Here is a 222,923-nt window from a genome sequence, read left to right as displayed (position 1 = left end):
CGACGCGGTCGAAGACGTCGCGCGTGTACGCCCACTCGGCGTCCACGAGCGTGCCGTCGAGGTCGAACAGCCAGAAGTCGTACGATTCGGCGACCATCTGAGGGAACAACTAGGTGCGCCGACCAATAAGTGTCTTCGGGGTCAGCGTCGTCGCAGGGCTACGACCAGGGGTTGGCATCACCGCGGCGCTACGACCAGGGGTCGTCGACGACGTCGATACTGCTCCCGAGGTACTTCGAGACGGCCGCGTCCACGGACGCGGCGTTGAACGCGGACAGGTCGTCGGCGACGGCCTCGCGGAGCGCGTCGACGTACTCGCGGTCCGCGCGGAGACTCCGGAAGTCGACGTCGTCCACCGGCACGCCGAGTTCGTCCTCGACGAACCGACGCGCGTGCTCGCGGTCGTTCACCTCGCCACGCCACAGGTTGTCCCGGAAGAACAGCCAGCCGTCCGCGCCCGGGTCCGGCGCGCGGTACCGGAGCGTCGTCTCGAACGAACCCGGAGCGACGGTCACGGCGTCGCTCGTCTCGACGTGGAACCGCACCCGGAACACGTACGCGCCGTCCATCGCTCTGTCAGTCCATCGGTCGCTCCCCGCGGTACTCAGGCGGTCTCGTTGTTGAGGATCTCCGCCATCTCGATGTCCTTCTCCGTGATACCGCCCTCCTCGTGACTGGTGACGCGCACCTCCACCTCCTTGTAGCGGATGCGGATCTCGGGGTGGTGGTACTGCGCTTCGGCGATCTCGCCGGTCAGCTGCGCGAAGTTCACGCCCTTCATGTAGTCGTCGAACTCGAACGTCCGAACGATCTCGTCCTCGTCCATCGACCAGCCCTCCGGGAGTCGCTCCTCGACCTCGTCGTCTGCCAGGACGTCTGCCATGCGCCATCAATCGAGTGCGGGCGGCATAATCATTGGGGCGCGCCACCCCGGTCGCGTTTGCTCGCTCCGAAAACGCCGGGGGTGGTTTAGGTGGGTGGTGGGCGAAGCAGAAGGTATGCTTCGGACGCGGACGGTCCTCGCTGCGGTGCTGCTCGTGGTGGCGTTCGGTCTCGCCGCGGGGTCGCTGCCGTCGTCGGGCGGTGCGCCCGCTGCGAGCGGCGGTGACGGGCCGGACGACGGTCGGCCTCCGAGCGACGCGGCCGGTAACGGCAGCGGCGAGCCGGGTGTCGAGAACCCGGTGTCGGGTGCGACGCGCGACCGGTTGCTGGTGGCGGTCGTCGCACTCGCGCTCGCGGTCGGGTACGTCTTCGTGCCGACGGCGCGTCGCACCGTCGCGGTCGCGGCGGGCGTCGTCGCGGTCGCGGCGGCGAGCTACGCGTGGTTCCGCCCCGCGACGGTGGACGTGCTGTCGTCGGTCGCGGACGCGGCGTCGTCCGTGGTCGGCGGACCGCTCGGGGTCGGGCTCGCGGGCGTCCTCGCGCTGGCGGTGGTGGTGACTGCCTGGCGTGCGTTCGGCCGCGACGAGCAGTCGCCACGCGAGCCCGAGTCGGTCGATGGCGACCCCGGACGGGACGACGCGGACGCGACCGGACCGCGGGCCGTGGACGTGCATCCGGCGACGCGCCGGGCGTCGAACGAGGTGGCGCGCGCCTGGCAGCGCGCCGTCGCGTCGGTGTCGATGCCGGCGCCCGGCGCGCGGACGCCCCGCGAGTTCCTGCGTGCGACCGAGCGCGTCGACGCGAACGCGTTCGAGCGACTGACCGAGCTGTTCGAGCGCGTCCGGTACGGCGACGTCGACCCGGCTCCCGAGGGCGAGCGCGCGCGGTCGCTGGCGGCGCGAGCGGTCGCCAACGACGGCGGAGACGTCGACGACGACCGGACCGAGGAACCAGCGCGCGACGGGAGCAATGGGGAGACCGACGGTCGCGCGTCCGGAGGTGGCGGGGCGTGAACCGAGCGCTGTTCGCGGCGGGCGCGACCTGTCTATCCCTCGGCGTCGCACGTCTCGCCGGCGTCGGCGGCCCGGTCCTCCCGGGTGGCGCGTACGCGTTCCTCGCGGTCGCCGTGCTCGCCGCGGCCGTCGCCGGCGTCGCGCTCTCCCGCGACGCGCGAGTCGACGGCGAACGCGGCGTCGCCGAGCCGCCAGAGCAGGCGCGGCCGCGACGCCCCGGTGCGGGCGCGCGGCGAGCGCTCGACGACCTCCGCGTCGTCGGACGGCGCGCGGACGAGGACGACGGCCGGCGCGAACTCCACGACCGCCTGGAGGCGCTCGCGGTGGACGTCCTCGTCGCGAAACGCGACGTCGACGAGCCGACCGCGCGCGAGTGGCTCGCGAGCGGTTCGTGGACCGACGACCCGACGGCCGCGGCCTGTTTCGTCGACGGGCCCGTCCCCGCGCTGTCAGCGCGCGACCAGCTCGCCGCGCTGCGCTCGGGCGACCCGCCGTACGCGCGACGCGTCCGCCGTGCGCTCGCCGAACTCGACCGCCTGGAGGCCGACGCATGACCGCCGGCTCGCTGGACGCCCGCACCGGTCCGCCGGACGACGCGAGGACGGCGGAGGCGACGGCGTTCGAGACGACGCGGACCGGTCGGTATCGCGGTGCGCTCGCGGTCGCAGCGGTCGTCGCCGCGGTCGGCGCGCTCGCCGGGACGCCCGTCCTCCTCCTCGCGGCGGTCGTCGTCGCCGTCGTGCCCGCGGTCGGGCACGCCGCCGCGTCGCCCGAGCCGGCGATAGTCGTCGACCGGAACGTTCGGCCGGCCGACCCGGCCCCCGGCGAGACGGTGACCGTCGAGCTCCGGGCGACGAACGCGGGCGACGTCGGACTCGCGGACGTCCGCGTCGTCGACGCGCCACCGGACGGCGTCGAGGTCGTCGACGGCAGCCGGGCGCTCGCGACCGCGCTCGAACCGGGCGGGGTCGCGACGACGGCGTACGAGGCCGTGATTCCGGCCGGCGAGCACGCCTTCGACGACCCGTTCGTCGCGGTCCACGACGCGACCGGGAGCGTCGCGGTCGCCGGCCGCGTCGCCGTCGAGGAGACGACGGTGGCGCCGACCGCACCCCTCCCGGACGGCGACGCCGTCACCGTCGCCCCGCCCGCCCGCGGTCGCCCCGGTCGTCGGCCGAGCGACGACGCCGGCGACGGCCTCGCGTTCGAGTCCGTCCGCGAGTACCGGCGGGGCGACCCGGCGGCGCGCGTCGACTGGCGGCGGTACGCGCGCACCGGCGACCTCGCGACCGTCAGGTACCGTGAGCGTCGCGCGCCGACGGTCGTGCTCGTCGTCGACGCCCGCGAACGCGCGCACCTCGCGCCCGACGCCGACGCCGAGAGCGCCATCCGCCGCGGGGTCGACGCCGCGCGCCGCGTCGCCGGCGGAGCCGACCTCGCGCACGTCGGCGTCGTCGCGCTCGCACCGGGCTATCCGACGCTCGACCCCGGCGTCGGCCGCGAGCACGCCCACCGCGTCCGTGCGTTCCTCGACGGCATTCCCGGAGTCTCGACCGCGCCCGAACCGCTCGCGGCGGACGGGCGCGCGCTCGCCGCCGCCGTCCGAGCGCGCCTGCCGCGGGGCGCACAGGTCTGTCTCTGCACGCCCGCGTGCGACGACGCGGTCGCCGACGCCGCGACGCGTCTCGCCGCCGCCGGCCACGCCGTCGGCGTCTGCAGTCCGGACCCGACGTCGACCGAGGCCGCCGGCGACCGGCTCGCCGCGCTCGAACGCCGCGCGCGCCTCCGGGCGCTCCGCCGACGCGGGGTCGCGGTCGTCGACTGGGCGGACGAACCGCTCGAGACCGCCCTCGACCGCGCGGGGTGGACGACGTGACCCGGACCGACTCGACCGACCGCGACGGGCGACCCGACGCCAGCGCGAGCGGCGCCGAGAGCGAATCGAACCGGGCGAACGCGACGCGTCCGGGACTGGTGCTCGCGGTCGGTGCGGACGCGCTCGCGGTCGCGGTCGCCGCCACCGCCGCGTGGACGACGGCCATCGCCGCCGTCGGCGCGGTCGCGCACGTCACTGGCGTCCTCCGGGACCGACCGCGAGCGCGGCGCGCCGGCTCGCTCGCGCTGCTGGCCGCGACGCTCGCCGGCGTCCTCACGGGTCTCGGGGACCTCGCCGTCCTCGCCGGGGTCGTCCTCGTCGTCGTCGCGTACGACGCCGGGGAGCGAACCGTCTCCCTGCACGCGCACGCCCCGGGCGCCGACACCGCGGCGCTCGAAGGACGCCGGACGGCGTGGACGCTCGCCGTCTGCGCCGTCGCCGCACTCGCCGCGGCGCTCCTCGCACGAGCCCCCACGACCGCGTCACCGACCGGTGCGGCGCTCGCGCTCGCCGGTGGCGTCCTCGTCGCACTCTCGCTCCGCGACTGACGGCGCCGGCCCACGCACACCGAGCAGGCCGCGGGTTCGGTCGCCCAACTCGGTCGCGGGTTCGGTCGCCGCGACAGTCAGTCCGCGGGTTCGGTCGCCGCGACCTCCTCGGCGTCCGCGCGCTCGCGCTTCGGGAGCGCGTCCCGGAACCGGTCGACGACCCGTCTGGCCTCCTCCAGTTCGGCGTTCCCGAACGCGCGAACGAGCGCCAGCGCCCGGCGAGCGCGCGTCCGCCGCCAGGACTGCTCGCGGTTCTCGTACGTGCGGATGGCGCGCAGGAAGTCGATCTTCGAGAACTCCGGCCAGTACGGCGCACAGAAGAACACCGCCGCCTCGTTCCCGTTCGCGTGCCACGGCAGGAAGTTCGACGTCCGCTCGTCACCGCCCGTCCGGATGATGAGGTCGACGTCCCGCACCGGACAACCGTAGAGCCGGTCCTCGACGGTCGCGACGTCGACGTCGCCGGCGTCCAACTCGCCCGCGGCGACGTCGTCGACGACGCCACGCGCGGCGTGCAGGAGCTCGTTCCGACCCCCGTACGCGAGCGCGACGTTCAACACGAACCCGTCGTAGCCACGCGTCTGCTCCTCCGCGTACCGCGCCGACGACCGTACGCGCTCGGGGAGCATCCCGCGGTCGCCTATCGCGCGCACGCACACCTCGTTCTCGTGCACTGCCTTCGCGTTCCCGAACTCCCGGAGCTTCTCCGAGACCAGGTCGAACAACGGCTCGCGTTCCTCGGCCGGCCGGTCGAAGTTCTCCGTCGAGAACGCGTACAGCGTCAACTCCTCGACGCCGAGGTCCTGGCACCACGACAGTATCTCCTCGGTCGTCTGCGCACCCGCTCGATGCCCGTCGGGGGCGTCCTCGCCCTGCTTTCGGGCGTACCGGCGGTTCCCGTCCATGATGACGGCGACGTGCGTCGGCGAGCCCGATATCTCCCGGCGGAGCAAGTGCTCGTACCCCGCTCGTACGCGTTCGCGAAGCCACGCTCGCATCTGTTAGCATCCTATTCGACCGCGGATATGTGTCTTCTGCTTGACGGCGACGCCGACCTCGACGACGCGGTCCCGGCGAGCGTCTCGGGAGGTGGTCGACTCGGGCGTCCGGACGACGGTCCTCGCACCTCATCGAGGACCGCGGACGCGCGTCGAGCACGCCGCTTCGGGCGTCTCGAACCCGAACGCGACGGTCTCACGCTATCGGACAGTTTTATGTACGAGGACGTATTCGGTTCGATTGCAATGGCGAAAGGCGAGGTTGACTTCTTCAACGACACTGGTGGCTACGGTTTCATCGATACTGACGAATCCGACGAGGACGTGTTCTTCCACATGGAGGACATCGGCGGTCCGGACCTGGAAGAGGGTCAGGAGGTCGAGTTCGACATCGTGCAGGCCGACAAGGGCCCGCGCGCCGAGAACCTCGAGCGCCTCTAAGTCGGTTCCCCACCAGTTGCGGTAGCGGTTCCGGGCGGCGGCGGTCTCTCGTCTCCTCTCGCGAAGCGGACTGCGATATTTTTCGACGCCCCGAGCGCCTCGCGCTCGCCGGGCGTCCCGGTCCTCACGGTCGACAGCGACGGCGTCGGCGTTCGGTCGTGCCGCCGCCGGTCGTCGGCGCGGAATCGTGAAGCGTTTACTCGCGGCCGCGAAACGTCCGGGACATGAGCGAGACGCTCGACGACGACCTCTATCGGCGGACGAAGGCGCTGCTCGAACCCGGCGACGTGGAACTGAACGGTGTCGTCGTCCACACCGAGTACGACGGACAGGCGGACGTCCAGATGATGCAGGCGACGCTCGACGCCGCGGACGTGATCGCCGAACACAGCGGGCACGACCCCGAGGACGTGTACGTCGAGAGCGGGAACGACGACACGGACTTCTCCTCGAACCAGCATCAGGGATTGACGATCGACGACGAGGCGTTCGTGTGGGAGTGCCAGCAGCTCCTCCGCCAGGGGAGCTTCGACATCGTCATGTACTACCTCGCCGAGGCCGACCACGACGCCATCGTCGCTGGCATCGAGGACCTCGGGTTCGACGTGACGGGCGTCCGCGGCGACGAATAAGCGGTCGGTTCTCGTTCCAGGACGTCGACCAGGTTCGGCAGCGGCCGCTGCGAGCGTCGTGCGGTCAGCGGTAGGTCCGGAGATCGGCTTCGCGGCGGTCGGCGCCGAGCAGCGAGTGGCCGGACCCGATGGCCGCGAGCGGGACGTCGCCGGTCCGGGGGCTGGTCCGCCACGCGGTCGCCCGGTCGGGAATGGAGATGGCGTGAACGGCGGACTGGGTGACGCTGGCTTGTCTCGGACCCGTTCGAGCGACGTAGGCGCGGGTGCCGTCGACGAGGAGCGTCCGGCCGAGCGGGTCGTCGACGTCGAGGCGCCAGCGGACGTCGCCCGAGCGAGCGTCGAGCGCGACGACGACGCTCTCGGGAGGGGTATCGGCGTCGTCGCTCGAATCGTCGGGTTCGGGGCCGTCGCTCCCGGCGACGAGGACGACGCCGGGGCCGACCGCGGGGTTGGACGCCGCGTACGTCGCGTCGGTCGTGCCGACCCGGCGAGTCCACGCTGCGTTGCCGGTCGTGGTATCGAGCGCGACGACACGGCTCGGGGCGCGTTCGTCGTCGCCCCGACCGGTCGACGGCCGACTCAGTGCGACGTACGCCCGGCCGTCCCTGACGGCCGCGGCGCGGTGACTGGGCGTCGCGTCGGTGGCGTCGAACCGGTGCGTCCACGTCTCGTCGCCGGTCCCGCGCTCGAACGCGACGAGGCGGTCGCGTTGCAGGACGTACGCGCGCTCGGCGTCGACGCTCGCGACCGGCGTCCGGCCGACCGGTCGCCCGTCCTCGAAGAGGTCGAACGGGATCGTCCACTGGACGCTGCCGTCGTCGCGGTCGAGCCACGCGAACGCGTGCTCGTCGGCTTCGGCGCGGCCGAGGGCGAGCACGCCGTCGCCGCGGACGGCGGGCATCGGGAGGCCGTGGTCGGTACGCCAGCGGACGTCGCCGGTCTCGCGCTCGAGCGCGACGGCGGCGTAGACGCTCCCGGCGAGGACGAGGTCGTCGGTGACCGCGGTCGCGCCGGGCGGTTCGATGGCGGTCGCGCTGGTGGGGACGGTCGTCGTCCAGCGCGCCGACGCACTCGCGACGTCGACGGCGGCGACCGTGAGCCGGTTCTCCTCGGCGTCGGCGTCGCTCCAGGGCGTCGCGACGTACGCGACGCCGTCGGCGACGGCGGGATTGGGGACGTGCGTCGAGACGACGCCGTTGTCGAACTCCCAGCGAGCGGCTTCGCCGGGCGCGGTCGTCGGGCCGGTGGCTGCGTCGCGCCACGCGGTCCGACCCGGGCCACCCATGAACCCGGGCCAGGCGATACCGGGACGCGCGACCCGCGACCGGAAGCCGTCGAGACAGCCGGCGGTCGCGCCGCCCGCGGCGACGGTGGTGGCGCCCGCGAGCGCCCGGAGGACGCGTCGCCGCGTCGCGGGGAGCGAACTGCTGGAGGGCATCGCCCGGAACGTCGCGAGGCAGGGTTACGTATCTTGTCCCGCCGCGGCGCGGTTCGGCGTCGACGGCGCAGCGAGCGCCTGGTTTTCACGGGCTCGGAAGACCCGGGTCTCTTATACGCTCGCGGACCCGAGCGCCTAGCAAATGGGACGGGGAGACGTCGACTACGAGCTGGACGACGTGGATCGCACGGTCGTGAACGCGTTCCAGGGCGGGTTCCCCGTCGTGGAGCGGCCGTTCGAGTCGGCGGCGGCGGCGCTCCGCGAGCGCGCCATCGACGTCGACGCCGACGAGTTGCTCGCGCGGGTGCGGACCCTCGACGAGGAGGGCGTGCTGTCGCGGTTCGGGCCGCTCGTGAACGCTCAGGAGATTGGGGGCGCGGCGACGCTCGTCGCGATGCACGCGCCCGCCGACCGGTTCGACGAGGTCGTCGAGGCGGTGAACTCGCATCGGGAGGTCGCGCACAACTACGAGCGCGAGCACCCGCATCTGAACGTGTGGTTCGTCGTGTCGGTCGCGGACCCGGAGCGCGTCGACGAGGTACTCGCGGACATCGAGGCGGAGACCGGCCAGGAGACGTACAACCTCCCGAAGCAGACGGAGTTCCGCGTGGAGGCGAAGTTCCTCGTCGATGGGCCGGTCCCGGAGGGCGACATCGACCTCTCCTGTCTGGGGCCGAACCCGGAGCCGTCCGGGCGAGGGACGTTGACGCCGGAGGAGCGCGACCTCGTGCTTGAGGTCCAGGGCGGGCTGCCGGTGACGTCGTCGCCGTACCGGGACGTCGCCGAGACGCTCGACGTCGACGTCCAGTGGGTACTCGAGACCCTCCGGCGGTTCGAGGTCGAGGGGAAGGTCCGACGCGTGGGCGTGGTCCCGAACCACTACGCGCTCGGGTACACGGAGAACGGGATGACCGTGTGGAACGTCCCCGACGACCTCGTCGACGAGGTCGGCCCGGAGGTCGCGAGCCTGGAGTTCGTCACGCACTGCTACGAGCGCCCGCGTCACGAGGGCGTGTGGCCGTACAACTTCTTCGCGATGACCCACGGCCGCAGCGAGGCGGAGAGCGCCGAGCGCGTCGAGCAGGTCCGCGAGGTCATGAGCGAGTACTGGGACGTGACCGACGAGGACTGGGACACGCTGTTCTCGACGCGCATCCTGAAGAAGACCGGTATCCGGCTGGACGAACGTGCGGACGCGAACACGGACGCGTCGAGGTAATCTGATGCTCCCGCTCTATCACGACTTCGCCGGTGAGCGCGTGCTCGTCGTCGGCGGCGGCGCGGTCGGTGCGCGGAAGGCGCGTCGGTTCGCGGCGGAGGCGGACGTCGTCGTCGTCTCGCCGGCGTTCGCGGACGCGGACTTCGGCGGCGCCGAGCGCGTCCGGAGCGAGGTCGCGCTCGACGACGTCGCCGCGTGGTTCGACCGCGTCGACCCCGCGCTGGCGGTGGCGGCGACCGACGACGGCGCCGTGAACGCGCGCGTCGAGAGCGAGGCCCGAGCGCGAGGCGTGCTCGTGAACCGGACGGACACGCACGGCGAGCGCGACCCGGGGAGCGTCGTCGTGCCCGCGACGGTGCGGGACGACCCCGTCGTCGTGTCGGTCGCGACCGGTGGCGCCAGCCCCGCACTCTCGAAGCACCTCCGCGAGCGTATCGAGGACGAGGTGGCCGGTGCGGGCGCGATGGCCGACCTCACCGGCGCGCTCCGCGAGGACCTGCAGCGTCGCGGCGTCGACCCGGAGCGACGCCGTGACGTGGTGCGTGCCGTCGTGCGGTCGCCGGACGTTTGGACAACTTTACGTACCGGTAACGCCAAACCACGACAACTGATTGACGACGTCCTCGCGGACGTCGCACCCGAACTCGTCAAATAATGAAGGACACAGGCGTCATCACGGGCGTTCGCGTCACTCACAGCACCGGGAGCGTCGACGACGTCGCTGCTGCGAGCACTCGCGACCCCGCCGCGGTGCTCGGGACGCTCGCGGCGACCGACGGCGTCGAGGAGGCGTTCGTCCTCCAGACGTGTAACCGGGCGGAGGCGTACGTCGGCGCGAGCGACGCCGGCACGGGGCGGGCGGCGCTCGCGGAGTACGGCGCGGACGCGAGCGACGACGCTCGCGTGGAGATGGCTCACGAGGAGAGCCTCGCGCACCTGCTCCGGGTGGCGTCGGGGCTGGATTCGCTCGTCCTGGGCGAGGACCAGGTGCTCGGGCAGGTCCGGGACGCCCTGGAGACCGCCCAGCAGGTCGGGACGATATCGGACGTCCTGGAGGACGCGGTCCTGAAGGCGGTGCACGTCGGCGAGCGCGCGCGGACGGAGACGGACGTGAACGAGGGCGTCGTCTCCCTCGGGTCGGCGGCCGCCGAACGCGTCGCCGCGGACCGCGAGCTCGAGGGCGCGACGGCGCTCGTCGTCGGCGCCGGCGAGATGGGGTTGCTGGCGGCGCGAGCGCTCGCGGACCGCGGCGTCGGCCGGCTCGTCGTCGCGAACCGCACCGTCGCGAACGCCGAGCACGTCGTCGACGAGCTCGACGTGCCGACCGAGCCGGTGCCGTTGTCGGCGGTCGACACGGTCGTCTCGCGCGTCGACGTGGTGGTGTCGGCGACGTCGAGCGACGACCTGGTCGTGGACGCGAGCGTGCTCGCCGGTTCCGGCGGCGTGACCGTCGTCGACCTCGCGCAGCCCCGGGACGTCGATCCGGCGGCGGACGACATCGACGCGGTGACGGTGTACGACCTGGACGCGCTCGAGGACGTCACCGAGGAGACCCGCGAGAACCGCCGGGAGGCCGCCGAGGCCGTCGAACGCATCGTGGACGCGGAGTTGGAGAACCTCCTCGAGCAGTTCAAGCGCCAGCGCGCGGACGAGGTCATCGCGGCGATGTACGAGTCCGCCGAGCGGATGAAGGCGCGGGAGGTCGAGACCGCGTTGTCGAAGCTCGATCTGGACGACGACGAGGCGGCGGTCGTGGAGTCGATGGCTGACGCTCTGGTCTCCCAGCTCCTGTCGGCGCCGACGAAGAGCCTCCGGGACGCGGCCGCGGACGACGACTGGTCGACTATCAACACCGCGCTCCAGTTGTTCGACCCGGAGTTCGAGGTGGACGGGATGCCGCCGGCGGTGGCGGCGATGCTCGCGACGGACGATGACGGGTCGGCGAGCGAGTCGCCGCTGGGTGCGTTCACGGACGACGACTGACCGCGAGCGTGCGTTCCGGCGGGGGAGACGTCGGTGAGTTTTCAGTGACGGTTGAGTCGCCGAGCGGCGGTGCCGGCGAGCGCGGCGACTGCGGCGAGCGCGCCGAACCCGGGCGTGCCGTCGCTGCCCTGGCCGGCGTCGTCGCCGGGTTCGTCGTCGGTGGTCGGTGGGGTGGGCGTGTCCGCGACGGTGCTCGTGAGGGCGTCGGTGAGTGACGCCGTGGTCCCGGTCGGGTCGCGGTCGGCGGCGTCGGCGGGCGCGAACTTCGAGAGACGCCCGCTCTCGCCGCCGGGGCCGCTGTCGCCGTCGGTCGCGACGTAGAGTTCGCCGTCGTGGTCCTCGCCGAACGCGAGCACGAACCGGTCGAACCCGCCGCCGGGGGCGACCGCGAGGTCCTCGCGCGTCCACGCGTCGCCCGAGGGGTCGGCGACGAAGAGCCGCTGACGCCAGTCCGCGAACACGTACCGTCCCTGGAGTGCGGGGACGTCGGTCCCGCGGTAGACGTACCCGCCGACGACCGCGATACCGACGTCGTGACTGTACTCGAGGACGGGGTCGCGGAGCGGGTCGCCGTCGGGCGTCGCCGTCGGGCAGTCCTCGGCGCCGTAGCAGTGCCGACCCTCGCGGACGTTCCACCCGTAGTTCCCGCCGCGTTCGACGACGTTCACCTCCTCCCAGCGGTTCTGGCCGACGTCCGCGACGACGAGGCGGTCGTCGTCGAAGCTCAGACGCCACGGGTTCCGGAGCCCCCACGCGTACTGCTCCGGGCGGCCGTCGCGGTCGACGAGCGGGTTGTCGTCCGGGATTCCGTACGGCTTCCCGTCACTGCGCGCGTCGACGTCGATGCGGAGGATGCTCCCGAGGAGGTTCTCGGTGACGTCCTGCCCGTTCCCGCCGGCGTTCCCGTCGTACCAGTCCTCGACGTGCCCGGTCCCGGTGTCGCCGCCCCCGCCGCCGTCGCCGACCGCGACGTAGAGATGGCCGTCGGGGCCGAACGCGAGGTCGCCGGCGTTGTGGTTCCCCTGCGGTTGCGGTATCTCGAGGAGCGTCCGTTCGTCGTCGACGGCGAGCGCGCCGTCGCCGGTGACGGGCACCTCGTCGAGGACGAACGTGTGCGAGTAGCCCTCGGGCGTCCCGCGCCGACGCGGGGCGCTGTACCGGACGTACGCCCGGTCGCCGTCGGGGTGGAAGGCGAGGCCGAGGAACCCCTGCTCGGTGTAGCCGCTCCCTATCGAGACCATGCGGTCGCGGAGGTCCGCGACCGCCGTGGGGGCGTCGTCGTCGACGCGGTACGCGCGGCCGGGCTGGTCGACGACGTACGGTCGGTCGTCGCCTGGTCGGAACGCGACCGCAGCCGGTGCCGCGAACCCGTCCGCGACCGTCTCCAGGGCGACGACCGCGTCCGCGTCGCCGTCGGTCGAACCGCCGAGGCCGAGGTCGAGACAGCCGGCGAGCGCGCTCGCGCTCGCACCGGCGCTCGCGAGCACGTCGCGCCTGCGCGGGAGGGACATGCCTCGGGCTATGGACGCGTGGTACTTAGTGTCGTGCGAGGCGGCGAGGGCTGGTGTCGGGAGCGAGACGGCGGAGGTTCGTTTTGCGTCGACCGCCGCGGCCGCGTGCCGCGGTCGCTCCGCAGCGACGGGTCAGATTCGCCCGAGGTAGCGCGCGGTCGCGGCGAGCGTCGCTTGCGAGAGCGCGTACGTGTGTCCCCACCACTCGGGGTCGTAGCCGACGTCCCGCGAGAACCGGTCGAGGCAGCCCGACCCCGGCCACCGGGTCTCGCCGCCGATGGTCGTCTCCGCGTACGCGGACGCGAGCGGCGTCACGAGCGCACCGCGGCCGTCGCCCGCCGGGACGACCGCGCCGAGGTCGTGCTCGCAGCCACGCCCGATGACGGGGCGAGCGTCGAACGGCGTCACGAGCCCGTGCAGGACCTCGTGTATCGCCATGTTGTCCGTGACCGCGGCGTCGTCCCACCGCTCGGTCGCGCCGACGTTCGCGTACGACACCGGCGCGTCGTACTTGACGTGCGAGCGGTTCCCGCCGTAGCCGATGGACTGCTGGAACGGCTCGTCGACGAGCATCAGGTGGAGGGCGTCCGGGTCGCGGCGGTCGGTCTCCTCGAGCCAGTCCGACGTCGACTCGTAGACCGCCTCGCGCGTGTTCGTCACTATCGCCCGCTGCGACGTCGTTCCGCCCGCGACGACGTCGCGGTCGATCGCCCGGTCGGTTTCTCGGTCGGCGTTCCGCGCGACCTGTTCGACGCCGCGGTCGACCGCGCGGACGACCCGGCGGAACACGCGGTCCGGTATCGACGGGACGCGATGCACCGCCACACCGACGGTCAACGGGCTCGCTACCGGCGCGGCGGACGGACCGGTCGCGTGGTCGCCACTGCTCGGCTCGGACTCGGTTCCCGGCTGGGCGAGCGCTGGCGCGCTCGCCGCCACGGCCTGGAGGAGGGCGCGTCGAGACGGCACGCGCTCGGGTTCGCGCCCGACCGGCGTAAGTCTCCTCCCTCGCTCGCGGGGGAGCGACCGGGCGCGGTCACCCGGGGCCGTCCTTGCGCATCTTCACGTGCGGGATGCCGGCCTCGTCGAACTCGTCGCCGAACCGCTCGTACCCGAGGCGCTCGTAGAACCCCGCGGCCCGCGTCTGCGAGTGCAGGAGGAAGCCCTCGAATCCGCGTTCGCGGCCCGCGTCCTCGAGCGCGTCCATGAGCGCGCGCCCGACACCGGTACCGCGATAGCTCTCGAGGACGGCGACGCGCTCGACCTTCCCGACGACGGCGTCGACCCGGTCCTTCGGGCGGAGTCGCGCCGCGCCCACCGGCCGCACGCCGTCCGCGACCTCCACCGCCGCGTCCCGCGTCGGATCGCGGTCGTACGCGACGACGTGCGTCGTCGCCGGGTCGTCGTCCCAGTCGTCCCACTCCAGGCTCTCGTCGACGCCCTGCTCGTCCACGAACACCGCGCGCCGCACCGCGAACGCGTCCTCGCGCTCCGCGTCCCCGTCGGCGACCTGCACGCGTACGTCAGTCATGGACGGACCGACGCGGACGACCGCCGAAGGCGTTTCGTTCGCGACGTCGAACCCACCGGTCCACCGTCGTCAGTTCGCTCCTACAGCACGCCCGTACCGCCGCTGGCGACGACGACGCTCGCGTACGCGTCGCCGTTCGGCGCGACGTGGACGTCCGCGCTCCCGTACTCGAAGCGCTCGTTCGTGAGGAACGCGCGCACGTCGTCGTCGCCGAGGAGGTTCCGGAGGAACGCGTCCGCGACCGCGTCGGCGTCCGCGAACCCCTCGATGGCGCGCTCGCTCTCGCCGCCGGAGAGGATGCGGCGGACGAACTGGTATCGGCCGATACGGAACTCGTCGAGTCGCCCGTACAGCTCGCGCGCACTCCCGGACTCGCCCTCGACGACCGTGTACGCGGTCGCGTACCGCGCCGCCTCGACCACGCGCCCCTCGGCGGCGAGCGCTGTATCGCGTTCGGCGTTCACGCCAGCGAGAACCTCGTCCTCGACTGCCGCCAGCGAGATGCCGCCCGCGCGCTCGGCGTTCCCCGGCGCGTCCGGAATCGTCGGCGGCGTCAGGGCGTCCCAGATGAAGTACCCGCCACCGACGACCGCGGCCGCGCCGGCGACGCCGTACCCGATGACCGTCCGCCGCGACGTCCCCGCGAGCGACTCCGCCTCCCGCACCTCGCGCTCGCCGTCCAACGGCACCTTCTCCAAGGACATCCCACCGCAGTTCGAGCACGGCGGGTTGTGCTTCGGCGTCCGCTCCCCGCAGTGCTCGCACTCCCACTCGAACCCACCGGCGTCGGCCGCGTCGTCCATCGTCCACACACAACGGCCGCGCGCTCAAACCGCTACCGGACTCCGCCCGCTCTCGACCCGACAGTCACTCCGCACACGACACGAGCAACCGCGCGAGAACGACGTGTCTGACGGATCGGCAGCTATCGAGCGCGACGAAAGAGAGAGAAGAACCGCGGCCGCGACCGCTCGGTTACAAGAGCCGTTCGAGATTCCCGGAAATCCGAGATTTCCGGGCGCACGAAACGCTATCTACGACAGCTTCTCGATGTTGTTGACGACTTCCTCGGCGTACTCGGTCGTGGAGACCTTCTCGGCGTCGTCGAGGTTGCGCGCGAAGTCGTACGTGACGATGCCGCTGGAGATGGTCTCCTCGACGGCGTCGCGGACGAGGTCGGCGGCGTCCTTCCAGCCCATGTAGTCGAACATGAGTTCGCCGGAGAGGATGAGCGCGCTCGGGTTCGCCTGGTCCTGGCCGGCGCGCTTGGGCGCGCTGCCGTGGACGGGCTCGGCGAGGACGCGCGCGTCACCGAAGTTCGCACCGGGTGCGATGCCGAGGCCACCGATCTGGGCGCCTGCGGCGTCACTGAGGTAGTCGCCGTTCAGGTTCGGCATCGCGAGGACACCGAACTCGTCGGTGCGGAGCTGCATCCACTGGAGCATCGCGTCGGCGAGACGGGATTCGACCATGACGGCGTCCTCGGGGATGTCGATCTCGTCCTCGGTCTCCCAGAGCGAGTCCGGTGCGGCGAACACTTCGTCGTCCGGGTACTCCTCGTCGGCCACTTCCATGCCCCACTCGGTGAACTGGCCTTCGGTGAACTTCATGATGTTCCCCTTGCCGACGAGCGTGACCTTGTCGCGGTCGTGCTCGAGGGCGTAGTCGATGGCCTTGCGGACGAGGCGCTTCGAGCCGAACTCGGTGATCGGCTTGATGCCGATACCGATCGGGCCGTCGTGCATGATGTCGTCCTTCCCCATCTCTTCCTCGACGAAGTCGCGGACCTGCTCGACGTCGTCGGTGCCGGCCTCCCACTCGATGCCGGCGTAGACGTCCTCGGTGTTCTCCCGGAACGTCACCATGTTCATCTCCTCGGGGCTCTTCATGGGCGAGGGAACGCCGTCGAGGTAGTACGTCGGGCGGACGTTCGCGTAGAAGTCGAGCGTCTGGCGGAGCGCGACGTTCAGGCTACGGAACCCGGCGCCGACGGGTGTCGTGAGCGGGCCCTTGATCGCGACGCGGAACTCGTCGATCGCGCGAACGGTGTCCTCGGGGAGGTTCTCGTCGTACTTCTCGCGAGCGGATTCGCCGGCGTAGACGCGCATCCAGGAGATGTCTCGGCCGGTCGCCTCGGCGGCGGCGGTGAGGACCTTCTGCGCGGCCGGTCCGACGTCCTTCCCGATGCCGTCCCCGTGAATGATGGGGATGATGGGGTTCTCGGGGATGTCCAGCTCGTCAGCGTCCTCGTCGACAACTTCGATCGCCTCGCCGTCCGACGGCACGTCGACCTTCTCGTACTCGTGGCTCATACTCGGCTAGATGGTCGGAACACCCGCCTAAAAGACCTATCATTTGGCCGCGAGACCTCCGGCGTCGGCGTGTTCGCGGCCGTTCCCGACGTGGTCGGGAGGATAGTTTTGCCGGAGTATTCGCGGTGCGGTCGACGGCGACGGAGTCGACGCGGCGACGACGGATTCGGCGCGGCGGCGGCGGACTCGACACGGTGGCTGCAGACTCGGCACGCCAGCGACGGACTCTGCGCGGCGACGAACTCGACGCAGCGACGGATGGACTCTGCGCGCGGCGACGGTGGACTCTGCGCGGTGCTGGCTCTGGGACGTGTCTGTCGGGTGCAGCAGGAAGGTGGTGTGCGGGCGGTTCAGGTTGACTCGCGGTACGTGGTCGTGGGTCGGTGCCGGTCGGTCGCGGCGTGGCCTGCGCCGCGACATCGCGATGCGTGCGTTGTCGGCCACGACGTCTGCGTCTCCGTCGTGGGGTGGTCGATGTCCGGTGCCGGTCGGCCGCGGTGCGGGTGGTTCACCGCGGGGGTCGCGTCGTCTCGGAGTCTGGTCGCGGGCGGTTCGAAGTTGGTTGCGAGCGGTTCGAAGTTGGTTGCGGACGGTGCGAGCGGTCCGAGCGGCCGCGGCGCAGGCAGTTCACCGCGGACGTCGACGGCGGCTGGTTCGCGTTCGATTCGGGCGGCCGCGGCGCAGGTGATTCGCCGCGGAGGTTGCGTGGGTGCCGGTTCGGGTGCGGTTCAGGTGGCCGCGGTGCAGGTGCGTCACCGCGGTCGTCGTGCGTCGGAGGCCCGTTGGTCGGCGGTCGCCGGTGCGTTCGTGGGTGCCGCCCGCTGCGTCGGTGGTCGCGCGGACGACGTCACGGTCGTCGCAAGCGTATTGTCCGCATCACGTTATAGACAACAGTTAGCACACAACAAGTACTTTGGGGCCAATGGCCATGGAGGTTCCACACACGGCCTCCCGGCCGCGGCTCGCGTCGTCCCGGTCGGCAAGCGTTAAGCGCCGGGGGGCCGCGAGCCAATCCATGCAGGTCATCGTCCACGGCGGTGCGGGGAGCGCACCCGACGAGCCCGAGAGCCGACAGGCGATTCTCGACGACGCGGCGAGCGAGGGCGCCGGTGCAGCCACACCGCTCGACGCGGTCGAAGCGGCCATCCACGTCCTCGAATCGTCCCCGCGGTTCAACGCGGGCGTCGGCGGCGCCGTCCAGTCCGACGGCGTCGTCCGCACCGACGCCGGCGTCATGACGAGCGACCGTGCCGCGGGCGCCGCGTGCTCGATGCCCGACGTCGAGCACGCCGTCTCGGCGGCCCGCGTCGTCCTCGAAGAGACGCCGCACGTCCTCGTCTCCGGCGACCACGCCGTCTCGCTCGCCGACGACTACGGCGTCGACACCGACCGCGACCTCTTCACGGAGCGAACGCGCGAGAAGTACGCGGCCGCGGACCCGCCGAGCGGGTCGCCCAGCGAGCACCTCGCGTGGCTCGCGGACCGCTTCGGGCGGAACGGCGGGGCGAACGCCGACCCCGAGTCCGAGCGCGACCACACCGACCACGACACCGTCGGTGCGGTCGCGCGCGACGGCGACCGCCTCGCGGCCGCGACCTCCACCGGCGGTCGGTGGTTCGCGCTCGCCGGGCGCGTCGGCGACGTCCCCCAGCTCGGGAACGGATTCTACTGCGCGCCCGCCGGCGGGGCGAGCGCCACCGGCGCCGGCGAGGACATCGCTCGCGTCACGCTCGCGCGCCGCGCCGTCCGCCACCTCGAGTCCGGCCGGGACGCCGACGACGCTGCCGCCCTCGCCGTCGGCGAGTTCGGCGAGCTCACGGGCGCCCAAGCTGGCGTCATCGTGCTCGACGCGGCCGGGAACGCCGGTAGCGCGTACAACTCCGAACTCATGCAGACCGCCGTCGCCGTCGAACGACCGGAAGGTCAGTAATCGCGCGACAGCGACGCCACGCACCCGATTTTCGACGCGTGTCGTACCCTATCTTTATCATCGTCGATGCCGACTAGAGGCGTATGCTCGAACAGACCCAGCACCGTCGCACGGCCTGCCCCGAGTGCGGGACGAAGACGATCAACGTCCAGGGCGTCGACGCGTGCCCGGACTGCGCGTGGATCGCCGACGACGACTGACGGCGCCCGACTCGACCGAGCGCGTCGCCGTCAGTCCTCGAACAGCTCGACCGGTCCGTCCCACACGTCCAGGCCGCCCTCCGCACGCGCCATCATGCGCTCGTGGAGGTCCCTGACCCCCTCGCCGTCCGCGGGCCGCACCTGCTCGTAGGACCCGTCCGCGTGCATCCGCCAGCGACGACGATTGTCCTCGAGGTTCAGTTCGAGCACGTGCGCCAGCTCGCGCTGTAACCGCGGGTCCTCGACGGGCGCGTTCGCCTCCACGCGGTTGTCGAGGTTCCGGACCATCCAGTCCGCCGACCCGATGTAGAAGCCGGGGTCGTCGTTCTCGAAGTAGAACACGCGCGAGTGCTCGAGGAACCGCCCGACGATACTGTGCACCTCGACGTTGTCGCTCACGCCCTCGATGCCGGGGCGGAGCCGACAGATGTCCCGGACGATGAGCTTGCACTCGACGCCCGCCATCGACGCCTCGTAGAGCGCCCTGATGACCTCGGGGTGCTCCAGGCGGTTCATCTTCGCGACGATGCGCGCCGCTCCGCCCTCGCGAGCGACCTCGGTCTCGTGGCGGATGCGGTCGAGGAACTGCTCGCGCATGTTCGTCGGCGCGATGAGGAGCCGACGGTAGTCGTCGTGCATCGAGTGGCCCGTGAAGAAGTTGAACAGCTTCACGAGGTCCTGGCCGACGTCCCGGTCCGCGGTGAAGAGCCCGAGGTCCTCGTACGTCTTCGCGGTCTCCGAGTGATAGTTCCCCGTCCCGACGTGACTGTACAGCCGGACGTCGTCGGTCTCCTCGCGGACGACGAGCGTCGTCTTCGTGTGCGTCTTCAACCCGGGCGTCCCGTACGCCACGTGGATGCCCTCCTCCTCCAGGCGGTTCACCCACCGGAGGTTGTTCTCCTCGTCGAACCGCGCCTTCAGTTCGACCATCACCGCGACCTCCTTCCCGTTCTGGGCCGCCTCGATGAGGCTCTGGATGACGTTCGAGTCCTTCGCCGTCCGGTAGATCGCGGCCTTGATCGCGAGGACGTCCGGGTCGTGCGCGGCCTCGTGGATGAACCCGTGAACGGTCTGCGTGAACGAGTGATAGGGGTGATGGACGAGGACGTCGCCGTCGCGGACCTCGTCGAATATCGTCCGGTCCTCGTCCTCCTGGACGCGCGTGAACCGCGGGTGCGGTTTCGGCGTCCAGTCGTCGTACTTCAGGGTCGGGCGGTCGAGCCCGTGCAGTCGCATGAGGTCCCGGTAGTCGAGCGGCGGGTCGCGGACGAACACCTCGCGTTCGTCGACGTCCAGGTGCTCGACGAGGAGGTCGCGGACGCGGTCGGGCGTCCCGGTCGCGAGTTCCAAGCGGACAACGGTCGCGAACCGGCGTTCGCGCAGCACCTCCTCGATCATGTCGATGAGGTCCTCCGCGACCTCCTCGTTCCGTCGGACCTCGGCGTTGCGCGTGACGCGGAACGTCGACCAGTCGACGACCTCGGTGTCGGGGAACAGGAGGTCGAGGTTCGCGCCGATGACCTGCTCCAGGGGCACGAACTCGGCGTGGGCGTCGCCGGCGTCCTTGTCGTCGACGCGCACGAGCCGCGGCCGGTTCTGTGGGATCTTCACGCGCGAGAACTTCACGTTCGCGTCCGGCGACTGCCGCGTGAGTATCGCCATCGAGAGGCTGAGGTTCGAGATGAACGGGAACGGGTGCGCGGGGTCGAACGTGAGCGGCGTGAGCGTCGGGAGCACCTGCGCCTCGAAGTACTCGCGGAGGGATTCGGACTGCTCGTCGGTGAGGTCGTCGTGGTCGAGGAGGTGGATGCCGGCGTCGGCGAGCGCGGGCTCGACGCTCTCCCGATAGCAGCGGGACTGGCGTTCGAACAGCGCTTCGGCCGTCTCGATGGATTCGCGCCACTGCTCGCGCGGCGTGCGGCCGTCGGGCGTGAGTTCGGTGACGCCCGCGTCCATCTGCTGTTTCAGGCCGCCGATGCGTTTCATGAAGAACTCGTCGAGGTTCGAGGTGAACAGCGACAGGAACTTCGCGCGCTCCAGAAGGGGGTTCCGGTCGTCGACGGCCTCGTGGAGGACTCGGCGTTGGAACGCGAGCTCGCTCAGCTCGCGGTTCAGGTAGAGCGCGTCGTCGTCCAGGTCGACGTCGTCCGGGTCGACGGCCGGCGTCGCGGACGGTCGCGCGGCCGCCCCGTCGCCGTCCGCGCGTGCACCGCCGGACGCGCTCGCACCGTCGTTCGCTGGCGCGTCGAGCGACGCGACGTCGGCGTCCGCGGGCGCGTCCGAGTCCTCGTCAACAGGCATACGACGGCGTTCGTCGGCATCCGGTTTAGGTGCGTCGTCGGCATCGGGTTCGGGTGCGTCGTCTGCGCGTTCGTCCCGGTCGGTCGAGTCGTTCCCGTGGGTCGCCGCGTCGTCGGTATCGGACATCGAGAAGCGGGTCACTCAGGCGGAGAGGCGTTCGCGGGTGTCGACGATGGCGTCGTCGCTCCGGGAGAGCCCCTCGCGGCGCAGCGGGACCGCGACGACCGCCTCGTTCCGGACGTCGTACGCGGTGAGGTCGCCGCCGTACACGCAGCCGGTGTCGAGCCCGACGGCGTGCTCGCGGACGACCGGACTGGAGAGGACGGTGTGCCCGAAGAACGCGCGCCGGTCGCCGGCGTACTCGTCCCACCAGAACGGGCGGCCGTAGGAGTCGTCGGTGAGCGAACGCGTGTTCTGGACGTCGTCGACGTCGTGCTCGCCGAGGGGTTTCCGCGGGTCGATACCGCCGTGGACGACGACGCCGTCGTCCCACGAGACGACGACCGGCATCGACCGGACGTACTCCACGTCGACGGCGGAGAGCTCGGGGAGTTCCGTCTCCCCGCGCAGGAGCTTCTCCTCGTTGTTCCCGCGGACGGAGAGCATGTTCTCGGCCTCGCTGACGGTCCGGACGACCGCCCGCGAGTCCGGGCCCTTCCGGACGAGGTCGCCGACGAACACGACGAGGTCGTCCGCGGTGACCTCGAGCGTCGCGAGCAGTCGCTGCAGTGCGTCGAAGCAACCGTGGACGTCTCCGACGACGAAGACGTCGTCCCAGTCGTCGAGGTCGATGCGTCGATGACAGGCACCGTCGGTGTCGTCGAAGTCGAGTCGGTCGGCTGTCACGGACTTGGCCTATATGAACTGGAACGCACGTAAAGCGTTGCTATGACGACTCTATGCGGCTATGTAGAATGTGTACGCTAACGAGCATCGTACGGTCGATGGCGACCGGAAGGCGATGCGCGGGGACGGCCACGGGACGCGATGCGGTCGCGGTGGCTGCGTGGGGCGTCGGTCGTGGTCGCGGATTCGCGTGGGGAGACGCAACCTCTTTCTCGCGGACGGGTCTACGCTGGGGTATGAGCGACGTCGACCTCGACGCCGAGAAGTACGAGAAGCACCGGGAGGCCGGCGAGATACTCGCGCAAGTCCGCGACGAGGCCGCCGACCGTCTGGAGGTCGGGACGAGCTACCTCGAGATATCGGAGTGGGCCGAGGACCGCATCCGCGAGCTCGGTGGGACGCCCGCGTTCCCCGTGAACGTCAGCGTCGACGAGGAGGCCGCCCACGGCGCCGCCGGCCCCGACGACGACCGCGTCGTCGGCGAGGAGATGGTGAAGCTCGACATCGGCGTGCACATCGACGGCTGGCTCGCCGACACCGCCGTCACCGTCGACTTCTCCGGGAACCAGGACCTCGTCGAAGCCGCGGAGGAAGCGCTCGACGCGGCGCTGGACGTCGTCGAGGCGGGCGTCGACACCGGCGAGATCGGCGCGGAGATCGAGGACGTCATCGACGCGTACGGCTACAATCCGGTCGTGAACCTCACCGGGCACGGGCTCGGGCACTGGGAGCAACACACCGCGCCGAACATCCCGAACCGCGGCGTCTCGCAGGGAACGACCCTGGAGGTCGGTGACGTCGTCGCCATCGAGCCGTTCGCGACGGACGGCTCGGGGAAAGTCTCGGAAGGCCAGCAGGAGGAGATCTACTCGCTGGAACGCGAAGCGTCCGTCCGCGACCGATCCGCGCGGCAGGCACTGGAGCAGATCACCGAGGAGTTCAAGACGCTTCCCTTCGCCACGCGCTGGCTGGACGTCCCGCGCCCGGAGATGGCGCTCCGGCGCCTGAAGATGAACGACGTCGTCCACGGCTATCCCGTCCTGAAGGAGGACGACGGCTGTCTCGTGAGTCAGCGCGAACACACGATCATCGTGACCGAGGACGGCTGCGAGATCACCACGCGCTCGCGGTAACCGACGTCAACAGCAGAAACGCCGACCTAGCGGTCGGCGTACGCTCGTGCTATCCGCAACAGAAACGCCGACCTGGCGGTCGGCGTATCCTAGTCGGTCCGTGGTCCCGAAAGAATCCGCGTGCCGCCGTCACCCCAGTGCCGGCGGCAGCTTGGTTTTTTGGACACCCCCGTGCCCACCTATGCGTCTAAGCGTTGTTCATGCGTTGGCTCGAGCGGGACCCACAGCGCTGGCATTCGGCCACGCGGTAGGGTTCGCGCGAGAACTCCGCATTTTCCTCCTTCAGACTCTCCGTCCGGATCTGCACGGACACCTGGTGCAGCGTGTCGGTGTCGCAGTCGGTGCAGTGCTCCGTCAGGCCGTCGAAGGAGTTGTCAGTCGTTGCCATCTACAGACCACATGTTACCCTGGTTGGTAATAAATCGATTCGTCAGTTTTCGATGCCCGGGGACGAAAAATACCCGACGGGGGACCAACGAGGCCGTTCGGAGGACGTAGACAGCCCCAAACCGCCTAAGAAGCCCTCTAGAGCGTTTCTCCGGTCCTTGTGGATAGCATTTCAATCGGTTGTCAATGCTCGCCGGGGGATTCCCACGGCGTTACTATCGGTTATCACACACGTATGAAGCCATGCTTTCAAATCGGGGCCGCCCCTCGAAGCGGTATGGACCAGGTGTTCGCGCCGTGGCGCATCGAATGGGTAGAACGCGACGACAAGAACCCCGACGTCGACTGCGTCTTCTGCGAGTTCCCCGAACGCGAAGACGCCCGCAGCAACCTCGTGCTCGCACGGAACGGCGACGCCGTCGTCATGCTCAACAACTACCCCTACAACCCCGGCCACGCGATGGTCATCCCGGACGCGCACGGCGGCGACTGGCGCGCGCTCGACGACGACCAGCTCCTCGCGCACGCTCGCCTCAAGCAACGCACCATCGACGCGATGGACGCCGCGTTCGCACCCGACGGCTACAACGCCGGCGAGAACCTCGGCGGGAGCGCCGCCGGCGGCAGCATCGACGACCACCTCCACACGCACGTCGTCCCGCGCTGGACCGGCGACACGAACTTCATGCCCGTCCTCTCGGACACGACGGTCATCGTCGAAGCCGTCACCGACACCTACGACCGCCTCCACGACGCCTTCAGCGACCAAGACGACGCGACAGTCGCCGACAGCGGCGTCGTCGAGTTCTGACGCACGGAACGACACCTCGAACCGGCCGTACCCTCGTCCCGTCTGATGCCCTTCTCGCACCCACGTGACTCACGGTAGAAACGCCCGCCTGGCGGCGGCCGTATGCTCGTGCTGTCCAATCCACCAGAAACGCCCGCCTGGTGGCGGCCGTATGCTCGTGCTGTCCAATCCACCAGAAACGCCCGCCTGGTGGCGGCCGTATGCTCGTGCGGTCGGTTCCACCAGAAACGCCCGCCTGGCGGCGGCCGTATGCTCGTGCGGTCGGTGGAGTCGACACGCCCTTGATACCCGGCGTCGTACCCTGACGCGATGAGCGACGCGACGACGATGCGGCGCATGGGCGCGCTTGTCCTCGCGGTGAACCTCGCGCTCGCCGTCGGGAAGAGCCTCGTCTACCTCGACGGCGGGAGTCTCGCCGTCGGCGGGGAAGCCGCGAACAGCTTCGCGGACGCCGCCTACAGCGTCTTCGTCCTCGTCGGGCTCTACTACACGACCCAGCCACCGGACTTCGAACATCCCCACGGCCACGAGCGCATCGAGCCGTTCGTCGCGCTGTTCGTCGCCACGGGCGTGTTCGCCGCCGGTGGAGCCATCCTCTACCAGGCCGGGACGACGCTCCTCGCGGGCGACGCGACGGTCACGACCGGGTTCTCCGCGGTCGGTATCCTCGCGGCCTCCGGCGTCGCGAAGTACGTCCTCTACCGGGTCGTGTACGCGCGCGGCGAGGCGACGCACTCGCCGGCGCTGAAGGCCGCCGCGCTCGACAACCGGAACGACGTCCTCACCGCGAGCGCAGCGCTCGTCGGCGTCCTCGGCGCGCGCGCCGGCTACCCGCTCCTCGACCCGCTCGCGGCGAGCCTCGTCGCACTCGCGGTCTGCTACACGGGCGTCGAAATCGTCCGCGACAACGTCGGGTACCTCGTCGGGAACGCCCCGCCCGAGGAACTCCGCGTCGAGATCGTCGACCGCGCGCTCGCGCATCCGGACGTCGAGGGCGCGCACGACGTCGTCGCGCACTACGTCGGCCCCGAGGTCGACGTCGCCCTGCACATCGAGGTCGAAGGGGACCGGACGCTGTTCGAGGCGCACGACATCGAGACCGAGGTGATGGACGCGATACGCGACCTCCCGGAGGTCGACGACGTGTTCGTGCACGTCGACCCGAAGGAGCTCGGCGAGTGGAAGGCGGACGCGGACGTCGACCGGCTCGCGCGCAAGCACCGCGAGGACTGACGCCGGGGCTCGCACGCGACGGCCGAGCGCACGGCGTGCGAGCACCCGGTGAGACGACGGCCGGGATAGGGTTTTGGTACCCGCGTCCGTGACTCGTGGTATGCCTTCGACGCTCGTGCACGTGGCGCTCGGCGGATTGGTGGGGTGTGCGCTCCTCGCCGGGGCCTTCTCGCCGCGCGCCATCCTCGTGGTGCTGGCGTCGGTCGCGGCGGTCGACCTCGACACGTTCCTCGGCTGGGTGGTGGTCGGCGCACATCGGTCCGCGTTCCACACCGTGCTCTTTCCCGTCGTCCTGGGTGCGCTCGTCGTCTGGGACGTCCGCGTCCGCGAGCGGTCGTGGCTCCGGGCGCGCTTCGGGGAGCACGCGCCGCGGGTCGCGGGCGTCTCGGTGGTCGCGATCGCGCTCGCCGGCATCGGCCCGGACATGGTGACCAACGGCGTGAACGTCCTCTGGCCGGTCCACGACCAGTTCTACGAGGTCACCGGACGGACGTACCTCAGCGACCGGAAGGGGTTCGTGCAGACGTTCGTCGACCTCGGGAACGAGGAGCCCGTGAAGGACGCGAGCCTCGGGTCGACGAACGAACGCCAGTACCACACGGGCGCCGACACCAACCCCGACCGGCAGGGCGAACCCGAGGTGCAGGAGCGGGTCTTCCCGCTCGCGGGCTCGGGCACCCAGCTCCTGCTCGTCGCGACCGGCGCGCTCGTCGTCGCCGGGCGCGTCGTCGAGGACGTCCGCGAGCGCTGACGCCGACGGTGCGTTCGCCGGGACCGGAACGTTACTGTCGGTGCCGGCTGCATCGTCGAGCATGGACGCGACCATCCGCCCGTACGACGAGGAGCGCGACCGCGAGTCGCTCTGGGCACTGAAGACCGGGTTCGAGACCGGGCTCGGCGAGGGCACCGGCGACGACGACAAGCAGGCGACGTACGCGGCGAAGCTCGACGACGCGTACCGCGCGGACTGGCTCGACTGGGTCGAGCGCTGCGTGGCGGACGACGGCCGCTGCGTGACCGTCGCGAGCGCGCCCGACGGCGACGGCGGCGAGACGCTCCTCGGATACGTGTTCGTGCTCCCGGAGCGCCTCGCGTTCGTCTGGGACGCCGCCGTCCTGAACGAACTCTACGTCGTCCCCGACGCGCGCGGCTCGGGAGTCGCGGACGACCTCATGGACGCCGCGGTCGAACTCGCCAGCGACCAGTCGCTCCCGCTCGACCGCCTCGTCCTCGACGTCGACCGCGAGAACGACCGCGCGAAGGCGTTCTACGACCGCCACGGGTTCGCGCACTGGGGCGAGATGGTCGCCAGAGAGCTGTAAGCGACGTCGAGAACGGTCGGTTCGGAACCACGCGTCGAGAACGGTCGGTTCGGAACCACGCGTCGAGAACGGTCGGTTCGAAGCCGCGCGTCGAGTACGGTCGATTCTGAGCCGCGCTTCGAGTACGGTCGATTCAGGCGACGTCGGCGAGGACGCCGCCGATGGCGCCGAGGACGACGGGGTAGACGACGCCGGCGAGGATGATGGCGTTCGCGAGCGGGACGGTGAGGCTGCCGGCGTCGCCCTCGGCACCGAAGAGGACGGCGCCGACGACGACGAGCACGAGCTGGCCGACGACGACGAGCGCGCCCGCGGCGGCGGACTGGCCGGTGCCGCGGATGTTCGGCGAGGACGCGACGACGTAGCCGGCGGCGACGAGCGCGACGGCTGGGACGAGGTACGCGAGCGCGAGCAGCGAGCTGTCCGCGAGCGCGATGAGGCTGAACGTCGACTCCGAGAGCGCCCCCTCGTAGGTCACCTCGACGAACTGCGCGTTGAACAGCACGTAGCCGGCGGCCTTCCACGCGGGGACGCTGTCGCGGACGATACCGATGACGGCCTGGTTCAGTGCCTCGCCGATGCTATCGGGCTCGGGGAGCTTCACGAACGTCCAGAGGAGGAACGACACGACGTACGTCGCGACGAACGCCGCGGCGCCACCGGCGGCACCGCGGATGGCGGTGGACGCGTCGATACCGCTGCGGGCTGTGCTACCGCCGGTCGCTGCGTCGTGGTCGGAGGTCGAACGGGCACACATGTCGACATCCAGTACCGAACGGCCTCGTAATAATCCCGGGGCTAGGTGTTCGCGTCCCAACGTGTCGGTGCGAGCGGGCTCGAACGGCCGCGCCGGAGCGGACGAACCGACGGGATTACGGCGCGTCCACTCGACCGCGCTGGTATGGAACGACGGCGACTCGACGACTACCTCGCGGCCGAGGACCTCGCATCCGTGTGGTTCGCGCGCCCCGAGGGCTTCGCGTGGCTGACCGGGGGCGACAACCGCGTCGACCACGAGGCCGGTATCGGCGTCGCGGCGGCGGGGTACGACGGCGAGGACGTGACCGTCGTCGCACCGAACAACGAGACCGAGCGGTTGCGCGACGAGGAGCTCGCCGAGGACGCGACCGTCGTCGAGTACCCGTGGCACGAACGGGACCTGCCCGCGGCGGTCGCGGCCGTCGGGAGCCAGCCCGCGGTCGCGGACGTCGACGTGCCCGGGTTCGGTGACGTGGACGCGAGCGCGCTCCGCCAGCCGCTCTCCGAGCGCGACCGCGAGCGGTACGCGGACGTCGGGCGACGCACCGCCGCGGCCGTCGAGGCGGTCTGCGAGGAGCTGCAGTCGACGGACACCGAGGGCGAGGTCGCGTCCGCGCTCTCGGTCGCGCTCTCGGTGCGCGAGCTCACCGCGCCGGTCGTGCTCGTCGGCGGCGCCGACCGCGCCGCGCCCTACCGGCACTGCACGCCGACCGAGAACCAGCTCGGCGACTACGCCGTCGTCTCGGTGACCGCGTACGACGACGGCCTCTACGCGTCGTGTTCCCGCACCGTCGCGTTCGACGCGCCAGACTGGCTCGCCGACCGCCACGAGGCCGCCGCGCGCGTGGAGATGACCGCGCTCGCCGCGACGCGCGCGGTCGGCCACGACGACGGCACCGCCGCGGACGTCTTCGAGCACGTTCAGGACGCCTACGACGCCGTCGGGTGGCCCGACGAGTGGCGCGAGCACCACCAGGGCGGCGCCGCCGGGTACGCAGGCCGCGAATGGGTCGCGAACCCCACCAGCACGGAGCCCGTTCACCTCCCGCAGGGGTACGCGTGGAACCCGACCGTCGAGGGCGCCAAGAGCGAGGGCACCGTCCTCGTGGACGACGACGGGTTCGAGCCGCTGACGGCGGGCGAGGACTGGCCGACCGTCGCGGTCGACGCCGTCGGCTTCGACGTGACCCTGGAGCGTCCCGCGGTGTACGACGCCTGAACGCGGTCGCCTCGCGCCGTACGTCACGTGACGACCCCGTGACCCGTCGCGCTCGTCGCGGACGACGTCGAACGTCGCGGTTCGACCATGGACGCCCCCGACCGCGCCACCCAGTTTTCGACAGTCGTCGAACGTCGCTTTCGATTACCTTTTAGTCCGCGCCGGTGGTGGGTTCGACCATGGGACTCGACGAGGACTCACTGGACTACCACGCGGAGGACCCCCCGGGGAAACTCGAGATATCGACCACGAAACCGACGAACACCCAGCGGGACCTCTCGCTCGCGTACTCGCCCGGCGTCGCCGCACCCTGCGAGGCCATCGCGGCGGACGAGGACGACGCGTACAAGTACACCGCGAAGGGGAACCTCGTGGGCGTCGTCTCCAACGGGAGCGCCGTCCTCGGCCTCGGCGACATCGGCGCCCAGGCCTCGAAACCGGTCATGGAGGGGAAAGGCGTGCTGTTCAAGCGCTTCGCGGACATCGACGTGTTCGACGTCGAGCTCGACCAGGACGACCCCGAGAAGATAATCGAGGCCGTCGACGCGATGGGCCCGACGTTCGGCGGCATCAACCTGGAGGACATCAAGGCGCCGGAGTGCTTCCAGATCGAGGAGGCGCTCAAGGAGTCGATGGACGTCCCCGTCTTCCACGACGACCAGCACGGGACCGCCATCATCTCCGGCGCCGCGCTCGTCAACGCCGCCGAGATAGCGGGCAAGGACCTCGAGGACCTCGACATCGTGTTCTCCGGCGCCGGCGCCTCGGCCATCGCGACCGCGCGGTTCTACGTCTCGCTCGGCGCGAAGAAGGAGAACATCACGATGTGCGACTCCTCGGGCATCATCACGACCGAGCGCGCCGAGCGCGGCGACGTCAACGAGTACAAGCAGCAGTTCGCGCGGGACGTCCCCGGCGGCGACCTCGCGGACGCGATGGACGGCGCGGACGTGTTCGTCGGCCTCTCCATCGGCGGCCTCGTCAGTCAGGAGATGGTGCGAGCGATGGCCGAGGACCCCATCGTGTTCGCGATGGCGAACCCCGACCCCGAGATCGGGTACGAGGAAGCGAAAGAGGCTCGAGACGACACCGTCATCATGGCGACCGGGCGCTCCGATTACCCGAACCAGGTGAACAACGTCCTCGGGTTCCCGTTCATCTTCCGCGGCGCGCTCGACGTTCGCGCGACCGAGATCAACGAGGAGATGAAGGTCGCCGCGGCGCGAGCGCTCGCGGAGCTCGCACAGAAGGACGTCCCCGACGCGGTCGTGAAGGCGTACGGCGACCAGCCCCTCCAGTTCGGCGCGGACTACATCATCCCGAAGCCGCTCGACCCGCGCGTCCTGTTCGAGGTCGCGCCCGCGGTCGCGGAGGCCGCGATGGACTCCGGGTGCGCGCGTCACGAGGTCGAGCTCGACGCGTACGAGGAGCGCCTCGAAGCCAGGCTCGGGAAGTCCCGCGAGATGATGCGCGTCGTCCTGAACAAGGCCAAGAGCGACCCGAAGCGCATCGCGCTCGCGGAAGGCACGGACGAGAAGATGATCCGGGCGGCGTACCAGCTCGAAGAGCAGGGCATCGCGGAACCGGTGCTCATCGGGAACCCCGACCGCATCGCGAAGACGACCGGGCGTCTCGGGCTGGACTTCGAGCCGGAGGTCGCGAACCCGCGCGAGGCCGAGGAGTACGAGGCGTACGCCGAGCGATTGCACGACATCCGCAAGCGCAAGGGCCTCACGAGGAACGAGGCGGAGGACCTCGTGCGGCGGGACTCGAACTACTTCGGGAGCGTGATGGTCGAGTCCGGTGACGCCGACGCGCTGATGACCGGGCTGACCCATCACTACCCGAGCGCGCTCCGGCCGCCGCTGCAGGTCATCGGTACCGCCGAGGACGCGGACTACGCCGCGGGCGTCTACATGCTGACGTTCAAGAACCGCGTCATCTTCTGCGCGGACGCGACCGTGAACCAGGACCCGGACGCGAAGGTGCTGGCGGAGGTCGCCGAGCACACCGCGGACCTCGCCCGCGAGTTCAACGTCGACCCGCGCGTCGCGATGCTCTCCTACTCGAACTTCGGGAGCGTCGACAACCCCGGCACCCGGAAGCCGCGGCGCGCGGCGCGCATGCTCCGCGAGAACCCGGAGTTCGACGCGCCCGTCGACGGCGAGATGCAGGCCGACACCGCGGTCGTCGACGACATCCTCGAGGGCACGTACGACTTCAGCGACCTCGAAGGCCCGGCGAACGTCCTCGTGTTCCCGAACCTCGAAGCCGGGAACATCGGGTACAAGCTCCTCCAGCGCCTCGGCGGCGCGGACGCCATCGGCCCGATGCTCGTCGGCATGGACAAGCCCGTGCACGTCCTCCAGCGCGGTGACGAGGTCAAGGACATCGTCAACCTCGCCGGCGTCGCCGTCGTCGACGCACAGGAGAACGAGTAACGCGAGCCGTCGCGGCCGGCTTTTGTCAGGCCCCACGACCGGCTTTCCGCCCGCGTTCTGCGGGCCGCGACCGCCGAGTCGTCGCCGTTCGGGTTGGTCAAATCCGCGTTTGTCTCTCCGGCCGGCTTTTCTCGGTGTCGGTCGTCGGTGTGCGTGTGAAGCGACGCGAGTTCGTTGCGGGCGCTGTCAGCGTGACGTGTGCTGGAGTGGTCGGTGCGTCTCACGCCGGCGAGTTCGCGTCCGCGACGACGTCGCGCCCGGACCGGCTGGACGGCGTCGGGTCCTCGGCGAGCGACGCGCCCGAGAGCGACGAGGCGGCGTCCGGCGAGGGCGACCTCGCGGAGCCGTCGACGCTGGAGGTGGTGTCCACGACGTCGGGGAGCACGCCCGTACGATACCGGCTGGTCCGCGACGACGGGACCGTCGCGCACGACGACGTCCGCGAGATGACATACGGGGAGCGCGCGCACCTCTCCGGACTCTGCGAGCGCGGCGAGACGTACGTGTTCACGCTGGCGGTCGACGGCGCGGTCCTCGTCCGCGAGACGGTCGCGCCCGGCGAGCGCGCCGTGTTCGAGTTGCTCGACGAGACGACGGTGTCCGTCGTCGCCTGACCGGCTCCGAGGCCGAATCCTGCGGATCGAGAGCGAGAGACCGGCCCGTGACGCGGGGCGATGGCCGACCCGCCAGGCGACCGATCAGTCGGAGGCGTGGCGGTCGGCGCGGCTCGGCGGCGGGTACTGCGGGCTGGACCCCGGTGACTCCGGGAGCACGCACCGGTCGGCCTCCTCGTTGACGTGCGCGTACTCTCGCGGGGCGTTCGCGAGCGGGTGCGCGGGGTTGTCCTCCGAGTGGATGCGCGCGGCGCGCACCTCGTCGAACCCGGAGACGCGAGCGCGGATGCCCCGCCAGTGGTGCTCGCTCGCGGTCGGTACCGCGATGGGCTGGGTCGGCTGCCAGTCCGGGTGGCGACCGGCGAGGACGGCGTTGTTCACGTTCGCCGCGAGCTCGTCGTGGTCCACGAGGACGCCGACGCTCGCCGTGCCCGGTGCGCGCTCGGCGACGACGTCGAGGCCGAGGTGGAGTGCGCGGTACTCGGCGACGTTGTTGTCGGGGGCGTCGTCGCTCGCGGCGATGCGAGCGACGCGCTCGCCGTCTCGAGTCTCGATGACGGCGCCGATACCCCCGTCGTCGTTCGCGCGGAACGAGCCGTCCGTCGCCACGTAGAAGTCGCGATGGTGGGTCCGGGGCGGGTGCGCGATGTGGGGGGTCGGCGACTCATCGAACAGGTCCCGCAGTGCGGGACGGCCGTGAGCGGCCATGGCTGACAGGATGCGATTCCGGAACTTAAATCCATCCCCCATGAGAGAAGATAGCACACTGGAGCGCTCCGGAGTTTCGGTAGCGGCAGAGGCCCCTTCGAATCGAAGCATTGAGGCGGTGGCCCGTCGTCGACTTCGACGTGAGTCGCTATCGAGACGTCGCCCTGTTCGTCGCGCTCGCCGCCGTCTGGGGCAGCGCGTTCCTCGCCATCAAGACCGGACTCGAAGCGGGCCTCCCGCCGGTACTGTTCGCGGCACTCCGGTACGACGTCGCCGGCATCATCATGCTCGCGTACGCCGCCTGGCGCATCGACCACTGGATTCCGCGAGGCCGAGCCGAGTGGACGATGGTCGCCGCCGGCGCGACCCTCATGATCGCCGCGTACCACGCGTTCCTGTTCGTCGGCGAGACCGACCCCGCCGTCACGTCCGCGGTCGCCGCGGTCCTCGTCGCGCTCTCACCGGTCCTGACGACGGTGTTCTCGCGGCTGTTCGTCCCCGACGAACCCGTGACCCCGGCGACCGTCGGCGGCACGCTCCTCGCGCTCGTCGGCGTCGCCGTCCTCGTCCGCCCCGACCCCGCGAACCTCCTCGCCGGCGGCGTCGTCGCGAAGACGCTCGTCTTCCTCGCGGCCGCGTCGTTCGCGCTCGGGAGCGTCCTGACGAAGGTCCCCGACGCCGACCTCCCCATCGAGACGATGGAGGCCTGGTCGATGGCCGGCGGTGCACTCATCATGCACGTCATCTCGCTCGGCGTCGGCGAGAGCCAGGTGTTCGCCGTGTCGTGGACGACGAACGCGGTCCTCTCGCTGCTCTACCTCTCGCTGGCGGCCTCCGCCGTCGGGTTCCTGCTGTACTTCCATCTCCTGGAGCGCCTCGGCCCGATCGAGATCAACATGGTGAGTTACGTCGCACCCATCTTCGCCGCGCTCGCAGGGTGGGCGGTCCGCGACGAGGTGCCGACCGCGTACACGGTCCTCGGCTTCCTCGTCATCTTCGCGGGGTTCGCGCTCGTGAAGCGCGACGCGCTCCGCGAGGAGGTCTCGTCGCTCCGACGCGTGCTGTCGTCCTGAGAACGAGTACGGCGACGCGACGCGTGCGGTTGTCGACGGATTGGAGGAGGGCGGTGGTCGACGCGACGTTTCCGTTCAGTGGTCGCCGTGTCCGTGGCCGACGACGAGCGCGAGGACGTTCAGCGCGAACAGCGCGAGGAACGCGAGCGTGTCCGGGGTGCCCTCGAGCCCGGTCAGCAGCAGGGGGATGTGGAGGAACGGGAGGGCGACCGCGCTCCAGAACCCCAGGAAGCGCACTGGTTTGACGACCGATTCGGTGACCTGCCGCGAGCGAGGGAGGACGCGGGAGTCGGAGAGCGGGGAAGCCATCGTATCTGCACCATGGACGGACAGGCGCATATAATGACGAGATTATTCGACCGGTTTCATCTCCTTTCACCGGTGTCCAGTCAACACATTAACTTTTCATGAGCGGTCGAGAGACGCCGAGACGTTTTACAAGCGGTTCAGAACCGGTCGAAGGATCCCACCACGTTTCGGGTGGTAGTCGGTAACTACCAGGGTGGTAGCACGCGCCATCGCGTCACGAGACGGCCCTGGCACGCAGCGACCCTGCGGCCACACGCCACCGCCAGACGACCATCATCGGCGCGTTCACGGGGGTCTACCGGACCAGGCATCCGCTCCTCCAGCAGCCGACCGACTCTCACCCCTCACCTCGTCCTCCAGCAGCCGACTGTCCCTCGCCTGGGTCTCGCTCGTCCGGGAGCGCTCGCTCGCGCGAGTCGAGTCCGCAGCCGTCGGCGGCGCGGCGCGCTCGCGGACGGTCGCGTTCGTCGACGAGTCGGTTGTCACGTCCGTCGACGGATCGGCCGTCGCGTTCGGCGAGGAACCGTCCGCGGCCCGCTCGTCGGACGCGACGAGCCGCACCGTGCGCTCGACGCGGACCTCCTCGTAGCTGACGACGACCGTGACGTTCCCGGTCTCGTCCGGGGTCGCCACCTCCCAGCTCGCGTCCGTCGTCTCGCCCGCCGGGACCGTCGTCCGGACGCGCGTCGTCGCTGACCCGACCGCGACGACCGCGTCCTCGCTCGCGCGCTCGTTCCCGACGTTCGAGAGCGTCGCGTTCACGCGCATCGTCCCGTCCGCCGGCGCCGTCGCCGGCACCGCGACCGAATCCGCGACGACCTCCGGGCCGACCACGACGAACGACGCGTTCCCGCCCACGTATCGCTCCCGCGCCGTCGACGCCTTCGCCACCGAGACCGTCGCGTTCCCCGGCGCGTAGAACGGGAACGAGACGCGACCGTCCGCGCCCGTCGAGTACGCGCTCCCGTAGAGTTCGACGGTCGCCCCGACGCGCTCGCCGGTATCGGCGCGACGGACGACGAACCGGGCGCGCTCGCCCTCGGAGACCCGCTCCGGCGTCACCGACACCGAGAGGTCGACGGGGAGACGCCGCACGTCGACGCGCGCCCGCCCGTCGACGAACCGAACCGACCGCGTCCGGTTCGCGCTCGCCACGACGACCACCTCGCCCGCCGCGTCGAAACGCACGTCCGCCACCCCGTCCGACCCCGTCGACAGCGTCCGCCCGCCGAGCGACAGCGTCGCGTTCACCGCCTCGCCCGTATCCCGTCGACGCACCGACACCGCGACCGGCTCGTCGACCCGGGGCGCACTCCGGTTCGCGGTCGCGACCAGCGCCACGGCTCGACGCTCCACCGTCACCGTCCCGGTCGCGTCGACGAACCGGTACGCCGTCGAGGGCTCCTTGGACGCCCGCACCTCGAACTCGCCGGCGGCCGCGAAGGTCACGTTCGCCACGCCGTCCGCGCCCGTCCGAACGGTCTCCCCGTCGGCGGCGACGACCGCATCGACCGGGTCGCCGTTCGCACGCGTCACCCGAACCGGTACCGACGCACCCGTCACCACGTCCCCGGGGACCGACACCGAGAGCGCGCTCTCGAACCGCCGCACGCGCAGCGCCGTCGTCGCCGACCGGTTCCCGTCCGGACGCACACCGGTCACCTCGTACGACCCCGGGTCGTCGACCGACACCACGACCGTCCCGTCACCGCTCGTCGCGTACACCTCGTCCGCGACCCGTACCGTCGCATCGCTCACCGGATTCCCGTCGACGGACACCGTCACCGCCACCGGCTCCCCCGAGTCGACCGTCGACCGGTTCACCGACACCGACACCTGCCCGTCCTCGCTCTGGTCGCGGAACGGGAACACCGGCCCGCTCTCCCCACCGGAGAGCGTCGCCGGCGACATCACTCCCACCACCCACAGGCCGACGACGGCGACGACGATGCCGACGAGCAACAGCACCTGCGGGTCGCGAGTCGGTCGATACGGACCGTTTGCGGTACGACGCGTCGAGGTAACCGAAGACACTGGCGCGTCCTATGCGGAGCGCGCGTAAAATCGTTTCCGCAGAACACCGCCACGAGAACACGAACGATTCCCGGGGCGACCGGGTGGCGACCGGTCGATTCCCGGCCGGACTACTGGAACCCGATACGGCCGCCGCGGCGGTCGCGCTTGTCCGCACCGCCCCCACGGAACTCGTCCTCGATCTCGTCGTAGTAATCGAGGAGGTCGTCCGTGATGGTGGGGCGGACCGACTCCATCGCCGTCCGGAAGTGCTTCATGTCGACCGCGGTCGCCTCGTCGTCCGCGCGCAACGCCTCGATGGCGGCTTCGCGCGCGATGGACTCCAGGTCGCTCCCGACGTACCCGTCCGTCATCTCCGCGAGTTCGCGGAGGCTCACGTCGGGCGAGAGCGGCGTGTCCTCCGTGTGGATGCGGAGGATCTGCTCGCGGCCCTCGAGTTCGGGCTGGCCGACCATCACGAGCCGGTCGAACCGCCCCGACCGGATGAGCGCGGGGTCGATCATGTCCGGGCGGTTCGTCGCCCCGATCACCATCACCTCACCCATCTCCTCCAGGCCGTCGAGTTCCGTGAGGAGCTGGTTGACGACGCGCTCGCTGACGTTCGACCCAACTTCGCCGCCGCGAGCGGGCGCGAGCGAGTCCAGCTCGTCGAAGAAGATCACGGTCGGCGACACCTGCCGGGCCTTCCGGAACGTCTGCCGGATCGCCTTCTCGGACTCACCGACCCACTTCGAGAGGAGTTGCGGGCCGCGGACGCTGATGAAGTTCGCGTTCGTCTCGTTCGCGACCGCCTTCGCCATCAGCGTCTTCCCCGTCCCCGGCGGCCCGTACAGCAGGACGCCAGCCGGCGGATCGATACCCATCCGCTCGAACTTCTCCGGGTTGTTGAGCGGCCACTGGATGGACTCCTCGATGTTCTGCTTCGCGGTGTCGAGCCCGCCGACGTCGTCCCACGTGATCTTCGGGAGTTCGACGAGCACCTCCCGCATCGCCGACGGCTCCACCTCGTTGAGCGCACCGCGGAAGTCGTCGCGCTTGACGATCATCCGGTCGATGAGACTCGGCGGGATGTCCTCCTCGTCCAGGTCGATCTCGGGGAGGTACCGCCGCAGCGCCTTCATCGCCGCCTCCTTCGTGAGGCTCTCGATGTCCGCGCCGACGAACCCGTGCGTCTCGCTCGCGAGACTCGGGAGGTTCACGTCGTCGGAGAGCGGCATCCCGCGCGTGTGAATCTGGAGGATCTCCTCCCGACCGGTCTCGTCGGGCACGCCGATCTCGATCTCGCGGTCGAAGCGACCGGGGCGACGGAGCGCCGGGTCGACGGAGTCGACGCGGTTCGTCGCCGCGATGACGATGACCTGCCCCCTGCTCTCGAGGCCGTCCATCATCGTCAGGAGCTGCGCGACGACGCGACGCTCCACTTCCCCGGTGACGTCCTCGCGCTTGGGCGCGATGGAGTCGAGCTCGTCGATGAAGATGATCGAGGGCGACTCCTCGGTCGCGTCCTCGAAGATCTCGCGTAACTGCTGTTCGGACTCGCCGTAGTACTTCGAGATGATCTCCGGGCCCGCGATGGAGAAGAAGCTCGCGGACGTCTCGTTCGCGACCGCCTTCGCCAGCAGCGTCTTCCCCGTCCCCGGTGGGCCGTGCAGGAGCACGCCCTGTGGCGGCTCGATGCCGAGTTTCTTGAAGATCTGGGGGTGCTTCATCGGGAGTTCGACCATCTCCCGGACGCGCTGTATCTCGCCCTGGAGGCCCCCGATGTCCTCGTACGTGATGCCGCCCCCGGTCTTCTCGAACCCGCTGATAGGTTCCTCGCGGAGCTCCACGTCGGTGTCCTCGGTGATGAGGACGACGCCCTCGGGCTGGGTCTCGACCGCGATGAGCGGAATAGCCTGCCCGGGCGACCGCATGAAGGGGTGGTTCGTCGAGGACATCACGGGGACGATGTCGCGCTCGACGACCGGACGCTTCAGTATCTGTCGTTTGACCATGCCCGCCGCGTCGCTGCCGAACTGCACGCTCGCCTCCTCGGGCGGGGCGAGGGTGAGCTTGTCCGCCTTCGTCGCCTCCGCCTTCCGGATGGTCACGCGCTCGCCGATGCCCACGTCGGCGTTCTGTCGCGTGAACCCGTCGATGCGGACGGTGTCGGTGTTCCAGTCCTGTCGGTCCGCGCGCCAGACCTTCGCCGCGGTCGTGTCTGCGCCCTCTATCTCGATGATGTCGCCGGGGCTGAGCTTCAGATGTAGCAGCGTGTCTGGGTCGAGTCGCGCGATACCGCGCCCCGAGTCGTTCGGGTACGCCTTCGCCACCTCCAGTTGGACTTCGTTCATGATTTGGGGACTTCCTGGATGGTCGAACGTGGGTCTCCGGTCCCGATATGTCTTTTGCTCAGACGGGGTTTCGGCGTCACGTCACCGTCTCGTCGCGGGCCCGAACACCCAACTGTGACACTCACTAGCAAGGTCGTTCGGGGGGCGCATAACGCTGTCGGCAGCGGCGACGTCGGTCAATCGGTCGCCGGCGCTCGCGGTTCGTCGAACCAGTCGACGTCGACGACGTTCCCGTCCGCGTCGAAGTCCACGATCGCGACCTCGTGCCCGACCGGCGTCGGCCGGATATCGAAGCGCTCCATCGCCTCCTCGTGGAGGTCCTCGACGTCCCGCCAGTCGGGCTGCCAGCCCTTCGCCTCCCCCAGTTTCACGCCGAACACCTCGCGGCCGCGCTTCTGGACGACGCCGAGCGGCCGCGAGTGCGCCGGCCCGCCGTCCCCCCGCCAGTCCGCCAACCGCTCTCTGAGACCCTCGAACACGGGAGCCTCTTCCATCCCCTCGCACTTAACGGCTCGCTGCCGGGGCTAGTGGTCGACACCTGCCCGGTGCCAGAGCGGTTACACGACCGTTCCATCAATCGGGAGTCATGGAGAGACGGGCGTTCCTCGCCGCGGTGCGTCCGCTTCCGACCGCGGGCCTTTTCGCGCTCGCCGCCGCTCGTTGAGGTATGCGAACGCTCGCGCTCGACGGTCGGACCGGCGCCAGCGGCGACATGCTCCTGGGCGCACTCGTCGCCGCCGGCGCCGACCCGGGCGTCCTCGACGACCTCGCCGCGCAGCTCCCCGTCACGTACCGCGTCCGCGACGTCGACAGGAACGGCATCACCGCCACGAAGGTCGACGTCGTCCACGACGACGCCACCGAAGAAGAGCACGACCACGACCACGCTCACAGTCACGACCACGACCACAAAGCCGACCACGACCACACTCACGACCACGACCACACCCACGACCACGGTCACGGTGATTCGAGCGAGGGGCACGGGGCGAGTCGGTCGTACGCCGAGGTCGTGGCGTTCGTCGAGTCACTGGACGTGCCGTCGGGCGTCCGCGAGGACGCGCTCGCAGTGTTCGAGCTGCTGGGGGAGGCGGAGGCGAGCGTGCACGGCGTCGAGCTGGTGGAGACGCACTTCCACGAGGTCGGGACGGACGACGCCATCGCGGACGTCGTCGGCGCATGTGCGCTCTACCGCGACCTCGACGTCGAGCGCGCGGTGACGACGCCGGTGGCGGTCGGCGGTGGGAGCGTCGAGATGGCTCACGGCACGTACCCGGTTCCGGCGCCGGCGGTCGTGGAGCTCGCCGAGCGCGCGGACTGGCAGGTCCGTGGCGGCCCGGTCGACGCCGAGCTCCTGACGCCGACGGGCGCGGCCATCCTGGCGTACTACGCCGACGGCGTCGACTCGCTGCCGTCGATGACGGTGGACGCGTCCGGGTACGGCGCGGGCTCGAAGGCCTTCGACGCGCATCCGAACGTGCTGCGCGCGTCGGTCGGCGACGCCACGGGCGGCCTGCGGCGGGAGGACGTCGCGGTGCTGGAGACGAACCTCGACGACGCGACCCCGGAGGTCCTCGGCGGCCTGCAGGACGCGCTCGCGGACGCCGGGGCGTACGACACGACGATACTGCCGACGACGATGAAGAAGTCCCGGCCGGGGCATCTCGTGAAGGTCGTGTGTTCGCCGGCGGACGCGGACGCGGTCGCGCGCCGGCTCGCCGAGGAGACAGGGACCCTCGGCGTGCGCGCCGCGAGCGCGAGCCACCGCTGGGTCGCCGACCGCGAGTTCGAGACCGTCGCCGTCGACGTCGACGGCGATACCTACGAGGTCACGGTGAAGGTCGCGAGCGATCAGGCGGGCGTCGTCTACGACGCGAGCGCCGAGTACGACGACGCTGCGCGCGTCGCCGACGAGACCGGACTGCCGGTTCGAGCGGTCGTTCGTCGCGCCGAGAGCGCGTACTACGAGGGCGTGTGACGCAGGATCAAGGGCTGTCTCGCCACTCTAGTGCCGACAGCCACGCACTCCAAAGTACCCCTTATACAGTTCTAGGACACGGGATGCACATATATCCATCCAGACATAGCCTTATACTCGATGCGATGGCAGTTATGGGTGAGATGGCCGACCCCACCGAAACCCACGACTTCACGTTCGGATGCTACCGCGGCGTCGACGTCACGCTCGAGGACGCCAGCGGCACGCCGACCGACGCCGACGAACCGACCCCCGTCACCGACGGTGGCCCCGCCGGGGCGACCGCCTGTCCGGCGTGCGAGAGCGACCTCGCGAACGTGCAGGGCGTCCCGGCGTGCACGCACTGCACCTGGAACGCACGCTGACCGACGGCACCCCCGGAGCCCCGACCGACGCCGTCCGTCGCCTCGCGCGGACACCGCCCACCTCGGCCGCCTCCGTCCGTCCGCGCACGACGGGACGACGGCGCAGACCCTCCGCGTCGCTGCCACCGACCGTTCGCATATTCGCTGTCGTCGCTGCTATCGACCGTTCTCTCGCTACTCGCCGTCGCCAGCTGCATCGTCCTCGCTCCGGTCGCCGCCGGAATCGGTCGCGTCGTCGCGTCGGTCGCTACTGTCGGAATCGCCCGCGTCGCCGGTCTCGTCGGATGCGTCGTCCGCGTTCGCTCGGTGTTCGGCGAGCGCGGTCTCCACGTCGAGTTCGCCGCGGGCGACGCGGCGCGCGAGCGCGGTGTCGATGGCGCGGTTGTCCGGCGACAGTTCGCGCGAGCGGTTCTTGACGCGCTGTATCTCGCCGTCGGTCGGTTCGAACTCGCGGGAGTCGACGGGCTCGCCCTCGGTGCGTGCGATGTTCGCGGCCGCGAGGACGTCGCCCATGCCGCGCGCGCCCGTGCCGAGGTACGGCGTCGTCCCGGTCTCGTCGACGAGTTCCACGCGGACGTCCTGCAGACCACCGATCACCTTCGCGCCCTCGCGGCGCGCACCGTCGCCGACGCGAACCACCGCGTCGGCCTCGCCCGCGACCTCCTCGCAGACGACGTCGGCGGCGTCGCTCGCCGGCACCTGGAACGCCGCCACCACGACGTCGTCGGCGAGCACCGCGATACCGGGCTTGCGGCCCGGGTCGACGCCGACTATCGTCCGCCCGTCGCCACCGCGGAGGTACGCGAGCGCCGCCTCCACCGCTCGCCGTGGCGCGTCGGGTTCGGCCTCCACGACGTTCGGGCCGTCGACGCCGTGGCTCTCCACGGCGTCGCCCTCGCCTGGACCGGTGACGACCACGTCGGTGTCGTCGGGAAGGTCGTCCTCGGGTTCGACGGTCGTGAACGCCACCCCGCGGTCCCGGAGCTCGCCGACGACGTCGTGGTACACCTCGAAGTCCGCGGTCGCGACCACTATCACGCCCCGTCGATTCGAGCGCCGGCGAGATAAGTCCCGCCACCGCGGCCGCCGGTCGGTCCCAATCCCCCGATACGCGCACGGCGACGCCGAACGCTCTTCCCGCTCGCCCCCCTAGGGACTGACATGGCGAGTTACGAGGTCGCGTGCGTGAGCATGGACTACGACGCCGACGTGGACGACTGTCGGTGCATCGAGGAGATCGGGTTCACGACGCGGTCGGGGAGCATCACGACGCGGACGCCCGCTGAGGTCCACGAGATGATCGCCGGGGACGGGAAGGTCATCGTCGTCTCGTACCACGGCGAGCGCTTCCAGCTGGCGGCCGTGGAGCGGGACGGCCAGCGGTACGTCCGGACCGCGGATTCGGACACGAGCGAGGACACGCTCCTGAAGAAGCCAAGTTGCTGAGCGCCGCCGGTCGCGGGCTCCGTTCGTCTCGGCGCTCCGGGTGCGCCGCTTCCCGTGCGTTTTTGTGGGGTCCCGCCCCCAGTACCCTCGTGAACGACGGCGTCATCTCGACGGGCTGTGGCCCCCTCGACGACCTCCTCGGCGGTGGACTGGAACGCGGGACCGTCACGCAGGTGTACGGGCCGCCGGCGGCTGGGAAGACGAACGTCGCGCTCTCGGCGAGCGTCGCGGTCGCCGCCGCGGGCGGGCTCGTCGTGTACGTCGACACCGAGGGGTTGTCGCTCGACCGGTTCGAGGCGGTCGCGTCCGCGGCCGCGGACGCGGCGGACGTGGATCTCGACGACGTGACGGGGAACGTCGTCGTGAAGGACGCGCTCGACTTCGACGAGCAGGCCGAGGCGGTCCAGGACGTCGCGGAGTTCGCCGACCAGGCGGACCTCGTCGTCGTCGACTCCGTCACGGGATTCTATCGGCTGGAGCGCGGGAACGACGTCGAGGGCGGCGATTCGCTCCGCGAGGTCGCGAACCAGGTCACGCACCTCCTCGGGCTCGCGCGCCGCCACGACCTCGCGGTGGTCGTGACGAACCAGGTGTTCAGCGACCCGGACAGCGACCGGACGCGCGCTCTGGGCGGACACACCCTCGAGCACTGGACGGGGACGGTCGTCCGCATCGACCGGTTCCGTGGCGGGAACCGGAAGGCGACCCTCGAGAAGCATCGGGCGAAGCCCGCGGGCGAGAGCGTCCAGTTACAGATCACGGACGCCGGCATCGAGGCCGGCGACCAGGGTCCCTGACGCGGCGGCGAGCGGTCTCGCGGCCGCGGTCGCTTTCGACCCCGCGAGCGCGCGCTTCGTCGGTCAGTTCGCCGGGACGAGGCGGTCTGTGACGACGTCGCTGTACCGCATGAGCGTCGTCCCGAGGAGACTCATCGCGAGCACGTACCCGACGGCGAACGCGGGGATCTCCTCGCCGAGCGCGCCCGTGCCGACGCTCGTCGCGATGGCGGCGAGGACGAGCGAGAACTCGCCGCGGGCGACGAGCGCGACCGCGACGCGGACGGACCGTCGCTGGTCGAGACCGTACGTCCGACCCGCGTAGTACCCGGACGCGAGCTTGCTCGCGGTCGAGAGGACGACCGCGGCGGCGACCAGCGCGAGTGCACCTCGGACGGTCCCGAGGTCGGTCTGGAGCCCGATGGAGAGGAAGAAGACCGCGGCGAACAGGTCCCTGGCGGGCGAGAGGACGCGTTCGATGCGTTCGACGTGACTCGTCTCGCTGAACGCCATCCCGAGGAAGAACGCGGCGACGGCCTCGCTCACGCCCGCGGCGAGGCCCGCGGCCCCCAGGAGGACGAGCGTGCCGAGGACGCCCAGGAGGAACTGTTCGTCGGACTCGTGCGCGTAGACGCGCTCGGCGGCCGGCCCGCCGAAGCGCGCGACGGCGAACAGGACGGCGAGGAACGCGAGCGCGATACCGACGGACGTGACGGGGTCGCCGGCGCCGGTGGCGACCGCGGAGACGATCGCGAGGTAGACCGCGATGACGAGGTCCTCGAACACGAGCACGCCGAGGACGGGTTCGGCTTCGGGGTCGGCGACCCAGCCGAGGTCGACGAGCGTCTTCGTGACGATGGCGCTCGAGGAGATGTAGACGATGCCGGCGACGAACGCGGCTTCGAGCGGCGAGAACCCGAACGCGAGCGCGATGGCGAGGCCGACGCCGGCGTTCGCGGCGAAGTCGACGGTGCCGGCGCGCGCGAACTCGCCGCGGCGCGCGAGCAGTCGGTCGACGCTGAACTCCAGGCCGATGAAGAACAGCAGGAGGACGATACCGAGTTCGGCGAACAGCGTGATGAACTCGTAGCGCTCCAGGAGGTTGAACGACACGCCCTGGACGACGGGCGCGTTCGGCCCGACGACGATGCCGACGACGATGTACGCGGGGATGACGGACTGCCCGAACCGGTGGGCAAGCAGGCCGACGACGGCGAGGACGGTGATTGCGATACCCGCCTGGAGCAGGAGGTCCGCCACGGCTACGCGGCGGTCACGAACGACTCCAGCTCCGCGTGTTCCTCGCGCGTGCCGAGCGCGACGAGGACGTCACCGGGTTCGAGCGTCGTGTCGGCGTCGGGGTTCGCGATGGTGTCCGGGCCGCGCTGCACGGCGATGACGCTCGCGCCGGTGGCGTCCCGGAGGTTCGAGTCCGCGAGCGTCCCGCCGGCGACCGGCGACTCCTCGGGGATCGTCACCCACTCGATGATGGCGTCGCCCAGCGGGACGCTCGTGTTCGAGAGCTCGACGGGCTGGAAGTACGCGCCGCCGAGGACCGCGCCGAGCTGTCGGGCCTGCTCGCCCGAGAGGTCCGCGACGCGCTCGCTGTCGCGCTCGGGGTCGGGCCGCACGAACAGCTCCCGGCGGCCGTCGTGATGGAGGAGCACCACGAGCCGCGAGCCGTCGCCAAGTTCCAGCTCGAACTTGCGGCCGACGCCCGGCACGTCCGTCTCGTAGACAGTCACGTACGGACTCGCGACCGCCGGAGTATTGAAGATTCCCACGGTCGCGCTCCTATCGACTCCTCCTTCGCGCCAATCTGCCCGCTCACCAGACTCAGCATCCGCTACCACGAACCTCGGTTCGCCAACCGCGACCACCGACTCGGCTCCTCCCGCGCCGACTGCCAGGCACGCCTCGAGCGCGTCACCAGCCAGCCAGGACCCAAAACACATATCGCCGCCTCCTGGTGTGCCAGTATGGCAATCACCAGAAGAAGGATAGTGGCTACATCGGTCGGTGGGATAGCGTTGCTGTCTGGGTGTCTAACTGGTTCAGACCAGTCCCACATTATTATAGATAATAATACCAATGACACCATCTCTGGCAGCGTCGAATTGATGGACCCATCCGGCTCTTCCACGGTGCTGTCTGAGTCTTTTAACATCCCATCAGAGGATCGGGCGAAGTACGACATTTCGGTTTCCGAGTCAAGTCTCCAAACGACGGTACAATCAGATGGAAGGACAGAATCATGGGAGTGGGAGATCGCTCCCGAGCGGCCAATTACTTTAAGCATTGACATAAACGGAGGCTCGATAGAGTACGGCGCATCGATCGACTAGATTGAATACAACTCAGGAGTGCCGATGCGGGAGTCAGTAGCCTCGCGAATCCGGCGAGAGCACGTTCGCCGGCCGTGGCGCGGGGAATGGAAAGACCGATTTGTGCCGGGCGAGCGCGTGCTCGTATGACAGCTGGTTTCTTCGACCGCGTCGCGGACCGCATCGAGTCGACGGACAGCGTCGTCTCCGTCGGCCTGGACCCCGACCCGGAGCGCATCCCCGAGTTCCTCGCCGAGGAGGACCTCCCGCGGTGGGCGTTCAACCGCCGTATCATCGACGCGACCCACGAGCACGCGGCGTGCTTCAAGCCGAACGCGGCGTTCTACGAGGACCCCGACGGGTGGCGCGCGCTCCAGGAAACGGTGGCGTACGCGCACGGGAAGGGCGTCCCCGTGCTCCTGGACGCGAAGCGCGCTGACATCGGGAACACGACCCGCCAGTACGCGGGGGTGCTCGACGACGTCGACGCCATCACCGTCAACCCCTACATGGGGCGGGACAGCCTCCAGCCGTTCCTCGACCGCGCCGACAAGGGCGTGTTCGTGCTCTGCCGCACCTCGAACGCGGGCGGGAAGCACCTCCAGGACCACGAGCTCGCGGACGGTGGGACAGTCTACGAGCACGTCGCGCGCCTCGCGAGCACGTGGAACGAGCACGGGAACGTCGGACTCGTCGTCGGCGCGACCACGCCCGACGAGCTCGAAGCGGTGCGCGACCTCGTCCCGGACCTCCCCTTCCTGGTACCGGGCGTCGGCGCGCAGGGCGGGGACGCCGAGGCCGCGGTCGAGCACGGGCTCGCGGAGCGGGACGGCCGCGACGTCGGGCTCGTGAACTCCTCGCGGGGCATCATCTTCGCCGGCGAGAACGCGAGCGGCGAGGACGCGTACTTCCGCGCCGCCGGCGACGCCGCCAAACGCCTCAAGCGCCGGCTCGCGAAGCACCGCTGACCGCGACCGCCCGATTCTCGAGGTCGTCCCGCCGAACGTTTTTCTACCGGGCCCGACACCACCCTGGCATGCAGGACGTGGACGTCCACCTCTGGGTGGGAGACCAGGACGACGTCGTGACGTACACCGTCGCCGTCGAGGACGGCGTGTTCGACACGCAGGAAGCGATCGAGAAGGCCAGCGAGCGCGCGCAGGCCGACGGCTACGAGGACGTGAACCTCAAGGAGATCGAGGCCGCGTAGCGGCGGTTTCGCGCCCGCGGCGTGGCGGCAGTCGAGTGCTACGTGCGCTCGTCGATGAACGCGTCGAGCGCGTCGCTCGTCGGCGCCTGCCGCGCACCGTCCGTGCTCGCGGTGTACGCGCCGGCGGCGTTCGCGCGCTCCAGCGCCGCGTCGTACTCGCCGCCGTCCAGCCGCGTGGCGACGAACGCCGCCGCGAACGCGTCGCCCGCCCCCGTCGTATCCACCGGGTCGATACCGAACCCGGGGTGCTCGAAGTGCCCGTCGGGCGCGTGCACCTCCGCGCCCGCAGCGCCGCGCTTGACGACGAGCACCTGCCCCGCGAACACCTCCTTCGGCGGCGCGTCGAGCACCACCTCCGCCTCCCTGTCGTTCACGAACACGACGTCGGCGTTCGAGAGCACGTCGCCGTAGTCGCGATGCGCGAGTCGGCGCCCCGGGTCGACGCTCACCGTCGCCCCCGCCTCGCTCGCGACGCGAGCGATGTGCGCCGCCGTGTCCGGACGCTGACTCGTCAGGTGCACGTGCTCCGCGCTCGCGACGAACGCGTCGTCGACGTCTTCGGGCGCGACCGCCTCGTTCGCGCCGTCGTTCGCGAGCATCGACACCTCGCCGCCCTCCTCGACGAGCACGTACTTCACCGTCGTCTCCTCGCCCTCGACGCGCGCCATCCCCGACAGGTCGACGCCCGACTCCTCGAGTTCGCGCGTCGCGAGCAACCCGTACTCGTCGTCGCCGACGCTCCCGACGATGCCCGCGGGGACGTCGAGGAGCGTCAGGTCGTACGCGACGTTCGCCGCCGACCCACCACCCGAGGAGCGCTGATCGTGGATCCGTGATTCGCCGTCCGGCTCCGGGAGCTTGTCGACGCGCAGCGTCACGTCCCAGTTCACGTGCCCGGCGACGAGCACCCGCACGTCAGGCACCTCCGAGCGCGCGCACGACCCCGAACACCACCTCTTGTTCGGTCAACATGAACTGGAGGAGGTTGTACACGCCCGGCCCGAACCCGACCGCTGCGACGAACGCCAGCACCAGGCGGGCGCGTCGCGGCGACTCCTCTAAGTACTCGCGGAACGCCGCGACGATGACGAGCGCGAGCACCACCTTCACGAGCACGAACAGCCACCCGGCGCCGACGTACTGCTCGGTCGGGAGGCTCGCCGAGAACTCGAGGATGAGCCGCGACAGCGGCGTGCGTTCACCCGCCCCGAGGAGGTCGTACCCGAGCGCGGTCGACACGCCGTCGAGCGAGTGCGCGAACACGACGAACGCGCCCGTCCGTCCCGTGTACCGCGCGACGCCCGTGTACGTCAGCGAGAGGACGACCCACGCGAGCGCCGTCACGAGCGCCGCGACGATCGTCCCGAACACCGGATAGACGGGGTTGAACGTGTCCGCGTTGATACCCGCCAGGAACAGGAACACGACGAGCATCAGCGCGACGCCGCCGCCGAACACGCCGACGCCGTAGTAGATATCGAACCCCTTCCGGATGCCGGCGACGAACGTCATGAGAATCCAGACGAACCCCGCGAAGATGGCGGTCGTCACGTACACCGTCACCGGCCCGAACAGTGGCGCGACGATGGCGGGGTACGCGTCGAGGCCGTCGAGCAGGAAGAGCACCGACCCGATGGCCATCCACGGCGCGAACGACACCACCGTCCAGTCCGTCGTCGGGGGCTGTATCGCCCAGAGGAGCGCCGCCACCCCGAAGAACGCGAGGACGAGCGGCACCACGTACACCAGCGACGGAATCGTGTAGACGCCACCAACCATGTCATATCCTCGGTACGGGGAGTGGAAAGAAGGTTCCGGTCGGGGCCCCGGTGCGTTCCCCGGCGGGGGCGCGGTCCCGCTCGCGGCGGCTCGCTGCCGGGCGGTCGCGAACTACCGAGGCGTCACTCCCAGGGTTCGCCGACGTCGGTCCCGAACAGCTCGCGCATGAGCGTGACGATGCTCTCGGGGGGGAACTGACCGCGTTCGGTGACGATGGCGTCGACGTACCGCGGTGGCGTCACGTCGAACGCCGGGTTCTCGACGACGAGGTCCGCGTCGCCCGGGTCGCCGCCCGTGATGCGGTCGCGCTCGTCGTCGGTCAGGACCTCGCTCTCCGCGCGGTTCTCGATCTCGACGGTGTGGCCCGTGAGCGTTCCGGGATGGAGCTTGATCGTCTGTGCGGCGACCATGATGGGGACGCCGCGGTCGCGCGCGTTCACCGCGAGCCCGGACGTCCCGATCTTGTTGATGACGCTCCCGTCCGCCGCGATCGAGTCCGCGCCCACGAGGACGTGGTCGACGCGCTCCAGGTACCGGCGCGCGGCGTTGTCGACGACGAGCGTCACCGGAACGCCCCACTCGCGGAGTTGCTCGGCGGTGATGTGGCCCTGCTTGCGCGGTCGCGTCTCCTTCACGACCGCGGAGACCTCCTTGCCCTGGTCGAGCGCCGCCTTCACGCACGACAGAGCGTCGGTCGAGTGACAGTGCGTCATCACCACGTCCCCGTCCCGCAGCCGGTTCGCGCCGATACGTCCCAGGCGGTCCTGGGCTTCGGCGAGGTCCGTCTGGAATCCCTGCGCGCTCTCGACGACGCTCTCGCGGAGCGACTCGACGCTCCCGCCTTCCATGTCCCAGAGCACGAACCGGAGTGCGTTCGGGAGCGACACCGCCGTCGGCCGCGTCCGGTAGAGCCGTCGCGCCGCCGCCTTCAGCTCCGCCTCGAACGCGGCCGCCGTCGCCGCCGTCGACGCCTCCGCCTGCGTCGCGAGCGCACCGGCGGCCGCGTCCGCGATCGTCGCCGCACCGCGTATCTCCATCGACGCGATGTCCTCGGCCGTGTCGTGGACCGCCGGCACGATTCGCTCCGCAGGGTCGTCAGTCATACCCCCACACTCCGCGCCACAGCGTCGAAAATCCCTCGGTCCGTCCTCGCGCCCCCTCGACGGCTCAGGGACTGGGCGCGGCCTTCTGGAGCGCGGTCTCGGCGATGTTCCCGCCGTAGTCCGCGCTCCGCGAGAGCGAGTCGACGACGAGCCCGAGGCTCTGCGCGACCTGCGGGTCGCGCTCCCGGAGCAACTCGTCGATGCGTCGCGTGTGCTCGTCGATCCCGAGGATGTCCTTGCGTGCCTGGTTCGCGAGCCGCGTCGCCTCGTCCGCGTCGTCCTCGAACAGCGCGTCCATCGCCAGGTCCACGACGTTCGCCGCGTCCTCGTGGAGGTCGTCGAACGCGCCAGCGAGCTCGTCGTCCATCCCTTCGAGGTCGAGCGCGAGGTTCCCGATCTTCGCCGCGTGGTCCGCGATCCGTTCGAGCTGGCGGGCGCTCGAGTGGTAGTCGAAGCAGTCCTCGCGGCTCACGCCGAGTTCCTCGGCGGCCCGGGGCGACCGGAGCGTCGAGCGGAAGATGCGGGAGACGACGAACCAGAGGCGGTCGACGTCCTCGTCGCGCTCGACGACGTCCCGCGCCACGTCCGCGTCGTTCTCGACGAGCGCCGACACGGCGTCCTCGAGCATCGACTGCGCGATGAGACGCATCCGCGTCACCGCGTTCGTGATGCTCAGCTCGGAGGAGTCGAGGAGGTCCTGGATGACGACGCTGTCGCCGGTCTCCTCGAGGACCTCGACGCCGACCAAGCCCTGGGTCGCCTCGCGGATGGCGCGACGCTGGTCGGTCGTGATGCGGTTGGCCTCCAGTTCGATGATGTCGAACCCGGAGACGTACATCGTCATGACCGCGCGCGTCAGCTGCTCGCCTTCCAGGTTCGTGACGTCGAGGCTCCCGCGCGTGCGCTCCGTCTCGCTCTTCGGCGTCAACAGCAGCGAGTCGTCCTCCGGGTAGAACTCGACCGTCGTCCCCGCCGACACGCCGTTCTCCGTCGCCCAGTCCTTCGGGAGCGACACGGTGAACGTCGACCCACCGGTCACCTGCACCTTGCGCGTCTCCATGCCAGTCGATATCCGACCGCCGACCATAAATCCGACTATTCCTATATATTGGCGTCGTCGGCTCGTGGTCGCTCCCCACACGCACACGGGAATACCGGGACAGCCCCGGCACAATCGTCGAAGTACCAGTATCGAGCACGGTCGAAACAGGTCGGGAGAGCAACCGCCCACACCCGAAAACTACGTGTAGTATATAGTCCAACATATCGATATACACACTATAGAAAATCCTGCGTCGAGTGACGAAGCTTTTTGAACGGGGACGGTCTCAGGTTCGCGTATGCCACGGCAGAACTACCAGGACCAACTCGAGGAGTTACGGGAGGACATCCTCTACATGAGCGAACTCGTCCTCGACCGCCTCCAGGACGCCTTCGTCGCCCTCGAGTCCAAGGACGACGAGCGCGCTCGCGCCGTCATCGAGGGCGACGGCGAGGTCAACGACACCTACCTCGAACTCGAACAGCAGTGCATCGACCTCATCGCGCTCCAGCAACCGGTCGCGAGCGACCTCCGGTTCATCGCCGCGTCGTTCAAGATCATCACCGACCTGGAGCGCGTCGGCGACCTCGCGGTGAACCTCGCGGAGTACACGCTCGAAGCGGACCGCGACGTGTTCCCGGAGGTCGACGTGCAGGCCATCGGCGACGTGACCGCCGAGATGGTCCGGGACGCCATGGCCGCCTACGAGACCGAGGACACCGCATCCTGTCGCGAGATCGCTGCGAGCGACGACGACCTCGACGAGCTCTGCCAGGACGCGAGCGAGATGGTCGTCCGCGACCTCATCGAGACGGAGCTCGAGGACGGCGCGAACGTCGAGACGCTCATGGCCGACGTCTCCCGCCTCCTCCTGACGATACGGGACCTGGAGCGCGTCGGCGACCACGCCGTGAACATCGCGGCGCGCACGCTCTACATGGTCGAGAACGACGACGAGCTCATCTACTGATTCACACGCGTCGCCCGAGGCGGTTCGCGTGCGTTCGACGGGGTCCTTCTCGCTTGCGGTCTCCCTAGACGTCGTCGACGAACCGCCACGGCTCGCCGTCGTCACCGGATTCGACGCCGGGGAGTCGCGAGAGTCGCGGTGCGACCATCCCCCACCAGGCCTCCTCGCTCTCGAACCCGGCCTCGTGGGTCGAGTACACCGCGTCCACGACCGCGGACGCGTCCGCTCGTTCGGCGTCGCGGAGGTGCTCGAAGGCTTCGCGGACCGCGTCGCGACGCCAGTCCTGCATGAGTTCGCTCGCGCCGGGGACGGCGAGCTCGGCGAGCGCGTCGTCGACGCGTTCGTCGAGCGTCGCCCCGTCGGTCTCGAGCGGTCGGTACCAGACGTCGACGACGCCGACGCGACCGTGGACCTCTCGGTGCGCGAGCTCGTCCTCGGCTTCCAGTTCGAGGAGGGCCTCCCGCGCGGTCGCTCGCGTGGCGTCCAGTTCGTCGGCGACCTCGGCCGTGCTCACCGGGTCGTTCGACGGAATCGCGGCGAGCGCCGCCGCGGTCGGCCGGTCGACCATCCCGCCACCGGCGCCTTGCTCGTCGTGTTCGCTCATGACGTGACCCTCGCTCTCGAGGCGCATTATTTTTTCGCCGATACCGTGAGAGGAATCATCGGCGTGGCGCGACGTGGGAAGTTTTAGGTGCGCTGCGGGCGTCGAACTCGGGCATGGCCGACCTCTCCTCGTGTTACTTCTGTGGCGCGGCGATGGACGTCTCGCTCAGGGAGTCGACCGTCGTTCCCGAAGCCTTCGCGCCGACGCCAGCACAGCAGACCACCGTCGTCCTCTGTGGGACCTGCGAGCGTAAGCTCGGGCGCGTCCTCGACCCGGTCGTCGCCGCGGCGAACGCCCCGGCGACCGCGGGGGCGGATACGTCCGCGGCCGGTGACACCGACGCGGGCGGTGACGTCGACTCGACCGCGGGCAGCGACGAACCCGGTCCGGGCGGTGACGCCGACTCGACCGCTCCGTCGAGCGTCCTCTCGGACGTCGCCGACGACGGCACGTCGACGACGCCGGGCGACAACGCGCCCGCGGACGACGCCGACACCACCGGGAGAGCATCGACCGCGGACGACGGGACGCCGTTCGAGGTCGACGACACCACGTCGGTGTTCGACGACGCCGACGACACCGGTTCTGGCAGCGTGTTCGCCGACGCGAACGACGCGCCGACGGCGACCCTCCCGGACGCGGACTCGGACGACGACGGCGACCCGATCGCGTTCGACGACCAGGGCGAGGACGCGACCACGAGCGAGAACCGGGCCGCGAGCACCGACGCGACCACGAAGGAGGACCAGTCCGCGAGCACCGACGCGACCGGGAGCGGGTCGTCGAGCGAAAGCGACACGCCGGACGTCGATCCGCGGACGTACAACAAGGTCGTCCGGCTCCTGAAGAACCGCGACCTCCCGGTGCCTCGCGCCGAAATCGAGTCCATCGCGGGGAGCGCGTACGACATCCCGGACCACGAGTGCGAGGCGATACTCGACGCCGCGATACAGCGTGGACTCGTCGCGGAAGCCGACGGGCAACTCACGCATCCCGACGGCATCTGAGCCTGGGTCCGCCGAACCGTTCATCGTACTCCTCCCGCGAGAGAGGTCACTCACTATCGTTCGTTCTTCCGTGTGAGAAGTGGCCGGGGCGGGCTCCGAACCCGCGATCTCCGCATGACCCAGGTTCGAGGCTCGGCGGGCCCCGAGGTCACGCGACCGCCTTCCAAGGCTGTGGTACCGCACCGAATCTCTGAAACCCTATGAGTGCGGCGCTATGTCCAGCTAAGCCACCCGGCCTCACCAGTTCGTAGTCCGCTCCGGGACTTGAACCTTCTCATGTTACCGCGGTACGTGAGGGGGTCCCAGTCGTTCTCATCGCCCTGGCGACACGACGTCCCCACGGATTTAAGCCGTCCTCTCGTGAAGGACGGCGCATGGACGTTCCGGGTATCGTGCAAGGAGAGCTCGACGGCGAGGAGGTCGCTGCGAGCGTGTCCCTCGGCGGCGAGGACGGCCTCTTCGTCACCGCGTCGCGGACGCTCGTCTACCGCTCGGAGAGCCTCCTGAGCGACGAGTCCGTCGAGTCGTACCCGCACGACGCAGAGCGCGTCACCGTCAAGGACGGTCGTCGGAAGACGCGCATCACGCTCACGTACAGTCTCGACGGTGAACGCGACTTCACCGTCCCCTCGAGTGTCGCCGACGACGTCCTCCATCCCGTGCTCGCCGGTGTCCTCAACGGCTCCGGCGTCACGGACCCGGGGGAGACGGTCGTGCAGACGTTCCGGTTCAGCGAGCTGACGCTCATCGTCACGAGCGACCGGCTCCTGAAGCACGTCGGGAGTGCGGTCTGGGACGACGACCACGAGCAGTACCACTTCGAGGACGTCACGGCGCTCGACTTCGAGGAGGGCAGCGTCGCGACCCAGATCGTCATCGCGGTCGACGGACGCCCGCAGCGCATCAAGACGCCGAACGAGCACATCGCGGTGGTCCGCGAACGCCTCACGCAGGCGTTGTTCGCGTACTACGACGTGGATTCGGTCGCGGAGCTCAACGCGCTCGTCGACCCGGCGGAGGAGACGCCGGCGTCCCCGGGCGGTTCGCCGTCCGGGAGTGGCGGCGTCGACTTCGGCGAGGGCGTCGACCCGCTCGGGTCGAACTCGGGGTCGCGGCCGGCGGACACGAGCGGCGACCCGTTCCTCGACGACGAGAAGACCGAGTCCCTGGACGCGAGCCCCCCGGCGACCGACGCCGCGGACGAGAACGCGGACCCGCGTCGGCCGGTGTCCGGCGGGGCGGACGCGGACGTCGCTCCCGACGCGGACGCGTCCCAGCGACGCACTGACCCCCTCGACGAGTCCACCGACCGCCGACCGCAGGCGGCCGAGGGCGGTGAGTCGACCGGTCGACGCCGCGCGGAGCCCGCGACCGACGTGGCGGACGCCGACGGCGCCGCGGACGCGAGTGCGGGCGACGCCGAGGAGTCGTCGAAGCTCCTCTCGTCCGGCGACGCGAGCGCGACGGACGACGGCGTCGACGACGCCGGGACCGAGGGGAGCGAGAGCGACGGCGACGGGTTCGCGGCCGCCGGGTTCGAGCCCGCGACCGAGTCGGGCGTGACGCCCGCGGACCTCGCCGACCGCATCGACGACCTGGAATCCCGCGTCGAAGCGCAGAACGAGCTCCTCGAACAGCAGGGCGCGCTCATCCAGCAGCTCATCGAGGAGCTCCGCGAGCGCCCGTAGCGCGCTCGACCGCGACGGTCGCGAGCGACGCGGTCAGTCGTCGCGGCCCGTGACCTTCCTGACGCACTCGGAGCCGAACGGCCCGAGTTCGCCCGCGTCCAGTTGCACGAAGTGCCCCGTCGAGAGGCCGGTCCCGCAGCGCCGGCAGTCGTAGTCGCCGTCACGGCGGACCACGTCCGTCGTCTGAGAGACGTACCCGCCGCCGCCGGCGACCGCGACGACGCCGTCCTCGCGCTCGATGACGCCACGCATCTCGGCGGTGTCCAGTATCTCGCGGACGACCGTCGGCGCGGTACTGACCGCCTCGACGCGGTCCATCGCGTCGGCGAGCGACAGCTCCGCGTCCTCGGCCTTCGCGAGCAGTTCGACGCCGACCTCGACGGGGTCGCCGTCCACCCCGCCGGTCGGCCCCGTACCCGCCACGTCGTCAGCGTCGGTCGGGTCCGCCCCGCGACCCGGGTCGTCGGGTCGGTCGTCGGAAGCCATTGGGTTCGAGTGCACGCCCGCGAGCCAAAAGCGTTGCGCGCCCCGACGCCGTCCAGCGACGCTCGCCCAGTCGGGACGGTCGCGTCTCGGTGCCGTCGAGGGAAAGACGTTCATGCACCCGGGGGGTAGTCGGTGGTGATGCATCGTCGCGCCGCGGTCGGGGTCGCACTCGTCGCCACGGTCGTCGTGGCGTCGCTCGCGGTGTCGCCGAGCGCGGCGTTCTCGACGCTCGACGCGGTCGCGGACGACCCCGTGGTCCTCGGCGTGGCGCTCGTCGCGTGCTACCTGCTTCGGCCGCTGGTCGCGTGGCCGACGACGCTCGTCGCGGTCGTCGTCGGGTACGGGTACGGCGTCGCCGTCGGCGTCCCGGTCGGGCTGGCGGGCGCGGTCCTCACGTCGATGCCGGTGTTCGCCGCCGGCCGGTACTTCGGGGACGGCGAGGACAACCCGCTGTCGTGGCTCGCTCCCGGTGAACGGTTCCTCGCCGCGGCGCGCTCGTACTTCGACGCGACCGGGGACTTCCGCGGCGTCACCGCCGCCAGACTCGCACCGCTGCCCGCCGACGCCGTCACCGCGACCGCCGCGATGACCGGCGTCTCCCTTCCCGCGTTCTGCGCCGCGACCGTCGTCGGCGAGCTCCCGTGGACGATAGCCGCGGTCCTCGTCGGCAGTTCGCTGTCGTCGCTCTCGGCCGAGGGCGTCGGCGCGGTCGACCCGCGGATGGTCGCCGGACTCGCCGTCGCCGCCGCCATCCTCCTCGCCGGCCCGCTCTACCAGCGGGTCTCCGTGTGACCGACTCATCTGGCATACGCCGACCGCCAGGTCGGCGTTTCCTTGGCGACTGACTCACCTAGCATACGCCGACCGCCAGGTCGGCGTTTCCTTGACGACTTACGCGCGTAGGCCGGGTCTGGACGCGAGCCGGTGACGCGGTGAGCGGGACTACTCGCGCTGGAGGTGGAATGTGTCGGAGCAGTCCATGACGACGCCGTGGTTCGGGCAGACGTACTTGCAGTGCCGGCGGTAGAGGACGGCGTCGCACATCGGGCAGGGGCGGCCGCCGGTTGCCGTGGTCGCGTCGGCGTCGTCGGTCATCGCGTGGACGTTCCGGTCGGGGCGGCTTAACGCCCGGGGTTCGCGCGCGGACGGTGGCGGTCTAACGCCCCGGGTTCGAGCGGTCGCGGGCGACGAGTGCGAGGACGGCGACGCCGCTGGTCGCGGTGAGGACGACGCCGGGGCCGGGGAGGAGCCACGGGACGAGGACGCCCTCGGCGGCGGCGTCGAGGGCGACGGCGGCGGCGGCGGCGCCCACGAGGGCGGCGGAGGTCGTGGCGACGCGGCCGTCGCGGGCGACGAGGACGCCGACGGCGAGGACGGCGAGCGGGAGCGTCGCGAGCCCCCACGTTTCCAGGCCCGTCCCCTGGCCGGGGTGGTAGACGGCCGGTGAGACGCCGTCGTAGAACGGGTTCCGGAGGAGCCACGGCGGGAGCGCGCCGAGGGCGACGCCGGCGAGTGCGACGACGAGCAGGCGGTCCGTCCGGGAGGCTATCACGACAGGGCGTCGGTGCGGCGCGGCCGTGAACCTTCCCCCGACCACGGGCGGCTCGGGCCGCGACCGGTGGGCGACGACGACGCGGCGCGCGACACGCCTTTCCGCGCCCGCGACCAACGCTCGGGCATGAATCCGCTGTCGTCCCTGAAGCGACTGTTCGGTCGCGGCGACGACGCCGACGACCCCGCCACACCCGGCGATGCCGACGGCGACGAGGCGAGTCGCCCGCGCGAGCTCGCCGCCGAGTTCGTCGACGCGCACCCCGACGCCGACCTCGACTACACGCCCGAGTCCCTGCTCGCCCTCGACGACGTCGCGGCCGCGGTCGACGCGGAACGTGACGCCGCGCTCGCACGCGCCGAGCGCGACGACGAGCGGAAGGAAGCGGTCGGGGCGGACGGGGAGGCGGACGCGGACGTCGAGGCGCTCGACGAGTCCATCCGACGGATGGGTGCGTACCTCGGCGAGACGTTCGTCCGCGCGTACGACGGCGAGTGGACGTTCGACGAGAGCGCCGGCTGGGTCGTCGAACTCCCGGCCACGCATCGCGGCCAGCCGCTCGTGCTCACCGTCCCGAGCGTCCTCGGGGACGTCTTCGACGGCGAGTCGTCGTTCGCTGTCGTCCACGACGTCTTCGCGAGCGAGCTCGACGTCGACACGCCCGAGCTCGCCGACGAGGACCCCTTCGAGGACGAGACGGACCCGCGAGAGGAGCCCGCGCCCGCGGACGTCGTCGCGGCGTTCGACCGCCTCGGCGCGGAACTCGCCGCCGAACACGACGCGCTCGACTTCTCGCCCGGGTCACTGGGTGCGCTCGACGACGTCGCGCGCCGGGACCGCGAGCGCGACGACGTCGCGTTCGACCCCGACGTCGACGACCTCGACCTCTCCGTCCGCGGGCGGACCGACGCCATCGCGGGCTACTTCGGCGGCGTCGTCCGCACGCACCACACCGCCGAGTACCGCGGGGAGCTCGCGGAGGCGCTCGTCGTCGAGGGCGCGACGCGGCAGGCGACGCTCGAACCACGCGCCATCGCAGCCGCGGCGGCCGCCGACGAGACGAGCTTCGAGTCGCTGTACGCGAACCTCAGCGAGGACCTCGGGCTCGGAACCGCCGCGAACGGGTGAGGTCGCGGGCGACGCCGGCGACGACGACGCGAGCGCTCAGACCTCGACGAGGACCTTGACCGCGTCGCGTTCGTCCATCGCGCGATACCCCTCGGGGACGCCGTCGAGGTCGACGGTCTTCGTGAACACCGGCGACGGGTCGAGCGTCCCTTGGAGGACGTCCGCCATGAGGTCCTCGACGTACGCCCGGACCGGCGCGACCCCGCCCTCGAGACCGACGTTCTTCGAGAACGCCGCCCCGAGGAACTCGGCGTCCTCGACGCCCGCGGGCACGCCGACGTACCCGACGGTCCCGCCGGGACGAGCGACGTCGACCGCGGTGTCCCACGACGACTCCGCGCCCACGCACTCCAGGACGTGGTTCGCGCCGCCGTTCGTGACGTCGAGGACCGCGTCGACCGCCGCCTGGCCGCGCGCGCTCACCGTCTCCGTCGCGCCGAACGACTCCGCGATGTCGAGGCGGTCCTCGTGGTGGCCGACCGCGACGACGCGTTCCGCGCCGAGGCGCTTCGCCGCGAGGACGCCACAGAGCCCGACCGCGCCGTCGCCGACCACGACCGCGGTCGCCCCCGCGTCGACGCCCGCGCTCACCGCCGCGTGATGGCCCGTACACATGACGTCCGTGAGCGGGAGCAGCGATTCGAGAACGTCGTCGTCGTCCGCGTACCGGTCGGGGACGCGCACGAGCGTCCCGTCCGCGAACGGACACCGCACCATCTCGCCCTGCGCGCCGTCGTGCTCGCCGGCCCACCCGGCGTCCTCGACGCAGGACGTGTACAGGCCCTTCCGGCAGAACTCGCACTCGCCGCAACTGATCGCGAACGGCGCGAGCACGCGGTCGCCGGGACGGACGCTCGTCACGTCCTCGCCGACCGCCTCCACGACCCCCATCGGTTCGTGCCCGACGCGACCCGGTGTCGGGTACTCGCGCTCCCCGCGGTAGAACCAGAGGTCCGACCCGCAGACCGCGGTATGCGTGATACGCACCACCGCGTCCCCGGGGTCCTCGACCTCGGGGTCCGGCACTTCCTCGATACGGACGTCGCGCTCGCCGTGGAACACTGCAGCCTCCATACCCGACAGCTACGACGCCCGGAACAAAAAGCCGCGAGTCGCGGAACCGCGACTACCCGGTCAGCACTCCGACCAACCGCAGGACTCGCACGTCTTGCAGCCCTCCGTGTACGCGAGCGACATCCCACCGCACTCGGGGCACTCGGGGCTCTCTCCGGCCGCGATGAGGTCGTCGACCGCGTCGCTGGACTCCTCGACCGCCGGCTCGCCCTCAGCGGGCGGACTCGGCGACGACGCGTCCACCGCGGCCGTCGGCCCGCCGTCGGGCTTGGTCGCGGCGTCGCCGTCGTCGGCCGCCTCCTCGAGCGTCGCCTGCTCGGGGTAGGGCTTGTCGATGTCGTCGTCGAGGTACCGGCGCATCGCCGTCCCGATGGCGTCCGGGATGGACTGGATCTGCTCGCCGCGGTCCCACGCCACCTTCGGGCTCCGCGTCCCGCAGAGCTCGTCGACGATCTCGTCCGGGTCGACCCCCGCCTGGAGCGCCGTCGAGATGACCTTCCCGAGCGACTCCGTGAAGGAGTTCGTGAACCCACCGGAGTGCCCGATGTTCGCGAACACCTCGAACGGCTCGCCGCTGTCGGGGTCCTCGTTGATCGTCACGTACAGCTTCCCGTACCCGGTCTTCACGCGCTGGCTGACGCCGCGGAGCGCCGCGGGCCGGTCGCGCTTCCGGCGACGGTCGCCGTCCGCGGCCGCGAGCAGCCCCGAGACCTCCTCGGTCAGCGCCGCCTGCACGTCGTCGTTCTCCAGGAACGCCTCCATCCCGCCGAAGACGTCCTGGATCTGCTCGACGAGCACCTCCGCGGCCTCGTCCTCGTCCGCGAACTCCTTGTTGTCCGCGCGCGTCGTGAGGACCTGCTTCGAGCGCGTCCCGTCGCGGTAGACGGTGACGCCCTTCCCGCCGTTCTCGTAGATGTAGCGGTACACCTCGTCCATGTCCTCCGGCGACGCGTCGTTCGGGAAGTTACACGTCTTCGATATCGCGGAGTCCACGCCGTCCTGGCACGCACACTGAACGGCCGCGTGGTCCTTGCCCTCGAGGTCGGACGTGACGACGAACAGCTCGCCGATGGCGTCCGGGACCGTCTCCAGTCCCTCCACGCCGTCGAACGCGTTCGACGCCATCTGCTCCTGGGCCTCCGCCTTCACGGCGTCGACGTCGATGTCGTTCGCCTCCAGGACGCGCAGGAAGTAATCGTCGAACTCGACGAGCATCTCGTCGCCCTGCACGTCGTCGCTGACGTTCTTGTAGTACGCGACGTTGTAGATGGGCTCGCAGCCGCCCGTGGTGTTCCCGACCATGCTGGTGGTCCCGGTGGGCGCGATGGTCGTCGTGTTGTGGTTCCGGATGGAGAAGCCGTCGGCCCACTCCTCGGCGTCCAGGCCGGTGTGGTGCTCGAACCACTCCGCGTACGCCGTCGGGTCCGCGTACTTCGAATCCGCGTAGTCCGCGAACGCACCGCGTTCCTGGGCGAGCTCGTGACTCGTCCACTTCGACTCGTGGTTGATGTGCGTCATCAACTGGCTCGCGACCTCGTTCGACACCTCCGAGCCGTAGCGCATCCCGAGCTGGATGTACAGCTGCGCGAGCCCCATGACGCCCAGCCCGATTTTCCGCATCTCGCGGACCTTCTCCTCGATCTTCGGCACCGGGAAGTCCGACATCGTGACGACGTTCTCCAGGAACCGCGTGCCGAGGTCGATGCGGCGCTCGAACTCCTCGACGTCGATGGCCTCGTCGAGGAACGCGTCGACCGCGCTCTCGAGGTCCGCGTACTCGTCGCCGTGCTCGTCGTACCAGACGCGCCAGTCCGGCGCGTCCAGGTCCGCGAGCGTCGAGAGGTTGATGTGCCCGAGGTTGCACGCCTCGTACTCCTCGAGCGGCTGCTCGCCGCAGGGGTTCGTCGCGAGGATGCGGTGCTCGGGGTGCTCTTCGACGTCGAAGGAGTGCTTCTTGTTGACGCGTTCGAGGTAGATGACGCCGGGTTCGCCGTTCTCGTGCGCGCCCTCGATGACGTCGTCCCAGATCGCTTCGGCGGGGATGGAGAGCTCCTCGCCGACCTCGACGTGCTCGCCGAGCCCGAACATCTGGTAGAGCTCCTCGGTCTCCGCGGTCGCGACGTGCGGTTCGCCCGTGCGGGGGTTCGTGAACGTGAACTCCTCGCCGGCGTCGAGCGCGTCCATGAAGTCGTCGGTGACGCCGACGGAGATGTTGAAGTTAGAGAGGTGGCCTTCGACGGCGTTCCGGAGGTGCTTCGGGACTTTCCCGTCGTCGTCGATGAGTTCCCGCGCTTCCTCGAGCGCGTCCGCGAAGGAGTTGTGCGTGTAGTCGTCCGGGTCGTTGAGTCGCAGCGAGTGCGCGAGACTGACGTCCTTGTTCTTCGCGTGGATGAACTGGATGACGTCCGGGTGACTGATGCGCATGACGCCCATCTGTGCGCCGCGACGCGCCCCACCCTGTGCGATGGTTTCGCACATCTGGTCGTACGTCCGCATGAACGTGATGGGGCCGGAGGCGATGCCGCCGGTGGAGCCGACGGCGTCGCCGTACGGCCGCAGCCGCCAGAACGCGTACCCCATGCCGCCGCCGGACTGGAAGACCTGCGCGGCCTCCTTGGCGGTCTGGTGGATGTCGTCGATGTCGTCCTCGGGCGAGTCGACGAAGCACGCCGAGAGCTGCTGGAGCTCGTCGCCCGCGTTCATGAGCGTCGGCGAGTTCGGCATGAACGAGAGGTTCTCCATGAGGCCCTGGAACTCGTCGGCCTTCTCCTCGACGTGCTCGCGGACGGCGCCGGGGAGCTCGGGGACGACGGTGTCGTACGCGAACTTGTTGACGTTGTACACCGAGAGCTCGGTGGTCGCGTCGTCGTCGACGGTGGTGCCCTTCCCGAAGACCTCCTCGGCGAGCTCGTCGCGGCGCGGGTGGTCGGGCTTGAGTTGGTCGGGCGTGACCTCGACGGTCACGTCCCGGTTGTCGGCCTCGTAGACGGCTTCCGCGAGCGCGATGTTCTTCGAGACGCGAACGAAGAGGTCCTCCTGTTCCTCGATGAGGTCGCCGTTCGCGTCCTTGCGGAGGTAGCGCGCCGGCAGGATGTTGTGGTACGCGTTCCCCGTGAGGCGGTCCTCCAGCGTCTCGCCCTCGGTTCGCTTGATCGGCAGGTCGACCTCGTCCGCTCCGACGTTCGACCGACTCATCGCTTCCCCTCTCCGCCCGCAGCATCGAGCTTGCGGGCGTTTTCGGCGGCTGTAGATGGTGTCATATGCATCGTTCGAGACGAAGATTTGGTACACGCGAAGGTACCATAAATGGTCGGATTTCCACTCCGATTGATGTTGCACAACCCTGTTTTAATTGTGGCGCTGTCGCTACCGGGCACTCGGAATCATCTCTGTGAGAGCGTTCGTGAGGGAGCGACTTGAACCCTCCCAAACCAGAGTGAAAGTGAAGGCGCGGGACCGGTCAGCACGGACGACGACGCCGACCACGAACCGACACCAACTTCGACCCCGAACCGGCGCCAGCTTCGACCACGAACCGACACCACCGTCGACCGCGGGCGGGTACCGGTGACGATGTCAGCGCGCTTCGACGCGGACGTCGTCGAAGGACGTCGCCGTGTCCTCGCGGACGCTGAACCCGACGGTGCCGGAGCCCAGCGACCGCTCGACCACACGACCTTGCCCACAAACTTATGCCCGCCGTGGGTCTGGAATCGGATATGTTCCCACTCCAGGTGGCCTTCGGGTTCGACGCGCTGGCGCTCGCGGTCATCGCGCTCGTCGCGCTCGTGGTCGTCGTGTTGCTCGTCCGCGTCGCGGTCGCCATCGCCATCCGCGTCGGCATCGTCGCCGCGATCGTCCTCGGGCTCCTCTACGCGCTCGACGTCACGCTCGGTATCGACCCGCTCGGCCTTCCCGGAACCGCGTTCGTCGACGTCGCGTCGCTCCTGGCGTAGGGACCCGCGAGAACGGACGGCGACCAGAGTCGACGCCGTCAGTCGACGAGCGAGAGGAAGTTCTCGACGACGTCGTGGCCCTTCCCGGTGAGGACGCTCTCCGGGTGGAACTGCACGCACGAGAGGGGGTGTTCGCGATGCCGGACGCCCATGACGAGCGCGTCGTCGTCCTCGCGGGCCGCGCTCGCTCGAACGCCGCCGTCGGTCGCGACGTCCACGCCACTCGGGCCCTCGTCGCTGTGGTCGGTCGTCGCGGACACCGCGAAGCACTCCGGGACCTCGCTCGCGACGAGCGAGTGATACCGGCCCGCGGAGAACCCCTGCTCGATGCCCGCGAACACGCCGCGGCCGTCGTGCGCGATCGGCCACGCCTTCCCGTGCACGGGCTCCGGCGCACGACCGACCGTCCCGCCGTACTCGTACACCGCCGCTTCCAGCCCGAGACACACCCCGAGCGTCGGGACGTCCGGGCTGACGTCGCGGAAGACGTCCGTCGTCACGCCGACGTCGCGCTCGTTCTTCGGATGCCCCGGGCCGGGCGAGACGACGATTGCGTCCGGGTCGAACGCGCGGACGTCGTCGACGGTCGCGGTGTTCCGCACCACGTCGACCACCACCTCGTCGGCGGGACGCGTCGCGAGCAGCGACGACTCGACGTACTCGACGAGGTTGTACGTGAACGAGTCGAAGTTGTCCACGAACAGGACCCTCATCGTGACACCTCGGGCTTGGGGGCGTCCCGGTCCGGGTCCACCTCGATGCGTTCGAGCGCGTCGAGGACGCCGCGCATCTTCTGTTCGGTCTCGTCGTACTCGCTCGCCGGGTCGCTGTCCGCGACGACGCCCGCGCCGGCGCGGACGGTGACGCGGTCGTACTCGCCCTCGTCCTCGACGGTCGCGGTCCGGATGACGATGGCGACGTCCGCGTCGCCCGTCCACGAGTAGTACCCGACGCCGCCACCGTAGACGCCACGGGGGTCGTCCTCCAGGGCGTCCACGACCTCCATCGCGCGGATCTTCGGCGCACCCGAGAGCGTCCCGGCCGGGAAGCTCGCGCGCGTCGCGTCGAACGCGTCCGAATCCGGCGCGAGTTCGCCCGTCACGGTCGACTCGATGTGCTGGACGTGACTGTACTTGAGGACGTTCATGAACTCGTCGACGCGGACGCTCCCCGACTCGGAGACGCGCCGGACGTCGTTCCGCGCGAGGTCGACGAGCATCGTGTGCTCGGCGCGCTCCTTCGCGTCCGCGAGCAGTTCCCCTGCAAGCGCGCGGTCCTCGACGGGGCTGTCGCCGCGCTCGATGGTGCCCGCGATCGGGTTCGCGACGACCTCGTCGCCGCGCACGCTCACGAGCGTCTCCGGGCTCGCGCCGACGACGTCCAGGTCGTCGTGCCCGAGCAGGTACATGTACGGCGACGGGTTCACCTCGCGCAGGGACTCGTAGAGCCCGAGCGCGTCCACCTGCCCGTCGAGCTCGCGCGTCCGGGAGAGGACGGCCTGGTAGACGTCGCCGTCGAGCACGTGCTCCTTGGCCGTCGCCACCGATTCCTCGTAGGCCTCTCGGCTGCCCGCGCGTTCGCGCTCGCGGACGAACCCGCTCGTCTCGAGGGCGTCCGCGCTCGCGAGGCACTCGCTCACGCGCTCGGCCTCTCCTTCGAGGACGTCGTAGACGACGCCGGGGTCCTCGTCGGTCGAGAGCACGGGCGTGAACACGAGTTCGAGGGACTCGGCGACGTCGTCGAACACGAGCGTCTTCGTCGACAGCACGAACTGCGCGTCCGGGAACCGCGATTCCGGGCGTTGGACGCCGACCTCGTCGAGGAACGCGTCGTACACCGCGTCGTACCCGAGGAAGCCGACGAGCCCGCCCTGGAGGTGCTGTCGGTCCCCGGTCGGGAACCCCGCCGTCTCGGCGTCCGGCATCGCCGCCCGCAGCCGGTCGAAGACGTCGACGTCGCCCGCTGCCGACGCCGAACTCGCGCCGTCGGTCGTCGCGGCCGCGACGCCGTCGGGGTCGACGAGGGGCTCGTACCGGTCGCTCCCGAGGACGTCCACGTCGACGTCGCTCCCGTCGACGGTGACGACCGCGGCCGGGTCGTACCCGACGAACGAGTACCGCGCGTGCCGGCTCGCGCCGTCCTCGTGGTCGTCCGCGCCCGCGGGCCGGAACGCGCCCGCGGGGTCGCTCGACGGGACCTTCTCCGCGCTCTCCAGCAGGAACGCGTAGTCGTCGTCGGACCCGGGCGGTTCCGCGGTCCGGCCCGTCAGCGCGGCGTACGCGCCGAGCGGCGTGACGTCCACGTCCAGTTCGACGCTCGCACGCACCACCGCGGGGCCGCCGTCGCGGAGCGCGTGCTCGGCGAGCGTCTCGAACGACTCGCGGTCCGGCGCCAGCGAGGCGCTCCCGGTGGACTCGTCAGTCACGCCGACGCCACCTCCTCGTCGCGGTCCTCCGCGCGCGCAGCGCGCGTCGCCGCGTCGACCGCGTCGACGAACTCGCGCACGCGGTCGTAATCCTTCACGCCGCCCGACTCCTCGACGCCGCTCGCGACGTCGACCGCGAACGGGCCGACGACGTCGATGGCGTTCGCGACGTTCGCCGGCGTCAACCCGCCCGCGAGGATGACGGGCGCGTCGAGGTCGCCGACCGCGTCGCGCGTCCGCTCCCAGTCGTGGGTCTCGCCGGTCCCGCCGCCGCCGTCGGCGTCCGCGGAGTCGACGAGGAGCGCGTCCGCGACGTCCTCGTACCGTCGCGCGGACTCGACGTCGTCCGCGTCGACGGCCTTCAGGACGCGCGATTCGACGCGCGACCGGAGGTACGCGACGTCGCCCGGCGACAGGTCGCCGTGGCACTGGACGACGTCCGGGTCGACGCGCGCGACGAGGTCGACCGCGCGCTGTGGCGTGGTCGGCATCGTCACCAGGACCGTCGTCGCGAACGGCGGGACGCGCGCGACGAGGTCCGCGGCGCGCTCGACGCCGACCTCGCGGGGCGTGTCGACGGGGACGTCGACGACGAACCCGAGGGCGTCCGCGCCCGCGTCGACCGCCGCGTCCACGTCCGGTTCGCGCGTCAGGCCACAGACCTTCGTTCGCGTCATCGCTAGTCCGCGCCCGCTTCGGCCGTCGCGGCCGTCGACGCCTCGCCCCGGAGGTCGGCGAGTTTCGACGCGGCCGCGCCGGACTCGATGGCCTCCCGCGCCGCCGCGACGCCGTCGGTGAGCGACTCGGCTTCGCCGGCGACGTAGATCGCGGCGCCCGCGTTCGCCAGGATGATGTCGCGCTTCGCCCCGTCGACGGTGCCTTCGAGGATGCCCGTCATGTCCGCGGCGTTCTCCGTCGGCGTCCCGCCGGCGACGGCGTCGACGGGGGCGCGCTCCAGGCCGAGGTCGCTCGGTTCGAGGGTGTACTCCTCGACGCTGTCGCCGGTGACCTCGGCGACGACGGTCTCGTCGTGGATGGCTATCTCGTCCATGCCGCTGCCGTGGACGACGAGCGCGCGCTCGACGTCCATCCGGGCGAGTGCGCGAGCGAGGACGGGGACGAGGTCGGGGTCGTAGACGCCGACGACCTGCGCGTTCGCGCCCGCTGGATTGGTCAGGGGGCCGAGGGCGTTGAAGATGGTGCGCATTCCGAGTTCCTTCCGCGGGCCGATGACGGCCTTCATCGCGGGGTGGAAGACGGTCGCGAGCATGAACCCGACGCCGTCGGCCTCGATCTGGGATTCGACAGCGGGCGGTTCCGCGTCGACGTCGACGCCGGCCTCTTCGAGGACGTCCGCGCTCCCCGACGAGGAGGAGACGGAGTAGTTCCCGTGTTTGGCGACGGGGACGCCGGCGCCGGCGGCGACCATCGCGCTCGTCGTGGAGACGTTGATGGTGTCGTAGTCGTCGCCGCCGGTGCCGCACGTGTCGACGAGCGGCGCGCGGTCGGGGTCGATGGTTCGGGCGGCGTCGCGCATGCCCTCGGCGAACCCGGCGATCTCGGCCTCGGTCTCGCCTTTCGCGCGCAGGCCCGAGAGCAGCGCGCCGATCTGTGCCTCGGTGGCGTCCTCGAACACCGCGGTGGCGGCGTCGCGGGCCTGGTCCTGTGTGAGGTCGGTGCCGTCGGTCACGCGCTCGATGTAGTCCTGCATAGTGAATCACTAATGAACGGGTTCGTCTTACGATGTACAAATTCGTACATCAACTTAAGCGTACCGACGGTGGGTGCACCAAATCCTGCTAGCACACCACACGAGACGGCCGTCCGCGGGAGATGAGGAGAGACGAGGTGAGCGGAGATGGTCGGACGCAGGAATCGGGACGGTCGGACGCGGGAGCCGGAACGGCCGGACGCGAGGGTTCAAGTCAGAGGGGGCGGCCAGCGTCGGCGTCATGCTCGAACGCACGCTGACCCGACGGAGCGTCCTCGAACACGCCGGTACCGCGGCCGCCGGTGCGACCGGTCTCGGCGTCGCCGACCGCGCGGGCGACGGCGCCTCGCGGGAGCGCGACCCGATGGACCGAGGCGACGACTGCAGTGGCGGCCGCGTCGAGCCGGACGTGGCGGTCGTGGGCGCGCGACGCCGAGACGACGACCTCGTCGTGCGCGCCGGCGATGCCATCACGTTCGACGCCTCGGGGACGGAGTCCGCCGAACCGGTGGCGTCCTACGTCTGGACGGTCGGCGACGAGTCCGTCGACGGGGAGCGCGTGCATCACGCGTTCGAGCGCGGCGGCGGCGTCGCGACGGTCGAACTCGCGGTGACGGACGAGGCGGGACGCACCGCGTCGGCGAGCGTCGACCTGCACGTCCTCGGTCGCGACCGGTACGACGAGTCGCCGACGCCGGTGCACGACGCGTCGCCGGCGCGGACGTACGACGACGGGTACGTCGTCCGCGCCGGGGAACCGGTGACGTTCGACGCGCGCGACTCGTGGGACCCGGACGGGGACGTCGTGGCGTACGAGTGGCGGTTCCGGCGCGAGAGCCGTTCCGGTGCGGTCGTGGAGCACGCGTTCCGGCGGCGCGGGAACTTCCGGGTGACGCTGTCGGTGACCGACGACGCGGGTGCGACGGAATCGGTCGAGGTACCCGTGCACGTGACCCGATAGCGACGATTCACCACACGGCGACCGATTCGAAACCCTTTTTTAACGTCCCGGGCAACGAACGAGTGCAGGGAAGACCGACGCCACCTGGGTTGGTGGTCTAGTTGGTTATGACACCTCCTTGACATGGAGGAGGCCGGCGGTTCAAATCCGCCCCAACCCACTTCTCGCAGAACAACACGACGAGCGACAGCGAGGAGCGCGTTCTTCGAGAAGTGTTGACGGCGTGTTTTGAGCCCTAGCAGTCGCGCGCAGCGAACGCGGTGAGCGAGCACGTCTGCTTCAGGTTCAAATCCGCCCCAACCCACTTCTGCTTCCGCTGACCGACGAGCGATAGCGAGTGCGTCCGTCTCAGTTCGGTTCGGATTCGTCCCAGGGCACTTCTCGTAGAGCGACACGAGGAGCGGTGGTGTCGTCGGTCTCGTTCTCAGTTGGTTGTTCTATTCTCGTCGGGGGTGGTGTGTGGTGGCTGGTGGGGTTGTTCGGTTGTGGTCGGTCAGCGTGGGTCGGGTGCGTTCGGTGGCTGTGGGTCGGGCGCTGGTTCGGGGTCGGGTGGCGTGGTGGGTGACTGCGAGGGGGTGGTGTACGAGCGGACGGCGTTGGCGATGGTCGCGAGGAACGGGACTGGGTCGCGGGCGTCGAGGACGTCGAACCGTCGGTCGCGGAGGGTGGAGGTGACGACGTTCCGCGTGGCGGCGAGGAGTGACGGGTGGTCGCAGACTGGGTGGTCGTCGGCGGCGACGCTCAGGAGGTAGGAGAGCTCGCCGGCGAGGGCGTGCGAGCGGATGCCGGGCGTCGGGTCGGGGACGGGTCCGACGGGGGTGTCGGTCGCGAGCTGCCAGTAGTACGTCGGGAAGTCGAAGCCGGCGTGGATCTCGAGTTGGACGGTCGCCCAGAACCGCGGGTTGATCTCGAGGAGTTCGTACTCGCCGGTGTCGGGGTTCCGGATGACGTCGATGTCGGCGGGGCCGTGGTAGTCGAGTTCGGTGAGGAGGTCTCGGCCGAACGTCTCGAGTTCGGGGATGTCGACGGTCTCGTGGTAGACACTTGGGCCGTGGTAGTACTTGACGCCGCGGACGATGCGTTTCTGGGTCTCGACGACGGGTTCGCCGTCGTCGTAGAGCACGCCGAGGGAGTACTCGGTGCCGTCGACGAACCGCTGGACGTGCGGGGTGTGGCCGAACGCCGCGCGGAGCCGGTCGACGTCCGGGCGTTCGTCTGCGGGGACGAAGATCGCGCCCTCCTGGTCGACGAGTTCCGCGGGGAGGTCGTCGGTCGTGTACTCGCTGGAGAGGAGCGCGAACCGGGATTTGACGACGCAGTCGTCGGTCCACGCGTCGACGTCGTCGAGCGACCGCGTGTCCGGGACGGCGACGCCCGCGTCGCGGGCGACCGCGAACAGGCGGTCGCGGTCGTGGATGGTTCGCAGCGTCTCGAACGACGGCCACGGCGTCGCGATGTGTTCGGCGAACGCGTCGCGGTACTTCGCGAGGACGTAGATGTCGGGCTCGGACAGCGGGACGATGGTCTCGACGTCGGCGCGCGCCGCGAGCGCGAGCAGCGCGTCCTTGTACGCGGTGACGTTCGTCATCGGGTCGTCGACGACCACGCGCTCGTCGCAGTGCCGCGACCGGAACGCGGGCGCGGACGGGTCGCTGGCGGCACCGATCGTCCTGATACCTTGTCGAGCGAACGACCGATGGCACGCGATGGTGCTCGCCGGCGACCCAGTGGGGACGACGACGGTACTCCGGGGCATGTGGTCGTCCGAGGACGCGCTCGTACTTTGGTATCGAGCGCCTACCGTGGGGTCGCAGTGGGTCGGTGAGGGAAACACATTTGGGGCAGAACCGCGATGTGGTATGTGATATCATGGCAGATGGTGCGTTCGTCGCGAGCACGCTCGTGATGGTGGCGTTGCTGGCGGCGGTGTTCGTGCTCGTGACGCGAGCGCGGGCGGTTCGGGCGTACAGTCACACGCTCGGCGTGAAGGCGCGCGGGGTCACGGTCGGCGCGAACTCGCAGCGCGGCGTGCGCGTGGACCCGAAGCTGACGCTCGCAGCGCTCGTGATCGTCGGGTTCGTCGCGGCGGCCGCCGTCGTCGGGCCGGACCCGATGGTGTTCGTCGCCGCGGTCGGCGCGCTCGTGCTCGCGTACCTCGCGTGGGGCGTGTACTACCTCGGGCGCTCGCACGGCCTCGGGAACGCGCACGCGATCGGGCTGAGTGCGTGGTTCATGTCGATGGTCGCGGTGCTCGCCATCGCCGTGAAGCTCCTGGTCGGCTGACGGCGGATGACGGACACCGGGGTCTCGCGCTCGATGGCCGCCGTCCGACGACGAGCGACGCGTCCGGCGGCGGTCGCGCTCGCCGCGGTCGTGCTCGCGGAGGTCGCGCTGCTCGCGGGCTACCTCGGCCTGACGGGCGCGAGCGCGACGAGCGTCCGGTACCTCCTGTATCCGTTCGTGTGGATAGACCTCGGCCTCTCGGCGGTGTTCGCGGTGGACGTGCCCGGGACGTCGAGCGCGCTCGCGCGCCGCGCGGCGCTCGCGGTCGCGAGCGCGTACCTCGCGACCCTCGCGTTCGCGGGCGGGCTCGTCGACGTCACCGTCCTCGCGGACGGGCACGGTCACGCGCACGGCGCGGGCGTCGACCTCGCGGTGTTCACCGCGCTCCCGCCCGGCTGGGGGCCGACGGTCGTCCTCGACGCGCCGTCGGCGACGCTGACGCTCGTCCCGTACAAGGTCGTCGGGTACGTCGCGCTCGCGTACCTGACGTACGCCGCGGTCGTCGACACCGCCGCCTCGGCCGCGAGCGGCGCCATCGGCCTGCTGTCGTGTGCGAGTTGCTCGTGGCCGGTGTTCGCGTCGCTGCTCGCGGCCGCGCTCGGCGGTGAGGCGGTCGCGAACGCGCTGTACGCGCACTCGATGGACCTGTCGACGGTCGCGTTCGTCGCGGCGGTCGCACTCCTCGCGTGGCGACCGGGGGCGGGGGAAGCGTGAGCCGGCAGTTCCTCCTCGCGGCCGTCGCCGCAGCGGTCGGCGTCGTCGTGGAGTCGGCGCTCGCCGCGCCCGGCGTCGCGCCGCTACACGTCGGCGCGCTGAACGACGCCGTGACCGTCGGGACGGTGCCGTCGTGGCTGACGGTCGCGACCGGCGGCGTGCTCGTCGGCGGGTCGTTCCTGGCGACGAGCCTCCTCACCGACCACGAGGGGGTCCGCGCGGTCAACGCCTGGGGGGCGCTCGTGCCGACGACCGCGGCCCTGCGCCGCGGCGTCGTCCGCGGGACGCGAGCGGTCGGCGTCCTCGCGCTCGCGCTCGTCCTGCGCGCGGCGGCGGTCGGGGCGACGGAGCCGACGGCGAACCTCGCCATCGTCGTCGTCTGGATCGGGTGGTGGGCGGGGTTCGCGATGACGACGTACCTCCTCGGGAACGCGTGGCCCATCCTGAACCCCTGGCGGACGATTGCCACCGCGCTCCCCGGCGCCGGCGGCCGCGAACTGCCGGCGGACCACGGCGCGTGGCCCGCCGTCGTCGGCCTGCTCGCGCTCGTGTACGTCGAGGTCGTCAGTCCACTCGCCGCGAATCCGCGGCTGCTCGGCGTCGTCGTCGCCGCCTACTCCGCGCTCACGCTCGCCGGCGCGTACCGGTACGGGCCCGAGGCGTGGTTCGAGCGCGTCGACCCGGTGTCGCGCGTGTTCGCCGTGTACGGCCGGCTCGCACCGCTCCAGCGCGACGCGGACGGCGTCCGCCTCCGACTCCCCGGGAGCGCGCTCGTCGCCGGCGCACGCGAACGACTCCGTGGAGAGTCGAACGCGACCGCCTTGCACGGGCGAGAGTCGGGCGCGACCGAGCTACTGGGTGGAGAGTCGGGGATGACGACGTTCGTGATAGCGCTCCTGTGGACGACGACGTTCGACGGGCTCGTGACGACGCCGGCGTGGAACGACCTGGCGCCCGTCGTCGTCGAGGCGGGCGTCCCGCCGCTCGCGGTGTACCTCGTCGCGCTCGCCGCGGGGTTCGCGGCGTTCCGCTGGGTGTATCGGCTCGCCGCGGCGCGCTCGCGCGCCATCGTCGACAGCCGGCTGTCGCCGGCGGCCATCGAGGCGTGGTTCGCGCCCGCGCTCGTCCCCATCGCCGCCGGCTATCACATCGCGCACTTCCTCGGGTACTTCCTGTCGCTGTCGCCGGCGCTCGAGAGCGTCCTCCGGCACCCGCTCGGAGGTGGCGGAATCCCGCAGGTCGCGGTCCTCCCGGGGTGGTTCGGGACGGTCGAACTCGGGTTCGTCGTCGTCGGTCACCTGCTCGCGGTCTGGGTCGCGCACGCGCTCGCACTCGAGGTGTTCCCCGGACTGCTCCGCCCCATCCGGAGCCAGTACCCGTTCGTCGTCGTGATGGTCGTGTACACCATGACGAGCGCGTGGGTCATCGGTCAACCGTTCATGAACCCCGTCTACCTATGAGCGAGAACGAACCGGCGACGACCGGGGCGGAGCGCGCCGCGAGCAACGGCCGCGACGGTGTCGACGACCCCGTCAGCGTCGACAACCCTGCCAGCGTCGACGAGCCAGCCAGCGCCGACGCGCGGTCGGACGCGTCGACGAGTCCCGCGGGCGGTCAGCCGCTGGAGACGCTGGTGCGGGACGGCGAGTCCGTCGCGGGTACGTGCCCGTACTGCGACCGGCCGTTCGCGACGCGGGCGGCGCTCGACCTCCACGTCGGCGACGTCCACGCCGACGCGTGCTCGGCGAGCGAGCGCGAGGCGTACGCCGACGCGCTCGCGGCCGAGGAGGACGAGCTGTTCTACTTCCACCTGCGCGTGGTCGCGGGACTCGCCGCGCTCTACACCGTCCTAGTGCTCGTCTACATGGTCGCGCTCGGGAGCGGGTTCCTGTAGGGACAGGTGGCGGGGCGAGGCGGTCAGCCCTCGTCGTGTGCGGGCGGGTCGTGCCGGCTGATGAGGAACGTTATCGCGCCGACGGAGGCGAGCGCGAGGCCGCCGCCGGCCGGGAGGAGGAAGTCGACCCCGTGGAAGTACTCGGCTGCGAGGAGCCCAACCATCCCGAGGGCGACGCCGACGACGGCGGCGAGGTACGCGAAGCCTTCGAATGCCATCTGTGGCGGGTCGTTCGCACGCGACCCGCGTAAAACTATGGGGCATGTTTGCATGCACCATGGTGGGTTCGGGGTGGGCGGGTGCCCGCTACTCGAAGCGCTCTCTGGGTACGTCAGTCGACCCGACGCTCGCCGCGAGGAACATGAACCCGAACATGACGACGGCCGTCACCGCGAACGCCGCGACGACGAGGGGGTCCGCGAGCGTTCGCGGCCCGACCTTCGCGGTCGCGAACGCGATGCCCGCGGCGGGCGCGAGCGAGAACAACGCCGCCCACGCGAGGCGCTCCCGTCGGGACGTCACCGCGACTCACCCCGCTTCGAGTTCTCGGACTGAACTCGGGTCGCGCACGTCCCGCAGAACGCGTAGCCGTCGTCGACGACCCCGCCGCACGCCCGGCACGCGACCGCACCGTCGGCGACGGCGCTCGCTCCCGCCCCGACCGCGCCGTCGGCGTCGTTCGACGCGGGTCGAGCGTCCACGGTCCCGTACGTCACGTAGCCCTTCGACGCGTCCGGCCGCTCCGCGTCCTGGTCGAGCCCGACGTGTCGGGACAAGTACGCGACCAGCGGGACCTGCGCGAGCACCACGACCGCGACCACGCCGAGGACGACCGGGTTCGCGCCCATCATGGCGTGATGGAGTACGTCGCCGCGACGGTCAACGCGAGCACCGCGAGCAACCCGATACCCATCAGGTACGTCAACGACCGCGGCTCCCAGCGCAGGTGCTGGTAGTACGCCGCGACGACGACGGCCTTCACGAACGACAGCGCGAGGATGACCGCCAGCGCCGTCTCGTACGCGATGCCCGCCTGCTCGACGAGCACCTGCACCGTCGCGGACGCGAACAGTACCACGTATATCGCCGTGTACAGTCTGAGTCTGGTCATTGGTCTAGAGGATGTAGAACAGCGGGAACAGGAACAGCCAGACGATGTCGACGAAGTGCCAGTAGAGCCCGAAGTGCTCCACGGGCCCGGCGTCGTCGAGGTACGCGCCGTTCCACGACCGGAGTATCATGTACGTCGTGATGACGAGCCCGACGATGACGTGGGCCGCGTGCAGGCCGGTCGTCACGAAGAACGTCGACTCGCGGATGCCGGAGTCGATCCAGATGCCCTTGTCCGTGAACAGGTGCTCCCACTCGATGGCCTTGTTCCCGAGGAACCCGAGGCCGAGGACGACCGTCGCGACGAGGCTCGCGACCACGCCCCCGCGAGACTTGCGCTCGGCCGCTTCGAGCGCGAGGATGACCGTGAAGCTGCTCGTCAACAGCAGGTACGTGTTGATGAGTCCCGGCACGACGTTGTCCGGGATGGGCTCCCACGCGATCCACCCGGACGCGAACCGCAGGAACACGTACGCGCCGATGAACGCACCGAACAGGACGACGTCGCTCACGAGGAATATCCACATCCCCGTCTTCGTGTTCGAGACCCGCTCGAACGGCCAGCTCTCGCCGTACGGCCCGCTCGGGCCGACGAAGTGCTCGCGGGTCATCCCGACGAGCGCGCCGAAGGTGACGAGGGCGCCGACGCCCGCCGACGCCTGGTGGAGCGTCCCCATCGCGCCCTCCGGCCAGGTCGCGTTCGTGAACCCGGAGAGCCCGAGGAGCAGGAACAGCGACCCGACGCCGACGAGGAACGGCCAGATGCTCGCGTGACTCGCGTAGTGGTCCTCGCCGGCCTGGACCTCCGCGGCGGTGTGCGTGCTCGCCGCGAGCGCATCGGACCCGTCGAGGGTCGCGGGCGCGCCGCCGTCGGTCGCGGCACCCGAGCCGCCGTCCGCGGCCGCAGGCGCGTCGTCGTCGACGGTCTCGAGCGCGCTCGAGGACCCGCCGAGGAACTCGAGCTTGCCGCTCGCGTACGACGGGAGCCCGGGGAAGTTCTCGAGTGGCGGCGGCGACGACACCGCCCACTCGGCGGTCGTCACGTAGTTCCAGGGGTCCTCGTCGGCGACCTCGCCGCGGTACGCGCTCGTGACGAGGTTGTATATCATCACGAGGAAGGAGGCGCCGAGGACGACCGCACCGACGGTCGCCATCTGGTGCCAGACGGTCATCCCGGGGTCGTAGTCGAACACGCGCCGCGGGGTCTCCCACGCGACGAACATCGGGAAGTACAGCAGGTTGAACCCGACGAAGTACAGCGCGAAGTGGACCTTCCCGAGGAACTCGTCGTACATCCGGCCGACCATCTTCGGGTACCAGTAGTAGAGGCCGCCGATGAGCGCGGTGACGCCACCGACCATGACGTAGTGGAAGTGCGCGACCACCCAGTACGTCCCGCGGAACTCGTAGTCGAGGACGACGGCACCGAGGAAGACGCCGGTGATGCCGCCGAGGATGAACAGCAGGAGGCCGCCGAAGCTGAACAGGAACGGCGTCTTGAACCGTATCTTGCCCTTCACCATCGTGTAGATGAGCGAGAACACCATCAGGTCGAAGGGCAGCGATATCCCGATGGTGGTCGCCATGAACAGCGTCTTGATCTCGAGGTTGATGCTCGTGAGGAACATGTGGTGCATCCAGACGATGAAGCTCTGGAGCGCCACCAGAACCATCGCGGCGATGAACCACTTGCGGCCGACGATGCGGCGCCCGGTGAACGTCTGGAAGACCTCCGCCATCACGCCGAGCGCCGGGAAGAAGACGATGTAGACCTCGGGATGGCCGAAGAACCAGAAGAGGTGCGTCCAGAGGAGCGCGCCGTTCGCGCCGTTGACCGCGAAGTACGTGGTGCCGAGCAGACGGTCCGCGGAGAGCAGAAGGAGTGCGGCGAGGAGTGCGGCGAACGCGAACAGCATCATCCAGACGGTCAGGAGGATCGTCCACGAGAACAGCGGCAGGCGTCGCAGGGTGAGTCCTTCGGCGCGCATGCGATGCATCGTCGTGAGGAAGTTCACCGAGGACACCGTCACGGACGCGACGAACAGCATGAGCGCGAGGACGGCGGCGCTCCCGCCGACGCTCGGCGTGAACGCGGGCAGGTTCAGGGGCGCGTACATCGTCCATCCGCCCGCGAACGTCCCGCCCTGGAAGAACGAGGCGAACAGGAGGATCCCCGAGGAGAGGTACAGCCAGTAACTGAGCGCGTTCAGTCGGGGGAACGCGAGGTCCTTCGCCCCCATCTGGAGGGGGACGACGTAGTTCGCGAACCCGAACGCGAACGGCGACAGGAACCAGAACACCATCACGAGGCCGTGCACGCTGACGGCCTGGTTGTACGCCATCGCGGACAGCGGGCCGGCGCCGGGGGCGCGGGGCACCCAGAGCTGGGCGCGCATGAGGAGCGCGAGCACGCCGCCGAGCATGAGGAAGGAGAGGCTCGTCGCGATGTACAGCAGGCCGACGTCCTTGTGGTTGGTCGTAACGAACCAGCGCTTCAGCGAGCTCGTCGGCGGCATCGCGTGCTCGTCGTGCGCGTGCCCGTCGGCCGCGTCGAGCGCACCGCCGTCCGCGCGAGCGCGGTCTCCCTGCCGGTCCGCCGACGGCGCGTCGTCGCCGCTCGGTGCATCGTCACTCAGTGCGTCGTCGTCGCCGGTCGATGAACCGTCACTCGGTGCGTCGTTGTCGCTGGTCGATGCATCGTCACTCGGTGCGTCGTCGGTCATATCAGATCACCTCCGGGTGGTGTCGGGTGGCAACGGATGCGTGTCGTGCGGGTGCCACCGTCGATGCCGGCGGTGACGGGAGCACTCTGGTCGACGGCGCGCTCGCGCCCGGCGCGGTCAGGACCGGCGAGGACGCGGCCGAGGTGGGGGTAGCGAGCGCGCTCGCGGTGTCGTTCGCGGTGGCGTTCTCGTCCATCGACGCCGCGGTGTCGTTCGCACCCTCGTTCCCCGTGCCCTGATACCACGACTGGAACCCTGATTGGGAGAGCACCTGGACGGTCGCGGTCATGTGCGAGTGCCCGGCGCCGCAGAGCTCGTAGCAGTTCGCCTGGTACGTCCCCGTGTCCTCGGCGACGAACCACGTGTCGGTCTCCTGGCCGGGGATGGCGTCGCTCTTCGCGCGTAACTCGGGGATGCCGAAGTTGTGGAAGACGTCGTCCGATGTCACCACCAACCGGACCCTGCGGTCCTCGGGGACGCGGAGGGTGTCGTTGACCGACTGGCCGTTCGGGTACACGAACTCCCAGAAGAACGAGTGGCCGACGACGCGGACCGTCAGCGGTTCCTCGTCGTCCTGGACGGGTTCCGGGTTCTCAACGTACAGGAGCGTGAGGTACGTCCAGGAGATGAGGGAGACGACGACGATCGCGGACAGCGAGAACGAGAGGAAGAGCTTCCGACCGCCACCACCGCCGCTCGGGAGTTCGCCGAGTTCGGGGCGGTCGGCGTCGTCGCCGTGGTCGGCGGCGGCGCGGTACTTCCAGGCCTTCCAGAGCATGTACGCGATGACGATCACGCCGACGGCGGTCCCCAGGACGAGGAAGACCTCGTAGATCCGCCTGAAGACGACCGCCCGCGACCCCTCCGGCACGAGCTGCGCGGGGCCGACCAGCCCCACGAGCAGAGTGGCGAGTGTTACCATGGCTCGTGTTCTCGTATGTATTCACCGGGAGACCACTTAGAAATTCGGTACGAACGGATACCGGCAGCCGCCGGAACGACACCCCCAGGCGCCGGTTCTCCCGCTCTGTCGACCACGATAGACGACGCCGGTCCTCCCCGAGGAACCGGCGTTCTCTCGGTCAGCAAACGCCCCCCGGGGTTTTGGGCGGACGAGCGACGACCGTCAGCCGTATGCCAGGACGAATCGACTCCACCGACCAGTCGACGACTCCCGACCCCACCGACACCCCTCCCGAACAGTCGACCGCTCCCGGGGACGGAGCACGACGGATTGCCGCCGACGGTCGTGGCGAGGACGACCCCGAGGCCCCCGACCTCACGCGGTTCGAGCGCGTGTTCCTCGGCCGGCCGGTCGCTCGCGACCTCGTGCTGTTCGGGTTCCTCGCGGGGTTCTACGGCGGCGCCATGTGGCTGGTGACGCCCGTCCCCGCGACGTGGGGCGTCGGGATGGGGGTCGCGTTCGCCGTCGGATGGCTGGCGCTGATGGAGTGCTACGCGTGGCGGCGGGGGACGTCGATGATGCGTTCGGTCGGGAGCGACCCGTACGCCGACCTGCTCGACGGTCCGGATTGAGGGCGCGGCCGAGTCCGACGCGACCGGCGGTCACTGACAGTGAGGGCCCAGTGGCCGGCCCCTCGTGGGTCAGAGCCGGGAGAGGAACGCGGCGCCGAGCAGCGCGAACAGCGCACTCGCGACACCGACCACGAGGAGTCCGGCCGCCGCCCTCGCCGTGAAGAACCCGACGGCGTGGCCGACGACCGCCACGAACGCCACCGTCGACCCGCTCACGCTCGCGCGTCGCTGGACGCGCCAGCCGGACGAACGACTCCCACGACCCATAACAGTCCTAACCAAAGCCACCTGTAAAAAATGATAGGTCAGGCAGGGCAGGTGGTGGTGACGGACGGCGGGAATCGACGGCGACGAACAGCGGAAATCGACGGCGACGACCGGGTCAGGCGTCGTCGAGGATCTCGACGCCGTCGCCCGTCACCGAGACCTCCAGGAGGCTCTCGACGTCGACGTCGACGAGGTCGTCGCGGGACTCGACGCGGCGAAGGACGCACGCCACGTCGAGGAGGTTCGCGCCGACGTCGTCGATCGCTTCGACGACCGCCGCGATGCTCTGGCCGGTGTTCACGAGGTCGTCGACGACGACCACGTCGTCGCCCGCGGTCACGTCGTTCAGGTAGTACTCGCCGTCGGGGTGCTCGAAGGGGACCTCGTCGTCGAACCCGTACTCGCGGTTGCGGATGACGACGAGCGGGACGTCCGTCGTCAGCGAGAGCGCGGTCGCGACGTGCACGCCCATCGTCACGGGCGTCACGATGACGTCGGCGTCCTCGAAGTCGACGAGTCTGAGCAGGCCGTTGACGACCTCACGCATCAGTTTCGGGTCGAGCGTCGGGATGCCGTTACTGATAGGGTGGACGAGGTACCGGTAGCCGTCGCGTTCCACGACCGGCGCGTCGTGAACGGACTGGCGGAGTCGGTTCATGCGACCAGAACGCGCGAGAACCGGCTAAAGCGCGTCGATTTCTCCGAGCGAGGACGCCCGGTCCGTGCCGGCCGGCGACACGTCGCCGTCGGCGGGCGACTGCGCGCCGGTACGCGTTTCGGTCGGTCTCGGGGAATCGTTCTTGGCGGTATCTTAAATAGCGATGCCGGCGAAGTCGAAGGTGGAATGAATATTTCTGATATTGCGACCGAAGACTACGTCGAAGTCGACGTCGGCACGCGCCTAGGGAAGGTCCGTTCTCGCTTCACCGAGGACAACCTCAAAGGCATCATCGTGACCCGCGACGGCTCCTACGAAGGCGTGCTCAGCGAGCGCGAGCTCCTCCAGAGTCACGTCGAGGACGATGCGAAGGTCGCCGCACTCGTCAAGCCCTCGCGGTCGGCGCCCGCGCCGAAGGTCCACCGACACGAGGACGTCCGCGAGACCGCGCGCGTCCTCGTCGAAGGCGGCGTGAAGGTCGCGCCCGTCTTCGAGGGCGAGACCCTCTGGGGAATCGTCACCGTCGACGGCATCCTCGACGCGGTCCTTCACAACCTCGATGCGCTCACTGTCGGCGACATCTACACCGACGACGCCGTCGTCATCGAGGAGTCGGGCACGCTCGGCCAAGCGATCAACCGGCTCCGTGAGAACGGTATCAGTCGACTCCCCGTCGTGGACGACGGCGGGCAGCTGTCGGGTGTCGTCACGACGCACGACCTCACCGACGTCGTCGTTCGGAGCGACGAGAAGATGACGACCGGCAGTCGCGCCGGCGACTCCAGTCGGATGCTCGACATCCCCGTCTACGACATCATGTCCAGTCCCGTCCAGACGACGACGACCCCCGAGAGCGTCGAGGACGCGGTCGCGACGATGCTCGAGAACGACCTCGGCGGCCTCGTCGTCACGCCCGACGGCGACGACACGGTCGTGAAGGGCGTCGTCACGAAGACGGACGTCCTCCGCGCGCTCACGTTCACCGAGGAGGACCACCTGGACGTGCAGGTGTCGAACATCTCGCTGCTCGACACGCTCACCCGGGACGACATCCGCGACGCCATCACGAAGGTCGTCGACAAGTACCAAGCGATGGACGTCCTGCACGTCCACGTCCGCTTCCAGGAGCACAAGGAGAAGCTCCGCGGAACGCCGCTCATCTACTCGCAGATCCGCATCCGCACGGACAACGGCGGTGTCGCCGGGTCCGGCGAGGGCTACGGCGCCGAGAACGCGTTCCGCGTCGCGCTCGACAAGCTCGAACGGAACGTCCTCGAGATGAAGGAGTACCGCGCTGACGAGGAGTACGAGGGCCAACTGAAGCGCAAGCTCAACGAGCTCTGAGCGGCTGCGCGTTCAGGAACGCCTTCTTCCGTACGTCGACAGCGGCGTCGACGTCGATACCGAATCTCGACGCCGGTCTCGGGCGTCTCCGGTTCGGAGCAGTCGGTCCGGTCGCTGCGAGGCCGGTCGAGTCGCTAGAACGCCGGTCGGGTCGCCGGGAGGTCGGTCGAGTCGCCGGCCGGGTCAGAACGTGAGGTGTTCGAGGAGCGATTCGGCTTCCGTGAGCGTCATCGGTTCGTCGTAGATGCGAGCGCCGGGTTCCATGAGGTGGCCGTTCGTGAGGCGACCCATGTCGACGGGCGCGAACCCGGCGTCCTCTACGAGGTCGGCGACGGTCGCCTTCGCGAGCGCGTCGTCGCCGGCGAGGAACACGACGAGGCGGTCCGAGAGGTCCTCGTCGGGTCGGGATTCCTCGCGGAGCGTGTCGTGATGCATCGTGTTGAACGCCTTCATGACGCGCGAGTCCTCGAGGTGGTCGGCGATCACCTCGGTGTGCGTGCGGCCGTCGAAGTCCATCTCGCCGTCCCGGTCGGGATAGTAGTTCGACGCGCTGATGACGGTCTTCCCCGCGAGTTCGTCCACGGGAAGCGTCTCGTACTCGCCGAAGGGGATCGCTTCGAGGACGACGCGGCCGAACGCCGCGGCGTCCTCGACGGTCGCCGCGTGGACGTTCGGCCCGAGTTCGGCCGCGTCGTCCTCGAGGGACTCCGGCCCGCGCGAGTTACTGATCGCGACCTCGTGTCCGGCGTCCGCGAAGTGTCCCGCGACGGTTCGACCGACCTTCCCCGCGCCGATGATTCCGATCTTCATACGGTCCATTACGAGGAGGGGGAACGTTAAGCGCACGTTCTCGGCGAGCGAACGCCGTCGCTCCGACTCACTCGCCGAACCGACGGTTCCGGTCCTGGTACTCGCGGATGGCGCGGAGGTAGTCGCGCTCGCGGAAGTCCCGCCAGTTCACGTCCGTGAAGTAGAGCTCGCTGTAGACGCTCTGCCAGATCATGAAGTCGCTGAGGCGTTCCGCGCCGGTCTTGATGACGAGGTCGGGGTCGTTCGGGAACACGAGCCGGTCCTCGATCGCGGCCTCGTCGACGTCGTCCGGGTCGAGGTCGCCGGCGTCGACGGCGGTCGCGAGGTCGCGGATGGCGGCGGTGAACTCGCCACGGCCGCCGAGTCCGATACCGACCGTGATGGGGGCGTCCGCGCGTTCGACGTCGTCCGGCTGGCGGACCGCCAGCTCGCGAGGTGCGTCCAGGTCCTCGAGTTCGCGTGCGAGCGTCGGCGCTGCTGCGCGGTCGAGGACGCTCACGTACACCGTGACGTCGCTCGCGCCGTACTCGAACGCCCACGCGAAGAAGTCACTGAGGGTGTCGTACGCGCCCTGTTCGAGGAGGTCGCGTTCGGTGATGACGAGCGCGACGTGCTCCGGGACGGCGGCGTCGACGGTCCGCACGCGTAACGCGAGGTAGCGGTCGTACAGGCCCACGCGTCGAGGATAGCTCGTCGGTGCCGGTAAAACGCTCTGGTTCGCGGTCGCCGGCCGCGCCTCGGTCGCTGAACAGGTCTCGTTCACCGGGCGGGTCTCGGTCGTCAACCTCGCCGCTGTCGCTGCGAGCGAGGAAGTGAAAGGGAAGAGGGGACAACCCTGTCACGTGCCCATCGCAGGGCGCCGTGGCGTTCGTGCTCGGTCGCGTGCGCCGAAGGCGCCCGCGGCCGGATTGCAGCCGCGGTCGGGTGTATCGACGGCGGATACGGCCGCACCGCGAGCGCACGCGGGCTCGTGGCTCGACGTGGCCGCGGTCGGGTCACGAGCGCGATGTCGTGATTCGGTCGACGTCGCCGAGGTCGTTACTGGTACTCCGTGATGGTCAGCGTGTAGCTCCCGCTGCCGCTGTAGGAGTCCACGTCGACCTGCAAGTCCGTCGAGTCGTCGGGGTTGTCGATGGTGATTGTCTCCTGACTGTCGGCGGTGTACGACGCGTAGTCGTAGTCCGACGGCGTCGCGGCCGCCGTCGTCCCCGTGTTCACGTAGAGGTCGAAGTCGGCGTCGCTCGGGCCGTCGAGCTCGACGACGACCTGGCTCGGCGAGGAGTAGTTCCAGCCGTAGCTGTAGTCGTCGTAGTCGTAGTAGCCCGAGAGCGACCCCGAGAGCGAACTGGACGTGGAGTCGCCGCCACCGCCACCGCCGTCACCGCCGTCGTCGCCGCCGGACGGGTCCGTGGTGACTGCGGCGTACGCGTCGACCTGCCCGCTCCCCTGCTCGTCGCTGGAGAGCCCGATGTCCGCGGCGGTGTTCTTCAGGTGGCTGCGGAGTTCGTTGTTCGTGAGGCCGCTCCACTTCGCGAGCGTGAGACCCGCGACGCCGGACGTGACGGGGGTCGCCATCGACGTCCCCGAGAGCGTCTCGTAGCTGCCGCGGGTCTCGGTGGTCGTCGAGAGGACGTCGACGCCGGGCGCGCACAGTTCGACGCTGGAGCCGTACTGGCTGAAGCTCGCGAGGTTCTCGCTGTCGTCGACCGCGGAGACGGCGACGCACTCGCTGTACGCCGCGGGATAGGAGACGCCCTGGCTGCCGTCGTTCCCGGCGGCAGCGAAGACGAGCGAGCCGTTGTTCGTCGCGTAGCTGACGGCGTTCTTCATCGTGTCCGTGTAACCGCCGCCGCCGAGGCTCATGTTGATGACGTCCGCGCCCTGGTCGGCCGCCCACTTGACGGCGTCGGCGATGTCCGAGAGGCTCCCGCCGCCGGACTCGTCGAGCGCACGACCGTTGATGAGCGAGGAGTTACCCTGGCCGGCGACGCCGGTACCGTTGTCGACGACCGCGGCGGCGCACCCGGAGACGTGTGTGCCGTGATACTCGTCGCTCGGGACGTCCGGCGCCGGGTCGGCGTCGTTGTCGACGAAGTCCTTGCCCGGGTCGGACTCGTAGTTCCCGGAGAGGTCGGGGTGAGAGTACTGTGCGCCGGTGTCGACGACCGCGATGGTGACGTTCGAGTCGCCGAACGTGGTGTCCCAGGCCTGGTCGGAGTTGACCTGCTGGGGTGCGTACTGCTGGCCGAACTTGGGGTCGTTCGGCGTCGCGAGCGCGTGGAACGTCGCGTTGTCCTCTGCGTACTTGACGTGCTCTTTCTTCGCGATCGCGTCCTTGAAGTTCTCGCGTGCAGTGTCGCTGCCCTTGAACTTCACCGCGACGTACCGGAGGTCGTCGTTCTGGTGGACGACCTCGGCGTTGCCGGGGACGTGCTGTTCGACGGTCTTCCGGAGGTCGGCGCTCGCCGAGACGCCGACGAGTACCTCGTCGTCCTTCGGTCCCGGACTGCGTCCGGGGGTGGCGCTCGCCATGCCCGAGAAGGCGACCGCCGCGCCCGCTGCACCAGTTGCTTTCAGGAAGGTTCTACGCCCGTGATGTTGAGTGCCATCGTCTGCCATGCTACACCCTCGCGGTCTGCAAGGTTATATTAAAAAATTGCGGAGTTCGATGAAAGAATGTAAAATTGCCAATGGCAATCTCCAATGGTTATATAATAGTTTTGGCGTGGTCGAAGATTATATAAATCCAATTGACCAGAGCGAGCCGTGATTTTGGAATCTGGAGTCTGGAATAAATCCGAGTCCGGCGCGCACGACATCGCGCACACCACCCACACGATCGCTCGCGAGAGAAGATCCTCGATGAGATATCGGTCAGCGACGGAAGGCCCGCAATCGGATATCGGTCAGCGACTGAACGGCCGTCGCCGAACGACACGGAACGCCACCCGGTTCGAGTCAGTGCACCGGATGCGGTGACCGTCCGATCACTTCCCGATCTCGTCGACCGAGACCGTGAACGAACCGCGACCACGGTAGGCATCGACAAGGATGCCGAACTCCTGGTCGGAGTCGACGTCGTCGACGACGATCTGCTCGTCGGGCCCGTACGTGATCGAGCGCGCGTCGTAGTCGTACGTCGACGGCGTCCGCCCGTCGAACGTCACGTACAGGTCGAAGTCGACGCGACGTCCCCCCTCCAGGTGGAACGTCACCTGGCACGGGTCGTCGAGGTCCGGCACGAACGTGAAGTTCTCGTCGTCGTACCAGCCACGCAGGGACCCCTGCGCGCTCGAGTTCGTGGACGTGTCGCCGCACGACCCGCCCTGGTCCGGTTCGACGGTGACGTCGAGGGACTTCGTCGAGGAGGCCCCATCGTCGTCCGTCACAGTCAGCGAGACCGTGTACTCGCCCGCCTGGTCGTACGCGTGCATGACCGTCGCCGTGGTGTCCGTCGTCCCGTCACCGAAGTCCCACGCGTAGGACTCGATAGAGCCGTCCGAGTCGCTGGACGCGGAGCCGTCGAACTCGACCTCGGCGCCGACCGGGATGGTCGTCGCGCCAGCGTCGATCGACACCGTCGGCGCCTGGTTGTCGCCGTCGTCGCCCTCCTCGACGGTCACCGAGATGGCGTTCGTCGACGACGCACCGTCGTCGTCCGTGACCGTGAGCTGGACGTCGAACGTGCCCGCGTTCTCGAACGTGAACGTCGCACTCGGTCCCGTCGCGGTCGCGCCGTTGTCGAAGTCCCAGTCGTAGCTCTCGATGCTCCCGTCGGGGTCGCTGGAGCCCGTACCGTCGAACTCGACGGCGGTCCCGACCTCGACGGTCGTCGACGACGCGTTGATCGACACCGTCGGCGCCTGGTTGTCCGGGACGGTGCCGGCTTCGACGATGTTGAGCGCGTCGACGCGACCCGACCCCTGCTTCTGCTCGCTCAGGCCGATGTCGGCCGCCGTGTTCTTCAGGCGCGCACGGAGCTCGTTCGGGCCGAGCGACGAGTCGGCGGCGAGGCCGAGCGCCGCGACGCCGGACGCCGCGGGGCACGCCATCGACGTCCCGCTAATCTTGTTGTACTCGCCGTAGCTCGTCTGCTCCGTCCACGTGGAGAGGATGTCGACGCCGGGGGCGGCGACGTCGCACTTGTCGCCGTACTGGCTGAAGCTCGCGAGCTCCTCGTTCGAGTCGACCGCCGACACCGCGACGCACTCGCTGTACGCCGCCGGATACGAGACCGACGACGAGCCGTCGTTCCCCGCGGCGCAGATCGGGAGGGCGCCGTTCGAGACCGCGTAGGAGACGGCGTTCTTCATCGTGTCCGTGTAGCCCCCGCCGCCCAGGCTCATGTTGATGATGTCCGCGCCGTTGTCGGCGGACCAGCGAACCGCCTCCGCGATGTCGGCCGTCGACCCACTGCCCTGCTCGGAGAGTGCGCGCCCGGAGAGGAGCGTGGAGTCGGAGATCCCGGCGATACCGGTGGCGTTGTCGGTGGTCGCGGACGCGATGCCGGCGACGTGCGTGCCGTGGTACTCGTCGGCCATCGAGTCCGGTGCCGGGTCGGCGTCGTCGTCGACGAAGTCCTTGCCCTTCAGGGAGCCGAACTGGGCCTGGAGGTCGGGGTGGTCGTAGTAGACGCCCTGGTCGACGACCGAGATCGTCACGTCGGAGCTCCCGTCGGTCGTGTCGTAGGCCTGCGCGGCACGCACCTGCTGGGGGGCGTACTGCTGGTCGTAGAGCTCGTCGTTCGGCGTCGCGAACGCGTGAAGCTGCTGGTCGTACTCGGCGTACCGGATCGAGTCTCGCTGCTGGAACGTCTCGATGACCTGGTCCGCCTCGCTCTCCGGGACGTCGACGGACACGAACCCGAGCGTCTCGGACGTCCGGTAGATCTCGGAGTCGGCGGGCGTCTCGGACTGGATCTCCGCCTGCGCGGTCGACATCGACACCGTGTTGCTGAGCCCGAGGTTGACCCGGTTGCGTGTGGTGCCGGTCTCGGCGGAGACGGTCGTGGTGACCGTCATCGCGGCGCCAGCGGCACCGGCTGCTTTCAGGAACGTTCGCCTGCTACTGTCCGGAATGGAGTCCTCCACCATGATACAACTCGACGAACAGAACATACGGTATTAAATTTTAGGATATTTATCTGCGAAATGTATGTGTTAGTGTCTAGAAATTAGTTGTATTGGCGCCTAATATAGCAAGCCAGCGACCGCGAGAAGCGCAGAGAGACACGGCTCCGGACGGCAATCCACACGCTACCCAGTACGGCCACGGGCGGAGTCCAGCACGGTAGGGAGAGAACTGCAGGAGCACGCTAGCACCCCACATGAAATCGGTCGGTGACGTCGGCGCGCCCCGGTGACCACCACGAACCGCCCGCGACCCCAGCCCCACCCCGACGGTCACGGGTCACGAGAGACACGGCGAGACGGACCGCGGACGGACACATCGCTACGCATTTGACGCCGACCACTCAAACGTCGACGATGCCCGGCCTCCTCGACCGGTTCCTGTCACCCGGCGACGACCGCACGCGCGTCGGCGTGTTCGTCGACGGCCCGAACACGTTCCGCGACGAGTTCGACGTCGACCTCGACGACGTCCGCACCGTCGGTCGAGCGCGCGGCGACCTCGCGTACTCGCGGATCTACCTCGACGAACACGCCACCCCCGGCCTCATCCAGGCCGCCGAAGCCCGCGGGTTCGAGGTCGTCGTCACAAGCGGCGACGTCGACGTCAAGCTCGCCATCGACGCCACCGAAGCCGTCGTCGACGGCACCCTCGACACGCTCGTCGTCCTCTCCCGGGACACCGACTTCAAACCCGTCCTCGAGACCGCAGGCCGGTACGGCGTCCACACCGTCGCCATGGCACCCGGCGAACACGGCCGGTCCGACGCGTTATCCAACGCCGCCGACGAGTCACGGCTCGTCAACGACTGACCCGTCGCCCGCACGACGACCGCGACGGCACCTCCGGCCGCGGTGATACTACCGGCCGTGTCGGCACGGCCACGTGACTCTGCGTCTGTGAGAACGGAGTACGACGTCGGTGCCCTACGCCGACGCCACCATCGGTTCGGTTCTATCGGAGCGGTCCGCGGTCGTCACTTCCCGAGTTCGTCGACCGAGACGGTGAACGAGCCACTGCCGCTGTAGGAGTCGACGAGGATGCCGAACTCCTGGTTCGGGTCGACGTCGTCGACGACGATCTGCTCGTCGGCGCCGTACGTGATCGACCGCGCGTCGTAGTCGTACGTCGACGGCGTCCGCCCGTCGAACGTCACGTACAGGTCGAAGTCCGACCCGGACGGCCCGGTGAGCCCGAACGTGACCTGGCACGGGTCGTCGAGGCTGGCGGCGTACGTGTACGACGAGTCGTCGTAGTAGCCGTAGAGGTAGCCGTCGGCGCTCGCTGAGCTGGACGTGTCTCCGCAGGAACCGCCGGCGCTCTGGACGGTCACCGTCTGGGTGGCCGTGTCCGTCGCCCCGTCGTCGTCGGTCACCGTCAGCGAGACGGCGTAGTCGCCCGCGGAACTGTAGGACGTCGACGCCGTCTGGCCGCTCGCGGTGTCGCCATTCCCGAAGTCCCAGCTGTACGAGCTGATGGAGCCGTCGCCGTCGCTGGACGCGCTCGCGTCCACGGAGACGGTGTCGCCCGCCGTCGGCGACGTCGGGGAGACGGAGAAGGACGCGGTCGGCGCGCTGTTCCCGCCGTCCGCGCTCTGGACGGTCACCGTCTGGGTGGCCGTGTCCGTCGCCCCGGCGTCGTCGGTCACCGTCAGCGAGACGGTGTAGTCGCCCGCGGCGCTGTACGTGTGGGAGGTGCTCTGGCCGGACGCGGTCGCGCCGTCGCCGAAGTCCCAGTTGTACGAGCTGATGGAGCCGTCGGAGTCACCGGACGCGGACGCGTCGAACGTCGCGGACTCGCCCGCCGTCGGCGAGGACGGGTTGACCGTGAACGACGCGCTCGGGTCGGCGTTCCCGCCGCCCGTCTGGACGATGTTCGCCGCGTCGACGCGGCCCGCGCCCTGCTTCTGGTCGCTCAGGCCGATGTCGACCGCCGTGTTCTTCAGGCGGTTACGTAGCTCGTTCGGGCCGAGCGACGAGTCGGCGGCGAGGCCGAGCGCCGCGACGCCGGACGCCGCCGGACACGCCATCGACGTCCCGCTGATCTTGTTGTACTTGCCGCCGTAGCTGGCCTTGTCCTCGGTCCACGTGGAGAGGATGTCGACGCCGGGTGCGGCGACGTCGCACTTGTCGCCGTACTGGCTGAAGCTCGCGAGCTCCTCGTTCGAGTCGACCGCCGACACCGCGACGCACTCGCTGTACGCCGCCGGATACGAGACCGACGACGAGCCGTCGTTCCCCGCGGCACAGATCGGGAGGGCGCCGTTCGAGACCGCGTAGGAGACGGCGTTCTTCATCGTGTCCGTGTAGCCCCCGCCGCCCAGGCTCATGTTGATGATGTCCGCGCCCTGGTCGGCCGCCCAGCGCACTGCCTCCGCGATGTCGGCCGTCGACCCACTGCCCTGCTCGGAGAGTGCGCGCCCGGAGAGGAGCGTGGAGTTGGAGATGCCCGCCACGCCCGTGGTGTTGTCGGTGGTCGCGGACGCGATGCCGGCGACGTGCGTGCCGTGGTACTCGTCGGCCATCGAGTCCGGTGCCGGGTCGCTGTCGGAGTCGACGAAGTCCTTGCCCTTCAGGGAGCCGAACTGGGCCTGAAGGTCGGGGTGGTCGTAGTAGACGCCCTGGTCGACGACCGCGATGGTGACGTCGGAGCTCCCGTCGGTCGTGTCGTACGCGGTCGGTGCGCGCACCTGCTGGGGGGCGTACTGCTGGTCGTAGAGCTCGTCGTTCGGCGTCTCCAGTGCGTGAAGCTGCTGGTCGAACTCGACGTAGCGGAACTTGTCCTTCTTCTCGAAGGCTTCCTTGACGTTCTCGGCGGCCTGTTTCGGGATGTCCATGGAGATGAACCCGAGCTCGTTCGAGCGTCGGTAGACCTCGGAGTTTCCGGGAGTCTCCGCCTGGACCTCCGCCTCGGCCGTCGACATCGATGCCGTGTTCGCCGTCCCGAAGTTGAGTCGTACCTTCTCCACGCCGTCCGCGGAGACGGTCGTGGTGACCGTCGCTGCGGCGCCCGCCGCGGCCGTGGTCTTCAGGAAGGTTCGTCGCGCCCAAGAGTGGTTGTCATCGCCTGTCATGACACAGAACAGCACTTGCCACCCGCATATTTATATTTTACCCATTTGCTACTAAATTAATAGCATTTTGAAACTAGTACCAGCAGTTCTCGTGGACGGATTAGGTGATTGCTTGCTTTGAAACTATGGAGAACTATCGTGGTATTCACGCGGACTGCGCCGGGTCGAGGAGGAATGTAGCGGTGTACCCCACGAGTGATACTGGCACGCAGCTATCACGAACCCATCGAACGTCACGACAGGCGCCGGACGCAACTTACCGGTAACATTTTCTGTTTCTCGGTGCGTCAACCGCGTGAACGCCCCTCGCGCGCACAGTCGCAGGACGGACCCTCGACGCCGACGGTGATCGACGAGCGCGCACATCAACGACCAGAACCGACATCGTGTCACCACATCCGAACGACGTCCACGCGTGACTCTCGTCCGAGGTTACGCGGGCGTGCGCGTGATGAATTTGAGTTCGAGTGAGCGTCCGCAGAGTCCGAGTGAGCGTTCGAGCACTCGAGACAGGAAGAGACGAGCTGCCCGTATGACTGGAGCGGGAGGTGAGCCGAATCGGCGAGAAGATGCAGGAACGGTCGACGTCGGGGAGCCGTCGACCGTCGATGGGGACGAGGAGGCGGCTTCGCGTGGTCAGGCGCCGATTTCCTCGACGGAGAGCGTGTAGCTCCCGCTCCCGTCGTAGGCGTCGACGAGGATACCGAACTCCTGACCGGCGCTCACGTCCTCGACGGTGAGCGTCTCGTCGGCGCCGTACGTGGCGGCGCGTGCGTCGTAGTCGTACGTCGACGGCGTCCGGCCGTCGTACGTGACGTAGACGTCGAAGTCCGCGCCCGAGGGACCGTCGAGGACGAGCGAGACCTGGCACGGGTCGCTGGTCGCGGCGCTGTACGTGTAGTTCGCGTCGTCCCAGTACCCCGAGAGCGAGCCGTCGACGCTCGACGTCTCGGTGACGTCACCACACGAGCCGTTGCCGCCGGACTCGGCGGTGACCGCGATGGTGTTCGACGAGGACGCCCCGTCGTCGTCCGTGGCCGTGAGCGTGACCGTGTACTCGCCCGCGCTGTCGTACGTGTGCGTCGCGCTCACACCGCTCGCGGTCGCACCGTCACCGAAGTCCCACGCGTAGGACTCGATGGAGCCGTCGGAGTCGGTCGAGCCGGAGCCGTCGAACTCGACGGCGGTCCCGACGTCGACGGTCGTCGACGACGCGTTGATCGACACCGTCGGGGCCGAGTTACCCGGCGTCCCCCCGCCGACGATGTTCGCCGCGTCGACGCGGCCCGCACCCTGCTTCTGGTCGCTCAGGCCGATGTCGACCGCCGTGTTCTTCAGTCGCGCACGGAGTTCCGTGGGGGAGAGCGCGCCGCTGCCGCCCGCGGCGGCGAGGCCGAGCGCCGCGACGCCGGACGCCGCCGGACACGCCATCGACGTCCCGCTGATCTTGTTGTACTTGCCACCGAACTGGCTCTTGTACTCCGTCCACGTGGAGAGGATGTCGACGCCGGGAGCGGCGACGTCGCACTTGTCGCCGTACTGGCTGAAGCTCGCCAGGTTCTCGTTCGAGTCGACCGCCGACACCGCCATACACTCGCTGTATCCGGCGGGGTACGAGACCGACGACGAGCCGTCGTTCCCCGCGGCGCAAATCGGGAGGGCGCCGTTGTTCACGGCGTAGCTGACGGCGTTCTTCATCGTGTCCGTGTAGCCCCCGCCGCCCAGGCTCATGTTGATGATGTCCGCGCCCTGGTCGGCCGCCCACTGGACGGCGTCGGCGATGTCGGTGAGGGACCCGCCGCCGCCCGTGCCGAGCGCACGCCCGGAGATGAGTCGCGAGTCGGAGATGCCGGTGACGCCCGTCGAGTTGTCGGAGGTCGCGGACGCGATGCCGGCGACGTGCGTGCCGTGGTACTCCTCGCTCATGGATTCGGGCATCGGGTCGCCGTCGGAGTCCACGAAGTCCTGGCCCTTGTCCGCGCCGAAGCGACTCTGGAGGTCGGGATGGTCGTACTTGACGCCCTGGTCGACGATGGCGACCGTGACGTCCTCGCTCCCGTCGGTCGTGTCGTAGGCGGTCGGCGCGCGAACTTGCTGGGGTGCGTACTGCTGGTCGAACAGTTCGTCGTTCGGCGTCGCCATCGTGTGGTACGTGACGTTGCGTTCGACGGTCTCGACGAACGAGAGCTGTTCGAGCTTCTCGACGATCGGGGAGTCCATCGACGCGGTTCCCGGCGTCGGGGACTGGACGGCCATGTAGCCGAGTGTCTCGTTCCGGTGCGTGACGTCGGCCTCGTCCGGGATGGTGGCCTGCACCTCGGCTTCGGCCGTCGACATGCTCGTCGTGGCGCTCGTCAGCACGACCCATTCGCCGGTCTTCGGTCCCGGTTCGCGTCCGGGGGTCGCTTGGGTGACGCCCGCGAACGCTGCGGTGGTCGCGGCGACGCCGGTTGCTTTCAGGAAGGTACGTCGATTCGTCTGTGGGTTGCTACGGTCTGCCATGCCCACCAGCACCGTTGGACGCCCTATACTTAAATTTTATTCAGATGTATTAAAAATAATAGTAAATTAACACCATCTGATAGACAGTTGTCGTCGGGGAATAGTCGTACAGCGCCGTCATCGCGTCCGAATCGTCAATACTATTGAATCGCTTCACACACGTCCGACGAACGACATGGAACGCCTCGACATCCCCGTCCTCGACGACCACATGCACCTCGACCCGGCGGCCGGACGTGGCATCGACGCCGTCGAGGACTTCCACCGACTCGGCGGCACGCACCTCATGGTCGTCAACAAACCGTCCTGGCACGTCCTCGACGACCTCCCCGACGACGAGGACGACTTCCGGCGAGTGTTCGAGGTGACCGCCGGCGCGGTCGACGACGCCACCGACGTCCTCGACGGGCGCGCGTGGCCGATACTCGGCGTCCACCCCGGGCTCGTCTCCCAGCTCGTCGACGACGGCTACGACCCAGCGGGCGCACGCGACCTCATGGAGGCTGGGCTCGACGTCGCCGCCGAGTTCGTCGCCGCCGACCGCGCGCTCGGCCTGAAATCCGGGCGCCCGCACTACGACGTCACGGACGCCGTCTGGGACGCCTCGAACGCCGTGATGCGGTCGGCGTTCGCGCACGGCGCCGCGCTCGACTGCGCCGTCCAGCTCCACACCGAGGGCAGCGACGACCTCACCGAGGTCGCCGAGTGGGCCGAAGCCGAAGGCCTCGACCGCACGCGCGTCGTCAAGCACTACGCGCTCGGCGAACTCGCCGGGCCGGTCCCGAGCGTGATGAGCGAGAAGGACCGCCTCCGCGTCGCCGTCGAACGCGACGCGCCGTTCCTCATGGAGACGGACTTCGTGGACGACCCCGACAAGCCCGGTGCCGTCATGGGGCCGAAGACCGTTCCACGACGCGTCCGCTGGCTCCTCGAGGAGGGCTACGACGCGGCGATGCGGCGCGCGCACGTCGACACCCCGAAGCGCGTCTACGGCGTCGACACCGAAGCCACACTGGACCGACCGGAGTGACCCAGCACCCGGCTGCCACCCGTTGCAGGTGCGAGCTAGCGCCCGGGGAACCGGTCGCTGCGTCCGGTTCGACGGTCGCCGAGTCCGTGGCGACGGCGGCGCGTGCGGGCCGCCAGCACGGACGACGCCGAGAGAAAGGTCTTTCAGTCGCCCGGCGTAGTCTCTCACATGAGCAACCCCCCGACCGAGTTCTACTCGGCCGAACGCTGGCAGAACTGGATCGACCGCATCGCAGAGGAGGAACTGGACCCCGAGGACGAGGACTCGATGCGCGTCCTCGACCTCATGCAGGACGACGCCGCCATCGCCGTGGCGAAGGTCGTCGCCGCGTACGACGACGGCGAAATCGAAGAGGAGGAGGCCCTGGATAAGATCGGCGAGATCCACGAGATCGTGCTCGCCGAGCCCGGGTTCGACGACGAGGAGAAGCTGTTCTTCGTCAACAGCGTGCAGACGAGTCTCGTCGTCGTGTTCTACGCCGCCGAGGAGTACGTGCACAGCGGCGCGGCGACGGACGCGAGCGTCGAGGAGTACGTGCAGGCCGCGGTCGACGCGGAGAGCCAGGACGAGATGGAGGCCGCGCTCGGGTATCTCGCGCAGGCGGGGACGCGCATCATCGACGGCGGTGAACTCACGCCGAACGTCGGCGACGACCTGGAGTTCGGGCCCGTCACCGACTGGCTGAACGGGCTGGCGAGCCTCCAGAGCGCGATGGAGGACCCCGAAGTCGTCGAGGAGGACGAGGCCGAGGACTGAGCGCCGGACCGCAGCAAACCGGCGACCTGACGGTCGCCGGCTGCTCGCGCTGTCGGGGCGGCCGCGTTCGGTGAGCGTCCTGATTTCGCCGCGGACGGTCCGGGGAATCTGCAACAAGGGTTTTACTTGCGCACTGGTTATCGGTTCCTAATGCCGTTGGGTTCGGACGACCGTGCAGTAGCGGTGCAGGTGGGAGCGATAGTGCTGTTCGCGTTCGTCATCATCGCCATCACCGCGTACCAGGCGTCGGTCGTCCCGAACCAGAACAAGGCGATAGAGTTCGATCACAACCAGCAGGTCCAGCGCCAGCTCCAGGACCTCCAGGCCGCTATCGGGTCGGCGCCGACGGCGGGCGGGTCGCGGACGGTCGTCGTGGAGTCGTCGACGGGGTATCCGGCGCGGACGATATTCGTGAACCCGCCGCGGGCGACGGGACGACTGCGGACGGTCGGGACGGGCGACCCGGCGGTCGCGATAGAGGTTCGGAACGCGACCGCGACGGGCGAGACGAGCGACTTCTGGGACGGAACGCCGCGGAACTACTCGACGGGCAGGTTCGCGTTCGACCCGAACTACAACGTGTACACGAACGCACCGCGGACGTTCGTCGAGAACTCGCTCGTGTACAACGAATTCACGGGCGAGGACGTCATCGTGAACGCACAGTCGATCTTCGACGGCCGACGCATCTCGCTGGTCGCGCTGAACGGGTCGTACGACGAGCAGAGCGGGGCGGCGTCGGTGACGGTGCGCCCGGTGAGCGCGTCCTCGAACCGCGTGAGCGTCGAGACCGAGAGCAGCAGCGAGCCGCTGTCTGTCGTCATCACGACGCGGTTGTCGGAGACGAAGTGGGAGACGGTCCTCACCGAAGCTGGCGAGTACGACGAGGACAACGATACGGCGAACGCGTACGTCACCGACGTCCGGAAGAAGGGCGAGGTGACGTTACCGGGCGGACAGACGCTGAACCGCATCGAATTCGAGCTGGAGGGTGGGACGACGTACTCGCTGTCGCTCGCGAAGGCGGGCGTCGGGACGAACGTGAACGCGACGCCCACGAAGCGGTACGTGACGACGGTGTCCCCGAAGAACGTGTCGACGACCGCTGGCGCGAGGGAGACGCTGACCGTGGAGGTCCGCGACGAGTTCAACAACCCCCTGTCGGGCGTCCCGATGAACGTGAAGGTCGAGAAAGGCCAAGGCAATATCACTGAACCGGACGGGACGGAGACCGGGAACGACGGTCGCGTCGGGTTCACGTACGAGGCGCCGGACGCGAAGACTGACGCGCGCGTGAACGTCTCCATCGCAGACGCCGACGGGAAGATGTCGTCGGTGACGTTCAACGTCTCCGTGTCGAAAGCGAGCGGCGGCGGCGGTGGTGGCGGGAACGGCGCGTACAACGTGACGCTCAAGGAGGTCTCCGGGACGAACCCGACGCCGTCGGACGCGGTGGAGTGCCCGAACTGGCCGGGGAACCGGACGTGCCTCGTCGACGGCAGCGAGCTGTCGACGGTGACCGTGACGATGGGCACCGACCCGACCGCGGTCGGCGCGAGCGTCTCCTGGGCCGTGAACGACAACACGGTCGCAGCCGTCAACGCCGCGAACGGCGAGACGGACAGCAACGGCGAGAACAGCACCGACGTCACCCTGAAAGGGAACGGCGACGTCATCGTATTCGCGTCCAGCGGCGCCGGCGGGAAGCGCACCACGCTCCGGGTGACGAACCTGAACGCGTTCGGGCCTGTCTCCGTGGCGTTCGTGGATGTGAACGACGACAGCGTCATCCGGCTCGTCGACCCAGACGGTAAGTTCCAGACGCTCGGCGACAACGTCAATAACAGCGTCAAGTACGTGGGTCCGAAAAGAAACCTCGATGCGGATAGCGACCTTGAGGTTCCGTACGTCAGTGGTGGCGAAGACCTGTACTTGATGCAGGCAGACGGCACCAAATCGCTGCTCGCATCGGGCGTCGCAACTGGCGCATCGCTTGGAGTGGACGCGAGTTCCAACAGAGTGTACTATATCAAGAACGGCGACGTTTGGAGAACGGTCGTCGGTGGTGGCAACAGCACGCTAACGTACACCACTGGGAACAATGGGAACGGGAACACGCGTACAGCGAGTGGCATCGCAGTCGCCGGGGTCGCTGACGTAAATGGTGACGGCGACGACGACCCGATATACTTCACCGACTCGTCGACCGTAGCCTACATCGACGACACAGACCAGGAAACCACTTCCCTCTCCTCAGGAAGCGTAGAGCAAGGGGATGGATACTCCGTTGGCCCGCCAACAGACTTCGGAAGCGGTGTTCGGGTTCCGATTGTCAACGGCAATCAGGAGATCGTGCTCGTGAACCCCGATACTGGCGACACGAACGTCGTCTATGCTGGTACGACCCCGAAGTCAGCCAAAGCGCCGCTCGGAGTCGTGGATTGGGACGGCGACAGCGAAGAAGAGATATTATTCGTGACGTCGGCTGGCGAGATTGCAGTGTACGACGTGGCGGACGGGACGGTGTCGGTGATCACCGGTGCCGGCGAGGGCAAGACTGGGGCTGGTGCAGGATGACGACGGAGGTGGCGTGAGCGATGCGCGGGACGACGCTCCGCGTGGACAGCCGCTCGCAGTCGGAGGTAATCGGGTTCGTGCTCCTGTTCGGGGTGCTCATCACGGCGGCGGTGGGGTGGCAGGTGGGGTTGGTGCCGCAGCAGAACGAGCGCGTGGAGTTCAATCACGTGCAGGAGGTCCAGTCCCAGATGCAGGAACTGGGGGCGACGGTCGGGTCGATGGAGTCGGGGTCGGGCGCGAGACAGGTGGCGGTGTCGCTCGGGAACCGGTTCCCGGACCGGACGTTGTTCGTGAATCCGCCGCCGACCGGTGGGCGGTTGGCGACGCTCGGGAGCGACGCCGAGGGGTTCGAGGCGACCGTGGCGAACGCGACGGCACTCGACGAGGAGGAGAACGACTACTGGACGGGCGCGAACAGGTCGTTCGGGACGGCGGCGTTCGTGTACGACCCGCTCCTGCAGGCGTACGACGGCGGGCCGGACCGCATCGTGTACGAGAACTCGCTCGTGTACTCGAAGTACGGCAACTTCTGGCGGCAGCACGCCGAGCAGGGCATCGTGAACGGGCGGGATATCTCGCTCGTCATGGTGAACGGCTCGTACTCGAAGGCGTCGAGCGGCGAGGTCGCGCCGACGGACGTCCCGCTGTATCCGGCGTCGGCGTCGCCGACGACCGTGCGCGTGCGGAACGCATCTGGCCCCATCCAGATTCGCGTGCCGACGGACCTCAGCCAGACGACGTGGCGGGACCGGCTCGCGAGCGAGTACGACAAGGACGACGAAGACCCGGACCGGTACGTGCGGAACGTCGAGGTGAAGGACAAGAGCATCGGGCCGGAGGACTGGAACCTGCTCGTGTTGACGCTGGAGGGGAACGAGACGTACGACCTCCAGTTGTCGAAGGTCCGCGTCGGGAGCCCACCCGAAGCCAGCGAGGAGCCGGCGTACGTGACGGTCGTCGACGGACGGACGGCGACGGTCCGCGAGGGCAGCGACCACCGGGTGACGTTCCAGGTGCGTGACCGATACGACAACCCGGTGTCGGATGCGACGGTGAACGTCTCGCTCGTCGGGCCCGGCGAGCTGACCGCCGACGGGTCGTCGAAGCGCTCGTTCACCGACCTCCGGACCGGCCCGGACGGCGAGGTGACGGTGACGTACGCCGTCGACGACGTGACCGGCGACCAACCGATCGAGGTGCGCTTGAACCGGAGTGGCGACCCCGCCGGGTCGTTCGACCGGAACCGGTCGTCGAACGCGCTCGTCTCGTTCACCGTCGTGGACGCGGACTCGGACGACAACAGTGATTCAGGAATCGGTGAAGGAACGTACACGGTTTCGTGGCCAACACCTAGCGAGATCGCAGCTCGCTCTGGGAAGATATCGCTCGAAGACGGGAATCTGACTGTCGACAGGAGTTCTGTGTCCGTGATACAACTGAACGCGACGACGGACGGGCTCTCCGGGGCGCTGATCGAGTTCAGCGTAAGCAATCAGGGCGTGCTCGCGGTGAAGAACGCGACGAACCGGTCGAACGACGCAGCTACCGCGCCAGTCAACCTCACCGTCAACCAACCGGGGTGGGCGTACGTGTACGCCACCGGTGGTGGGACCGGCGACCGGATTCGTATCGTCGTCGAACAACTGAACGACGACCCCGAACCGGCGTTCTCGTTCGACCCGTCGAACCCGACGACGAAGGACGCGGTGTCGTTCGACGCGAGCGGCTCGACGGACGCTGACGGGACCATCCAGTCCTACCAGTGGGACTTCGGCGACGCATCGACCGAGACTGGCGAGACCGTGAGCCACAGCTTCGACAGCGCTGGGACGTACACCGTGACGCTGACCGTAACGGATGACGACGGCGCAACGAACACGACGACGCGGACAGTCACCGTCGAGCGGCCACCGGGTGTCGGCATCCACGACGACTTCGAGGGCGGTCGCTCGCTCGACGTCAACGCGAACTGGTCGCGCGTGAACGCACCGGCCGGTGAGGTGTTCGTCGCCACCGGGAAGAGTATCTCGAACTCCCCAACGCGGGCAGTCCACATCGCCGACGTCGGGACGAACGGCGGCATCGTCTCTACCTCACTCGACACGTCGGGGAAGCCGTCGGTGAACGTGACGCTGGCGGTCAAGCAGGGTGAAACGGGCGGTGACCAGCCGGACTCCGGCGAGGATCTGTTGGTCCAGTACCGTGCAAACGATGGGTCCTGGAGCACCATCCAGACCGTTACGGCCACTGGATCGAACGAACCCTACCAGCAGATATCCGCGACCCTGACGGACGCGAACGCACTTCACTCGAATCTCGCGGTTCGCGTGGTCCAGGCGGACACCAACTTCGATGACTCGTGGTTCGTCGACGACATCTGCGTGTCCGCTGGGGCATACAACTGCCAGCCAAGTGCGAACCTGTCGTTCTCGCCGCCGTCGCCGTACGCCGGGACGTCGGTAACGTTCGACGCCGCCGATAGCGTGGACGTCGACGGCGCCATCAGTAGCTACGAGTGGGCGTTCGGCGACGGCGCAACTGCGACTGGCGAATCGGTGACGCACACGTACGGATCGTCCGGTACGTATCAAGTGACGCTGACTGTGACTGACGACGAAGGTGCGAGTGCGACGACCACGAGAACCGTGACCGTCCAGTCCACGTCCGGTACGCTGTACTACGTCGGCGACGGCGCCGCGTTGGAGGGCGGCGACAACTCCGGGAGCATCGACACGGACCCACGTGGTGGCATCGAATTCAACCTCTCGAACGGTCACGCTCAGTCCGTCACGCTCCTCGACGTGACGATCAATCCATTGAACGACTCCATCGATGGGCTTTCGGACAAGCTCGGTGGCACCAACGGCGAACCTGAAGTGAACGAGATAGTTGTGCTCGCGGACACGGAGAACGGTTACGTCGACTACCAACTCACTGATACCGAGTATCAGATGGTGCCCGCAGACGGGCTTACCGTGGACCTCGACAACAGCGCGAGTGTGAACAACGGGAATCCCGTCATGTCCAGTGGTTCAGAGGCGCGGTTCTACATCTACGAATTCTACGACCAGTCCGGCCCCACGAACGTCAATATGACCGACGAGCGCGTTGAGATAACCATCAGTTATCAGGTTCAGGGCGGGAGTACGCTGACGGAGACGTTCACCATGGACTTGGTCGCTGGGCCCGTTGCCGAAGCCGGACCGGACGTCGTCGTCGACGAGGGGTCGACGGGTACCCTGGATGCAAGTGCCAGTTCCAGCCCCGGCGGGTCCATCACGAGTTACGAGTGGGTGATAACCGAGAACCCAAGCGGTGTCCCGGTCAGCATCACTGACGCTGACACGTCGACCCCCACCGCGACGTTCGACGCCACCGGCGTCGACGTGACCGGGAACAAGGAGGTAGAGGTCACGCTGACGACCACCAACGCCAGAGGACGAGCCAGTACGGACACGGTGAACGTGACGGTCAACGACCTCGACCGCTCCGGTCTGAACTACGTGACGGGGAGCGGCTCGACGAACGACGAGGGTCTCGGTAGTCTGGACTTCACCATCTCGAACGACGACTCTTCGGCAGTGACCGTCCAGAACGTCACGGTGTCGGTATCCGGGGGGGCCGCAGCGGAACTCGACGAGAGGGACCTTGGCACCGAGCCTGGTACCGTCGAGGCGTACGTGGAGAGCCCGTCGGGAGACGGATGGCATGAAGGAACGATGAGCCTCGGGACGACCTACCAACTCGACCAGTTCTCCCAGATCGACACCGGCGAGAACGCGAGGGTGACTCTGGCGTACTTCCGGAAGAACAACGGTGATGCCGTGGACGTCACGGGGAGCACAGTTACCGTCACGTTGGGGCTCTCGGACGGTCGCACCATCACTGTCGTCATCGACGATATCTGACGGCCGCTCTTTTTCGACGATAGTCGAACTATTCATCGACACGCCCAAATAGCGGCCGTGACGAGTACGTGGTATGACAAGCGTGGGTATCGACGCGGTCGAGCTGTGGACAGGGAATCTGAAACTCGACCTGGCGGAGACGTTCGCGCCGGAGAAGGGTGACGATCCGGAGAAGTACACGAAGGGGTTGGGGCTTCGTGCGTCGTCGTTCCCGGATAGTTACGAGGACATCGTAACGATGGGCGCGAACGCGGCGAAGCGGTTGATGGACCGGAAGGGTCTGGAGCCCGAGGACGTCGGTCGGATCGACGTGGCGACGGAGTCGAGTTTCGATAACTCGAAGCCGATCTCGACGTACATCGCGGGTTGCCTGGAGCAGGTGTACGACGGGGATTTCCATCACGCGAACAAGGGCGAGCGGAAGTTCGCGTGCATCGCGGGCACGCAGAGCATCGACGACGCGTACAACTGGATTCGCGCGGGCCGGAACCGCGGCCGGAAGGCGATCGTCGTGGCGACGGACACGGCGCTGTACGCGCGCGGCGACGCCGGCGAGGCGACCCAGGGTGCCGGTGCGGTGGCGCTTCTCATCGACGAGGACCCGGACCTCGTGGAGCTCACGACCGAGCAGGGGTACGGGAGCGCGGACGAGACGGACTTCCTGAAGCCCAACCAGCAGTTCCCGAGCGTCGACGGCAAGCGCTCGGTGCAGGTGTACCTCGCGCGGATGCGGGAGGCCCTGGAGGACTACGAGAGCGTCGCGGGCGACGTCCACCTGGATGACTTCGCGTACGCGCCGTTCCACACGCCGTTCCCGGGGATGGTCCGGAAGGCGGCGGCGCTCGCGTACCGGCACGTGACGCGGGATACGGAGCACGAGGAGGCGCTCGCGGAGGAGATCGGGCGGCAGCCGCGCCGCGAGAGCTTCGAGGACGACGGCGAGTACGAGGGGGCGGTCCGCGAGTACATGAGCGCGCTGAAGGACACCGAGCAGTACGCGGACTGGTACGCGGCGACGGTCGACCCGACGCTCTCGATCTCGCGCGACGTCGGGAACTGGTACACGGCGTCCGTGCACGTGGCGCGTATCGCGGCGCTGAAGGCCGCGTACGAGAACGACCTCGACGTCACGGGCGAGAGTCTGCTGGTGGCGTCGTACGGCTCCGGCGCGCAGGCGGAGGTCCACGGTGAGACGGTGCAGGACGGCTGGCGCGAGGAGATCGCGGCGTTGAACGTCGACGAGCAGGTCGCGGAGCGCTACGACCTGTCATGGGCGGAGTACGAGGAGGTCCACGACCGTCACAATCACGACATGGACAAGGAACTCGAGGAGTTCACGACGCCGAGCGCGGAGTTCGTGTTCGACGGCTGGGGCCGCATGGGCGAACGGAAGTACACGTACGTGGAGTAACGCGAGACCCGAGCGTAGCGAGGGTCTCGCGTCGACTGCCGAGCGGGGAGCGCGGCGACCCGCGAGGCGTCGCGGTCAGTCGGTGCTCTCCGGTTTTAGGGCGCCCGAGCGTAGCGAGGGTCTCGCGTCGACCGCCGAGCGGGGAGCGCGGCGACCCGCGAGGCGTCGCGGTCAGTCGGGTCTCGTCGTTGTCGGTCGTGTTTAGCGTGGTGGTGGTTGGTCAAGGGAGGCTTGCGAGTGCGTCGAGCATCGCGTCTGGCTCCTGTTGGGTGAGTGCGAGGCTGACGCCGTCGGCGCGGGCGAGCTTGGGGGCGTGCTCCCAGAGGTCGTCCTCGGTGATGCCGTGGAGGACGATGGCGTTCGGCGTGGGGGTGACGACGCGCTGGGCGACGAGCGGGCTCTCGCCGCGCGTGATGTCGGTGAACACGAGCGCGCGGCTCGTGGACTGGCCGTAGAGTCGGTAGAACTCCTCGCTGGAGAGGCGGGTGATGACGGCGATGGAGTTGATGACGGTGTGGCCGCTGACGCGGTCGGCGTCGCCCGCCTGGACCTCGGTGGCGTCGATGGCGTCGTAGAAGCGGTCGAGCGCGACCGTACGGGGGTATTCGCGGAGGTCGGCGACGACCTCGCTGTCGAAGCCGGCGGAGACGACGCGGGCGTACTGGCGGATGCGGTCGCCGCCGCGGGATTCGTCGATGTCGAGGAGGCCGTCGACGACGCGGCGCACGAACCCGATTCCGGGGCTCTCGCGGCGCCCGCTCTCGTAGTCTGAGATGACGGAGGAGGAGACGTCGAGCGAGCTCGCGAGTTCGGTCTGGCTGACGTCGAAGTCGGTGCGCCACTTCCGGATGGTCGCGCCCGGGTCCGCGGAGAGCGTCACCTCGCCGGCGATGCGCCGCGCCAGGTCACGACGCGGGTCGGTGTCGGTCATGACGCGGTCGTCGCGCCCGGACGGCAAAAGCGCGTCGAAAAGTAGGTTCGACGAGCGACGAAAGGTGGGTGTCGGGAGGACGAGACAGACTTTTGCCGCGACGGTTCGACGTCGCGGTCGTGTCTCCGAACGCTCCTCCCCTCGACGCAGCCAGCACGGATTCGCCGGCTGCAGTCGGTCGACGTCGCGTCCTCGCCGCAGTCGCGTCGACCACGACCCTCGGCGTGCTGTCCGGGTGCGTCGGCGATCCCCGCGACCTCGTCACGGGTGGTGGCACCGCCGACCTGGAGCGACTTGAAGTCCTCAACGACGACCAGACCGCCCACGACGTGACGCTCGAACTCCGGCAGGGCGACGACGGCGGCTTCCACCGCGAGTTCTCGCTCGATGCGAAGCGCGACGACGGGAAGACCGTAGTCGACAGCGAATCGTTCGGCGCAGGATGGACGGTCGACCGCAGCACGTACCAGGTCGCGATTCGACTCGACGGCGACGACGTGTGGACGAAGCAATCCTACGACTCGTCCGTCACCGAGGTCGTCGCCGTCGTCGTCGAGGATGGCGACGTCGTCATTCCGGAAGGGACCTGAGTCAACGCGGTCGGTCGCGGCCGAGGGCGTTGCGTCTTAGACCGGGTCGGCGAACGCGTACACGGTCGAGTGACCCGTCACTTCGAGGTCGACGAAGTCTCCGGGTTCGAGGTCGTGGTCGCTCGCGTTCTGTACGATGAGCTGTCGGTACGCGTGGTCGCGGCACTTCACGGAGTCGCCGGTGCCGTGCTCGACGACGAGGCAGTCCTCGCGCGTCTCGCCGACCATCGCGTCGTACGCGTCGCCGACGACGTCCATCTTCAGCTCCGACATGGCCTTCGAGCGCTCCTTCTTCTTCGTCCCGCCGAGGCCCTTCATGTCGGCGGCGTCGGTGCCGGGGCGCTTCGAGAACCGCGTGACGTTGATCTTCTCCGGCCGGGTCTCCCGGAGGAGCGCCATCGTCTGCTCGAAGTCCGCGTCGGTCTCCGTCGGGAACCCGACGATGAAGTCCGTCGACAGCGTCCACTCCGCCAGGTGCTCGTCGAACGTCTCGACGACCTCGACGTACTCGCTCACCTGGTGCTGGCGGCGCATGTCGCCGAGGACGTCGTCGCTCCCGGACTGCACGGGCGCGTGCAGGAAGTTGTAGAGCTCGTCGTGCTCCGCGAAGACGGCGGCGAGGTCGTCGCGGATGCCGTGAACGCCCTTCGGGTTCGCCATCCCGACGCGCACGCGGAAGTCGCCCTCAATCTCGCGACAGATGCGGTCGAGGAGGAGGTGGAGCTTGCGTTCGCCGTCGTCCCAGCCGTAGACGCCGGTGTCCTGGCCGGTGATGCGGAGTTCCTTCGCGCCGGCGTGGACGAGCGCGCGCGCTTTCTCGACGTTCTCCTCGACGGGCGGACTGTCTATCTTCCCGGTCGCCGCCTTCGTGATGCAGTACGAGCAGTCGCTCATGCAGCCCCGAGCGATGGGGAGGATGCCGACGACGCCGTCGAGCACGGGCTCGGTCCCGGGGCCGGGCGTCGGGCATTCGCCGTTCGTGACGGCCTCGGGGACGTCGTCCCAGTGCAGTATCTGCGCGTCGACGTCGTGCTCGCGGAACTCCTCGCTCTGCGCGAGCGCCATGCAGCCCGTCACGATGAGGTCCGCGGTCTCGTCTTCCAGTTCTTTGGCCCGACGGAGCATGTTCCGCTCCGTCTTCTCCACGACCGTACAGGAGTTCATGATGGCGACGTCGGCCTCGTCGGGGCCGTCGACCTTGTAGTGGCCGGCGTCGCGGAGGGCGCTCTCGATCTGACGGCTCTCGCCGCGGTTCGAGGTACACCCGTACGTCTCGATGTGGTACCGGGCCATGCCAGTTACGCGTCCTTGCCGTCGGTCGACCAAAAGCGCGACGATACCCTCTCGAAGGCGTTCGTCGGCGCGCCACGCACTGGCACGCGACGGGTTCGGTCCTCGTCTCCGTCGCGCCGAGGGAGGGGAGCGGATGATGCCGGGACGCCGATAGAACCCTCAACGGTCGCCGGTTCCGCGCGCGACGGAAGGTTCTCGCTTTCCGATACGACGCGTCTCAGGCGTCGTTCGGCGGGCAGTCGACGGTCTCCGAGCCTTCGGACGCCCGGTACGCCGGAGGATGTTTTCACCGAGTGACGGTGCGTATCATGTGAACGCACCGCAACGAATGTCAAACGGGAAACGATTATGGTAGCGTAGTTCCACGAACTAGTGCATGGAATTCCCCGACAAACTTCGGTCGTCCACCGCCTTGCTGGTGGCGCTCCTCGTCGTCTGTTCGAGCGCCGCGAGCGTCACCGCCCTGGCGGGCGCGACGACAGCCCCCGCGAACGGAGCGTCCACGGCGTCGGTCGCCGCGACGACGCCAGCGGACAACGACACGGTCGAACCGGCAGACGAGATATTCGTCCACGAGAACGGCGACGCCGTCCTCGCGTACGAACAGAACGACACCGAGGACGGCACCGCGTCCACCGCGACCGGCCACCTCGGACTGAACGTCACCGAGGGCCTGATGCACGTGCTCGTCCGCGACGACATCGAGGACGGCACGAACGTCACGGGCGACGCGCAGGTCGTCCTGACGCCGTCGTCCCTCGCCGGGAACGGCTCGTTCCAGGCGCCGCGCCCGGAGAACCTCGAGAACCTCGACGTCGACGTGAGCGCGAAACGCACCGCGTCCGACGCGTCCGCGCGAGCGAACCTCGACATGACGTACGTCGACGACAGCGAGTACTCGATGACGTCCACGGTCGAGTCCGCGTCCACGGACGGCGAGATGTCCGTCGCGGCCAACGAGTTCTCGACGAGCGGGTCCGCGAACGTCCAGTACGCGGAGGACCTCGGGATGGTCCAGCACCGCGAGTACACGCTCGAAGAGGGCACGAACCAGTACCGCCTGCAGGCCTCCGAGGAGTACTACGTCTCGTCGTACTTCGCGAGCCAGTGGGACACGGAGGAGAACGCGACGGCAACCATCGAACAGCAGTACGCGAGTATCGCGACCGCGCTCGGCGGGAGCGCTGACGTGCGCGTGTCGAGTTACTCGTTCACCGAGGCCGACGACGGCCGGATGCTGCTCGACATCGAGTACCAGATCGTGTACTCGAACATCGACGACGCGCTCGGCCAGCAGGTCGCGCAGTCGATCACGAGCGCGGAGGACGTCGAGGTATCCACGGAGACCGCCGAAGCGGTCGGTGACGCCGTGGCGGAACTCAACGTCGACAACGTGCACGCGAACCTCGACGCCGAGGGCAAGTCGATGCAGGCGTCCTGGGACGTCCAGCTGAGCGAGTACGAGCCGCTCGTCGACGCCGGGCTCGACCTCGCGGAGGAGGCGAGCGACGACGAGAACGTGACCGAGCAGATCGAGACGGCTCGCCAGCAGTACGAGGCGATGAAGGCCTCGGAACTCGTGCAGACGTACTCCTGGGAGGGGTCGCTCTCCTCGCCGAGCGAGGACGCGGTCCGCGTCCAGGGGTCGTTCCAGTTCGACACGCAGAACTACGAGGCGTACGTCGCCGAGCTCGAGCAGCGCGACCTCCCGACCGGCGGCGAGGTGTCGTTCACGGCGACCGCGCAGACCGAGGGTGAGGAGGTCGTCGCCGAGATGGAGTACAGCGTCGAGCAGGAGAACCTCCTCGACCAGACGCTCGGGAACGTCATGGAGTCCGCGAACTCCGCGAACGCCGGGACCGGGACCGGGACGGCCGCTGGCTCGGAGAACGTCAAGCGGTTCGTCGAGGCGTTCCAGCGGTCGGAGTTCGAGAAGGCGAAGATGAACGTGAACGTCGGGAGCGACGAGGTGACGTTCCAGGCGGGCGCGAGCTTCGAGAACATGACGTCGTTCCGCGCCGTGATGCAGGACGAGTTCGGCGGGGACATCGCGTCGATGAACGCGAACCTCGGCGATGACTCGAAGGCGTACGTCGCTGTCGAGGGTGCGTTCGGCGAGAACGCCTCCGAGAGCGCGGTGCGCTCGCACAAGGCGGTCGGCGAGGACACCGAGGTCCACCTCCCCGGCGACTGGAACTCGTCCTCGACGGAGTTCCCGAAGATGGACCAGGAGGAGGCGCGTGACTACCTCGGTATCGAGGAGCCCGAGACGACGAGCGACGGGACCGGAACGGACGACGGGAGCGGTGGGCTCCCCGGCTTCGGCGTGCCTGCGGCGTTCGCCGCGGTCGCCGCGGTCTCGGCGCTCCTGCTCGGACGCCTGAACCGTCGCGACGACTGACGACTCGGTCGCCCTCCACTCGTTCTTTCTTTCGGACGCCGCGTCGACCAGCGGCAGCGCTCTCCTCGGGTCGCCCCCGGACTCGGGCGTGACGCGACCTCGCACGACGCGTGCTGTCAACCACCGAACTGCTGAAGGGGTTGGGTGTCGTCCGTCGGGTGAATGAGTGTCTCTGCGCCGCTGGACCGCCGGACCGTCGTCCTCGTGGTCACCGTCGTCGTCTGCGTGACGCCAGCGAGCGCTGGGACGGCCGCCGGCGGTGGGGCAACCGAGCACGCCACGTCGCCGACCGTCGTCGAGGACCGCGCGAGCGCGTCCGCGGCGTCGCTCGCGCCCGTGGACGTTCGTCCCCCGAACGAGTCCGTCGAGCGCGCGGACGACGTATACGTGCGGGAGAACGGCGACGCCGTACTCGTGTACGACGACGCCGAGCAGGCGGCAGCGGTCGGCGTGAAACCGACCGCCAGCGGGTTCGTCGGCGTGAATCTCACCGAGGGGCTCGTGCACGCACTGGTGCGGGACCCGGACGCGGGTACCGCGAACGTCACTGGGACCAGTGAACTCGTGCTCGCTCCCGGTTCCGTCGGCGGCGAGGGAGAGTTCCGGCTACCGCGACCCGAGTCACTCGAATCGCTCGGTGGCTCGTTCGGTCTCCACGTTACGCGGACAGAGGCACGGGGGGACCTGTACTTCGACGCGTCGTATCGACCCGCGAACGGAAGCGGGCCGCTGTCGCGGATCGAGTCCGCGAGGACGAGCGGCGAGGTCGTCGTCGACGCGGACACCGTCCGCGCGAACGGACGGGTGTCCGCGTTCGCACCCGGCGCCGACGGCGTCGTAGGGGAACGGACCTACGCGGTCGAGGAACGCTCGACCGCGGGTGGAGCGAGCGCGTACGAGCTCGCTGCGACCGAGCAGTTCCGCGTCGCCGACGCGCGCGCAGGTCGGTGGGACTCGCGGGCGAACGCGACCGCGACGCTCGACGCGCAGTACCAGCGGGTCGCCGCCGCGCTCGGCGGGAACGCCACGGTCAGCGTGCGGTCGTACGAGTGGGCGGACAACGGGACGGTAGACGACAGGGTGACGGTGACGTACGCGGTCGTGTACGAGGGCGTCGACGAGGCGGTCACGGAGGCTGTCACGCGATCGGTTCTCGAGACGGATTCGGTGGACGCGTCTGCGGAGACAGCAGCGGCAGTCGGTGACGCGATTGGGGCCGTCGACGTCGATCGAGTCCGAGTCCACCTCGCGTCGGATGGGCAGCGCGTCCGCCGGACGTGGAACGTGAGTCTCTCGAACTACGACGACCTCGTCCAGGCCGGCTTCGCGCTCGGCATCGAGCACAGCGACAGCGAGACGCTGACCGAGGAGCTCGAGCTGGCACGCTCGAAGTTCGATGCCAGTCGAGCCGCGAATCTGACCCATTCGGTCACCTGGGAGGGCGACCTCACCTCCGTGTCTGAGAGTCGCGTGAACGCGACCGGCGAGGTTCGGTACCGGACGGAGAACTACGAGGCGTACGTCGACGAACTGGACGACCGCTACATCCATCCGCGAACCGAGATATCGGTCGGCGGTGGAGGCGTCACGGACGGCGAGCAGGTCTCGGTCGGATTCCAGTACAGTCTCGAACGGGAGGAGCTCCTCGACCGAGGCCTGGACGTCGTCGTGAACGCGGAGACGCCGGCGACGGTGGAGTCCGAGCGACTGGAGCGATTCCTCGCCGCGGTCAATCGGGCGAGCCTCGAACGCTCCCGGCTGGACGTCGCGGTGGACAATGGCACTGTGACCCTCGAAGGCGGTGCCGGCTTCGAGAACGCGACCGCACTCCGGCCGGTACTCGCCGACGCGTTCGGTCGGGACGTCTCGGCACTCTACGCAGGGCTCGACGAGGAGGCGGAGGATTCGAGGACGTACGTCCGCCTCGACGGGGCGTTCGGCGAGAACGCGACGACGGCGGCGGTCCGCCGACACGAGGCCGTCGGCGAGAACACGACCGTTCATCTCCCCGAGGACTGGGACGAGGAGGACGAGACGTTCCCCAGCCTGGACCGGCTGGACAGTGGCATCTACGTCGGGCTGTCCGGGTACCACCGCGGAGACCTCGTCGTCGAGTCGACGACCGAACCGGAGCGCACCGACACCGAGGACGGCGGGATTCCAGGGTTCGGCGTACCGACGACCGTTGGGACGTTTGCGCTCCTCGCAGCACTGAGCGTGCGCCGGAATCGTCGCCGACGCCAGTGACGTCGCGATGCGCGGGCGGAGGCGGCCGGGTCGCGGTCAGTGCTGCTGGTCGTAGTCGTCGACGATGGCGGCGCCGCTGGACGCGCCGATGCGGACGGCGCCGGCGTCGAACATCTCGCTCGCGGTCGAGTAGTCCCCGACGCCGCCGCTGGCCTTGACGGGCAGGTACTCACTCATGAGCGCGACGTCGTCGACCTCGGCGCCGCCGTCGGCGAACCCCGTGGAGGTCTTGACCATGTCGGCGTCGGCCGCTCTGGCGGCCTCGCAGGCGGCGTGCTTCTCCTCGTCCGTGAGGAGCGCGGTCTCGATGATGACCTTCACCGGAATGGGGACGGCGGCGACGAGGTCCGCGAGCTCGCGCTCGACGGCGTCGACGTCCCCAGCTTTGAGGCGACCGATATTGACGACGACGTCGAGCTCGTCGGCGCCGTCGTCCCACGCGCGCGTCGCCTCGTCGAGCTTCGCGCCCGGCGCGTGCTGGCCCTGTGGAAACCCGACGACGGTCGCGAGCGTCACGTCGGGCGCGTACTCGCTGGCTTCGGCGACGTAACACGGCGGGATGCACGCGTTCATGCCGTACTCGCTTGCGGTGTCGAGGACGGTCTCGACGTCCGCGAGCGTCGTCTCCGGGCCGAGGACTGTGTGGTCGATGCTGGCGGCGAGTTCCTCGCGATTCATGTGCACGTACTCCCGGCGCTCGGAGATTAAACCCGGCGACATCGCGTCCCTCGGCGCGGCGTCGTCCAGTCCGCGAGTCACCGGCGGGCGGCGCGGCGATGCAGGCGGTGCGTCCACGCGGTCCAGACGCCGACGAGGAGCCCGACGAGGTGCGCGCCGTTCAGCCAGTCGAACGCGAGGTAGGGGCCGGTCGCGACGTCCGCGAGGACGGTCGCGGTGGCGGTGACGCCGAAGACGGCGGCGACGCGCTCGCCGGCGGTGGTCCGGTCGAGGACGCCGTACACGGAGAGGGCGTCGCGGTCGAGGGAGACGCCGGCGACGGGGAGGCCGAGCGCGTACCCGGCGACGGCGTACGCGAGCCCGCTGGCGCCGTACGCGGTCACGGGCCGGACGGTGAACGCGGCCTTCGAGAGGTAGCCGCCGAGGGCGGCGAGGACGGCGGCCGCGAGCAGGAACGCGACGTAGTCACGGCGCCGGAAGTGCGGTTCGACGACGGTGCCGACGACCGCGAGGACGACGACGTTCGCGGCGAGATGCGGGAGGTCGCGGTGCAGGAGCGGGGAGAGCAACCATGCGAGCGCGGGTTCGCTGACGAACACGGACGCGGTGACGACGCCGATGGGCGCGTCGAGCCGGAGTGCGGTGACGGCCTGCACGAGGAAGACGAGGAGGACGCTCGCGACGACGAGCGCCGTCACTGGCGCGTCGCGCTCGCGGACATCGGCGGCGAACGCGCTCGCGGCGCGGCCTGCGAGCGCGACCGGCGACTCCGCGTTCGCGTCGCTCACACTCGAAGAGGGGGCCTCCGGCCGGTTAAGGTCTGCTGCCGGCGAGACGGCGTTCCCGCGGGTCGCCGGGTCAGCGCAGGTGGGCGTCCGCGCGGTAGTCCGCGGTGAGGTCCGCGGCCATCACGAAGTCCGGTTCGTCGCTGATGCCGGCGCGGACGAGGCTCGCGTCGGAGACGTGGCGGGCGGTCTCCGGGATGAGGACGCGCGTCTCGGTCGCGTCGACGCCGGCGGCGTCGCGGGCGATGCCGGCGACGAGCGCGCGCAGCGCAGCCACGGAGTCCCAGCCGGCGACGCCGTACTCGACGTGCGTGCGCTCGACGCCGTCGTCGTCCTCGCGCTCGTAGTCGCGGACGCGATAGGAGACGGCGTGCGTCCCGCGGTCGCTCCGCACCGCGAGGAGCTCGCGGTCGTCGGCGGCGGCGGCGAAGGACTCGCGCGTGAGTTCGCTGACCGCCCAGGACTCGTCGGCGGTGAGGCCGAGGCCGCCGAGGTGCTCGCGCGCGTCGCTCGCCGTCCAGTACGACCACGCCGCGTTCACGTCATCGGTCACGCGGTAGCCGTCGGGGACGGTGGCGTCCGCGTCCGGGTCGGGGTGCATCCAGCGGAACTCGGTCGCGGGCGCGAACCCGACGCCCCGCGAGTGCCCGAGGCCCGCCATGTTCCACGAGAACACCATGTTCCGCGCGACCGTCGCACCGCGCTCGCGCGCCCAGTCCCACATCTCGTGAGTGAGTTCCTTCCCGATGCCCGCGCCGCGGTACTCTGGGTCGGTCCGCATCCCCTGACACCACGCCTCGTGCTCGCTGAGCAGGACGACCTGCGCGATGGAGACCACCGCGTCGTCCACCTCGGCGACGCACGTGAACTGCCTGTCCTGCGCGTCCGGGTCGTCGGCCTCGATCCAGTCGTGGTAGACGTCCGGGATGTAGTCGCTGCCGTCGCGGTCGCTCCACGTGTCCGCGGTGAACGCCGCGACGTCGTCGTAGTCGTCGTGGGTCGCACGCCGGTACGTCGCGTCCGCCGCGGCGGTCGCGTCGACGCCGCCGTCGGTCGCGAGCGCGGTCGTCGCCGTCGCGTTCGCGCCGACGTTCTCGGCGCCATCATCGTCGTCGCGCATCGTCACTCCCAGGGTACCGACCGCTCGTGTATCTCGCCGGCGAGGTCCTCGCCCATCGCGGCGGCGGGGTCGTCGCGGTTCGCGAGCACCCACATGAGCTTCACCTTCGCCGTCCCCGGGAGGACGTCCTCGCCCTCGACGACGCCGGCGGAGAGCAGGTCGCGGCCGGTGTCGTACACGCGGTCGCAGACGCGGCCTTCGAGGCACTGGCTCGTCATCGCGACGGTCGTCCCGTCGTCGACGAGCGATTCGAGCGTCGGGATGAGGTCCGTGTGGACGTGCCCGAGCCCGGTGCCTTCGACGACGACGCCCGCCTTCCCCTCGCAGCGCTCGAGGAACGCGGGGTCCATGCCGGGCGTGAACTTCACCAGTTCCACGTCCGACGCGAGCGCGGGCTCGATATCGAGGTCGACGCCGTCGCGTTCGGCGTGCTCGCGGCGGAACGTGATGGCGTCGGACTCGCTCTCGGCGGCGGCGTCGTAGTCGACGACGCCGAGCGGTTCCGCGCCGACGGTCTCGAACGCGTCGCGCCGACTCGTGTGGTTCTTGCGCACGCGAGTGCCGCGGTGGAGCGCGCAGTCGTCGTCGCTCTCGCTCGCGTGCATGCAGACGAGGACCTCCGCGCAGTCGCTCTTGGCGGCCTCGACCGCGCACACCGCGTTCATCACGTTGTCCGACGACGGTCGGTCCGCGGACCGCTGACTGCCCGTGAACACGACCGGGACGGGCGTGTCGAGCATGAACGCGAGCGCGGACGCGGAGTACTGCATCGTGTCCGTCCCGTGCATCACGACCACGCCGTCCGCACCCGCCTCGATCTCCTCGTGGACCGCGTGCGCGAGCTCCTGCCAGATGCCGGGCTCCATGTTCTCGCTGAGGATGTTCGCGACGACGCGCCCGCGGTAGTTCGCGCGGCCGGCGAGGTCCGGGACCGCACGCAGCACGTCCTCCGCGTCGAACTGCGCCGTCACCGCACCGGTGCGGTAGTCGACGGTCGAGGCGATGGTGCCACCGGTGGAGATGAGGCTAATCGTCGGGAGCGCCTCGTCGAACTCGATGGTCGAACTCTCGCCCTCGTCGGGGTCGTCGCCCTCGATGTCGTACACGCCGGACTCGAGCACGTCGACGTCGGCGCTGTCGCGGTCCACGCCGACGTTGTACCCGCCGTCGAGCTTCACGACGAGCTGGTCGGCGTCACTGGACGGCAACAGGACGCCCTCGTAGGTCTGGTCCGCGCGGTCGACGCGAACGCGGTCGCCTGGATTCATACACCCCGCTACTCCGCGCGCGGACCTAAAGGCTACTCAATCGGCAGCGGTCGGTGCCGTCGCACCATCCGGCCAGCCCCAGAAGTTTACGTCTCGTGCAAACTACTGGCGTCCGTGACGCCTCGTCGATCTCGATGCGAGTGCGACAGCCACCGCAGACACGACCACCACCGCACCCGCACCGCGCCCTGCCTTTCCCCTGCTCGCAGCGCGCGCAGTTCCGCGCGCGTCGCTCGCGGTCCGGTAGACGGGGCAAGTCGCAGGTTCGATCGCCGGCGGGCGCGCGGTGATGTAGCGGCGTGACCGACGGCGAACGCCGCTGTATCGATACTGCGCGAGGGACGCCGAGCGAACGCCAGTGAGCGAGAAGTCGGCTGGGAGGACGAGGTGCGGTGCCGTCGCGGTCGCGGTTGCGGTCGCGACCAGCGCACCCACCGCGAGCGCTCGGAGAGCGCGAGCGGCCTTTTTTCATCAACGTTTTTTCAAGGAGTGGTGGCCCGCAGGGCCACCCGACGTAGAAAAAAGGTTGTGCGAAAAGCCCATGTCAGTTCGAGAGGAAGTACGGGGTATGAGCGACGGGTCGAAGGAGGAGACCGTCGAGAAGTCCACGGACGAGTTGCTGTCCGAGACGGACGACATCTTGAGTGGACTGGACGACGGCGGCAGCGGTGACGCGGACGCGTCCAGTGCCGCGTCTGGACGTGGTTCGAGCGTCGACGATGCCGTGACCGACCTGGACGCTGAGGCGGGAACCCGGGACCGGAGTACCAACCAGGGAACGGGAGGCACGGACGCCGCTTCGGGGTCGACCGCGACGGACGACCGCGGGTTCCGGAAGTACTTCGACCCGTCGAGCGCGGGCATCTCGGCGGTGCTCGTGTTCGCGGGGGCGATGGCCGGTGGCGTCGTCCCGATTCCATTCGTCGGTGGACTCGCGCGACTGCTCGGCGTCGGCGTCGGCGCGTTCGCGCACGGCCTCGGCGCGAGCGACAGCCGGTACGCGGAGACGCTCGTCGCGAGCGGCGTCGTCGGGTTCCTCGTCGCGGTCCTCACAACCAACATGTTCGTCACGCTCTCGGGCGTCGGCGTGCCCGTCCTCGCCGTCTCGACGATAGCGACGATGCTCGTCGCGCTCGTCGGCCACTACTTCGGGCGCGACCTCCGCGCCGGCCTCACCGCCGACGTCGACGGCGGGAACGGTGGCGGGCAGGACGACGACGTCCCCGGCTGGTGACACCGTCGACCACTCCTCTCAGTCGTCGGTCGCGAGCGTCCAGCCGTCGGTCGCGTGCTCGACGAGCCCGTTCTCCTGGAGGTCCACGAGCACCTCCTCGATCATGCCCGGTGGGGCGTCCACCGCGTTCGCGAGTTCGACGACGCTCCGGGGCTCCTGTTTGACCGCGGAGAGGACGTCCGCGTACATCCCGGAGTCCTGGCCGGCGCCGACCGCCTCCGTGATGCGTTCGAGGACGTCCGTCATCCGGCCCTGCACGTACCGCTGCGCGAGACTCAGTTCGTTCTCCAACTCCTCCAGGCGCGCCAGGTCGCCGAGGAGTTCGTCCGTGTCGTGGTCCTCGTCCGCGTCCTGAATCTCCAGGCTGAGGTGCGTGCAGTGGTTCAGGTTCAGGGACTTCGACGCCGGGTACGCGCTCTTCGTCGCGAACCCATAGGGCGAGACGTTCACCTCCAAGCGGAGGTTCCGCGCGATGTGGAAGTACTTCCGACGCTGGTCGTCGGTGTGACTCTCGATGAGGCCCGCGGTCTCGAGCTTCCGGAGGTGCTCGATGACGGCCTTCGGGGAGACGCCGAGGTACTCGCTTATCTCCGTGACGTAGCACGGTTTCCGAGCGAGCAGGCGGAGGATCCGCCGTCGGTTCTCGTTCCCGAGGAGGTCCAGTAGGGCCGCGGAGTCCATTCAGCTATGGGTTGACGGCGAGCGCGTAAAAGAATGTCTGCTGTCGTCGACCGGGCGAGGTCAGCGCCGGCCGGCGATTCGCTGGTCGATCGACGGCGCGTGCATCCCGTCGGTCGCGGTCAGCGCGTCCGGACCGTTCCCGTTCCCGCCACCGCTATCGTTTCCACCGCCGTTCCCGCTACCACCGCCGTTCCCGCTACCACCGCCGTTCCCGCTACCACCGCCGTTCCCGCTACCACCGCCGTTCCCGCTACCGCCACCGCTCCCGCTACTGCCTGGCCCACTGCCGGAGGAGTTTCCCGGGGTCACGCTCCCGTTCGAGCCGTTCACCGTCGGTCCCTGGACCGTGTCGTTCCCGGGGTTTTCGACGCCCGGGCCGCCTTCGCTACCGTTGGGGGCGCCGGGCGCGCCGTTCCCCGGCGTGGAGTTGTTCGCGCCCGGTGCGCCGTTCCCCGGCGTCCCGTTCTGGCCGGGCGGACCGGCGCCACCGGGGCCCTTGCCGGGCGTGCCGGCGGGTGGGCCGCCGACGCCGACGCTGAGGTTCCGCGCGACGGCGGCGACCTCAGGGCCGGTCATGTTCCGCGCGCTCGTCCGGAGTTCCGTCAGGCGCGTCGTATTCACGCCGGCCTTCCGGGCGCGGTCGCTCGTGGCGTTGAGCGCGCTCTGGAGCGCGTCGATGCGAGCGGCGAGCGCGCTCATCCGGGCGGTGTACGCGACGTCGCTCATGTCGTCCTTCTGCGCGAGCAGGCGCTCCTTCTGGTTCTGGAGTGCGTTCAGGCGGTTCGTCAGGGCGTTCGCGCGTTTGTCGACGAGGGCGTCGGCGCTCGCGTTGCTCTGATTCCACTCGGCGGCGAACATGCCCTCGTCGACGGAGGCGTTCGCGTCCGAGGCGCTCGCTTGCATGAACGCGGACATCTCCGCGCCCATGCTGGCGTTGCTCCCGTTCGGTGCCGTCGAACCGGCGTCGCCGACGGCCTGCTGCTGGCTTCCGACGGCGGCGGGCCCGAGCGGGCCGGCCGCGGCGACGGAGACCGCACCGAGGACCGCGAACAGCACGAGGGAGACGGCGAGGGTCGTTCTCATCACTTCGTCGGAAGACTGCCAGACCCTAAAAGGAGGTCGTTCGTTTCGGACCGTTCAGACCCGTTTCGGGCGCGCGACTCGACCGTTCAGGAGCGTTCAACCCGCCGCAGTGTGTCGGTTCTTCGTTCGTCGACGCCGCCGCCAGTACCGCGGCGACCATGGGCGAGTGCGGGGGTCGACGCCGAGCGTCCGTGCGAGGACCACGGCGGCGTGCCGACCGGAGCGAAAGCGCCGCACCGGCGTGCCGACCGGAGCGAGAGCGCCGCGGTCGTGCCTGGTCGGTTCGCCGGTCGTTCCGTCGGGCGTTTCGAACCCCGAACCCCCGGAAGGCTTTTGGTAACAAGTATCATGGACTAGGATGCGAGATGTTCGAGGAGTTCTCAAGCGGCTACTACCTCGGGCGACTGTACGTCACGCCGTCGCGCGAGGAGCGTGCGCTCATCGAGCGCACCACGCACGAACGGGTCAGCGAGCAACTGTACACGGCGGCCTCGGAGACGTCGACACCGGAATCGCTCGTGATGAAGCTCGACACGGCGCACTTCCCGGTGCACGGCGACGACGGCGTGCCCGCGGAGACCCTCGCCGTCCCGGAGGAACTGCTCTCGTCGCTCGACGTCGGGAACCCGCCGACGTTGACCGAGGTGTTCCTCGCGAAGGCCGACCGCGCCCAACAGCTCCTGCGGTTCACGCGCCCGACCGCCGGCGACGACGACGAGGACGACGACGGCGCCACGCGATTCGGCCCGGGCGGCCCGAGCGGCCCGCGTGGACCGTCCGGGCCGGGTGGCCCGAGCGGTACCTGAGCCGGCCCCAGGGTGCGGGACCGGACGCTGTCGGCGGGCGCTGCGTGCTGGTCGCCCCGTGCTTCGCGTCGCGAGTCCCGGAAGCGTCAAGGCGCCGGCCACCGGCGTCGTAGACGATGCTCGACGAGTTGCTCGGGCGCGCCGCCCTGAAGGACCGCATCGACGAGCTAGCCGACGAGAAGCGACGGCTCCGCGAGCAGCTGGACGCCGAGGAACGCCGGCGGTCGGAGGCGGCGAGCGCGCGCCAGGACGCCGAGGAGCGCGTCAACCGGCTCGAGGACAAGATCGCGCAGCTCGAGGGGGAACTCGAGCGGGAACGCGACCGCGATGGCGACGCGTCGCTCGCGTATCGACGCGTCGAGGCGCTCCGCGGCGAGCGCCTTGACGCCGTGGTGGGGCGACTCCGGAGCGTCGACGCCGGCGCGGAGGGCGCTCTGACGGCGTACGTCGACGATGGCGACCTCCCTGACGCGGTCGCCGAGGCGTTCGGGGACCGTGCCGCGCTCGTCCAGCGCGCCGCGCCGTGTCTCGCGCTCGCGGACGACGCCGGGGTCGTGAGCGCGACGCTCGACGTCCCCGCCCCACCCGAGGCGTTCTGCGAGTGGAGCGACGGGTTCCGCGTCGACGACGAGTGGCTGCGGCCGACCGGGTCGTTCGCGCTCGCGCTCGTCCGCGCTGGCGTGTTCGCCGTCGGCGAGTACGACGGCCGCGAGCGCGTCTCCGTCCGCGGGTTCCGGAGTGACGTGAAGGGCGACCACTCGAAGGGCGGGTTCTCGCAGGGGCGGTTCGAGCGCCGTCGGGACGCCCAGATCGACGAGCACCTCGCGGACTGCGAGGCCGCGGTCCGCGACGTCGACCCGGAGCGACTGTACGTCGTCGGCGACGCTCGCCTCGTCGACGCCGTCGACGTGGACGCGACCGCGACCGCCGCCGTCGACGCCAGCGGCGACCCCGAGGACGCGCTCGACGACGCGTTCTACGAGTTCTTCACGACGACGCTCCGCGCTATCTGAGCGGGACTGAGAGCCGCAGCGCGTGCCGTCCCCACCGACTGCCCCCATCGGAGCGTGCCGTCCCCACCGACTGCCACCCTCAGAGCGTACCGTCGTCGCCGCGCCAGCGGCCGTCGTCGGCGTCCGGGTCGCGCGTCGTCCCCGCGATGGGGAGTTCGATCGTGATGCTCGTGCCGTCGTCGACCGTTATCGACACGGAGCCGTGGAGGCGTTCGACGCCCCAGGTGACGATCCACAGGCCGAGTCCGCTCCCGTGTTCGAGCGCGGACTCCTCGCCGCTGCGGAGCGCGGCCAGTTCGACGTCGGGGATGCCCGGGCCGTCGTCCGCGACGGTGAGTTCGACGACGTCGCCGTCGACGCGACCGCTGATGCTGACCGAGCACGCGGCGTCGTCGTCCGGACGTCCGTGTTTCACTGCGTTCTCGACGAGGTTCGAGATGACGGCGTAGACGACCGTGCTCCGGGCGACCGCGACGTCAGGGACGTCCACGTCGAACGCGACGTCGGAGTGTTCGTGGGTCGTCGAGTCGACGAGGTCGCCGACGAGCGCCGCGAGGGACCGCGCGTCCTCGTCGTCGGTCGCCATGATCGTCTCGACCGTCCGCGCCTTGTGCGAGAGGTCGACGAGTTCCTCCGCGACCGCCGCGATCTCCGCGGCGACCGCGGCGTCGGCGTCGTCGAGTCGCGCTTCGAGTTCGCGAGCGCGGCCGGTGACAACGTTCATGTCGTTCCGGAGGTTGTGCCGGAGGACGCGATTGAGGACGGCGAGGCGTTCCTCGCGGCGCTCGGTCTCGGTGACGTCCCGGAACACGAACACGCGCCCGACCTCCTGCGCGTGCTGGTCGACGACGGGCGACTGCTCGATGGCGTACCGGCGCGTCCCGCTCGTGTTCCAGAGGTGCGCGTTCTGGTCGAACGTCCCGTCGACGAGCGTCTCCGCGTCGACGAGCGCGTCGATCTCCGCGCCGAGCGCGTCGTCGGGGTCGACGCCGAGGACGCGGCCGGCGACGGGGTTGCATTCGACGACGCGGTTCCGGTCGTCGACGACGAGCACGCCGTCGCGGAGGCTCTTCGTGACGACGTGCTGGCCGAACCGGCGCGTGGCGGGGACGTTCTCGAGGAAGTCGTACCGGAACATCGCGTTCCCGAACGCGATCGCGGACACCGCGAGCGCGTACGGCGTGATGTTCAGGCCGCGCAGTGGCGTGACGTCACCCATGGAGAACAGCGAGACGAGGAGGGGTATGGCGACGCCGACGAGGAGCGCGATCGTCTGGTCGCGGTAGAGGTGACCGGCCGTGAGGCCGAACCGGACGATGACGGCGGCGCCGGCGAACGTGACGGCGAACAGGTAGAGGCTGAGTGCGAACGTCAACGGCCCGAGGTCCTGGTCGACGAGGTGGAGGCCGCCGACCTCGACGAAGTCGTACTGTTTCCAGACGAGCGTCCCGGGGTCGGCGAAGAGGACGGCGACGAAGACGACGGTCGGCGCGACGAGGAGCGCGAACCGACGCCGTGTGAGTTCCGCGCCGTATCCGGCGTACTCGAACGCGAACCACAGCCAGAACACGGGAACCACCGCGGCGTACACCCAGTGCATGCGTTCGAGGAACAGTCGTATGCCATGCGTCTCGACGAGGAGGCCGACGCACGTCGTCGCCGCCCACGCGGCGAGGAGGACGCAGAGCACGCCGAAGGGACGCGACGCCGGTCTGTCGCGGTGCCGGTGAGCGGCCACGCTGAGCGCGAGCGTCGCCACCGTCGCCAACACGAGCCCGATGACGTACGGGGACGCGAGAACCGCGAGCATCGAATCGACAGGACGTACGAGAGGTTAGGCCATAAAGCCTCTCGCTGATTCCGGCTGGTGTTTCTGGTTATCACCGCCACATCTCCGTGGTATCGGTGAGTCGTGGCGAGACGCAGCGACCACCCGCCGTGGGTGTCGAGCACCCGACAGCAACGCCATCGGCGGCGGGGGGAGAGCACGCGCGACCGTCGGCCTGGAGCGACTGCGAGCGTACGACCGTCGACTCCTCGGGGAGGAACCGAGCGCGCGCCGACGTCCGGCAAGGTTCAAGCGAGGGGGGGTCGTCGTCGGGAGTATGCGGATAGCCATACTCGCCCACGAGCAGTTCCCCGGGCGCGCGAAGACCGCGCTCGGCGTGCTCCGGTACGGCGACCACGACGTCGTCGCCGTCCTCGACCGCGACAACGCGGGGGACCGCGTCAGCGATCACGTCGCCGGCGTCCAAGACGCGCCCATCGTCGCGTCGATGACCGACGCGCCGGACGCGGACGCGCTCGTCGTCGGCATCGCCCCGATCGGCGGCGGGTTCGAGGAGTCCTGGCGCGACGACGTCCGCGTCGCGCTCGAACGCGGCTGCGACGTCGTCTCCGGGCTCCACCACTTCCTCGCGGACGACGACGAGTTCGCCGCGCTCGCCGCCGAGAACGGCTGCGAGCTCGACGACGTCCGCCGACCGCCCGAGGACCTCGGGGTCGCGGACGGCGTCGCGAGCCAGGTGGACGCCGAGGTCGTCCTCACCGTCGGCACGGACTGCTCGGTCGGGAAGATGACCGTCACCGAGGAGCTCGCGCACGCCGCGACGGCTCGGGGCGTCGACGCCGCGGTCGTCCCGACCGGCCAGACGGGGATCATGATAGAGGGCTGGGGGACGTGCGTCGACCGCGTCGTCAGCGACTTCACCGCGGGCGCGGTCGAGGAGATGATCCTCGAGGTCGGCGACGACCACGACGTCCTGTTCGTCGAAGGCCAGGGCGCCATCACGCACCCGGCGTACTCCGCCGTCACGTGCGGAATCCTCCACGGCTCGCAACCCGACTCGCTCGTGCTGTGTCACGAGGCCGGCCGAGAGGTCGTCCACGGCTACGAGGAGTACGCGCTCCCCGACCTCGGGACGGCCGTCGACCTCTACGAGTCCCTCGCCGCGCCCGTACACGATGCCGACGTCGTCGCCGGCGCGCTCAACACCGTGAACGTCGACGCCGACGGCGACGCCCGGAGCGCGGTCGCGGACTACGAGACCGCGCTCGGCGTCCCCGCGGGCGACCTCGTCCGGTTCGACGACGACCGCGAGCGCGTCCTGGAGGCGGTCCTGTGACGCTCGAACTCGACGCCGAGCGCGTGGCCCTCCCGCTCGCGGACACGTTCACCATCTCCCGTGGGAGCCAGGACGTCGCGGAGAACGTCGTCGTACGCGTCAGGACCGACGAAGGAGGGACCGACGCGGTCGGCGTCGGTGCGGCCGCGCCATCGCGTCACTACGGCGAGACCGCGGCGACCGTCGAGGCCGTGCTCCCGGACCTCGAAGCCGCCATCGCCGACGTCGACCCGTTCCGGACGCGCAGGATAGAGGCGGCGTGCCGGCGCGCGGTGAACGACAACCCGGCCGCGCGCGCCGCGGTCTCCGTCGCGGTCCACGACCTCGTCGCGAAACGCCTCGACGTCCCCCTCCACCGCTACCTGGGACTCGACCCGGAGGCCGCGCCGGCGACGTCGTTCACCATCGGCCTCGACACCGTCGAGCGCATCCGCGAGAAGGCCGAGCGCGCCGCGGACGCCGGCTACGAGACCCTGAAGGTGAAGGTCGGCACGGACCGCGACCGCGCGGTCGTCGACGCCGTCCGCGAGGGCGCGCCCGACGCGACCCTCCGCGTCGACGCGAACGAGGCGTGGACGCCGAAGGAGGCGGTCCGGAAGACCGAGTGGCTCGCCGACGCCGGCGTCGAGTTCGTCGAACAGCCCGTCTCCGCGACCGACCCCGACGGCCTCCGGTACGTCTACGAGCGCTCGCCGCTCCCCATCGCGGTCGACGAGTCCTGCGTCGTCCCGAGCGACGTCCCCCGGGTCGCCGACCGCGCGGACATCGTGACGTGCAAGCTCATGAAGTGCGGCGGCGTCCAGGCCGCCCGCGACCTCTTCGCCGCCGCGCGAGCGCACGGCATGCAGACGATGCTCGGGTGCATGGTCGAGACGAACGCCGCCATCGCCGCCGGCGCGCACCTCGCGCCGCTCTGCGACCACGTCGACCTCGACGGGTCGCTGCTGCTCGCCGACGACCCCTACGACGGCCCCGTCCGCGAGGGCGGCGCCATCGCGTTCGACGACCGACCCGGGACCGGCGCCGTCGAACGCTGAGCGGGGCGGAACGCGGCCCGGTCAGGCGATGGCCGTCGTCGCGACCGCCGCGACGTCGGCGGGGTCGGCGGCCGCGAGGCGGTCGTCCGCGAGCGCGAACGCGTCCGGGTCGAGGACGCCGGCGGCGGCGAGGTCGTCGACGCGCGCGTCGACCGACGCTGGACTGGCGAGACCGCTGTCGGCCGCCCAGTCCCGGAGCGCGTCGCGGTCGACGTCGGCGCGGGCCGCGGCGAGCACGGCCGCGGTCGCGGCGTCCGAGTCGCCGGTGCCGCGCGTGCGCCCCATGGCGTCGTGGATGGCGGTGAAGTCGGCGGCCGCGTCCGCGCCGGCGACGCGCTCGAACCCGGCGCCGAACGCGTTCACGGTGCGCGCGGTCTCCGGGACCGCGAACCCGAGGCGGACGTAGACGCCCCGGAAGACGAGGTAGCCGCCGACGAGCACGCCGAGCGCGGCGACCGCGAGGAACCACGGCGCGGGGCTCGTCCGGGCGGCGACCGCGACGACGGTCACCGTCGCGATGACGAGCAGGAGCGTCTCGAGCGCGGCGATGACGAGGTTCGCGGCCTTCGACGGGTCGAGGAGCCGCGAGGGGTCGCGGAGGTCGGCGCGTGTCAGGTACGCGACGTCGTCGACGAACAGCTGTCCGCGGCCGCCGCGCGCGTCGAACCGGCCGGCGTACAGTCCCCACGCGCCCACGGCCAGCAGCACGCCGACGCCGGCCGTGACGAACCCTTCGAGCATGACGAGACAACCATGCGTGTTCAGATTATTAAGATTATGGGCCGGAGCGGGTCGAATTAGCGCGGGTCGAAACCGGGCGTCGTCCTCGACGTCCGTCACTCGGCACCGCCCCGACGTTCGCTACTTCGCGTCGTCGAACGCGAGTCGCGCCGAGAGCCGCCTCGGGGCGGCCGCGGGACGGGTTCCGGTCGTGCGACCGACGGTCGCCTCGGCGACCGCGTCCGCGACCGTCGCGGCGAGCGCGTCGACGTCCCGGTCGCGTTCCCGGCCGGTCGCGACGTCGGTCACGGGCAGTGCCCCGTCGGGGGACTCGTCGTCGCCGACGACGACGTACCGGGGGACGCGTTCGCGTTCCGCGCGCTCGATGCGTGCACCGACCGAGCGCGCGCGGTCGTCGACGTCGACGCGAACCCCTGCGTCCGCGAGCGCCGCGGCGATGGCGGCCGCGCGCTCGACGTGGTCGTCGGCGACGGGGACGAGTCGGACCTGGGTCGGGGCGAGCCAGTCCGGGAGCGGCGTCGAGGTGCTCGCGTCCTCGTCCAGCGTCGGGGCGCTCGCGTCTCCCTCCGGCGTCGGCGCGCCTTCGGTGGTCGTGGACGCGCCGGCGTCGCAGATTGCGGCGACCGTCGCGTCGAGCGCCCCCGCGGGCGCCGCGTGAACGACCGAGGGGACGGGGTCGACGTCGGGCGCGAAGTGCCGGAGGCCGTCGTCGTCGAGGCGGACCACGCCGGTCCGGAGCGCGTCGCCCTCGGGCGTGGCGACCGCGACCGCGACCCGGAGCGGCCACGCCGCGGGCCCGGTCTCGTCGACGTTGACGAGCACGGGCGCGTCGACGCGTGCCGCGAGCGCCCCCGCCCACTCGTTCGCGTCGTCGAACCCAGGAGTAGTCGTGACGACCGGCAGCGGGTCGAGCGCGCAGTCCTCCGCGAGCGAGTGCGCGAGCGCGGCGTGGTCGGCGACCGCGTCGCGAGCGGCCGCGTCGGTCGCGTGGACCTCGTGGACCGCCGGCGCGCACGACCCCGCCGACAGCGCATCCCGCGTGCCCGAACTCCCATCCCACGTTCCGGTGGCGGCGGGGGCCGGGGCGTCGGCGTCGAAGACCGCGAGCGGGGCGTCGGTCGCATCCACGCCGGCGTCCGCGAGCGTCGCGAGCGCCGTCCCCGCGCCGAGCGCGTCCGGGAGCACCCGTCGGTCCGCGAGCGCGACCCCGTGCCCGCCGGCGTCGAGCGTCGCCGCGTACGCTCGCACCGCGTCGTCGTCGAGGTCGAGCGCGCGCGGGCCGGCCACCCGCTGCGGCGACGGCGCTCGCTCCGCGACGAGGCCCGCGACCGCGTCCGCGAGCCGGTCGCGGACGGACGCACCGGCGGGCCGCAGGCGAGCGGCCGGGTCGAGCGGGTCGCGGTCGGCGACCCCGAGCGCGCGAGCGCGGTCGCCGCGGTCCGGCGGTGCCGCCCCCGACGGCGAACGCGTCGTGCGCGGCGGCGCGGGAAGCGACGGCACCACCGCACGGACCGCCCGCACGACCCCCGAACCCCGAGCGCGGTCGTCGACGAACGCGTCCGCCGGCTCGCGTCCACCATCCGGCGTGACCACCACCCAGTCGCCCTCGGTCGTGGACCTGTCCTGGCCCTCGACCGTGGCCCCGTCGCGACCCGCTTCCGCAGCGCTCGTGGCGGGGTCGACCGTGCACGCGGCGGTCGCGAACGGGTGCGCCTTCGCCTCGACGTCCACCGCGTACCGCCACCCGAAGCCGGCGGCCGTCGTCGCGAACCCCGCGGCGGGCCCGGTCCCGGCCTCGACACCGTCGAACGACCCGTCGTCGGTCGCGACCGCCGCCGGGAAGCCGTCCCAGACCCCGGCCGCCGCCGTCGGCGACGCCGCACGCGCGCTCAGGAGCGCGGACGGGACCAGGACGACGTCGTCCACGCGCAGGTCCGCCGCCGCCTCCCGGACCGCACGCGCGCCGGCCGCACGTACCGCGCCCGGAGCCGTCCCATCGCCCGACTCGACCGTCGCGAACGCGACGAGCGCATCCTCGAACGACGCCGACGCCACCGCCGCCTCGGACGCCGTCGTCGCCGCACGCTCGTCCGCGTCGTCCCGGTCGAGCGCCCGGTCGCCGCGCGAGAGCGACACCGCGTCGACGTGCACGAACAGCAATCGCATACCCCGACTACCCGACGCGGCGAGAAAAAAGACGCGAGCCCCGACCGCCGCGACCGACTCACCCTCCCCTCACGCGTCCTCGTCACCGTCGACGGTCGCACTGTCCCAGTCCAGGTCCACGCTCCGGTCGGTCTCCCGGAGGATGAACGGCCCGATGGAGAGCGTGCGCTTCGTCACCGTCGCGATGCGGACGACGTACGACAACAGCACCGCGAACGGGAACACCGCCACCGTCGTCGTCCCCGCGACCAGCACGAGCGCGTGCGACACCCCGAGCGTCTCGCCCGCCAGGAACGCCGCCTCCGGCTCGAAGAACACGATCATCGACACCGACGTCACGAGCGCCGGAATCGCCGCGTAGAGGATCGCTCGGGACAGGTCGACGAGCTCCCACTGGAAGTAGAGCGTCTTGAAGTGCTCGCGCGCCGGCCCGAACAGCTCCAGCGCCGCCGTGAGGTCGTCGAACGCCGCGTTCACCGCGTCCGTGCACTCGTCGGCGTACTCGTTCCGGAGACGCCGCGCCGCGTACAGCTTCCACGAGTAGTTGTAGTCAAGCGCCGCGAAGATGACGTCGAACGTCCCGAACTGCTCGCCCTCCAGGGCGTCGCCGACCGCGTTCGCGTTCCCCGCGACCGACCGCGCGAACGAATCGACGGCGTCGGCGAACTCCGCGCTCGCGTCCGCGTCCGCCACGGCGTCTTCGAGCGCGTCCGCCCGGTCCGCGCTCGCGTCGACGAGCGACCGCAGGAACGCCGACGGCTCCGGCGGAGCCGCCGCCGACGACAGCACGTCCTCGGCGTCCCGACGGAACGACATCGCGCCCTCCATGCGCTCGCGCTGATCGCCGACCGCCCCCAGCTCCTGGGAGAGCACGAGCTGGTTCAACGTCAGGACGAGCGTCACGCCCGTGATGATGGCGCCGACGAGCGCCTGGAACAGCGTCTCGACCGGATCGCCGGTCCGCAGCATCCGGATGGACTCCGTCGGATGGACGACGCCGACCGCGACCACCGTCGCGAACACGAACCCCGCGATGGCGAGCGCGAGCGCCCACCGGTTCACGCCCATCAGCACGCGGAGCTTCCGCGAGCTCGCCGCCGCGCGCTCGCGCATCGTGTCGCTCGGCTGGTCGGGCTCCTCGCTCATGCACCGTCGGTTCGAGCGCGTCCCTCAAAACAGTCCGGCCAACCCGACAGCCGCCCGTAGAACCTGCTTCCCGCCTCCGGGACCCGACCCCAGCCCGTGGGAGCACCGTCTCGTCAACGACAGCCGTCCGGCCGTCCCCGGCCGAGACGACCGACCTACCCCTCCTCGTCCTTCAGTTCCTCGAGTTCCGCCTCGACCTCGCTGTCGGCGACCTCCCCGCCCGCGTCCTCGCTCGCATCGCCACCGTCCGCCGCCTCCGTCTCCGTCTCCGACGCCGTCTCCGTCTCGGCGGGCTCGCTCTTGCCCATCTCGGCTTTGAGCGTGTCGAGTTCCGCGTCCACGCTCGAATCGGTCGACACCTGCTCGAGCTCGCGGTCGATGGAGTCCTTGTCGCTGAGGACGTCGTCGAACGCCCCGGAATCGTGGAGCTCGTCCATCGCCGCGGCACGAGCCTCCATGTCGTTCGTGCGCTCCTCCGCGCGCTCGATGGACCGCCCGACGTCCTCCATCTCGTCGCCCGCGCCCGTCATCGCCTCGCTGACGCGCGCACTCGCCTCCGCGGCCTCGTAGCGCGCCTTCATCGACTCCTTCTTCGTCTTGAACTCCTCGATGCGCTGCTGCAGCGTCTCCTTCTTCTCGACGAGCTGCTCCTGCGTGTTCTGGAGGTCCGCGATCTGGGACTCGAGCTCCTCGATCTGGTTCATCTTCGACTTCTTCTTCTCGAGGGCCTTCCGCGCCAGGTCCTCGCGGTCCTGTTTGACGGCCTCACGCGCCTGGTCGTTGTGCTTCTCGACGTTGTCCTCGAGGCGCTTCTTCTGCATCTCCAAGCGCTTCTTCTGCGTCGTCAGGTCCGCGATGCCCTTCTTGACCTGCTGGAGCTGGTCTCGCATCTGCTCGTAGGAGTAGTCGAGCGAGTCCCCCGGGTCCTCCGCGCGGTTGAGGACCGAGTTCAGTTTCGACCGGATGATGTACGATGCCCGAGACAGGATTCCCATACCCGTTTCCTAGCAGCCACGACCTTAAAAGCGTCAGGTTTCGAATGGGTACGCGTCGGTCACAAAGGAAGAACGTGTCACATGTCGACAGGCACCATGACGACGCATGCTCGGGGGATTTTGCCGGGGCGCACGTACGTCCGGACGCGACGGGGCTGGCTCCGTTGCCACCGCGGCGCCATCGGGCCACGCGCGACTGGGACTCCTCCTCCCGGGGGGAGAGGAGGACTCGTCCCGGTTCTCCCACGTGCACTGTCGACCCGACCGAGAGCCGGGGCGTTCAAGGGCCGACCGCGACTACCTCGTCGACATGACTGACTCCGACACGGTACTCGTCCCCGGTGGCCGGGACGTCCGCGCGACCCTCGACGCCGCCAGCACGGACGCGACCGCGTGCGTGGTCGCGTGCCCGCCGCATCCCCAGTTGGGCGGGGCCCGGAGCGACCGTCGACTCACCGCCACCAGCGACGCGCTCGCCGACCGTGGCGTCGACTGCCTCCGGTTCGACTACGGCGACTGGGACGACGGCTACGGCGAACGCGAGGACGCCCGGAACGCCCTCCGGTGGGCCGCCGACCGCTACGACGCCGTCGGCGTCTACGGCTACAGCTTCGGCGGCGCGATCGCCGTCCTCGCCGCCGCGACCGTCGACGTCCCCGTCCAGGCCGCCGCCGTGCTCGCCCCCGCGAGCCGGCTCGCGAACGACCTCGACGGCGCGGAGCCACGCTCCGCGGACGAGTCGAGCGGGCGAGGCCCGCTCGACGCCGCAGCCGCCGTCGAGGAACTCCCCTGCCCGCTCTGGGTCGGGTACGGTGAACGCGACGAGACCGCCGACTCGGGGCCGACGGTCGAGGCCGCGGAACGCTGCCACCAGCAGGTGCTCGCGTACGGGAGCGACCACCACTTCGTCGGCCAGCACGACGACGTCGGTCGCGACGCCGCCGAGTTCCTCGCGACGCACCTCGACGGGTCGACGTCGGCGTAAGGCGCACCGCTCAGTCGGGCGACGGTTCCGTTCGGGTCGCGTCGGCCCTCGCGGCCGCCTGCGCGTCCGCTGCGGCGGCCACGGCCTCGACTCTGGCTTCGAGTTCCGTCGCGTTCAGGAGTAGCCCCTTCTCGTCGTGCGACGCCGCCCCGGCCGCGAAGGTCTCCTTGTCCCGTAGCGCGCTCTCCATGCCGGACACCAGCATCGACCCGAGGTACCCGTCTACGTCGTCGGGGATGGCGGACGTGATGGCGTCCGTCGGGTTCCCGACGACGACCGCGTTCACGGGGCCGTCGAGCGCGTCCTCGAGCTGCGGCGTGAGGACGGACCGTGCGTCCGCCTCGGAGACGTCGCCGAGGACGAAGTGCTCGCCGTCGACCGCCTGCGTCTGGATTTCACTGGGGATGTCGTCGTCGTACGCCGAGACGTCGCCCGTGCCGACGACGTACCCGTCGTCGGTCGGGTCGTCCAGGTCGGCCTCGACGAGCGTGTACGTCACGCTCTGCGTCCCGCCCTCGCCGCCGCTGTTGTGCTCACCTTCGTACGTGGACGCGGTCACGGCGCGGCCGTCGACGGTTCCGGTGAGGTCGGGCTTCCCCCGGAGTCCGACGCCCTCCGGGGAGAGCCCCGCCCGCCGACCCGTCCGCTTCCAGGACCGGGTTTCGAGGGCGGTGAGGGCGACGGTCCCGATAACGCCCAGTGCGACGATGCTACCGAACAGCCCCACGGGGCCGTCCGGGACGACCGCCGGCGAGACGTACGGCTCGGCGTTCCCCGTCCCGACGGCGATGGTCGAGCCCGCGACAACGAGCCACCACGCCATCGTTCCCAACCGATACAGCGCGTGTTTGCGTACCAGTACCATGGTAGAATCCCTCTTCCGCCAGAGACCACTTCACCGTGTCGGTGGTTCGATACGAAGGACGGGGGAGACTGGCGGACACCGCCGACCGCAACGACCACAAGCCCCGGCCGCGAACCGGCGAGTCGAATGCCGTCACTGCTCTCGAAGGCGAGCGCCGAACTCGGGTGGACCGCGCTCTACGTCGGACTCGTCGTCGTGCCCGCGAGCGTCGTCTTCGCCACCGGTGCGCCCACGCAGGGGTGTCACCCCGAGTGCGTCGACACCGTCGATCCGACGCTCGCCATCGCCGGCCTCGCGCTCCTCGTCGTCGGCGTCGTCCTCGCCGCCATCGGTCGGCGGTTCGACTGACGCCCCAGGTAGCCATCGGTCCGGAACGGATAGCAGTCGATCCGGACGTCGCACGAGGCGCATCAGCCGCGGTCGGCGACGACGGCGTCGGAGACGAGTCGGAGGTGCTCCATGTCTCGAACGCCGTTCACTGAGTGGGCGCTAACACAGGTTCGAAGATACCTGCGGAGTGTATACGGTTACGTCGTGTGACGTCCCCTCGTCCTCCAGTTCTCTGTGTCGGTTCCCTGCAGAGCTGATGTAGAAGGGATCTCGCTCGCAGGGGTCGTCCGTGTAGAAGAGCGCTTCAAGATACAGGAACGAATCGAACGCATCGCCCGGGTCGTAGGTACCGCTGATCTGCTCCTGAGTGCTCCATTCGTCCTGTTTTTCGGGGGCGAGGGTTTGCAGGATTCCGTTTACCGTCCACGCGAACCCGATGACGGGGTTGATCTCCGACGTTGCAGCAGCGAATACTTCTTCGACCGTGTCCGTTTCGATCCCGTAGATAACCTCGTCCGAACTGGAATTGGGATAGACGCCGATGTTCTCCGGTTCCGACGAGGTCCACAATTCCAAGTCGGAGGTATTCACACCGATCTTTAACTCGTGATTCTGGAGTCCGTTGTTCGTCCCTGCTTTGATGTACCCCTCACTGTTCGACCCGTCGTTGAATCGGGACGCCAATAGGCTCGTGATAGCATACTTGTGCTGGTACTTCTCCTCCTGATCGTCGTACGAACTCCCGATGAGGGAGACCGAGAGGGAGTGCTCAAGTCGGTACTTGCTCGCGGTGATCTGCTCCTCTTCGTAGACGCTGGCAGAGTACGAGTCGATCCACTCTGCGTCGGTCGAACTCGCTTCCACCGAGTCCGCCAGGCTACTTCCCGCAAGCCCGAACGCTCCGACTGCTCCAGTGCGTTTCAGGAGGGCTCGCCGGGACGCGTTGTTATGAAAATCCCCCACACTAATTTCCAATGGATATATTTACTTCAGTCTTTCTGTACTACGCGTTCACGGGAGGCCAGTCGACGACATCGGGGTACACTACAGCGTTCTGGAAGAGCGACCACTGGCCGTCGTTGTACCACTGTCGTCCCGACCCGTGGACAGTTCTCGGTCGTGCTACCGACCGCCACGCCGAGGGTGCTCCGAAATGGTTTTGGGGCGGCCTCGCGCACACTCGGTATGCCGAAGGAGTCCGACACCGAGTACGACCCGACGCTCGGGAACAAGTTCATTTTCGTGACAGGTGGCGTGATGTCCGGCCTCGGGAAGGGTATCACTGCCGCGAGCACCGGGCGTCTCCTCAAGAACGCCGGGTTCGACGTGACCGCCGTGAAGGTAGACCCCTACCTGAACGTGGACGCGGGCACGATGAACCCCTACCAGCACGGCGAGGTGTACGTGTTGAAGGACGGTGGCGAGGTCGACCTCGACCTCGGGAACTACGAGCGGTTCCTCGACGAGGACATGACGTTCGACCACAACGTCACCACGGGGAAGACGTACAAGCACGTCATCGAGAAGGAGCGCACCGGCGACTACCTCGGGAAGACCGTGCAGGTCATCCCGCACATCACGGACGACATCAAGCGCCGCATCCGCGAGGCCGCCGAGGGCACGGACGTCTGCATCGTCGAGATCGGCGGCACCGTCGGCGACATCGAGGGGATGCCGTACCTCGAGGCGCTCCGGCAGTTCGCCCACGAGGAGGACGAGGACGACTTCCTCCTCACGCACGTCACGCTCGTCCCGTACTCGAAGAACGGCGAGCAGAAGACGAAACCGACCCAGCACTCCGTGAAGGAACTCCGGTCCATCGGGCTCCAGCCGGACATCCTCGTGGGGCGCTGCGAGGACGAACTCGACGCGGAGACCAAGGAGAAGATCGCGTTGTTCTGTGACGTCGCGACCGAGGCCGTGTTCTCGAACCCGGACGTCGAGGACATCTACCACGTCCCCCTCATGGTGGAGGAGGAGGGCCTCGACGAGTACGTGATGCAGGAACTGGACCTCCTCGGCACCGCGCTGCCGGTGCCAGAGCGCGACAACACGTGGCGGAACCTCGTGACGCGCGACCGCGAGGGGAGCGTCGACGTGGCGCTCGTCGGGAAGTACGACCTCGAGGACGCGTACATGAGCGTGAACGAGGCGCTCAAGCACGCCGGCTTGCACGCCGGCGTGGACGTGAACGTGCACTGGGTGGACTCCGACGAGATGATCGACGGCGACGACGACGGCGAGAACCGCGAGCGGCTCCGCGAGTGCGACGGCGTCGTCGTCCCCGGCGGGTTCGGCTCCCGGGGGACCCAGGGGAAGATAGAGGCGATCCGCTACGCCAGGGAGAACGACGTCCCGTTCCTCGGGCTCTGTCTCGGCTTCCAGATGGCGGTCGTCGAGCACGCGCGGAACGTCCTCGGGTACCCCGAGGCGGACTCCGCGGAGATGGACCCGGAGACGCCCGACCCCGTCATCGACATCCTCCCCGAGCAGTACGAGGTCAACGACATGGGTGGGACGATGCGGCTCGGTGCGCACCAGACGGACATCACGCCGGGGACGCTCGCCGCGGACGTCTACGACGCGAACGTCTGCACCGAACGCCACCGGCACCGCTACGAGGTCAACCCCGAGTACTTCGAGGACTTCGAGGAGACCTCGCTCGTCTTCAGCGGCCGTGCGGGCAACCGGATGGAGATACTCGAACACGAGGACCATCCGTACTTCCTGGGGACGCAATTCCATCCCGAGTTCCGGTCGCGACCCGGTCGGCCGAGTCCGCCGTTCGTCGCGCTCCTCGACGCCGTCATGGAGCGCGCCGGCGTCGACGGCGCGGACAACGGCGCGGTCGGTGAGGACGCCGACGAGGGCGAGGAGGTGACGGCCTGATGGTGGACGTCGACTCGTTCATCGACGAGAAGATCGAGGAAATCAGCGACGAGGTCGGCGACGCGAACGCCGTCATCGCCCTCTCGGGCGGCGTTGACTCCTCGACCGCCGCGGCGCTCGCGTACGAGGCCATCGGCGACCAGCTCACGCCCGTCTACGTCGACACCGGGTTGATGCGCGAGGGCGAGACCGACCAGATCCGGGAGGTCTTCGACTACATGGACTCGCTGCGGATCGTCGACGCGAAAGAGCGGTTCCTCGACGAGCTCGCGGGCGTCACGGACCCGGAGGCGAAGCGCCACGTCATCGGCGAGCAGTTCATCCGGGAGTTCGAGACCGTCGCAAAGGACGTGGACGCGGACTACCTCGTCCAGGGCACCATCTACCCGGACCGCATCGAAAGCGAGGGCACCATCAAATCCCACCACAACGTCGGCGGGCTCCCCGAGGTCGTTGACTTCGAGGGCATCGTCGAACCGATGCGCGACCTCTACAAGGACGAGGTCCGCGAGGTCGCGCGCGAGCTCGACCTGGAGGAGATCATCGCGGAACGCATGCCGTTCCCCGGGCCCGGCCTGGCGGTGCGCATCATCGGCGAGGTCACCGAGGAGAAACTCGACGTCGCGCGGATGGCGAACCACGTCGTCGAGGACGAGCTCGAGGAGTACGAGCCCTGGCAGGCGCTCGCCGCCGTCATCGGGAAGGCCACGGGCGTGAAGGGCGACAACCGCGTGCACGGCTGGGTCGTCAGCGTCCGTTCCGTCGAGAGCCGCGACGGGATGACCGCGCGCGCCCAAGAGATCGACTGGGAGACCCTCCAGCGCATCCAGTCCCGCATCACGGGCGGGCACGACAACGTCGCGCGCGTCGTCTACGACGTCACGCACAAGCCGCCCGCGACCATCGAGTACGAGTAGCGCCGTCGAGTACGAGTGGATTCGTCGACCGCGAGTCCCCCGTCGCCGCCGTTAGCTACTTGCCGGCTGCGACGCGGATTGGTACCGTATGACGACCAGCTGGTTGTCGTGCACGGACGGAGGGATGCCCTGACATGGCGCTCGCCGGCAAGATCGCGCTCTCCGTGTTCCCGGCGCTCCTGGCCGCGGGCGGCGCGTACATGCTGTACGCCACCAGGGCGGGGCGAGCGCGAGCGGATGCCATCGACGGGACGCCCGAGCGACCGGTCGGCGAACTGACCGCGGGCGAGGGCTACGTCGCGCTCTCGGGGCGCGCTCGTGCGTCGACCGACGAGCGCGTGCCCGCGACCATCGCGGGCACCGACGGCGTCGCCGTCCAGACCATCGTGGAGGAGTACGTCGGCACCAGTCCCGGCGACGCCAGACGATCGGACTGGCAGGCGCTGTACGGCGACGCGGACGCCGTCCCGTTCGCCGTCGCGGACGACACCGGGACGATACCGGTCGAATCACCGGACGGCGACGCCGAGGGCGTGACCGTCGACCCGACCGTCGTCGAGGTCGAACCGGGAGAGGACCCGCCCGCGAACGTCGCGCGGTGGATAGCGGAGACCGACGGCGTCGAGCGCGACCCCGACACGCGTCGCGCGTACAAGCAGGGTGTCATCGAGGACGGCGAGAGCGTGTCCGCGCTCGGCGAACCCGTCGAGCGGGACGGCGGGCTCGTCCTCACCGGCGACGATCGACCAGACGAGTTCGTCGTCTCCGACCTCAGCGAGGACGAACTCTCCGACGAGGCCGGATACGGGCTCGCGGGGTACGTCGTCGGCGCGATACTGCTCGCGGTCGGCGTCGTCCCCCTCGCCGTCCTCTGGCTCGCGTGAGTCGCCCGCCATCCGCTCGTACGTGGCTCGAGACGCCGACCAGCGGGACGTAACACATTAACGCCGGGAACTCCTCGGAGACGAGTATGCACGCGATTTTCGCTGGCGTCGACGAACACGAACTCGTTGGAGAGCTCGAAGCCGTGGGGTACGACGTCACCGTCGTGTCAGAGGTCGCGAACCGACCCGCGCTCGAGGAGGCGGGCGTCCACGACGCGGACCTGTTCGTCCTCACGGACGTCGGGCAGGCGACGTCGATCCCGGTCGCGAAGGACCTGAACGAGGACGTGCGCGTCGTCTGCTACACCGACGACTCGCTCCCGGAGTTCGTCTCCGGGCAGGAGGTCCTCTCGGTCGACCCCGCGCTGCTGGACTCCGAGACGGTCGCCGAGGAGCTCGCGGCCTGATCGTCGACCGAGCGTTCGTCGTGCGCCGCTTCCAGCGCCAGACCACCGCTCGTCAGTAACGTAGATTTCGGTCGTTGACCCGTCGCAGTCGTGGGTATCGAGCGTCGAAACGAGCCCGGAGCCGACGTGCGACCGACGTCAGCGTTCGAGGATGGTGCCGCCGGCGCCGACCGCGACCGCGGATTCGCCGCCACGCAGCACCACCGCCTTCAGATTCTCGCCGCTGGGCGTCGCGTCCTGGTTCCACCTGGTGTTCTCGCGGTCGTAGACCTTCCCGCCGCCGCCGACCACGTAGCCGCTATCGGCGCCGGCGACCTCGATGTCGCGCTGACCCGCGTCGCCCGTGTCCGAGCGGATCCACTCGCTGCCGTTCCAGTGGAAGATGGTGCCGCCGCCACCGCTGACCCAGACGTCGTCGAAGCCGTCGGAGTCGACGCCGTAGAAGTTGTTGTTCGCGTTCGCGATCCCCAGCCGGTCCCACGTCGCCCCGTCCCTGGTGTAGAGGACCGTCTGGTTGCCGTCGACGATGTGGCCGCTCTTGACGTCGTGGAAGTCGACCGCGTTGATCGCCGCGCCGCTGGCGGGCGTTGAGTACTCCCAGGTCTGGCTCGCGCCGTTCTCGAAGGAGTAGTACAGCTTCCCGGAGTCCCCAGCGACGTACACGTTCGCCTCGCCCGCGTCGCCGGTCACGGAGACGTCGTTGAAGTTGTTCGTCACGTCCATCGGCGCCGAGTGCGAGTCCAGGCTACCGGTCTCGACGTCGTACTCGCCGATCGCGCCCGAGGAGCCCACGAACCACAGGCGCTTCCCGTCGTCGGTGACGTCCGCGCCGTACAGCGAGTTCCCGTTCCCGGTCGGCCCGCCATCAAGCACCTTCACGTAGCCTTTCGCGGTGCGTTCGAGCACGACACCGCCCCCGCCGACCGCGTACACGCCGCCAGCGGTCTCCTCCACGTCGTACAGCGTCCGTTCCGTCGGCGATTCTCGCGTCCTCCACCCGGACTCGGCGTCGTCGCCGGCTGCGCTCGCCGAACCCGCGACCGTCGCGGAGGCGACCACGGCACCGAGCGTCTTCAGCGCGCTACGTCGCGTGACAGTTCGTTCCGTCATCGGAGTTCACCCAGTCGGTCGTGAGTGGTCAGAGGGGGATTAAATCCCGAGACCGATTACGGGAATTTACGACGCTTCGTTCGTTTTACGACCGTTCCGTCCGTCGTTTCACACCGTTCAGGACCGTTCACGCCGTGAACTCGCGTGGACGGTCTCGACGGTTCATGTGGGTCCGGGCGATAGTGATGCGTGGAGGCGGAAGCCTCCCCCAGAGTGCGACCGCTCACTTCCCCCCGAGCGATCGCACGTCAGAGGCACCCCGTTCAGGGCACGCCCTCCACTCCCCCCTCTCATCCACCCCTCTTCGACCGATGGTCTCGACCGGCAGTCGCTCTCTCGTATCCGCTCTCGACCGCCCGGTCACTCGGCCGCGTCGGGGGTCGCGAGGCCGACGAGGTGCCCGAGAACGGTCAAGAGCAGTGTCGTGCCGGTCGTCGCCGCGGACTCGCTCCCGGGGAGTACGGCGACGACGGTGCCGTCGGCGACGCCGGCGGTGGCGCGCGAGAGCATCCCCATCTCGCCGACCGCCTCGACGGACCGGCGTCGGAACTCCTCGCCGAACCCCGGCAGGTGCTTGTCGAGCAGCGGCTCGACCGCCTCCGGCGTCACGTCGTCGGGGGTCACGCCCGTCCCCCCCGTGGTGACGACGACGTCGACGTCGTTCCGCTTCACGAGGCGAGCGACCGCTCCCTGGACGTTGTCGAACTCGTCGCGGACGAGCTCTCGCGTCACGACCTCGTGGCCGTCCCGTTCCAGCGCCGCCGCGATGGCGTCCCCGCTCGGGTCGTCGTCGAGGCTCCGCGACGACGACACCGTCACCACCGCCGCCCCGACCCCGGCTGCGTCGTCGGCGTGATGGTCGTGAGCGTCGTCCGCGCCGTGGTCGTGATGGCCGTGGTCGCCGTCCGCGCCGTGGTCGTGCCCGCGTTCGCTGTCCGCGGCGTGGTCGCCGGCGTGCGCGCCGTCGCCGCCCGTCGACGTCGGTTCCTGGCCGCGTTCACCGTCGGTCATGTATCGCGCGTTCCCCGCGGACGGACGTAAGCCCTCCGCCGAGGGCGGCGACGCGTCGACGACGGAGCGTGCCGGGGTCGGAACGTTCTTGCATCGACCGCGTGACGCTCCGCGTATGAAGGCGGTCCAGTTCCGAGAGCACGGCGACCGCGACGTCATCGAGTACGGCGAGTTCCCCGACCCCGAGGTCGGCCCCGAGGACGTCCTCGTGGACGTGAAGGCCGGGGCGTTGAATCACCTGGACGTGTGGACGCGTCAGGGGCTCGGCGCGACCGGGCGTCTGGACCTCGAGATGCCCCACGTGCCGGGGAGCGACATGGCGGGCGTCGTCGAGGCGGTCGGCGACGACGTCACGCGCTTCGAGCCGGGTGACCGCGTCGCGCTCCTCGCGGGCGTGTCCTGCGGGACGTGCGAGTTCTGTCGGCGCGGCGACCCGACGCTCTGCGAGGACTACCACGTCGTCGGCGAGCACGTCCAGGGCGTGCACGCCGAGCAGGCCGCGGTCCACGAGGACCAGCTCGCGCCCGTCCCCGACGACGTGGCGTTCGCGACGGCGGCCGCGGCACCGCTCGTGTTCCAGACGGCGTGGCGGATGCTGCTCGAACGCGGCGAGCTGCAGTCCGGCGAGCGGGTCCTCGTCCTCGGCGCGTCCGGTGGCGTCGGGCACGCCGCCGTCCAGATCGCGGCGGACGCGGGCGCGGAGGTGTACGCGACCGCGTCGACCGACGAGAAGCTCGCGTACGCGAGGGAGTGCGGCGCGGACCACGTCGTGAACTACGAGACCGAGTCGTTCTCGGAGGCGATACGCGAGCAGACGGGGGAGCGCGGCGTGGACGTCGTCGTCGACCACGTCGGCGCGGCGACGTGGTACGACTCGCTGACGAGTCTCGCGAAGGGCGGCCGGCTCGTGACCTGCGGTGCGACCACGGGGCCGCGGCCGGAGACGCACATCGGCCGTATCTTCTGGAACCAACTGGACGTGCGCGGGTCGACGATGGCGAGTCACGGGAGCGCGGAGCGCGCACTCGCGAAGGTGTGGGACGGGACGTTCGAGCCGCGGGTCCGGGAGACGCTCCCGATGAGCGAGACGGCGCGAGCGCACGAGCTCCTCGAGAACCGTGAGGGCTTTGGGAAGGTGGTCGTAATCCCGGACAGTGAGTACTGACGACGACGGGTACACGCACCGGCCGGGTGCGGCCCGCGGGACCGACGACCGCGGCGGCGAGGGCGGTGACGACGGCGACGGCGAGCGCGAGCGCGACCTGCAGGGTGCACACCCCGAGCGCGCGGACCGGAGCGTCGGCGCTCGCGGTTGGGTGCTCCTCGGCGTGCTCGCGTTCTCGCTCGTCGGGGCGCCGCTGCTCATCCTCTTCCGGCCGCCCGCACTGCCGTACTGGGCCGCGTTGCTCGCGCTCCCGATGCTGCCCGCGATACTACTCGGTGCGGTCGGCGTCTGGGCGACGACGCGGCCCTGACCGACTGCCGGACGGGCGCGTCACGTCGTCGACCGTCGGGCGCGTGCGGCGGCCGACCGGCTCTCGCTCGTCGGCCGTGAAAACGGGTAGGGGTGGAGAGGGGGTCGGCGTTGTGGGATGACAGCGATGGTTCGGTGAGGTCCGGCGTCGGACTAGCAGAGTGCGGCCGGCGGGCCGTCGAACTCGCGTTCGATGCGGTCGACGATCGCCATCGAGAGGGCGACGTCGGCGTCGGGGGTCCCGTCCTCGCCCGCGTAGTCCAGGAGGGCGCATCGGAGCCGCCAGGCTTCGAACGCTGTGAACCGTGCGTCGTCTCCTTCGAGCTTCTCGGCGGCCTCGAGCGCCCACCACGGCTGTTCGTCGGTGTCGGCGTCCTCGTCGAGGAGGTGCGCGAGCACGACGTGGTGGACGACCCAGGCTTCGGCTCGCGAGAGCGCGAGGCGGTTCGTCGGCGGCTGGTTCGGGACGGTATCGGTCGACACTTGCTGTCACGAGGCCGTGGGCCTCACGTGTCAGTACGTCGGACCCCCTCATAAGTATTGGTGTGTGTTAACAATTCACGCACGTCCGGTGGGGAAAGCGACGCGGCGCCGACGCCACGTCGCGGGCGACGGCACCGCTTGCACGCGGTTCACGACTCGTTATCGACGCCGAGCGAACCGACTCGAACCGGAGACTGTTCGACGCCAGCCGGCGCCATCGGTCGAACGGACAGGTCACCGGCGGAGAAGGAGCGGAAGCCGGCGGTTACTCCCCGACGGCCGGCCCGTCTCGAGTCAGCGAGCGAGCGGCGCGTCGCTCGTCGACGACCGGACGAACTTCGGCGAGTAACCGCCGACCGCGCGACCGTCAATCGGTCGAGGGCCCGATGTCGCGCTCGCTCACTCGACGTCGCGACGCATCGCGATCTCGAACCACGGGCAGAGACGGAGCTGGCGGTAGAACTCGGGCTCCTCGTGGAGTCGCTCGTAGGGCACCCACATGAGGCCGCCGACCTCCTCGGGGTTCGGGTCGAGTTCGGTGTCGTGCAGGGTCGCCTGCAGGACCGCGCAGACCTCGTGTTCGACGCCCGCGTTCTCGAAGTAGCGCTTGTACTCGAAGCGGTCGGTGACGCGGAGGTCGTCGTACTGGTCGGGCGTGATACCGAGCTCGTCGTCGAGTCGCTGCCGGGTCGCCTCCTCCTGGGTCTCGCCCTCGCGGGGGTGGGAGGCGACGGTGCCGTCCCACCACGTCCCCCACAGGCGCTTCTCGGGCGCGCGCTGCGCGAGGAGGATGCGGTCCTGCTCGTCGAACAGGAGCGCGGTGAACGCGCGGTGCCGGATGCCGTCGCCGGTGTGGGCGTCGAGGCGGTTCACGGGCCCCTGCGGTTCGTCGTCGGGGTCGACGGCGATGACGTCCTGGCCGGCGTTCTCGTGCTCTACGTCACCGCCGGCTGCGTCGGCGGGCGAATCGGGTGCGCTCATATCCGGTGGGACGCGAACCGAAGTGAAACCACCTTCGACTCGCGACGGCGACGCCGCTCGACGGGGCGTGTCGGGTGGGGGAAGGAGGGGTAGTGGAGCGGTACCGTCGTGGTCTAGCTGTCGGTTGCATCGCCGAGGTGCTGAAGCCCCAGTAGCTGCCGAGGACGGCGGCCGCGGTGAAGAATCCGCCGAGCATGGTGCGTGGATACGGAAGTGCCGATGGGAGCGTTCGAGCGAGACGACTCGCCTTCGACCGTCCGAGACCACGGCATCGAGCCGGTCACCCGAGCCGTTCGTCGAGGATGAGCCGGGTCTTCGTGGCGTCGACCTCCTCGAGCTCGCGCGCCTGCGTGATGAGTTCGTTCACGCCCTGGGTGTCGGCGGCGTCGACGACGAGGACGATGTCCTCCTCGCCGGAGACCATCCACACGAAGTCGACCTCGTCCCAGTCGGCCATGCGGTCCGCGACCACGCCCGTGGAGACGTCCACCGCGACCCCGACCTCTATCATCGCCTTGACGTTCCCCGTGCGCGTGGACACGGTGAACCGTTCGATGACGTCGTCCTCGGTCATGCGTTCGACGCGATTCCGGACCGTGCCCTCGCTCGTGCCGACCTCCTCGGCGATCTCGGTGTAGGGGGTTCGGGCGTCTCGCCGGAGGATGTTGAGGATGCGGCGGTCGAGTTCGTCCATGTAGATACGAGCGTACACCACCCCCAACCTAAACGATTACGAAATTCGTAACGATGCTACGAAAGCAACGCTTATGGGGCCGGGGTCGATACGTATCTCGTAACGATGGACGCCTACGTAGCCATCGAGGGCGGACACGTGATCGAAGCACGTGGCCGCGCTCCAGGAACGACGAACGGCGAACTTGTCTTCACAACAGCGTACACGGGATACGAGGAGAGCCTCACCGACCCCTCCTACGAGGAACAGATCCTCACCTTCGCGTACCCCCTCATCGGGAACTACGGCGTGCGCGAGGCGCGCTTCGAGTCCGACCGCGTCCACCCCAACGCCGCGGTCGCTCGCGAGCTCACCGACGACGTCGCCGAGTGGCTCACCGTCGAAGGCGTTCCGGCGGTCGACCAGATCGACACGCGCGACCTCGTCACGGACGTCCGCGAGGACGGCGCCATGGCGTGCGGCATCGCGGTCGGCGACGACGTGACCCCCGAGGACGCGCTCGCGGAACTCGAGGACTGCACGGCGATGAGCGACCACGAGGACATCGGCGCGCAGGTCTCCGTCGACGAGGTCGAGGTCACCGAGGGCGACGCCGACGGCGAGACCGTCGCACTGCTCGACTGCGGCGCGAAGCAGGCGATCGTCGACTCGCTGAACGAGCGCGGCGCGACCGTGCACCGCCTGCCGTACGACGCGACGCCCGCGGAGGTCGAGGCAATCGACCCCGACGTGCTGTTCGTCTCGAACGGCCCCGGCGACCCCGCGAACTTCGACGCCGCGGTCGACGTCGTGGACGCGTTCGTCGGCGACGTCCCCGTCGCCGGCATCTGTCTCGGCCAGCAGATCGTCGCTCGCGCGCTCGGCGGGACCACGGAGAAGATGGCGTTCGGGCACCGCGGCGTCAACCAGCCCGTGCAGGACGTCGACTCCGGGAAGGTCGTCATGACCACGCAGAACCACGGCTACACGGTCGCCGACGCCCCGGAGGCTCTGGAGGTCTCCCAGATCAACGTGAACGACGGCACGCCCGAGGGCCTCGATAGCGAGGACCTCGACGTCATCACGCGCCAGTACCACCCCGAGGCCAACCCCGGTCCGAACGACTCGCTCGACTTCTTCGACGACGTGCTCGGGATGGCCGACGCGAAGCGAACGATTCTCGCGGACTGAACCAGGACGTAGGCGTCCAGTTCCTTCGCCCACAGACCACCGCGAGCGACCGCTACGCCCGGTGACGGTTCCCGAAAGTGCGGACGACTTCTCGAACGGTCTTCGTCGGACGCGGCCCTCTCAGGACGGGATGGAGTAGCCCGAGCGGCGCGCGACGAGGCCGGCTTCGGGGCCGCTCCACGCGAAGTCGACGGCGTCGCCCGCGGTCGTCGCGCCGGCGCTCGCCACCTCGAACGTCCGGTTGCGGGCTTCCGGCGTGGTGAGGGCGGCGGTCATCAGCCACGCGAGGTCCGCGCGACCGATGCGGCCGGAGACCTCGTCGCCGCCTTCGCCCGTGACGACGTCGTGGCTGCGTGCGTCGTCGGTCGTCGCGCCGGTGCGGAGGACCGTGTAGGGGACGCCGCGTTCGCGGAGGTACCGTTCCGTCTCGTCGAGCGCACGGAGGAGGCGGTGGTTGTAGAGGCGTCGCGGGAGGACCATGCCCTGTCTGGAGTCGCCGACGCCGATGGTGGAGTGGAGGACGACGTACGGGCGACTGTCGTCGTCGACGGCGTCGAGGAGGTTCCGGAGGCCGCGGCCGGCGTCGAGCGGGCCGGCGACGCGACCGAGGCCGCCGTCCGTGGCGGTACAGCAGATGGCGTCGACGTCGGCGACGGCGTCCACGAGGGCGTGGTGGTTCTCGAAGTCGGCGTGAACGACCTCGTCGGCGCCGGCGTTGTGCGCGCGACGCTCGGCGTCGGTGTCCGTGACGAGGGCACGGAGGACGTACTCGGTCTCGCCGAGGTACGAGAGGAGGGCGATGCCGACCGGCGTTGCGGCGTCTGCGACCAGGACGCGATACGATTCGTGTGGCACGTTCACACACTACGTCCTGCGGGAGGTAAAACGTTCCGTGCGACCGCTTCGATGCCGCTATCGAGCGACTTACCTACCCCGTCCGACGGCCGGACCGTCGCGACCGTCGTCGGCCTCGTCGATGCCGCGGTCGTCGCCCGGCGGATGCAGGAAACAGACGTCGACGACGACGAGCGCGCACGCGACCGCGCCGACGCCGACGAGCGGTTCGACCGGCAGTCCGGTCAGCGCCGCGGCGAGCGCCGGCAACGCGAGGAGCACCGGGATGACGCCCAGCGCGACGTCGTACCGGGACACGCCGACGTCGGTCGTTGTCGTGCGCGATACCACCGTTCGCTGGTCGGAATCCGGTCGTTCCATGGCTCGATCCGGTCCGAACGTACGAACGGTTCCGTAGTAAAAATTTCGCCGAAAACCACGTTCGAACCGCCATCGAACCGCCACCGAACCGTCAACGAACCGCCATCGAGTGTCAGTCTTGCTTCGTTAGATTATCGCTGAATAATATCGCTACTAGAGTGGAGCTGGCGCGCGACGGCGTCGTCGACGAGACTCCGGCGGCCGGTCGAAGGCGACGCGCCCGGGGACGTCCGGTTTCGCGGTCAGTCGCCGTTCGCGTGGGTCGCGCCCGCTCGGTAGTACCGGTTGTACCGCGAGAGCTTCCGGTAGAGGACGTACCCGACGGCGCCCTCGAACGCGAACACGAACAGGACGAACCCGACGCCGCCGTCGACGAGCGGGAACGCGCCGAAGTCGACCACGGTGACGATCGTGTTGTACGTCGCGTGGACGCCGGCAGCGATGAGCAGTCCCTTGACGACGATGGGACCCCAGTGGTCGTCGCTGAACTTCGCGAGCCCGAGGTAGTAGCCGGCGATGGCGGAGTACAGCACGTGCCCGGGGCCGACGAACGACCGCGAGGTCGCGACCTCGAACGCCCCCTGGAGGCTCTGGGCGGCCTGGAACCCGCCGGCGTCGATGACCGCGCGCGAGATGTACAGCGCGTTCTCGATGGTCGCGAACCCGAGGCCGGCGACCGCGCCGTACACGGCGCCGTCGATGACGGCGTCGAACGCCGAACTCCGGTACGCGTACAGTCGAATCGCGAGCCATTTCACGGTCTCCTCGACGGGGCCGACGACGAGGAAGAAGAAGACGACGAGCGCGAGCACGCTCGGGACGGACGCCGTGATGACGGACTTGAGCGCGGAGTTCGCGACCGCCGCGAAGCTCGCGAGCAGGACCGACAGCAGGAACGTGGCGGCGAGCGGCCAGACGGGTTCGCGCATCGTCGGGTTCTGGTACCAGATGACGCCGACGATGACGAGCGCGGGCAGGATGGACGCGACCGTGAGGACGCCGAGCGTCGGCCGGACCGTGATACCGAACACGACCAGGCCGAGCTGGGCGGTGAACGCCATCACGGCGAGCGCGACCACCGCCCAGCGCGCGCTCGCGACCAGCCCCGAGTACACCGCGACCGCCAGGCGGTCGAGCGCGGTCCGGGGCTCCCACGTCGATACCTCGTACCCGCCGTCGGCGACGAGCCCTCCGGTCGAAGCGGAGCGGTCGCCGCGGTCGTCGACGGTCCCACCGTCGGCGCCGGCAGGTTCGTCGCCGTCGTTCTCGGTCGACCCCATCGTACGCTCGACGAGCACGCCGCGCTGGGAGTAGGTACGGCCAAGATACGTAGTCTCGCGGCCGATGCGAGCGAACGCGGGGCGCTCGCCGTCGACCGCTCCCGTCGGCCGCTCGTCGTCGGCCACTTCCGCCGGCCGCTCGTCGTCAACCGTTCGCCGGCGTCAGCGGACGGTGAACGACCCTTCGAGGCCGAGGGTCTGGTGCGGAGCGCAGAAGCACTCGTACTCGCCGGGCTCGTCGAACGTGTGCGCGTGCAGGTAGCCCTCCCCGTACGTGTCCGACGCGTCGCCGGGCGTCCCGGTCCAGTCAGACGCGTCCGGTTTCTCGCGGACGCGGACGTTGTGCCCGGAGTCCTTCCACTGCCAGTGGACGGTGTCGCCAGCGTCGATCGTGAACGTCTCCGGCGCGAACCGGAACCCGTCGGGCGCGACCTCGACGACCTGGTCGGGTTCCCGCTCCTCGGGGGGGACCGCAGTCGCCGTCTCGGTCGCGGTCGGCTCGGTCGTCGTCGCCTCCGTCGTCTCGTCGGCCACGGTGGTGTCGCCGTCGTCACCGCTCGTCGCGTCGACGCGGGTCGTGTCCGCGTCGGCGTCCGTGGTCGGCTCGCTCCCACGGGTCGTCGCGGTCGCGGGCGCGGACTCGCCGCCGTCGGCGGTGGCCGTCGACGAGCGCGCACCTGGCCGGGCGGGCCCCCAGGGGTTCGAGAGGCAGCCGGCGGTCGCGAGCGCCGAGAGCGACGCGCCCGCGACGGCGAGCACGCGCCGCCGACCGTGGTCGCGCTCCGCGTGGTCGCATCCTCCGCGGTCGCTCGCGTCGCGGGCGTCGGATTCGGCGCCGTCGTCGATGCGGGGAGCGGTCTCGCGGTCGGTCATGCGCCGCCCTCCTCGGCGTCGTCGCCGACGCGGTCGAGCTCGCGGAACTCGTAGCCGGTTCCCGCGTCGTCCTCGGCCGCGTCCGCGTCGCCGTCCCCGGCCCGCGCGTCGACGAGCAGCGGGAGCGCGTGGACGACGCCCGTCGCGGCGAACGCCCAGTCGGCGACCGTGGACGGGAACAGGACCGCGGCGAGGACGACGAGGCCGGCGGCGAGCGCGCCGACGAGGTACGCGCCACGGGCCCGGTGCGCCGCGACGACGCCCGTGAGCGCGAACCCGAGGCCGATGACGACCGGCCACGGCGTCCACAGGAGCGTCCGCCCGAGTTCGGGGCCGAACGCGCCGAGGACGACCGCGACGTCCGCGAGGAGCGCGAGCGAGACGAGGACGCCCCACGCCCACAGCAGCGGGCTGTACCGGACGACGCGCTGCCCGGCCGCGAGCGCGAGCGCCACCATGCCGACGCTCGCGACCAGCCAGTACGCGACGACGACGACCGCCGCCTCGAACCCGAGGACGTCGAGCGCCAGCCCCGGCGACGACGCCAGGAACTGCGTGCCACCCCACCCGACGGCCGCGAGCACCGCACCGACGACGAGGAACGCGTCGAGACCGAACCCGTCGCGCATCGACTCGTCGGTCTGGCTCGCGGCGGTGTCCATCATCACCGACCACCCCCCGACGCCGCGCCGGCAGCGCCGTCCGCGGCGTACTCGTACTCGCCGGCGTACTCCGCGTCCGTCACCGCCACCACGGACGCCGGGTCGACGGGCGACGCGTCGTCGGGGCCGCCGTCCATCGGCGCGCCCTCGGCGTCCACCGCGGCGCTCGCCGCGTCCGCGGCGTCGGTCGCGTCGCCGTCGTCCCGACCGGCGACGTCCTCGACGTGCTGTCCCCAGTACCCGCCGTGCTTCTCGACGACGACGTCGCCCTCGACGTGCGTCTGGCAGGAGAGCCGCAGGCCGCTCTCGGCGTCGTGCGGCGGGAGCGACAGCCGACGCTGCTCCCGTTCGTCCATCTCGTCGACCTCGCCGTCGCAGGACACCGCGCACGTCCCGCAGAGCCCGTTCCCGCCGCAGTTCGCGACCTGCGTCACGTCGTTGTGCGGCGAGTACCCCTCCGCGGACAGCAGGACCGCGCGCAGCTGGTCGCCGACCTCGCACGTCACCGACCGGTCGCCGAACGTCACCGTCGGCGTCCGCCGGAACGACGGGCTCTCGCCGTCGTAGGTCAGGTCCACGGCCTCCGTGAGCCAGCAGCCGTCGTACTTCCCGCCGGCGCGCTTCGCGAGCACGAACTCGTACGTGCGGTCGCCGTCGGGGTGGCGCGCGAGCACCGCCTGCGCGTACCGGTCGCCGTCGCGCTCGCCCGGACCGCGTTCGACGTCGGTCGCGCCGACGAGCCGGTCGTAGATCGGGCCGAGGAACGTCGCCGCGAACCCGTCCAGGTCGCCGTGCGCGTCCCGGAACGACGGCGTCGCGAAATCGAACAGCGTCCGCACGCTCCCCGGAACGTCGCCCGCCGCACGCGCCGCCGTCGCGTCCACGTCGCCCGCCACGATGGCGTCCAGTTGTATACGAACGACGTCCGCCGGGTCCAGCGCCGGCGACGGCCCGACCACACCGGTCGTCGGGGTCGACTCGGCGTCGACCGCCTCCGCGCCACCGAACACGAACTCGCCGTCGGACCCCTCACCGCCGTCGGTCGCGTCCTCGGCGCCAGCGGGCGCGTCGTCCGTCATCGCGAGCCCTCCACGGCCCGCTCCGGGACCGCAGACGACCGCACCGTGAACTCGTCGAGCGCTCGCTCCAGCTCCCCCGCGCCGTCGGCCAGCCAGTCCACGCGCGCCTCGATGCGCTCGATGACCGCCTGCTGCTGGCGCGCCGTCGCCGCCACGTCGCTGGCCTCCGTCGCCGTCTCCGCGCCGATCTCGCGGACCGACGCGACGTTCTCGCGGACCGCCGCCGCGCGCTCGGTCCCCGCGTCCGTCGCCTCGTCGATGCGGGTCGCGTCCTCCGCGGTCGCCACCACCACGCGCTCGACGTCCTCGAACGCCCCGAGCGCGTCCTCGATGGTGTCCGCGCCCCGGTCGAGCGCGTCCTGCGTGCGCTCGATCTCCGCGAGCGCCGCCTCCGTGTCCGCAGCGACCTCGCCGAGGCCGTCCTCGATCGCCGCCGCCGCCGTCTCCGTGTCGTTCGACAGCTGCTGTATCTGCTCGCCGAGATGCGTCATGCTCCCGTCGTCGCTCGTCTTCTTCGCCTCCAGCGCCGTGTTCATCGCGAGATGCTCGGTCTGGTTCGTCAGGTCCCGGACCTCGTCCGCGAGGTCCGCGACCTCGTCGACGGTCCCCGCGAGCGACTCGATACCGTCGACCGACGCCGCCATCCGCGCCTCTATCTCCTCCAGCTCCGCGAGCGCGTCCGTCGCCGCGTCCGCGCCCTCGCTCGTCGTCCCGGCCGCGCGCTCGGACTGCTCGGCGACCGCGCCCGCCGACCGCGCCACCGTCCGCACGCGCTCCAGGAGGGCCGCCATCGCGTCCGCGGTCTCCTCCAGCTCCGCGTGCTGCGCTTCGACGCCGTCGCTGATGGAGGCGGTCGCCTCGGTCACGCGCCGCGTCCCGGCCTTGGCCGCGCCCGCGTTCTCGTCCGCCTCCCGCGCCGCGTCCGCGACCGACCGCGAGAACGCGCGGACCTCCCCGACCATCGTCTCCATCTGCGCCATCATCTCGTTGAACCCGGTGGCGAGCGCGTCGAACTGCGGGACGCCCGTCTCCTCGTCCATCCGCCCCGTCAGGTCCCCGCGGCGGACCGACGACAGCGTCCGCGTCTGCGCGGTCGCCGTCGCCGCCAGCTCGCGGTTCAGCGACTCGACGGTCGCGACCTGCTCTCCCAGCTGGTCGCGTAACTCCGCGACGCTCCACGCGAGCTGTCCGACCTCGTCGCGTCGCGTCGGCTCGAACGCCGCCTCGTACCGTCCGGTCTCGACGGCCTTGCGCGTCTCCCGGTCCAGGTCGCGCAGCCCCGCGACGACGGACCGTTCGACGAACGCGAACGCCACCACGACACCGACCGACAGCGTCGCGAACGCGAGGACGCCGCCGCGGTAGATCGCCTGTGCCTCCGCGTAGGTCGCGTCGAGCGCCACCGTCGCCTGCCACACCGCCACCGCGACGACGACGAACGCGACCCCGATCGCGGCGAGCGCCGCCGCGACGAACTTCCCCGTCACCGACGCCCGCGGGTCGACGCCCCTGCGAGCGCGACGGACGAGCGCGCCTACCCCTGTTCGAAGGACCCCTCTAGCCATGGCCGAACCTGCGACCAGACCCTCAAGGGTATTTTCCCTAATCAGTCCCAAATTCGCACCAAAAGCACCGCAATCGACGCTGATACGCACGTAGACGGACTGCAAGAATCAGTCTGGCGCCGTCCTCGCCGCCCCGGACGCTCGCCCGCACCGGTCGCGTGACGACACGCATCGCACTGTCACCGCGGCGACGTACTTCGGGCCCTCGCACCGCCAGCGCGGCGACGCACCCGTGCGCTCGCACCGGCGTCGAACCGTCGCCGCCACCTCGCTCGTCGAACCGTCGTCGTCAGCCCCAGTCCTCGGTGCGGCGCGGGCGCTTGCCCACGGGGAGGACCTCGAGGTCGCCGTCGCACGCGGCGAGCGCGTCGAGGTACGCCTCGGCCGCCGCTTCCGTCGAGAGGTACGCGATGTCCTCCTCGACCGCGGTCTGCAACGCCTCGGGGTCGTCGCTCACGAGGAAGTCCACCGCGCCGTCGATGACGGCCTGCGAGACGTCGTCGAACTCGACGACCGTGAAGAAGTCGCCGAACCGCTCGGGGAGGTCGCCGTCGTCGCCCGCGAGCGACACCACGGCCTTCCCGCCCGTGTTCACGGCGTTCCCGGCGGCGTCCTGGGCCTTCCAGTACGCCATCCCGAACGAGCTCGCGGTCCCCATGACCTCGCCCGTCGACTTCATCTCCGGGCCGAGCCGCGGGTCCGAGTTCGGCAGGCGGTCGAACGGCAGCACGACCTCCTTCACCGAGAAGTGCTCGGGGACCTGCTCGGCGACGTCGAGGTCCGCGAGCGTCTCCCCGGCCATGACCTTCGCCGCGAGCTTCGCGATCGGGACGCCCGTCGCCTTCGACACGAACGGGACGGTACGCGAGGAGCGCGGGTTCGCCTCCAGGACGTACACCTCGCCGCCCTGGACGGCGAGCTGGACGTTCAGGAGACCGACCGTGTCGAGCGCGCTCGCGATGTCCTCGACGACGCCGCGGACGCGCCGGGTCGTCTCGTCGTCGAGCGACCGCGGCGGGATGACGCACGCCGAGTCACCCGAGTGCACGCCCGCGCTCTCGACGTGCTCCATGATACCGCCGATGAGGACGTCCTCGCCGTCGCTGACCGCGTCGACGTCCAGTTCGACCGCGCCCGCGAGGAACTCGTCGACGAGGATGGGCTTGTCCGGACTCACGCGGACGGCTTCCTCGACGTACTGCTTCAGTTCCTCGTCGTCGTGGACGACCTCCATCGCGCGCCCACCGAGCACGTAGCTCGGGCGAACGAGCACCGGATACCCGATGTCCCGAGCGAGGTCGAGCGCCTCCGCCTCGCTCGTCGCACTCCCACCGTCGGGCTGCGCGATACCGAGCTCGTCCATCAGGACGTTGAAGCGGTCGCGGTCCTCCGCGAGGTCCATCGCCTCGACGCTCGTCCCCAGCACCTCGCAGTCGAGCTCGCGGCGCGCGAGCTCGGATTCGAGCGGCTCGCCGACGTTCACGGACGTCTGCCCGCCGAACTGCACCATCACGCCGTCCGCGTCCGTCGCCGCGACCACGTCCGCGATCTCCTCCGCGGTGATGGGCTCGAAGAACAACCCGTCGCTCGTGTCGTAGTCCGTACTCACCGTCTCCGGGTTGTTGTTCACGACGTGCGCGTCGATACCCAGCTCCTCCAGGGCCTGCACCGCGTGCACCGAACAGTAGTCGAACTCGACGCCCTGCCCGATGCGGATGGGGCCGCCGCCGACGACGACGACGCTCTCCATCTCCGGGTCGACCTGAAGCTCGTTCCGGTACCGGCTCCCGACGTGCGAGGGCTGGCGCGCCGAGTAGTAGTACGGCGTCGACGCCGCGAACTCGCCCGCGCACGTGTCCACCTGCTTGAACGAACGCTCGGGCGTCGCCGCCTCCACCTCCTCGATGGTCGTCCCCGTCCCGACGTCACCGGTCGGTGCCTCCGCGACCCGCCCGCCGTCGCTCGCGAGCGCCGCGACCTCCGCGTTCGTGAACCCGACCTCGCCCGCACGCTCGAAGTCGCCCTCCTGGGCCGCCTGCGCCGCGTGCGCGACGTTCGCGAACCGCTCCACGTACCACTCGTGGATGTCCGTGAGTTCGATGACGTCCTCGACGCTGTAGCCGCGGTCGAACGCCTCGAACATCGCGTACGGCCGGTCCGGACTCGGCCGCACCAGGTACTCGGCCTCCAGTTCCGCGTCGCTCAGCGCCTCCCAATCGACGTCCGGGTCGTACTCGCTCGACCGGAGCGCCTTCAGGAGGCTCTCCTCGAACGTCCGCCCGATCGCCATCGCCTCCCCCGTCGACTTCATCGCGGTCGACAGCTCGAAGTCCGTCTCCGGGAACTTGTCCTGCGGCCAGCGCGGGACCTTCGTGACGACGTAGTCGATCGCGGGCTCGAACGCAGCCGTCGTCTCGCCCGTGATCTCGTTGTCGATCTCGTGCAGCTTCTTGCCGAGCGCGACCTTCGCCGTCACGCGAGCGATCGGGTATCCCGTCGCCTTCGACGCGAGCGCCGACGACCGTGAGACACGCGGGTTCACCTCGACGACGCGGTACTCGCCGCCGGGCGTCCCGTCGTCGCGCCACGCGTGCTGGATGTTACAGCCGCCCTCGATGCCGAGTTCGCGGATGACCTTCAGCGCGCTGTCGCGCATCTGCTGGTGGCCCTCGTCCGGGATGACCTGACTGGGCGTGACGACCGTGCTCTCGCCCGTGTGGATGCCCATCGGGTCGATGTTCTCCATGTTGCAGATGATGATGCAGGAGTCGTCGCCGTCCCGCATCACCTCGTACTCGAGTTCGACCCAGCCGTCGATGGACTCCGTGATCATGACCTCGTTGTTCCGCGACAGCCGGAGGCCCTTGCGGACGCGCTCCTTGAGTTCGTCCATCTCCTCGACGACGCCGGACCCGGCGCCACCGAGCGTGTACGTCGTCCGCATGATGACGGGAAGCCCGCCGACGGTCTCGACGGCGTCCTCGATCTCGTCGACGCTGTTGATCGTGACCGACTTCGGGACGGGCTCGCCGATGGACTCCATGCGCTCGCGGAACAGGTCGCGGTCCTCAGTCGCGTAGATGGTGTCCAGTGGCGTCCCCATGATCTCGACGTCGTGCTCGTCGAGCACGCCCTCCTCCGCCAGCTCGGCGGTGACGTTCAGGCCGGTCTGCCCGCCGAGACCGGCGATGACGCCGTCGGGCTGCTCGCGCTCGATGACCTCCGCGATGGCGTCGGTCGTGATGGGCTCGATGTAGACCTCGTCGGCCATCTCGGGGTCGGTCATGATCGTCGCCGGGTTCGAGTTCACGAGGACGACTCGCGCGCCCTCCTCCTGGAGCGCGCGACAGGCCTGCGCGCCGGAGTAGTCGAACTCCGCGGCCTGCCCGATCTGGATGGGGCCGGAGCCGATGAGGAGGATGGTGCGTCCGTCCGCGTCGTCGTCGGATGGTGTCCCGCCGGTCATGATTGCTTACCGGTGTCCAGTCCGCACATCGTAATAAGACCCACGATAGAGTACGAGAAGCGTAACTCGATTTCGAAGTTCGAAATATTGCCGGGCGGGAGGGGCCGCTGCCGCGCCAGTCACTCCCACTCGTCCCGGAGAATCACCCGCTCGCCGGGCAACGCGGGACGACGTGCCCGACACCACGAACGCATCCGTCACGGCACCGCCCGTCGCGGACGACCGGCACGTGCTCGTCCTCCCACCCCGAAGCCAGCCTCGCTCGTCGTCGACGACACCGACCCGTACGTCCTCATCACACTCGATGCGCCCGTCGAACTCGTCCCGCGAGAACGAAGAGACTCGTCGCGTTCCACCGACCGCACCGCCACCGCACGAACGACCGACCGCACCGCCACCGCACGACTGCGGAGCGACGCGCTACTCGCCGACGAACCGATACCGGTACGGCGGGTCCTCGCCGACGACCTCGACCGCCCCCGACTCGGCTCGCCGGCCGAGTACCGTCGCGACCCGGTGCGTGCTGTCGACGTCCACGCCGCGCTCGTCGAGCACGGCGACGATCTCGCTCGCCGACAGCGGCTCCTCGATACCTGCACTCGCCAGTACGTCACGGATCCGCTCGAACTCGCCGTGGTCCACGGGAGTCACACGTCAACGCACGCGCGCGAGCAGCATAAAACGACGCCCCGGGTGCGACAGAATCACACGCGTACGGCCGACGAGCGCGCCAACGCCGCCGCCGTCGACGGCGGCACCGAACTATAACGCAGTGTCGTGCTCGTCCGCGAAGTCACGCTGCGAGCGGTACGCCTCGACGAACTCCGCGACGTCGAACTCCAGCATCTGCCGTTCGAACTCCTCGACGGCGTTCTGGTCCTCCGCGTGCGAGATCGCGTGCTCCATCAGCTCGACGACGAGCTCCACGACGATCTCGTGGAGGCGCCGCGAGTCGAACTCGGTCACCCACACCATCGAGTACCCGACGCTCCCGTCGTCGCTCACGTCCTTCACGGCGACCTCGGCCGGGAACTCCTCGAGGACGACGCCCATGAGGTGGATGGTGCCGAACTCGTCGAAGTCGTCCTCCGGCTCGATGGTCTCCTGGAGGACCGCGACGAGGCTCTCGGGGAAGAACCGCGACGGCGGATGGACGTCCTGCACGACCGCGTGCGTCTCGCCGCACGCACACGAGATATCGCGGACGCCCATGTCCAGGTCCTTCACGTCGACGCGCTCGCCACAGGACAGCTCCAGTGCGCTACTCGGCGCGTCGTCACCCGGAACCCGCGGCTCAGGCATACGAGCGCGTTCGGAACGAGCGCGTAAAAGGGCCGCGACTCCCGGTCGTCGCACGTCGGGACGACGCCCGGTCGTGACTCCTCGAACCCGCCTCCGGTCAGGGCCAGTCGTCGCGGACCGGCTCCTCGTCGCCGGCGTCCTCGGTCGCGGTGGCGGTCGCGAGCGTCCAGTCGGCGGCGTCCGCGGCGTCCTCGACGGCGAGGTACTCCCAGTCGACGCGGTCGGCGAGGTCCGCGTCTCCGTCCTCGGTGCCGACGAACACGTGCCGGTCGGTGTCGAACTGCTCGTGGACGCTCTCCAGACTCTCCTCGCGGCCGCGCGGCCCCGAGAAGAAGTCCTGGCGGACGCGGTTCTTCCGCGTGAAGTTCGTGACGACGTACGTCGGTTCGTCCGAGACGACGCCGACGTACTTCGCCCAGCGTCGCGCGTCGTCGAACACGGCCTCGGGGTCCGCGAGCGCCTGGAGCGCGGAGAGCTCGAACGCCAGCGTCATCGTGCCACTGTCGGGCCCGTTCATGCACGAAGATGGCCGGTCGCGGCGAAAGAACGTGTCGGTCTGCCTCGACTGGGCGAACGACGCGATCGCTACGTGGTCGTGTTCGGAGAGAACGCGCTCGCCCCCAGTCAGGCGCGTTCGACGCGTAGGTAGTCGGTGAACACCACGACGTCCCCCGCGGAGAGTCGCGTCGACGTCGCGTCTATCTCGACGACCGAGCCGTCGGTCGCGCGTGCAACCCGTCTGTAGGTCCGTTCCCGGAGCTGGTCGACGTGCTTGACCGTCGCGTCCGCTGGGACGGATTCGGTACGGCGTAACCGCAGAGCGCCGCTCGTGGTGTCACTAACTGCCATGGGGCATGGTACAGTATAGCATGATTTCTAATAAAGGTTGGCGTTGACGACCCAAACCGCCGCGACACGACAACCCCACGAATCACCACCCAACACCCCAACGACGCGTCCCAAGCTGCCATCGCTCACCGACGACACCCGGACACGAACTACACCAGCACCACGTAGCAACCGCCTACTCGAACGACGGCCCCCGACCCACCAGCACCACGACCGGCAGAGTGAACGCTCAACGACCGTCAGACGACAGAACCACCTATCGGCGAACCACTGACTACGGAACGACCGCTCGACGACCCGCGGTCTACGAGCCGAACTGTCGGCAGAAGAACGACGACGCGGAACGAGGACGGCCTACTGCTCGGCTTCCGGCGCGTCCAACCGATCGAGGTCCAGTTCCTCGTCGAGCAGGACCTCCTTCTGTCCGGTGAGGTCGCGCTGCTCGCGAGCGAGCTTCTTCAACTTCGTCTGCGGTGCCAGGTCGCCGATGAGCACGCCACCGATGACCTTCCCGTCGTTGAACACGACGCGACGCCACTCCGTGTCCGAGTACTTCTGCTCCACGTAATCGTCGCCCTGCGTCGGATGTCCGAACGAGAGGAACGGGAAGTCGAAGTGCGTGATGGAGTACGACGACACCCACTCGAACACCGCCTCCTCCGCGTCCGCAACCATGTTCTTCGCCGCGATCTGACCCTGTTCCTTCGCGCTCCCCCACGACCCGTTCTGCGCCTGCTCGCCGAGCAGGACGTCGTGGAACTTCGTCAGGTCACCGGCCGCGTACACGTCCTCGACGTCCGTCTGCATGTACTCGTCGACGACGATGCCGTCGTCCAGCTCGATACCGGTTCCGCGGAGGAACTCCGTGTTGAAGTTCAGGCCGATGGCGACGCCGACGAAGTCACCGTCGTGCTCGACGCCGTTCGGGTCGACCGCACCCGTCACCGCGCCGTCCTCGTCCGTCGTGAAGTGGTCGACGCCGGACTGGAACACGGGCTCGACGCCCTTCTCGCGGAGGCCGTCGTGGATGATCTCCGCGCCCTCCTCGCTGAGCGCGTACCGCCACCAGCAGTCCCCGCGCATCAGGTACTTCGCGTCGACGTCCTGCGCACCACAGATCGCGGCGAGGTCGATGCCGAGCAGGCCCGCCCCCACGACGAGCCCGGTGTCGGCTTCCGCGGCGTGCTCCTCGATGCCGCGCGCGTCCTGGAACGTCCAGAAGTGATGGACGCCCTCGGCGTCGGAGTTCTCGACGGGCAGCTGCGTCGGCGTCCCACCGGTCGCGACCAGCAGCTTGTCGTACTCGATGACGTCACCCGAGTGCGTCTTGATCTCGTGGCCGTCGACGTCGATGGTCGTGACGTGCGTGTTCAGTTCCAGTTCGATGTCTCGCTCCTCGTACCAGCTCCCGTCGTGGATGGAGATGGGTGCTTCGGGCATCTTGCCCTTCGCGAACTCCTTGATGAGGATGCGATTGTAGAGGGCTTCCCCCTCGTCCGTGATGACGGTGATGTCGGCGTCCGGCGCCTCCTCTCGGAGTGTCTCCGCTGCAGAGGACCCCGCGATGCCGTCGCCGATGATCACGTACGATTCGGTCATGTCCGAACCGTTCGGTACGGGGGTTAAAGTGGGTTGCTATCTCCGAGAACCTGGCCGCGTGAACCGTTCGTTTCGCGTGCAAGCACCGCCCAAGGCCGGGTTACGTCGGTCCGTGCTCGCGCCGGCGTCGCCGCCAGTCCTCGACCGGTACCGACCAGTTGCCGACGGTGGTCGTTCGACTGCCGTCGGTTGGCGTCCGGCTGCCAGTCGGGTAGCGTCGTCGATATCGGCTCCGGTCGCCTACTGTGCGTCGCCGCTCGGAAACCCCGAGTTACTCGAACACATCACGATGAATAGAGGTCGTGCATCGGTCGTTATCCGTGCCTCGCTATCGGGCTTACCGACCCGAATCAGGGACCTACTCGGGTGAAAGGTCGGCTCTCTTTATGCTGTTTTCGCGCCTCGTCTCGTCGTGGCTCCACGCAGCGCCGTAGCGGTGAGCGCGCGAGCCACGACCCACAAATGTACCAGAACACTAGCAGTATTCCGACGGCGTCGACAGACCCGCAGTTCACCGACCAGCGCAGTCTCGAAGCGACGCGCGCCACAGGAGCGCAGGGCCAGATGTCCGGCACGGGTGCGTTCTTCGGCTCGCAGGCCTACGGGACCCAGCAACAGCACGCGCCGCAACGGGGTGTCGCGCAGCAGGCACCGAGCCAGGCGGCGGACCCACGCGGGGTCCAGACGTACGACCGGCAACTGCAGGCCCAGGGATACGAACGGCAGGCCGGGAGCGGCGTCGACGCACCGAAGCAGCCGTTCGGTGCCGTCGAGCACGGGAACTCCGCGAGCGCGCACCAGCCGATACACGCGACCCAGCCAACTCAGACCCCGATAGGGTACCAGGCGACACAGCCAATCCAACAGGGCCGCGCTCAACAGCCCATCCAGCAGGACCCCACGCAACAGCCCATCCAGCAGGGCTTCACGCAACAGCCCGTCCAACAGGGCCTCACGCAACAACCCATCCAGCAGAGCCACGCCCAGCAACCCAGTCAACAGGGATTCACGCAACAGCCCATCCAGCAGGACCCCACGCAACAGCCCGTCCAACAGGGCCGCGTCCAGCAGCCCGCGATGAGCGTCGAGAGCCGGCCGCGTTCGGCGGGTGGCGGGACGCCGATCGACGTGCCGATGGCGAGTGGCCGCGTCGACGAGCCGTCGGTCGGCACGTCGCGGCAGGCAGCCCTCGGCGCGTTCCAGGGGCAGCTTCCGGGGATGGCGTCCGCGTCCGGTCGCCAGTTCACCGCGCGCGCTCAGGAGTTCGCTCCGCAGGCACAGGGACCCGTTCCGCACGCTCAGGGGCTCGCCCAGAGGGCGGTCGGCGAACAGTTCCAGCGGGCGCCGTCGCCGTCGGGGTTCGCGGCCGACGCGTCGGCGGTGTCGAAGATACCGCTCCGGGCGAGCGCCGGTGACCTCTCCGTCCAGAAGCCCGATCGGTCGTCGCCGACGACCCAACAGAGCCAGTACGCGCAAGCGCAAGGCATCCAGTCCGACGCGTCGAAGCAAGCGCCCATCCAGGGAGCAGGCGCCATCCAGAAGCCCCGGCTCGACGACCCCGTGACGCTCCAGGACGGGACCGTGACCACGGTCGGCTCGCTGCTCTCGCAGGCGTCGATGGACGCGTCGACGACCGGGCAGCAGTACGGGCAACAGTACCGCGGGACGAACGTCGCCGGCGACGTGACCTCGGGCACGCGGAGCGGCCCGTACGGCGAGATGCCGGTGTCGTACTGATGACGTGGAATCCGGCGGGGAACCCGTACCGAGACGACCCGCGGTTCGCGGCGCAGGGGATGCCCGTCGTCCACCAGGGCATGAGCGTCCCCCAGTCCGCGGGAGCCGCGACGAGTACCGCGTCGCCCGGTGTGGACCCCGGCGACGTGGGCGGGACGCACGCCGACGCCGGCCGAGGCGCGGCCGGCGGGGCGAGCGGCGTCCAGGGGCCGACGGGCGGCGGCCCGGAGGTCGCGATGCCGCGCGCGGACGTCACGGAGACGCCCGAGTCGTACCTCGTCGAACTCGAGATGCCGGGGTTCGAGAAGGCGGACATCTCGGTGTACGCCGACGAGAACCAGCTCATCGTCGCCGGGGAACGCGACGGCGAGGAGCCGACGCAGGGCCACCGCGTCCTCCAGCGCGAGTGCCCGCGTCACCTCGAGCGCACCATCCGGCTCCCCGTCACCATCGACGTCGAGGAGACGACGGCGACGTACGACGCCGGGATGTGCACCATCGAGGTCCCGAAGGGCGACGCGGAGGACCGCAAACGCATCGGGTTCCAGTGACCGACCGCGACCGGTAGCACGCACCCGCTCTCCTCGTCGAGTGCGGGCTCGCCATCCCGGTCCGCGCGTCTTTCTTCGCGAGCGCTCGAATCGAGCCGACCCGCGAGGACGTGGTGCGCGCGCCGCACTCGTCGACCGAGTCCACGCGTCGCTCCGCGAGCACGGGTCGTCGACTGGGTACCAGATGCCGACGGTTGCGGGCTCGTTGCAGACAGTTGAATACGTCTAACGGACGATTACGTGAGGTTTCCCGACGTTCTCGGAAGGGACATAAGACCCCGTGGGATACGGTTCGTGAAGCCGAGCCCCGAGGAAAGTGGGTGTTTCTCGGGTAACGGAGCGTTACCATGCACGGAACCAACTTCAAGATCGATTCGGAACTGCGCAAGCACGGGCAAGTCCTCGACCTGCCGGCGGCCGCGAAGACGGTCTCGGTGGAACCAGCCGGGTCGGGGTACGTGCGCGTCACGTACCTCAAACCGGTCCAGGAGATCAGCGTCGAGACGCCGAGCGAGTCCGAGGACGCGATGGCGTACGTCGACTGACCGCGACGCCGCCGGTCGGGTGGCCGAGGACGTCGCATCGTCGACCACCGGGGACGAGCGCCGGTTCGACCGCGCCGACGTGGCCGCGACCGACGGTACGGTGCCGCCAGCGGGACGTTCTTGGTTGCGGAGTCGTTACCGTCGAGGTAGAGATGAAGATACGCCAGAACGTCAAGCACTTCGCGTTCAAGCAGGCGCTCACGGCGCCGGTGCTCGGGGACGTCGCTCGCGGGAAGCTCGTGGACATGCACACGGACATCTTCCTCGGGAAGGCCGACGAGGCGCATCGCGAGGAGCGCCGCGAGCACCTCGACGACTTCTTCGACGCGACGATGGACACGTACGTCGCCGCGCTCGACTACTATCCGGAGGCGAAAGCCCGGGAGATCACGCACGTGCAGGCGAACTTCGACTTCTACAACCACGGGTGGACGGAGATGATGGAGTTCCCGAGCGACGAGCTCGGCGAGCACCGCGACCGGTACGCGGAGTTCTTCGACGACCACGGTATCACGGTAGACGACCCCCTCGGCGTGTTTCTGCCCGCGGACGGTATCGCGGACGCGCCGTCGACGCCGGAGCGGCTCGACGACCCGGTTCATCCCTACGCCGAGGGTGGGTTCGCGGACGACGTGTACGTCGAGACCGCCGACGGCGAGGTCGTGGTCGGCGGCCGGGAGGAACCGGCGGACGTCGACCCCGAGGAGTACGTCGCCGACGACTGACGACGACGCGGTCGGTGCGGGTTCTCCGAACGTTCAAGAGCGAAGCCGCGGCCAGGGTCGGCGTGACGTGAGTCGCGGGCGCGAGCGGCCAGGACGGGAGCGCGGTGCACCCTCGCGCCAGTATTCGGTCGAGCTCAGAGTATCGACCAGCGCACCGCCTGTTCGCCACTTCCAGATCGGGCTCGTCGACGACGCCACTCGCGTCGAACGTTGCTCGCACCACACGAGACCTCGTCTCGCAGCGCACGAGGAGGACTGACGGCCCCCAGCGTTCGTTCACGCGGTCCATCGGCTCCCCGACCGGCGTCAGCAACCGCTATCTGAAACACCCAGACCACAGGATAGAGCGGTCAACTGGTCAGTAACGGGCAGATACGTTTACCATCGCTGCGGCCGTTCGTTCGAACGTCGCCGGGAGTCGACGGGACTCACCGGACGCTCAAGGCACGAATCGACCCGCGCAAGCGGGTGAGACGTGTCTGAGTAGGGGCAGCAACTGAAGGGCCCGTAACAGGGTTCCGAAGTCGTCGCTCCGAAGGAGAACCGTAGCGGACCAACGGTCGACCACCATGGTGGTCGACGGCGAAGCCCAAGTAACGGACGTCGCGCAAGCGACCTTCGTGAATACGCCAGCACGCCGGTGCAAGCCCGGCCGAAGTCGACAGTTGTCGACCGAGGTGGTGCGAGCCCACCGAAAGCTAGCACTGGTCGCGTGGTCCGTGGAAAACGTCTCCCGTCCGGGTCCGAACGTCGACGCCCGGGTTCCTCGGTTCTCAACACCAAGCAGCGAGAGCGTCGCGTCGCGTTCACGGTGTGCGCGTTCGAGCGTTCACCGTGTCTCCGTTCGAGCGCTCACTGCGTGCTGGCTTCGAGTATCGACCGTTCGGTGTCGACGCGATCGTCGATGCGGTCGGCGCACTCGTAGCCGGCGACGATACCGCCGTTCAGCGAGCGCTCGGGGTACTGGGCGCGACTCGCCATGCCCGCGTAGTAGACGCCGTTCGGGACCTCGGTGGCGTCGCTCCCGACGTCGTAGGGAACGACCATGTCGAGGTAGCCGCGTTCGTAGACCGGCGCGGCGCGTGGGTTCCGCGAGATGCGGACGTCCTCGACCATCGCGTCGTCGAACTGGTCGGGGAACATCTCCGCGATGTGGTCGAGCCAGCGGGTCTCGACGGCGTCGTCGTCGGCCTGCCAGAGCCACTCGTCGGGCGACTGCACGTAACTCGCGACGTACAGGAGGTGGTCGCCGCCGTAGCGCTCGGGCGGGACGAAGTTCGTGTGCTCGATGAGCGCACCGAACGGGGCGTCGTGCGCGACGTTCAGCCAGTACGTCTCGTCCATGAGCGACCGGTCCATGGTGACGACCGCGCACACCGCGCCCTGGAAGTCGATGTCGCACTCGTATCCGGTGAGCTCCTCGAGGACGTTCGGCATCGCCGCGACGACGACGCTATCGACGTCGTGGGTCTCGCGGCCGTCGGCGGTCTCGACGGTGAGCGAGTCGACGGCCGCGTCGCCGGTGTCGCCGGCGTCGCTCGCGTCGAGGTCGACGACGCGCGCGCCGGTCTGGACGTGCTCGCGACCGACCGCGTCGATGAGCGCGTCGATGAGGACGGCGAAACTCCCGTCGAAGTACCCGAGCTGCTCGCCCTTGAGGAGGTCGCGTTCCCCGCGGAACTTGATGCGGCCGAGCAGCCAGGCGGCGGAGACGTCCTCGACGCGGTCGCCGAACTTCGCGTTCAGGAGCGGTTCGAAGAAGTTCTCGTAGACGCCGCGGGTGGTGTGCTCGAGGAGGAACTGCTTGATGGGGACGTCCTCGTACGCTTCCAGGTCGTCGTACGTGTCGAACGAGGGAACCCCGCCGCGGACGTCGATCTCCATCGTGAGCATGCCGAGCCGGAACTTGTCGTAGAGACTCATGTGGGGGTACGCGGCGATCTCCCAGATGGTGTTCAGGGGGTGGACGACGCCGTCGACGTAGTAGCCGTCGTTCCCGTAGATCCACTCGACGCGGTCGCCGACGCCGAGGTCGTCGGCGAGTTCGACGATGGTCTCCTCGCTCTTGGAGAGGTGGTGGTAGAACTTCTCGATGGGGTCGCCGCTCGTCTCGTGGACGGCGGCGAGTCCGCCGAGGTCGTCGCTCGCCTCGTAGACGCGGACGTCGTGGCCGCGCGCCTGGAGGCGGTGGGCGGCCGCGAGTCCGGCGATGCCGCCGCCGACGATGCCGACAGTCATGTCAGAGGCGAGGGTACCGGTCGGTATGGGTCTGTTGGAGTCCGACCGTCGACGTGACGCGAGTGGCGGGGGCGGTGACGGTTGCGGTCTCCGCTAGGTTTTTCGTAGGGGGCGGGTTAGGAGGGGGCATGCTGACGGTTCGGGCGCCGGCGAGTTCCGCGAACCTGGGGAGTGGATTCGACGTGTTCGGGGTGGCGCTCGGGGTGCCCGCGGACGTGGTGCGCGTGGAGCGCGCCGCCGAGACGACGATATCGGTGACCGGCGTGGGGAGCCAGTACATCCCGGAGGACCCGAAGGGGAACACGGTCGGAGCGGTCGCCGAGGCGCTGGATGCGCCGGCGCACATCCACATCGACAAGGGCGTGCGGCCGGCCTCGGGTCTGGGGTCGTCGGCCGCGAGCGCTGCGGCGGCGGCGGTGGCGTTGAACGAGCTGTACGACCGTGGACGGTCGCGGGAGGAGCTCGTGGACGTGGCGGCGAAGGGCGAGGCGGTCGTGTCGGGTGATGCGCACGCGGACAACGTCGCGCCGTCCATCCTGGGTGGGTTCACGATCGCTCGCGGCGACGGCGTGCTCCAGGTGGACGCGTCGGTGAGCCTGGTTGCGTGCCTGCCGGAGGTCGTGGTGTCGACGCGTGACGCGCGAGAGGTCGTTCCGGCGTCGGCGTCGATGGAGGACGTGGTGTCGACGGTCGGGTCGGCGGCGACGCTCGTCTCGGGGATGCATCGCGACGACCCCGAGTTGGTGGGACGTGGCTTGGAGGAGCACGTGGTGACGCCGCGGCGGTCGGCGCTCGTCGACGGTTACGACGGCGTGAAGGCGGCGGCGTTGTCGGCGGGGGCGACGGGCGTGACTATCAGTGGTGCGGGCCCGAGCGTGCTCGCGGTGTGTCGGGGCGGGGACCGTCGGGCGGTCGCGGGTGCGATGCTCGACGCGTTCGACGACGCCGGGGTGTCGGCGCGGGCGTACCAGACGGAGATCGGTGACGGTGCGACGGTGTACCGGGACTGATGGGGCGGTCGGACGCTGGCCTGCTGAGACTCGTCGAGCCAGATTTATCACGATTGAGCGTGTCATTGACTGGCATGGCAACGCGTGATGGGCGGCCGTTCGCCGCCGACCCGCTCGACGGCGTCGTCCGGTCGCTGTACAGTGCCGGGCTCGCGCTGGTCGGCGTCGGGTTCGTCGGCGCCGTGCTCGCGTGGACGTCGGTGCTGGAGGCGACCGGGTCGGTCACGCGCAGCACGGCGATGGCGACGAACGCCCTCGGCGGGCCGGTCCTCGGCACCGGGACGGGCTCGACGGTCGTGCACGTGAGCGCCGTCGCGGTCGCGGCGGGCGTCTGGTTGCTCGCCGCCGGACTCGTCGTCGACGGCCTCCTGGACGCGTGAGTCGGCTCGGGGACGGCGCGCTCGCCGCGGGCGTTCTCGCCGTCGTCGTCGCGCTCGCCGCCGCGGGCGGCGTGCGCGCGTCGCCGTTCGCGTTCGCAGCGGGCGCGGTCGGTGCGGTCCTCCTCGAGGGCCTCCTGAGCGCTCGCGCGACCGTCGTCGAGGCAGTCTGGGCGCGACGGACGGTCCGCGTGGTGTCGGTCGCCGTCACCGTGCTCGCTGCCGCAGCCGCTGCCGCGTTCCGCCCGAAGAGCGGCCTGAGCGCGCTCGCCGGCGGTCTCGTCGCGTACCTGCTGGTGCTCGCGCTCGTCGCGGGCGGGCTGGTTCCGCCGTCGACCGCGTGGTTCGGGACCGACCATCGAGCGGCGCCTCGCTCGAACGAGGAGTGAGTCCCGGCGCGACGGTGCCGTCAGAACCGGTGCTCGCCGGGGACGTCCTGCTCGTGGAACCGACGACCGCGGTCGCCGCGGTCGTCGCGGTCGCCGCGAGTGGTCTCGGCGACGCAGGACACGCACATCGCGTGCTCGCCGTCGTAATGTCGCTCGCAGACGAGCGCACCGCAGCGCTCGCAGGACTCCTCGGCGGCGTTCGACTCGCAGACCTGACAGAGCCCGGAGACGCTCATGCCTCCCCGTTCGCACCGACGCCCCTTGAGTCTAGTTCACACGATAATGCGTGGCTGGGTGGCTGACTGGGTAAATCGATGCCTGACTGAGTGGCTGGGTGGGTTGGTCCGTGAGTAGGTGGGGGTTGGGAAGTGGGGAGGTGCGTGAGTTCTCGCGACTGCCGGAGGCGGTGTGGGGAGCCGAGCGATTTAGGCGTTCGGAGTCCTTCCGTCGAGACGTGAGGGACTCCCCGCTCCTGTTCGGGCTGGCGTCGGTGTTCGCCGGCCTGACGACGATGCTCACCGTCGTCGCCATCGTCACCAAGGAGGCGTTCGTGCTCGCGATCGCGCTGCCGTTCGCAGCCACCGGCTACTTCATGTGGTATCAGGCGACCGGTCGGATGCGCGAACGCGTCGCGGAGGGCGTGAACGCCGGCGGGTCGCGGTTCGCGGGCCGGAAGGCCCGGGAGGGCGCCCAGCGCGGGCGGAGCCGGTTCGCGCGCGAGGCGCGTCGTCGCATCAACCGGGAGCGGCGCCGGGAGGCTCGCGCCGGCGGTCGTCGAGCGCGCGCGAGCGCCACCGCCGGCGGTCGTGGCGGCGCGCGACGCGGCGGTCCTCGGGTCGAGCGCCAGGACGGCCCGAGCGCCGAGGAGGCCTACCGGCGTCTTGGGCTCGACCCGACCGCGGACGAGGACGCTGTCCGCGAGGCGTACCGCGAGCGCGTGAAGGAGGTTCACCCGGACACGGCCGACGGCGACGAGGAGGCGTTCAAGCGCGTGACCGCGGCCTACGAGCGACTGACCGACGAGTGACCGACGAGTGACCGAGCACGAGTCGCGTCGATGGCGACGCCCGGTCACATCGGTCAGTAGATAGCCGGTCGCGTCGGTTCGACGACAGCTACTAGGGCTGTGTACTCGCAGGGAGTCTGCGTTCGATAAGGAAGGACAGGGAGTCGTCCGGGTCGCTCCCACGCGCTCCCCACCCCTCGCGTGGCAAACGCACCCATGTGACGGGAAGCCTTATGCGAGTCTCTCCCTTACGCGGCGACATGAGCCCTGACAGGGCCGTGTTGCAGCGCGCCCTCGACCGCGGCGAGTCGGAGGGGGGGAGCGTCGAGTTCAAGGAACGGCTCCGGAAGGACCTCCACCTGTCGGACGGGCGTCGGGAATCGCTCGCGGCGCAACTCCGACATCGCGTCCTCTCCGGGGACGGCGAGGCGACGTACGTCGTCGGCGTCACCGACGACGGCGGGCTCGCCGGCGTTCCACCCGCCGAGTTCTCCGAGTCCATGGACGTCCTGAGCCTGCTCGCCGAGGAGGCGGGCGCGCACATCGAGGACGTGCAGACGTGGAGCGTCGACGACGCCGGCGCGTCCGCCGGCACCGGAACCGGTACCGCGGTCGACGACGCGGACGGCATCGTCGGCGTCGCCACCATCAGCGAGGGCGCCGTCCTCGGGACCGACGACGGCCATATCGTCGTCGGGACCGCCGGGCACGTCGACCACGGGAAGTCGACGCTCGTCGGGTCGCTCGTCACGGGCGAGGCCGACGACGGCGAGGGCGCGACCCGCGGGTACCTCGACGTGAAACCGCACGAGGTCGAACGCGGCCTCTCTGCGGACCTGTCCTACGCCGTGTACGGGTTCGACGCGGACGACCAGGCCGTCCGGATGCAGAACCCGCACCGGAAGACCGACCGCGCGCGAGTGGTCGACGAGTCCGACAAGCTCGTGTCGTTCGTCGACACCGTCGGTCACGAGCCGTGGCTCCGCACGACCATCCGCGGCCTCGTCGGCCAGAAGCTCGACTACGGGCTGCTGACGGTCGCGGCGGACGACGGCCCGACGAAGACGACGCGCGAGCACCTCGGCGTCCTGCTCGCCACCGAACTGCCGACGATGGTCGCCATCACGAAGGCCGACCTCGTCACGGACGAACGGCTCGAAGAGGTCGAGCGCGAGGTCGAGGGACTGCTGCGGGACGTCGGGAAGACGCCGCTGCGCGTCGAACGTCACGGCGTGGACGCGGCCGTCGACGAGGTCGGGGACGGCGTCGTGCCGCTGTTCGTCACGTCGAGCGTCGACGGCCGCGGGATGGACGCGCTCGACGAGGTGTTCCGGCGGCTGCCGAAGACCGCGGGGAGCGACGGCGACTTCCGGATGTACATCGACCGGACGTACTCGGTGACGGGCGTCGGCGCGGTCGCCTCCGGCACCATCATGCGCGGCGAGGTCGAGGCCGGCGACGAACTCCTGCTCGGCCCGATGCCCGACGGGTCGTTCCGCGAGGTCGAAGCGCGCAGCATCGAGATGCACTATCACCGCGTCGACGAGGCGAAAGCCGGCCGTATCGTCGGGATTGCACTCAAAGGCGTCCGCGAGGCCGACATCGAACGTGGGATGGTGCTCGTGCCGCGCGACAGCGACCCCCAGCCGGTCCGCGAGTTCGAGGCCGAGGTGATGGTCCTGAACCACCCGACGCGCATCGGTGACGGCTACGAACCCGTCGTCCACCTGGAGACGATAAGCGAGGCCGCCGTCTTCCACCCCGACGGCGGCCAGCTCCTCCCCGGCGACAAGGGGAAGACGCGCGTCCGGTTCAAGTTCCGACCGTACCTCGTCGAGGACGGCCAGCGGTTCGTGTTCCGCGAAGGCCAGAGCAAGGGCGTCGGGACGGTCACGCGAACGGACCTCGACGACTAGCCGGGCGCGCTCGGTGGTATTTTGCTCGACGGTCGCGTAGGTGGAGTATGGATACCGGTGGACGTCGCGCCCTGTCGGTTCTGACGGGCGTGCTGTCGGTGGCGTTCTACGCGGTGCTGGCGGTGGCGTTCGCTGTCGTGGTGTCGGCGGTGCTCGCCGACCCGCCGTCGCTCTGGCTGCTGGTCGCGGCGGTCGTCGGGAGTGCGCTCGCGTTCGGGTACGCGAGCTATCGCGCCGGGGCGACGCGTATCCTGACGGCGTTGGACGCGCAGTACGTGCCGCCGGAGACGGCGCCGCGGCTCCACGAGCGCCTCGACGAGATCGCGTCGCGGATGGGGGTTCAGCCCCCGTCGGTGTACGTCGCGGCGCTGGAGGCGCCGAACGCGCTCGCGGTCGGCGCGCGCGGCGGTGGCGTCGTCGTCCTCGACCATCGGCTCGCGCGCATCCTCCGGCCCGAGGAGCTCGACGCCATCCTCGCGCACGAGCTCGCGCACCTCGAAGGGTACGACGGGCTCGTGCAGACGCTCGCGACGAGCGTCCTCCAGACGGTCGCGGGGGTCGCGTTCCTCGTGCTCCTCCCCGTCGGCGTGCTCGTCGCCGGCGTCTCGCGTGCCGCGACGTACCCCTCCGGGCGCCGACCCGTTCCGCTGGGCGTCCACCTCCAGCGCACGCACTACCGCGTCGGCCAGCTCGTCGTCCTCGCGCTCCTCGCGTTCACGCTCGCGCTCCGCGCGCACTCCCGGCGTCGCGAGCTCGCCGCCGACGACCGCGCGGTCGAGGTGACCGGCGACCCGCTCGCTCTCGCCCGCGGCCTCCGACGCATCCAGCGTGCGAGCGACCCCTACCGCGGGCTCTGGAGTTCGCTGTTCGTCCACGGCGAGGAGGACGCGCTCTCGAAGCTCCTCGCGACGCACCCGTCGATGGACGACCGCATCGAGCGGTTACGCGAACGAGCCGCCGAACGCGACGACGTCGGCACGGCCATCCCCGTCCACGCCCGGTAGTCCGGTTCCGCCGGAGCGCCGTCAGGGACGCCACGGTGGCGTGGCGAGTTCGTCGAGGCGGTCGACGACGTAGTGCGGTTCCGGGTCGGGCGTGGAGCCGTCGGACAGCCACGTCGACCGGACGCCGGCGTTGTGCGCGCCCGGGACGTCCGTCTTGAGGGAGTTCCCGACGTGGACCGCGCGGTCGGCGGCGACGTCCAGTTCGCCGAGTGCGGCGTGGTACGGGTCCGGTTCCGGCTTGGCCGGCGCGTCGTACCCCGCGCAGACGACGGTCTCGAAGTGGTGGTCGAAGTCGAGCGCTGAGAGCTTCTGGCGCTGCATCTCAGGCGCCCCGTTCGTGACGACACCGAGCGCGTGGTCGTCGGCGAGCGCCTCCACGGCGGCCGCGGCGCCGGGGAGCGCCGCGACGTTCGTGTGGTCTCGCGAGTCCGCGAAGTGATCAGCCATCTCGTACGCGAGGTCCCGGGAGTAGCCGTACTCGTCGGCGAGGTCCGCGAAGCAGAGCTCGCGGAGCTCTCGCATCCCGTCGTGCTCGTCGTCGTCGTTCACCACGCGCTCGTAGGCGTCGTAGTACTCGGCCACGTCGAAGAACGGCTCGACGCCGACCGCCGCGAAGCTCTCGCGGAGGAGTTCCCCGCTCGTCCGTTGGTACTCGCAGAGCGTGTCGTCGAGGTCGAAGAGGACGGCGTCGACGGCGTCGGTCATACGAGACGGTACGCGGTCGACGGCTAAAGCCGTGTTCGATTCTCATCGACCGGGGGCTTCCGAGGGGCTTTTGCGGCGACCGCTCCAACGGCCGTTCATGGCAACAGGAGAGCAGCGGTTCGGCGAGTGGCCGTTGAAGCGCCTGATGACGGAGGTCGTCGGCAGCGGACACAAGTCCGCCGAGGACATGACTCGCGACCAGGCTCGCGAGGCGTTCCAGCGGGTTCTCGCGGACGAGCCCGACCCGACGACGCTCGGCGCGTTCTGGCTCGCGAACCGCTGGAAGCGCAACAGCCCCGAGGAGCTCGGCGCGTACGTCGACGTGATGCGCGAGGAGACCGTCGAGGTCGCCGAACCCGACTGCGACCCCGTCGACTGCGGCGCGAACTACGACGGGAAGGGCCGGTCGATGATCTTCGGCGTCGCCGCGGGCGTCGTCGCCGCCGCCGCCGGCACGCCCGTCGTCGTGCACTCCGGCGACCGCGTCCCGACGCAGAAACAGGACGCGTACAAGCACGTGCTCGACGAACTCGGCGTCCACACCGAACTCACGCCACAGGACTCCGCGGACATGGTGGACGAGACCGGGTTCGGGTTCTACTACCAGCCGGCGTTCGCGCCCGGCATCCAGGACCTCTGGGAGCGCCGCGACAACATGGGCGTGCGGACGTTCGTGAACACCGTGGAGACGCTCGCGAACCCCGCGAACGCGGACGTCCACCTCGGGTCGTTCTACCACCTCGCGTTCGCGAAGAAGGTCTGCGAGACCTTCCAGGAGAGCGAGCAGAGCGACGTCGAGAAGGTCGTGATGTTCCAGGGGATGGAGGGCTACGACGACGTCCGCCCCGGGTACACGAAGGTCGGAGAGTGGGTGGCCGACACCGACGAGCTGGACGACTACGAGATCGAGACCGCCGAGTACGGCATGGACGTCGAAGAGGAGGACCTCCAGGTCGACGACGTCGCCACCGAGTCCGCCGAGATCACGGAGGAAGTGCTCGCCGGCGAGCGCGAGGACGCGTTCGCGGACGCGGTCGCACTGAACGCCGCCCTCCGGATGTACGCCCGCGACGACGTCGAAAGCATCCAGGCCGGCATCGACGACGCCCGCGCCGTCATCGACGACGGCAGCGCGCAAGCGGTGCTCGAGGACCTTCGCGCGTTCTGAACGCGACGAACCGAACACCATTCCCGCCTCGACCAGCTGATTCCTGAGACGGCGACCTCGCGGTCGCCGTATGCCGTTCAGTCGTGGATGGCGACGCTCGCCAACCGGTCCCCGGCTTTCACGGTCGCTTCGCGCGTGATGGCGTACAGCAGGCCGTCGCGGTCGAACGTCGCACGGTGCAGGACCTCGTACGTCGACGGGTCGTAGACGGTCCCGACGTCCTCGCCCGCGTCGACGCGCTCGCCGAGTTCGAGCGCGGGATTCGGCCGGAACAGCCCGCTGTCGGTGGCGTCGACCCGCCCCAGGTGGTTGCGGGCGACGACGGGGTCGGTCGTGATCGGTTGCCCGTCGAGCACGCCGACGTGCCGGCAGACGTTCAGGACGCCGCGAACCCCCTCCTCGACCGCGGGTTCGACGAGCTCGCGGCAGTGCGCGAGTTCGGGCGTGACCGCCGGAATCCCCTCGCGTGCGGCGGCGACGCGGAGCTTCCCGTCGAAGTCGCGGCGATGCCACTCGTCGGGCGCGTCCTCGCCGCGGCGCTCCGCGAGCAGGAGGTCGGTGCCGAACGCCTCCGCGAGCGCTCGCGCGTCGGCGTCATCGTTCGGGTACACGACGTGCGTCAGCAGGTCCGGGCTGCCCGTGTGGAGGTCGACGACCGCGTCGGCGTCCGCGACGTACTCCCAGAGCGCCGCCGCCATCCGCTCGTGCAGCGACCCCTCCGCGTCCCCCGGCCACACGCGATTCATGTTCGCGTTCACCGAATCGAGCGACGCGGGTGCGGTGTACCCGACGCGGTCGAACGTCACCGGGTTCGCCACCGGCACCGCGACGACCCGACCCGCGAGGTCCGAGAGCGGGATCTTCTCGTGGACGCGCCGCAGGACCTCCGTCCCGTTCACCTCGCGGCCGTGCTGGGCGGCCTGCACGTACACCGTCGGCCCCGACTCCGGCCCCTCGTACACGTGCACCGTCGTCGACACTCGAACGCCCGACGGGAGTCGAGCGAGCGTCACGTCCTCGCGACGATGGCGAGCCGAACGCGTCATCGGTTACGCCAGATTTCGACGCGCCACCCCTTGAATCTCACCCCCAACCCAGCCCGGGGTCGCGACAGGCCCACCACGGGCCCGACGCGAGTCAGTCACGGGACCGACGCGCACCAGTCACGAGGCCGACGCGGACCAACCACGGGGTTGACGTGGGCACGATGGGGCAACGTTATCCCGCAGGCGGCCGTCCTGTCAGGTATGACGATAGCTGCGACCATCCACACGACGCACGGCGACATCGACATCGAGCTCTACGACGAGCAGGCGCCGCGAACGGTCACGAACTTCGTCGGCCTCGCGCTCCACGACCCCGCCGCGAACGCCGACCCCGCACCGGACACGACCACGTGGGACGACCCCGAGAGCGGCGAGACACGCGGCGACTCGCTGTACGCCGGCGCGGACTTCCACCGCATCATCGAGGACTTCATGATCCAGGGCGGCGACCCCGAAGGCACCGGCCGCGGCGGCCCCGGCTACCAGTTCGACGACGAGTTCGTCGACGACCTCACGCACGACGGCCCCGGCGTCCTCTCCATGGCGAACGCCGGCCCCGACACGAACGGTAGCCAGTTCTTCATCACCCTCGGCGCCACCCCGCACCTCGACGGCAAGCACGCCGTCTTCGGCACGGTCACCGACGGCATGGACGTCGTCGAGGAGCTCGGCGCGCTCGACACCGACGGCCGCGACAACCCCAACACCGACGCCGGCATCGAATCCATCGACTTCCACGACGACGTCAGTCACCTCGACCTCACCGGCGCCGACGTCTAAGTCGGCGACTCGCCGTTTCCTGCTCCCGTCTCCTGCTCCCGTCTCCTGCTCGTACGACGCCGCGACCAGCGTCCTGGCCGAGACTCGCGGTGCCGGCCCGTTCGTGGCTCGCGGTGCGGGACCGACAACCGAAAGTTCCCGTGGCCCCGAGTCCCGCGCAATGAGCGACAGCGAGGACGCGCACGCGCCGAGCGAGATCGGGGAGGCGAACGCGCCACCGGTGGAGGAGGCGCCGTACAAGATCATCTTCGAGGCGAACAAGTGCTTCGGCGCGGGGAAGTGCGCGGAGAAGTCGACGAACTGGGAGATGAGCATCGACAGCGGCCTCGGAACGCCGAAGACGTACTTCTTCGGCGAGGACGACCTAGAGCACAACCTCGTCGCCGCCGAGGCCTGCCCGGCGAAGAAGGACGTCGGCATCATCCACGTCGTCGACCGCCGCACCGACGAGGAGATCGCACCGGACCCCCACGGCGATGGAACGCTGAGCGTGGACTGGTAATCGCGTGACCGAACTGGTGATGGCGTGAAAGTAGAGGTCGTGGGCGCGACAGTCGACATCGACGAGAGTCTCGTCGACGCGTCGCCAGAAACGATCCGCGACCAGGTCCGCGAGTTCGAGGCCGGCGACCTCGCGTCGTTCGACCTCGCGGTCGACTACCCCGAGGACTTCGGTGGGCGAGTGATGCGGGCGATGCGCGAGATTCCGTACGGGGAGACGCGGTCGTACGGCGATCTCGCTGCCGAGTTGGAGACGGCGCCGATCGCGGTCGGGCAGGCGTGCGGTCGGAATCCGGTGCCGCTCGTGGTGCCGTGCCATCGCGTGCTCGCGAGCGACGGCGGCCTCAACGGGTACTCGGCGGACGGCGGCGTGCGGACCAAGCATCGGCTGCTGATGCTGGAGGCGACGGGACTGAACGTGGAGAGGTAGCTACGCTCGGTCCGTCCCGCCGGGCCGGTCGTCTCGGTCGTTCGCGTCGGCGTGGTCGTCGCCGGCGAGCTCGTGGGCGCGAGCGACGACGTACATGAGAACGAGGCCGGTTCCGACGGCGAGGACGAACTGACTGGCGAACAGGAAGACGGTCCCGAGCGTCGACCTCGCGCCGAAGAGGACGACGAAGAGGAACGGGACGAGTGCTCCGAGCGCGACGAGTGCGACGAGTTTCGCGAGCGGGACGGCCTCTCGGAGGAGCTGTGGCGCGTCGAGTTCGTTCGTCAGTGGGTCGACGAACGGCGTGTCGGAGGGCATCGACGACGGGTTCTGTCGGCGTTCGTATAAGTGCGGTGGTGGAGGCCGTCAAGCGAAACCGACTTTGCACCCCCGGCGGTATGGCGGAACGAGCGAGGGTGGCTGAGCCAGGCCAAAGGCGGCGGACTTAAGATCCGCTCTCGTAGGAGTTCGTGGGTTCGAATCCCTCCCCTCGCATCGCCGTCGCGAACGAAGGTGAGCGACGGCTATCGACGGGGGGATTCGAATCAGGGAGCACGCAGCGTCGAGCGGAGCGAGGCGTCGTGCGACCGTGGTTCGAATCCCTCCCCTCACACTGGCGCTGCGACGGCCCGGTTGAGATTCTATTCTATCGGCATTTTCCGAGCTATACCGGTCGTCAAGTAGGCGTGCCTGTCTAACACCAGACAATTTGATCGGTGTTGATATTGCCTCTCCAGCCTGGAAAATCGGAAATATTCCAATTAAAGATACGTTTATAGAATATAGAATGAGAACAGGTCGGGTCCTTCTCTCACTCGCGTTCTCGGCGTTGCTCCTTTCGGCCAGCGTTTCGGGTGTCGTGCAAGCCGATGATGACGAGCGTGACTCCAATTGTACTGGCGACCCAACCAACATCGAGGAACTAGAAGAACAGTACGATGCGGATGCTGCAGGTATCGCTGGCACGATAAACTCGCCGCCAAATCTGGATATCGACGCCGTCTATCTGGAAACGGCAGCGACGACAGATACAGAGAGTGACGTGTTCTACATCACGATATTCCATACCGACCTCGGCGACGCCGAGAACAACATCTTCATCAACATCTCGTCGTACTCTGCCGTAGGCGAATTAAAGAACATGGAGTGGGCGGAGGACGACGGTCCCAAATTAACATTATCCGATCCGTCGCGCAATGCATCGTTCAAAATAGTAGACGATTCCTTCGAGGACGACGTTTGTCTGCAGATCTCAGCGAACAATCCGCAGGAAGTAGAATACGACTGGAAGTTCACAATCAGCCAGAATAACGAGAACCAGTGGTATCCAGCACCGGGAACCTCGACCGCAACTCGAACAGGGACTTCGACAGCAACGCCAACAACAACGCCGACACAGACGCCGACACCGGCGCCGACAACAACCCCGACACCGGCGCCGACAACAACCCCGACAACGACCCCGACACAGACGCCGACAACAATGCCGGCACCGACAGAACAGGAGGCACCGACTTCGGCGCCTGCTGAGACGGAACAAGCGACTCCCACATCCAGCGGGAACAGTCCCGGATTCGGGGTAGTCGTTGTCTTGGTCGCAATACCGGTCACGATACTGCTGAGGCGGCGGCGGCAGTGATGCTCGGCCGTTGAGGGAGCCCGGCCTCGGCTCGGAGAGTGTTGAGGGGCCGGATCGCTGTATCTACCGATGCGGGTGATTGGTCGTGGCCGCGAGCGGGGCAGGTGGTGGGTCTTGGCGCCGTGTCCTGTGGTGGGTAGGCGGATGAACGGGTGGTGTTTGCGTCTGCGGTGGGCGTTCACTCGGCTCTGGTACGGTCGGTGGTGGTGATGGTGCCGTCGTGTTCGATGGTGAGTGTGAGTGTGTCGTCGTCGAGTTCGACGTCGACTCCGAGTTCGAGGGGGTTCGTTTGGAGGGTGGTTTCGGTGCCGGGGGTGGTCCAGTCGAGCGTCCACCAAGGGGTGGTTCGGGGGTCGGTACCGTGGTCGTGGTGGAAGTGGGTGACGGTGGGGTGGGTGAGGAGATGGAGGCCGAGTGGGACGCCGTGCTGGTAGCCGCAGCGCTGGCAGTTGGCGCGGTAGTGGTGGTGGTCGGGTTGGAGGCCACCGTGTTCGAGTTCGCCGGTGACGTGGCCGTGGCAGTCGGCGCAGATGCCCTGGCGGATGGAGTGGCTCCACTGGTAGCCGAGGAACGCGACGTTGTCGACGAGTTCGCTCTCGGGCGTGGTCTGGAGGAGGCTGGGTGGGGCGGCGAGCGCCATGGCGTGCTCGTCGGTCCCGCAGGTGACCCGTAGTTTCCCGTCGGTGTAGTGGAACTGGAGGGGGTCGTCGCAGAACGGACAGGTGCCGGGGGCGTCGCGTGGTCCCCAAGTCCAGTCGGTGTCGAGGACGCCGGAGGCGGCGGTGGTGAGGAGTTCCATGCCGACGCGGGAGAGCCGGTAGCCGGCGTCGGCGCTGACGACGAGGTCGTCGAGCGCGTCGAGGTGGTAGTTGAAGTTGCCGTTGTCGCGTGCGTCGACGGCGTCCTTGAGGTCGGTGTACGCGAGCCAGGGGTCGGTGGGGGCGTCGGCGTGCGCGTCCGCGAGCGCCTGGAGGACGTCGAGGCGTGTCGGGTGAGTGACGCGCTCGAAGACGGCCGTCACGTCGATGTCGGCGTGGGTGTCGGCGTCCGGACTGGCGTCGACGTCGGTGGGGGCATCGACGTTGGCGTCGGCGTCTGCGTGGTCCATCGGCGGATGGTGCGTCGCTGGCGACGTAAGGGTTCGTGTCGACTGGGTTAGAGTAATGCGTTGCTCGGAACGCCTAACTCGGTGCCGGTGCTCGATTCGAGTATGTCGATGACCGAACGCGAGCGACGGCGACTGCTGTCGAAACTCCAGCGGCGGTCGGGGATGGTCGGTGGGGACATCCCGGACGAGTTGACGGTGCAGGGCGAGACGGTGGACGTGAAGGCGTTCGTCTTCGAGTGCGACGACCTCGACGGGATTCCCGAGAGCGAACGGGAGCGGTTGGAGTCCCTGAAGCGGGCGTTGAAGCGCGAGCGCCTAGAGCGCAAGCAGCGACTCGAACGCGAGGCGCTCTCGGTCGAGGAGGGCGAGGCCATCGTCCGGGAGGTCCGCGGCATCGACCGGGCGTTGAACGCGCTCGAGGGCCTGGATGCGCCGGGCATCGAGGAGCAGCTCCGACGGGAGGAACTGGAGAACGCCCAGGAACTGCGGGCGCTCATGGACCTCGCGGCGAACTGAGCGCGGGCCACGGCCGCCCTTCGACTTCTGGTATTTATACGTTTGGGGGAGTTGGCGGGTCGCCAGTCGTGCGTTCCGGTTGAAATATCCGTGGTGGGTTGGTTGTGGTATGGTAGGAATGTCCTCCAGACGGCGGTTGCTCGCTGGCGCCGGTGCGGCGTTGTCGGCCGCGCTCGCCGGCTGCAGTGGCTTGACGCCCTTCGTGGGGAAGCGCGAGGAGTCGACCGAGCGCGTGCCCGTCGACGGCGCGTCCGCGCTCGCGGTGGCGGTGGACGTCGGCGACGTGACGGTTCGGACGGCGGACCGCGAGGACGTGCACGTCGACGTGGTGAAGCAGTCGAGTTCGATGAACGCGGACCTGTCGAAGCTCGAGTTCCGCGTGGAGCGCCCCCGGGACCGCGTGCGGTTGCGTGGCGTGTGGACCGGGAACGGCGGACTGTCGGGGAAGCCGTCGTTGGACCTCGACGTGACCGTGCCGTCGTCGCTCGCGGTCGCCGAGACCGAGACGCAGGTCGGCGACGTCGACGTCGAGGGTGTGACGGGTGACGTGTCGGCGTCGACGTCGACCGGTGACGTGACGGTTCGGTCGGTCGCGGGGGCGGTCAGCGCGGAGACGAGCACGGGCGACGTCACCGTCGAGGACGTCGACGCGTTCGGCGGCGCGGAGACGAGCACTGGCGACGTCACCGTCGAGGTGCCCGCCATCGGTGGCGACACGGCCGTGCAGGCGAACACGGGCGACGTGACCGCGGCGATCGGTGCGGACGTCGACGCGGAGCTGCGGGCGTCGACGAGCACGGGCGACGTCGCGGTGAACGACCTGTCGCTCGCTGACGGGTCGGTCGACGAGCGGTCGGCGTCGGGGACGCTCGGCGACGGCGGGCCCCTGCTCGAGTTCGAGACGAGCACGGGCGACGTGACGCTGTCGGCGCTCGAGTGACGCGGCGCGCGGATTCCTTCTGCGACCTCGGTTCGATACGTGGACGCCTCGGCCGGGAGGTCGAGCGTTGCGAGAACCCAGCGACGGAGCCCGACGCGAGGTTCTGCACAGCCACCACCGACGCGGGGTCCTGTACAGCCGGTACCGACGCGCCGCGTCGTGTGCGGGTTGACCGGTATTGTAGCCTGACGTGGTGCTGCCGTCGACGGCACGAACGCCGAGGTCGAGTGGCGACGGATGGCGCGGAGGAAAGCGAGTGCGTGCGGGAGGGCCGAAGCGGCGGGGACGGTGGTCGCGTTCCGACGGCGGGGCGTTTCAGGCGTCGGCGAAGAGCGCGTCGGTGACGTGCGCGCTCGCGCGACCGAGGAGGTTCGTGGCATAGAGCGTCCCGAGTCCGGTGAGGACGCCGGCGGCGGCGACGAGGAGGCTCTCGGCGAGGGTGTCGACGAAGACGTACGACGTCGTGGTCCCGAGGACGAGTGCGTCGCCGTACGCGAACGGCGCGAGGAGGAACGCCGCGGTCGTGGTGACGCCGGTGACGAGGACGACGAACGCGACGACGCCGAGGACGGCGCGGTACGCGAGGAACGCGACGCTCGTCCACGTCGCCCGCCCGACTGCCAGTTCCTTCAGGAAGTCGACGACGCCCTGGTCGACGGCGGGCAGCCTGGGGGTGACGTCGACGCCGAGGAGGCCGCCGGTGAGGTGGGCGTCGGCCCACGCGAGCGCGACGACCGAGAGGAGCGTCGCGACGACGACGACGGGGCCGAGCGGCGTGATGCTGAGGCCGACGCTGAGGCCGAACCCGACGCTGAGGAGGACGGTGTACGCGAGCCCGATGGGTGCGGCGAGCACGAGGTAGCCGAGGGTGCGGTACGTGAACGGGTCGAGGGGCGCGGCCAGGAGCGACCGGCGCCCGTGAGCGGTCTGTTCGTTTGCCATCTCCAGTCGTTCGTTCCGGCGGGAACCCCATATCAAGCGCTGGCGAGTTGTTCGCCCGCCAACCGACCCAAAGATACAAGTAGGAGAACTGTCCGGTCAGGTGCCGTCGAGCGAGTAGAGGATGGCGAGCAGGCCGGCGACGTTCGCGAGCGACACCGCGAGCAGTGACTGGGCGTCCGAGAGCGCGAGCAGCGGGTTGAGGCCGTAGACGAGGAGGAACGGGAGGACGGCGATGCACGCGACGCCGACGGCGAGGTACCGCATCGCCGCGCTGTCGTTCCGGACGGCGCCGCGGTACGCGAGCGCGGCGACCGCGCTCCCCGCCAGCGCGGTCGCTCCGGCGGCCAGCGCCGCGAGCGTGCCGGAGTCAACGCCCGCCATACACCACCTCCATCGAGGAGGAGACGGCCATCTGGAGGCGGCCGCTCGCTTCAGCGTCCACCGTAGACCACCCCCAGGATGAGCAGGAGGCCGGCGAGTTGACTGGCGGTCACGGCGAGGACGCGCGTCGACCCGCCGACGCCCGGCACGGTCGCGAGGACGACGCGGAGCGTCATCGGCACGGTCGTCAGGAGGACGAGCCCGACGCCGAGCGCCGCCATCCCCGGCCGTCCACCGTCCCGGTACCCGCGGTAGAGGCGGAGTGCGAGGTACAGCGAGAGGGCGGTCGCGACGAACAGCGCCCCGAGTGCCGCGAACACGACCGCCGGGTCGCCGCCCGTCGTCGTCTGCATCGGTCCCACTGACTGCCCCAGCGCGCTCGCTGCCTGCTCCATCGGTCCCACTGACTGCCCCAGCGCGCTCGCGGTCATTTGAATCCCTCGTAGAGGCGCGTGAAGCGGTCGCTCGGGTCCTCGCGTCGGTCGACGTCGACGTCGAACCCGTGCTCTTCGAGGTAGACGTGGACGGCGTCGAGGTTCGCGGCGTACACCTTGTAGTGGTGGCCGTCCGGGTCGAGCATCTGGTCGTCCGTGAGGAGGTCGGCGTCCTGGAGGCGTTCGACGCGGCGGTAGATGGTGGAGGGGTCCGCGTCGCACGCGTCGCTGAGCGCGTCCACGGACTTCGGCTCGTTGCGCGTGTGGACGAGGATCCGCCACGCGTACCCGTCGCTGAGGAGGTCCACGACCTCGTCGACCTCGGCCTCCGGCGGCATCGTCACGCGACTACTTGGACCGTCGACAAAAGCGTCGCGGTCGGACGGGCGAACGACTGCGGTGGGTGAACGCGCCACGAGCACGTCGCGTGGTCCGTCCGTCGCCAGGACGGGAGAACCCCGGGGGCGAGTTGCTGGCTCGCCAACTCGACCCGAACGTTTATGCTCGAACTCGCGGCTGCGTAACGTACGGATGTCCTCCACGCGGTCACCGTCGGTCGCCGCTCGCCTCCGTGCGTTCCTCGGCGTCCCCGTGCGCGCCCGGACGTACCTGAACCTCTGTTATCTCTGCCTGGCGTTCCCGCTCGGTATCGCGTACCTCGTGTTCGTCACCGTCGGGCTCTCCCTCGGCGTCGGGCTCGCCGTGGTCGTCGTCGGCGTCCCGATCTTCCTCCTGACGGTCGTCGGCGCGCTCGTCGCCGGGTCGGTCGAGCGCGTCCTCGCCCGGTACCTCCTCGACCTCGACCTCGGGTCGCGCGCGCTCCCGGCGGACGGGCCGCTCCGCGACCGCCTGGTCGCCGTCCTCACCGACGCCTCGACGTGGAAGACCGTCGTCTACCTGCCCTCGAAGCTCGCGTTCGGGACGCTCGGGTTCGCGCTCGCGACGACCGTGCTCACGACCGGCGTCAGTATGCTCCTCGTCCCGCTCTACCACCGGGAACCCGGGTTGTACGTCGGCGTCGTCACGGACCGACCCGTGGAGCTGCACCCGTCGTTGTACGTCGCGTGGAACAAGCTCCTCGTCGGGTTCGAGGCGGTGTGGACGCTCGGCGCGTGGCGCGTCCGGACGCTCGGGGACGCACTCGTCGTCGCGGTCGCCGGCGCGCTCCTCGTCCTCCTCGGCCTGCACGCCCTGAACCTGCTCGCTCGCGGACTGAAGTGGTACACGGCGGTCATGCTCGACGACGCGTACGCGCCGCTCGCCGGCGGTGGGTAGCGGCGCGCGACGTCGTGCGAGCGCCTACACCGTCGTGATGTGCGAGCGGAGCTCGCGCTCCATCTCGTCGTCGACGTCGAGGTCGGGATGTGCCTCTCGCGCGTGCGCCGCGGCCTGTTCGATGATGGCGTCGTCGGTGTCGGCTTCGATGACGGCGTCGCAGCCGTCGACGACGCACTCCAGGTGTCGTGGCATGGCGCTCGCTCCGAGGAGCCGACAGCGTATCGTTATGACTCGGTTTCCACGGGAAACGCCGAGTGAACGCCTACGGGCGGGCGAACGCGTCGGAGCGGCGGTCAGGCGTCGACCTGGCGCGGCGGGAGCGTCGCGGCGTGCGCGACGAGGACGGCGACGACGGCGAGCGCGAGCACGCCGTACCCGAGTAGGGTGTCGTCCGAACCGAGGCCGTCGCCGAGCGCGTAGCCGGCGAGCGCCGCGGCGCTCGCGGCGCCGACGACGCCCGGGAGCGACTCGACGGCGGTGGGACGACGACGCTGCCGGACCGCGACCGCGCCGACGACGACCGCGAACGCGACCGCGGTGGCGAGCGCGAACAGCATCGCGTCACAGTACCGCGGTCGCGGCGAAAAGCGTTGGGTCGCAGTGCGGGCAGTGGTCGACGGGTCGAGCCGACGACCAGACCGCGTGAGCACGTGTCACGTTCGTAGAAGTGTCGACGCCGAGTCGCGAGGTATCGAACCGGTGTTCCGCGAGCGTCAGCGTCCTGCAGAGAGCGTCGCCACGGCGTTCGTGGCGTTCTCGCTCGACATCCATGGGTAACCGAAAGAACCGTTTCACCTTTGACAGTTGTTTTATACGTACGACAGTTCAGTGAGGACGTGACATCGCCCTCCAGGCGGCGCTTCCTCAGCGGAAGCGCACTGACCATCGCAGCACTGACCGGGTCCGTCGCTGCCGACACGGACCCGCGGGAACGACCCGCTGGCCGCGGCGGGTCGTCGACTAGTCCCGCCGAGGCGATCGCCGCCCTCCCCCCCGCGAACGCCGTCGAACGGACCTACCGGTCCGTCATCGTCGAAACCGTTGACGTCGACAGCGCCGACGAACTCACGCACACCGCGCGTTCGACCGCCGAGGCGCTGGACGTCGACCCGACGGCTCTCTCGACGGTCGCGTCGGTGTTCACGGCGGACTACGACCGTCGCCTCGGGACCGCCCGCGGGTCCTTCGACGCCCCCACCGACGACGACGCCGCGACCGCCGTCGACGACTGGCGGGTCGACGACGACGGCACGCTCGCGGTCGCGTCGACCGACGGCCACGCCGCGTTCGCCGGCGGCGAGGACGAGGCGGCCCGCGTCGACACCGCGACCACGATGGCCGAGGTGGCGGTCGGCGACGCACCGCGGTTCGGCGAGGAGACCGCCGGCGTCGCGACCGCGTTCGACGCGCTCGACTCGATGCAGACCGTCCTCTTCGTCCCAGACCCGAGCGACGCGAACATCTCGAATACCGCGAGCGGCGAGCTCCGCGCGCTCGCCGCCGGGTTCAGCGTGCACCCCAGCGAACTGACGGGAAGCGGCGAGACCGAGTACTACCTGTTCCCGACCGCGGACGCCGCCCTCGACGAGGACCTCGTGCGCGCCATCGTCGCGGACGTCGAACCGAACGAGGTCGTCGATACCGACGTCTCGACGGTCGACGACGCGATCCGCGTCCGAGCTACCGTCGAAGCGGCACCCGACTACGACCGCGAGGCCGCACCCGACGCCCACGTCCGCACGAGCTTCGACCGGGAGACGACGACGATGACGTTCACGCATCGGGGCGGCGAGGCCATCCCCGCGGACGAACTCGAGCTCTGGGTCGACGGCGAACTCGCCGACACGCAGCCCGCCGACCAGGGCGACGCGTTCACCGAAGGGGACGCGCTCACCGTCGATACCGGCCCGCTCGCGGTCGTCGGCCTCCGCTGGTTCGACGAACCGGCGAACGTCTACTACACGTACGCCTCGGAGACGGTCGACCGGGAGGCGTTCGAGGGCACGGTCGACACCGACGCCGGGACGGCGACGTTCCGGTACGTCGGCCAGCACGACGCCGACCCCTCGAATCTCACCGTCAGTCACAACCAGGACGACGGCGTGCGCACCATCGAGGACGCGTTCGCGGACGCCGGCGACACGCTCACCGACGGCGACGAGGTCGTCGTCGAAGGCGTCTCCTTCGGGGATTCGGTCCGCCTCGAACTGGCCGTCCCGGACGTCACCGGCCTGAACGCGCGCCCCCTGGCGCACGTCCGCGTCTCCCCGCCGCGGCTCCACGTCTCCACGCACCCCGAGCAGGGCACGGTCCTGCGCTACCACGGGTCCACGGAGCGGGACGCCGACGAGTTCCGACTGCTCGTCGACGGCGAGCCCGCGGACACGCAACTCGCCGAGAAGACCGAGACGCTGTCGCGCGGTGATACCGTCGCGGTCGGCGAGTTCCCGCTCGGGAGCGAACTCACGGTCGAGTGGGTGGAGCCCGAGGAGTCGATGGTCGTCGCCGAGCACGTCGTCACGCCGCGCACGCACGTCTCGGTGACGTACGACGCGGACGACGGGACCGCCACGTTCACGCACCGCGATGGCCAGTCGCTGCCGGCCGAGGACCTCGAGGTGCGCGTCGACCGGAAGGCGACCGAGACGCAGCCACGCGACGAGTTCGACACGTTCGGCTCCGGCGACGAGTTCGCCGTCGACGTGCCGCCGTTCGCGTCCGTGGAACTGGTGTGGGTCGGCGAGGACGTCGAGTCCCGCGTCGGCGGGACGACGACGGGTCGGGACGCCATCGAGGCGTCGTACGACCCCGACGCCGAGGAACTGGAGCTGGTGTACGTCGGCGAGCAGCCGGCGGACCCGGCGCGACTCCACGTCCGCCGTCGCGCCTCGGGCGGCGGCGGCGAGGACGGGGACACGACCGCGTTCGCCGCGGCGTACGACGAGCTGACCGACGGCGACAGCGTCACCGTGGACGCGGGCGTCGACGACCGTGTCGCGCTCACCGTCCGCACCGAGACCGAGAACACCACGTCCGTCCGGAGCATCGCGCACTTCTCGATGACGCCGCGGCACGCGTTCGGGTTCCAGCGCGACGACGGTTCGCTAATCGCGACGTACCGGGACGCCGTCGACCGCGACGCCGACGAGTTCCGCGTCCTCGTGGACGGCGAACCCGTCGACGAGCAGCCCGGTGACGTCCACGACACGCTCACTTGGGAGGCGACGGTCGACCTCGGCGACGTCCCGGTCGGGAAGACCGTCACCGTCGAGTGGACGGCGGTCGACGACGCGGTCGAGGTCGGCGAACACACCGTCGCGCCGTCGGCGGCGTTCGACGTCTCCTACGACGCCGCCGAGGACGCTCTCACGGTCGAACACGCCGGCGGCGACACCGTCGACGCGGACGACCTGAGCGTCGTCGCACCGCCGTCGATCGAGCGCCCCACGGACTGGACCGGCGAGGGCGAGGTCGCCGAAGGCGACGCGGCGACGTTCGAGGTGACCGAAACGCCCGAGATGGTCTACGTCGTGTTCGCCGAGCGCGAACTACTCGACCGCGAGCAGGTCGACGACGACGGCGAGCGAGAGCACGCCGTCCCGGAGTAAGGTGTCGTCCGAGCCGAGGCGGTCCCCGAGCGCGTAGCCGGCGCTCGTCGCGACCCCTCGAGCGGTCAGGAGGCGTCGACGTCGAGCGGTCAGGGCACGTCGACGTCGAGCGGGTCGACGCGCGTGGTGCCGTCGGCGGCGACGGTGACGCGGTGGTTCCGGGGGACGTCCCGCCAGACGCGGTCGTCCTCGAACAGGGGTTCGCTCGCGACGAGGGTGGCCGCGTCGTCGTCGGGGTCGACCGCGCCGGCGTACTCGCCGTCGGCGACGAACCCGCCCGCCTCGCCGACGTGTAGCGTCTGCGCGGCGTCTGCGCACTCGCTCGCGTACCGGGTCGCGACCACGCGCTCGCCATCGGTTAGACAGAAGTTCGCGTCCGTCGGGTCCTCGCCCGCGCCGACGTCGACGCGGAGGCGTTCGACGTGCTCGATGGTCGCCTCGACGGCGTCGACGAGGTCCGCGAGCGACGGGTCGGCGGCGTCGTCGCCGAGGTACTGCTGGACGAGCGCGAACGCGTGCTCGCTGTCGGTCGACCCGTGGATGGAGAAGTAGTGCCCGTCGTCGAGGTCCTCGCGGAGCCGACGGACGACGTCGCGGTACCCGCCGATGGCGCCGTTGTGCGCGAACAGGAGCTCCTGCCGGCCCTCGACGACGGGGTCGCGGTCCCGGCGGTCCTCGAGCGTGTGCTCGCCGCCCGGGAACGGATGGCAGTTCCGTTCGTGGACCGCCAGTCCCGGACTGGCGGCGCGGACGTGCGCGACGTACACCGGCGTCTCCACGAGCGGGCTGATGCGTCGCATGTTCTCGTCGCCCCACGCCGGCCGGACCTCGCGGTACACCGCCGGCTCTGGCGACCGCTCGGGCTCGTACCAGCCGACGCCCCACCCGTCGCCGTTCAGTGGCTCCGGGCGCTCCCGCGCGTCCGTGGACTGTTTGACGATGGAGTGCGCTGGCCCGTAGAGGAGTTCGTCGAGTCGAATCGGCGGCCCGTGGTACGCGACGAACCGACACATACCCCGACCTATCGACACGTACGGGCTTGAAGGTACGGTCCAGCGACCGCCGGAGGAAGCACGCGAGAGCGCGGGTACGAGAGCCGTCGCTCGCGGCGTGGTCCTGGCGGCCACCCGAAGTGGGCATGGCAGGGGTGGCCGCCTGCAGTCGACGACCTGTGCCTGAATCGGTCGGCGACTGGGCCCCCGAATCCTCGAAGACCAACTCCACGTGAGCGTCGAAACACCCTAAATCCCCCGGTCGCCGCAGAGAGCGCCCGAACCCTGAGATTCCAGGGCATTAGCGCACACGACGGTCGGAGGACGGTGTCGGGGCGTCCCCGCGTGGCGGGTGGTTTTTCACTGTGTGGGGAGAGGAGACTCGTATGACGACTCTGCTCGACGACGACGTCGCGGACCAGGTCGTGACCGCCGCACGCACCGCAGTCGGCGACAGCCTCCGCTCCGTGACGTACTTCTCGCGGGACGACTACGAGCAACTGTACCTCCGCGGGGACCTGGAGCGGGACGCGGACCTCGGGACGTTCGTCGGTCACGAATGGCGCGAGTGGGAGACCACGCAGTCCGCGTACGCCGGGAGCGAACTCGGCGCGCACGAGTACACGATCCGCGTGTTCGAGAACGGGTTCCTCATCCGCGTCGCCGTCGACCGCGGCGGCGTGTTCGTCACGACCGACGGCCTCACCCTGAAGGACTTCGAGGAGCTCGCGGGCGCGCTCCGCGAGGTCCTCGACGCCCGATAACGCCACCGCCGGGTCCGCCACTCCCGACACCGCCCCCGTGCGGGCGCTGGCCGACCGCGAACGCAATCCCCTTCTCCGCGGAGTCCATAGCGAGTCCATGACCGATACCGACGCCGCGGCCACGCCGAGCGACGTCGCGAGCGCGTTCGAGCGCCACGACGCGTACGCGCCGGCCGACGACGGGTACGCGCTCGACTCGACCGCGTTCGACGTGACAGTCACCGCCACCGCCGCGGACTCCGAGAAGGCCGGCGCGTTCACCGTCGTCGTTCCCGTGCCGACGCTGTCCGCGACCGTCGCGGACCCGGACGACGTCGCGCCGGTCGTCGAGGACGGCTGGTTCGACACGTTCGAGCGCCGACTCGAGGACGCGTTCGACGTCGCGAAGACGAGCTACGGCGACCCGCCGGTCCTCGACCGCGGCGCCGAGGTCGTTCGCGTCGAACTCGCGTACGAGTCCTGGGACGCCGCCGAGGGCGTCGCCGACGCGAAGGCGCTCGCCGAGTACGTCGAGGGGACGTGGCTGCAGGGCCTCATCCCGGGATACGACTACGTCGGCGTCGCCGCCGACCTCCGGTCGCAGGCCTCGCAGAACACCGCCGGGGACGACGGCGGCGACCGCAGCGGCACGCCCCTGTAGGTCGTCGACGACCGCGGCGTGGATGGGCGCGCGGTCCGCGCGCAGTCGTCGTGCGGGCGGGCGGCGCGGTGAGAACGGAGCTGGCGTGCCGCGCTAGTCCATCGCGATGTACGTCTGGGTGTCCTCGACGCCGGTGATGCCCTGTATCTGCGTCGCGGCGACGTCCTTGACCTCGCCGGGCGAGTCGACGCTGACCTTCGCGATGATGTCGACGTCGCCGGCGACGATGTACGCGTGCTCGACGCCCGCGATGGCCTCGATGTCGTCTCTGAGCCTGTCCGCCTCGCCCGTGTTCGCCTTGATCATGATGTACGCGGTGACTGGCATCTCAAGCACCTCCGGTGAGGGTGGCGGCGCGACCGCTCGCGTCGCCGACGATTATCTGTCTGACGTCGCCGAGCACGCCGAAGTCCGCGAGGACGACGAGTCGGTCGCCGAGTTCGAGCGACTCGTCGGGGTTCGGGATGCCGACGGGCTGGCCTTCCTTGCCGAACGCGAGGACGGTTGCGTCCGCGGGGAGCTGGAGTTCGCTGATGGTGTAGCCCTTCACGGGCGACGCTTCGGTGACGGAGAGTTCGACGATCTGGAGGTTCTGGGCGATGTCGGCGATCGCGCGGATGTCGCCGCCCAGCAGGGCGTTCTTCGCGCCGATGGCGCCGAGGCGTTCGGGGTACACAATCTCGTCGACCTCGTCCGCGTACTTCCGGTAGATGTCCTCGCGGTAGTCCTCGTCGATGCGCATGATGGTGCGCGCGCCGTGATGTTTCGCGATCATGCACGCGGCGAAGTTCGTGTTGAGGTCGCCGGTGAGGGCGCCGACGGCGTCGGCGTCGGCGATCCCGGCCTCCTCGAGCTTGTCCTCGCGGGAGCCGTCGCCCTGGACGACGGTGAACTCCTGGTCGCGTGCGCGTTCGACCTTCTGTTCGTCGCGTTCGAGCAACGTCACGTCGTGGCCCTCCTCGCGGAGGACGCGGGCCGTCCGAAGTCCGACTCGGCCAGCTCCTATGATAACGAACCGCATACTACCGTGTACGACGGACCCCTTCAAGTACCTTACCCCGGCGTCGTCTGGTGGTCGAGGGGAAGTTTTTTGACGTGCCAACGTGTACCACACGTCGATGGTTCACGCGTTCATCATGGTCAAGACCGCCGCCGGGAAGTCCGAGGACCTCCTCGCGCAGATCCGCGACATCGAGCCCGTCCACGCCGCCCACATCGTCGCCGGGAACTACGACATCATCAGCGAGGTCGACGCCCCCGAAGTGTACGACATCCTCCACACCGTCTCCAGCGAGATGCAGCAACTCGACGGCGTCGCCGACACCAAGACCTACATCTCGATGAACTGACCCGGCGCGCCGAGACCAGAGAACGAAGGACCGCGACCACCCGCCGCTATCTGCGGTTCGACCACCGCTACCGCCCGGGATTTGACCACCTTCTACTGCCTGCGGTTCGACCACCCGCGAGCGTCGACCGCGCCGAGTCTAGTGGTCGAGCTCCTTCACGTCGTGCTCGGCCGCGAACGACTCCATGAACGCCTGCTGCTCGCGGAGTCCGTCCGGGACCTCGTCGTAGACGTGCTCGAAGACGTCCCCGACGTCCTCCGGCTCGGTGTTCTCCGCGGTCTCGATGGCGTCGTCGAGCTCCTCGTCGGCCTCCTCGTAGATGGTGTCGACGTACTCGTCGGTGAGGACGTCCTGCTCGAAGAGGTACTCCTCGTAGCGCTCGAGCGGGTCGCGCGTCCGCCACTCGGGGAGGTCCGCCTCGTCGTCGCGGTACCGCGACGGGTCGTCGCTCGTCGTGTGCGCGCCCTGCCGGTACGTGAGGCTCTCGACGAGCACGGGCTCGCCCTCGCGCGCCGACTCGAGCGCGCTCTCCGTGAACTCTCGGACCGCGAGCGGGTCGTTCCCGTCGACCTGCCCGCCCATCATCCCGTACGCCTCGCCGCGTTGCGCGATGGAGTCCGCCGCCGTCTGGCGCTCGCGCGGCAGCGAGATCGCCCAGTTGTTGTTCTCGCAGAAGAACACGACCGGCGCGTCGAACACGCCCGCGAAGTTCAGGCCCTCGTGGAAGTCGCCCTCGGAGGTCGCGCCGTCACCGAAGTAACAGAGCGCCGCCGTCTCGTCCTCGCTGCGGTAGTTCATCGCCATCCCCGCGCCAGCGGCGTGGGGGATCTGCGTCGCGATGGGGACCGCCTGCGGGAAGTTCGGGACGTCGTGCTCGCTCTCGTACTCCGGGAACCCCCGGCGGAAGAGGAGGACGTCGCTCATCGGGACGTCCCGCGCGATCTGCATGCCGTTCGAGCGGTACGTCGGGAACAGCCAGTCCGACGACGCCATCGCGTGCGCCGCACCGACCTGCGACGCCTCCTGGCCCTTGTACGGCGGGTAGCCGCTCATCCAGCCGCGACGCTGGAGTGCCAGCGCGCGCTCGTCGAACCGTCGTGCACGTACCATGTCCCGATAGAGCGCGCGCGCCTCGTCCGCCGAGAACGGCGTGTCCGCGAGGTCGCGCTCGCCGATGACCCGATGCATGCTCTCGCCTCCCGGCGCTCCGGAAAAAGCACTTGCGGTCCGTCCCCGAGAACGCTACTTCGAGCGCGAGTAAGTGACTCCAGCAGCACGGGTCGCGATGAGGTCTACGTGAGACGCGAACTCGGCTGCGATGGGGTTCGACGCGACAGCCCTCCCCGGTGATGCGTCGATGGGGGTTAGTTCGTGGAGCCCCGACCCCCAGGTATGGTCACGACCGTCGGACTCGTCGGCATCGGCGTGCTCGTGGTGGTCCACACCGCGCTGGCCGCCGTCGTCACGCGACTGTTCAGGAACCGGCTGGAGACGGGGTGGGGGAGCGCGATATACGCGGCGTTCGGCGGCGCGTTCGTCCTGTTCGTCTCCACGCTCGTCCTCTCGGGCATCTTCGGCATCGGCGGGAACCTCGGGTCGCGGTACACCGCCGTCCTCGTCGTCATCGCGATGCCGCTCATGCTCGGTATCACGTTCGACTACTTCTGGATGCCCTCGCCCGACGAGGTCGACCTCCCCGAGTCGCTCGACTCCCGGTGACCCGCGCCACCGCACGACCCGCGAGGACCCCTCGGGGCGGTCAGGCGTCGGGGTCGCGGACGCCCTCGCCGAGCCCGTCGCCGACGCCCTGGTACTCCTCGCGCTCGCCCTCGCCCGCGTCGAGCGGGTCGTAGCCCGCCGCCCGACGTCCGCCGTCCTCGACGACCGCCTCGATGACGTGCTCGACCTCGTCCAGGACCGCCTCCGGCGACTGGGTCGCGTCCACGCGCACGAACCGCTCGGGCATCCGCTCCCGGAGTCGCTCGTAGTTCTCGCGGACCGCCGAGAGGTGCTGGAACTGCTCGAACTTGTTTGTCGCACCCGAGCGCTCGACCGCCGTCTCCGGGTCCACGTCGAGGTAGATCGTGAGGTCCGGCTGGACGGTGAACGGCTGGTGGACGCCGCGCACGTACTCGACGGGCCGGTCGACGACGCCCTCCAGGCTCGCGCCCTGGTACGCGCACCGCGAGTCGACGTAGCGGTCGGAGACGACGAGGTCGCCCTCCGCGAGCGCCGGGCGAACGACCCGAGACAGGTGGTCGGCGTGGTCCGCGACGAACGTGAACAGCTCCGCGAGCGGGTCCGCGTCGTCGTCCTCGATGGACCGGTAGACCGCGTCGCCGTACGGCGAGTCCGTGGGTTCGCGCGTGAAGACCGCGTCCGGGTAGACGTCGTGCAGGGCCTCCCAGACGGTCGTCTTCCCGCTCCCGTCGAGGCCTTCGAGCGTGACGAGCATGCGCCGTCGTAGCGGACGCGAGCACCTTACGCTTCCGCTCCCCGCTCGCTCCCGGACCGTCGGGACGGCGCGGCCACGAGCCGGGACCGACCGCCGGAGCGACACCGCCGCGAGCTGGGACCGTCCGTGGGGGTCCATCCGGTGTTCCCGACGGACGGCGGACGGCCGCCCGTTGGGCTAGCGCTTATCTGCCTACCGGTTCATCTATCGGATATGAAAGTTATCGTCGCTGGCGGAACCGGATTCGTGGGCCGACACGTCTGTCGCGTGCTCGCCGACCGCGGGCACGACGTGACCGCCCTGGCGCGGAACCCGAGCGGGGCGGACCTCCCCGACGCCGTCGACACGGCCATGGGGGACGTGAGCGCGTACGACTCCTTCGAGAGCCACTTCGAGGGGATGGACGCGGCCGTGAACCTCGTCGCGCTCTCCCCGCTGTTCAAGCCGGCGCGCGGCCTCAGTCACGACCTCGTGCACACGCAGGGGACCGCGAACGTCGTCGAGGCGTGCGAGAACCACGACGTCGACGACCTCGTCCAGATGAGCGCGCTCGGCGCTGACCCCGAGGGCCTCACCTCCTACATCCGGTCGAAGGGCGAGGCCGAGAGCATCGTCCGCGAGTCGGAACTGGACTGGACCATGTTCCGCCCGTCCGTGATATTCGGTGACGGCGGCGAGTTCGTCGGGTTCACCAAGCAACTGACGACGCCGGTGGTCGCGCCGCTGCCAGCGGGCGGGACGAACGAGTTCCAACCCATCTGGATCGAGGACTTCGCGCCGCTGCTGGCCGACGCCGTCGAGGACGACTCGCATCGCGGCGAGGTCTACGAGATCGGTGGCCCGGAGGTCCTGACGATGCGCGAGGTCACCGAGCTCGCGTGGGCCGCCGAAGGTAAGCACCCGAAGATGGTGACGCTCCCGATGTGGTTCATGAAGACCGGGTTGACGATGGCGGGGCCGGTGCCGTTCGTCCCGTTCGGCCCCGAGCAGGCGAAGGCGTTGAAGATACAGAACACGGTCGCGGAGAACGACGTGACCGCGTTCGGCGTCGACGAGAGCGAACTGCGGACGCTCGCTGACTACCTCGGTGTCGCCGAGGACGGCGACGCCGCGACGTCGCGGACGGACTCCGCGAGCGCCGTCTGACCGACCACGGCCCGAGACGTCCGGTGGTCGTCCCGCCCGAGCGCTCGGTTCGTCGTCGACACCGGCGACAGCACCTCGCCCGAGCGCTGGCTCGCGGTCGATACCCTCCACTCGCCATCGGCAAGCGCAGCCCGAGACGCTCGAATCCGCGCCAAGCACGGCTTGAAGACGGGATACGCGGTCGGTGGAGGAGCCGGCTACGCGCCACAACTTAAATAGAACGGGTTCGTGTCACGGAATTTTCTCGATAACGTGTGCCTACATTCCGTTCGAAGCAGCCACCGTCGGGCGATTATCGTCCCGAAAGTGATGGCGCGTGTATATTTAAACCATCCAAAGCCTTATGTTGTTCATCACTCTCTAATCAAGCCAACGGAGCCCCCCTTCAAACCATGAAACTGGCGATGATCGGATTCGGTCAGGCAGGCGGGAAGATCGTGGACCGCTTCGTCCAATACGACGAGCGGACCGGGAGCGGCATCGTCCGCGCCGCTATCGCGGTGAACACCGCGAAAGCGGACCTGATGGGCCTCGAGAACATCGAGCAGGAGAACCGGGTACTCATCGGGCAATCTCGCGTGAAAGGACACGGCGTAGGTGCGGACAACGAGCTCGGCGCGGAAATCGCCGAGGAGGACGTCGACGAGGTACAGGGCGCGATCGACTCGATCCCGACCCACGAGGTCGACGCGTTCCTCGTCGTCGCCGGGATGGGCGGCGGGACCGGCTCGGGTGGCGCCCCGGTCCTCGCGAAGCACCTCAAGCGCATCTACACGATTCCCGTGTACGGCCTCGGCGTCCTGCCGGGGAGCGACGAGGGCGGCATCTACACGCTGAACGCCGCGCGCTCGTTCCAGACGTTCGTGCGCGAGGTCGACAACCTCCTCGTGTTCGACAACGACTCCTGGCGGCAGGCCGGCGAGTCAGTCGAAGGCGGCTACGACGACATCAACAAGGAGATCGTCACGCGCTTCGGCGTGCTGTTCGGCGCGGGCGAGGTCGGCGAAGGCGACGAGGTCGCGGAGTCGGTCGTCGACTCCAGCGAAATCATCAACACGCTCGCGGGCGGTGGCGTCTCCACCGTCGGGTACGCGAGCGAGGACGTCGACCTCGACGACGGCGGTGGCCTCCTCTCCCGCTTCACGGGAAGCGACGAGCAGGTCGACACCGCGCACACGACGAACCGCATCACCTCGCTGGTGCGAAAGGCCGCGCTCGGTCGACTGACGCTCCCCTGCGAGATCGAGGGCGCCGAACGCGCGCTCCTCGTCATGTCCGGCCCGCCCAAGCACCTGAACCGGAAAGGGATAGAGCGCGGGCGGAAGTGGCTCGAGGAGCAGACCGGGTCGATGGAGGTTCGCGGTGGCGACTTCCCCGTGAACGAGCCACAGGTCGCGTCCTGCATCCTGCTGTCGGGCGTGAACGACGTGCCCCGCATCAAGGAGCTCCAGCAGGTCGCCATCGAAGCGCAGGACAACATCGAGTCCATCCGGGAGGAGAGCGAAGATAATTTGGAGGAGTTGGTGGAAGATGACGAGGATGAGCTCGATCCGTTGTTCTAGACTGCTGGCGTGTTGCCTGGTCGCGGTTCTCGCACTTTCGGTCGCGGCTCCGGCGGCCGCGGTCAGCGTCGACGCCGAGGACGTGCCGAGCGAGGCGGAGGCCGGCACGCAGTACGAGGCGTCGGTGACGCTCACTGACCTGTACTCGGACAATAGCAAGTGGCGGCTGAACGCGTCGACCGAACTCGTCGAGGACCCGCTCTGGACGGTGGAGTACGTCGGCGTCGACGGGGACGTGACAGAGGAGGTGACTCGCACCGGACAGAACGTCACCGTGAGCGAGCGGGACGTCGAGTCGCCCATCAGCGAGGTGCGCGTGACCGTCGAGGGCGAGGTGCCCGAGGTCGGGAACTGGTCGTACGAGCCACGGCCGTCGTTCCTCGCGATGGAGCTCGCGCAGGTGCCGGTGACGAGCGACGGGTCGACCGGCGCGCCGTCGACCATCGACACGTGGACGACCGCGCACTACACGACCGACTCGCAGGAGGCGCGCGAGGCAATCGAGTCCGCGACGGAGGCCATCTCGAGTGCGGAGGAGGCGGGCGGTGACGTCTCCGACGCGGAGAACGCGTTGACGAACGCGAAGCGCTTCTATCGGAACGAGGACTTCGACGCGGCCGTATCGAACGCAGAGGACGCGCAGGAGCAGGCGAACGACGCCGAGCAGTCCGCGCAGTCCAGCCAGCAGACCCAGCAGTTGCTCCTCTACGCTGGCGTCGGTGTCGTCGTCCTCCTCCTCATCGGTGGGGGCGTCTACTGGTACCGGCAGAATCAGCAGGACACCAGCCGCCTGGGCTGACACCGGGGGTCTTCTCGTGGAGGTCGTCGTTCCGTTCTCGCCGACGGACCCGAAGACGCGTCTCTCTGAAGTGCTCGCGCCCGCGGAGCGCCGCGAGTTCGCCGGCGTCCTGCTCGACGACGTCCTCGACGCGCTGTCGCGGACGCGCGGCGTCCCGGAGCCGTCGGTGCTGTCGACGGCGTCGCTCGACCGGGACGTCGGCGTCGACGTCGTCGTCGACGAGCGCGCGTTGACGCCTGCGGTGAACGACGTGCTGGCGTCGAGCGCGGAGCCGGTGGCGGTCGTGATGGCGGACCTGGCGTTGGCGACGCCGACGGCGCTTCGGCGGTTGTTCGCGAGCGACGCGGACGTGGTGCTGGCGCCGGGGCGGCGCGTCGGGACGAACGCGCTCGTCGCTCGCCGCCCGGCGTTCCGCGTGGACTACCACGGCGCGTCGTTCGTCGACCATCAGGAGGCTGCCGCGGCCGCGGGCGCGACGGTGTCGGTCGTGGACTCGCATCGCCTCGCGACGGACGTCGACGAGCCCGGTGACCTCGCGGAGGTGCTCGCCCACGGCGCGGGCGCGGCGGCGGACTGGCTGCGCGACCGCGAGTTCGCGCTCGCCGAGCGCGACGGCGCGGTACACGCGGTTCGACGCGAGACGTGAGTCGGCTGCGGAGTCACCGACCGAGTCGACGCTCGCGCGCCGTCGCCTTCCCGACGCGACGACCGTCCACCGGCCCGTCATCCCGATGGGTCGGGTTCGGGCGGTCGTTCGTGACGACGACCGCGCGCGACCGCTGGGCTCGATAGCGGCCGCTCGAACCGACCCCGTTCGCATCCGCGGGCGCCGGCAGGCGTCGCCGCGGTGAGTCACGCTTTTGGCCGCGCGTCTCGGAGGACGCGGTATGCTTCCGGGCGCCGACGAGTACGACGTCGACGTGACCGTCAGCGAGAGCGACGTCGACGCGGCACTCGCGGTGACACCCGGCGACGTCGACCCCGCCGCGGAGTTGACGTTCGCGCGGAACGTCTTCCTGCCGTTGACGACCGCGTGCCGGTACACGTGCACGTACTGCACGTTCTTCGACCCGCCCGGGGAGGCGACGCTCATGGACGACGACGACGTCGACGCGGTCCTCGACCGCGGCCGCGACGCGGGCTGTACCGAGGCGCTGTTCACGTTCGGCGACGACCCCGACGACCGCTACACCGATATCCACCGCCAGCTCGACGCGTGGGGCTACGACGGCATCCACGAGTACCTCGCCGCGGTCTGCGAGCACACGCTCGACGCGGGCGTCCTCCCGCACTCGAACCCCGGCGACCAGACGCGCGAGGAGATGGCCGCCGTCGCACCGTACAACGCCAGCATGGGCGTGATGCTGGAGACGACCGCGGACGTCGACGCGCACGCCGGCCCGCGCCGGAAGACGCCCGCCCAGCGCGTGCACACGATCGACACCGCGGGCGAACTCCGCGTGCCGTTCACGACCGGCATCCTCGTCGGCGTCGGCGAGGACTGGCGGGCTCGTGCGGAGAGCCTCCTCGTCATCCGCGAGTTGCACGAACGCCACGGGCACGTCCAGGAGGTCATCGTCCAACCGGTCGTCGAGAACGACCGCTGGTCGAGCGGGACGCCCGACGCCGAGACGATGCGGAGAGTCACCGCGATGGCTCGCTGGGTGCTCCCCGACGAGGTGTCCGTGCAGGTCCCGCCGAACCTCGCCCCCGTCGGCGACCTCGTCGACTGCGGCATCGACGACCTCGGCGGCGTCTCCCCCGTCACCGACGACCACATCAACCCCGAGTACGCCTGGCCCGCGCTCCGCGAACTCGAAGCCATCGCGCGCGACGCCGGCGTCCCGCTCCGCGAACGCCTCCCCGTCCACGAACGCTACCTCCCCGCCGAGTTCCGGCGCGACGACTTCGACGGCACCCCCGCCCCCGGCGACGACTGGCTCGACGACCCCGTCCTCGACGCCCTCCGCGGCGACGGCCCCGCCGGCCGACGATACCGCCGCGTCATCCACGGCGACGCCGTCGTCATACCCTGACACGCCCCGCAGAACCAGCGGTCTCACACACCGGCCGCTCGGATAATCCCCTTCGCAGAACCGGCGGCCTGGAGGCCGCCGGACGCTCGGTCAGTCCGTCTCCCCAGACCCTCTCGATCCATCCCGCAGAACCGGCGGCCTGGAGGCCGCCGGACGCTCGGTCAGTCCGTCTCCCCAGACCCACTCGATCCGTCCCGCAGAACCGGCGGCCTGGTGGCCGCCGGACGCTCGGTCAGTCCGTATGGAACTGCGAGAACACGCGTTCCTCGGCCTTCCGGAGGTGTTCGCCGACGTTCCCCGGCGAGCACCCGATGTGGTCCGCGACGTCCTCCTGGGTGGCCTCGCGCGGGTTCCGATAGTACCCGAGTTCGACCGCGGCGGCGACGACGTCCTCCTGGCGGTCCGTGAGGCAGTCGAACGCGTCCCGTCGACACGGCGTGTACTCGCCGGTCTCGAGGACGTCGAACGACACCTCGAAGTCGGGGACCTCGCCGAACGTCTCCGCGAACGCCGCGTCCGTCCCGAGGTACGTCACCTCGAACGCGCCCGACTCTCGGACGACGATGGGGTGGTCCATGACGACGCGCGTCTGTCGGCGCGCCCGCAGCATCGCCGCCGCCTTCCGGTTCGTCTCGTGATGGACGTACGCGAGCGCCGCACCGTCCCGCGGGTCTTGGACGGCCGCATCGTGAACGCTCGGGCACTCCCGGAGCGCGGACGCCGCAGCGACCGCATCCCCCCGCACCGAGACGAGTTCCGCGACCGTCTCGTCGTCGTGGAGTTCCACGCGGTGGATGTACTCGCGAGTGACGCCCTCGGCGTCAGCGAGCGCCTGCCCCCATCCCTGGAACGCCTCCCCGGACTCCGGATAGTACACCGCAGTGACGTACCGCATACCCCCTATGGTCCGTGGCCGAGGACTAAACTCCACCGAACCAGGCACTTAAGAGACCCTCGCATCCGGCGCAACAGCGTTACGCTCCGCGAGTGACTACGGGAAGGCGTCGGGAACACCTCTGACTACCGGCCGCGAGCAGCCCACTCGCGTCCACCATCGCCTGTCGTCTCCCGACGCCCAAAACCCCCTGCTACGCGAACGCCCCCCTGCCCAGGGGGCGTGGCCCTTCTTTCGTCGCGACATCGACCGGCGAGCGACCGCGACGCCGACCGAACGACTGCGGCGTCGACCGAACGACTGCGACGTCGACCGAACGGCCACGAGGTCGACGATCGACGGCCGCGTGACCGTCAGTAAGCGGTCGGTTCGAGCACCGCCGACGCGTTCCCGGCCGGCAGGTGGAGGTCGTCGTCAGCCAGGAGCACGCCGTCCGGCGTGACGATGCGGATCGAGGATGGGTCGACGAGACGTCGGCCGACCGCGTCCGCGCGCTCGTCCGCGGTCCGGAGGTCGCCGTCGACGACGTAGAGGTACCGCGTCGCCTCCGGTTCGAGCGCGGCGTCGAGCGTCGTCTCGTGGCGTTCGCCGTCGACCATCAGGACGACCGTGGTCCCCGCCGGAACCGGGTGTTCGCCGTGCGCGGCGAGTTCGACGCGCGAACGGTTCCGGACGTCGGCGTACGCGTCCACGTCGCGTCGAGCGTTCTCCGGCACGTCGTCGACCCACGACGGACGAGCGGGCGGTCCCTCGCCCACGCTGACGAGTTCGAACGTCGACGAGCCGCCCCACGCGTTGCCGTCCTCGACGTCGACGTACGTCGCGTTCGCGCGGAACGCGTGGATGCGTCCGGTCTCGTCGACGACGACGCGCGCGTCGAAGGACTCGACGTCGATACCGTCGTGCGGCGGTTCCGCCCGGTCGGCCGTGAGCGTCGCGAACGTCGTCCCGTCGCGCTCGGTGACGTTCGCGACCTCGAACTCGCCGGCCTCCAGTGCGCGCATCGCGGACACTGGCACCGCGAGCGACGACGCCGGATCGATGGTCGACCGCGGCCGGTACAGCGTCTCCGTCCCCTCGACGCGCGTCACGCGATGCCGGCCGCGCTTCCAGGATTCGACGACGCGACCGTCGTCGTGCTCGACGCGTTCCAGGACGCGCGTCCGGTTCGTGGACGCGACGACCGTCCGGCGAGAACGGGACCGACTGGTCGTCGTCCCGTTCTCGCGGAACACGTCGACGCTCGACCCGCGGACCTCGAACCCGGACTCGACGAGCGATTCGACGTGCGCGTCGACGAGACGCTCGGCGTACACGACGCCGTCGCTCGTCACGCCGGGCGCGTACCGCGTCGCGTTCGCGGTCATCTCGTCGTCGGGTCCGTCGTCACCGCTGGCGCGCTCGTAGCTGTAACTCGACGCGATATCGAGGTAGTTCGTGTCGTTCGCGCTGACGGTGACCGAGACCTCGTTCGCGAAGTTCGGCGGGTCGTCGACCGCGCTCTCGTTCGCGAAGACCGCGAGTCCGCCGTCGTCGCGCACGAAGTACAGGGTCTCGCCGGCCGCGAGTTCGCGTCCGGCGATGGTCTCGTAGGTCGTGCCGTTGCTCGTGATGGCGACCGTCGTCGACGCCGGCAGCGCGTCCGGGCCGTCGTTCGAGACCGCGAGGACGCCGTGTTCCTCGACGTGCCCCGTCCCGTTCGGGTTCGGGTAGACGTCGTGTCGCACGTTCGCGTCCACGCTGACGTTCCGGCGCGCCGCGTCGGAGACGTTCGCCGTCCAGTCCGGGCGCGTCGGGGTCGCGCCGAGCGCGTCGAGCGTCCACTCGTGGGTCACGTCGCGCTCGTCGACGTCCTGCCGGATGCGGTACGCGGAGACGACGCCGCGTTCGTCGACGACGACGCGCGCGGTGTACGTCCCGTTCGCCGTCGTGGACGCGTTCGGCTCGCCGGGGGCGGTCCTCGACCCGGCGAGCGTGAACACGCGACGGCCGTCCTCGGTCGTGACGTTCGCGACCGAGAAGTGCAGTTCCGCGAGCACTCCCTCGAGGATGGCGCCGCCCGTGATCCCACTCGCTTCGAACTGGCCGCCGACGGTCTGGTAGTTCGTATCGCCGTCGACGGTCGTCCGGAGGAGCGTCGTGGACTCGTTCTGCCAGACGTCGTACGCGACCGTGCGGTTCCCGTGTTCGACCGTCGATCGGGAACGGTACCGCGTCAGCGACGGGCCAGCGACGACGACCGAGGTCGTGTTCCGCAGCCGTTCGTCGCCGTACCCGACTCGCGAGCGCTGAGTCGCCCGGAAGCCGTCGGCGCGGAGCACGCGCTCGTGGGCGCCGATGAGCGCGCTGGCGTTCACGACGACGCCGGACCCGTTCGCGCTCGCGGCGACACCCGGCGGCGTCGGCCCGGATTCGAGTGTCGCCGTCTCGTTCACGCCGTCGGTCGTCGTGGCGTCGCTAGTCGTCGGAGCGGTACCTCGCGCTGTCGTCCCGTTCGCGGTCGCCTCGGTGCCGGTGGGTTGCGTGCCCGGCGCGGTACAGCCCGCGAGCACAACGAGGGCGACGACGAGGACGGGGACCAACCGTCGCGTCATCACTCGCCCCTTCGACGTGTCGGTACAAAGTCAATCCGGTCCGCTCGACAGGGCGACACGTTCCCGTCCGCGGTCGCAGCATCCTCGAACGCGACCGTCCGGACGCCTCCCCGCGGCGATAGAGGGCTGCGTACCGATACGTACAGCTCCTAGAGACGTTCATGAGGGGCGTCGACCAAACCCCGACCGATGCACGCGGACGACCCACCGGAGACGACCGTTCTGACCGCGCTCGACGCGAACCCGACCCTGCACGTGAGCGAGCTCACCGAACGCGTCGACGGCGACCCGCGGCTCGTCGACCAGGTGTGTCACGAGCTCGAGGTCGACGGCTGCGTTCGCTCGCGCACCGCCGGCCTCTACAGCATCACCGCGAAAGGCGAACGCCGCCTCCGCACCCTCATCGCCGGCCGCTGACGCCACCCCCTCCCACTCGGCGCACCGTCGGCCGCTGTCGTCACCGCACGACGCGCCCGCTCCCGGTCACCGCGCTCGCACGACGTCCCAACTCTCCCAGTCACCGCGCTCGCACGACGTAGTGCCCGTCGCCCTCGTCGACGAGCACGCTCGGTTCGCGCATGCTGACGACGTACCCGGTCGGGTTCTCGGTGGTCTCGCAGGCCGCACGCACGCTCCCGAGCTCGCCGAGCAGTTGCGCCGACGGCGGTTTCTGTGCCGCGCCGCAGTCGTAGACGGTGACGAGCTGGCTCGCTCCAGTCCCCGCGTCGCTCCCGGTCCCGTCGTCGCGGTCGGCGGCGTCGCCCGCCTCGCGCTCGTAGACGACGAGGTGCGCGTGCTGCGGGAGGAGGTAGCGGTCGACGTCGGCGTCCATCGGGTCGGTGTCTGGTACGGGAGCGAGGTGATTCACGCGTTGACGTGAACGATACGCACGGACGGACAAATCTACTTCGTTCGCCACCCGGTCCCGACCGACTCGCCGCCGGAGCTACTCGTCGCGCTCTCGCTCCAGTTCGCGGTCGATGGAGTCGTCCATCGCGTCGAGTATCTCGTCGGTCTGCTCCATCTCCCGCAACTCCCGTTCGTGCTCGCGCTCGGATTCCTGGTTGAAGTACCAGAACGCGGCGAGCGTCGTGAGCGAGACGAGGACCGCGAGCACGAGCAGGACGAGCACGAGTTTCGCGACCATCGGTACTGACTCCCTACGGCAACACCGTCGCAGTGCTGTTCGTCGACGTGCTGTTCGTCGAGTTCGTCGCCGACCCGTTTCCGGTCTCGCGAGTGAGCGTCACGCCGCCGTCCTCGCCCATCGGCACGTAGATCGTGTTCCCGTTCTCGAGCGCCTCGATGTACTGCTGTTCGAGGACGATCGGGTTGTTGTCGAGGGCTTGCCCGCGGATATCGATCGCTTCCGCGTCCGCCTCCGCGCGAACGATCTCCTGCTCCTTCTTGGCCTCCTCCTGCTTGACCTTCTCCTTCTCGACCTCGACCTGCTGTTTCGCGCGCTCCTTCTCGTCGAGCGCCTGATCGATCTGCTCGGGCAGGTCGATGTTCCGAATCTGGACTGCTTCGAGCACGACCGGTTCGTCCTCGAACTCGGAGCCGAGCGCTTCGAGCGCGGCGGTTTCGAGGGCTTCGCGGCCCTGCTGCGTGTAGATCGCGTCGTCACCCGTCGTCTGGAGGCTCGACGCCTCGTCCCGGAGCACCGTGCGGATGGTCGGGCGGATGAGGCGCTGCTCCATCTGCGTCTCGTCGTTCCAGTCCTCGACGAAGCTGTCCGCTTCGTCGGCCTTGATGCGGTACCGGACGGTCAGGTCGACGCCGACGGTGGAGCCGTTGACCGTCTTCACGTCGATGGCGTCACCGCGGGCTTTCTCGCCTTCCCCTTCGGTGGCGCTCATCGTGTACGTCCGCGGCCGTACCTCCACCGCCTGCACGCTCTCCATCACGGGGACCTTCCAGTGCGCGCCGGATTCGAGGGTGTTCCCGGAGACGGCACCCCACTCCTTCTCGACGCCCTGATGCCCTTCGGGGACCTGCCTGTACGCGGTGGCGGCACCGACTATCGCGAGCACGACGAGTACCGCGACGCCCACGGCCGCCGCCTTGGTGAACGCACTACCTTTCACTGCCATGTTATCTACTAGTCGCATAACTGTCTCTGCGATAAATGCCCCACGGTTCGAAACGCAAGATACTCACCGAGGTAGGCGGCTGGCGCGAGCGAAGAGCGTGCGGCTTCCCAGTTCGGTTCGAGACGTCGCACCCGGCTTCGAGCGGTCACGTCACCCGAGCGAACGCGCGGCCGTGCGGCGACGGGGTCAGTCGTCCGCGGCGACGTGCTCGCCGTCGGCGTCGCGGCGCGCGAGCATCGGCGTGCCGTCCGCGCGCGGCCCCAGTCGCGGCCCGTACGGGCCCTCGTCGTCGAGCGGACGGCGCTCGCGGTAGTCAGTCGACCGCTCGACCGGCCGTCGACCGATGGAGCGGATCATGCGCGCGTACTCCTCGAAACTCCGGAACTCGCCGTACTCGCCGCCCGCGCGCTTCGTGATCTCCTCGCTCATGATCGTGCCCATGAAGTCGTCAGCGCCGCAGTTGAGGTACTTGAGGCCGCGTTCGTCGCCGTACTTCACCCAGCTCGATTGGACGTGCTCGACGTTGTCGAGGTAGAGCCGCGACACCGCGATCATGAGCGCGTCCTCGGCGGGCGACGCGCCGCCATCGACGACGCCGTGCTCGAACAGCGGCGTCTGCCGGTGGACGAACGACAGCGGCACGAACTCCGTGATGGCGCCGTCGACGCGCTCCTGGAGCGCGCGGACCTTCTCGAGGTGGACGACGCGATGCGCGGCCGTTTCGACGTGCCCGTACATGATCGTCGCCGTCAGGTCCAGGCCGACGTTCGCCGCGGCCTCCATCGCCGCGAGCCACTCGCCGGTATCTATCTTCCCGGGACAGATGACGTCCCGGACCTCGTCGACGAGTATCTCCGCGGCGGTCCCCGGCACCGAATCCAGGCCCGCCGCTTTCAGGCGGCCGTACACGTCCTCGTACGTCCAGTCCGTGCCGCGTCGCGCGTGATACCCCTCCTCGGGCGTCATCGAGTGCAGGTGGACGTCCCCGACGCTCATCGCGTCCATCTGCTCGACGTACGTCCCCGGGTCCTTGCCGTAGCGCTCGGGCGGCTTGTAGTTCGTCTCCCGCCAGTCGCTCGCCCGCAGGATCTCGTGGTGTTCGTCGTCGAGCGCGAACGCCGGATGCAGGCCGGAGACGCTCGTGACCTCGTAGATCCCCATGTCGAGCGCGTCCGCGACCACCGCCCGGGACTCCGCGGGCGTCTTCGTGAATCCCTCGGTCTCCCCGTCGTGCTCCGCCTCGAACGTGTGCGCGGTGTCCTTGAAGTTACAGAACAGACACCCGGTGTTGCACGCGGTCGTGACGTTGTTGTTGAGGTTCGCGACGAACGTCACGTCCTCGCCGACGACGTCGCGCCGCCGTTCGTCCGCGGCCTGCAGGACGCGTTCCTTGCGCTCGTGGTCGATTCCCGTCGAATCCGTGCCGGTCGTGATGAGTTCGATGCCGTCCGCGACGTCGAGTCGGTCGCCAGCGCGCGCTTTCGCCAGCGCGTTCTCGAAGCCCTGGTCTGTCTCGGGCACGACGTCGAAGTCGAAGTCGCCGTCGTCGGGCACGGCCTCGGGGTCGAGCGCGCTGGTCATCGACTCGAACCATGCGAGTTGACGGCAAAAGCGTGATGGAACCGGCCCTCGTCGCGCCTCGGCTCCCGCGGGCACGCCGCGAGCGCACCGAGCGCGGCGTCTCAGAGCGCCGCGGACGGGTCCGGCGTGCCTTCCGTGGAGACCCCGGAGCCGATCGCGTTCTGGACGGCGCCGTCGTCGAGTTCCAGTTCGTCAGCGAGCGTCGCCAGGAGCTCCGCCTCCGCGTCGTCGACGTCCCCGTCGGCGACCGCGACCTGCGCCGCGAACCGCAGGGCGAGCTGGCGGCCGTCCCGCGTGAGCGTCTCCTCGAGCCCGTCCGCGACCTTCGCCGCGTTCGTCGTCCCGTTCGCGTACTCCGTCACGCGCTCCTGCAGTTCGTTCCGGTCAGCGTCCGGGAACAGCTCCAGGGCGTTGTCGCGGATGGCGGCGGCCTCGCTCTTGTCAGCGCGTCCGTCCGCGAGCATCACGGCGACCCCGAGCCGGAGGAGGCCGCGCTTGAGGAGTTCGTGCTCGCCGTACTCGCTCGCGTCGAACTCGCTCGGGTCCGCGAGGTACTGGAAGTCGACGCCGGACTCCGCGAGCGTCCGCGCGAGCTTCGTCGACGGCCCGCGGTTCACCGCGCCGCGGCCGAGGTTCCAGAGGACGGTGAAGGGGTTCGCGAACAGCGACGCGATGCTCCACCAGCCAAGCAGGAGGTTCTTGCCGGCGAGCCCCCAGAGCCGCGAGCGATTGCACGCGTGACAGCCCATGACCGTCCGGGAGCTCCACTGGTACGCCAGAAGCATCCCGACGAGGCCGACGCCCGTCGCCGCCTCCTCGATGGGGCGTTCGCCGCACTCGGGGCAGGGGACGTCGACGGCGACGGCGTCGTCGGGGACGTCCGCGACCGTCGTCTCGGTCGCGTCCCCGGCAGCGCCGTCGGCGGGGCCGACCATGCCGGCGAGCGAGGCGTCGCAGTTCCCGCAGTACGGCGCGTTCGGGTCGACGCGCTGCCCGCAGTTCGGACAGACGGCGTCGTCCACGCCACCTTCGGTGACGAGGTCGAACCAGTTCCGCACCCGCAGCGGGAGCAGCGGCGGGACGGTGTCGCCGAGTTCCGCGGTCCACGGCTGTATCATGAGCGCGACGAACCCGCCGAGGACGACCGCGGTCACGGCGACGTTCGTCAGGTCGCCCCCGCCCGAGTCCGCGCCGGCGGTGAGCGCCGTGGCGACGAAGAGCGCGCCGAGGACGCCCGTCGAGAGCGGGAGCGTCCCGCGCGGGAACTTCCAGGCGAGCGCGCCGAGGACGACCGCGAGCGCGAGTCCCGCGCCAGCGCCGACGGGCGTGGTGACGCCGCCGAGCGCGAACCCGCCGAGCAGGAGGCCGGTCGCCCCGCCGACGACCGCCCACCCGAAGCGAGCCTCGTAGTGCGCGACCCCGGCGAACACCGCCGCGAGCGCGACCCCGGCGCCGAGCGCGACCGGGTCGCTCACGGGCATCCCGACGCCCACACCGAGCGCGTACCCCGCGAGCGCCCCACCCAGCCGGGCGTCGTACATCGTCACCCAGTACCCGAACAGGACGAGCGGCAGGACGAGATAGAGACTCGCACCCAGTACCTGTCCCACTACCACGACGACCACCCAAGGACGTCGTTCCCTGAAGTCACGTTCATCCTTGCACCGATACACGAATACGTGCGAAATTAATCCTTCGACGAGCACTCGGATGGTTCCGGGGCACCACCCGGGGCCGCGCTGGCCGCCGCGTTGATGAAAGTTGATTACCCCGCGAATCCGCGTTCGAGGTATGACCGCCAGCGCAACTGGAGGGTGCGAGCCGTGACGTCGGTGAAGGACTTCCGCGTCGAAACAGAAGCGACCGCCGACGACCTCGGCCGTGGCGCGTTCGTGTTCACGGACGACTACTCGGTGTTCGACTGGGGGAAGATGCCCGACCGCATCCCCGACAAGGGCGCGAGCCTCTGCTCGATGGGCGCGTTCAACTTCGAACTACTCGAATCGGATGGGATTCCGACGCACTACCGCGGCGTCGTCGACGACGGCGACGTCGTCCCGCTCCGGGACGCGTCCACGCCGCCGTGGGAGATGGCGATCGACCTGACGCAGGTCCCCGACCTCCCCCACGACGGCCGGGACTACGACTACGACGCGTACCACGCGGACGCGGCCGAGAACTACCTCGTCCCGCTCGAGATCGTGTTCCGGAACGAAGTGCCAGTGGGGTCCAGTCTCCGCTCGCGGACCGAGCCCGAGGACCACGGCCTCGACCGCGAGGACTGGCCGGAGGAGGCCGTCGACCTCGACGAACCCATCGTCGAGTTCTCCACGAAGTACGAGCGCTCGGACCGCTACCTCGACCGCGACGAGGCGGACCGCATCGCGGGCGTCGCGAGCGTCGACGACCTCGAGCGCGTGGCGCGCGACGTGAACGACGTCGTCACCGCGCAGGCGGCGTCACAGGGACTCACGCACGAGGACGGGAAGATCGAGTGCCTGTACTACGACGGCGAGGTCCGGGTCGCGGACGTCGTCGGGACGTTCGACGAGAACCGCTTCAGTTACGAGGGCACGCAGCTGTCGAAGGAGGTCATCCGCCAGTACCACAAGCGCACGCAGCCGGAGTGGGTCGACGCCGTCGCGGACGCGAAGACGGCGGCGAGGGAACGGGACGAGGCTGACTGGAAGGCGCTGTGCGAGGTCGACCCCGAGCCGCTCGACGACGAGGTCGTCGCCATCGCGCGGGACATGTACGCCGCCGGCACGAACGCCTACACCGGCCTCGAACTGTTCGACGCACCGCCCCTCGACTCCGCCGTCGGGAAGGTCCGACGGCTCGGCAGCCAGTAGCGCGACGGCGCTCGCGGCGTCGACCGACGACGCGGCGCTGGCAGCGAGCGACGACGAGACAGCAGAAAGGAGTCGACTGCGATGCGCGCAACCCGCGCGCAACTGGAGGGCGTCTCCGAGGTCAGCCCATGAGGAGGCGGACCCAGCGGTTCTCCTTGACGAAGTCGAGTTCCTCGAGGAACCCGTCGACGCCGAGGATGCGGCCCGCGCCGATGGCGCCGAGGCCGAACAGGAGCATCGCGTACACGACGTGGTCGTCGACGACCCAGCCGTGCGCGAGCGGCAGTCCCTGCATGAGGCCGCCGGTGAGGCTCGCCGCCCAGAACATCATCATCATGACCGCGCCCCAGAACGCGTTCCAGCGGACGAACGCGCCGAGGATCAGCCCGATTCCGGTGAGGGTGAGGCCCCACATCACGAGGACGTCGATGAGTCCGCTCCCCGCCATGTCCGCGAACATCCCCATGAACGGGTTGCCTTCGGGGATGGCGTTCGCGAGGTAGCCCGCGGCCGTCCAGTTGTTCTCCGGGTTCCCATCCAGGTACGTGACGAGCTTGGTGAGGCCTCCCTGAAGGAGGACCCAGCCCATCACGACCCGGAGCCCGACGAGCGCGTAGCCGACCCAGTGCTCGGAGTACTCGAATTCGGTCTCTCGACCGAACAGTTCAGCGTCCAGTTTGCGGGTTTGTGCGGACATTGTCGTGCACCTCTACACTTCGAGATTCGACGACGAACCCCATATAAACGAGTCGTGGTTCTCAGCGGGCCGAAACCGTTCTCAGCACGTGAGAACGGCGGTAAGCGGTGTCGCTGGGTCCGTCGAGTGGTTCGGATGCGTGGGACGGTACGCATTTGGCCGCGCGGCCGCTACCGGCGGGTAGTGACCGAGAGCGATACGGAGACAGAGGAGCTGTCCGTCGACCGGTTCTACGACGCGCTCGAATCGCACGGGCGGCCCGTCATCACGGCGACGGCGCTCGCGCGCCGCCTCGACGTCAGCCAGGAGCGCGCGATGCAGGCGCTCGACGCGCTGGAGGAGCGCGGTGACGTGGAGCGTGCGAGCGTCGCGGAGGACCCGACGGTGTTCTACGCGAGCGACTGGGCGCGGATGGTCGAGCGCGAACGCGTCGTGTTCTTCCCGGAGCGCCGCGAGATCGTCGTCGACCAGCCCGAGCAGTTCACGCGAGCGCAGCTCGCGCAGTTCGCGCGCCTCAAGGACACCACGCGAACGGGCGGGTACCTGTACGAGGTCCGTCGGGAGGACGTCTGGCAGGCGCCGTACGACACCCACGAGGAGCTCGTCGCGACGATGCAGTCGGTGCTGCCGGTGTGGCCGTCGACGTTCGAGGAGTGGGTGGTCGAGCAGTACAAGCGCGCGCACCGCTTCGAGCTCCGCACGCACGAGGACGGCTACGTCGTCCTCCGGGCGGCCAACGAGAGCTTGCTGGGGAACGTCGCCGAGCAGCGCCTGCCGGAGGGCGCGCTTCGTGCGGTCATCTCCGATACCGAGGCGTGGGTGGCCGAGGACAGGGTCGCGGAGGTCAAACGCGTGCTCTACGAGGCCGGCTACCCGGTGGAGGACGGCCGCGACCTCGAATCCGGCGACGACCTCGACGTCTCCCTGCAGTTGCGGTTGCGGGACTACCAGCGCGAGTGGGTGGCTCGCTTCGAGGAGAAGGGCGCGGGCGTCCTCGTCGGGCCGCCGGGGAGCGGGAAGACCGTCGCCGCGATGGGGTGCATCGAGGCGGTCGGCGGGGAGACGCTCGTGCTCGTCCCGAGTCGTGAGCTCGCGACGCAGTGGCGCGAGGAGCTGCTGACGCACACGACCCTCACCGACTCCCAGGTCGGCGAGTACCACGGCGGGACGAAGCAGATCCGGCCCGTCACCATCGCGACGTACCAGACCGCGGGCATGGACCGGCACCGACAGCTGTTCGACGACCGCGAGTGGGGGCTGGTCGTCTACGACGAGGTCCATCACGTTCCCGCGCCCATCCACCGACGGAGCGTCGACCTCCAGAGCAAGCATCGGCTGGGCTTGACGGCATCGCCGGTCCGCGGCGACGACCGCGAGGAGGAGATATTCACGCTCGTCGGCCCGCCCATCGGGACGGACTGGGACGCGCTGTTCGACGCCGGGTTCGTGCAGGACCCCGACGTCGAGGTGCGGTACGTGCCGTGGGGGTCAGACGAGGCGCAGGAACGGCACGCGAAGCGCGACGGGCACGACAAGCGCCAGGCCGCGGCCGCGAACCCCGCGAAGATCGCGGAGACCGAGCACGTCCTGGAGCGCGAGCATCCGGACAAGAAGGCGCTCGTGTTCGTCGAGTACCTCGACCACGGCCGCGAGCTCGCGGCGGCGCTCGACGCGCCGTTCATCTCCGGCGAGATGGCGCACAGCGAGCGCGACCGGTTGTTCCGCGAGTTCCGGAACGGCGACCGCAGGGTCCTCGTCGTCTCCCGGGTCGCCGACGAGGGCATCGACCTGCCGGACGCCGAGGTCGCCGTCGTCGCGTCCGGCCTCGGCGGATCCAGGCGACAGGGCACCCAGCGCGCCGGCCGGACGATGCGCCCCGAGGGGTCGGCGCACGTCGTCGTCCTCGCCACCAGGGGGACGACCGAGGAGGACTTCGCGCAGAACCAGACCCGCCACCTCGCCTCGAAGGGCATCAGCGTCCGCGACGGCGACGCGAAGGCGTTCGCCGCGACCGACGGCCTCGTCGCCGCGACCGACGATGTCGCCGACGACGCGGACGTACCCGGCGACGACGGGAGGGACGGCGACGACGCGGAACGCGATAGCGACGACGCGGCGACCGGAGACCCCGTCGAATAATTGCCACCCTCGAGTCGTTCAAGCCACTCCGGGGCATGGACTCCAGTAGCATGGTCGACCCCACATCCGACGTCGGCGACGTGGACGCCGACGACGCCCCGGCGTGCGCGTCCTGCGGCGCGCCCGTCACCGGCGACAGCCACCGCGTCCGCTCGCGCATCGTCGACGGCGACAGCGAACACGCGCACTTCTGCGACGACGACTGCCTCGACGCCTGGGAGTCGAGCTAGCGCGACGCACGACGGCGACGTCGAGACCCGGGTCGGCCCGTTCCGTCTCTCAGAGGATCTGGGAGAGGAACGACTCTGCGCGACTCGTCTCCGGGTTCTCGAAGAACTGCTCTGGCGGCCCGGACTCCACGATCTCGCCGTCGGCCATCAGCACCACGCGGTCCGCGACCTCGCGGGCGAACCCCATCTGGTGCGTGACGACCATCATCGTCATCCCCCCCTCGGCGAGGTCGCGCATCACGGCGAGGACGTCGCCGACGAGTTCCGGGTCGAGCGCGGACGTGACCTCGTCGAACAGCATCACGCGAGGGTCCATCGCGAGCGCGCGAGCGATCGCGACGCGCTGTTGCTGGCCGCCCGAGAGCTGGTTCGGATACGACTCGGCCTGCTCCTGCAGCCCGACGTCGTCGAGCAGTTGCTCGGCGGTCTCGAACGCCTCCTGCTCCGGGACGCCCCTGACCTTGGTCGGAGCGAGCGTGATGTTCCCCACGACCGTCTTGTGCGGGAAGAGGTTGAAGTGCTGGAACACCATCCCGATGCGCTGCCGGAGGCGATTGATGTCCGCGTCCGGCGCCGCGATTGACTCGCCGTCGAGCCGGACGTCGCCCTCCTGGATCTCCTCGAGGAGGTTCGTGCATCGCAAGAGCGTGGACTTCCCGCTCCCGCTCGGACCGATGACGACGACGACCTCGCCCTCGTAGATGTCGAGGTCGATGTCGCTGAGCGCCTGGAAGTCCCCGAAGTACTTGTCGACGCTATCGAACTCGATGAGCGGCTGGTCGGTGCTCACTCGTGCTCACCTCCCCAGTCCGCGCGCTGCTCCATGTACCGCACGAACTTCCCGAGCGGGACCGTGATCGCGAGGTACGCGAACGCGAGGATGAGGATCGGCGTCCACGGGTCGAAGTACGTGCTGTTGACGTCGCGGAACTGACTGATCAGCTCCGGCGCCGCAATCACCGTCAGCAGCGACGTGTCCTTCACGAGGATCACCATGTCGTTCCCGATTGCGGCGAGCGCGTTCCGCCACGCCTGCGGCAGCACGACCTCGCGCATCCCCTGCGTGTACGACATCCCGAGCGACCGGGCGGCCTCCATCTGACCGTCCGGGACCGCCGCGATACCGCCGCGGATCGCTTCGCCCTCGTAGGCGGCGTGGTTCAGCGTGAACGCGATGATCGCCGCCGGGAACCACCACGTCGTGAACGGGAACTCCCCCGGCGGCCAGAGCGCCGGCACCCCGTAGTAGACGACGATGATCTGGAACAGCAACGGCGTCCCCCGGAAGAACTCGACGTACGCCGTCGATATCCCGTTCGTGATCGGGGACTTCGAGACGCGAGCCAGTCCGACGAAGATGCCGAAGAACACCGACAGCACGCTCCCGATGAGGAACACCTGCAGGACCACCCACAGCGGCTCGAGGAACTGCGGGAGGATCTTGAAGAACAGGTCGACGTCGATCGCCGAGCGCTCGTTGATGAAGAGGATGAACGCGAGCATCGCGAGCACGGCGAGCGCGAACGCCAGCGAGAGCGCTGTCCCGATGAGGCGGATCGCCCTGTCGTTCGCGAGGTCGAAGAACCCCGGACCGGGACGACTCTCCTCGACGTGGCCGTCCCCGACCTGGTCACTCATCGGACTCGACCTCGGCTGGCGCGTTCGCCACTGGTTGCCGACCGATGGACGTCACTGGCTTGTGCATTACTGTGAGTCCCTAGCCGCTGAAGTACTCGCTGTAGACGTCGTCGTACGTGCCGTTCTCCTTGAGGGTCGCGAGCGCGTCGTTGACCTCCTTCCGGAACTCGTCGTCGTCCTTCCGGAACGCGATCCCGTAGTCTTCGACGGTGAGCGTGAGGTACGGCGGGGCGTCCTTCCCCTGGGACGCGGCCTCGCCCTCGCCCTCGACGAACCGGACGGCGTCGTTCTGGTTCACGAACTCCGCGTTCACCGTGTTGTCGTTGACGACCGCATCCACCTGGTTGTTGATGAGGGAGTCGAACGCCCCCTGGATCTGGTCGTACTTCTTGATGGTGAGGTCGCCGTCGAACTCGGCTTTGAGGTCCTCCGCCGCGCTCGCGCCCGTCGTCCCCTTCTGGACGCCGACGGACGCACCCTTCAGGTCCGACTTCGCGGAGACGTCGCTGTCGTTGAGCACGACGATGGTCTGGTAGGCCGTGAAGTACGGGTCCGAGAAGTCGACCTTCTCGGCGCGCTCCGGCTTGATCGTCATCGCGGACATGATGACGCGGAAGTTCCCGTTGTTCAGGGACTGGATGATGCCGTCCCACGCGGTCTTCTGGAACTCGTACTCGCGGTCCATCTCGCCGCCGAACAACGCTTCAGCGATGCCGGGGTCGAATCCGACGAGTTCGTCCTCCTCGTTGTAGTACTCGAACGGCCGGTACGGGATGTCCGAACCGATCTTGATGGCGTCGCCGCTGCCGCCACCGCCGCTCAGCGTCTCCATGCATCCCGCCATCGACAGTGCTGCCGTTGCCGCTGCGCTCCGTTTGAGCAATTGGCGCCGTTGCATGAGAGATAACCTCATCACTCAATGGGTTAAGAGTACCGCTTGGGTGGATTTCGGCCACCTCGACCATGGTCGCCCGGGTCCTGAAGTACCGGGGGACGGGTCAGTCGTCGTCGCTGACGACGTCGCCGAGGCCGTCGACGGGCCGGTCGGGGTTCGCGCGGTCGGCTTCGTCGGGGAGGCCGAGCTGGTAGGATTCCTCGTGGTTCTCGCGGAGGCGCGTGCGGCCGCGGTGGACGCTCACCTCGTCGTTCAGGTGGAGGCGGACGGCTTCGAGGAGCGCGTCGGCTTCGAGGGGCTGGCCGCGTTCCTTGAGGGCGTCGATGCCGGCGTCGTCAGGGACGTCGAACGCGCGCTGCGTGATGATGGGGCCCTGGTCGAGGTCCGTCGTCACGTAGTGCGCGGTGACGCCCGCGATGCGAACGCCTTCCTCCAAGGCCTGTCGGTACGCTTTCGCGCCGGGGAACGCCGGGAGGAGGCTCGGGTGGATGTTGATGATGCGGTCCTCGTACCGGAACACGACGTCGGGGCTGAGGATGCGCATGTAGCGCGCGAGGACGATGAGGTCCGCGTCGTACTCCGCGAGCAGGTCGAGGAGCTCGCCCTCGTCGGGCGTGCCCTTCTCGTCGCCGACGTCGTGGAACGGGACGTCGTATCGCTCGGCGAGCGGCTCCAGGTCGTCGTGGTTCCCGATGACGACCGAGATGTCGGCGCCGAGGTCGCCGCTCGCCCACGCCTGGAACAGTCGTTCGAGGCAGTGCGATTCCTGCGTGACGAGGACCGCGATCTGCTGGGTCTCGCGGTCCTCGGGGAACCGTACCTGGACGTCGACGCCGAGTTCGTCGCCGAGGTCGTGGAGGTCCTCGCGGAGTTTCGCCTGCGTGCACACCATCTCGTCGGTGTCGGCGGACAGCGTCATCCGGAAGACGTCCTCGCGGACCGCCTGGTCGAGGTCCTCGATGTTGATTCCGCGCTCGAACAGCAGGGAGGTCACTCTCGCGATGAGGCCGGTCTTGTCTCCTCCGACGACCGTGATCTCGGCGAGGTCACTGGTCATCGGTGCCACCTCCGACTGCTGGTCGACTGGGACATCGGTCGACTCTCAGACGACCCGCGAGCAAAAGCGTTCCCTTCCGCGCAACCCTGGACGGGGCGCGCGGACGCTAACGCGTCGCGTGCCGCCAGGACGGCCCGGTTCGTGGTGGGCGGCGGTGGCGAGGGAGGTGAAGTGTGGAGACGGGACGTTCGAGCGTGACGGGTGCCGGGGTTGTCAGGCGAGTTCGACGACGAGTTCGTTCCGGCGCTGCCAGGGCGGGGTTCGTGGGTCGTCGTAGCGGTGGAGTTCGTGGTCGTCGGCGGCGGCGAGGCCGCGGTCGGCGAGCGCGTGGTCGAGGCGGCGGCGGCCGCGGTCGACGCTGGCCTCGGTCGCGAACCACGAGAACCGGTAGGCGGCGACGCGTCGGTGTTCGACGACGTCGAGTTCGACGCGGTCGTCGGTCGGTTCCGGGGCGCCGTCGAGCGTGTACGACGCCGGGAGGAAGAACGACATCTCGACGCCGGCCTCGACGGGGGCCGTGGTGACGGGGGCCGTCATCGCGACGTCGACACCGGGCGTGGTCGCCACCGGAGCGGTCATCGCGACGTCCTGCGCCCGCTCGTTCGCGCCGTCGATGTACGCGAACAGTCGGCGGAACGCCTCGCGCTGGTTGGGCGCGACGGTGCGTGCCACGACGACGTCGGGGTACTCCCGAAGTTCGAACGCGCCGTCGCGGTCGAGGACGGTGTACGGCACCGTCTCCACGTCACCCTGCCAGAACCGCGCCCACGCGTCCCAGAGCGCGACGGCGGCCGCGGTCACGCCGAGCGCGCCACCGAGGATCCTGAGCACTCGCTTCATACCGCCAGTTCGACGGCCACGAGCATAAGCACGTGCCTCGGAACCAATCCACAGGTTATTCGCTCGGTCTCGGGACCGCCTCGACCGGCGCGTGCGCCGTTCGGCGTCCCGCGACTCTCAGGCCCACTGCCGCTCGCGGGTCCCATTCGCTCCCCGCTCGCGAATACCGTCACTCCCTGCGGTCGCGACGTTTATCCACAAACGTGTATCACGAGCGGATTGCACAAGAGTTTTTGACCACGAACGCGCGCTTCCAGTCGATGACCGCGTACACCGCCACGGTGACCGTCCGGCTGAAGCACGGGGTGCTCGACCCGGAGGCCGAGACGACCCAGCGCGCGCTCGAACGCCTCGGCTTCGACCTCGAGGACCTCCGCGCGGCCGACCGCTTCGAGGTCGACCTCGACGCCGAGGACGAGGCCAGCGCCCGCGAGCGCGCCGGCGAGATGGCCGAACGACTGCTCGCGAACCCGACCATCCACGACTACGAGGTCGCGGTCGCCGAACGCGAGACATGACCGTCGCCATCGTCCGCTTCGGTGGGTCGAACTGCGACCGCGACGCCGCTCGCGCGCTCGAATCCGTCGGCGTCGACGCCGAGATCGTCTGGCACGAGGACGGCCTTCCCGCGGACGTGACGGGCGTCATGCTCCCCGGTGGCTTCTCGTACGGGGACTACCTCCGTGCGGGTGCGATGGCCGCGCGCTCGCCGATCATGGACGACGTTCGGGACGCGACGAGCGACGGCGTTCCCGTTCTCGGCGTCTGCAACGGCGCGCAGGTCGGGTGCGAGTCCGGCCTCACGGAGGGCGCGTTCACGACGAACGAGAGCGCGCGCTTCCAGTGCGAGCACGTCCACCTCCGCGTCGAGAACGCGGACACGCCCTGGACCGCGGGATACGAGGAGGGCGAGGTCATCTCGCTCCCCATCGCGCACGGCGAAGGCCGGTACGAGGTCGACGACGACCGGTTGACGCGACTCGAGACCCAGGACCGCGTGCTCTTCCGGTACTGCGACGCCGACGGCGAGCCGTCCGTCGACGCGAACCCGAACGGGTCGAAGCACAACGTCGCGGGCGTCCTCGGCGAGCGCGACACCACGGCCGTCCTGATGCCCCACCCCGAGCGCGCGGCGCTCGCGGACGTCGGCGGGACGGACGGTCGGCCGCTCCTCGAGGGGTTCTCGCGCGCCGTCACCGCGGAGTAGTCGTCGACGTTGGCGACGGCGCGCGCGTGTGAACTCGCCTCAAAGCTTAAACCGTGCGGAACCCGTACTCAACACGAGTAGTGGTGGCATCGGATCCGGACCGGCGGGGAGGTGGACCTCGCGTCCTGTACGTCGACGGGTCGCCGAACGTGCCGACCGTGACGTCGGCGCTGTCCGCTGACGTGACCGTCGTCGAGACCGCAGCAGCGGCGCGTGACGCGCTCGCGGCGACGCGGTTCGACGCCGTCGTCACCGAGTACGCGCTCCCGGACGCCACCCCGGCCGACGGTGGCGCGATATCGCTCTGCGAGCACGTCCGTGAACGCGTCCCGGAGACGCCGGTCGTCGTCTACACCGCTCACGGGAACGAACGCGTCGCGGGCGAGGTCGTCGCCGCGGGCGCCGACGCGTACGTCACGAAGGCCGAGGACGTGAGCGTGCTCGCCGAGCGCGTCGCCGAGCTCGTCGGCGACGACGCGGCCGCCGACTCGGTCCCGGCCGAGCCGGAGGTCGTCGTCGAGGACGCACCGCTCGCGCTCGTCGAGGTCGACACCGACGACGTCATCGTCCGCTGGAACAGGGGCGCCGAGGCGCTGTTCGGATACACGAAGGCGGAGGCGATCGGCGAACACCTCGTCGAACTGGTCGTCCCACCGGACGAGCGTGACGACGTCGAACCGGTCTGCGAGACCGCGCTGGGGACGCCCGGGCGCCTGACGAACGTCAACGAGAACGTCCGGAAGGACGGCACGCGCATCACCTGCGAGTGGCACTCGACGAACGCGACGAACGCCGACGGCGACGTCCGCAGTTCGGTGTCGCTCGTGCACGACGTCACCGAGCGCGAACAACGCAAGGAGACCATCGCGCAGTTGCGGTCGGTGACGCGCGACCTCGTCCGCGCCGACGACGCCGGCACCGTCGCCGAGACGGTCGTCACTGCCGTCGCGGAGATACTCGGGCAGCCGTACTCGGCGGTGTACCTCGCGGACGACGACGACGACGGCGAGGTGTTGCGTGCGACGGCGGCGACCGCCGAGTTCGGCACCCCGCCACCGGTCGTCACCGGCGAGAGCGTGAACTGGTCGGTGTACGAGACGGGGGAGCGCCGCGTCATCCACGCCGACGTCCCGTCGGCGACGACGCTCGGTGACGACACACCGGTCCGGAGCGCGGTCGTGCATCCGCTCGGCGACCACGGGACGCTCGCGCTCGGCGCGACCGAGGAGCACGCGTTCGACGAGACGGACGTGCAGCTGTCGACCATCCTCGCGTCCGCGACGACGGCCGCGTTCGACCGGACGAGCCGGGAGGCCGAACTGCGCTTCCAGCAGACGATCGTCGACACGGTCGGAGCGGGCGTGTTCGCGCTCGACAGCGACGGCTACGTCGAGACGGTCAACGACACGCTCACGAAGATGACGGGGTACGACCGCGAGGCGCTCGTCGGCATGCACGCGTCGACGCTGATCGGCGAGGAGATGTACGGGCACGCGACCGAGCAGATGGCGGCGCTCGCGGCGGCGGACGACGACGGGGCGGGCGTGGTGACGCTCGAGCTCCAGATACGGGCGGCCGACGGGACGCAGGTCCCGTGCGAGGCGAACGTCGGCGTGCTCCCGGGTGGCGTCGAGGACGGCGGCGTCGCGGGCGTCGTCAGGGACGTCCGGGAGCGGAAACGCATCCAGTCCGAGCTCGGCGACAAACGCCGGAAGATAGAGAACCTCCACGAGGTCGCGTCGCTGCTCGACGACTGCGAGACGCGCGCCGACGTCTGGCGGTTGACGGTGGAGGCGGCGGAGGGCATCCTCGACTTCGACGTCTGCGGCATCGACGAGGTGCGCGGCGAGTACCTGCACTCGGTCGGGTTGTCCTCGGAGATAGAGCCGGAGGGCTACAAGCCCACGGCGCACGTCAGCGACGGTATCGCGGGGAAGACCTACCGGACCGGGGAGTCGTTCCTGTTCGACGACATCCAGGCTGACAACGAGGCGACGCCGGAGAAGCGCTCGTACCGGTCGCTGATCTCGGTTCCGATCGGCGACCACGGCGTGTTCCAGGCGGTCAGCGACGAAGTCGGCGGGTTCGACGAGGACGATCTCGAGCTCGCGGAGCTCCTGATGCGTCACGTCGAGGACGCCATCGAGCGCATCGAGTTCGAGGGGCAGTTACGCGGGGAACGCGACCGGTTCGCGGCGCTGTTCGAGAACGTCCCGGACCCGGTCGTGCAGACGCGTCACAGCGACCAGGGCGCGATCGTCGAGGCGGTGAACCCGGCGTTCGAGGGCGTGTTCGGGTACGAGAGCGCGGGCATCGTCGGCGGGAACCTGAACGAGTTCGTCGTGCCGGTCGACCAGATGAACGAGGCGAGGGACATCGACGCTCGCGGTCGGAACGGTCACGTCGTCGAACAGGAGGTCAAACGGCGGACGACCGACGGGCTGCGTGACTTCCAGCTGACGGCGGTACCCGTGGATTCGGACGCGGACGAACCGGTGACGTTCTTCGTGTACACGGACATCACCCAGCGCAAGGAACGCCAGAAGCGCGTGGAGATCCTGAACCGCGTCCTCCGGCACGACCTCCGGAACGGGATGAACATCATCAAGGGGTCGGCGGAGATGCTCCGGGACGCGGTGACGGACTCGACGGCGGTCGGGTACGCCGACCAGGTCGTCGAGCGCGCGGACGACCTGCTGGGACTCGCGGAGAAGACGCGCGCGGTCGAACGGACGCTCGACCGGGATACGGAGGCGACGGGGCCGGTGAGCGTCACCGAGAGCGTGGAGACGAGCGCTGCACGCATCCGCGAGGAGTACCCGAACGCTCGGATCGACGTGGCGGTGACCGCGGACGTCGCGGTTCGCGCGGACGACATGCTCCGCACCGCGATCTATCACGTGATGGAGAACGCCGTCGAGCACAACGACTCGGAGACGCCGACGGTGACGGTGCGCGCGGACTACGCGGGCGACCGCGACGACATGCTCCGGTTACGGGTCGCGGACGACGGCCCCGGTATCCCGGAAACGGAGCGAGAGCTCATCGGCGAGGAGCGCGAGATAACGCAGCTCCGGCACGCGAGCGGGCTCGGGCTCTGGCTCGTCGACTGGGTCGTCAGCCAGTCCGGCGGGTCCATCGCGTTCGAGTCGAACGACCCTCGCGGCACCGTCGTCACGCTCTCGGTCCCGATCGCGACGGAGGCGGACGTCATCCAAGCCGACGACTGAGTGCGGTCGTTCCGACCGGCGACCGTGGTCGTCGTGCGTCGGACGCTCGTGCTCAGTACCCGAGCTGGTCGCGGACGAGGACGATCGTCGTCCGGCCTTCCTCCATCTCCTTCCGGAAGACGAGTTGCTTCGCGATGGCGGAGCCGACGCCGTACGCTTCTTGCGCGCGCTCGTTCTCGAGCGGGTACGCGACGTCCTCGAGGCGGTCGAAGGCGTCGTCGAGCGTGTCGACGATCTTGTTCACGCCGGAGACGATGACGACGTTCCCGGCGGCGAAGGGGTACGCGCCGATGCGGCTCCCGGACATGTCGGCGGCGACGAGTTCGCCGGTGGATGCGATGGCGTTGATGCCGCCGAGGAAGTAGTCGGCGGTCTGAGCGTCGCGGCGTGCGGCCTGCCGTTCGGCGTCGTCGTCGATGCTCCAGACCTGGTCGGGGAGGCTCTCCCAGTCGTGGTCGTCGCCGCCGAGGTAGTCCTCGAACCCGATCTCTTCGAGCGTCGTCGAGTGTCCGTTCATCACGGACGCACCCGCGGGAATCCCGTCGACGACGGCGTCGAGCGCCTCGTCGGTGGTGTCGACGACCTCGACAACGAACCCGTTCGCTTCGAGGTTCGCGACGGTCTCCTGGATTGTGTCGTCGTCTGGCTGGTCGTCGAGGTCGGCGTCGATGTCGGCGTCGTCTACGTAGTCGGACTTTTTCTGGGACATGGTCGTGAGTAACGGATAGCCGCCTGCCGTACTTAACGAGACGCGGACACTGGTGTCGGTAGGTGACACGCCCGCCACCGGGGTGCTTGGTAGCACACGACGAGTGTTCGTGCGACATACCCGCACGGTTCTTTAAGTCATTCTGGTCGCAATGGGTCATAGTGAGGAGGTTGGCGCCGCAGTCGGCGGCGTCGAACGCATTTCTACGGGTCGTCGTTCTGGAAGCCCCGCGTCCGTCGTTCGAACAGTGTTCTTCCCGAGTAGAGGTTCACGTGTCGTCGGCGACGTATCGGATGGAGAACTCGGCGTCGCGGTTCGCTCCGTTCCAGCCGTAGCGGACGTCGCTCTCGCCGTCGCCGATGGCCGCGTCGTCGATGCGGCCACCGGTGACCCGGTCGTCGGTGTACGTCGCGGTCGTGGTTCCCCCGGTGTCGACGAGCGTCGAGAACCGCGTCACGGGGACGGACGCGACCCGTGGCCCGAACCGGTTCAGTCCCGCCACGAGGCGCGCGGGGATGGTCCCGTCGTTCGTCACGGCGACGTCGAACGTCGGTGAGTCGCCGTCGCGAACCGTCTCGGGGCCGTCGACGTCGACCGAGAGCGGCGGGGCGTCGGCGCGCAGGCGCTCGCGGAGGCCGTCGCGGAGCGGATGTTCGCCGCCCGGCCAGGTCAGCGCGGCGTCGTCGGTCGACGCGAACCCGTCCACCGGGAGTTCGAACAAGAGGAGCCCGCCGGCGTCTGGCTCGTACGCGTTCCCGGACTGGTAGGCCCGCCAGAGCCGGCCAGCTCGTCCGTCGGAGTCCGGCGAGTAGGCGTCCCCGTCGATGCGTAGCTCGAACGCGTCGGCGTCGAGACGTCGTCCGGAGACGGCGGCGGTGGCGAGGAGGTAGCGCTCGTCGCCACCGAAGACGCTGAGGTAGTCGGTCTGGAGGACCGCGAGCGCCTGCTGGAGGGTCGTGCCGGTGACGTCCACGGTGCCGGCGGTCGTCGCGTCCGTTCCCGTGGTCTTCGTCGTCCCGGTACTCGTGGTGGTCGTGAGAGCGGTCCCAGTGTCGGCCGTGGGCTCGTTCCCGAGACAGCCCGCGGTACCGACGGCGAGGCCCGCGGCGGCGAGGAGGTGACGACGTCGCATGCGAGCAACGGGTTCGTCTCTCCGCATCAGTCTTCTGTGGGTCGAGACGAGCGTCGCCGCCGCCGACGGGTCGGTTCGAGCCCGCAATCGACCCCGACCCCGAGGGTTCTTTAAGTCATTCTGGTCGCAATGGGTCATAGTGAGGAGGGTGGCGCCGCGTCCGGCGGCGTCGCACGCGTTCTTCCCGAACTCGATTACCGAGTGACGACCCCGTGTCGCGACGGCGTTGAGCGGGCGGTCGCACGGGTTCGACGAACCCCGGCCGTGAACCCGCCGTGCGTTGTGAGTTGTCTGACGGAGTGTTAAGTGCGGAGCGGACGCGAAAGGGATATGGACGAACGAACGACTCCGGTGGTCGAACGCGTCGTCGACGCGGTCGCGGCCGAGACCGAACGCGACCCGCTCGACCTGCCGCCGCTCGCCGCGGCAGTCGACCCGGACGCGCTGAACGCGCTCACGACCGAGGACACGCGAGCCGTCGTCTCCTTCCCGTACGCCGGCCAGCGCGTCATGGTGGACGCCGCCGGAGCCGTCACCGTCGAACCACGGACCGACAGCGTCGCCAGCATCGGCGGCGCCACGAGCGACGACTGACGGGCCCACCGACGGCTGTCGATACGGGCGACGACCGACACCGCGGGCAACGGCTGTCGTCCGCACGCTCGACGAGCGGTGCGCCGTCGGTTCTCAGTCGACGAGCGGCGCGTTGTACTCGGTCTCGCGTTCGAGCACGGTCTCCCACGTCGCCTCGCACTCGCAGGACACCTGATCGAACACCGACGGGTCCTGGCGGAGGTCGAAGTCCTTAATCGCCTTCTGGACGTTGTCGTCGCACTCCCCGCAGTTGTGCGGGCCGCGGTCGCTCCCGTGCCCGACGGGGTCGCTGACGACGATGACGTCCTCGTCGGCAGTCGATTCGAGGACGTCCGCGACCGACCACAGCCACGGCGGCCGGTACCCGCCGCGGAAGTAGAGTTCGTCGACCATCGTGTACCGCTGGACGTTACACGGGTTCATCGACACCGTATGGCAGCCCTCGACGCCCGCACAGCGCCGGACGCTCGCCTTCATGTCTTCGAGCGCCTCGGGTTCCGTGAGGAACGGCGGTTTCATCAGGAGGTACGCCTTCACGCCGGCACCGGCCTCCTTCGCGGCCATCGCCGCGTCCTCGAAGTCCGCGAAGTCGAAGTACTTGTTCACGCAGTCGTGACGCACGCGGTCCGTCGCCGTCTCCAGGCCGACGGCGACGTCGACGTCCAATCCGTGCTGGGTGAAGTCCCCGACCTTGTCGGCGTCGACGAAGTCCGGGAGGCTCTCGACGACGATGCGCTCGCGGTCCCCGAACGTCTCCGCGATCGCCCGCCGGGTCTCCGCGCCGACCTCGCGCTCGTCGAGGAAGCTCCCGGAGGTGTATATCTTGATGAGACCGGCCTGCTCGTCGTCGACGCCGGGCTCGCCGAGGTTCTCGCGCTCGTGGTCGAGGCAGACGTCGATCTGGTCCATGAGCGCGTCGTGCGCGACGCTCCCGCCCTCGACGCTCTCGGCGACGTACCCGCACATCGTGCAGCCGCCCGCTCGCGCCCACCGACACCCGCCCGTGTTCAGGATGATGGTGAGGGAGTCGTAGACGCCACCGGGCGTGTTGTCCTCGTCGAGCCACACGCGCGTCGGCTCGTGGGGGTCGTACGTCGCGTCCTTCTGCGCGCGGATCCCGCGCATCACCTCGTTGTGCGCGTCCATCCCGCGACCGCGCTCGTAGACCTCCGGACTCGGTTCGCTCATTACCGGAACCACGAGTCCGACGCTCAAATCCCCTTCGAGTACCCGTCAGCGGACGCCCCTCGTCGACGCGGCGCGCGCACGACCCGGGTCGGGTCGTCCGTCCACGTCGTGACGTCGGCTGCCGGTGAGGCGAACTTCGGGAGCGCCGCGAGCGCGAGCGAGTGGCCCCGGCGGCGTCGGGTGGTTCGGCGGTCACCCCCAAGCCACCTTGGGTGCGCGCTCACGGTCGTTCGGCCCCAAGCGGTGGTATGACGAACGTCATCGGTGACCTGACGGTCTCGGTCGAACGGACGGTGGACGTGGACGGCGAGACGGTGTTCGACGTGCTCGCTGACCCCGCGACGCTCGGGGGCGTGGACCGCGTTGCGCGCGACGAGAATCCGGATGCGGGCGGTCGCGAGGGGGCGCCTGGGTCGGGCGTCCGCGACCCGCCTCCTCGCTTGCGGTGCGGCGACACGTTCGTCGGCGAGGTGGCGGCGCCCGCGCGGTCGGACGCCGACCGCGCTCCCGACGTCGGGGCCGGAGCGACGCCCGGGACCGCCTTCGAGTCGTACTTCACGGTCGAGGGGCACGACGCTGGCCGGCTCGTGCTCTCGGGTGGCGGGGACGCGGACGCGGGGTCGTTCGACGCGCGCGTCGTCGTCGCGGTCGCGGACGTCCCCGGTGGCGCGGTGGTTCGCGTGGACGCGACGATGGACGTCGCGGGGCGAGTCGCGTCACGGGGCGCACGGCGCGTGCGGGCGGCGGCGACCGCGGTCCTCGAACGTTACCTGTCGAGCGTCGAGCGTGCCGCGGCGTCGCCCGCGTAGCGACCGTACGCGCGGACGGCCGTGACGACGGCGAGGGCGCCGACGACAGCGCCGACGCCGTTCGCGACCGCGTCGAGTGCGCTCGCCGAACGGTAGGGGACGCCGAGCTGGAGGAGTTCGACGAGCGCGCCGTACGCGACCGCGGCGAGGACGCCGACGACCGCGCGGCCGTCGGCGTACGTGACGGCGCCGGCGAGGACGGCGTACCCGACCGCGTGCAGCCACTTGTCCCCGCGGACCACGCCGAACGGGCTCGCGAGCGCTCGCCCGCCTCCGGGGACGAGCGACGCGACCAGGACGACCGTGGCGAGGGCGGCGACGACGAGCCAGCGCGAGCGAGTCACGGTCGGTCGTCGTCGTCCGCTGGCAGAAACCTTCCGGTCGCGACGCCCCGACGCGTCGCTCGACGCGGCGTCCGACGGACCCTTGTCGACGTCGGACGAACCCTCGGCCATGACCGTCGGCACGTACACGCTCCTCGTCGAGGTCGGCCGCGACGTCGAACGCGAGGTCGGCGCGCTCGGGTCCGTCGCGTTCGACGCCGGCACGTACGCGTACACCGGGAGCGCGTTCGGGCCGGGCGGGTTCGCTCGCGTCGACCGCCACCGCGAGCTCGCCGCCGGCGACCGGACGGGCACGCACTGGCACGTCGACTACCTCCTCGCGCACGACGCGGCGAGCGTCCGCGACGTCGTCACGACGCCCGAGCGCGACGTCGAGTGCGCGGTCGCGCGCCGCCTCCCCGCGGGCCCCGAGGGGTTCGGCGCGTCGGACTGCGACTGCGACGCCCACCTCGCCGCAGACGTCACCCGCGACGCCGTCGCTCGCGCGCACCGGGACGCGGTCGCCGCGCTCGACGCGGGAGACGAGGGAGACGAGAAGCCGTGAGACTCGACGCGGGAGACGAGGGAGACGAGAAGCCGTGAGACTCGACGCGGCGAATAAGGGGGTCGCGAACGAGGCGGAGACGGACGTCAGGCCGCGGTCTTCTCGATGACGACGCAGTCCTGGACGTCGAGCGCGGCCTGGAACTCGTCGGCCCGCTCGACGTCCGCGCCGAGGCCGAGGAGGAAGCGGGCGTGCGCGGAGCGCGTCGCGTCGACCGCGCCCGTCTCGAACCCGAGGCGGTCCGCGATAGTGGGCCAGTGGTCGCCGGCGACGAAGAACGCGACGAGGCGGTCGTCCTCGTACGCGCACTCGTGGTGCTCGCGGTACTCCTGCAGGCGGAGCGAGAGGTCCGCCTGCACGACCGACAGGAGCTCCGGGAGCCGTCCGGGGCGGACGACGCCGTCGCCCGCCGTCAACAGCAGCACCTCGTCCGGGAACGGGTGGTCCTTCACGGTGACGCCCCCGTGAGAGTCCTCCCGACCGCGTCCGAAATCATACCGTAACCAGCGTTCGCTGACGGATAAAGACGGTGCGCAACACGTTCGTCCGTGCGAGACACCGGCTCGCGCGAACTCGGCGCGAACGCTCCTCGACGTCGCTTCCGGACGTCGCTCGGGTCAGGTCTCTTCGACGTGGCGGACGCTGCAGGCTTCGCCGCGGGTCGATTCGACCATCGCGTCGCCGTGCATCTGCGCGCGACCGACCGCGAACGCCTTCGGGCCCTCGACGACGACCTCGTCGCCCTCGCGGATGTCGCTGTCGGCGTCGACGACGCCGGGCGCGAGCACGCTCCCGTGCGGGACGAACGCGTCGATCTCGACGGTCTTCGTCGGCACGTCGCTCGCCAGCCAGCGGCGCGCGCCGCGGAGCGTGAACGAGAGCGTCCCGTAGTTCGGGACCATCGTCGCGAGCTGGGGGGCGGCGTTCTGGTCGTCGCCCGCGGTCGGCGGTTCGTCCGCCCGCACCTGGAGCTTTGGGTACCGGCTCGTCACCCTGAACTCGCCGAAGAGGTCGTCGCCGGCGCCGTCGCCGAACTGGTAGTCCGCGAGCGCACGGACCGTGTTGCGCTGGCGTTCGCGCTTCCCGTACGCGGACTCGCCGTCGAGCGCGGCCGCGAGGTTCGCGAGGCTCTCGTCGGTCGTCGGGTGGTCAGCGACCGTGAACTCGACGTCGAGGTCGGGGTGGGCGTCGAGCGCGCGGTCGACGATGGGGCGGTAGTCGTCGGGGACGTGCGCGACGACGCGCGGGTAGTCGTTCGCGTCGAGGTACCGGCGGAGGACCTCGGCGACGAACTCGACCTCGCCCGCGGTCCACTCGCCGGTGACGACGGTGTCGTAGTGCTGGGCGGGGTACGTGAGCTCGAGCTCCTGCGGGACGACGCCGATCGGGCTCGTGATGGACGCGAGGTGCGCGCGGTACCCGATGACCTCGCGGAACTGGTAGTGACTCTGGGATTCGCTGTAGGGTTTCGTCGCCGAGCACGGGACGAGGACGAGCGGCGCGTCGAACCGGTTCCGGTAGCGTTCGGTGACGCGTTGCGCGTAGCGCTGTATCTCCACGCGGTTGAGGGTGTCCTCGGTCGTCGCGTCCATGTGCGCGTTCCGGTACACGGGAGTGCGGGCTTCGAGGTACCCCCACTCCTGGTCGAGTTCGCGGACGAGCGCGGTCAGCCACTGGTCCTGGCGCGCCTGCCCTTCGACGTAGTCGCGGAGGCGGCCGTCGCGGATGCGGCGGCGGACGCGAGCGAGTTCCGCTTCGAGGACGGCGACGTTGTGGTCGGCGCAGTCGCTCCGGTCGAAGTCCTCGCGGGGCTGCCGGCACGCCTCGCACGCGCACGGGAGCTCGTCGAGGTCCTCGAGGAAGTGGTTCTCGTCGGTCGTCAGGTATCGGCCCTGGGTGCCGAGTGCGACCGCGCGGTCGGCGTCGAAGAGGTCGACGCCGGCGTACGCGAGGACGGCGACGTTCCGCGGCGTCGCCGCGCCGGAGAGGTAGACGGCGGCGTCCTCGGGGACGGCCGCTTTGACGGACAGGATGGCGTCTTTGAGTCCGCGGGCGTGCCCGAGGAACCCCTGGACGTCCGAGAGCACGTACGCGTCCGCGCCGCAGTCCTCGACGTGGTTCGAGTTGACGACGGCGGCGCTCGGGTGGTCGACGTCCGGG

217 protein-coding genes, 3 tRNA genes and 3 pseudogenes (2 of these 223 only partly in view) are annotated in these 222,923 nt (G+C 69.6%); 102 read left to right on the top strand and 121 right to left on the bottom strand.

Annotated features, from left to right (window positions below):
* From SM754_RS07385 to SM754_RS07375, 3 genes are all read right to left on the bottom strand, one after another.
* Positions 1-97 carry the beginning of an HAD family hydrolase gene (locus SM754_RS07385; RefSeq protein WP_323675584.1) on the bottom strand. It extends 608 nt beyond the left edge of the window, so 97 of the gene's 705 nt are visible here — the first part of the coding sequence; the start codon lies at positions 95-97; the stop codon falls past the left edge of the window.
* 91 nt (positions 98-188) lie between these two features.
* On the bottom strand, positions 189-569 hold the full coding sequence (gene lwrS / locus SM754_RS07380; protein ID WP_323675583.1) for an LWR-salt protein: 381 nt from the start codon (positions 567-569) through the stop codon (positions 189-191).
* Positions 570-604: 35 nt separating this feature from the next.
* Complete coding sequence (locus SM754_RS07375; protein ID WP_323675582.1) at positions 605-883, bottom strand: 4a-hydroxytetrahydrobiopterin dehydratase; 279 nt, start codon at positions 881-883, stop codon at positions 605-607.
* 115 nt (positions 884-998) lie between these two features.
* Here SM754_RS07375 and SM754_RS07370 point away from each other — a divergent pair, with 115 nt between their 5' ends.
* From SM754_RS07370 to SM754_RS07355, 4 genes are read left to right on the top strand one after another with little or no spacing between them, the layout of a single operon-like run.
* Positions 999-1,895 (top strand): DUF4129 domain-containing protein, encoded by an 897-nt coding sequence (locus SM754_RS07370; protein ID WP_323675581.1) that lies wholly within the window; start codon positions 999-1,001, stop codon positions 1,893-1,895.
* Positions 1,892-2,449 carry a DUF7269 family protein gene (locus tag SM754_RS07365; RefSeq protein WP_323675580.1) on the top strand — a complete coding sequence of 186 codons (558 nt, stop codon included), beginning with the start codon at positions 1,892-1,894 and terminating at the stop codon, positions 2,447-2,449. Before SM754_RS07370 ends, SM754_RS07365 begins: the two co-directional genes overlap by 4 nt.
* The gene (locus tag SM754_RS07360) at positions 2,446-3,771 is read left to right on the top strand and encodes a DUF58 domain-containing protein (protein ID WP_323675579.1); all 1,326 of its coding nucleotides are present in this window, start codon (positions 2,446-2,448) and stop codon (positions 3,769-3,771) included. Before SM754_RS07365 ends, SM754_RS07360 begins: the two co-directional genes overlap by 4 nt.
* Positions 3,768-4,319, top strand: a complete 552-nt coding sequence (locus SM754_RS07355; protein WP_323675578.1) for a DUF7519 family protein — start codon at positions 3,768-3,770, stop codon at positions 4,317-4,319. Before SM754_RS07360 ends, SM754_RS07355 begins: the two co-directional genes overlap by 4 nt.
* Positions 4,320-4,396: 77 nt before the next feature.
* Here SM754_RS07355 and uppS read toward each other — a convergent pair whose 3' ends face one another.
* Positions 4,397-5,317: a polyprenyl diphosphate synthase gene (uppS, locus tag SM754_RS07350; protein WP_323675577.1), complete on the bottom strand. Its 921-nt coding sequence runs from the start codon at positions 5,315-5,317 to the stop codon at positions 4,397-4,399.
* A 246-nt stretch (positions 5,318-5,563) separates the two neighbouring features.
* Between uppS and SM754_RS07345 the strand changes: the two genes are divergently transcribed.
* Together SM754_RS07345 and SM754_RS07340 are read left to right on the top strand one after the other, a co-directional pair.
* On the top strand, positions 5,564-5,758 hold the full coding sequence (locus SM754_RS07345; RefSeq protein WP_227133609.1) for a cold-shock protein: 195 nt from the start codon (positions 5,564-5,566) through the stop codon (positions 5,756-5,758).
* A 224-nt stretch (positions 5,759-5,982) separates the two neighbouring features.
* Positions 5,983-6,390 (top strand): DUF5778 family protein, encoded by a 408-nt coding sequence (locus SM754_RS07340; RefSeq protein ID WP_323675576.1) that lies wholly within the window; start codon positions 5,983-5,985, stop codon positions 6,388-6,390.
* Between the two features lie 64 nt (positions 6,391-6,454).
* Here SM754_RS07340 and SM754_RS07335 read toward each other — a convergent pair whose 3' ends face one another.
* A complete protein-coding gene (locus tag SM754_RS07335; protein WP_323675575.1) occupies positions 6,455-7,828 on the bottom strand; it encodes an outer membrane protein assembly factor BamB family protein in 1,374 nt (457 codons plus the stop codon).
* A 142-nt stretch (positions 7,829-7,970) separates the two neighbouring features.
* Here SM754_RS07335 and ahbB point away from each other — a divergent pair, with 142 nt between their 5' ends.
* The 3 genes from ahbB to hemA are packed head-to-tail and all read left to right on the top strand — an operon-like array spanning position 7,971 to position 11,030.
* A complete protein-coding gene (ahbB, locus tag SM754_RS07330; protein ID WP_323675574.1) occupies positions 7,971-9,047 on the top strand; it encodes a siroheme decarboxylase subunit beta in 1,077 nt (358 codons plus the stop codon).
* A gap of 4 nt (positions 9,048-9,051) precedes the next feature.
* A complete protein-coding gene (locus SM754_RS07325; protein WP_323675573.1) occupies positions 9,052-9,702 on the top strand; it encodes a precorrin-2 dehydrogenase/sirohydrochlorin ferrochelatase family protein in 651 nt (216 codons plus the stop codon).
* Positions 9,702-11,030, top strand: a complete 1,329-nt coding sequence (gene hemA / locus SM754_RS07320; protein WP_323675572.1) for a glutamyl-tRNA reductase — start codon at positions 9,702-9,704, stop codon at positions 11,028-11,030. The genes SM754_RS07325 and hemA overlap by 1 nt, the downstream gene beginning before the upstream one ends.
* Before the next feature lie 251 nt (positions 11,031-11,281).
* Here hemA and SM754_RS07315 read toward each other — a convergent pair.
* The 5 genes and pseudogenes from SM754_RS07315 to icd form a co-directional block, all read right to left on the bottom strand.
* A pseudogene (locus SM754_RS07315) lies at positions 11,282-12,541 on the bottom strand (PQQ-dependent sugar dehydrogenase); the annotation flags it as partial.
* 132 nt (positions 12,542-12,673) lie between these two features.
* Entirely contained in the window at positions 12,674-13,510 is an 837-nt protein-coding gene (locus tag SM754_RS07310) for a hypothetical protein (RefSeq protein ID WP_323675570.1), read from the bottom strand.
* A 67-nt stretch (positions 13,511-13,577) separates the two neighbouring features.
* Positions 13,578-14,072, bottom strand: a complete 495-nt coding sequence (locus SM754_RS07305; RefSeq protein ID WP_323675569.1) for a GNAT family N-acetyltransferase — start codon at positions 14,070-14,072, stop codon at positions 13,578-13,580.
* 80 nt (positions 14,073-14,152) lie between these two features.
* The gene (locus SM754_RS07300; protein ID WP_323675568.1) at positions 14,153-14,875 is read right to left on the bottom strand and encodes a hypothetical protein; all 723 of its coding nucleotides are present in this window, start codon (positions 14,873-14,875) and stop codon (positions 14,153-14,155) included.
* A 231-nt stretch (positions 14,876-15,106) separates the two neighbouring features.
* The gene (gene icd, locus SM754_RS07295) at positions 15,107-16,384 is read right to left on the bottom strand and encodes an NADP-dependent isocitrate dehydrogenase (protein ID WP_323675567.1); all 1,278 of its coding nucleotides are present in this window, start codon (positions 16,382-16,384) and stop codon (positions 15,107-15,109) included.
* 1,015 nt (positions 16,385-17,399) lie between these two features.
* Here icd and SM754_RS07290 point away from each other — a divergent pair.
* On the top strand, positions 17,400-18,314 hold the full coding sequence (locus SM754_RS07290) for an isoaspartyl peptidase/L-asparaginase (RefSeq protein ID WP_323675566.1): 915 nt from the start codon (positions 17,400-17,402) through the stop codon (positions 18,312-18,314).
* A 230-nt stretch (positions 18,315-18,544) separates the two neighbouring features.
* On the opposite strand, the gene ppk1 is transcribed toward SM754_RS07290, so the two are convergent.
* Together ppk1 and SM754_RS07280 are read right to left on the bottom strand one after the other, a co-directional pair.
* Complete coding sequence (ppk1, locus tag SM754_RS07285) at positions 18,545-20,941, bottom strand: polyphosphate kinase 1 (RefSeq protein ID WP_323675565.1); 2,397 nt, start codon at positions 20,939-20,941, stop codon at positions 18,545-18,547.
* 15 nt (positions 20,942-20,956) lie between these two features.
* Positions 20,957-21,661 (bottom strand): metallophosphoesterase, encoded by a 705-nt coding sequence (locus SM754_RS07280; protein ID WP_323675564.1) that lies wholly within the window; start codon positions 21,659-21,661, stop codon positions 20,957-20,959.
* A gap of 236 nt (positions 21,662-21,897) precedes the next feature.
* Between SM754_RS07280 and map the strand changes: the two genes are divergently transcribed.
* Positions 21,898-22,794: a type II methionyl aminopeptidase gene (map, locus tag SM754_RS07275; protein ID WP_323675563.1), complete on the top strand. Its 897-nt coding sequence runs from the start codon at positions 21,898-21,900 to the stop codon at positions 22,792-22,794.
* A 187-nt stretch (positions 22,795-22,981) separates the two neighbouring features.
* Here map and SM754_RS07270 read toward each other — a convergent pair whose 3' ends face one another.
* On the bottom strand, positions 22,982-23,182 hold the full coding sequence (locus SM754_RS07270) for a DUF7835 family putative zinc beta-ribbon protein (RefSeq protein WP_323675562.1): 201 nt from the start codon (positions 23,180-23,182) through the stop codon (positions 22,982-22,984).
* A 276-nt stretch (positions 23,183-23,458) separates the two neighbouring features.
* On the opposite strand from SM754_RS07270, the gene SM754_RS07265 reads away from it, so the two are divergent.
* From SM754_RS07265 to SM754_RS07250, 4 genes are all read left to right on the top strand, one after another.
* A complete protein-coding gene (locus tag SM754_RS07265; RefSeq protein ID WP_323675561.1) occupies positions 23,459-23,992 on the top strand; it encodes an HIT family protein in 534 nt (177 codons plus the stop codon).
* 309 nt (positions 23,993-24,301) lie between these two features.
* Positions 24,302-25,225, top strand: a complete 924-nt coding sequence (locus SM754_RS07260) for a cation diffusion facilitator family transporter (protein ID WP_323675560.1) — start codon at positions 24,302-24,304, stop codon at positions 25,223-25,225.
* Between the two features lie 100 nt (positions 25,226-25,325).
* Positions 25,326-25,976, top strand: a complete 651-nt coding sequence (locus SM754_RS07255; protein ID WP_323675559.1) for a metal-dependent hydrolase — start codon at positions 25,326-25,328, stop codon at positions 25,974-25,976.
* A gap of 61 nt (positions 25,977-26,037) precedes the next feature.
* Positions 26,038-26,547: a GNAT family N-acetyltransferase gene (locus SM754_RS07250; RefSeq protein ID WP_323675558.1), complete on the top strand. Its 510-nt coding sequence runs from the start codon at positions 26,038-26,040 to the stop codon at positions 26,545-26,547.
* Between the two features lie 133 nt (positions 26,548-26,680).
* Here the strand turns inward: SM754_RS07250 and SM754_RS07245 are convergent, their stop codons facing one another.
* On the bottom strand, positions 26,681-27,304 hold the full coding sequence (locus tag SM754_RS07245) for a DUF7978 family protein (protein ID WP_323675557.1): 624 nt from the start codon (positions 27,302-27,304) through the stop codon (positions 26,681-26,683).
* Positions 27,305-27,448: 144 nt separating this feature from the next.
* On the opposite strand from SM754_RS07245, the gene SM754_RS07240 reads away from it, so the two are divergent.
* The 3 genes from SM754_RS07240 (at position 27,449) to SM754_RS07230 (ending at position 31,580) form a co-directional block, all read left to right on the top strand.
* Complete coding sequence (locus SM754_RS07240; protein WP_323675556.1) at positions 27,449-28,525, top strand: M24 family metallopeptidase; 1,077 nt, start codon at positions 27,449-27,451, stop codon at positions 28,523-28,525.
* Positions 28,526-28,704: 179 nt separating this feature from the next.
* Complete coding sequence (locus tag SM754_RS07235; RefSeq protein ID WP_323675555.1) at positions 28,705-30,966, top strand: NADP-dependent malic enzyme; 2,262 nt, start codon at positions 28,705-28,707, stop codon at positions 30,964-30,966.
* 155 nt (positions 30,967-31,121) lie between these two features.
* Complete coding sequence (locus SM754_RS07230; RefSeq protein WP_323675554.1) at positions 31,122-31,580, top strand: hypothetical protein; 459 nt, start codon at positions 31,122-31,124, stop codon at positions 31,578-31,580.
* 84 nt (positions 31,581-31,664) lie between these two features.
* Here SM754_RS07230 and SM754_RS07225 read toward each other — a convergent pair whose 3' ends face one another.
* Positions 31,665-32,288 carry a reverse transcriptase-like protein gene (locus SM754_RS07225; RefSeq protein ID WP_323675553.1) on the bottom strand — a complete coding sequence of 208 codons (624 nt, stop codon included), beginning with the start codon at positions 32,286-32,288 and terminating at the stop codon, positions 31,665-31,667.
* A 140-nt stretch (positions 32,289-32,428) separates the two neighbouring features.
* Here SM754_RS07225 and SM754_RS07220 point away from each other — a divergent pair, with 140 nt between their 5' ends.
* The gene (locus tag SM754_RS07220) at positions 32,429-33,361 is read left to right on the top strand and encodes a DMT family transporter (protein ID WP_323675552.1); all 933 of its coding nucleotides are present in this window, start codon (positions 32,429-32,431) and stop codon (positions 33,359-33,361) included.
* Positions 33,362-33,436: 75 nt separating this feature from the next.
* Here SM754_RS07220 and SM754_RS07215 read toward each other — a convergent pair whose 3' ends face one another.
* The 4 genes from SM754_RS07215 to SM754_RS07200 form a co-directional block, all read right to left on the bottom strand.
* A complete protein-coding gene (locus SM754_RS07215) occupies positions 33,437-33,670 on the bottom strand; it encodes a DUF8028 family protein (protein ID WP_323675551.1) in 234 nt (77 codons plus the stop codon).
* A gap of 285 nt (positions 33,671-33,955) precedes the next feature.
* Positions 33,956-35,704 (bottom strand): hypothetical protein, encoded by a 1,749-nt coding sequence (locus SM754_RS07210; RefSeq protein ID WP_323675550.1) that lies wholly within the window; start codon positions 35,702-35,704, stop codon positions 33,956-33,958.
* A gap of 110 nt (positions 35,705-35,814) precedes the next feature.
* Positions 35,815-38,037: a CDC48 family AAA ATPase gene (locus SM754_RS07205; protein WP_323675549.1), complete on the bottom strand. Its 2,223-nt coding sequence runs from the start codon at positions 38,035-38,037 to the stop codon at positions 35,815-35,817.
* 176 nt (positions 38,038-38,213) lie between these two features.
* Entirely contained in the window at positions 38,214-38,516 is a 303-nt protein-coding gene (locus SM754_RS07200) for a hypothetical protein (RefSeq protein ID WP_323675548.1), read from the bottom strand.
* A gap of 188 nt (positions 38,517-38,704) precedes the next feature.
* On the opposite strand from SM754_RS07200, the gene larC reads away from it, so the two are divergent.
* Both larC and SM754_RS07190 read left to right on the top strand, forming a co-directional pair.
* Positions 38,705-40,015, top strand: a complete 1,311-nt coding sequence (larC, locus tag SM754_RS07195) for a nickel pincer cofactor biosynthesis protein LarC (RefSeq protein WP_323675547.1) — start codon at positions 38,705-38,707, stop codon at positions 40,013-40,015.
* 143 nt (positions 40,016-40,158) lie between these two features.
* Positions 40,159-40,380 carry a hypothetical protein gene (locus SM754_RS07190; protein WP_323675546.1) on the top strand — a complete coding sequence of 74 codons (222 nt, stop codon included), beginning with the start codon at positions 40,159-40,161 and terminating at the stop codon, positions 40,378-40,380.
* A 174-nt stretch (positions 40,381-40,554) separates the two neighbouring features.
* Here the strand turns inward: SM754_RS07190 and SM754_RS07185 are convergent, their stop codons facing one another.
* Positions 40,555-41,418 carry a hypothetical protein gene (locus SM754_RS07185; RefSeq protein ID WP_323675545.1) on the bottom strand — a complete coding sequence of 288 codons (864 nt, stop codon included), beginning with the start codon at positions 41,416-41,418 and terminating at the stop codon, positions 40,555-40,557.
* 123 nt (positions 41,419-41,541) lie between these two features.
* Between SM754_RS07185 and SM754_RS07180 the strand changes: the two genes are divergently transcribed.
* On the top strand, positions 41,542-41,826 hold the full coding sequence (locus SM754_RS07180; RefSeq protein WP_323675544.1) for a DUF3892 domain-containing protein: 285 nt from the start codon (positions 41,542-41,544) through the stop codon (positions 41,824-41,826).
* Positions 41,827-41,915: 89 nt separating this feature from the next.
* Entirely contained in the window at positions 41,916-42,623 is a 708-nt protein-coding gene (gene radB / locus SM754_RS07175) for a DNA repair and recombination protein RadB (RefSeq protein ID WP_323675543.1), read from the top strand.
* 63 nt (positions 42,624-42,686) lie between these two features.
* Here the strand turns inward: radB and SM754_RS07170 are convergent, their stop codons facing one another.
* The gene (locus SM754_RS07170) at positions 42,687-43,862 is read right to left on the bottom strand and encodes a cation:proton antiporter (RefSeq protein ID WP_323675542.1); all 1,176 of its coding nucleotides are present in this window, start codon (positions 43,860-43,862) and stop codon (positions 42,687-42,689) included.
* A 2-nt stretch (positions 43,863-43,864) separates the two neighbouring features.
* Entirely contained in the window at positions 43,865-44,347 is a 483-nt protein-coding gene (locus tag SM754_RS07165) for a cation:proton antiporter regulatory subunit (RefSeq protein WP_323675541.1), read from the bottom strand.
* Positions 44,348-44,581: 234 nt separating this feature from the next.
* On the opposite strand from SM754_RS07165, the gene SM754_RS07160 reads away from it, so the two are divergent.
* The 3 genes from SM754_RS07160 to SM754_RS07150 all read left to right on the top strand — a co-directional run bounded on the left by SM754_RS07160 (position 44,582) and on the right by SM754_RS07150 (position 46,136).
* The gene (locus tag SM754_RS07160; protein WP_323675540.1) at positions 44,582-44,947 is read left to right on the top strand and encodes a hypothetical protein; all 366 of its coding nucleotides are present in this window, start codon (positions 44,582-44,584) and stop codon (positions 44,945-44,947) included.
* A gap of 125 nt (positions 44,948-45,072) precedes the next feature.
* Positions 45,073-45,894 (top strand): orotidine-5'-phosphate decarboxylase, encoded by an 822-nt coding sequence (gene pyrF / locus SM754_RS07155; RefSeq protein ID WP_323675539.1) that lies wholly within the window; start codon positions 45,073-45,075, stop codon positions 45,892-45,894.
* A 68-nt stretch (positions 45,895-45,962) separates the two neighbouring features.
* Positions 45,963-46,136, top strand: coding sequence for a hypothetical protein (locus tag SM754_RS07150; RefSeq protein ID WP_227133569.1), 174 nt, complete (start codon positions 45,963-45,965; stop codon positions 46,134-46,136).
* A gap of 38 nt (positions 46,137-46,174) precedes the next feature.
* Here SM754_RS07150 and SM754_RS07145 read toward each other — a convergent pair whose 3' ends face one another.
* The 4 genes from SM754_RS07145 to SM754_RS07130 form a co-directional block, all read right to left on the bottom strand.
* Positions 46,175-47,059: an ATP-dependent ribose-1-phosphate kinase gene (locus SM754_RS07145; RefSeq protein WP_323675538.1), complete on the bottom strand. Its 885-nt coding sequence runs from the start codon at positions 47,057-47,059 to the stop codon at positions 46,175-46,177.
* On the bottom strand, positions 47,052-47,915 hold the full coding sequence (locus tag SM754_RS07140; RefSeq protein WP_323675537.1) for a DUF63 family protein: 864 nt from the start codon (positions 47,913-47,915) through the stop codon (positions 47,052-47,054). Before SM754_RS07140 ends, SM754_RS07145 begins: the two co-directional genes overlap by 8 nt.
* 122 nt (positions 47,916-48,037) lie before the next feature.
* A complete protein-coding gene (locus SM754_RS07135; RefSeq protein ID WP_323675536.1) occupies positions 48,038-49,018 on the bottom strand; it encodes a ribose 1,5-bisphosphate isomerase in 981 nt (326 codons plus the stop codon).
* 64 nt (positions 49,019-49,082) lie between these two features.
* Complete coding sequence (locus SM754_RS07130; protein WP_323675535.1) at positions 49,083-50,078, bottom strand: PhoU domain-containing protein; 996 nt, start codon at positions 50,076-50,078, stop codon at positions 49,083-49,085.
* Positions 50,079-50,358: 280 nt separating this feature from the next.
* On the opposite strand from SM754_RS07130, the gene phoU reads away from it, so the two are divergent.
* Positions 50,359-51,030: a phosphate signaling complex protein PhoU gene (gene phoU / locus SM754_RS07125; protein ID WP_323675534.1), complete on the top strand. Its 672-nt coding sequence runs from the start codon at positions 50,359-50,361 to the stop codon at positions 51,028-51,030.
* A 64-nt stretch (positions 51,031-51,094) separates the two neighbouring features.
* On the opposite strand, the gene SM754_RS07120 is transcribed toward phoU, so the two are convergent.
* Positions 51,095-51,634, bottom strand: a complete 540-nt coding sequence (locus SM754_RS07120; RefSeq protein WP_323675533.1) for a hypothetical protein — start codon at positions 51,632-51,634, stop codon at positions 51,095-51,097.
* 113 nt (positions 51,635-51,747) lie between these two features.
* Between SM754_RS07120 and SM754_RS07115 the strand changes: the two genes are divergently transcribed.
* Positions 51,748-52,641, top strand: a complete 894-nt coding sequence (locus SM754_RS07115; RefSeq protein ID WP_323675532.1) for a DUF8528 domain-containing protein — start codon at positions 51,748-51,750, stop codon at positions 52,639-52,641.
* A gap of 80 nt (positions 52,642-52,721) precedes the next feature.
* Here SM754_RS07115 and SM754_RS07110 read toward each other — a convergent pair.
* Positions 52,722-52,878: transfer RNA gene (locus SM754_RS07110), tRNA-Met, on the bottom strand.
* Between the two features lie 137 nt (positions 52,879-53,015).
* Between SM754_RS07110 and SM754_RS07105 the strand changes: the two genes are divergently transcribed.
* Complete coding sequence (locus SM754_RS07105) at positions 53,016-54,329, top strand: DUF7115 domain-containing protein (protein WP_323675531.1); 1,314 nt, start codon at positions 53,016-53,018, stop codon at positions 54,327-54,329.
* A 33-nt stretch (positions 54,330-54,362) separates the two neighbouring features.
* Here the strand turns inward: SM754_RS07105 and SM754_RS07100 are convergent, their stop codons facing one another.
* On the bottom strand, positions 54,363-54,815 hold the full coding sequence (locus SM754_RS07100) for a DUF5830 family protein (protein WP_323675530.1): 453 nt from the start codon (positions 54,813-54,815) through the stop codon (positions 54,363-54,365).
* 138 nt (positions 54,816-54,953) lie between these two features.
* Here SM754_RS07100 and SM754_RS07095 point away from each other — a divergent pair, with 138 nt between their 5' ends.
* Positions 54,954-55,607, top strand: a complete 654-nt coding sequence (locus tag SM754_RS07095) for a TVP38/TMEM64 family protein (protein WP_323675529.1) — start codon at positions 54,954-54,956, stop codon at positions 55,605-55,607.
* 150 nt (positions 55,608-55,757) lie between these two features.
* On the opposite strand, the gene SM754_RS07090 is transcribed toward SM754_RS07095, so the two are convergent.
* Both SM754_RS07090 and SM754_RS07085 read right to left on the bottom strand, forming a co-directional pair.
* Positions 55,758-55,910: an HVO_2523 family zinc finger protein gene (locus SM754_RS07090; RefSeq protein ID WP_323675528.1), complete on the bottom strand. Its 153-nt coding sequence runs from the start codon at positions 55,908-55,910 to the stop codon at positions 55,758-55,760.
* Between the two features lie 61 nt (positions 55,911-55,971).
* The gene (locus SM754_RS07085; RefSeq protein ID WP_323675527.1) at positions 55,972-56,367 is read right to left on the bottom strand and encodes a hypothetical protein; all 396 of its coding nucleotides are present in this window, start codon (positions 56,365-56,367) and stop codon (positions 55,972-55,974) included.
* 126 nt (positions 56,368-56,493) lie between these two features.
* Between SM754_RS07085 and SM754_RS07080 the strand changes: the two genes are divergently transcribed.
* Positions 56,494-57,495: a hypothetical protein gene (locus SM754_RS07080; RefSeq protein ID WP_323675526.1), complete on the top strand. Its 1,002-nt coding sequence runs from the start codon at positions 56,494-56,496 to the stop codon at positions 57,493-57,495.
* A 36-nt stretch (positions 57,496-57,531) separates the two neighbouring features.
* On the opposite strand, the gene SM754_RS07075 is transcribed toward SM754_RS07080, so the two are convergent.
* Positions 57,532-58,569, bottom strand: coding sequence for a zinc-dependent alcohol dehydrogenase family protein (locus SM754_RS07075; protein ID WP_323675525.1), 1,038 nt, complete (start codon positions 58,567-58,569; stop codon positions 57,532-57,534).
* 60 nt (positions 58,570-58,629) lie between these two features.
* Entirely contained in the window at positions 58,630-61,764 is a 3,135-nt protein-coding gene (locus tag SM754_RS07070; protein WP_323675524.1) for an adenosylcobalamin-dependent ribonucleoside-diphosphate reductase, read from the bottom strand.
* Positions 61,765-62,288: 524 nt separating this feature from the next.
* On the opposite strand from SM754_RS07070, the gene SM754_RS07065 reads away from it, so the two are divergent.
* The gene (locus SM754_RS07065) at positions 62,289-62,525 is read left to right on the top strand and encodes a hypothetical protein (RefSeq protein WP_323675523.1); all 237 of its coding nucleotides are present in this window, start codon (positions 62,289-62,291) and stop codon (positions 62,523-62,525) included.
* A gap of 38 nt (positions 62,526-62,563) precedes the next feature.
* On the opposite strand, the gene SM754_RS07060 is transcribed toward SM754_RS07065, so the two are convergent.
* The 4 genes from SM754_RS07060 to trpD are packed head-to-tail and all read right to left on the bottom strand — an operon-like array spanning position 62,564 to position 66,661.
* Positions 62,564-63,238, bottom strand: coding sequence for a glutamine amidotransferase-related protein (locus tag SM754_RS07060; protein ID WP_323675522.1), 675 nt, complete (start codon positions 63,236-63,238; stop codon positions 62,564-62,566).
* Complete coding sequence (gene trpE, locus SM754_RS07055) at positions 63,235-64,950, bottom strand: anthranilate synthase component I (RefSeq protein WP_501993761.1); 1,716 nt, start codon at positions 64,948-64,950, stop codon at positions 63,235-63,237. The genes SM754_RS07060 and trpE overlap by 4 nt, the downstream gene beginning before the upstream one ends.
* Positions 64,947-65,627, bottom strand: a complete 681-nt coding sequence (locus SM754_RS07050; RefSeq protein ID WP_323675521.1) for a phosphoribosylanthranilate isomerase — start codon at positions 65,625-65,627, stop codon at positions 64,947-64,949. The genes trpE and SM754_RS07050 overlap by 4 nt, the downstream gene beginning before the upstream one ends.
* Before the next feature lie 2 nt (positions 65,628-65,629).
* On the bottom strand, positions 65,630-66,661 hold the full coding sequence (trpD, locus tag SM754_RS07045) for an anthranilate phosphoribosyltransferase (protein WP_323675520.1): 1,032 nt from the start codon (positions 66,659-66,661) through the stop codon (positions 65,630-65,632).
* A gap of 241 nt (positions 66,662-66,902) precedes the next feature.
* Between trpD and SM754_RS07040 the strand changes: the two genes are divergently transcribed.
* Complete coding sequence (locus SM754_RS07040; protein WP_323675519.1) at positions 66,903-67,622, top strand: PKD domain-containing protein; 720 nt, start codon at positions 66,903-66,905, stop codon at positions 67,620-67,622.
* Between the two features lie 86 nt (positions 67,623-67,708).
* Positions 67,709-67,782: transfer RNA gene (locus SM754_RS07035), tRNA-Val, on the top strand.
* Positions 67,783-68,115: 333 nt separating this feature from the next.
* On the opposite strand, the gene SM754_RS07030 is transcribed toward SM754_RS07035, so the two are convergent.
* On the bottom strand, positions 68,116-69,378 hold the full coding sequence (locus SM754_RS07030; RefSeq protein WP_323675518.1) for a carboxylate--amine ligase: 1,263 nt from the start codon (positions 69,376-69,378) through the stop codon (positions 68,116-68,118).
* A gap of 113 nt (positions 69,379-69,491) precedes the next feature.
* Here SM754_RS07030 and SM754_RS07025 point away from each other — a divergent pair, with 113 nt between their 5' ends.
* Genes SM754_RS07025 through SM754_RS07010 form a run of 4 tightly spaced genes read left to right on the top strand, consistent with a single transcriptional unit; the run spans position 69,492 to position 72,513 of the window.
* The gene (locus SM754_RS07025; protein ID WP_323675517.1) at positions 69,492-69,905 is read left to right on the top strand and encodes a hypothetical protein; all 414 of its coding nucleotides are present in this window, start codon (positions 69,492-69,494) and stop codon (positions 69,903-69,905) included.
* A 6-nt stretch (positions 69,906-69,911) separates the two neighbouring features.
* Positions 69,912-70,619, top strand: coding sequence for a DUF7546 family protein (locus SM754_RS07020; protein WP_323675516.1), 708 nt, complete (start codon positions 69,912-69,914; stop codon positions 70,617-70,619).
* Entirely contained in the window at positions 70,616-72,079 is a 1,464-nt protein-coding gene (locus SM754_RS07015; protein WP_323675515.1) for a hypothetical protein, read from the top strand. The genes SM754_RS07020 and SM754_RS07015 overlap by 4 nt, the downstream gene beginning before the upstream one ends.
* Positions 72,076-72,513, top strand: coding sequence for a DUF7410 domain-containing protein (locus tag SM754_RS07010; protein ID WP_323675514.1), 438 nt, complete (start codon positions 72,076-72,078; stop codon positions 72,511-72,513). The genes SM754_RS07015 and SM754_RS07010 overlap by 4 nt, the downstream gene beginning before the upstream one ends.
* A gap of 23 nt (positions 72,514-72,536) precedes the next feature.
* Here the strand turns inward: SM754_RS07010 and SM754_RS07005 are convergent, their stop codons facing one another.
* From SM754_RS07005 to coxB, 6 genes are all read right to left on the bottom strand, one after another.
* Positions 72,537-72,731 carry a hypothetical protein gene (locus SM754_RS07005; protein ID WP_323675513.1) on the bottom strand — a complete coding sequence of 65 codons (195 nt, stop codon included), beginning with the start codon at positions 72,729-72,731 and terminating at the stop codon, positions 72,537-72,539.
* A gap of 88 nt (positions 72,732-72,819) precedes the next feature.
* A complete protein-coding gene (locus SM754_RS07000; protein WP_323675512.1) occupies positions 72,820-73,035 on the bottom strand; it encodes a hypothetical protein in 216 nt (71 codons plus the stop codon).
* The gene (locus SM754_RS06995; protein ID WP_323675511.1) at positions 73,032-73,364 is read right to left on the bottom strand and encodes a hypothetical protein; all 333 of its coding nucleotides are present in this window, start codon (positions 73,362-73,364) and stop codon (positions 73,032-73,034) included. Before SM754_RS06995 ends, SM754_RS07000 begins: the two co-directional genes overlap by 4 nt.
* On the bottom strand, positions 73,361-73,624 hold the full coding sequence (locus SM754_RS06990) for a cytochrome C oxidase subunit IV family protein (RefSeq protein WP_323675510.1): 264 nt from the start codon (positions 73,622-73,624) through the stop codon (positions 73,361-73,363). The genes SM754_RS06995 and SM754_RS06990 overlap by 4 nt, the downstream gene beginning before the upstream one ends.
* Positions 73,625-73,628: 4 nt before the next feature.
* Positions 73,629-76,259, bottom strand: a complete 2,631-nt coding sequence (locus SM754_RS06985) for a cbb3-type cytochrome c oxidase subunit I (protein WP_501993766.1) — start codon at positions 76,257-76,259, stop codon at positions 73,629-73,631.
* Between the two features lie 88 nt (positions 76,260-76,347).
* Positions 76,348-77,268 (bottom strand): cytochrome c oxidase subunit II, encoded by a 921-nt coding sequence (gene coxB, locus SM754_RS06980; RefSeq protein ID WP_323675509.1) that lies wholly within the window; start codon positions 77,266-77,268, stop codon positions 76,348-76,350.
* 212 nt (positions 77,269-77,480) lie between these two features.
* On the opposite strand from coxB, the gene SM754_RS06975 reads away from it, so the two are divergent.
* Positions 77,481-77,882 (top strand): hypothetical protein, encoded by a 402-nt coding sequence (locus SM754_RS06975; RefSeq protein ID WP_323675508.1) that lies wholly within the window; start codon positions 77,481-77,483, stop codon positions 77,880-77,882.
* Positions 77,883-77,951: 69 nt separating this feature from the next.
* On the opposite strand, the gene SM754_RS06970 is transcribed toward SM754_RS06975, so the two are convergent.
* Positions 77,952-78,149, bottom strand: a complete 198-nt coding sequence (locus SM754_RS06970) for a hypothetical protein (RefSeq protein WP_323675507.1) — start codon at positions 78,147-78,149, stop codon at positions 77,952-77,954.
* A 115-nt stretch (positions 78,150-78,264) separates the two neighbouring features.
* A complete protein-coding gene (locus SM754_RS06965) occupies positions 78,265-78,807 on the bottom strand; it encodes an adenine phosphoribosyltransferase (protein ID WP_323675506.1) in 543 nt (180 codons plus the stop codon).
* 186 nt (positions 78,808-78,993) lie between these two features.
* On the opposite strand from SM754_RS06965, the gene SM754_RS06960 reads away from it, so the two are divergent.
* The gene (locus SM754_RS06960; protein WP_323675505.1) at positions 78,994-80,151 is read left to right on the top strand and encodes a CBS domain-containing protein; all 1,158 of its coding nucleotides are present in this window, start codon (positions 78,994-78,996) and stop codon (positions 80,149-80,151) included.
* Between the two features lie 183 nt (positions 80,152-80,334).
* On the opposite strand, the gene SM754_RS06955 is transcribed toward SM754_RS06960, so the two are convergent.
* The 4 genes from SM754_RS06955 to SM754_RS06940 form a co-directional block, all read right to left on the bottom strand.
* Entirely contained in the window at positions 80,335-80,961 is a 627-nt protein-coding gene (locus SM754_RS06955; protein WP_323675504.1) for an NADPH-dependent F420 reductase, read from the bottom strand.
* Between the two features lie 67 nt (positions 80,962-81,028).
* Entirely contained in the window at positions 81,029-81,637 is a 609-nt protein-coding gene (locus SM754_RS06950; RefSeq protein ID WP_323675503.1) for an undecaprenyl diphosphate synthase family protein, read from the bottom strand.
* Positions 81,638-81,999: 362 nt separating this feature from the next.
* Positions 82,000-83,580, bottom strand: a complete 1,581-nt coding sequence (locus tag SM754_RS06945; RefSeq protein WP_323675502.1) for a S8 family serine peptidase — start codon at positions 83,578-83,580, stop codon at positions 82,000-82,002.
* 368 nt (positions 83,581-83,948) lie between these two features.
* Entirely contained in the window at positions 83,949-86,054 is a 2,106-nt protein-coding gene (locus SM754_RS06940) for a S8 family serine peptidase (RefSeq protein WP_323675501.1), read from the bottom strand.
* A 393-nt stretch (positions 86,055-86,447) separates the two neighbouring features.
* Here SM754_RS06940 and SM754_RS06935 point away from each other — a divergent pair, with 393 nt between their 5' ends.
* The gene (locus SM754_RS06935; RefSeq protein WP_323675500.1) at positions 86,448-86,903 is read left to right on the top strand and encodes an NYN domain-containing protein; all 456 of its coding nucleotides are present in this window, start codon (positions 86,448-86,450) and stop codon (positions 86,901-86,903) included.
* A 164-nt stretch (positions 86,904-87,067) separates the two neighbouring features.
* Here the strand turns inward: SM754_RS06935 and SM754_RS06930 are convergent, their stop codons facing one another.
* Together SM754_RS06930 and SM754_RS06925 are read right to left on the bottom strand one after the other, a co-directional pair.
* Positions 87,068-89,164: a S8 family serine peptidase gene (locus SM754_RS06930; protein WP_323675499.1), complete on the bottom strand. Its 2,097-nt coding sequence runs from the start codon at positions 89,162-89,164 to the stop codon at positions 87,068-87,070.
* Positions 89,165-89,800: 636 nt separating this feature from the next.
* Positions 89,801-91,666 (bottom strand): S8 family serine peptidase, encoded by a 1,866-nt coding sequence (locus SM754_RS06925; RefSeq protein ID WP_323675498.1) that lies wholly within the window; start codon positions 91,664-91,666, stop codon positions 89,801-89,803.
* 175 nt (positions 91,667-91,841) lie between these two features.
* Between SM754_RS06925 and SM754_RS06920 the strand changes: the two genes are divergently transcribed.
* The 5 genes from SM754_RS06920 to hmgB all read left to right on the top strand — a co-directional run bounded on the left by SM754_RS06920 (position 91,842) and on the right by hmgB (position 101,348).
* A complete protein-coding gene (locus SM754_RS06920) occupies positions 91,842-92,696 on the top strand; it encodes a TatD family hydrolase (RefSeq protein WP_323675497.1) in 855 nt (284 codons plus the stop codon).
* 168 nt (positions 92,697-92,864) lie between these two features.
* Positions 92,865-93,452 (top strand): DUF2150 family protein, encoded by a 588-nt coding sequence (locus tag SM754_RS06915; RefSeq protein WP_323675496.1) that lies wholly within the window; start codon positions 92,865-92,867, stop codon positions 93,450-93,452.
* A gap of 150 nt (positions 93,453-93,602) precedes the next feature.
* Positions 93,603-96,029 (top strand): hypothetical protein, encoded by a 2,427-nt coding sequence (locus SM754_RS06910; protein ID WP_323675495.1) that lies wholly within the window; start codon positions 93,603-93,605, stop codon positions 96,027-96,029.
* A 20-nt stretch (positions 96,030-96,049) separates the two neighbouring features.
* Entirely contained in the window at positions 96,050-99,937 is a 3,888-nt protein-coding gene (locus tag SM754_RS06905) for a PKD domain-containing protein (protein ID WP_323675494.1), read from the top strand.
* 73 nt (positions 99,938-100,010) lie between these two features.
* Positions 100,011-101,348 (top strand): hydroxymethylglutaryl-CoA synthase, encoded by a 1,338-nt coding sequence (gene hmgB, locus SM754_RS06900; protein ID WP_323675493.1) that lies wholly within the window; start codon positions 100,011-100,013, stop codon positions 101,346-101,348.
* Between the two features lie 220 nt (positions 101,349-101,568).
* Here hmgB and SM754_RS06895 read toward each other — a convergent pair whose 3' ends face one another.
* Complete coding sequence (locus tag SM754_RS06895) at positions 101,569-102,279, bottom strand: helix-turn-helix domain-containing protein (protein ID WP_323675492.1); 711 nt, start codon at positions 102,277-102,279, stop codon at positions 101,569-101,571.
* Positions 102,280-102,398: 119 nt separating this feature from the next.
* Here SM754_RS06895 and SM754_RS06890 point away from each other — a divergent pair, with 119 nt between their 5' ends.
* Positions 102,399-102,869: a hypothetical protein gene (locus SM754_RS06890; RefSeq protein WP_323675491.1), complete on the top strand. Its 471-nt coding sequence runs from the start codon at positions 102,399-102,401 to the stop codon at positions 102,867-102,869.
* Between the two features lie 36 nt (positions 102,870-102,905).
* On the opposite strand, the gene SM754_RS06885 is transcribed toward SM754_RS06890, so the two are convergent.
* On the bottom strand, positions 102,906-104,162 hold the full coding sequence (locus tag SM754_RS06885; RefSeq protein WP_323675490.1) for a tRNA (N(6)-L-threonylcarbamoyladenosine(37)-C(2))-methylthiotransferase: 1,257 nt from the start codon (positions 104,160-104,162) through the stop codon (positions 102,906-102,908).
* A gap of 376 nt (positions 104,163-104,538) precedes the next feature.
* On the opposite strand from SM754_RS06885, the gene SM754_RS06880 reads away from it, so the two are divergent.
* Together SM754_RS06880 and SM754_RS06875 are read left to right on the top strand one after the other, a co-directional pair.
* Positions 104,539-106,563 carry a hypothetical protein gene (locus SM754_RS06880; RefSeq protein WP_323675489.1) on the top strand — a complete coding sequence of 675 codons (2,025 nt, stop codon included), beginning with the start codon at positions 104,539-104,541 and terminating at the stop codon, positions 106,561-106,563.
* A gap of 162 nt (positions 106,564-106,725) precedes the next feature.
* Positions 106,726-108,810, top strand: a complete 2,085-nt coding sequence (locus SM754_RS06875; protein ID WP_323675488.1) for a hypothetical protein — start codon at positions 106,726-106,728, stop codon at positions 108,808-108,810.
* Positions 108,811-108,846: 36 nt separating this feature from the next.
* Here the strand turns inward: SM754_RS06875 and deoC are convergent, their stop codons facing one another.
* From deoC to gatD, 4 genes are all read right to left on the bottom strand, one after another.
* Positions 108,847-109,488: a deoxyribose-phosphate aldolase gene (gene deoC, locus SM754_RS06870; RefSeq protein WP_323675487.1), complete on the bottom strand. Its 642-nt coding sequence runs from the start codon at positions 109,486-109,488 to the stop codon at positions 108,847-108,849.
* A gap of 77 nt (positions 109,489-109,565) precedes the next feature.
* Positions 109,566-110,276 (bottom strand): rhomboid family intramembrane serine protease, encoded by a 711-nt coding sequence (locus SM754_RS06865; RefSeq protein ID WP_323675486.1) that lies wholly within the window; start codon positions 110,274-110,276, stop codon positions 109,566-109,568.
* Positions 110,277-110,346: 70 nt separating this feature from the next.
* Positions 110,347-111,393 carry a GNAT family N-acetyltransferase gene (locus SM754_RS06860; protein WP_323675485.1) on the bottom strand — a complete coding sequence of 349 codons (1,047 nt, stop codon included), beginning with the start codon at positions 111,391-111,393 and terminating at the stop codon, positions 110,347-110,349.
* Between the two features lie 2 nt (positions 111,394-111,395).
* Positions 111,396-112,661 carry a Glu-tRNA(Gln) amidotransferase subunit GatD gene (gene gatD / locus SM754_RS06855; protein WP_323675484.1) on the bottom strand — a complete coding sequence of 422 codons (1,266 nt, stop codon included), beginning with the start codon at positions 112,659-112,661 and terminating at the stop codon, positions 111,396-111,398.
* A 568-nt stretch (positions 112,662-113,229) separates the two neighbouring features.
* Here gatD and SM754_RS06850 point away from each other — a divergent pair.
* Positions 113,230-113,895: a DUF8526 domain-containing protein gene (locus tag SM754_RS06850; protein WP_323675483.1), complete on the top strand. Its 666-nt coding sequence runs from the start codon at positions 113,230-113,232 to the stop codon at positions 113,893-113,895.
* A gap of 18 nt (positions 113,896-113,913) precedes the next feature.
* Here the strand turns inward: SM754_RS06850 and SM754_RS06845 are convergent, their stop codons facing one another.
* Together SM754_RS06845 and SM754_RS06840 are read right to left on the bottom strand one after the other, a co-directional pair.
* A complete protein-coding gene (locus SM754_RS06845) occupies positions 113,914-114,576 on the bottom strand; it encodes an ArsR/SmtB family transcription factor (RefSeq protein ID WP_323675482.1) in 663 nt (220 codons plus the stop codon).
* 60 nt (positions 114,577-114,636) lie between these two features.
* A complete protein-coding gene (locus SM754_RS06840; protein WP_323675481.1) occupies positions 114,637-115,659 on the bottom strand; it encodes a hypothetical protein in 1,023 nt (340 codons plus the stop codon).
* Positions 115,660-116,024: 365 nt separating this feature from the next.
* Here SM754_RS06840 and SM754_RS06835 point away from each other — a divergent pair, with 365 nt between their 5' ends.
* Together SM754_RS06835 and SM754_RS06830 are read left to right on the top strand one after the other, a co-directional pair.
* Complete coding sequence (locus SM754_RS06835; RefSeq protein WP_501993760.1) at positions 116,025-116,465, top strand: DUF5802 family protein; 441 nt, start codon at positions 116,025-116,027, stop codon at positions 116,463-116,465.
* Positions 116,466-116,581: 116 nt separating this feature from the next.
* The gene (locus SM754_RS06830; RefSeq protein WP_323675480.1) at positions 116,582-117,478 is read left to right on the top strand and encodes a Vms1/Ankzf1 family peptidyl-tRNA hydrolase; all 897 of its coding nucleotides are present in this window, start codon (positions 116,582-116,584) and stop codon (positions 117,476-117,478) included.
* A gap of 79 nt (positions 117,479-117,557) precedes the next feature.
* On the opposite strand, the gene SM754_RS06825 is transcribed toward SM754_RS06830, so the two are convergent.
* Positions 117,558-119,288, bottom strand: coding sequence for a sensor histidine kinase (locus SM754_RS06825; protein ID WP_323675479.1), 1,731 nt, complete (start codon positions 119,286-119,288; stop codon positions 117,558-117,560).
* Between the two features lie 295 nt (positions 119,289-119,583).
* Here SM754_RS06825 and SM754_RS06820 point away from each other — a divergent pair, with 295 nt between their 5' ends.
* Positions 119,584-120,603, top strand: a complete 1,020-nt coding sequence (locus SM754_RS06820) for an N-acetyltransferase DgcN family protein (RefSeq protein ID WP_323675478.1) — start codon at positions 119,584-119,586, stop codon at positions 120,601-120,603.
* Positions 120,600-121,640: a dipeptide epimerase gene (locus SM754_RS06815; protein ID WP_323675477.1), complete on the top strand. Its 1,041-nt coding sequence runs from the start codon at positions 120,600-120,602 to the stop codon at positions 121,638-121,640. The genes SM754_RS06820 and SM754_RS06815 overlap by 4 nt, the downstream gene beginning before the upstream one ends.
* A 21-nt stretch (positions 121,641-121,661) precedes the next feature.
* Here SM754_RS06815 and SM754_RS06810 read toward each other — a convergent pair whose 3' ends face one another.
* The 4 genes from SM754_RS06810 to SM754_RS06795 form a co-directional block, all read right to left on the bottom strand.
* Positions 121,662-122,381 carry a transcriptional regulator TbsP domain-containing protein gene (locus tag SM754_RS06810; protein WP_323675476.1) on the bottom strand — a complete coding sequence of 240 codons (720 nt, stop codon included), beginning with the start codon at positions 122,379-122,381 and terminating at the stop codon, positions 121,662-121,664.
* Between the two features lie 120 nt (positions 122,382-122,501).
* A complete protein-coding gene (locus SM754_RS06805) occupies positions 122,502-124,547 on the bottom strand; it encodes a His/Gly/Thr/Pro-type tRNA ligase C-terminal domain-containing protein (RefSeq protein WP_323675475.1) in 2,046 nt (681 codons plus the stop codon).
* A gap of 69 nt (positions 124,548-124,616) precedes the next feature.
* Positions 124,617-125,693, bottom strand: a complete 1,077-nt coding sequence (locus SM754_RS06800) for a DUF7972 family membrane protein (protein WP_323675474.1) — start codon at positions 125,691-125,693, stop codon at positions 124,617-124,619.
* Between the two features lie 155 nt (positions 125,694-125,848).
* Complete coding sequence (locus tag SM754_RS06795) at positions 125,849-126,688, bottom strand: PspA/IM30 family protein (protein ID WP_323675473.1); 840 nt, start codon at positions 126,686-126,688, stop codon at positions 125,849-125,851.
* A 310-nt stretch (positions 126,689-126,998) separates the two neighbouring features.
* Here SM754_RS06795 and SM754_RS06790 point away from each other — a divergent pair, with 310 nt between their 5' ends.
* A complete protein-coding gene (locus tag SM754_RS06790; protein ID WP_323675472.1) occupies positions 126,999-127,673 on the top strand; it encodes a CocE/NonD family hydrolase in 675 nt (224 codons plus the stop codon).
* 10 nt (positions 127,674-127,683) lie between these two features.
* Here SM754_RS06790 and SM754_RS06785 read toward each other — a convergent pair whose 3' ends face one another.
* Positions 127,684-128,538 (bottom strand): hypothetical protein, encoded by an 855-nt coding sequence (locus SM754_RS06785; RefSeq protein ID WP_323675471.1) that lies wholly within the window; start codon positions 128,536-128,538, stop codon positions 127,684-127,686.
* A 126-nt stretch (positions 128,539-128,664) separates the two neighbouring features.
* Here SM754_RS06785 and SM754_RS06780 point away from each other — a divergent pair, with 126 nt between their 5' ends.
* The gene (locus tag SM754_RS06780) at positions 128,665-128,886 is read left to right on the top strand and encodes a hypothetical protein (protein WP_323675470.1); all 222 of its coding nucleotides are present in this window, start codon (positions 128,665-128,667) and stop codon (positions 128,884-128,886) included.
* Positions 128,887-129,027: 141 nt separating this feature from the next.
* On the opposite strand, the gene SM754_RS06775 is transcribed toward SM754_RS06780, so the two are convergent.
* Positions 129,028-129,831, bottom strand: coding sequence for a hypothetical protein (locus SM754_RS06775; RefSeq protein WP_323675469.1), 804 nt, complete (start codon positions 129,829-129,831; stop codon positions 129,028-129,030).
* Positions 129,832-130,053: 222 nt separating this feature from the next.
* On the opposite strand from SM754_RS06775, the gene pyrG reads away from it, so the two are divergent.
* The 4 genes from pyrG to SM754_RS06755 all read left to right on the top strand — a co-directional run bounded on the left by pyrG (position 130,054) and on the right by SM754_RS06755 (position 133,965).
* Positions 130,054-131,757 carry a CTP synthase gene (gene pyrG, locus SM754_RS06770; protein ID WP_323675468.1) on the top strand — a complete coding sequence of 568 codons (1,704 nt, stop codon included), beginning with the start codon at positions 130,054-130,056 and terminating at the stop codon, positions 131,755-131,757.
* A complete protein-coding gene (guaA, locus tag SM754_RS06765; protein ID WP_323675467.1) occupies positions 131,757-132,674 on the top strand; it encodes a glutamine-hydrolyzing GMP synthase in 918 nt (305 codons plus the stop codon). The genes pyrG and guaA overlap by 1 nt, the downstream gene beginning before the upstream one ends.
* Positions 132,675-132,808: 134 nt before the next feature.
* Positions 132,809-133,558 (top strand): GIDE domain-containing protein, encoded by a 750-nt coding sequence (locus SM754_RS06760; RefSeq protein WP_323675466.1) that lies wholly within the window; start codon positions 132,809-132,811, stop codon positions 133,556-133,558.
* Between the two features lie 86 nt (positions 133,559-133,644).
* Entirely contained in the window at positions 133,645-133,965 is a 321-nt protein-coding gene (locus SM754_RS06755) for a DUF7126 family protein (protein ID WP_323675465.1), read from the top strand.
* Between the two features lie 138 nt (positions 133,966-134,103).
* Here the strand turns inward: SM754_RS06755 and SM754_RS06750 are convergent, their stop codons facing one another.
* Positions 134,104-135,075, bottom strand: coding sequence for a WD40/YVTN/BNR-like repeat-containing protein (locus SM754_RS06750; RefSeq protein WP_323675464.1), 972 nt, complete (start codon positions 135,073-135,075; stop codon positions 134,104-134,106).
* 360 nt (positions 135,076-135,435) lie between these two features.
* Complete coding sequence (locus SM754_RS06745) at positions 135,436-136,086, bottom strand: MogA/MoaB family molybdenum cofactor biosynthesis protein (RefSeq protein WP_323675463.1); 651 nt, start codon at positions 136,084-136,086, stop codon at positions 135,436-135,438.
* Positions 136,087-136,201: 115 nt separating this feature from the next.
* Between SM754_RS06745 and SM754_RS06740 the strand changes: the two genes are divergently transcribed.
* Both SM754_RS06740 and SM754_RS06735 read left to right on the top strand, forming a co-directional pair.
* The gene (locus SM754_RS06740; protein WP_323675462.1) at positions 136,202-137,251 is read left to right on the top strand and encodes a zinc-binding dehydrogenase; all 1,050 of its coding nucleotides are present in this window, start codon (positions 136,202-136,204) and stop codon (positions 137,249-137,251) included.
* Positions 137,241-137,561 (top strand): DUF7977 family protein, encoded by a 321-nt coding sequence (locus SM754_RS06735; RefSeq protein WP_323675461.1) that lies wholly within the window; start codon positions 137,241-137,243, stop codon positions 137,559-137,561. The genes SM754_RS06740 and SM754_RS06735 overlap by 11 nt, the downstream gene beginning before the upstream one ends.
* A 152-nt stretch (positions 137,562-137,713) precedes the next feature.
* Here the strand turns inward: SM754_RS06735 and SM754_RS06730 are convergent, their stop codons facing one another.
* The 3 genes from SM754_RS06730 to SM754_RS06720 all read right to left on the bottom strand — a co-directional run bounded on the left by SM754_RS06730 (position 137,714) and on the right by SM754_RS06720 (position 139,718).
* Positions 137,714-138,043 carry a DUF7853 family protein gene (locus tag SM754_RS06730; protein WP_323675460.1) on the bottom strand — a complete coding sequence of 110 codons (330 nt, stop codon included), beginning with the start codon at positions 138,041-138,043 and terminating at the stop codon, positions 137,714-137,716.
* Positions 138,044-138,442: 399 nt separating this feature from the next.
* Positions 138,443-139,024, bottom strand: a complete 582-nt coding sequence (gene idi / locus SM754_RS06725) for an isopentenyl-diphosphate Delta-isomerase (RefSeq protein WP_323675459.1) — start codon at positions 139,022-139,024, stop codon at positions 138,443-138,445.
* A 280-nt stretch (positions 139,025-139,304) separates the two neighbouring features.
* Positions 139,305-139,718 (bottom strand): Lrp/AsnC family transcriptional regulator, encoded by a 414-nt coding sequence (locus SM754_RS06720; protein WP_323675458.1) that lies wholly within the window; start codon positions 139,716-139,718, stop codon positions 139,305-139,307.
* A 105-nt stretch (positions 139,719-139,823) separates the two neighbouring features.
* Between SM754_RS06720 and carA the strand changes: the two genes are divergently transcribed.
* A complete protein-coding gene (gene carA / locus SM754_RS06715) occupies positions 139,824-140,888 on the top strand; it encodes a glutamine-hydrolyzing carbamoyl-phosphate synthase small subunit (protein ID WP_323675457.1) in 1,065 nt (354 codons plus the stop codon).
* Positions 140,889-141,008: 120 nt separating this feature from the next.
* On the opposite strand, the gene SM754_RS06710 is transcribed toward carA, so the two are convergent.
* From SM754_RS06710 to SM754_RS06650, 13 genes are all read right to left on the bottom strand, one after another.
* Complete coding sequence (locus SM754_RS06710) at positions 141,009-141,743, bottom strand: SDR family oxidoreductase (protein ID WP_323675456.1); 735 nt, start codon at positions 141,741-141,743, stop codon at positions 141,009-141,011.
* A gap of 69 nt (positions 141,744-141,812) precedes the next feature.
* The gene (locus tag SM754_RS06705) at positions 141,813-142,073 is read right to left on the bottom strand and encodes a DUF8015 family protein (RefSeq protein WP_323675455.1); all 261 of its coding nucleotides are present in this window, start codon (positions 142,071-142,073) and stop codon (positions 141,813-141,815) included.
* Between the two features lie 272 nt (positions 142,074-142,345).
* The gene (locus tag SM754_RS06700) at positions 142,346-143,509 is read right to left on the bottom strand and encodes a PrsW family intramembrane metalloprotease (RefSeq protein WP_323675454.1); all 1,164 of its coding nucleotides are present in this window, start codon (positions 143,507-143,509) and stop codon (positions 142,346-142,348) included.
* A 36-nt stretch (positions 143,510-143,545) separates the two neighbouring features.
* Positions 143,546-144,256, bottom strand: coding sequence for a plastocyanin/azurin family copper-binding protein (locus tag SM754_RS06695; RefSeq protein ID WP_323675453.1), 711 nt, complete (start codon positions 144,254-144,256; stop codon positions 143,546-143,548).
* Complete coding sequence (locus SM754_RS06690; protein WP_323675452.1) at positions 144,253-144,921, bottom strand: hypothetical protein; 669 nt, start codon at positions 144,919-144,921, stop codon at positions 144,253-144,255. Before SM754_RS06690 ends, SM754_RS06695 begins: the two co-directional genes overlap by 4 nt.
* Positions 144,921-145,997, bottom strand: a complete 1,077-nt coding sequence (locus SM754_RS06685; RefSeq protein WP_323675451.1) for a 2Fe-2S iron-sulfur cluster-binding protein — start codon at positions 145,995-145,997, stop codon at positions 144,921-144,923. The genes SM754_RS06690 and SM754_RS06685 overlap by 1 nt, the downstream gene beginning before the upstream one ends.
* Positions 145,994-147,562, bottom strand: coding sequence for a methyl-accepting chemotaxis protein (locus SM754_RS06680; protein WP_323675450.1), 1,569 nt, complete (start codon positions 147,560-147,562; stop codon positions 145,994-145,996). Before SM754_RS06680 ends, SM754_RS06685 begins: the two co-directional genes overlap by 4 nt.
* Positions 147,563-147,851: 289 nt before the next feature.
* A complete protein-coding gene (gene carB / locus SM754_RS06675) occupies positions 147,852-151,028 on the bottom strand; it encodes a carbamoyl-phosphate synthase large subunit (protein ID WP_323675449.1) in 3,177 nt (1,058 codons plus the stop codon).
* Between the two features lie 420 nt (positions 151,029-151,448).
* The gene (locus tag SM754_RS06670; RefSeq protein ID WP_323675448.1) at positions 151,449-151,679 is read right to left on the bottom strand and encodes a hypothetical protein; all 231 of its coding nucleotides are present in this window, start codon (positions 151,677-151,679) and stop codon (positions 151,449-151,451) included.
* A 111-nt stretch (positions 151,680-151,790) separates the two neighbouring features.
* The gene (locus SM754_RS06665; protein ID WP_323675447.1) at positions 151,791-152,330 is read right to left on the bottom strand and encodes a DUF5815 family protein; all 540 of its coding nucleotides are present in this window, start codon (positions 152,328-152,330) and stop codon (positions 151,791-151,793) included.
* Positions 152,331-152,427: 97 nt separating this feature from the next.
* Positions 152,428-152,847, bottom strand: coding sequence for a DUF7124 domain-containing protein (locus tag SM754_RS06660; RefSeq protein ID WP_323675446.1), 420 nt, complete (start codon positions 152,845-152,847; stop codon positions 152,428-152,430).
* A 107-nt stretch (positions 152,848-152,954) separates the two neighbouring features.
* Positions 152,955-153,179 (bottom strand): DUF7979 domain-containing protein, encoded by a 225-nt coding sequence (locus SM754_RS06655; RefSeq protein ID WP_323675445.1) that lies wholly within the window; start codon positions 153,177-153,179, stop codon positions 152,955-152,957.
* A gap of 354 nt (positions 153,180-153,533) precedes the next feature.
* Positions 153,534-154,778 (bottom strand): NAD(P)/FAD-dependent oxidoreductase, encoded by a 1,245-nt coding sequence (locus SM754_RS06650; RefSeq protein WP_323675444.1) that lies wholly within the window; start codon positions 154,776-154,778, stop codon positions 153,534-153,536.
* Positions 154,779-155,240: 462 nt separating this feature from the next.
* Between SM754_RS06650 and SM754_RS06645 the strand changes: the two genes are divergently transcribed.
* From SM754_RS06645 to SM754_RS06630, 4 genes are all read left to right on the top strand, one after another.
* Positions 155,241-156,515: a hypothetical protein gene (locus SM754_RS06645; protein ID WP_323675443.1), complete on the top strand. Its 1,275-nt coding sequence runs from the start codon at positions 155,241-155,243 to the stop codon at positions 156,513-156,515.
* Positions 156,515-157,066 carry an Hsp20/alpha crystallin family protein gene (locus tag SM754_RS06640; protein ID WP_323675442.1) on the top strand — a complete coding sequence of 184 codons (552 nt, stop codon included), beginning with the start codon at positions 156,515-156,517 and terminating at the stop codon, positions 157,064-157,066. Before SM754_RS06645 ends, SM754_RS06640 begins: the two co-directional genes overlap by 1 nt.
* 347 nt (positions 157,067-157,413) lie before the next feature.
* The gene (locus tag SM754_RS06635; RefSeq protein WP_323675441.1) at positions 157,414-157,611 is read left to right on the top strand and encodes a hypothetical protein; all 198 of its coding nucleotides are present in this window, start codon (positions 157,414-157,416) and stop codon (positions 157,609-157,611) included.
* A gap of 152 nt (positions 157,612-157,763) precedes the next feature.
* Entirely contained in the window at positions 157,764-158,336 is a 573-nt protein-coding gene (locus SM754_RS06630) for a DUF6149 family protein (protein ID WP_323675440.1), read from the top strand.
* 852 nt (positions 158,337-159,188) lie between these two features.
* On the opposite strand, the gene SM754_RS06625 is transcribed toward SM754_RS06630, so the two are convergent.
* A complete protein-coding gene (locus SM754_RS06625; RefSeq protein WP_323675439.1) occupies positions 159,189-160,574 on the bottom strand; it encodes an NAD(P)/FAD-dependent oxidoreductase in 1,386 nt (461 codons plus the stop codon).
* A gap of 128 nt (positions 160,575-160,702) precedes the next feature.
* Between SM754_RS06625 and SM754_RS06620 the strand changes: the two genes are divergently transcribed.
* The 3 genes from SM754_RS06620 to SM754_RS06610 all read left to right on the top strand — a co-directional run bounded on the left by SM754_RS06620 (position 160,703) and on the right by SM754_RS06610 (position 162,350).
* Positions 160,703-161,584 (top strand): homoserine kinase, encoded by an 882-nt coding sequence (locus tag SM754_RS06620; protein ID WP_323675438.1) that lies wholly within the window; start codon positions 160,703-160,705, stop codon positions 161,582-161,584.
* A 74-nt stretch (positions 161,585-161,658) separates the two neighbouring features.
* Entirely contained in the window at positions 161,659-161,964 is a 306-nt protein-coding gene (locus SM754_RS06615; RefSeq protein WP_323675437.1) for a hypothetical protein, read from the top strand.
* A complete protein-coding gene (locus SM754_RS06610; RefSeq protein ID WP_323675436.1) occupies positions 161,961-162,350 on the top strand; it encodes a hypothetical protein in 390 nt (129 codons plus the stop codon). The genes SM754_RS06615 and SM754_RS06610 overlap by 4 nt, the downstream gene beginning before the upstream one ends.
* 20 nt (positions 162,351-162,370) lie before the next feature.
* On the opposite strand, the gene SM754_RS06605 is transcribed toward SM754_RS06610, so the two are convergent.
* On the bottom strand, positions 162,371-162,586 hold the full coding sequence (locus SM754_RS06605) for a hypothetical protein (RefSeq protein WP_323675435.1): 216 nt from the start codon (positions 162,584-162,586) through the stop codon (positions 162,371-162,373).
* A gap of 218 nt (positions 162,587-162,804) precedes the next feature.
* Between SM754_RS06605 and SM754_RS06600 the strand changes: the two genes are divergently transcribed.
* From SM754_RS06600 to SM754_RS06590, 3 genes are all read left to right on the top strand, one after another.
* Positions 162,805-163,377: a J domain-containing protein gene (locus SM754_RS06600; RefSeq protein ID WP_323675434.1), complete on the top strand. Its 573-nt coding sequence runs from the start codon at positions 162,805-162,807 to the stop codon at positions 163,375-163,377.
* A 239-nt stretch (positions 163,378-163,616) separates the two neighbouring features.
* Positions 163,617-165,272: a GTPBP1 family GTP-binding protein gene (locus tag SM754_RS06595; RefSeq protein WP_323675433.1), complete on the top strand. Its 1,656-nt coding sequence runs from the start codon at positions 163,617-163,619 to the stop codon at positions 165,270-165,272.
* A gap of 47 nt (positions 165,273-165,319) precedes the next feature.
* Positions 165,320-166,276, top strand: a complete 957-nt coding sequence (locus SM754_RS06590; RefSeq protein ID WP_323675432.1) for a M48 family metallopeptidase — start codon at positions 165,320-165,322, stop codon at positions 166,274-166,276.
* Between the two features lie 21 nt (positions 166,277-166,297).
* Here SM754_RS06590 and SM754_RS06585 read toward each other — a convergent pair whose 3' ends face one another.
* Complete coding sequence (locus SM754_RS06585) at positions 166,298-166,981, bottom strand: HAD family hydrolase (RefSeq protein WP_323675431.1); 684 nt, start codon at positions 166,979-166,981, stop codon at positions 166,298-166,300.
* Between the two features lie 97 nt (positions 166,982-167,078).
* On the opposite strand from SM754_RS06585, the gene SM754_RS06580 reads away from it, so the two are divergent.
* The gene (locus SM754_RS06580) at positions 167,079-168,149 is read left to right on the top strand and encodes an anthranilate phosphoribosyltransferase (RefSeq protein ID WP_323675430.1); all 1,071 of its coding nucleotides are present in this window, start codon (positions 167,079-167,081) and stop codon (positions 168,147-168,149) included.
* Between the two features lie 77 nt (positions 168,150-168,226).
* Here the strand turns inward: SM754_RS06580 and SM754_RS06575 are convergent, their stop codons facing one another.
* Positions 168,227-169,195: a succinylglutamate desuccinylase/aspartoacylase family protein gene (locus tag SM754_RS06575; RefSeq protein ID WP_323675429.1), complete on the bottom strand. Its 969-nt coding sequence runs from the start codon at positions 169,193-169,195 to the stop codon at positions 168,227-168,229.
* Between the two features lie 201 nt (positions 169,196-169,396).
* Between SM754_RS06575 and SM754_RS06570 the strand changes: the two genes are divergently transcribed.
* The 3 genes from SM754_RS06570 to SM754_RS06560 all read left to right on the top strand — a co-directional run bounded on the left by SM754_RS06570 (position 169,397) and on the right by SM754_RS06560 (position 170,906).
* Positions 169,397-169,975 (top strand): peptidylprolyl isomerase, encoded by a 579-nt coding sequence (locus tag SM754_RS06570; protein WP_323675428.1) that lies wholly within the window; start codon positions 169,397-169,399, stop codon positions 169,973-169,975.
* 160 nt (positions 169,976-170,135) lie between these two features.
* Positions 170,136-170,477: a ferredoxin gene (locus tag SM754_RS06565; protein ID WP_323675427.1), complete on the top strand. Its 342-nt coding sequence runs from the start codon at positions 170,136-170,138 to the stop codon at positions 170,475-170,477.
* Between the two features lie 24 nt (positions 170,478-170,501).
* Complete coding sequence (locus SM754_RS06560; RefSeq protein ID WP_323675426.1) at positions 170,502-170,906, top strand: methylated-DNA--[protein]-cysteine S-methyltransferase; 405 nt, start codon at positions 170,502-170,504, stop codon at positions 170,904-170,906.
* Here SM754_RS06560 and SM754_RS06555 read toward each other — a convergent pair whose 3' ends face one another.
* Complete coding sequence (locus tag SM754_RS06555; RefSeq protein WP_323675425.1) at positions 170,907-171,224, bottom strand: hypothetical protein; 318 nt, start codon at positions 171,222-171,224, stop codon at positions 170,907-170,909.
* A gap of 92 nt (positions 171,225-171,316) precedes the next feature.
* Between SM754_RS06555 and SM754_RS06550 the strand changes: the two genes are divergently transcribed.
* Positions 171,317-171,401, top strand: a tRNA-Leu gene (locus tag SM754_RS06550).
* Between the two features lie 292 nt (positions 171,402-171,693).
* Complete coding sequence (locus tag SM754_RS06545) at positions 171,694-172,545, top strand: PGF-CTERM sorting domain-containing protein (protein WP_323675424.1); 852 nt, start codon at positions 171,694-171,696, stop codon at positions 172,543-172,545.
* 178 nt (positions 172,546-172,723) lie between these two features.
* On the opposite strand, the gene SM754_RS06540 is transcribed toward SM754_RS06545, so the two are convergent.
* Positions 172,724-173,653: a DUF7351 domain-containing protein gene (locus tag SM754_RS06540; RefSeq protein WP_323675423.1), complete on the bottom strand. Its 930-nt coding sequence runs from the start codon at positions 173,651-173,653 to the stop codon at positions 172,724-172,726.
* 102 nt (positions 173,654-173,755) lie between these two features.
* Between SM754_RS06540 and SM754_RS06535 the strand changes: the two genes are divergently transcribed.
* Together SM754_RS06535 and SM754_RS06530 are read left to right on the top strand one after the other, a co-directional pair.
* A complete protein-coding gene (locus SM754_RS06535; protein ID WP_323675422.1) occupies positions 173,756-174,169 on the top strand; it encodes a DUF5788 family protein in 414 nt (137 codons plus the stop codon).
* 109 nt (positions 174,170-174,278) lie between these two features.
* A complete protein-coding gene (locus tag SM754_RS06530; RefSeq protein ID WP_323675421.1) occupies positions 174,279-175,109 on the top strand; it encodes a DUF4097 family beta strand repeat-containing protein in 831 nt (276 codons plus the stop codon).
* A 315-nt stretch (positions 175,110-175,424) separates the two neighbouring features.
* Here SM754_RS06530 and SM754_RS06525 read toward each other — a convergent pair whose 3' ends face one another.
* The 4 genes from SM754_RS06525 to SM754_RS06510 all read right to left on the bottom strand — a co-directional run bounded on the left by SM754_RS06525 (position 175,425) and on the right by SM754_RS06510 (position 177,204).
* Complete coding sequence (locus SM754_RS06525; RefSeq protein WP_323675420.1) at positions 175,425-176,051, bottom strand: sensor domain-containing protein; 627 nt, start codon at positions 176,049-176,051, stop codon at positions 175,425-175,427.
* A gap of 96 nt (positions 176,052-176,147) precedes the next feature.
* On the bottom strand, positions 176,148-176,432 hold the full coding sequence (locus SM754_RS06520; protein ID WP_323675419.1) for a DUF7521 family protein: 285 nt from the start codon (positions 176,430-176,432) through the stop codon (positions 176,148-176,150).
* A gap of 50 nt (positions 176,433-176,482) precedes the next feature.
* Complete coding sequence (locus tag SM754_RS06515) at positions 176,483-176,863, bottom strand: hypothetical protein (RefSeq protein ID WP_323675418.1); 381 nt, start codon at positions 176,861-176,863, stop codon at positions 176,483-176,485.
* Positions 176,860-177,204, bottom strand: a complete 345-nt coding sequence (locus SM754_RS06510; RefSeq protein WP_323675417.1) for a helix-turn-helix domain-containing protein — start codon at positions 177,202-177,204, stop codon at positions 176,860-176,862. The genes SM754_RS06515 and SM754_RS06510 overlap by 4 nt, the downstream gene beginning before the upstream one ends.
* Before the next feature lie 193 nt (positions 177,205-177,397).
* On the opposite strand from SM754_RS06510, the gene SM754_RS06505 reads away from it, so the two are divergent.
* Positions 177,398-178,141 carry a sensor domain-containing protein gene (locus tag SM754_RS06505; RefSeq protein ID WP_323675416.1) on the top strand — a complete coding sequence of 248 codons (744 nt, stop codon included), beginning with the start codon at positions 177,398-177,400 and terminating at the stop codon, positions 178,139-178,141.
* 24 nt (positions 178,142-178,165) lie between these two features.
* On the opposite strand, the gene SM754_RS06500 is transcribed toward SM754_RS06505, so the two are convergent.
* Positions 178,166-178,336 carry a DUF1059 domain-containing protein gene (locus SM754_RS06500; protein WP_323675415.1) on the bottom strand — a complete coding sequence of 57 codons (171 nt, stop codon included), beginning with the start codon at positions 178,334-178,336 and terminating at the stop codon, positions 178,166-178,168.
* Positions 178,337-178,437: 101 nt separating this feature from the next.
* Positions 178,438-178,701 (bottom strand): hypothetical protein, encoded by a 264-nt coding sequence (locus SM754_RS06495; RefSeq protein WP_323675414.1) that lies wholly within the window; start codon positions 178,699-178,701, stop codon positions 178,438-178,440.
* A gap of 279 nt (positions 178,702-178,980) precedes the next feature.
* Between SM754_RS06495 and SM754_RS06490 the strand changes: the two genes are divergently transcribed.
* On the top strand, positions 178,981-181,752 hold the full coding sequence (locus SM754_RS06490) for a type IV pilin N-terminal domain-containing protein (protein ID WP_323675413.1): 2,772 nt from the start codon (positions 178,981-178,983) through the stop codon (positions 181,750-181,752).
* A gap of 89 nt (positions 181,753-181,841) precedes the next feature.
* Here the strand turns inward: SM754_RS06490 and SM754_RS06485 are convergent, their stop codons facing one another.
* Positions 181,842-182,765 (bottom strand): class II glutamine amidotransferase, encoded by a 924-nt coding sequence (locus SM754_RS06485; protein ID WP_323675412.1) that lies wholly within the window; start codon positions 182,763-182,765, stop codon positions 181,842-181,844.
* 365 nt (positions 182,766-183,130) lie between these two features.
* Between SM754_RS06485 and SM754_RS06480 the strand changes: the two genes are divergently transcribed.
* A complete protein-coding gene (locus SM754_RS06480; RefSeq protein ID WP_323675411.1) occupies positions 183,131-183,508 on the top strand; it encodes a DUF7522 family protein in 378 nt (125 codons plus the stop codon).
* Positions 183,509-183,605: 97 nt separating this feature from the next.
* The gene (locus SM754_RS06475) at positions 183,606-184,148 is read left to right on the top strand and encodes a DUF5813 family protein (protein WP_323675410.1); all 543 of its coding nucleotides are present in this window, start codon (positions 183,606-183,608) and stop codon (positions 184,146-184,148) included.
* Positions 184,149-184,241: 93 nt separating this feature from the next.
* Here SM754_RS06475 and SM754_RS06470 read toward each other — a convergent pair whose 3' ends face one another.
* Both SM754_RS06470 and SM754_RS06465 read right to left on the bottom strand, forming a co-directional pair.
* Positions 184,242-184,475 (bottom strand): Lrp/AsnC family transcriptional regulator, encoded by a 234-nt coding sequence (locus SM754_RS06470; RefSeq protein ID WP_323675409.1) that lies wholly within the window; start codon positions 184,473-184,475, stop codon positions 184,242-184,244.
* A gap of 1 nt (position 184,476) precedes the next feature.
* The gene (locus SM754_RS06465) at positions 184,477-185,169 is read right to left on the bottom strand and encodes a potassium channel family protein (RefSeq protein ID WP_323675408.1); all 693 of its coding nucleotides are present in this window, start codon (positions 185,167-185,169) and stop codon (positions 184,477-184,479) included.
* 97 nt (positions 185,170-185,266) lie between these two features.
* Here SM754_RS06465 and SM754_RS06460 point away from each other — a divergent pair, with 97 nt between their 5' ends.
* Positions 185,267-185,497 carry an Lrp/AsnC ligand binding domain-containing protein gene (locus SM754_RS06460; protein WP_323675407.1) on the top strand — a complete coding sequence of 77 codons (231 nt, stop codon included), beginning with the start codon at positions 185,267-185,269 and terminating at the stop codon, positions 185,495-185,497.
* 138 nt (positions 185,498-185,635) lie between these two features.
* Here the strand turns inward: SM754_RS06460 and SM754_RS06455 are convergent, their stop codons facing one another.
* A complete protein-coding gene (locus tag SM754_RS06455) occupies positions 185,636-186,685 on the bottom strand; it encodes a thiamine pyrophosphate-dependent dehydrogenase E1 component subunit alpha (protein ID WP_323675406.1) in 1,050 nt (349 codons plus the stop codon).
* A gap of 204 nt (positions 186,686-186,889) precedes the next feature.
* Between SM754_RS06455 and SM754_RS06450 the strand changes: the two genes are divergently transcribed.
* Positions 186,890-187,216 carry a DUF7991 family protein gene (locus tag SM754_RS06450; RefSeq protein WP_323675405.1) on the top strand — a complete coding sequence of 109 codons (327 nt, stop codon included), beginning with the start codon at positions 186,890-186,892 and terminating at the stop codon, positions 187,214-187,216.
* A gap of 154 nt (positions 187,217-187,370) precedes the next feature.
* On the opposite strand, the pseudogene tmk reads toward SM754_RS06450, so the two are convergent.
* Positions 187,371-187,952: pseudogene (gene tmk / locus SM754_RS06445) on the bottom strand (dTMP kinase); the annotation flags it as partial.
* Between the two features lie 213 nt (positions 187,953-188,165).
* Between tmk and SM754_RS06440 the strand changes: the two are divergent.
* From SM754_RS06440 to cofG, 5 genes are all read left to right on the top strand, one after another.
* On the top strand, positions 188,166-189,098 hold the full coding sequence (locus tag SM754_RS06440; protein ID WP_323675404.1) for a complex I NDUFA9 subunit family protein: 933 nt from the start codon (positions 188,166-188,168) through the stop codon (positions 189,096-189,098).
* Positions 189,099-189,490: 392 nt separating this feature from the next.
* Positions 189,491-190,660 (top strand): tubulin/FtsZ family protein, encoded by a 1,170-nt coding sequence (locus SM754_RS06435; protein WP_323675403.1) that lies wholly within the window; start codon positions 189,491-189,493, stop codon positions 190,658-190,660.
* Positions 190,638-191,459: a hypothetical protein gene (locus SM754_RS06430; RefSeq protein WP_323675402.1), complete on the top strand. Its 822-nt coding sequence runs from the start codon at positions 190,638-190,640 to the stop codon at positions 191,457-191,459. Before SM754_RS06435 ends, SM754_RS06430 begins: the two co-directional genes overlap by 23 nt.
* 16 nt (positions 191,460-191,475) lie before the next feature.
* The gene (cofC, locus tag SM754_RS06425) at positions 191,476-192,105 is read left to right on the top strand and encodes a 2-phospho-L-lactate guanylyltransferase (RefSeq protein WP_323675401.1); all 630 of its coding nucleotides are present in this window, start codon (positions 191,476-191,478) and stop codon (positions 192,103-192,105) included.
* 241 nt (positions 192,106-192,346) lie between these two features.
* Positions 192,347-193,495, top strand: a complete 1,149-nt coding sequence (gene cofG, locus SM754_RS06420; RefSeq protein WP_323675400.1) for a 7,8-didemethyl-8-hydroxy-5-deazariboflavin synthase subunit CofG — start codon at positions 192,347-192,349, stop codon at positions 193,493-193,495.
* A 232-nt stretch (positions 193,496-193,727) separates the two neighbouring features.
* On the opposite strand, the gene SM754_RS06415 is transcribed toward cofG, so the two are convergent.
* Positions 193,728-194,390, bottom strand: coding sequence for a helix-turn-helix domain-containing protein (locus SM754_RS06415; protein ID WP_323675399.1), 663 nt, complete (start codon positions 194,388-194,390; stop codon positions 193,728-193,730).
* A 353-nt stretch (positions 194,391-194,743) separates the two neighbouring features.
* Entirely contained in the window at positions 194,744-196,984 is a 2,241-nt protein-coding gene (locus SM754_RS06410; RefSeq protein WP_323675398.1) for a hypothetical protein, read from the bottom strand.
* A 186-nt stretch (positions 196,985-197,170) separates the two neighbouring features.
* On the opposite strand from SM754_RS06410, the pseudogene SM754_RS06405 reads away from it, so the two are divergent.
* Positions 197,171-197,401 (top strand): annotated as a pseudogene (locus tag SM754_RS06405) (hypothetical protein); the annotation flags it as partial.
* Between the two features lie 100 nt (positions 197,402-197,501).
* Here SM754_RS06405 and SM754_RS06400 read toward each other — a convergent pair.
* The 5 genes from SM754_RS06400 to SM754_RS06380 all read right to left on the bottom strand — a co-directional run bounded on the left by SM754_RS06400 (position 197,502) and on the right by SM754_RS06380 (position 202,268).
* Positions 197,502-197,852, bottom strand: coding sequence for a hypothetical protein (locus SM754_RS06400; RefSeq protein WP_323675397.1), 351 nt, complete (start codon positions 197,850-197,852; stop codon positions 197,502-197,504).
* A gap of 78 nt (positions 197,853-197,930) precedes the next feature.
* A complete protein-coding gene (locus SM754_RS06395; RefSeq protein WP_323675396.1) occupies positions 197,931-198,131 on the bottom strand; it encodes a hypothetical protein in 201 nt (66 codons plus the stop codon).
* Between the two features lie 13 nt (positions 198,132-198,144).
* Complete coding sequence (locus tag SM754_RS06390) at positions 198,145-199,077, bottom strand: prohibitin family protein (protein WP_323675395.1); 933 nt, start codon at positions 199,075-199,077, stop codon at positions 198,145-198,147.
* A 186-nt stretch (positions 199,078-199,263) separates the two neighbouring features.
* A complete protein-coding gene (cofH, locus tag SM754_RS06385; protein ID WP_323675394.1) occupies positions 199,264-200,658 on the bottom strand; it encodes a 7,8-didemethyl-8-hydroxy-5-deazariboflavin synthase subunit CofH in 1,395 nt (464 codons plus the stop codon).
* A 101-nt stretch (positions 200,659-200,759) separates the two neighbouring features.
* Positions 200,760-202,268 carry a TerB family tellurite resistance protein gene (locus tag SM754_RS06380; RefSeq protein WP_323675393.1) on the bottom strand — a complete coding sequence of 503 codons (1,509 nt, stop codon included), beginning with the start codon at positions 202,266-202,268 and terminating at the stop codon, positions 200,760-200,762.
* 213 nt (positions 202,269-202,481) lie between these two features.
* On the opposite strand from SM754_RS06380, the gene SM754_RS06375 reads away from it, so the two are divergent.
* The gene (locus SM754_RS06375) at positions 202,482-203,510 is read left to right on the top strand and encodes a phosphoribosylaminoimidazolesuccinocarboxamide synthase (RefSeq protein ID WP_323675392.1); all 1,029 of its coding nucleotides are present in this window, start codon (positions 202,482-202,484) and stop codon (positions 203,508-203,510) included.
* Positions 203,511-203,631: 121 nt separating this feature from the next.
* Here the strand turns inward: SM754_RS06375 and SM754_RS06370 are convergent, their stop codons facing one another.
* Positions 203,632-204,207 carry a DoxX family protein gene (locus SM754_RS06370; protein ID WP_323675391.1) on the bottom strand — a complete coding sequence of 192 codons (576 nt, stop codon included), beginning with the start codon at positions 204,205-204,207 and terminating at the stop codon, positions 203,632-203,634.
* 183 nt (positions 204,208-204,390) lie between these two features.
* Between SM754_RS06370 and SM754_RS06365 the strand changes: the two genes are divergently transcribed.
* Both SM754_RS06365 and SM754_RS06360 read left to right on the top strand, forming a co-directional pair.
* Positions 204,391-206,346 carry a DEAD/DEAH box helicase family protein gene (locus tag SM754_RS06365; protein ID WP_323675390.1) on the top strand — a complete coding sequence of 652 codons (1,956 nt, stop codon included), beginning with the start codon at positions 204,391-204,393 and terminating at the stop codon, positions 206,344-206,346.
* A 50-nt stretch (positions 206,347-206,396) separates the two neighbouring features.
* Positions 206,397-206,576, top strand: coding sequence for a DUF7576 family protein (locus tag SM754_RS06360; protein WP_323675389.1), 180 nt, complete (start codon positions 206,397-206,399; stop codon positions 206,574-206,576).
* Positions 206,577-206,625: 49 nt separating this feature from the next.
* Here the strand turns inward: SM754_RS06360 and SM754_RS06355 are convergent, their stop codons facing one another.
* The 5 genes from SM754_RS06355 to SM754_RS06335 all read right to left on the bottom strand — a co-directional run bounded on the left by SM754_RS06355 (position 206,626) and on the right by SM754_RS06335 (position 211,006).
* A complete protein-coding gene (locus SM754_RS06355) occupies positions 206,626-207,366 on the bottom strand; it encodes an amino acid ABC transporter ATP-binding protein (RefSeq protein WP_323675388.1) in 741 nt (246 codons plus the stop codon).
* Positions 207,363-208,214, bottom strand: coding sequence for an amino acid ABC transporter permease (locus SM754_RS06350; RefSeq protein WP_323675387.1), 852 nt, complete (start codon positions 208,212-208,214; stop codon positions 207,363-207,365). The genes SM754_RS06355 and SM754_RS06350 overlap by 4 nt, the downstream gene beginning before the upstream one ends.
* A 79-nt stretch (positions 208,215-208,293) precedes the next feature.
* On the bottom strand, positions 208,294-209,112 hold the full coding sequence (locus SM754_RS06345; protein ID WP_323675386.1) for a basic amino acid ABC transporter substrate-binding protein: 819 nt from the start codon (positions 209,110-209,112) through the stop codon (positions 208,294-208,296).
* Positions 209,113-209,212: 100 nt separating this feature from the next.
* On the bottom strand, positions 209,213-210,166 hold the full coding sequence (locus SM754_RS06340; protein ID WP_501993759.1) for a formyltetrahydrofolate deformylase: 954 nt from the start codon (positions 210,164-210,166) through the stop codon (positions 209,213-209,215).
* A 213-nt stretch (positions 210,167-210,379) separates the two neighbouring features.
* Positions 210,380-211,006, bottom strand: coding sequence for an SOUL family heme-binding protein (locus SM754_RS06335; RefSeq protein WP_323675384.1), 627 nt, complete (start codon positions 211,004-211,006; stop codon positions 210,380-210,382).
* Positions 211,007-211,266: 260 nt separating this feature from the next.
* Between SM754_RS06335 and purS the strand changes: the two genes are divergently transcribed.
* From purS to SM754_RS06320, 3 genes are all read left to right on the top strand, one after another.
* A complete protein-coding gene (purS, locus tag SM754_RS06330) occupies positions 211,267-211,524 on the top strand; it encodes a phosphoribosylformylglycinamidine synthase subunit PurS (protein ID WP_323675383.1) in 258 nt (85 codons plus the stop codon).
* Positions 211,521-212,213, top strand: a complete 693-nt coding sequence (gene purQ, locus SM754_RS06325) for a phosphoribosylformylglycinamidine synthase I (protein WP_323675382.1) — start codon at positions 211,521-211,523, stop codon at positions 212,211-212,213. Before purS ends, purQ begins: the two co-directional genes overlap by 4 nt.
* 83 nt (positions 212,214-212,296) lie before the next feature.
* Positions 212,297-215,443 (top strand): PAS domain S-box protein, encoded by a 3,147-nt coding sequence (locus SM754_RS06320; RefSeq protein WP_323675381.1) that lies wholly within the window; start codon positions 212,297-212,299, stop codon positions 215,441-215,443.
* A gap of 52 nt (positions 215,444-215,495) precedes the next feature.
* On the opposite strand, the gene SM754_RS06315 is transcribed toward SM754_RS06320, so the two are convergent.
* Together SM754_RS06315 and SM754_RS06310 are read right to left on the bottom strand one after the other, a co-directional pair.
* On the bottom strand, positions 215,496-216,152 hold the full coding sequence (locus tag SM754_RS06315) for a lactate utilization protein (RefSeq protein ID WP_323675380.1): 657 nt from the start codon (positions 216,150-216,152) through the stop codon (positions 215,496-215,498).
* A 268-nt stretch (positions 216,153-216,420) separates the two neighbouring features.
* Positions 216,421-217,284 (bottom strand): hypothetical protein, encoded by an 864-nt coding sequence (locus SM754_RS06310; protein WP_323675379.1) that lies wholly within the window; start codon positions 217,282-217,284, stop codon positions 216,421-216,423.
* A gap of 330 nt (positions 217,285-217,614) precedes the next feature.
* Between SM754_RS06310 and SM754_RS06305 the strand changes: the two genes are divergently transcribed.
* Positions 217,615-217,878 (top strand): HalOD1 output domain-containing protein, encoded by a 264-nt coding sequence (locus SM754_RS06305; protein ID WP_323675378.1) that lies wholly within the window; start codon positions 217,615-217,617, stop codon positions 217,876-217,878.
* A 93-nt stretch (positions 217,879-217,971) separates the two neighbouring features.
* On the opposite strand, the gene SM754_RS06300 is transcribed toward SM754_RS06305, so the two are convergent.
* The gene (locus SM754_RS06300; RefSeq protein ID WP_323675377.1) at positions 217,972-219,066 is read right to left on the bottom strand and encodes an archaeosine biosynthesis radical SAM protein RaSEA; all 1,095 of its coding nucleotides are present in this window, start codon (positions 219,064-219,066) and stop codon (positions 217,972-217,974) included.
* Between the two features lie 248 nt (positions 219,067-219,314).
* On the opposite strand from SM754_RS06300, the gene SM754_RS06295 reads away from it, so the two are divergent.
* Positions 219,315-219,875 (top strand): SRPBCC family protein, encoded by a 561-nt coding sequence (locus SM754_RS06295; protein ID WP_323675376.1) that lies wholly within the window; start codon positions 219,315-219,317, stop codon positions 219,873-219,875.
* On the opposite strand, the gene SM754_RS06290 is transcribed toward SM754_RS06295, so the two are convergent.
* The gene (locus SM754_RS06290) at positions 219,833-220,219 is read right to left on the bottom strand and encodes a VanZ family protein (protein WP_323675375.1); all 387 of its coding nucleotides are present in this window, start codon (positions 220,217-220,219) and stop codon (positions 219,833-219,835) included. The two genes, SM754_RS06295 and SM754_RS06290, sit on opposite strands and share 43 nt — an antisense overlap.
* Before the next feature lie 109 nt (positions 220,220-220,328).
* Here SM754_RS06290 and SM754_RS06285 point away from each other — a divergent pair, with 109 nt between their 5' ends.
* On the top strand, positions 220,329-220,763 hold the full coding sequence (locus SM754_RS06285; protein ID WP_323675374.1) for a GIY-YIG nuclease family protein: 435 nt from the start codon (positions 220,329-220,331) through the stop codon (positions 220,761-220,763).
* Positions 220,764-220,849: 86 nt separating this feature from the next.
* On the opposite strand, the gene SM754_RS06280 is transcribed toward SM754_RS06285, so the two are convergent.
* Both SM754_RS06280 and arcS read right to left on the bottom strand, forming a co-directional pair.
* The gene (locus tag SM754_RS06280; RefSeq protein ID WP_323675373.1) at positions 220,850-221,215 is read right to left on the bottom strand and encodes a DUF8048 family protein; all 366 of its coding nucleotides are present in this window, start codon (positions 221,213-221,215) and stop codon (positions 220,850-220,852) included.
* A 165-nt stretch (positions 221,216-221,380) separates the two neighbouring features.
* Positions 221,381-222,923, bottom strand: partial view of an archaeosine synthase subunit alpha gene (gene arcS, locus SM754_RS06275; RefSeq protein WP_323675372.1) — the 3' portion only. 239 nt of this gene lie beyond the right edge of the window; 1,543 of the gene's 1,782 nt are visible here — the last part of the coding sequence; its start codon lies off the right edge, out of view; the stop codon is at positions 221,381-221,383.

Origin of the sequence: Halorubellus amylolyticus (genome assembly GCF_034808145.1) — an archaeon.
Classification (GTDB): domain Archaea; phylum Halobacteriota; class Halobacteria; order Halobacteriales; family Natrialbaceae; genus Halorubellus.
This window is presented reverse-complemented; position numbering and strand designations above follow the sequence as displayed.

Excerpts from the sequence above, each read along its gene's own strand:
- SM754_RS07075 (WP_323675525.1), bottom strand. The coding sequence starts at position 58,569 with ATGGAGGCTGCAGTGTTCCACGGCGAGCGCGACGTCCGTATCGAGGAA.
- SM754_RS06570 (WP_323675428.1), top strand. The coding sequence starts at position 169,397 with ATGACGATAGCTGCGACCATCCACACGACGCACGGCGACATCGACATC.
- SM754_RS06925 (WP_323675498.1), bottom strand. The coding sequence starts at position 91,666 with ATGGCAGACCGTAGCAACCCACAGACGAATCGACGTACCTTCCTGAAA.
- SM754_RS06720 (WP_323675458.1), bottom strand. The coding sequence starts at position 139,718 with ATGGACGAACTCGACCGCCGCATCCTCAACATCCTCCGGCGAGACGCC.
- deoC (WP_323675487.1), bottom strand. The coding sequence starts at position 109,488 with ATGAATCGCGAGGAACTCGCCGCCAGCATCGACCACACAGTCCTCGGC.
- SM754_RS06740 (WP_323675462.1), top strand. The coding sequence starts at position 136,202 with ATGAAGGCGGTCCAGTTCCGAGAGCACGGCGACCGCGACGTCATCGAG.
- SM754_RS07065 (WP_323675523.1), top strand. The coding sequence starts at position 62,289 with ATGTTCCCACTCCAGGTGGCCTTCGGGTTCGACGCGCTGGCGCTCGCG.
- SM754_RS07270 (WP_323675562.1), bottom strand. The coding sequence starts at position 23,182 with ATGGCAACGACTGACAACTCCTTCGACGGCCTGACGGAGCACTGCACC.
- SM754_RS06580 (WP_323675430.1), top strand. The coding sequence starts at position 167,079 with ATGGCAACAGGAGAGCAGCGGTTCGGCGAGTGGCCGTTGAAGCGCCTG.
- SM754_RS06965 (WP_323675506.1), bottom strand. The coding sequence starts at position 78,807 with ATGAACCGACTCCGCCAGTCCGTTCACGACGCGCCGGTCGTGGAACGC.
- SM754_RS06540 (WP_323675423.1), bottom strand. The coding sequence starts at position 173,653 with ATGGACCACGCAGACGCCGACGCCAACGTCGATGCCCCCACCGACGTC.
- SM754_RS06885 (WP_323675490.1), bottom strand. The coding sequence starts at position 104,162 with ATGGCCCGGTACCACATCGAGACGTACGGGTGTACCTCGAACCGCGGC.
- phoU (WP_323675534.1), top strand. The coding sequence starts at position 50,359 with ATGCCACGGCAGAACTACCAGGACCAACTCGAGGAGTTACGGGAGGAC.
- SM754_RS07305 (WP_323675569.1), bottom strand. The coding sequence starts at position 14,072 with ATGACTGACGTACGCGTGCAGGTCGCCGACGGGGACGCGGAGCGCGAG.
- SM754_RS06795 (WP_323675473.1), bottom strand. The coding sequence starts at position 126,688 with ATGGGAATCCTGTCTCGGGCATCGTACATCATCCGGTCGAAACTGAAC.
- SM754_RS07120 (WP_323675533.1), bottom strand. The coding sequence starts at position 51,634 with ATGAGCGAACACGACGAGCAAGGCGCCGGTGGCGGGATGGTCGACCGG.
- SM754_RS06630 (WP_323675440.1), top strand. The coding sequence starts at position 157,764 with ATGAAGATACGCCAGAACGTCAAGCACTTCGCGTTCAAGCAGGCGCTC.
- map (WP_323675563.1), top strand. The coding sequence starts at position 21,898 with ATGAGCGACGTCGACCTCGACGCCGAGAAGTACGAGAAGCACCGGGAG.
- SM754_RS07030 (WP_323675518.1), bottom strand. The coding sequence starts at position 69,378 with ATGCCCCGGAGTACCGTCGTCGTCCCCACTGGGTCGCCGGCGAGCACC.
- carB (WP_323675449.1), bottom strand. The coding sequence starts at position 151,028 with ATGACCGGCGGGACACCATCCGACGACGACGCGGACGGACGCACCATC.
- SM754_RS06810 (WP_323675476.1), bottom strand. The coding sequence starts at position 122,381 with ATGCTCGAAGGGTTCGTCACGGCCGGCGTCGGCGTGCTGCTGGCCGTG.
- pyrF (WP_323675539.1), top strand. The coding sequence starts at position 45,073 with ATGACAGCTGGTTTCTTCGACCGCGTCGCGGACCGCATCGAGTCGACG.
- SM754_RS06840 (WP_323675481.1), bottom strand. The coding sequence starts at position 115,659 with ATGAGAACGACCCTCGCCGTCTCCCTCGTGCTGTTCGCGGTCCTCGGT.
- SM754_RS06555 (WP_323675425.1), bottom strand. The coding sequence starts at position 171,224 with ATGCCCTCCGACACGCCGTTCGTCGACCCACTGACGAACGAACTCGAC.
- SM754_RS06755 (WP_323675465.1), top strand. The coding sequence starts at position 133,645 with ATGCACGCGATTTTCGCTGGCGTCGACGAACACGAACTCGTTGGAGAG.
- SM754_RS07345 (WP_227133609.1), top strand. The coding sequence starts at position 5,564 with ATGGCGAAAGGCGAGGTTGACTTCTTCAACGACACTGGTGGCTACGGT.
- SM754_RS06970 (WP_323675507.1), bottom strand. The coding sequence starts at position 78,149 with ATGGGTCGTGGGAGTCGTTCGTCCGGCTGGCGCGTCCAGCGACGCGCG.
- SM754_RS06995 (WP_323675511.1), bottom strand. The coding sequence starts at position 73,364 with ATGATGGGCGCGAACCCGGTCGTCCTCGGCGTGGTCGCGGTCGTGGTG.
- trpD (WP_323675520.1), bottom strand. The coding sequence starts at position 66,661 with ATGCAGGACTACATCGAGCGCGTGACCGACGGCACCGACCTCACACAG.
- SM754_RS07090 (WP_323675528.1), bottom strand. The coding sequence starts at position 55,910 with ATGACCGACGACGCCGACGCGACCACGGCAACCGGCGGCCGCCCCTGC.
- SM754_RS06895 (WP_323675492.1), bottom strand. The coding sequence starts at position 102,279 with ATGACCGACACCGACCCGCGTCGTGACCTGGCGCGGCGCATCGCCGGC.
- SM754_RS07010 (WP_323675514.1), top strand. The coding sequence starts at position 72,076 with ATGAGCGAGAACGAACCGGCGACGACCGGGGCGGAGCGCGCCGCGAGC.
- SM754_RS06805 (WP_323675475.1), bottom strand. The coding sequence starts at position 124,547 with ATGCGATTGCTGTTCGTGCACGTCGACGCGGTGTCGCTCTCGCGCGGC.
- SM754_RS06655 (WP_323675445.1), bottom strand. The coding sequence starts at position 153,179 with ATGGCAGTTAGTGACACCACGAGCGGCGCTCTGCGGTTACGCCGTACC.
- SM754_RS06310 (WP_323675379.1), bottom strand. The coding sequence starts at position 217,284 with ATGCGACGTCGTCACCTCCTCGCCGCCGCGGGCCTCGCCGTCGGTACC.
- SM754_RS06785 (WP_323675471.1), bottom strand. The coding sequence starts at position 128,538 with ATGGTACTGGTACGCAAACACGCGCTGTATCGGTTGGGAACGATGGCG.
- SM754_RS07290 (WP_323675566.1), top strand. The coding sequence starts at position 17,400 with ATGCAGGTCATCGTCCACGGCGGTGCGGGGAGCGCACCCGACGAGCCC.
- SM754_RS06475 (WP_323675410.1), top strand. The coding sequence starts at position 183,606 with ATGACCGATACCGACGCCGCGGCCACGCCGAGCGACGTCGCGAGCGCG.
- SM754_RS07100 (WP_323675530.1), bottom strand. The coding sequence starts at position 54,815 with ATGGCTTCCGACGACCGACCCGACGACCCGGGTCGCGGGGCGGACCCG.
- SM754_RS07300 (WP_323675568.1), bottom strand. The coding sequence starts at position 14,875 with ATGGACGACGCGGCCGACGCCGGTGGGTTCGAGTGGGAGTGCGAGCAC.
- cofH (WP_323675394.1), bottom strand. The coding sequence starts at position 200,658 with ATGACCAGCGCGCTCGACCCCGAGGCCGTGCCCGACGACGGCGACTTC.
- SM754_RS06685 (WP_323675451.1), bottom strand. The coding sequence starts at position 145,997 with ATGACGGACGACGCGCCCGCTGGCGCCGAGGACGCGACCGACGGCGGT.
- SM754_RS06430 (WP_323675402.1), top strand. The coding sequence starts at position 190,638 with ATGAGCTCGATCCGTTGTTCTAGACTGCTGGCGTGTTGCCTGGTCGCG.
- carA (WP_323675457.1), top strand. The coding sequence starts at position 139,824 with ATGGACGCCTACGTAGCCATCGAGGGCGGACACGTGATCGAAGCACGT.
- SM754_RS06990 (WP_323675510.1), bottom strand. The coding sequence starts at position 73,624 with ATGACCAGACTCAGACTGTACACGGCGATATACGTGGTACTGTTCGCG.
- SM754_RS06920 (WP_323675497.1), top strand. The coding sequence starts at position 91,842 with ATGGAACGCCTCGACATCCCCGTCCTCGACGACCACATGCACCTCGAC.
- SM754_RS07060 (WP_323675522.1), bottom strand. The coding sequence starts at position 63,238 with ATGAGGGTCCTGTTCGTGGACAACTTCGACTCGTTCACGTACAACCTC.
- SM754_RS07225 (WP_323675553.1), bottom strand. The coding sequence starts at position 32,288 with ATGGCCGCTCACGGCCGTCCCGCACTGCGGGACCTGTTCGATGAGTCG.
- SM754_RS06625 (WP_323675439.1), bottom strand. The coding sequence starts at position 160,574 with ATGACTGTCGGCATCGTCGGCGGCGGCATCGCCGGACTCGCGGCCGCC.
- SM754_RS06955 (WP_323675504.1), bottom strand. The coding sequence starts at position 80,961 with ATGAAGATCGGAATCATCGGCGCGGGGAAGGTCGGTCGAACCGTCGCG.
- SM754_RS06615 (WP_323675437.1), top strand. The coding sequence starts at position 161,659 with ATGGCAACGCGTGATGGGCGGCCGTTCGCCGCCGACCCGCTCGACGGC.
- SM754_RS06960 (WP_323675505.1), top strand. The coding sequence starts at position 78,994 with ATGAATATTTCTGATATTGCGACCGAAGACTACGTCGAAGTCGACGTC.
- SM754_RS06525 (WP_323675420.1), bottom strand. The coding sequence starts at position 176,051 with ATGGCAAACGAACAGACCGCTCACGGGCGCCGGTCGCTCCTGGCCGCG.
- SM754_RS06480 (WP_323675411.1), top strand. The coding sequence starts at position 183,131 with ATGACGACTCTGCTCGACGACGACGTCGCGGACCAGGTCGTGACCGCC.
- SM754_RS06440 (WP_323675404.1), top strand. The coding sequence starts at position 188,166 with ATGAAAGTTATCGTCGCTGGCGGAACCGGATTCGTGGGCCGACACGTC.
- SM754_RS06940 (WP_323675501.1), bottom strand. The coding sequence starts at position 86,054 with ATGGTGGAGGACTCCATTCCGGACAGTAGCAGGCGAACGTTCCTGAAA.
- SM754_RS07250 (WP_323675558.1), top strand. The coding sequence starts at position 26,038 with ATGGACGCGACCATCCGCCCGTACGACGAGGAGCGCGACCGCGAGTCG.
- SM754_RS07360 (WP_323675579.1), top strand. The coding sequence starts at position 2,446 with ATGACCGCCGGCTCGCTGGACGCCCGCACCGGTCCGCCGGACGACGCG.
- purS (WP_323675383.1), top strand. The coding sequence starts at position 211,267 with ATGACCGCGTACACCGCCACGGTGACCGTCCGGCTGAAGCACGGGGTG.
- SM754_RS07190 (WP_323675546.1), top strand. The coding sequence starts at position 40,159 with ATGGCCGACCCCACCGAAACCCACGACTTCACGTTCGGATGCTACCGC.
- SM754_RS06750 (WP_323675464.1), bottom strand. The coding sequence starts at position 135,075 with ATGACGGAACGAACTGTCACGCGACGTAGCGCGCTGAAGACGCTCGGT.
- cofG (WP_323675400.1), top strand. The coding sequence starts at position 192,347 with ATGCTTCCGGGCGCCGACGAGTACGACGTCGACGTGACCGTCAGCGAG.
- SM754_RS06315 (WP_323675380.1), bottom strand. The coding sequence starts at position 216,152 with ATGTCCCAGAAAAAGTCCGACTACGTAGACGACGCCGACATCGACGCC.
- SM754_RS06285 (WP_323675374.1), top strand. The coding sequence starts at position 220,329 with ATGACCGTCGGCACGTACACGCTCCTCGTCGAGGTCGGCCGCGACGTC.
- SM754_RS07205 (WP_323675549.1), bottom strand. The coding sequence starts at position 38,037 with ATGAACGAAGTCCAACTGGAGGTGGCGAAGGCGTACCCGAACGACTCG.
- SM754_RS06465 (WP_323675408.1), bottom strand. The coding sequence starts at position 185,169 with ATGCGGTTCGTTATCATAGGAGCTGGCCGAGTCGGACTTCGGACGGCC.
- SM754_RS07025 (WP_323675517.1), top strand. The coding sequence starts at position 69,492 with ATGGCAGATGGTGCGTTCGTCGCGAGCACGCTCGTGATGGTGGCGTTG.
- SM754_RS06845 (WP_323675482.1), bottom strand. The coding sequence starts at position 114,576 with ATGGACTCCGCGGCCCTACTGGACCTCCTCGGGAACGAGAACCGACGG.
- ahbB (WP_323675574.1), top strand. The coding sequence starts at position 7,971 with ATGGGACGGGGAGACGTCGACTACGAGCTGGACGACGTGGATCGCACG.
- purQ (WP_323675382.1), top strand. The coding sequence starts at position 211,521 with ATGACCGTCGCCATCGTCCGCTTCGGTGGGTCGAACTGCGACCGCGAC.
- SM754_RS06295 (WP_323675376.1), top strand. The coding sequence starts at position 219,315 with ATGACGAACGTCATCGGTGACCTGACGGTCTCGGTCGAACGGACGGTG.
- SM754_RS06505 (WP_323675416.1), top strand. The coding sequence starts at position 177,398 with ATGTCCTCCACGCGGTCACCGTCGGTCGCCGCTCGCCTCCGTGCGTTC.
- SM754_RS07130 (WP_323675535.1), bottom strand. The coding sequence starts at position 50,078 with ATGGAGACGCGCAAGGTGCAGGTGACCGGTGGGTCGACGTTCACCGTG.
- SM754_RS07095 (WP_323675529.1), top strand. The coding sequence starts at position 54,954 with ATGCATCGTCGCGCCGCGGTCGGGGTCGCACTCGTCGCCACGGTCGTC.
- SM754_RS06595 (WP_323675433.1), top strand. The coding sequence starts at position 163,617 with ATGAGCCCTGACAGGGCCGTGTTGCAGCGCGCCCTCGACCGCGGCGAG.
- SM754_RS07115 (WP_323675532.1), top strand. The coding sequence starts at position 51,748 with ATGGCCGACCTCTCCTCGTGTTACTTCTGTGGCGCGGCGATGGACGTC.
- SM754_RS07050 (WP_323675521.1), bottom strand. The coding sequence starts at position 65,627 with ATGACGCGAACGAAGGTCTGTGGCCTGACGCGCGAACCGGACGTGGAC.
- larC (WP_323675547.1), top strand. The coding sequence starts at position 38,705 with ATGCGAACGCTCGCGCTCGACGGTCGGACCGGCGCCAGCGGCGACATG.
- SM754_RS06345 (WP_323675386.1), bottom strand. The coding sequence starts at position 209,112 with ATGCAACGGCGCCAATTGCTCAAACGGAGCGCAGCGGCAACGGCAGCA.
- SM754_RS06665 (WP_323675447.1), bottom strand. The coding sequence starts at position 152,330 with ATGCCTGAGCCGCGGGTTCCGGGTGACGACGCGCCGAGTAGCGCACTG.
- SM754_RS06975 (WP_323675508.1), top strand. The coding sequence starts at position 77,481 with ATGCCAGGACGAATCGACTCCACCGACCAGTCGACGACTCCCGACCCC.
- SM754_RS07255 (WP_323675559.1), top strand. The coding sequence starts at position 25,326 with ATGCCTTCGACGCTCGTGCACGTGGCGCTCGGCGGATTGGTGGGGTGT.
- hemA (WP_323675572.1), top strand. The coding sequence starts at position 9,702 with ATGAAGGACACAGGCGTCATCACGGGCGTTCGCGTCACTCACAGCACC.
- SM754_RS07180 (WP_323675544.1), top strand. The coding sequence starts at position 41,542 with ATGGCGAGTTACGAGGTCGCGTGCGTGAGCATGGACTACGACGCCGAC.
- SM754_RS06935 (WP_323675500.1), top strand. The coding sequence starts at position 86,448 with ATGCCCGGCCTCCTCGACCGGTTCCTGTCACCCGGCGACGACCGCACG.
- SM754_RS07160 (WP_323675540.1), top strand. The coding sequence starts at position 44,582 with ATGGCAATCACCAGAAGAAGGATAGTGGCTACATCGGTCGGTGGGATA.
- SM754_RS06350 (WP_323675387.1), bottom strand. The coding sequence starts at position 208,214 with ATGAGTGACCAGGTCGGGGACGGCCACGTCGAGGAGAGTCGTCCCGGT.
- SM754_RS06470 (WP_323675409.1), bottom strand. The coding sequence starts at position 184,475 with ATGCCAGTCACCGCGTACATCATGATCAAGGCGAACACGGGCGAGGCG.
- SM754_RS07370 (WP_323675581.1), top strand. The coding sequence starts at position 999 with ATGCTTCGGACGCGGACGGTCCTCGCTGCGGTGCTGCTCGTGGTGGCG.
- SM754_RS07265 (WP_323675561.1), top strand. The coding sequence starts at position 23,459 with ATGGACCAGGTGTTCGCGCCGTGGCGCATCGAATGGGTAGAACGCGAC.
- SM754_RS06620 (WP_323675438.1), top strand. The coding sequence starts at position 160,703 with ATGCTGACGGTTCGGGCGCCGGCGAGTTCCGCGAACCTGGGGAGTGGA.
- SM754_RS06605 (WP_323675435.1), bottom strand. The coding sequence starts at position 162,586 with ATGAGCGTCTCCGGGCTCTGTCAGGTCTGCGAGTCGAACGCCGCCGAG.
- SM754_RS06395 (WP_323675396.1), bottom strand. The coding sequence starts at position 198,131 with ATGGTCGCGAAACTCGTGCTCGTCCTGCTCGTGCTCGCGGTCCTCGTC.
- SM754_RS06680 (WP_323675450.1), bottom strand. The coding sequence starts at position 147,562 with ATGGCTAGAGGGGTCCTTCGAACAGGGGTAGGCGCGCTCGTCCGTCGC.
- SM754_RS07375 (WP_323675582.1), bottom strand. The coding sequence starts at position 883 with ATGGCAGACGTCCTGGCAGACGACGAGGTCGAGGAGCGACTCCCGGAG.
- SM754_RS06910 (WP_323675495.1), top strand. The coding sequence starts at position 93,603 with ATGCCGTTGGGTTCGGACGACCGTGCAGTAGCGGTGCAGGTGGGAGCG.
- SM754_RS06305 (WP_323675378.1), top strand. The coding sequence starts at position 217,615 with ATGGACGAACGAACGACTCCGGTGGTCGAACGCGTCGTCGACGCGGTC.
- hmgB (WP_323675493.1), top strand. The coding sequence starts at position 100,011 with ATGACAAGCGTGGGTATCGACGCGGTCGAGCTGTGGACAGGGAATCTG.
- SM754_RS06455 (WP_323675406.1), bottom strand. The coding sequence starts at position 186,685 with ATGCATCGGGTCATCGGCGAGCGCGACCTCGCGGACACGCCGTTCTCG.
- SM754_RS07235 (WP_323675555.1), top strand. The coding sequence starts at position 28,705 with ATGGGACTCGACGAGGACTCACTGGACTACCACGCGGAGGACCCCCCG.
- icd (WP_323675567.1), bottom strand. The coding sequence starts at position 16,384 with ATGAGCCACGAGTACGAGAAGGTCGACGTGCCGTCGGACGGCGAGGCG.
- SM754_RS06575 (WP_323675429.1), bottom strand. The coding sequence starts at position 169,195 with ATGACGCGTTCGGCTCGCCATCGTCGCGAGGACGTGACGCTCGCTCGA.
- SM754_RS06780 (WP_323675470.1), top strand. The coding sequence starts at position 128,665 with ATGCCGTCACTGCTCTCGAAGGCGAGCGCCGAACTCGGGTGGACCGCG.
- SM754_RS06495 (WP_323675414.1), bottom strand. The coding sequence starts at position 178,701 with ATGCTGTTCGCGCTCGCCACCGCGGTCGCGTTCGCGGTCGTCGTCGGC.
- SM754_RS06850 (WP_323675483.1), top strand. The coding sequence starts at position 113,230 with ATGAGCGACGGGTCGAAGGAGGAGACCGTCGAGAAGTCCACGGACGAG.
- SM754_RS06460 (WP_323675407.1), top strand. The coding sequence starts at position 185,267 with ATGGTTCACGCGTTCATCATGGTCAAGACCGCCGCCGGGAAGTCCGAG.
- lwrS (WP_323675583.1), bottom strand. The coding sequence starts at position 569 with ATGGACGGCGCGTACGTGTTCCGGGTGCGGTTCCACGTCGAGACGAGC.
- SM754_RS07135 (WP_323675536.1), bottom strand. The coding sequence starts at position 49,018 with ATGACTGACGACCCTGCGGAGCGAATCGTGCCGGCGGTCCACGACACG.
- SM754_RS06945 (WP_323675502.1), bottom strand. The coding sequence starts at position 83,580 with ATGGCAGACGATGGCACTCAACATCACGGGCGTAGAACCTTCCTGAAA.
- SM754_RS07340 (WP_323675576.1), top strand. The coding sequence starts at position 5,983 with ATGAGCGAGACGCTCGACGACGACCTCTATCGGCGGACGAAGGCGCTG.
- SM754_RS06565 (WP_323675427.1), top strand. The coding sequence starts at position 170,136 with ATGAGCGACAGCGAGGACGCGCACGCGCCGAGCGAGATCGGGGAGGCG.
- SM754_RS06820 (WP_323675478.1), top strand. The coding sequence starts at position 119,584 with ATGCGGATAGCCATACTCGCCCACGAGCAGTTCCCCGGGCGCGCGAAG.
- SM754_RS07215 (WP_323675551.1), bottom strand. The coding sequence starts at position 33,670 with ATGGCTTCCCCGCTCTCCGACTCCCGCGTCCTCCCTCGCTCGCGGCAG.
- SM754_RS06530 (WP_323675421.1), top strand. The coding sequence starts at position 174,279 with ATGGTAGGAATGTCCTCCAGACGGCGGTTGCTCGCTGGCGCCGGTGCG.
- pyrG (WP_323675468.1), top strand. The coding sequence starts at position 130,054 with ATGCCGAAGGAGTCCGACACCGAGTACGACCCGACGCTCGGGAACAAG.
- SM754_RS07245 (WP_323675557.1), bottom strand. The coding sequence starts at position 27,304 with ATGTGTGCCCGTTCGACCTCCGACCACGACGCAGCGACCGGCGGTAGC.
- SM754_RS07150 (WP_227133569.1), top strand. The coding sequence starts at position 45,963 with ATGCAGGACGTGGACGTCCACCTCTGGGTGGGAGACCAGGACGACGTC.
- SM754_RS06880 (WP_323675489.1), top strand. The coding sequence starts at position 104,539 with ATGGAATTCCCCGACAAACTTCGGTCGTCCACCGCCTTGCTGGTGGCG.
- SM754_RS06410 (WP_323675398.1), bottom strand. The coding sequence starts at position 196,984 with ATGACGCGACGGTTGGTCCCCGTCCTCGTCGTCGCCCTCGTTGTGCTC.
- SM754_RS06825 (WP_323675479.1), bottom strand. The coding sequence starts at position 119,288 with ATGCTCGCGGTTCTCGCGTCCCCGTACGTCATCGGGCTCGTGTTGGCG.
- SM754_RS06360 (WP_323675389.1), top strand. The coding sequence starts at position 206,397 with ATGGTCGACCCCACATCCGACGTCGGCGACGTGGACGCCGACGACGCC.
- SM754_RS06930 (WP_323675499.1), bottom strand. The coding sequence starts at position 89,164 with ATGACAGGCGATGACAACCACTCTTGGGCGCGACGAACCTTCCTGAAG.
- SM754_RS06435 (WP_323675403.1), top strand. The coding sequence starts at position 189,491 with ATGAAACTGGCGATGATCGGATTCGGTCAGGCAGGCGGGAAGATCGTG.
- SM754_RS06660 (WP_323675446.1), bottom strand. The coding sequence starts at position 152,847 with ATGAACGGGCCCGACAGTGGCACGATGACGCTGGCGTTCGAGCTCTCC.
- SM754_RS06645 (WP_323675443.1), top strand. The coding sequence starts at position 155,241 with ATGTACCAGAACACTAGCAGTATTCCGACGGCGTCGACAGACCCGCAG.
- SM754_RS06640 (WP_323675442.1), top strand. The coding sequence starts at position 156,515 with ATGACGTGGAATCCGGCGGGGAACCCGTACCGAGACGACCCGCGGTTC.
- SM754_RS07325 (WP_323675573.1), top strand. The coding sequence starts at position 9,052 with ATGCTCCCGCTCTATCACGACTTCGCCGGTGAGCGCGTGCTCGTCGTC.
- SM754_RS07240 (WP_323675556.1), top strand. The coding sequence starts at position 27,449 with ATGGAACGACGGCGACTCGACGACTACCTCGCGGCCGAGGACCTCGCA.
- SM754_RS06415 (WP_323675399.1), bottom strand. The coding sequence starts at position 194,390 with ATGCGGTACGTCACTGCGGTGTACTATCCGGAGTCCGGGGAGGCGTTC.
- SM754_RS07105 (WP_323675531.1), top strand. The coding sequence starts at position 53,016 with ATGGACGTTCCGGGTATCGTGCAAGGAGAGCTCGACGGCGAGGAGGTC.
- SM754_RS07335 (WP_323675575.1), bottom strand. The coding sequence starts at position 7,828 with ATGCCCTCCAGCAGTTCGCTCCCCGCGACGCGGCGACGCGTCCTCCGG.
- SM754_RS06340 (WP_501993759.1), bottom strand. The coding sequence starts at position 210,166 with ATGACCAGTGACCTCGCCGAGATCACGGTCGTCGGAGGAGACAAGACC.
- ppk1 (WP_323675565.1), bottom strand. The coding sequence starts at position 20,941 with ATGTCCGATACCGACGACGCGGCGACCCACGGGAACGACTCGACCGAC.
- SM754_RS06760 (WP_323675466.1), top strand. The coding sequence starts at position 132,809 with ATGGCGCTCGCCGGCAAGATCGCGCTCTCCGTGTTCCCGGCGCTCCTG.
- SM754_RS06370 (WP_323675391.1), bottom strand. The coding sequence starts at position 204,207 with ATGTCCGCACAAACCCGCAAACTGGACGCTGAACTGTTCGGTCGAGAG.
- coxB (WP_323675509.1), bottom strand. The coding sequence starts at position 77,268 with ATGGTAACACTCGCCACTCTGCTCGTGGGGCTGGTCGGCCCCGCGCAG.
- SM754_RS07005 (WP_323675513.1), bottom strand. The coding sequence starts at position 72,731 with ATGGCATTCGAAGGCTTCGCGTACCTCGCCGCCGTCGTCGGCGTCGCC.
- SM754_RS06515 (WP_323675418.1), bottom strand. The coding sequence starts at position 176,863 with ATGACCGCGAGCGCGCTGGGGCAGTCAGTGGGACCGATGGAGCAGGCA.
- SM754_RS07070 (WP_323675524.1), bottom strand. The coding sequence starts at position 61,764 with ATGAGTCGGTCGAACGTCGGAGCGGACGAGGTCGACCTGCCGATCAAG.
- SM754_RS07080 (WP_323675526.1), top strand. The coding sequence starts at position 56,494 with ATGAATCCGCTGTCGTCCCTGAAGCGACTGTTCGGTCGCGGCGACGAC.
- SM754_RS06790 (WP_323675472.1), top strand. The coding sequence starts at position 126,999 with ATGACTGACTCCGACACGGTACTCGTCCCCGGTGGCCGGGACGTCCGC.
- SM754_RS06590 (WP_323675432.1), top strand. The coding sequence starts at position 165,320 with ATGGATACCGGTGGACGTCGCGCCCTGTCGGTTCTGACGGGCGTGCTG.
- SM754_RS07040 (WP_323675519.1), top strand. The coding sequence starts at position 66,903 with ATGCTCGAACGCACGCTGACCCGACGGAGCGTCCTCGAACACGCCGGT.
- SM754_RS06520 (WP_323675419.1), bottom strand. The coding sequence starts at position 176,432 with ATGGCGGGCGTTGACTCCGGCACGCTCGCGGCGCTGGCCGCCGGAGCG.
- SM754_RS06335 (WP_323675384.1), bottom strand. The coding sequence starts at position 211,006 with ATGAAGCGAGTGCTCAGGATCCTCGGTGGCGCGCTCGGCGTGACCGCG.
- SM754_RS06535 (WP_323675422.1), top strand. The coding sequence starts at position 173,756 with ATGTCGATGACCGAACGCGAGCGACGGCGACTGCTGTCGAAACTCCAG.
- SM754_RS07020 (WP_323675516.1), top strand. The coding sequence starts at position 69,912 with ATGACGGACACCGGGGTCTCGCGCTCGATGGCCGCCGTCCGACGACGA.
- SM754_RS06500 (WP_323675415.1), bottom strand. The coding sequence starts at position 178,336 with ATGCCACGACACCTGGAGTGCGTCGTCGACGGCTGCGACGCCGTCATC.
- gatD (WP_323675484.1), bottom strand. The coding sequence starts at position 112,661 with ATGAATCCAGGCGACCGCGTTCGCGTCGACCGCGCGGACCAGACCTAC.
- guaA (WP_323675467.1), top strand. The coding sequence starts at position 131,757 with ATGGTGGACGTCGACTCGTTCATCGACGAGAAGATCGAGGAAATCAGC.
- SM754_RS06650 (WP_323675444.1), bottom strand. The coding sequence starts at position 154,778 with ATGACCGAATCGTACGTGATCATCGGCGACGGCATCGCGGGGTCCTCT.
- SM754_RS06510 (WP_323675417.1), bottom strand. The coding sequence starts at position 177,204 with ATGCCGCCGGAGGCCGAGGTCGACGAGGTCGTGGACCTCCTCAGCGAC.
- SM754_RS06695 (WP_323675453.1), bottom strand. The coding sequence starts at position 144,256 with ATGACCGACCGCGAGACCGCTCCCCGCATCGACGACGGCGCCGAATCC.
- SM754_RS07140 (WP_323675537.1), bottom strand. The coding sequence starts at position 47,915 with ATGGTTGGTGGCGTCTACACGATTCCGTCGCTGGTGTACGTGGTGCCG.
- SM754_RS06745 (WP_323675463.1), bottom strand. The coding sequence starts at position 136,086 with ATGACCGACGGTGAACGCGGCCAGGAACCGACGTCGACGGGCGGCGAC.
- SM754_RS06860 (WP_323675485.1), bottom strand. The coding sequence starts at position 111,393 with ATGCGCGACGACGATGATGGCGCCGAGAACGTCGGCGCGAACGCGACG.
- idi (WP_323675459.1), bottom strand. The coding sequence starts at position 139,024 with ATGAGCGCACCCGATTCGCCCGCCGACGCAGCCGGCGGTGACGTAGAG.
- SM754_RS06635 (WP_323675441.1), top strand. The coding sequence starts at position 157,414 with ATGCACGGAACCAACTTCAAGATCGATTCGGAACTGCGCAAGCACGGG.
- SM754_RS06800 (WP_323675474.1), bottom strand. The coding sequence starts at position 125,693 with ATGAGCGAGGAGCCCGACCAGCCGAGCGACACGATGCGCGAGCGCGCG.
- SM754_RS06390 (WP_323675395.1), bottom strand. The coding sequence starts at position 199,077 with ATGGCAGTGAAAGGTAGTGCGTTCACCAAGGCGGCGGCCGTGGGCGTC.
- SM754_RS06690 (WP_323675452.1), bottom strand. The coding sequence starts at position 144,921 with ATGATGGACACCGCCGCGAGCCAGACCGACGAGTCGATGCGCGACGGG.
- uppS (WP_323675577.1), bottom strand. The coding sequence starts at position 5,317 with ATGCGAGCGTGGCTTCGCGAACGCGTACGAGCGGGGTACGAGCACTTG.
- SM754_RS06450 (WP_323675405.1), top strand. The coding sequence starts at position 186,890 with ATGGTCACGACCGTCGGACTCGTCGGCATCGGCGTGCTCGTGGTGGTC.
- SM754_RS06875 (WP_323675488.1), top strand. The coding sequence starts at position 106,726 with ATGAGTGTCTCTGCGCCGCTGGACCGCCGGACCGTCGTCCTCGTGGTC.
- SM754_RS06300 (WP_323675377.1), bottom strand. The coding sequence starts at position 219,066 with ATGAGCGAACCGAGTCCGGAGGTCTACGAGCGCGGTCGCGGGATGGAC.
- SM754_RS06485 (WP_323675412.1), bottom strand. The coding sequence starts at position 182,765 with ATGTGTCGGTTCGTCGCGTACCACGGGCCGCCGATTCGACTCGACGAA.
- SM754_RS06545 (WP_323675424.1), top strand. The coding sequence starts at position 171,694 with ATGAGAACAGGTCGGGTCCTTCTCTCACTCGCGTTCTCGGCGTTGCTC.
- SM754_RS07260 (WP_323675560.1), top strand. The coding sequence starts at position 24,302 with ATGAGCGACGCGACGACGATGCGGCGCATGGGCGCGCTTGTCCTCGCG.
- SM754_RS06585 (WP_323675431.1), bottom strand. The coding sequence starts at position 166,981 with ATGACCGACGCCGTCGACGCCGTCCTCTTCGACCTCGACGACACGCTC.
- SM754_RS06905 (WP_323675494.1), top strand. The coding sequence starts at position 96,050 with ATGCGCGGGACGACGCTCCGCGTGGACAGCCGCTCGCAGTCGGAGGTA.
- SM754_RS06835 (WP_501993760.1), top strand. The coding sequence starts at position 116,025 with ATGTTCGAGGAGTTCTCAAGCGGCTACTACCTCGGGCGACTGTACGTC.
- SM754_RS06915 (WP_323675496.1), top strand. The coding sequence starts at position 92,865 with ATGAGCAACCCCCCGACCGAGTTCTACTCGGCCGAACGCTGGCAGAAC.
- SM754_RS06830 (WP_323675480.1), top strand. The coding sequence starts at position 116,582 with ATGCTCGACGAGTTGCTCGGGCGCGCCGCCCTGAAGGACCGCATCGAC.